The 230686-nt window shown below is 42.7% G+C and carries 212 protein-coding genes, 1 tRNA gene, 1 other RNA gene and 6 pseudogenes (2 of these 220 only partly in view); 122 read left to right on the forward strand and 98 right to left on the reverse strand.

All coding sequences use genetic code 11. The features are described from left to right. Positions 1-38: the final stretch of an FKBP-type peptidyl-prolyl cis-trans isomerase gene (locus LRS05_RS06965; RefSeq protein ID WP_257867647.1), read on the forward strand. The gene continues 883 nt to the left of window position 1, outside the view; the window shows 38 of its 921 coding nt (coding positions 884-921); the start codon falls outside the window, past its left edge; the stop codon is at positions 36-38. A 168-nt stretch (positions 39-206) separates the two neighbouring features. Here the strand turns inward: LRS05_RS06965 and dnaB are convergent, their stop codons facing one another. The 5 genes and pseudogenes from dnaB to tgt form a co-directional block, all read right to left on the reverse strand. Further along, the gene (dnaB, locus tag LRS05_RS06970) at positions 207-1748 is read right to left on the reverse strand and encodes a replicative DNA helicase (protein ID WP_257867648.1); all 1542 of its coding nucleotides are present in this window, start codon (positions 1746-1748) and stop codon (positions 207-209) included. 163 nt (positions 1749-1911) lie between these two features. After that, positions 1912-2865 carry an acetyl-CoA carboxylase carboxyltransferase subunit alpha gene (locus LRS05_RS06975; RefSeq protein WP_257867649.1) on the reverse strand — a complete coding sequence of 318 codons (954 nt, stop codon included), beginning with the start codon at positions 2863-2865 and terminating at the stop codon, positions 1912-1914. Between the two features lie 72 nt (positions 2866-2937). After that, positions 2938-3906, reverse strand: a complete 969-nt coding sequence (locus LRS05_RS06980) for a DMT family transporter (RefSeq protein WP_257867650.1) — start codon at positions 3904-3906, stop codon at positions 2938-2940. Beyond that, positions 3893-4969 (reverse strand): LptF/LptG family permease, encoded by a 1077-nt coding sequence (locus LRS05_RS06985; protein ID WP_257867651.1) that lies wholly within the window; start codon positions 4967-4969, stop codon positions 3893-3895. The genes LRS05_RS06980 and LRS05_RS06985 overlap by 14 nt, the downstream gene beginning before the upstream one ends. A 113-nt stretch (positions 4970-5082) precedes the next feature. Next, a pseudogene (tgt, locus tag LRS05_RS06990) lies at positions 5083-6212 on the reverse strand (tRNA guanosine(34) transglycosylase Tgt). A gap of 159 nt (positions 6213-6371) precedes the next feature. Between tgt and LRS05_RS06995 the strand changes: the two are divergent. Next, positions 6372-7220: a transketolase gene (locus LRS05_RS06995; RefSeq protein ID WP_257867652.1), complete on the forward strand. Its 849-nt coding sequence runs from the start codon at positions 6372-6374 to the stop codon at positions 7218-7220. A 110-nt stretch (positions 7221-7330) separates the two neighbouring features. Continuing rightward, entirely contained in the window at positions 7331-8272 is a 942-nt protein-coding gene (locus tag LRS05_RS07000) for a transketolase family protein (protein ID WP_257869246.1), read from the forward strand. A 76-nt stretch (positions 8273-8348) separates the two neighbouring features. Here LRS05_RS07000 and LRS05_RS07005 read toward each other — a convergent pair whose 3' ends face one another. The 11 genes and pseudogenes from LRS05_RS07005 to LRS05_RS07055 all read right to left on the reverse strand — a co-directional run bounded on the left by LRS05_RS07005 (position 8349) and on the right by LRS05_RS07055 (position 19594). Beyond that, entirely contained in the window at positions 8349-8735 is a 387-nt protein-coding gene (locus tag LRS05_RS07005) for a DUF1573 domain-containing protein (RefSeq protein WP_257867653.1), read from the reverse strand. Then, positions 8725-9429: a TlpA disulfide reductase family protein gene (locus tag LRS05_RS07010; RefSeq protein WP_257867654.1), complete on the reverse strand. Its 705-nt coding sequence runs from the start codon at positions 9427-9429 to the stop codon at positions 8725-8727. Before LRS05_RS07010 ends, LRS05_RS07005 begins: the two co-directional genes overlap by 11 nt. Before the next feature lie 454 nt (positions 9430-9883). Beyond that, on the reverse strand, positions 9884-11686 hold the full coding sequence (locus tag LRS05_RS07015; protein WP_257867655.1) for an acyl-CoA dehydrogenase family protein: 1803 nt from the start codon (positions 11684-11686) through the stop codon (positions 9884-9886). A 30-nt stretch (positions 11687-11716) separates the two neighbouring features. Beyond that, on the reverse strand, positions 11717-11968 hold the full coding sequence (locus LRS05_RS07020) for a four helix bundle protein (RefSeq protein ID WP_374707760.1): 252 nt from the start codon (positions 11966-11968) through the stop codon (positions 11717-11719). Positions 11969-12110: 142 nt separating this feature from the next. Continuing rightward, positions 12111-13292 (reverse strand): acetyl-CoA C-acyltransferase, encoded by a 1182-nt coding sequence (locus tag LRS05_RS07025; protein WP_257867656.1) that lies wholly within the window; start codon positions 13290-13292, stop codon positions 12111-12113. Between the two features lie 10 nt (positions 13293-13302). Next, positions 13303-13680, reverse strand: a complete 378-nt coding sequence (locus tag LRS05_RS07030; protein ID WP_257867657.1) for a four helix bundle protein — start codon at positions 13678-13680, stop codon at positions 13303-13305. 33 nt (positions 13681-13713) lie between these two features. After that, a pseudogene (locus LRS05_RS07035) lies at positions 13714-16104 on the reverse strand (3-hydroxyacyl-CoA dehydrogenase/enoyl-CoA hydratase family protein). A 15-nt stretch (positions 16105-16119) separates the two neighbouring features. Further along, entirely contained in the window at positions 16120-16569 is a 450-nt protein-coding gene (locus LRS05_RS07040; RefSeq protein WP_257867658.1) for a MarR family winged helix-turn-helix transcriptional regulator, read from the reverse strand. Positions 16570-16699: 130 nt separating this feature from the next. Continuing rightward, entirely contained in the window at positions 16700-17113 is a 414-nt protein-coding gene (locus LRS05_RS07045; RefSeq protein WP_257867659.1) for a VOC family protein, read from the reverse strand. Between the two features lie 140 nt (positions 17114-17253). Further along, positions 17254-19026 (reverse strand): long-chain fatty acid--CoA ligase, encoded by a 1773-nt coding sequence (locus LRS05_RS07050; RefSeq protein WP_257867660.1) that lies wholly within the window; start codon positions 19024-19026, stop codon positions 17254-17256. A 100-nt stretch (positions 19027-19126) separates the two neighbouring features. After that, positions 19127-19594: a hypothetical protein gene (locus LRS05_RS07055; protein ID WP_257867661.1), complete on the reverse strand. Its 468-nt coding sequence runs from the start codon at positions 19592-19594 to the stop codon at positions 19127-19129. Positions 19595-19970: 376 nt separating this feature from the next. Between LRS05_RS07055 and LRS05_RS07060 the strand changes: the two genes are divergently transcribed. Further along, on the forward strand, positions 19971-20528 hold the full coding sequence (locus LRS05_RS07060) for a fasciclin domain-containing protein (RefSeq protein WP_257867662.1): 558 nt from the start codon (positions 19971-19973) through the stop codon (positions 20526-20528). A 91-nt stretch (positions 20529-20619) separates the two neighbouring features. Here the strand turns inward: LRS05_RS07060 and LRS05_RS07065 are convergent, their stop codons facing one another. Then, positions 20620-21690 (reverse strand): glutaminyl-peptide cyclotransferase, encoded by a 1071-nt coding sequence (locus LRS05_RS07065; RefSeq protein ID WP_257867663.1) that lies wholly within the window; start codon positions 21688-21690, stop codon positions 20620-20622. A gap of 86 nt (positions 21691-21776) precedes the next feature. Between LRS05_RS07065 and ffs the strand changes: the two genes are divergently transcribed. The 3 genes from ffs to LRS05_RS07080 all read left to right on the forward strand — a co-directional run bounded on the left by ffs (position 21777) and on the right by LRS05_RS07080 (position 23141). Then, an RNA gene (gene ffs / locus LRS05_RS07070) (signal recognition particle sRNA small type) lies at positions 21777-21875 on the forward strand. A 146-nt stretch (positions 21876-22021) separates the two neighbouring features. Further along, positions 22022-22441 carry a Holliday junction resolvase RuvX gene (gene ruvX / locus LRS05_RS07075; protein WP_257867664.1) on the forward strand — a complete coding sequence of 140 codons (420 nt, stop codon included), beginning with the start codon at positions 22022-22024 and terminating at the stop codon, positions 22439-22441. A 133-nt stretch (positions 22442-22574) separates the two neighbouring features. Further along, complete coding sequence (locus LRS05_RS07080) at positions 22575-23141, forward strand: hypothetical protein (protein WP_257867665.1); 567 nt, start codon at positions 22575-22577, stop codon at positions 23139-23141. Between the two features lie 87 nt (positions 23142-23228). Here LRS05_RS07080 and LRS05_RS07085 read toward each other — a convergent pair whose 3' ends face one another. Both LRS05_RS07085 and LRS05_RS07090 read right to left on the reverse strand, forming a co-directional pair. After that, on the reverse strand, positions 23229-24071 hold the full coding sequence (locus LRS05_RS07085) for an isoaspartyl peptidase/L-asparaginase (protein ID WP_257867666.1): 843 nt from the start codon (positions 24069-24071) through the stop codon (positions 23229-23231). 72 nt (positions 24072-24143) lie between these two features. Beyond that, positions 24144-25079: a cyanophycinase gene (locus LRS05_RS07090; RefSeq protein ID WP_257867667.1), complete on the reverse strand. Its 936-nt coding sequence runs from the start codon at positions 25077-25079 to the stop codon at positions 24144-24146. Between the two features lie 238 nt (positions 25080-25317). Between LRS05_RS07090 and cphA the strand changes: the two genes are divergently transcribed. Next, positions 25318-27945: a cyanophycin synthetase gene (cphA, locus tag LRS05_RS07095; RefSeq protein WP_257867668.1), complete on the forward strand. Its 2628-nt coding sequence runs from the start codon at positions 25318-25320 to the stop codon at positions 27943-27945. 58 nt (positions 27946-28003) lie between these two features. On the opposite strand, the gene LRS05_RS07100 is transcribed toward cphA, so the two are convergent. The 5 genes from LRS05_RS07100 to LRS05_RS07120 all read right to left on the reverse strand — a co-directional run bounded on the left by LRS05_RS07100 (position 28004) and on the right by LRS05_RS07120 (position 32427). Continuing rightward, a complete protein-coding gene (locus LRS05_RS07100) occupies positions 28004-28375 on the reverse strand; it encodes a hypothetical protein (protein WP_257867669.1) in 372 nt (123 codons plus the stop codon). A gap of 83 nt (positions 28376-28458) precedes the next feature. Further along, positions 28459-29520, reverse strand: a complete 1062-nt coding sequence (locus tag LRS05_RS07105) for a S41 family peptidase (RefSeq protein ID WP_257867670.1) — start codon at positions 29518-29520, stop codon at positions 28459-28461. Between the two features lie 61 nt (positions 29521-29581). Then, a complete protein-coding gene (locus LRS05_RS07110) occupies positions 29582-30013 on the reverse strand; it encodes a MarR family winged helix-turn-helix transcriptional regulator (RefSeq protein ID WP_257867671.1) in 432 nt (143 codons plus the stop codon). A gap of 116 nt (positions 30014-30129) precedes the next feature. Next, entirely contained in the window at positions 30130-30777 is a 648-nt protein-coding gene (locus LRS05_RS07115) for a DUF1579 domain-containing protein (RefSeq protein ID WP_257867672.1), read from the reverse strand. 72 nt (positions 30778-30849) lie between these two features. Next, complete coding sequence (locus tag LRS05_RS07120; protein WP_257867673.1) at positions 30850-32427, reverse strand: hypothetical protein; 1578 nt, start codon at positions 32425-32427, stop codon at positions 30850-30852. A gap of 114 nt (positions 32428-32541) precedes the next feature. Here LRS05_RS07120 and LRS05_RS07125 point away from each other — a divergent pair, with 114 nt between their 5' ends. From LRS05_RS07125 to LRS05_RS07140, 4 genes are all read left to right on the forward strand, one after another. After that, the gene (locus LRS05_RS07125; RefSeq protein ID WP_257867674.1) at positions 32542-32964 is read left to right on the forward strand and encodes a PaaI family thioesterase; all 423 of its coding nucleotides are present in this window, start codon (positions 32542-32544) and stop codon (positions 32962-32964) included. A 91-nt stretch (positions 32965-33055) separates the two neighbouring features. Continuing rightward, on the forward strand, positions 33056-34021 hold the full coding sequence (locus tag LRS05_RS07130; RefSeq protein ID WP_257867675.1) for an isochorismate synthase: 966 nt from the start codon (positions 33056-33058) through the stop codon (positions 34019-34021). A gap of 116 nt (positions 34022-34137) precedes the next feature. After that, complete coding sequence (gene bshB1, locus LRS05_RS07135) at positions 34138-34854, forward strand: bacillithiol biosynthesis deacetylase BshB1 (protein ID WP_257867676.1); 717 nt, start codon at positions 34138-34140, stop codon at positions 34852-34854. Positions 34855-34917: 63 nt separating this feature from the next. Then, a tRNA-His gene (locus LRS05_RS07140) sits at positions 34918-34993 on the forward strand. A gap of 58 nt (positions 34994-35051) precedes the next feature. On the opposite strand, the gene LRS05_RS07145 is transcribed toward LRS05_RS07140, so the two are convergent. Beyond that, positions 35052-35261: a hypothetical protein gene (locus LRS05_RS07145; RefSeq protein ID WP_257867677.1), complete on the reverse strand. Its 210-nt coding sequence runs from the start codon at positions 35259-35261 to the stop codon at positions 35052-35054. A gap of 95 nt (positions 35262-35356) precedes the next feature. After that, a complete protein-coding gene (locus LRS05_RS07150) occupies positions 35357-35536 on the reverse strand; it encodes a hypothetical protein (RefSeq protein ID WP_257867678.1) in 180 nt (59 codons plus the stop codon). A 66-nt stretch (positions 35537-35602) separates the two neighbouring features. On the opposite strand from LRS05_RS07150, the gene LRS05_RS07155 reads away from it, so the two are divergent. Beyond that, positions 35603-36517 carry an alpha/beta hydrolase fold domain-containing protein gene (locus LRS05_RS07155; protein ID WP_257867679.1) on the forward strand — a complete coding sequence of 305 codons (915 nt, stop codon included), beginning with the start codon at positions 35603-35605 and terminating at the stop codon, positions 36515-36517. A 10-nt stretch (positions 36518-36527) separates the two neighbouring features. Here the strand turns inward: LRS05_RS07155 and LRS05_RS07160 are convergent, their stop codons facing one another. From LRS05_RS07160 to LRS05_RS07180, 5 genes are all read right to left on the reverse strand, one after another. Then, positions 36528-37109 (reverse strand): hypothetical protein, encoded by a 582-nt coding sequence (locus tag LRS05_RS07160; RefSeq protein WP_257867680.1) that lies wholly within the window; start codon positions 37107-37109, stop codon positions 36528-36530. Between the two features lie 141 nt (positions 37110-37250). After that, on the reverse strand, positions 37251-40910 hold the full coding sequence (purL, locus tag LRS05_RS07165) for a phosphoribosylformylglycinamidine synthase (protein WP_257867681.1): 3660 nt from the start codon (positions 40908-40910) through the stop codon (positions 37251-37253). Between the two features lie 68 nt (positions 40911-40978). After that, entirely contained in the window at positions 40979-41785 is an 807-nt protein-coding gene (locus tag LRS05_RS07170) for a DUF2971 domain-containing protein (protein WP_257867682.1), read from the reverse strand. Positions 41786-41898: 113 nt separating this feature from the next. Next, positions 41899-43566 carry an FUSC family protein gene (locus tag LRS05_RS07175; RefSeq protein WP_257867683.1) on the reverse strand — a complete coding sequence of 556 codons (1668 nt, stop codon included), beginning with the start codon at positions 43564-43566 and terminating at the stop codon, positions 41899-41901. Continuing rightward, the gene (locus LRS05_RS07180; RefSeq protein ID WP_257867684.1) at positions 43541-44116 is read right to left on the reverse strand and encodes a YccS/YhfK family membrane protein; all 576 of its coding nucleotides are present in this window, start codon (positions 44114-44116) and stop codon (positions 43541-43543) included. The genes LRS05_RS07175 and LRS05_RS07180 overlap by 26 nt, the downstream gene beginning before the upstream one ends. Before the next feature lie 168 nt (positions 44117-44284). Between LRS05_RS07180 and def the strand changes: the two genes are divergently transcribed. Next, positions 44285-44884 (forward strand): peptide deformylase, encoded by a 600-nt coding sequence (gene def, locus LRS05_RS07185; protein WP_257867685.1) that lies wholly within the window; start codon positions 44285-44287, stop codon positions 44882-44884. A gap of 41 nt (positions 44885-44925) precedes the next feature. Further along, on the forward strand, positions 44926-45429 hold the full coding sequence (locus tag LRS05_RS07190) for a DUF5606 domain-containing protein (RefSeq protein ID WP_257867686.1): 504 nt from the start codon (positions 44926-44928) through the stop codon (positions 45427-45429). A 121-nt stretch (positions 45430-45550) separates the two neighbouring features. Here LRS05_RS07190 and LRS05_RS07195 read toward each other — a convergent pair whose 3' ends face one another. The 4 genes from LRS05_RS07195 to LRS05_RS07210 all read right to left on the reverse strand — a co-directional run bounded on the left by LRS05_RS07195 (position 45551) and on the right by LRS05_RS07210 (position 48554). Then, positions 45551-46570, reverse strand: a complete 1020-nt coding sequence (locus LRS05_RS07195; RefSeq protein ID WP_257867687.1) for a M28 family metallopeptidase — start codon at positions 46568-46570, stop codon at positions 45551-45553. Between the two features lie 120 nt (positions 46571-46690). Continuing rightward, positions 46691-47140, reverse strand: a complete 450-nt coding sequence (locus LRS05_RS07200; protein WP_257867688.1) for a hypothetical protein — start codon at positions 47138-47140, stop codon at positions 46691-46693. A 4-nt stretch (positions 47141-47144) separates the two neighbouring features. Further along, positions 47145-47909 carry a dienelactone hydrolase family protein gene (locus LRS05_RS07205; RefSeq protein WP_257867689.1) on the reverse strand — a complete coding sequence of 255 codons (765 nt, stop codon included), beginning with the start codon at positions 47907-47909 and terminating at the stop codon, positions 47145-47147. 96 nt (positions 47910-48005) lie between these two features. Beyond that, a complete protein-coding gene (locus LRS05_RS07210; protein WP_257867690.1) occupies positions 48006-48554 on the reverse strand; it encodes a type 1 glutamine amidotransferase domain-containing protein in 549 nt (182 codons plus the stop codon). A gap of 157 nt (positions 48555-48711) precedes the next feature. Here LRS05_RS07210 and LRS05_RS07215 point away from each other — a divergent pair, with 157 nt between their 5' ends. Continuing rightward, entirely contained in the window at positions 48712-49404 is a 693-nt protein-coding gene (locus tag LRS05_RS07215; protein ID WP_257867691.1) for a DUF421 domain-containing protein, read from the forward strand. 66 nt (positions 49405-49470) lie between these two features. Here LRS05_RS07215 and LRS05_RS07220 read toward each other — a convergent pair whose 3' ends face one another. The 3 genes from LRS05_RS07220 to LRS05_RS07230 all read right to left on the reverse strand — a co-directional run bounded on the left by LRS05_RS07220 (position 49471) and on the right by LRS05_RS07230 (position 53451). Beyond that, positions 49471-50748 (reverse strand): hypothetical protein, encoded by a 1278-nt coding sequence (locus tag LRS05_RS07220; protein WP_257867692.1) that lies wholly within the window; start codon positions 50746-50748, stop codon positions 49471-49473. A 205-nt stretch (positions 50749-50953) separates the two neighbouring features. Next, on the reverse strand, positions 50954-52996 hold the full coding sequence (locus tag LRS05_RS07225; RefSeq protein ID WP_257867693.1) for a gliding motility-associated C-terminal domain-containing protein: 2043 nt from the start codon (positions 52994-52996) through the stop codon (positions 50954-50956). A gap of 35 nt (positions 52997-53031) precedes the next feature. Continuing rightward, positions 53032-53451, reverse strand: coding sequence for a hypothetical protein (locus LRS05_RS07230; RefSeq protein WP_257867694.1), 420 nt, complete (start codon positions 53449-53451; stop codon positions 53032-53034). A 110-nt stretch (positions 53452-53561) separates the two neighbouring features. On the opposite strand from LRS05_RS07230, the gene LRS05_RS07235 reads away from it, so the two are divergent. The 8 genes from LRS05_RS07235 (at position 53562) to LRS05_RS07270 (ending at position 59796) form a co-directional block, all read left to right on the forward strand. Next, positions 53562-54539, forward strand: a complete 978-nt coding sequence (locus tag LRS05_RS07235) for a GNAT family N-acetyltransferase (RefSeq protein WP_257867695.1) — start codon at positions 53562-53564, stop codon at positions 54537-54539. Positions 54540-54541: 2 nt separating this feature from the next. Beyond that, the gene (locus LRS05_RS07240) at positions 54542-55417 is read left to right on the forward strand and encodes an oligosaccharide flippase family protein (protein ID WP_257867696.1); all 876 of its coding nucleotides are present in this window, start codon (positions 54542-54544) and stop codon (positions 55415-55417) included. A 194-nt stretch (positions 55418-55611) separates the two neighbouring features. Then, the gene (locus LRS05_RS07245) at positions 55612-56019 is read left to right on the forward strand and encodes a hypothetical protein (protein WP_257867697.1); all 408 of its coding nucleotides are present in this window, start codon (positions 55612-55614) and stop codon (positions 56017-56019) included. A 191-nt stretch (positions 56020-56210) separates the two neighbouring features. After that, a complete protein-coding gene (locus LRS05_RS07250; protein ID WP_257867698.1) occupies positions 56211-56777 on the forward strand; it encodes a transferase in 567 nt (188 codons plus the stop codon). 109 nt (positions 56778-56886) lie between these two features. Next, positions 56887-57210, forward strand: a complete 324-nt coding sequence (locus LRS05_RS07255; protein ID WP_257867699.1) for a hypothetical protein — start codon at positions 56887-56889, stop codon at positions 57208-57210. A 65-nt stretch (positions 57211-57275) separates the two neighbouring features. Next, positions 57276-57881: a hypothetical protein gene (locus LRS05_RS07260; RefSeq protein WP_257867700.1), complete on the forward strand. Its 606-nt coding sequence runs from the start codon at positions 57276-57278 to the stop codon at positions 57879-57881. Between the two features lie 2 nt (positions 57882-57883). After that, entirely contained in the window at positions 57884-59248 is a 1365-nt protein-coding gene (locus LRS05_RS07265) for a S8/S53 family peptidase (RefSeq protein WP_257867701.1), read from the forward strand. 14 nt (positions 59249-59262) lie between these two features. Next, positions 59263-59796 carry a T9SS type A sorting domain-containing protein gene (locus LRS05_RS07270; protein ID WP_257867702.1) on the forward strand — a complete coding sequence of 178 codons (534 nt, stop codon included), beginning with the start codon at positions 59263-59265 and terminating at the stop codon, positions 59794-59796. A gap of 26 nt (positions 59797-59822) precedes the next feature. Here LRS05_RS07270 and LRS05_RS07275 read toward each other — a convergent pair whose 3' ends face one another. After that, on the reverse strand, positions 59823-60965 hold the full coding sequence (locus tag LRS05_RS07275) for a glycosyltransferase (RefSeq protein ID WP_257867703.1): 1143 nt from the start codon (positions 60963-60965) through the stop codon (positions 59823-59825). Positions 60966-61116: 151 nt separating this feature from the next. Between LRS05_RS07275 and LRS05_RS07280 the strand changes: the two genes are divergently transcribed. From LRS05_RS07280 to LRS05_RS07290, 3 genes are all read left to right on the forward strand, one after another. Next, the gene (locus LRS05_RS07280) at positions 61117-62022 is read left to right on the forward strand and encodes a class I SAM-dependent methyltransferase (protein ID WP_257867704.1); all 906 of its coding nucleotides are present in this window, start codon (positions 61117-61119) and stop codon (positions 62020-62022) included. Between the two features lie 2 nt (positions 62023-62024). After that, on the forward strand, positions 62025-62870 hold the full coding sequence (locus tag LRS05_RS07285) for a glycosyltransferase family A protein (RefSeq protein ID WP_257867705.1): 846 nt from the start codon (positions 62025-62027) through the stop codon (positions 62868-62870). A 71-nt stretch (positions 62871-62941) separates the two neighbouring features. Beyond that, on the forward strand, positions 62942-63277 hold the full coding sequence (locus tag LRS05_RS07290; RefSeq protein WP_374707763.1) for an FdtA/QdtA family cupin domain-containing protein: 336 nt from the start codon (positions 62942-62944) through the stop codon (positions 63275-63277). Here LRS05_RS07290 and LRS05_RS07295 read toward each other — a convergent pair. Next, entirely contained in the window at positions 63267-64175 is a 909-nt protein-coding gene (locus tag LRS05_RS07295; protein ID WP_257867706.1) for a glycosyltransferase family 2 protein, read from the reverse strand. The genes LRS05_RS07290 and LRS05_RS07295 overlap by 11 nt on opposite strands. Before the next feature lie 89 nt (positions 64176-64264). Between LRS05_RS07295 and LRS05_RS07300 the strand changes: the two genes are divergently transcribed. Then, on the forward strand, positions 64265-65389 hold the full coding sequence (locus tag LRS05_RS07300; RefSeq protein WP_257867707.1) for a hypothetical protein: 1125 nt from the start codon (positions 64265-64267) through the stop codon (positions 65387-65389). Beyond that, positions 65376-66197, forward strand: a complete 822-nt coding sequence (locus tag LRS05_RS07305) for a 2OG-Fe(II) oxygenase (protein WP_257867708.1) — start codon at positions 65376-65378, stop codon at positions 66195-66197. The genes LRS05_RS07300 and LRS05_RS07305 overlap by 14 nt, the downstream gene beginning before the upstream one ends. On the opposite strand, the gene LRS05_RS07310 is transcribed toward LRS05_RS07305, so the two are convergent. Both LRS05_RS07310 and LRS05_RS07315 read right to left on the reverse strand, forming a co-directional pair. Next, a complete protein-coding gene (locus LRS05_RS07310) occupies positions 66194-67501 on the reverse strand; it encodes a hypothetical protein (RefSeq protein WP_257867709.1) in 1308 nt (435 codons plus the stop codon). The two genes, LRS05_RS07305 and LRS05_RS07310, sit on opposite strands and share 4 nt — an antisense overlap. Positions 67502-67506: 5 nt before the next feature. Next, positions 67507-68190: a cell division ATP-binding protein FtsE gene (locus LRS05_RS07315; RefSeq protein WP_257867710.1), complete on the reverse strand. Its 684-nt coding sequence runs from the start codon at positions 68188-68190 to the stop codon at positions 67507-67509. Positions 68191-68369: 179 nt separating this feature from the next. Between LRS05_RS07315 and LRS05_RS07320 the strand changes: the two genes are divergently transcribed. The 12 genes and pseudogenes from LRS05_RS07320 (at position 68370) to LRS05_RS07375 (ending at position 85340) form a co-directional block, all read left to right on the forward strand. Beyond that, positions 68370-71390 (forward strand): tetratricopeptide repeat protein, encoded by a 3021-nt coding sequence (locus tag LRS05_RS07320; RefSeq protein WP_257867711.1) that lies wholly within the window; start codon positions 68370-68372, stop codon positions 71388-71390. 14 nt (positions 71391-71404) lie between these two features. Then, complete coding sequence (locus tag LRS05_RS07325) at positions 71405-73186, forward strand: TonB-dependent receptor (protein WP_257867712.1); 1782 nt, start codon at positions 71405-71407, stop codon at positions 73184-73186. Between the two features lie 75 nt (positions 73187-73261). Further along, complete coding sequence (locus tag LRS05_RS07330; protein ID WP_257867713.1) at positions 73262-73711, forward strand: GreA/GreB family elongation factor; 450 nt, start codon at positions 73262-73264, stop codon at positions 73709-73711. Positions 73712-73906: 195 nt separating this feature from the next. Next, the gene (gene asnB / locus LRS05_RS07335; RefSeq protein WP_257867714.1) at positions 73907-75523 is read left to right on the forward strand and encodes an asparagine synthase B; all 1617 of its coding nucleotides are present in this window, start codon (positions 73907-73909) and stop codon (positions 75521-75523) included. A gap of 107 nt (positions 75524-75630) precedes the next feature. Beyond that, positions 75631-76152, forward strand: coding sequence for a DUF488 family protein (locus tag LRS05_RS07340; protein ID WP_257867715.1), 522 nt, complete (start codon positions 75631-75633; stop codon positions 76150-76152). Between the two features lie 165 nt (positions 76153-76317). After that, positions 76318-78257 (forward strand): annotated as a pseudogene (gene gyrB / locus LRS05_RS07345) (DNA topoisomerase (ATP-hydrolyzing) subunit B). Further along, complete coding sequence (locus tag LRS05_RS07350) at positions 78250-79260, forward strand: DUF6588 family protein (RefSeq protein ID WP_257867716.1); 1011 nt, start codon at positions 78250-78252, stop codon at positions 79258-79260. The pseudogene gyrB and the gene LRS05_RS07350 overlap by 8 nt, the downstream one beginning before the upstream one ends. Positions 79261-79282: 22 nt before the next feature. After that, the gene (locus LRS05_RS07355; protein ID WP_257867717.1) at positions 79283-80215 is read left to right on the forward strand and encodes a malate dehydrogenase; all 933 of its coding nucleotides are present in this window, start codon (positions 79283-79285) and stop codon (positions 80213-80215) included. A 141-nt stretch (positions 80216-80356) separates the two neighbouring features. Next, positions 80357-83317 carry a protein translocase subunit SecDF gene (gene secDF, locus LRS05_RS07360; RefSeq protein ID WP_257867718.1) on the forward strand — a complete coding sequence of 987 codons (2961 nt, stop codon included), beginning with the start codon at positions 80357-80359 and terminating at the stop codon, positions 83315-83317. 135 nt (positions 83318-83452) lie between these two features. After that, on the forward strand, positions 83453-84157 hold the full coding sequence (locus tag LRS05_RS07365) for a MotA/TolQ/ExbB proton channel family protein (RefSeq protein WP_257867719.1): 705 nt from the start codon (positions 83453-83455) through the stop codon (positions 84155-84157). Between the two features lie 3 nt (positions 84158-84160). Then, positions 84161-84553 (forward strand): biopolymer transporter ExbD, encoded by a 393-nt coding sequence (locus LRS05_RS07370; protein ID WP_257867720.1) that lies wholly within the window; start codon positions 84161-84163, stop codon positions 84551-84553. Between the two features lies 1 nt (position 84554). Continuing rightward, complete coding sequence (locus tag LRS05_RS07375) at positions 84555-85340, forward strand: energy transducer TonB (protein WP_257867721.1); 786 nt, start codon at positions 84555-84557, stop codon at positions 85338-85340. Between the two features lie 49 nt (positions 85341-85389). Here the strand turns inward: LRS05_RS07375 and LRS05_RS07380 are convergent, their stop codons facing one another. The 6 genes from LRS05_RS07380 to folE form a co-directional block, all read right to left on the reverse strand. After that, on the reverse strand, positions 85390-85827 hold the full coding sequence (locus LRS05_RS07380) for a response regulator (RefSeq protein ID WP_257867722.1): 438 nt from the start codon (positions 85825-85827) through the stop codon (positions 85390-85392). Between the two features lie 364 nt (positions 85828-86191). Then, a complete protein-coding gene (locus tag LRS05_RS17250; protein WP_308224851.1) occupies positions 86192-86350 on the reverse strand; it encodes a GIY-YIG nuclease family protein in 159 nt (52 codons plus the stop codon). Positions 86351-86520: 170 nt separating this feature from the next. Beyond that, a complete protein-coding gene (gene lgt, locus LRS05_RS07390; RefSeq protein ID WP_257867723.1) occupies positions 86521-87462 on the reverse strand; it encodes a prolipoprotein diacylglyceryl transferase in 942 nt (313 codons plus the stop codon). Between the two features lie 38 nt (positions 87463-87500). Beyond that, complete coding sequence (yidD, locus tag LRS05_RS07395) at positions 87501-87728, reverse strand: membrane protein insertion efficiency factor YidD (protein WP_257867724.1); 228 nt, start codon at positions 87726-87728, stop codon at positions 87501-87503. Next, positions 87728-89215: a cysteine--tRNA ligase gene (gene cysS / locus LRS05_RS07400; protein WP_257867725.1), complete on the reverse strand. Its 1488-nt coding sequence runs from the start codon at positions 89213-89215 to the stop codon at positions 87728-87730. The genes yidD and cysS overlap by 1 nt, the downstream gene beginning before the upstream one ends. Positions 89216-89233: 18 nt before the next feature. Further along, complete coding sequence (gene folE / locus LRS05_RS07405) at positions 89234-89905, reverse strand: GTP cyclohydrolase I FolE (protein ID WP_257867726.1); 672 nt, start codon at positions 89903-89905, stop codon at positions 89234-89236. Positions 89906-90142: 237 nt separating this feature from the next. Between folE and LRS05_RS07410 the strand changes: the two genes are divergently transcribed. The 4 genes from LRS05_RS07410 to LRS05_RS07425 are packed head-to-tail and all read left to right on the forward strand — an operon-like array spanning position 90143 to position 96601. Next, the gene (locus LRS05_RS07410) at positions 90143-91102 is read left to right on the forward strand and encodes a hypothetical protein (protein ID WP_257867727.1); all 960 of its coding nucleotides are present in this window, start codon (positions 90143-90145) and stop codon (positions 91100-91102) included. Beyond that, a complete protein-coding gene (locus tag LRS05_RS07415) occupies positions 91053-92450 on the forward strand; it encodes a hypothetical protein (protein ID WP_257867728.1) in 1398 nt (465 codons plus the stop codon). The genes LRS05_RS07410 and LRS05_RS07415 overlap by 50 nt, the downstream gene beginning before the upstream one ends. Next, positions 92425-92793 (forward strand): hypothetical protein, encoded by a 369-nt coding sequence (locus LRS05_RS07420; RefSeq protein WP_257867729.1) that lies wholly within the window; start codon positions 92425-92427, stop codon positions 92791-92793. The genes LRS05_RS07415 and LRS05_RS07420 overlap by 26 nt, the downstream gene beginning before the upstream one ends. Further along, positions 92786-96601 carry a T9SS type B sorting domain-containing protein gene (locus LRS05_RS07425; protein WP_257867730.1) on the forward strand — a complete coding sequence of 1272 codons (3816 nt, stop codon included), beginning with the start codon at positions 92786-92788 and terminating at the stop codon, positions 96599-96601. The genes LRS05_RS07420 and LRS05_RS07425 overlap by 8 nt, the downstream gene beginning before the upstream one ends. Positions 96602-96805: 204 nt before the next feature. Here LRS05_RS07425 and LRS05_RS07430 read toward each other — a convergent pair whose 3' ends face one another. Together LRS05_RS07430 and LRS05_RS07435 are read right to left on the reverse strand one after the other, a co-directional pair. Beyond that, positions 96806-97996 carry a pyridoxal phosphate-dependent aminotransferase gene (locus tag LRS05_RS07430; RefSeq protein WP_257867731.1) on the reverse strand — a complete coding sequence of 397 codons (1191 nt, stop codon included), beginning with the start codon at positions 97994-97996 and terminating at the stop codon, positions 96806-96808. Between the two features lie 133 nt (positions 97997-98129). Beyond that, entirely contained in the window at positions 98130-98528 is a 399-nt protein-coding gene (locus LRS05_RS07435; RefSeq protein WP_257867732.1) for a DUF1573 domain-containing protein, read from the reverse strand. 183 nt (positions 98529-98711) lie between these two features. Here LRS05_RS07435 and LRS05_RS07440 point away from each other — a divergent pair, with 183 nt between their 5' ends. Further along, complete coding sequence (locus LRS05_RS07440; RefSeq protein WP_257867733.1) at positions 98712-101342, forward strand: valine--tRNA ligase; 2631 nt, start codon at positions 98712-98714, stop codon at positions 101340-101342. 66 nt (positions 101343-101408) lie between these two features. On the opposite strand, the gene LRS05_RS07445 is transcribed toward LRS05_RS07440, so the two are convergent. The 7 genes and pseudogenes from LRS05_RS07445 to rsfS form a co-directional block, all read right to left on the reverse strand. After that, positions 101409-102185: a superoxide dismutase gene (locus tag LRS05_RS07445; protein WP_374707764.1), complete on the reverse strand. Its 777-nt coding sequence runs from the start codon at positions 102183-102185 to the stop codon at positions 101409-101411. A gap of 9 nt (positions 102186-102194) precedes the next feature. Then, entirely contained in the window at positions 102195-102455 is a 261-nt protein-coding gene (locus tag LRS05_RS07450; RefSeq protein WP_257867734.1) for an acyl-CoA-binding protein, read from the reverse strand. 4 nt (positions 102456-102459) lie between these two features. Further along, entirely contained in the window at positions 102460-103113 is a 654-nt protein-coding gene (locus LRS05_RS07455) for a phosphatidylserine decarboxylase family protein (protein ID WP_257867735.1), read from the reverse strand. Next, positions 103103-103911: pseudogene (locus tag LRS05_RS07460) on the reverse strand (phosphatidate cytidylyltransferase). Before LRS05_RS07460 ends, LRS05_RS07455 begins: the two are co-directional and overlap by 11 nt. 1 nt (position 103912) lies before the next feature. Continuing rightward, positions 103913-104497 carry a lactate utilization protein B/C gene (locus LRS05_RS07465; RefSeq protein ID WP_257869249.1) on the reverse strand — a complete coding sequence of 195 codons (585 nt, stop codon included), beginning with the start codon at positions 104495-104497 and terminating at the stop codon, positions 103913-103915. 129 nt (positions 104498-104626) lie between these two features. After that, positions 104627-106558: an ATP-dependent zinc metalloprotease FtsH gene (gene ftsH / locus LRS05_RS07470; RefSeq protein WP_257867736.1), complete on the reverse strand. Its 1932-nt coding sequence runs from the start codon at positions 106556-106558 to the stop codon at positions 104627-104629. A gap of 13 nt (positions 106559-106571) precedes the next feature. Continuing rightward, positions 106572-106943, reverse strand: a complete 372-nt coding sequence (rsfS, locus tag LRS05_RS07475; RefSeq protein WP_257867737.1) for a ribosome silencing factor — start codon at positions 106941-106943, stop codon at positions 106572-106574. A gap of 92 nt (positions 106944-107035) precedes the next feature. On the opposite strand from rsfS, the gene LRS05_RS07480 reads away from it, so the two are divergent. Continuing rightward, on the forward strand, positions 107036-107761 hold the full coding sequence (locus tag LRS05_RS07480) for a biotin--[acetyl-CoA-carboxylase] ligase (protein WP_257867738.1): 726 nt from the start codon (positions 107036-107038) through the stop codon (positions 107759-107761). Between the two features lie 71 nt (positions 107762-107832). Here LRS05_RS07480 and LRS05_RS07485 read toward each other — a convergent pair whose 3' ends face one another. The 6 genes from LRS05_RS07485 to pyrE all read right to left on the reverse strand — a co-directional run bounded on the left by LRS05_RS07485 (position 107833) and on the right by pyrE (position 111025). Then, positions 107833-108543 carry a DUF4241 domain-containing protein gene (locus LRS05_RS07485; RefSeq protein WP_257867739.1) on the reverse strand — a complete coding sequence of 237 codons (711 nt, stop codon included), beginning with the start codon at positions 108541-108543 and terminating at the stop codon, positions 107833-107835. A 79-nt stretch (positions 108544-108622) separates the two neighbouring features. Continuing rightward, positions 108623-109366 carry a metallophosphoesterase gene (locus LRS05_RS07490; RefSeq protein ID WP_257867740.1) on the reverse strand — a complete coding sequence of 248 codons (744 nt, stop codon included), beginning with the start codon at positions 109364-109366 and terminating at the stop codon, positions 108623-108625. Between the two features lie 63 nt (positions 109367-109429). Beyond that, complete coding sequence (locus tag LRS05_RS07495; RefSeq protein WP_257867741.1) at positions 109430-109822, reverse strand: SRPBCC family protein; 393 nt, start codon at positions 109820-109822, stop codon at positions 109430-109432. Between the two features lie 8 nt (positions 109823-109830). Beyond that, positions 109831-110163, reverse strand: a complete 333-nt coding sequence (locus LRS05_RS07500; RefSeq protein ID WP_257867742.1) for a hypothetical protein — start codon at positions 110161-110163, stop codon at positions 109831-109833. 9 nt (positions 110164-110172) lie between these two features. Beyond that, positions 110173-110295, reverse strand: a complete 123-nt coding sequence (locus LRS05_RS07505) for a hypothetical protein (RefSeq protein WP_257867743.1) — start codon at positions 110293-110295, stop codon at positions 110173-110175. A gap of 88 nt (positions 110296-110383) precedes the next feature. Continuing rightward, a complete protein-coding gene (gene pyrE, locus LRS05_RS07510) occupies positions 110384-111025 on the reverse strand; it encodes an orotate phosphoribosyltransferase (protein ID WP_257867744.1) in 642 nt (213 codons plus the stop codon). A 7-nt stretch (positions 111026-111032) separates the two neighbouring features. On the opposite strand from pyrE, the gene LRS05_RS07515 reads away from it, so the two are divergent. Beyond that, a complete protein-coding gene (locus tag LRS05_RS07515; protein WP_257867745.1) occupies positions 111033-111641 on the forward strand; it encodes an NUDIX hydrolase in 609 nt (202 codons plus the stop codon). Positions 111642-111892: 251 nt separating this feature from the next. Here LRS05_RS07515 and LRS05_RS07520 read toward each other — a convergent pair whose 3' ends face one another. The 4 genes from LRS05_RS07520 to LRS05_RS07535 all read right to left on the reverse strand — a co-directional run bounded on the left by LRS05_RS07520 (position 111893) and on the right by LRS05_RS07535 (position 115834). Next, the gene (locus LRS05_RS07520; protein WP_257867746.1) at positions 111893-112552 is read right to left on the reverse strand and encodes a hypothetical protein; all 660 of its coding nucleotides are present in this window, start codon (positions 112550-112552) and stop codon (positions 111893-111895) included. Between the two features lie 5 nt (positions 112553-112557). Next, positions 112558-114279 carry a M14 family metallopeptidase gene (locus LRS05_RS07525; RefSeq protein ID WP_257867747.1) on the reverse strand — a complete coding sequence of 574 codons (1722 nt, stop codon included), beginning with the start codon at positions 114277-114279 and terminating at the stop codon, positions 112558-112560. Between the two features lie 5 nt (positions 114280-114284). Next, on the reverse strand, positions 114285-114743 hold the full coding sequence (gene coaD / locus LRS05_RS07530; protein WP_257867748.1) for a pantetheine-phosphate adenylyltransferase: 459 nt from the start codon (positions 114741-114743) through the stop codon (positions 114285-114287). A 104-nt stretch (positions 114744-114847) separates the two neighbouring features. Then, positions 114848-115834, reverse strand: coding sequence for a D-alanine--D-alanine ligase (locus LRS05_RS07535; RefSeq protein ID WP_257867749.1), 987 nt, complete (start codon positions 115832-115834; stop codon positions 114848-114850). 94 nt (positions 115835-115928) lie between these two features. Between LRS05_RS07535 and LRS05_RS07540 the strand changes: the two genes are divergently transcribed. After that, on the forward strand, positions 115929-116564 hold the full coding sequence (locus LRS05_RS07540) for a PASTA domain-containing protein (RefSeq protein ID WP_257867750.1): 636 nt from the start codon (positions 115929-115931) through the stop codon (positions 116562-116564). Then, complete coding sequence (locus tag LRS05_RS07545) at positions 116557-117600, forward strand: RluA family pseudouridine synthase (protein WP_257867751.1); 1044 nt, start codon at positions 116557-116559, stop codon at positions 117598-117600. The genes LRS05_RS07540 and LRS05_RS07545 overlap by 8 nt, the downstream gene beginning before the upstream one ends. Before the next feature lie 204 nt (positions 117601-117804). On the opposite strand, the gene LRS05_RS07550 is transcribed toward LRS05_RS07545, so the two are convergent. From LRS05_RS07550 to LRS05_RS07585, 8 genes are all read right to left on the reverse strand, one after another. Then, a complete protein-coding gene (locus tag LRS05_RS07550; RefSeq protein ID WP_257867752.1) occupies positions 117805-118335 on the reverse strand; it encodes a YceI family protein in 531 nt (176 codons plus the stop codon). Positions 118336-118392: 57 nt separating this feature from the next. Then, positions 118393-119112, reverse strand: coding sequence for a pirin family protein (locus LRS05_RS07555; RefSeq protein ID WP_257869250.1), 720 nt, complete (start codon positions 119110-119112; stop codon positions 118393-118395). A gap of 376 nt (positions 119113-119488) precedes the next feature. Beyond that, complete coding sequence (locus LRS05_RS07560) at positions 119489-120070, reverse strand: Crp/Fnr family transcriptional regulator (RefSeq protein WP_257867753.1); 582 nt, start codon at positions 120068-120070, stop codon at positions 119489-119491. Between the two features lie 202 nt (positions 120071-120272). After that, positions 120273-120638, reverse strand: coding sequence for a VOC family protein (locus LRS05_RS07565; RefSeq protein ID WP_257867754.1), 366 nt, complete (start codon positions 120636-120638; stop codon positions 120273-120275). Positions 120639-120710: 72 nt separating this feature from the next. Next, positions 120711-121190 (reverse strand): response regulator transcription factor, encoded by a 480-nt coding sequence (locus LRS05_RS07570; RefSeq protein WP_257867755.1) that lies wholly within the window; start codon positions 121188-121190, stop codon positions 120711-120713. A 42-nt stretch (positions 121191-121232) separates the two neighbouring features. Continuing rightward, complete coding sequence (locus LRS05_RS17260) at positions 121233-122510, reverse strand: TlpA disulfide reductase family protein (protein ID WP_308224966.1); 1278 nt, start codon at positions 122508-122510, stop codon at positions 121233-121235. 19 nt (positions 122511-122529) lie between these two features. Next, entirely contained in the window at positions 122530-123444 is a 915-nt protein-coding gene (locus tag LRS05_RS07580; RefSeq protein ID WP_257867756.1) for an ABC transporter permease, read from the reverse strand. A 17-nt stretch (positions 123445-123461) separates the two neighbouring features. Continuing rightward, positions 123462-124373, reverse strand: coding sequence for an ABC transporter ATP-binding protein (locus tag LRS05_RS07585; RefSeq protein ID WP_257867757.1), 912 nt, complete (start codon positions 124371-124373; stop codon positions 123462-123464). 144 nt (positions 124374-124517) lie between these two features. On the opposite strand from LRS05_RS07585, the gene yaaA reads away from it, so the two are divergent. Both yaaA and LRS05_RS07595 read left to right on the forward strand, forming a co-directional pair. Beyond that, the gene (yaaA, locus tag LRS05_RS07590; RefSeq protein WP_257867758.1) at positions 124518-125279 is read left to right on the forward strand and encodes a peroxide stress protein YaaA; all 762 of its coding nucleotides are present in this window, start codon (positions 124518-124520) and stop codon (positions 125277-125279) included. Between the two features lie 68 nt (positions 125280-125347). After that, entirely contained in the window at positions 125348-125776 is a 429-nt protein-coding gene (locus LRS05_RS07595) for a hypothetical protein (RefSeq protein WP_257867759.1), read from the forward strand. Positions 125777-125932: 156 nt separating this feature from the next. On the opposite strand, the gene LRS05_RS07600 is transcribed toward LRS05_RS07595, so the two are convergent. The 5 genes from LRS05_RS07600 to LRS05_RS07620 all read right to left on the reverse strand — a co-directional run bounded on the left by LRS05_RS07600 (position 125933) and on the right by LRS05_RS07620 (position 129082). Then, positions 125933-126376: a lipocalin family protein gene (locus LRS05_RS07600; RefSeq protein WP_257867760.1), complete on the reverse strand. Its 444-nt coding sequence runs from the start codon at positions 126374-126376 to the stop codon at positions 125933-125935. Positions 126377-126576: 200 nt separating this feature from the next. Then, positions 126577-127146: an aminodeoxychorismate/anthranilate synthase component II gene (locus LRS05_RS07605; RefSeq protein ID WP_257867761.1), complete on the reverse strand. Its 570-nt coding sequence runs from the start codon at positions 127144-127146 to the stop codon at positions 126577-126579. A gap of 237 nt (positions 127147-127383) precedes the next feature. Then, positions 127384-127950: a YceI family protein gene (locus LRS05_RS07610; protein ID WP_257867762.1), complete on the reverse strand. Its 567-nt coding sequence runs from the start codon at positions 127948-127950 to the stop codon at positions 127384-127386. 35 nt (positions 127951-127985) lie between these two features. Then, complete coding sequence (locus tag LRS05_RS07615; RefSeq protein WP_257867763.1) at positions 127986-128624, reverse strand: NAD(P)H-dependent oxidoreductase; 639 nt, start codon at positions 128622-128624, stop codon at positions 127986-127988. A 2-nt stretch (positions 128625-128626) separates the two neighbouring features. Next, positions 128627-129082, reverse strand: coding sequence for a MarR family winged helix-turn-helix transcriptional regulator (locus tag LRS05_RS07620; RefSeq protein ID WP_257867764.1), 456 nt, complete (start codon positions 129080-129082; stop codon positions 128627-128629). 144 nt (positions 129083-129226) lie between these two features. Between LRS05_RS07620 and LRS05_RS07625 the strand changes: the two genes are divergently transcribed. Genes LRS05_RS07625 through LRS05_RS07635 form a run of 3 tightly spaced genes read left to right on the forward strand, consistent with a single transcriptional unit; the run spans position 129227 to position 130744 of the window. After that, complete coding sequence (locus LRS05_RS07625; protein WP_257867765.1) at positions 129227-129751, forward strand: TlpA disulfide reductase family protein; 525 nt, start codon at positions 129227-129229, stop codon at positions 129749-129751. Positions 129752-129795: 44 nt separating this feature from the next. After that, positions 129796-130407 (forward strand): thioredoxin family protein, encoded by a 612-nt coding sequence (locus LRS05_RS07630; RefSeq protein WP_257867766.1) that lies wholly within the window; start codon positions 129796-129798, stop codon positions 130405-130407. A 25-nt stretch (positions 130408-130432) separates the two neighbouring features. Then, positions 130433-130744, forward strand: coding sequence for a rhodanese-like domain-containing protein (locus tag LRS05_RS07635; RefSeq protein ID WP_257867767.1), 312 nt, complete (start codon positions 130433-130435; stop codon positions 130742-130744). Positions 130745-130778: 34 nt separating this feature from the next. Here the strand turns inward: LRS05_RS07635 and LRS05_RS07640 are convergent, their stop codons facing one another. Further along, on the reverse strand, positions 130779-131216 hold the full coding sequence (locus tag LRS05_RS07640) for a response regulator (protein WP_257867768.1): 438 nt from the start codon (positions 131214-131216) through the stop codon (positions 130779-130781). Positions 131217-131362: 146 nt separating this feature from the next. On the opposite strand from LRS05_RS07640, the gene LRS05_RS07645 reads away from it, so the two are divergent. The 8 genes from LRS05_RS07645 to LRS05_RS07680 all read left to right on the forward strand — a co-directional run bounded on the left by LRS05_RS07645 (position 131363) and on the right by LRS05_RS07680 (position 137610). Further along, positions 131363-131881, forward strand: coding sequence for a thioredoxin family protein (locus tag LRS05_RS07645; protein ID WP_257867769.1), 519 nt, complete (start codon positions 131363-131365; stop codon positions 131879-131881). A gap of 4 nt (positions 131882-131885) precedes the next feature. Further along, positions 131886-132269 (forward strand): rhodanese-like domain-containing protein, encoded by a 384-nt coding sequence (locus LRS05_RS07650; RefSeq protein ID WP_257867770.1) that lies wholly within the window; start codon positions 131886-131888, stop codon positions 132267-132269. Between the two features lie 2 nt (positions 132270-132271). Continuing rightward, positions 132272-132730 (forward strand): histidine kinase, encoded by a 459-nt coding sequence (locus LRS05_RS07655; protein WP_257867771.1) that lies wholly within the window; start codon positions 132272-132274, stop codon positions 132728-132730. After that, positions 132676-133017, forward strand: a complete 342-nt coding sequence (locus LRS05_RS07660) for a hypothetical protein (RefSeq protein WP_257867772.1) — start codon at positions 132676-132678, stop codon at positions 133015-133017. Before LRS05_RS07655 ends, LRS05_RS07660 begins: the two co-directional genes overlap by 55 nt. After that, complete coding sequence (locus LRS05_RS07665) at positions 132986-133708, forward strand: LytTR family DNA-binding domain-containing protein (RefSeq protein ID WP_257867773.1); 723 nt, start codon at positions 132986-132988, stop codon at positions 133706-133708. The genes LRS05_RS07660 and LRS05_RS07665 overlap by 32 nt, the downstream gene beginning before the upstream one ends. 108 nt (positions 133709-133816) lie before the next feature. Continuing rightward, positions 133817-136090, forward strand: coding sequence for a cation:proton antiporter (locus tag LRS05_RS07670; RefSeq protein ID WP_257867774.1), 2274 nt, complete (start codon positions 133817-133819; stop codon positions 136088-136090). Positions 136091-136094: 4 nt separating this feature from the next. Continuing rightward, positions 136095-136484 carry a hypothetical protein gene (locus LRS05_RS07675; RefSeq protein ID WP_257867775.1) on the forward strand — a complete coding sequence of 130 codons (390 nt, stop codon included), beginning with the start codon at positions 136095-136097 and terminating at the stop codon, positions 136482-136484. A 76-nt stretch (positions 136485-136560) separates the two neighbouring features. Then, on the forward strand, positions 136561-137610 hold the full coding sequence (locus LRS05_RS07680) for an NAD(P)-dependent alcohol dehydrogenase (protein ID WP_257867776.1): 1050 nt from the start codon (positions 136561-136563) through the stop codon (positions 137608-137610). A gap of 53 nt (positions 137611-137663) precedes the next feature. Here LRS05_RS07680 and LRS05_RS07685 read toward each other — a convergent pair whose 3' ends face one another. The 3 genes from LRS05_RS07685 to LRS05_RS07695 form a co-directional block, all read right to left on the reverse strand. Continuing rightward, the gene (locus LRS05_RS07685; RefSeq protein WP_257867777.1) at positions 137664-137939 is read right to left on the reverse strand and encodes a GNAT family N-acetyltransferase; all 276 of its coding nucleotides are present in this window, start codon (positions 137937-137939) and stop codon (positions 137664-137666) included. 5 nt (positions 137940-137944) lie between these two features. Continuing rightward, entirely contained in the window at positions 137945-138841 is an 897-nt protein-coding gene (locus tag LRS05_RS07690) for a pirin family protein (protein ID WP_257867778.1), read from the reverse strand. 100 nt (positions 138842-138941) lie between these two features. After that, a complete protein-coding gene (locus LRS05_RS07695; RefSeq protein ID WP_257867779.1) occupies positions 138942-143474 on the reverse strand; it encodes a gliding motility-associated C-terminal domain-containing protein in 4533 nt (1510 codons plus the stop codon). Positions 143475-143881: 407 nt separating this feature from the next. Between LRS05_RS07695 and LRS05_RS07700 the strand changes: the two genes are divergently transcribed. From LRS05_RS07700 to nhaA, 6 genes are read left to right on the forward strand one after another with little or no spacing between them, the layout of a single operon-like run. Next, positions 143882-145093: a response regulator gene (locus LRS05_RS07700; protein ID WP_257867780.1), complete on the forward strand. Its 1212-nt coding sequence runs from the start codon at positions 143882-143884 to the stop codon at positions 145091-145093. A 16-nt stretch (positions 145094-145109) separates the two neighbouring features. After that, the gene (locus LRS05_RS07705) at positions 145110-148673 is read left to right on the forward strand and encodes a response regulator (protein WP_257867781.1); all 3564 of its coding nucleotides are present in this window, start codon (positions 145110-145112) and stop codon (positions 148671-148673) included. A gap of 4 nt (positions 148674-148677) precedes the next feature. Continuing rightward, on the forward strand, positions 148678-149043 hold the full coding sequence (locus LRS05_RS07710) for a response regulator (protein WP_257867782.1): 366 nt from the start codon (positions 148678-148680) through the stop codon (positions 149041-149043). Positions 149044-149047: 4 nt separating this feature from the next. Next, complete coding sequence (locus tag LRS05_RS07715) at positions 149048-149857, forward strand: protein-glutamate O-methyltransferase CheR (RefSeq protein WP_257867783.1); 810 nt, start codon at positions 149048-149050, stop codon at positions 149855-149857. A gap of 17 nt (positions 149858-149874) precedes the next feature. Continuing rightward, the gene (locus LRS05_RS07720) at positions 149875-150429 is read left to right on the forward strand and encodes a chemotaxis protein CheB (protein ID WP_257869252.1); all 555 of its coding nucleotides are present in this window, start codon (positions 149875-149877) and stop codon (positions 150427-150429) included. A 19-nt stretch (positions 150430-150448) separates the two neighbouring features. Continuing rightward, positions 150449-151645 carry a Na+/H+ antiporter NhaA gene (nhaA, locus tag LRS05_RS07725; protein ID WP_257867784.1) on the forward strand — a complete coding sequence of 399 codons (1197 nt, stop codon included), beginning with the start codon at positions 150449-150451 and terminating at the stop codon, positions 151643-151645. 3 nt (positions 151646-151648) lie between these two features. On the opposite strand, the gene LRS05_RS07730 is transcribed toward nhaA, so the two are convergent. After that, entirely contained in the window at positions 151649-152956 is a 1308-nt protein-coding gene (locus LRS05_RS07730; protein ID WP_257867785.1) for a DUF389 domain-containing protein, read from the reverse strand. A 151-nt stretch (positions 152957-153107) separates the two neighbouring features. On the opposite strand from LRS05_RS07730, the gene LRS05_RS07735 reads away from it, so the two are divergent. The 7 genes from LRS05_RS07735 (at position 153108) to LRS05_RS07765 (ending at position 157834) form a co-directional block, all read left to right on the forward strand. After that, a complete protein-coding gene (locus LRS05_RS07735; RefSeq protein ID WP_257867786.1) occupies positions 153108-153710 on the forward strand; it encodes a hypothetical protein in 603 nt (200 codons plus the stop codon). Beyond that, positions 153707-154006, forward strand: a complete 300-nt coding sequence (locus tag LRS05_RS07740) for a transcriptional regulator (protein ID WP_257867787.1) — start codon at positions 153707-153709, stop codon at positions 154004-154006. Before LRS05_RS07735 ends, LRS05_RS07740 begins: the two co-directional genes overlap by 4 nt. Before the next feature lie 62 nt (positions 154007-154068). After that, positions 154069-154401, forward strand: a complete 333-nt coding sequence (locus tag LRS05_RS07745) for a potassium transporter KefB (protein WP_257867788.1) — start codon at positions 154069-154071, stop codon at positions 154399-154401. A gap of 9 nt (positions 154402-154410) precedes the next feature. Beyond that, positions 154411-155175 carry an oxygenase MpaB family protein gene (locus LRS05_RS07750; RefSeq protein ID WP_257867789.1) on the forward strand — a complete coding sequence of 255 codons (765 nt, stop codon included), beginning with the start codon at positions 154411-154413 and terminating at the stop codon, positions 155173-155175. 89 nt (positions 155176-155264) lie between these two features. Next, positions 155265-156266, forward strand: coding sequence for an SDR family oxidoreductase (locus tag LRS05_RS07755; protein WP_257867790.1), 1002 nt, complete (start codon positions 155265-155267; stop codon positions 156264-156266). Between the two features lie 118 nt (positions 156267-156384). Then, complete coding sequence (locus LRS05_RS07760) at positions 156385-156966, forward strand: HD domain-containing protein (protein ID WP_257867791.1); 582 nt, start codon at positions 156385-156387, stop codon at positions 156964-156966. A 91-nt stretch (positions 156967-157057) separates the two neighbouring features. Continuing rightward, a complete protein-coding gene (locus tag LRS05_RS07765) occupies positions 157058-157834 on the forward strand; it encodes a YitT family protein (protein WP_257867792.1) in 777 nt (258 codons plus the stop codon). A 51-nt stretch (positions 157835-157885) separates the two neighbouring features. Here the strand turns inward: LRS05_RS07765 and LRS05_RS07770 are convergent, their stop codons facing one another. The 4 genes from LRS05_RS07770 to LRS05_RS07785 form a co-directional block, all read right to left on the reverse strand. Continuing rightward, positions 157886-158929 carry an adenylate/guanylate cyclase domain-containing protein gene (locus LRS05_RS07770; protein ID WP_257867793.1) on the reverse strand — a complete coding sequence of 348 codons (1044 nt, stop codon included), beginning with the start codon at positions 158927-158929 and terminating at the stop codon, positions 157886-157888. Next, the gene (locus tag LRS05_RS07775; RefSeq protein WP_257867794.1) at positions 158929-159306 is read right to left on the reverse strand and encodes a response regulator; all 378 of its coding nucleotides are present in this window, start codon (positions 159304-159306) and stop codon (positions 158929-158931) included. The genes LRS05_RS07770 and LRS05_RS07775 overlap by 1 nt, the downstream gene beginning before the upstream one ends. Before the next feature lie 77 nt (positions 159307-159383). Then, positions 159384-161486, reverse strand: coding sequence for an ATP-binding protein (locus LRS05_RS07780; protein WP_257867795.1), 2103 nt, complete (start codon positions 161484-161486; stop codon positions 159384-159386). Positions 161487-161659: 173 nt separating this feature from the next. After that, positions 161660-168814: a choice-of-anchor Q domain-containing protein gene (locus LRS05_RS07785; RefSeq protein ID WP_257867796.1), complete on the reverse strand. Its 7155-nt coding sequence runs from the start codon at positions 168812-168814 to the stop codon at positions 161660-161662. Between the two features lie 292 nt (positions 168815-169106). Here LRS05_RS07785 and LRS05_RS07790 point away from each other — a divergent pair, with 292 nt between their 5' ends. The 18 genes from LRS05_RS07790 to LRS05_RS07875 all read left to right on the forward strand — a co-directional run bounded on the left by LRS05_RS07790 (position 169107) and on the right by LRS05_RS07875 (position 185660). Continuing rightward, positions 169107-169799, forward strand: coding sequence for an SDR family oxidoreductase (locus LRS05_RS07790; protein WP_257867797.1), 693 nt, complete (start codon positions 169107-169109; stop codon positions 169797-169799). Between the two features lie 20 nt (positions 169800-169819). Further along, positions 169820-170932 (forward strand): SDR family NAD(P)-dependent oxidoreductase, encoded by a 1113-nt coding sequence (locus tag LRS05_RS07795; protein ID WP_257867798.1) that lies wholly within the window; start codon positions 169820-169822, stop codon positions 170930-170932. 9 nt (positions 170933-170941) lie between these two features. Next, positions 170942-172966: a GDP-mannose 4,6-dehydratase gene (locus tag LRS05_RS07800; protein WP_257867799.1), complete on the forward strand. Its 2025-nt coding sequence runs from the start codon at positions 170942-170944 to the stop codon at positions 172964-172966. Then, on the forward strand, positions 172966-173568 hold the full coding sequence (locus LRS05_RS07805) for an alcohol dehydrogenase catalytic domain-containing protein (protein WP_257867800.1): 603 nt from the start codon (positions 172966-172968) through the stop codon (positions 173566-173568). The genes LRS05_RS07800 and LRS05_RS07805 overlap by 1 nt, the downstream gene beginning before the upstream one ends. Before the next feature lie 2 nt (positions 173569-173570). Next, positions 173571-173978, forward strand: coding sequence for a hypothetical protein (locus tag LRS05_RS07810; protein ID WP_257867801.1), 408 nt, complete (start codon positions 173571-173573; stop codon positions 173976-173978). A gap of 3 nt (positions 173979-173981) precedes the next feature. After that, positions 173982-174998, forward strand: a complete 1017-nt coding sequence (locus tag LRS05_RS07815) for a Gfo/Idh/MocA family protein (RefSeq protein ID WP_257867802.1) — start codon at positions 173982-173984, stop codon at positions 174996-174998. Then, the gene (locus LRS05_RS07820) at positions 174988-176097 is read left to right on the forward strand and encodes a glycosyltransferase (RefSeq protein ID WP_257867803.1); all 1110 of its coding nucleotides are present in this window, start codon (positions 174988-174990) and stop codon (positions 176095-176097) included. Before LRS05_RS07815 ends, LRS05_RS07820 begins: the two co-directional genes overlap by 11 nt. Further along, on the forward strand, positions 176094-177230 hold the full coding sequence (locus LRS05_RS07825; protein ID WP_257867804.1) for a glycosyltransferase: 1137 nt from the start codon (positions 176094-176096) through the stop codon (positions 177228-177230). The genes LRS05_RS07820 and LRS05_RS07825 overlap by 4 nt, the downstream gene beginning before the upstream one ends. Then, positions 177220-178323, forward strand: a complete 1104-nt coding sequence (locus LRS05_RS07830; protein ID WP_257867805.1) for a glycosyltransferase — start codon at positions 177220-177222, stop codon at positions 178321-178323. Before LRS05_RS07825 ends, LRS05_RS07830 begins: the two co-directional genes overlap by 11 nt. A gap of 2 nt (positions 178324-178325) precedes the next feature. Beyond that, positions 178326-179426 carry a glycosyltransferase gene (locus LRS05_RS07835; RefSeq protein ID WP_257867806.1) on the forward strand — a complete coding sequence of 367 codons (1101 nt, stop codon included), beginning with the start codon at positions 178326-178328 and terminating at the stop codon, positions 179424-179426. 66 nt (positions 179427-179492) lie between these two features. Further along, positions 179493-179855: a hypothetical protein gene (locus LRS05_RS07840; RefSeq protein ID WP_257867807.1), complete on the forward strand. Its 363-nt coding sequence runs from the start codon at positions 179493-179495 to the stop codon at positions 179853-179855. Between the two features lie 135 nt (positions 179856-179990). Continuing rightward, positions 179991-180974 (forward strand): UDP-glucuronic acid decarboxylase family protein, encoded by a 984-nt coding sequence (locus LRS05_RS07845; protein WP_257867808.1) that lies wholly within the window; start codon positions 179991-179993, stop codon positions 180972-180974. A gap of 33 nt (positions 180975-181007) precedes the next feature. Next, complete coding sequence (locus tag LRS05_RS07850) at positions 181008-182153, forward strand: zinc-dependent alcohol dehydrogenase (RefSeq protein WP_257867809.1); 1146 nt, start codon at positions 181008-181010, stop codon at positions 182151-182153. A gap of 16 nt (positions 182154-182169) precedes the next feature. Beyond that, positions 182170-182712, forward strand: a complete 543-nt coding sequence (locus LRS05_RS07855) for a hypothetical protein (RefSeq protein WP_257867810.1) — start codon at positions 182170-182172, stop codon at positions 182710-182712. Between the two features lies 1 nt (position 182713). Continuing rightward, positions 182714-183235, forward strand: coding sequence for a DUF1003 domain-containing protein (locus LRS05_RS07860; RefSeq protein WP_257867811.1), 522 nt, complete (start codon positions 182714-182716; stop codon positions 183233-183235). Further along, positions 183219-184061, forward strand: coding sequence for a TIGR04290 family methyltransferase (locus LRS05_RS07865; protein WP_257867812.1), 843 nt, complete (start codon positions 183219-183221; stop codon positions 184059-184061). The genes LRS05_RS07860 and LRS05_RS07865 overlap by 17 nt, the downstream gene beginning before the upstream one ends. 3 nt (positions 184062-184064) lie before the next feature. Next, positions 184065-184781: a YqjF family protein gene (locus LRS05_RS07870; protein WP_257867813.1), complete on the forward strand. Its 717-nt coding sequence runs from the start codon at positions 184065-184067 to the stop codon at positions 184779-184781. A 39-nt stretch (positions 184782-184820) separates the two neighbouring features. Next, on the forward strand, positions 184821-185660 hold the full coding sequence (locus tag LRS05_RS07875) for an isoaspartyl peptidase/L-asparaginase (protein ID WP_257867814.1): 840 nt from the start codon (positions 184821-184823) through the stop codon (positions 185658-185660). Between the two features lie 69 nt (positions 185661-185729). Here LRS05_RS07875 and LRS05_RS07880 read toward each other — a convergent pair whose 3' ends face one another. The 4 genes from LRS05_RS07880 to LRS05_RS07895 all read right to left on the reverse strand — a co-directional run bounded on the left by LRS05_RS07880 (position 185730) and on the right by LRS05_RS07895 (position 190400). Next, the gene (locus tag LRS05_RS07880) at positions 185730-187955 is read right to left on the reverse strand and encodes a hypothetical protein (RefSeq protein WP_257867815.1); all 2226 of its coding nucleotides are present in this window, start codon (positions 187953-187955) and stop codon (positions 185730-185732) included. Positions 187956-187972: 17 nt separating this feature from the next. Then, entirely contained in the window at positions 187973-188728 is a 756-nt protein-coding gene (locus LRS05_RS07885; RefSeq protein ID WP_257867816.1) for an SDR family oxidoreductase, read from the reverse strand. A 114-nt stretch (positions 188729-188842) separates the two neighbouring features. Next, complete coding sequence (locus LRS05_RS07890; protein WP_257867817.1) at positions 188843-189487, reverse strand: DUF2243 domain-containing protein; 645 nt, start codon at positions 189485-189487, stop codon at positions 188843-188845. Between the two features lie 55 nt (positions 189488-189542). Further along, positions 189543-190400 carry a manganese catalase family protein gene (locus tag LRS05_RS07895; RefSeq protein WP_257867818.1) on the reverse strand — a complete coding sequence of 286 codons (858 nt, stop codon included), beginning with the start codon at positions 190398-190400 and terminating at the stop codon, positions 189543-189545. A 189-nt stretch (positions 190401-190589) separates the two neighbouring features. On the opposite strand from LRS05_RS07895, the gene LRS05_RS07900 reads away from it, so the two are divergent. From LRS05_RS07900 to LRS05_RS07910, 3 genes are read left to right on the forward strand one after another with little or no spacing between them, the layout of a single operon-like run. Next, complete coding sequence (locus tag LRS05_RS07900) at positions 190590-190766, forward strand: hypothetical protein (protein ID WP_257867819.1); 177 nt, start codon at positions 190590-190592, stop codon at positions 190764-190766. A 20-nt stretch (positions 190767-190786) separates the two neighbouring features. Further along, the gene (locus LRS05_RS07905; protein WP_257867820.1) at positions 190787-191473 is read left to right on the forward strand and encodes an SDR family oxidoreductase; all 687 of its coding nucleotides are present in this window, start codon (positions 190787-190789) and stop codon (positions 191471-191473) included. Between the two features lie 25 nt (positions 191474-191498). Further along, positions 191499-191783, forward strand: coding sequence for a hypothetical protein (locus tag LRS05_RS07910; RefSeq protein WP_257867821.1), 285 nt, complete (start codon positions 191499-191501; stop codon positions 191781-191783). 121 nt (positions 191784-191904) lie between these two features. Here LRS05_RS07910 and LRS05_RS07915 read toward each other — a convergent pair whose 3' ends face one another. After that, complete coding sequence (locus tag LRS05_RS07915) at positions 191905-195180, reverse strand: CheR family methyltransferase (RefSeq protein WP_257867822.1); 3276 nt, start codon at positions 195178-195180, stop codon at positions 191905-191907. A gap of 7 nt (positions 195181-195187) precedes the next feature. Beyond that, positions 195188-195613, reverse strand: coding sequence for a response regulator (locus LRS05_RS07920; protein ID WP_257867823.1), 426 nt, complete (start codon positions 195611-195613; stop codon positions 195188-195190). Positions 195614-195845: 232 nt separating this feature from the next. On the opposite strand from LRS05_RS07920, the gene LRS05_RS07925 reads away from it, so the two are divergent. The 7 genes from LRS05_RS07925 (at position 195846) to LRS05_RS07955 (ending at position 200921) form a co-directional block, all read left to right on the forward strand. Then, positions 195846-196403: an AraC family transcriptional regulator gene (locus tag LRS05_RS07925; RefSeq protein WP_257867824.1), complete on the forward strand. Its 558-nt coding sequence runs from the start codon at positions 195846-195848 to the stop codon at positions 196401-196403. A 44-nt stretch (positions 196404-196447) separates the two neighbouring features. Further along, positions 196448-196891, forward strand: a complete 444-nt coding sequence (locus LRS05_RS07930) for a response regulator (RefSeq protein ID WP_257867825.1) — start codon at positions 196448-196450, stop codon at positions 196889-196891. An 86-nt stretch (positions 196892-196977) separates the two neighbouring features. Continuing rightward, on the forward strand, positions 196978-197337 hold the full coding sequence (locus LRS05_RS07935; protein ID WP_257867826.1) for a hypothetical protein: 360 nt from the start codon (positions 196978-196980) through the stop codon (positions 197335-197337). Between the two features lie 183 nt (positions 197338-197520). After that, the gene (locus tag LRS05_RS07940) at positions 197521-198642 is read left to right on the forward strand and encodes a glycosyltransferase (RefSeq protein ID WP_257867827.1); all 1122 of its coding nucleotides are present in this window, start codon (positions 197521-197523) and stop codon (positions 198640-198642) included. Beyond that, the gene (gene glf / locus LRS05_RS07945) at positions 198639-199784 is read left to right on the forward strand and encodes a UDP-galactopyranose mutase (protein WP_257867828.1); all 1146 of its coding nucleotides are present in this window, start codon (positions 198639-198641) and stop codon (positions 199782-199784) included. Before LRS05_RS07940 ends, glf begins: the two co-directional genes overlap by 4 nt. Beyond that, positions 199781-200116 (forward strand): hypothetical protein, encoded by a 336-nt coding sequence (locus tag LRS05_RS07950; protein WP_257867829.1) that lies wholly within the window; start codon positions 199781-199783, stop codon positions 200114-200116. Before glf ends, LRS05_RS07950 begins: the two co-directional genes overlap by 4 nt. A gap of 58 nt (positions 200117-200174) precedes the next feature. Beyond that, positions 200175-200921, forward strand: a complete 747-nt coding sequence (locus LRS05_RS07955) for a hypothetical protein (RefSeq protein ID WP_257867830.1) — start codon at positions 200175-200177, stop codon at positions 200919-200921. Positions 200922-201031: 110 nt separating this feature from the next. Here the strand turns inward: LRS05_RS07955 and LRS05_RS07960 are convergent, their stop codons facing one another. Next, on the reverse strand, positions 201032-203407 hold the full coding sequence (locus tag LRS05_RS07960; protein ID WP_257867831.1) for a T9SS-dependent choice-of-anchor J family protein: 2376 nt from the start codon (positions 203405-203407) through the stop codon (positions 201032-201034). 439 nt (positions 203408-203846) lie between these two features. On the opposite strand from LRS05_RS07960, the pseudogene LRS05_RS07965 reads away from it, so the two are divergent. The 9 genes and pseudogenes from LRS05_RS07965 (at position 203847) to LRS05_RS08005 (ending at position 213567) form a co-directional block, all read left to right on the forward strand. Continuing rightward, positions 203847-205288: pseudogene (locus tag LRS05_RS07965) on the forward strand (MFS transporter). A 23-nt stretch (positions 205289-205311) separates the two neighbouring features. Continuing rightward, positions 205312-206148, forward strand: coding sequence for a 5-dehydro-4-deoxy-D-glucuronate isomerase (kduI, locus tag LRS05_RS07970; RefSeq protein ID WP_257867832.1), 837 nt, complete (start codon positions 205312-205314; stop codon positions 206146-206148). Then, complete coding sequence (locus LRS05_RS07975; RefSeq protein WP_257867833.1) at positions 206148-206933, forward strand: gluconate 5-dehydrogenase; 786 nt, start codon at positions 206148-206150, stop codon at positions 206931-206933. Before kduI ends, LRS05_RS07975 begins: the two co-directional genes overlap by 1 nt. Before the next feature lie 27 nt (positions 206934-206960). Continuing rightward, on the forward strand, positions 206961-208361 hold the full coding sequence (uxaC, locus tag LRS05_RS07980; RefSeq protein WP_257867834.1) for a glucuronate isomerase: 1401 nt from the start codon (positions 206961-206963) through the stop codon (positions 208359-208361). A gap of 12 nt (positions 208362-208373) precedes the next feature. Further along, the gene (locus tag LRS05_RS07985) at positions 208374-208694 is read left to right on the forward strand and encodes a cupin domain-containing protein (protein WP_257867835.1); all 321 of its coding nucleotides are present in this window, start codon (positions 208374-208376) and stop codon (positions 208692-208694) included. A 13-nt stretch (positions 208695-208707) separates the two neighbouring features. Continuing rightward, complete coding sequence (locus LRS05_RS07990; RefSeq protein WP_257867836.1) at positions 208708-209730, forward strand: sugar kinase; 1023 nt, start codon at positions 208708-208710, stop codon at positions 209728-209730. A 7-nt stretch (positions 209731-209737) separates the two neighbouring features. Next, positions 209738-210409, forward strand: a complete 672-nt coding sequence (locus tag LRS05_RS07995) for a bifunctional 4-hydroxy-2-oxoglutarate aldolase/2-dehydro-3-deoxy-phosphogluconate aldolase (RefSeq protein ID WP_257867837.1) — start codon at positions 209738-209740, stop codon at positions 210407-210409. A gap of 18 nt (positions 210410-210427) precedes the next feature. Beyond that, a complete protein-coding gene (locus LRS05_RS08000; protein WP_257867838.1) occupies positions 210428-211876 on the forward strand; it encodes a tagaturonate reductase in 1449 nt (482 codons plus the stop codon). A gap of 11 nt (positions 211877-211887) precedes the next feature. Then, a complete protein-coding gene (locus LRS05_RS08005; protein ID WP_257867839.1) occupies positions 211888-213567 on the forward strand; it encodes a UxaA family hydrolase in 1680 nt (559 codons plus the stop codon). Here the strand turns inward: LRS05_RS08005 and LRS05_RS08010 are convergent. Continuing rightward, a pseudogene (locus tag LRS05_RS08010) lies at positions 213533-214556 on the reverse strand (LacI family DNA-binding transcriptional regulator). The gene LRS05_RS08005 and the pseudogene LRS05_RS08010 sit on opposite strands and share 35 nt — an antisense overlap. Before the next feature lie 345 nt (positions 214557-214901). Here LRS05_RS08010 and LRS05_RS08015 point away from each other — a divergent pair. The 9 genes from LRS05_RS08015 (at position 214902) to LRS05_RS08055 (ending at position 228471) form a co-directional block, all read left to right on the forward strand. After that, positions 214902-216281, forward strand: coding sequence for a glycoside hydrolase family 28 protein (locus LRS05_RS08015; RefSeq protein ID WP_308224857.1), 1380 nt, complete (start codon positions 214902-214904; stop codon positions 216279-216281). A gap of 21 nt (positions 216282-216302) precedes the next feature. Further along, a complete protein-coding gene (locus LRS05_RS08020; protein ID WP_257867841.1) occupies positions 216303-219524 on the forward strand; it encodes a TonB-dependent receptor in 3222 nt (1073 codons plus the stop codon). Between the two features lie 18 nt (positions 219525-219542). After that, positions 219543-221330, forward strand: a complete 1788-nt coding sequence (locus tag LRS05_RS08025) for a RagB/SusD family nutrient uptake outer membrane protein (RefSeq protein WP_257867842.1) — start codon at positions 219543-219545, stop codon at positions 221328-221330. Between the two features lie 12 nt (positions 221331-221342). Further along, positions 221343-222566 (forward strand): glycoside hydrolase family 105 protein, encoded by a 1224-nt coding sequence (locus LRS05_RS08030; RefSeq protein ID WP_374707765.1) that lies wholly within the window; start codon positions 221343-221345, stop codon positions 222564-222566. Between the two features lie 92 nt (positions 222567-222658). After that, positions 222659-223735: a pectate lyase gene (gene pelA / locus LRS05_RS08035; RefSeq protein ID WP_257867843.1), complete on the forward strand. Its 1077-nt coding sequence runs from the start codon at positions 222659-222661 to the stop codon at positions 223733-223735. 58 nt (positions 223736-223793) lie between these two features. Further along, positions 223794-224495 (forward strand): hypothetical protein, encoded by a 702-nt coding sequence (locus LRS05_RS08040; protein WP_257867844.1) that lies wholly within the window; start codon positions 223794-223796, stop codon positions 224493-224495. Between the two features lie 37 nt (positions 224496-224532). Continuing rightward, the gene (locus LRS05_RS08045; RefSeq protein ID WP_257867845.1) at positions 224533-226788 is read left to right on the forward strand and encodes a pectinesterase family protein; all 2256 of its coding nucleotides are present in this window, start codon (positions 224533-224535) and stop codon (positions 226786-226788) included. After that, a complete protein-coding gene (locus tag LRS05_RS08050; protein ID WP_257867846.1) occupies positions 226730-227470 on the forward strand; it encodes a hypothetical protein in 741 nt (246 codons plus the stop codon). Before LRS05_RS08045 ends, LRS05_RS08050 begins: the two co-directional genes overlap by 59 nt. Before the next feature lie 185 nt (positions 227471-227655). Then, positions 227656-228471 carry a T9SS type A sorting domain-containing protein gene (locus tag LRS05_RS08055; RefSeq protein WP_257867847.1) on the forward strand — a complete coding sequence of 272 codons (816 nt, stop codon included), beginning with the start codon at positions 227656-227658 and terminating at the stop codon, positions 228469-228471. Positions 228472-228857: 386 nt separating this feature from the next. On the opposite strand, the gene LRS05_RS08060 is transcribed toward LRS05_RS08055, so the two are convergent. Beyond that, a protein-coding gene (locus tag LRS05_RS08060; protein ID WP_257867848.1) for a T9SS type A sorting domain-containing protein crosses the window boundary here: on the reverse strand, positions 228858-230686 show its 3' portion. The gene runs 649 nt beyond the window's last position; 1829 of the gene's 2478 nt are visible here — the last part of the coding sequence; its start codon lies off the right edge, out of view; its stop codon occupies positions 228858-228860.

A 230686-nucleotide genomic window follows, 5' to 3' on the forward strand; every position in this document is an offset into this window, starting at 1 on the left:
AAAGGCACCTGGATCCAAGTTGTGATGATTTAGGTTAAAAGCATATTTCGATATAAAAATCCCGCTTCAGATATGAAGCGGGATTTTTTATTGCTTGTGCCAAATTTATTCTGCAGTTATGTGTTCTGCGCCGATAACATCCATTTTTAGTATTGTTTCTGTCATTTCTACTGTAGTGTTCTCCATAATGCTGTTGTTTTTAATTATTAAAATGGTACGTCATCGTCATTGTTACTGTTGTTGGCGCTGCTGCCAAATGCATCATTTGCCGAAGGTAGGTTTTTGGTAATAAAGGCATGGCTGTCATTCATACTTGAAGGCAGCTCATCAAACGGTGACCCGAAATCATCGAGGTTATCAAACTTACCAAGGCTTCCCACAAACTTAAGCCTGATGTTATCAAGCCCGCCGTTACGGTGCTTGGCTACGATAAATTCGGCCTGGCCCTGTGTTGGTGAGCGCTCTTCATCATCCCACTCGTCAATTTTGTAATATTCAGGGCGGTAAATAAATGATACAATATCTGCATCCTGCTCAATAGCACCTGATTCCCTAAGGTCAGAAAGTAATGGCCTTTTACTGGAACCCCTGGTCTCTACAGCACGTGATAACTGCGACAGCGCAATCACCGGTACGTTAAGCTCTTTTGCCAATGCCTTAAGGTTTCGTGATATGGTTGAAATTTCCTGCTCGCGGTTACCGCCATTCTTGCCATTCCCTCCGGCAGTCATAAGCTGGAGGTAGTCAATCACAATAAGTTTAATACCATATTGTGAGGCAAGCCTCCTGGCTTTAGCACGTAAATCAAATATCGATAGGGAAGGGGTGTCATCAATATAAAGCGGAGCTTTTTCAAGGTCTTTTACTTTGATACTCAATTGTTCCCATTCATGCTTTTCAAGCTTTCCGGTACGAAGTTTTTCAGATGACAAACCTGTTTCACTTGAAATAAGCCTTGTAATAAGCTGTACAGACGACATCTCGAGTGAAAATAACGCAACGGGATGCTGGAAGTCAATAGCAATATTACGCGCCATTGATAGTACAAATGCTGTTTTACCCATACCCGGCCTCGCCGCAATGATGATAAGGTCACTGGGCTGCCAGCCTGATGTGAGCTTGTCGAGGTCATTAAAACCTGTGGCAATACCGCTGAGGCCTTCTTTATTGGCAATTTCTTCTATACGTTTTTTAGCCTGTATAACAAGGCTCTGCGCGGTTTCGCTGCTTCTCTTTATGTTGCCCTGCGTAACTTCATAAAGGCGTGATTCGGCTTTATCAAGAAGGTCAAAAACATCAGTAGTCTCATCATACGATTCTTCAATAATCTCGCTTGAAATACGGATAAGGCTTCGCTGTATAAACTTTTGCAGGATAATGCGCGAGTGAAATTCAATATGCGCTGAAGATGAGATTTTTTGGGTAAGCTGTATCAGGTAAAAATCGCCACCGGCCAATTCAAGCTTAGCGTTCTTTTTAAGCTGCGATGAGACCGTTAATAAGTCAATAGGCTGCGTATCGTTGAAAAGCTGTACAATCGCCTCAAAAATGTATTTATGGGCATCTTTATAAAAAGCATCAGGCTGCAGGATGTCAATTACTTCATCAACCCCCTTTTTATCAATCATCATCGCACCAAGTACAGCCTCCTCAAGGTCGATGGCCTGTGGCGGGAGCTTGCCTTTTTCGAGGTTGATAATGGTGGTTTTATCAACGCGTACTGGGTTTATGTTCCTGATATTTTCCATATTGCGAATGTAAATAAAATCGGTCTCGCCGGGTTAAGGAATTGTTAAGGTGCTGCACTCAAAACTTGTTCATATCGTGTTGACAAACAAGTATATTTTGTTGAAAAGTCAAAAAAAATCCGAGGCTGCAAGGCCCCGGACAATTTTTGCCGTATATGCCTTATTATTCTTTGAATTCGCCCATTTTACTGTACTTATCCATCCTTTTGGCTACAAGTTCATCTGTTGATAAATCTTTAAGCTCATTAAATCCTTTCAATATGTATTCTTCCACTTTCTTAAAGGCTGCCTCCCTGTCAAAATGAGCGCCGCCAAGCGGTTCCGGGATGATGTCATCAACAAGGTTTTGTTTTTTCATGTCGTATGATGTCAGCTTCAATGCTTCAGCTGCCTGCTCTTTATATTCCCAGCTTCTCCAAAGTATTGATGAGCAAGATTCAGGAGATATTACCGAATACCATGTATTTTCCATCATGTAAACCTTGTCGCCCACACCTATACCTAATGCGCCGCCAGATGCACCTTCACCAACAATTACGGTGATAATAGGTGTTTTAAGGCGAACCATCTCCAGTATATTACGTGCAATAGCTTCACCCTGCCCGCGCTCTTCAGCTTCAAGTCCGGGATACGCACCCGGGGTATCAACAAGCGTTACAACCGGTATGTTAAACTTCTCGGCCATTTTCATAAGCCTCAATGCTTTGCGGTAACCTTCAGGGTTGGCCATACCAAAGTTGCGGTATTGCCTTGTCTTTGTATTATAGCCTTTTTGTTGGCCTATGATCATGAACGACTGCCCGCCAATTTTGCCAAGGCCGCCTATCATGGCTTTGTCATCTTTAAACGCACGGTCACCAAAAAGCTCAAGGAAAGAGCCGTTTGTAAGCGCATTTACATGATCCATTGTGTAAGGCCTGTTAGGATGGCGGCTAAGCTGTACACGCTGCCAGGCTGTAAGGTTCTTATATATTTTCGTCTTGGTTTCTTCCAGTTTTTTCTCAATCTGCTTGCAGGTGTTAGTTACATCCACATCTGATTCCTGGCCAATGATAGTACACTTATCAAGCTGGTCTTCAAGCTCTTTGATTGGGAGTTCAAAATCTAAATATTCCATAATAAAAGGCGATTTTTATTCGGTTGAAGCTACAAAGATAAAATTTTCGGGTGAGAAGTAAAGCGGATAATTTTAATTACTTTCTTTAGATGTATAATTCTTGAGTATGCCATTGATAACCACCGTGATAATAATTATAGCGGCGCCTATGTAAAAAGGCATGCCCATCTTTTCCTTATCTTTAAAGACCAGAACTGCAAGGATAATACCATATACCGGCTCGAGGTTTATCGTTAACATCACCGTATACGGGCTTAGGAATTTCATAACCTGTACCGATGCTATAAAAGCATAGGCAGTACAAAATGAGCCCAATATAAAGAGCCAAAGCCAGTCATTGGCCGACAGTATGAAAAATTCTGGCGTGAAACTACCACTGAAAAGAAGAAATATCGAGAAAAAGCCTACACCTCCGGCGAGTTCGTAAAATGATATGGTGGAGGGGTTATATTCTTTTGCGAAGCGTGCATTAATTATAGCAAATGTTGCAGAAAGAAACGCCGATGTAAGCGCAAGCAGTATACCCCAGTATTGTGTAGGCTGGCCCGGAGAAACAGCTGCTATAGCATCACCAATTTCTAACGGGTTGGTAAATAATTCGCTTAAAATATGTAAGGCATACTCTCCATAAATTATTATGCATAGGGCTATAATCACTACAAAACCCATAAGCAGCTCATACCATACCACACGTTTACCATAAAGTAAACTCTCAAGCAGTGAGGCGAAGAAAGCGCCCGTACTAAGGCATGCAAGGGTTAAAGATACGTTTGATACCTTTATGGCTTCGAAAAATGTAAACCAGTGCAGCGCTATCACAAGTCCTGAAAAAATAAAGACACCAAACATCTTACGAGGTACTTCTAAAGGTATCTTACGTATTTTGATGTAGATGAATATCAATGCAGAAGCAATGCACATCCTGAACCATACCAGCGGAAAAGCCTCAAGCGAAATAAGCGCTCCCAAAACAGCCGTAAAGCCCCAGACAAAAACTATAAAATGGAGGTGCAGGTAGCTTTTAAGGTTATCGCCTTGCATTGCGCAACAAATAAATGGCAAGTATGCCAAATGATACATTAGGGAACCATACAGCCACAATAGGCGGAATACTCGATTTTTCGGCCATGGTTCCAAAAACTTTATCGAAGAAAACAAAAGTAAAGGCAAGGCCTATGCCCATAGCAAGATTCATACCCATGCCGCCCCGGCGTTTCATGGCCGATACAGCCACAGCAATAATGGTAAGTATGAATGCAGATATAGGTATACTATATTTTTTATACAATACCACCAGATAGGCATTGATGTTTGATGATCCACGCTCGCGTTCCTTATCAATAAATTCATTCAGCTCACCGAGGCTCATAGTTTCGGCAGCATATATGGTAGGTGTAAGGTCATCAGGCATGAAGTTAAACTTCATCCTTTTAGATGGCAGGGAGACAAGCTTGTCTTCCATTTGGCCAACGGTGCGTTTGCTATATCCTTTTAGTACGTAAGTACTGTCGCGTTCACGCCACTTGATTGTATTAGCTTTAATCTTATATTCAAGCCTGTTACCGTCAAATTTTTCAAGGGTAAAATCATACCCTGATTTTGTCTGGTAATTAAAGCTGCTGACATAAATAAACTCATTATCACTTATCTGTTTATAAACATGGGTGGTCTGCCGGGTTTCAGGATTGTTTTTAAGATAAGTATACCTGAAATCGTTAAATCCTTTACTGGCTGCCGGCACAAGGAAGACACCCATTATCAATGCTATCAGCGACACAATTGTTGCACCTATGATATATGGCCTTAAAAACCTGGTGAATGAAATACCCGAACTTAGTATGGCAATAATCTCTGTATTGTTAGCAAGCTTTGAGGTAAACCATATTACAGACAGGAACAGGAATATAGGAAACAGCAGGTTGGCGAAATAGATTGTGAAGTCGCCGTAATACTTCATCACTTCTATAAAAGGTACTTTCTTAGCCAGTATCTTGTTGATCTTCTCTGAAATGTCAATCACGATACCAATAGGTATAAACATCAGCAGCATCACAAAAAATGTTGCCAGGTAACGCTTTAAAATGTACCAGTCTATTATCTTCATTAATTTTGTTAGTATTGAGATGTTAGAATTGAGTATTGAGACATGCCGTTCAATCACAACCCTAAATCTACGTTCAAAAATCTCAATTCTCTATACTCAATTCTAAAATCTAATTAAAGCCTTTGACTCATTTGCTTCACCATTTTTTCTTTCCATTCGCGGAAATCGCCTGCTATAATCCTTTCTCTTGCTTCACGCACCAGCCACATATAGAAACCGAGGTTATGAATTGTAGCAATCTGCTTGCCAAGAAATTCATTTGCAGCAAATAAATGGCGCAGGTAAGCTTTGGTGTATTCGGTGTCTACAAACGTTATTCCCATTTCATCAAGTGGTGAAAAATCTGCTTCCCACTTTTTATTTTTTATATTTATTGTGCCATTAGCCGTGAAGAGCATACCATTTCGGGCGTTGCGTGTTGGCATAACACAGTCAAACATATCAATACCTAACGCAATATTCTCTAAAATATTTATCGGTGTGCCCACACCCATAAGGTAGCGTGGCTTATCTTCCGGAAGTATGGCTGTAACCACCTCAGTCATCGCGTACATTTCTTCAGCAGGCTCACCAACAGACAATCCGCCAATGGCATTACCCTGGGCTCCTGCATTGGCAATGTATTCAGCCGATTCAGCTCTTAAATCTTTATACGTACTTCCCTGCACGATAGGGAAAAATGTTTGCTCATACCCGTATTTAAAAGGAAGCTTATCAAGGTGTGCAATGCAGCGGTCAAGCCAGCGGTGCGTCATATGCATAGAGCGCTTAGCATACCGGTAATCACATGGGTAGGGGGTACACTCATCAAATGCCATGATAATGTCGGCGCCGATTGTACGCTGTATTTCCATTACGCTTTCCGGAGAAAAAAGTGGTACGAGCCGTCAATATGGCTTTTAAATTTTACGCCTTCTTCTTTAATTTTTCTGTTTGCCGAAAGCGAATAAACCTGGTATCCGCCACTGTCTGTCAATATGTTGCGGTCCCAGTTCATGAACTTGTGTAGGCCGCCTGCCTGCTCCAGAATCTCCGTTTGAGGACGAAGGTACAGGTGGTAGGTATTGCCCAGGATAATATCAGGATTAATATCGTTTTTAAGCTCGCGCTGGTGCACGCCTTTTACAGATGCCACGGTGCCCACAGGCATGAAAATCGGGGTTTGTATGGTGCCGTGGTCGGTGGTTATAGTTCCGGCACGGGCTTTAGACAGAGGGTCTTTAGTGACTAAATCAAATTTCATGTTTCTCTTTTACAGCGTGCAAAGATAATCCATTTATGATTTTAGATTTGAGAATTGGAATATAATTTAAGGCTCATAATCGTCTAAAAATCGAATTATCTAAAAATCGAACAATCCAAATTACCTATCTTTGCGCCAGTTTAATTTTTACAGCTACAAATGAAGCCTAACACACAACAACTTAACGATTTAACAATTCAGGTAAGGCGCGATATCCTGCGTATGGTACATGCCGTAAATTCGGGCCACCCGGGCGGCTCACTTGGCTGTACCGAATTTTTAGTAGCGCTGTACCAGGTGCTTATGGACCGTAAGGAAGGCTGGGATATGGACGGTATCAATGAAGATATCTTCTTCCTTTCTAATGGGCACATATCGCCGGTATTCTACAGCGTACTTGCCCGCAGCGGGTATTTCCCCGTAAGCGAGCTTGCCACTTTCCGTCTTATCAATTCAAGGCTTCAGGGCCACCCAACAACACATGAGGGACTTCCGGGCGTACGTATCGCTTCGGGTTCGCTGGGGCAGGGTATGAGCGTTGCCATTGGCGCTGCTCAGGCTAAAAAGCTTAACAATGACTCTCATCTGGTCTATTCACTTCACGGTGACGGCGAGCTACAAGAGGGCCAGAATTGGGAAGCTATCATGTATGCTTCAGCCTATAAAGTTGATAACCTTATTGCGACTATTGACGTAAACGGCAAACAAATAGACGGCCCTACTGATGAGGTACTCAACATGGGCAGCCTTCGTGCTAAATTTGAAGCTTTTGACTGGGATGTGCTTGAGATTGCTCAGGGTAACAACATAGAAGCGATAATTGAAGGAATGACCCAAGCCAAAGCCCGTACAGGCAAAGGCAAACCGGTTTGCGTACTGCTGCATACCGAAATGGGCAACGGTGTTGACTATATGATGAACACCCACGCATGGCACGGAAAAGCGCCTAACGATGAGCAGCTGGCGCTGGCCTTTACGCAAAATGTTATAACACTGGGAGACTACTAAAGCCCCCTAACCCCCAACGGGGGGATTGTGACCATTATAAATAATAAAACCCTGTTACCCCTACAGGAGTTCCCCCTTAGGGGGCTAGGGGGCTTCAATGAAAAAAATACATAAATACAGGAAATAAAGATACACGCTCCGGTTTTGGGGCAGGCCTTACCGAACTTGGCCAAAAGAATGAAAATGTTGTGGCATTGTGCGCCGACCTTATCGGCTCCCTTAAAATGGACGACTTCAAGAAAAACCACCCTGAGCGTTTCTTCCAGGTAGGTATTGCCGAGGCAAACATGATCGGCATGGCTGCGGGCCTTACTATCGGAGGAAAGATTCCGTTTACAGGAACATTTGCCAACTTTTCTACCGGAAGGGTTTATGACCAGATTCGCCAGAGTGTTGCTTATTCAGACAAAAACGTAAAAATATGTGCATCACACGCCGGGCTTACCCTGGGTGAAGATGGTGCGACGCACCAGATACTTGAAGATATCGGACTGATGAAAATGCTTCCGGGTATGACGGTTATAAACACTTGCGATTATAACCAGACCAAGGCTGCAACTATTGCCATAGCTGAGCACCATGGTCCGGTGTACCTGCGTTTCGGGCGCCCGTCTGTGCCGAATTTTACGCCTGAAAATGGTGAGTTCATAATTGGCAAGGCTGATATTTTGAGCGAAGGCACTGACGTTACCATAATTGCTACAGGCCACCTGGTTTGGGAAGCGCTTGTTGCTGCTGAAGCGCTTGAGGCTAAAGGCATCGTTGCTGAAGTGATCAACATTCATACAATCAAGCCGCTTGATGAGGGAGCTATCCTTAAATCAATAAAGAAAACGGGCTGTGTCGTTACTGCTGAAGAACACAACATTTTGGGCGGACTTGGAGAAAGCGTTGCCCGTGTGCTGTCATTAAACCACCCTGCACCACAAGAGTTTGTGGCTGTACGCGATAGCTTTGGTGAAAGTGGAACGCCTGCACAGCTTATGGATAAGTACAAGTTGAACAACCAGGCAATTGTTGAAGCTGCTGAAAAGGTGATGAAGAGGAAGTAATCCCCTTATGTAAATATGAAAAAGTCCCGCAATTGCGGGACTTTTTTTTAACCTTTATTTATTCCAATGTATTTTACTACTCTTTAACAAATCCTTTAATATAGAATACAGTAAATGGTGGTTCTGTATTTGTTCTAAGTACAATAGAGTTTTTAATATCTCCTGTTTTTTCTTTTCTCGCAATAAATTCTACCCTTACTTGCGCAGAATTATTAGGACGAACTACAGAATCTGAAATTACTGCTGCAGTACATCCACAGCTTGTTCCTACTTTAGAAATTATTAAGTCTTCATCAGATATATTTTTTACATCAAAAACATGGGTCATTGTATCGTTTATAGAGATAGTGTCAAATACAAAGTCTTTCACGGGTTTTACTCTGGCGGTACCTTTTTCTTTTTTTGAACAAGAGCAAATTAAAAATATAATCAGTGAAAGGCTTACTAAAATATTATTTTTCATGTATGTCATTTATCAGCTTATAAAAATTATTGTAAAAAACATTAGGTTCAGTATAAAGGCCTCCTATATAAGCGATATTTTGATTTTTATCAACTATGAGGTATTGGGGTACTGCAGTAATGTTTAGGGCCTTTGAAGCATTCATGTCTGCATAAAGTTTCGAAAAACTGTATTTATCAGTAAACTTTTTTACTCTATCTTTTTCATCAACCTTACGAATTGGGATGTTCAGAGAATAAAATTCTATAGTAGTATCATTTTTAAATTCGTGTGCTAACGCTTCAAATTTTGGAAACGCTTTGATACATGAACCGCATGACGAATTCCATAAATCCAAAACAATGATTTTTCCTGCCTTATCTCTTAAGTTAAAACTTTTTCCTGCTTCGTCATAAAGAGTTAATTCCGGAACAGGTTTAGAGATAACATCGTTCGGCTTATTACGAATATATACATAATAATTAGGTAATAAGTATGCCAGTATTCCTATCATTAATGTGAATACCACTGCCGTTTTTTTAAAAGATAAAGTTGATTTATGTTTAAGAATGGCTGTAAATATTGCTATTATAGAAACTACCAAAAGTGGTGTCCCTAAAAAGAGCTCATTAGTATAAATGAAAATCGCTGCCAAAAAAGTACCTGCAATTGTAAAAAACCAAAGGCCATAAATTAATAATAATGAAATATACAAATTTTTATAAGGGCTTCTATTTAAAAGAAAAGAGCCGCAAAAATATAGTAATAATCCTGTTAATAAGAATTTAATACTGAAGCTTAAGGGAGTTAAAAAAAATACTGCACAATTTAAAATTATGCAGTATAAAATGAATTTTGATTTAGTAAGCATAAACTAGTTAAAAGATTGTATGGAACTATTTAATTAACGAAAATTTTTTAGAATATTGTATAATATTTCATTCAAAGAACGGGATATCGATAATTGTGGTTAATGTATTATGAATAATAGTTTGTCAAGCTACTCGATGACTCAATAAAAAGTATTGTTGTATTAAAAAGAAAACCGCCTTGATACAATCGCAGCGGTTTAAAACAAACTAAACTAAAAATTAAGTTTAAAAGATGATAGACAAAAGATAACAGTAGGGTTAGTTAGAAAATCTGTTATCTCTCATCTATTTCAAGTCTTAGTACGCATATGCATTTTCGTCAATCAGCTTCTTGGCAATAGTTTCCCGAAGCGCTACAACGTTAGGCATATTAGTATATTTCGTATAGCGGCGAAGTCCCATCAGCATCATTCGCTGTTCATCGCCTTCAGCAAAAGAGGCAATGCCTTCCTTACCTTTCTGGCTCACAATATCTACAGCTTTGTAAAGATATAACTGTGCCATGGCAATCTGTTCTTTTACATTAGCTTCACCTTTATTTTTCGCAAGCTTTTCTGTACGAAGTATAACCGACTCTGCCATATATATTTCAATAAGAATGTCCGCTGCCGCCATCAGCAATTGCTGGTGTTCGTCTAGTGCAGGGCCGTACTTTTGCACTGCACTTCCGGCGACCATAAGGAATGCTTTCTTCAGCTTAGCTATCATTTCCTTTTCTTCTGTGAAAAGCACAGAATAGTCAGGCGTGTCAAAGTCAGGAATGCCCATCAGCTCTTCTGCAACCTTCATTGCCGGGCCTAGCAGGTCTACATGGCCTTTCATAGCCTTCTTGATAAGCATACCTACCGAAAGCATACGGTTTATCTCGTTTGTACCTTCATAAATACGTGCAATACGGGCATCCCTCCAGGCACTTTCCATAGGGGTGTCTTCGCTAAAGCCCATACCGCCGAATATCTGGATGCCCTCGTCAGAGCAATTCTGAATGTCTTCAGATACTGCCACTTTCAGGATTGAGCATTCAATGGCAAATTCCTCCACGCCTTTAAGTTCAGCATCTTGGTGTGATTCTCCTTTGGCTACACGTGCTGCAATACGGTCCTCGATGTTTTTAGCGGCCCTGTAACAAGCGCTTTCACCAGCGTAACAGCTGGCAGCCATTTCGGCTATTTTTGCTCTTATAGCGCCAAAATTTGCAATAGGAGTATTGAATTGTACACGCTCATTGGCATATTTCACCGAACCTGCAATCGTTCTGCGTTGTGCATCAAGACAGGCAGCCGCAAGTTTAATACGGCCTACGTTCAACGCATTCATAGCGATTTTAAAGCCGTTACCTCTTTCAGAAAGCATGTTTTCAACAGGGACTTTCGTCTCATTGAAGAAAACCTGGCGGGTAGAAGACGCGCGTATACCAAGCTTGTGCTCTTCTTCGCCGAGCGAAATGCCATTTGATGGGTCATTCTCTACAATGAAGCCGGTGATATTCTTATCATCTTCAATACGGGCAAATACAATGAACAGGCTGCAGAACCCCGCATTGCTTATCCACATTTTCTGCCCGGTGATTTTATAATGCGTACCGTCTTCGCTCAAAACCGCTTTCGTCTTTCCTGAGTTAGCGTCAGACCCCGCGCCTGGCTCTGTAAGGCAGTATGCGCCAAACCACTCGCCTGAAGCCAGCTTCGGTACATATTTTTTCTTTTGCTCTTCAGTTCCGTATAATGTTATTGGCATGGTGCCAATACCTGTATGTGCGCCAAATGCCGTAGAGAACGAACCCGTTGCGCCGGAGATATAGTCGCATACCAGCATAGTTGATACAAAGCCCATCCCCAGTCCGCCGTACTCCTCCGGCACGGCTACGCCCAAGAAACCAAGCTCGCCTGCTTTGCGCATGCATTCTTCTGTAAACGCATAGTCTTTCTTCTCGAAACGCTCTTTATTCGGCCATATTTCCCGGTCAATGAATTCCTTCACTGAGTCACGCATCATCAACTGTTCTTCCGAAAAATCTTCCGGAGTAAATATGTCTTCGCTTTTGGTTTCAGTGACAAGAAATTGTCCGCCTCGCGCTAGTTGTTTATCAATGGTATCCATGATTTTATTTTAAATTTTAAATTATAAATTTTAAATTGGTGTTACCGGAGCCTGAGTTGTCTTAATGATTTTTGTGATGATGTTGATTATATGCTCAACCTCAATTAAATAATTACTTACAGGAATTTGAGTCAAAGTTGATTTATCAAGAAGCCGCAACCAATATTTTGTTTCCCATGCTTCTTTAGATGCAATAGACATTTTATTGATGAAACCTTTACGCGATTGAGCAGCAATTGCTTCTTCGACATTAGCGCCTATACTTGTACCCGACCTCAGCAATTGCTTTGAAATAATGAATTCATTTTCTTTCTTTTAAACTCACGTAAAGGCTAATTATGCTAAGTGAAAATTCAAAGGTTTTTACAGCAATGATATTCTCTTTCACGTCATTTAAAATTTAAAATTCATCATTTAAAATAAATTAAATTATCTCAAAGATACCTGCAGCACCCTGGCCGGTTCCCACGCACATTGTAACCATTCCATACTTCTCGCCGCGGCGTTTGGCTTCGTCAAATAACTGCACCGATAGTTTCGCTCCCGTACACCCCAGCGGGTGGCCTAACGCGATAGCGCCGCCATTTACGTTAAGTATCTCTTGGTTGATATCAAGCTCCCTTATAACGGCAAGTGATTGTGATGCAAACGCCTCGTTCATCTCTATCAGGCCAATGTCTTTAAGGCGCATATCTGCCATTTTTAGCGCCTTTGGTATTGCTTTCACTGGGCCTATACCCATAATCCTCGGTTCAACGCCTGCGGCAGCGTAGCTTACCAGTCGCGCAATTGGTTCAAGATTCAGTTCTTTCACCATATCTTCACTCATAACCAGTACAAACGCCGCACCGTCACTCATTTGAGATGATGAACCTGCCGTAACACTGCCGTCTGCTGCGAATACAGGTTTCAGCTTTGCCAATGCTTCCATCGAAGTGTCTGCACGCGGCCCTTCATCTTTGGTTACTGTGTAAGTTTTTGTAGCACGCTTACCATTATCATCAAGCATTACCTGCTCAACAGTAATAGGTACTATCTGCCTGTCAAACTTTCCTTCTGCGATAGCTTTAACCGCTTTTTGGTGCGAGTTGTAGGCAAATGCATCCTGATCTTCACGGCTAACGTTAAACTTTTTAGCAACCGCTTCAGCTGTTAAGCCCATGCCCCAATAATAATCTTCACGACCTTCTTTTGCAATTTTGTAGTCAGGCACCGGCTTGTAACCACCCATCGGGATGTAGCTCATGCTTTCAGCCCCTCCTGCAATGATACATTCGGCCATACCGCTTTGTATTTTACTGGTAGCCATTGCAATAGTCTCCAATCCTGAGGCACAATAACGGTTTACCGTTACGCCGGGCACATCTTCGGTACCCAGGCCCATTAGAGAAATAAAGCGTGCAAAATTGAGTCCCTGCTCGGCTTCGGGCATAGCGTTACCCACAATCACGTCGTCAATGCGCGTCTTGTCAAATTCTGGCAACTCATTCATCATGAACTGAATCACTTCTGCGGCCAGCTCGTCAGGCCTTTTAAAGCGGAATACACCTTTGGGCGCTTTACCGACGGCTGTGCGATATGCTTTTACTATATATGCTGTTTTCATTTTATAGATATTAGATTTGAGTATTGAGAATTGAGACGTCCTGAAGAGATTTTTGGAATGAATAACTCATTTTTTGTATTTCAGTAATCAGTCGTAATAATTCATCAACTTTACTTTTTTCAATCAAATTTAGTTCTGTTGTTAGTATTAATTGCGTGTGAAGTTCATAACTTGATCCATTTGCCATGCTCAGGAAATTTCGAAACTCTTTGTTTGAATTTCTTCCCGCTCCTTCAGCGATATTTGACGCAATTGAAACTGCACATCTTTTTATTTGAGAAGTAAGTCCATACTTCTCATCTGCAGGTAAATCGGCAACAATGGTATAAACCTGCTTTGCAAGTTCTATTGATTTCTGCCAAATCTTTAAATCTTCTACTTTATTCATACTGTCTCACTTCTCAATACTAACATCTCAATACTAATTTCTCAGTGGTTTACCTTTAGTCAACATAAACTGTATCCTTTCAAGTGTCTTTCTTTCACCTGTAAGCGACAAGAAAGCTTCACGCTCAAGATCAAGCAAGTATTGCTCGGTTACAAGTGTGGGTTCACTTAAATCACCGCCCGCCATTACGTACGCTAGTTTGTTGGCGATTTTCTTGTCGTGTTCGCTAATGTAATGGCCTGCTTCCATGCTGTCGGTACCAACCAAAAACATACCAAGCGCCTGCTTGCCCAGTACTTTAACATCCTTGCGGCGTATCGGTGCCGTGTAGCCAGCTTCAGCCAGTAGTTTAGCATGTTTCTTAGCCTCAGCAATCTGTCTGTCTTTATTCACTACCACAATATCTTTTCCTTTCTGAAGTATGCCAAGATCGTAAGCCTCATAGGCTGATGTTGATACTTTAGCCATTCCGATGGTAAGGAAATATTCCTGTAAGACATTAAGTTCAACATCATTCTTACGGAAGGTGTCAGAGGCCCTTAGTGCCATTTCTTTAGATCCGCCACCACCGGGAATAACCCCTACACCAAACTCCACAAGTCCTATATAAGTTTCTGCCGCAGCCACTACTTTATCGGCATGCATGCTCATTTCACAGCCCCCGCCGAGTGTCATGCCATGCGGTGCAACGACAACAGGGATTGAGGAGTAGCGCACGCGCATCATTGTGTCCTGGAACATCTTGATAGCCATATTCAGCTCATCGTATTCCTGTTCAACAGCCATCATAAAGATCATGCCGATGTTGGCGCCCACTGAAAAAATTAGCTGCCTGGTTTCCAATCACAAGGCCGTCATATTCTTTCTCTGCAAGGTCAATGGCTTTGTTAATACCCTGAAGCACACCGCCGCCAATGGTGTTCATCTTACTTTGGAACTCCAGGTTAATGATACCGTCACCCAAATCCTGGATAATAGCCTCACTGTTGCTCCATATTTTCTTGCTTTCGCGGATGTTGTTCAGAATGATAAATGCATCCTGTCCGGGTATTTTTTCTGTGATTTTGAAGTTATGTCATAATAATGCGTAACACCTTCTTTTACAGTATAGAAGCTGTTATTGCCGTTGCTCAACATATCATTCACCCATGCCGCCGGCTCGAGGCCTTCTGCACGTATTAATTCAATTCCGTGCTCAACCCCGATGGCATCCCATATTTCAAAAGGACCATTTTCCCAGCCAAAGCCGGCTTTCATGGCATCGTCAATCTTGTAAAGGTCGTCTGTGATTTCTGGGATTCTGTTCGACACATATGCAAACATTCCTGCAAAGTTTTTACGGTAAAATTCACCTGCCTTGTCTGTACCCTTCACTAAAACTTTAAAGCGGTTTATAGGCTTATCTATGGTTTTGGTAAGTTCAAGTGTTGCAAAAGAGGCTTTCTTTTGCGCCCGATATTCCATCGTATTGAGGTCAAGTGATAATATATCCTTGCCTTCTTTTTTATAAAAACCCTGTCCAGATTTACTGCCCAGCCACTTGTTTTCCATCATTTTTTTGATGAAATCGGGAAGTTTGAAAAGCTCATGCGCTTCGTCTTGCGGACAGTTCTCGTAGATGCCGTTGGCTACGTGCACCAATGTGTCAAGCCCAACAACATCAACTGTTCGGAAAGTTGCCGACTTTGGCCTGCCGATAACAGGGCTGGTAAGTTTGTCAACTTCCTCAATGGTAAGACCCATTTCCTTTACCTGATGGAAAAGACTCATAATGCCGTAAATACCGATACGGTTGCCTATGAAAGCCGGAGTGTCTTTGGCAACAACAGATGTTTTACCAAGGAATTTCTCGCCGTAGTTATTCAGGAAATCAAGAACCTCCGGAGAAGTTTTTGGACCTGGAATAATTTCAAAAAGTTTTAAGTAACGTGGAGGGTTAAAGAAGTGCGTACCGCAAAAATGCTTCTGGAAATCCTCACTGCGCCCCTCACTCATAAAATGGATTGGGATGCCCGATGTATTTGACGTGATAAGCGTGCCAGGTTTGCGGTATTTTTCAACCTGTTCAAATACTTTTTGTTTAATGTCAAGCCTTTCCACAACCACCTCAATAATCCAGTCCACGCCTGCAATCTTGTGCATGTCATCTTCCGTATTGCCTGTAGTTATCCTGTCAGCAAACTTTTGGTGATAGATAGGTGAAGGCTTGGATTTAAGTGAATTGGCAAGGTGCTCATTTACAATCCTGTTGCGTACAGCTTTATCCTGCAGGGTAAGTCCCTTCTTTTGTTCAGCATCGGTAAGCTCACGCGGAACAATGTCCAGCAAAAGCACCTCAACACCAATATTGGCAAAATGGGCAGCAATAGCCGAACCCATAATGCCGGAGCCAATTACGGCTGCCTTTTTAATAGTGCGCTTCATTATATATTGTCTTGTTTATTTGTTTTTGTCGTCTGTAAATATTTGTTTGTCAGATATCAATTGGTTTATCACATCTGCCACTTCAGCAAAATGCTCCAACTTTTCAGGGCTTAGTTTCGCTTTTACAACTTCATTGAACTTTAGCACGGTTTCTTTCGAAAGCTCGCGTTTTTCGCGGCCCAGCTTCGTCAGGTGGATAATAACGCCCCTGCCGTCAACCGGGTTTTTCTTCCTCACGATCAAGCCTTTTTCTTCCATCGATTTCAGTGTCCGTGTCAGGCTCGTAGGCTCCATTCCCATTTGAGGGCCAAGTGCAGTACTCGAGATTCCGTTCTCTTTGTCAATGGATAGCAACGCAAAACCAATCGACATAGTTGCACCGTATTTACCGGCTTCTTCATTATACATTCTCGAAACTGCCTGCCATGTGGCCCGCAATATGTAATCAATCGTCTTATCTTTCATATAGTCAGCAATTCAAATATACGAATAAATTATTATGCATGCATATTAAATTAAATAATTTTTTTATTCCAAAAAAAACTCCCTAAAAAAGGGAGTTATTAAAGTTACGTATTTTTCCGTAATATATAAATCAGCTTTTCGGCATCTTTGCAGCATCCATGTATATGACATTCCAACGGTGATTGTCCGGGTCTGCAAAGCCACAACCGTACATATAGCCCTGGCTGTCAGTTGGTTTCAGAAACACAGTACCTCCGGCATCTGCTGCTTTCTTTGCCAGCCCATCAACTTCTTCACGGCTTTCGGCATCAACCGAAATCATCATTTCAGCATCCATCAAAGCGTCAGACGGCTCAGCCTGCACGACCGACTTAAATACCTGCTCCTGGAAAAGCATCATCACAAATCCGCCTGTACCTATCTGGAAGCCAGCCGAATGCTCGCTTTGCCCGTGAGGCGTATGAGTGAAGCCCAAAGCTTTGTAAAATGCCACGCTCGTGCTTATATTTTTTACAGGAAGATTGATCCAGACAGATTTGATCATCTTTTGATTTAAGTATTGAAAATTTAAGATTAAAAATGCTTTTACCCCAGGAAAGCAGTGTACAACATTTAATATTTCTTTAACAATTGGGTTTAAACTGGGTCGCTTTGTTAAATTAACGAATTACCAAAATCATCAAATCAACTTTTATAAATCCTATCGTACAATTCCTGGTATTTTTCTTTTACAGCCTTACGTTTCAGTTTAAGAGTAGGGGTCATTTCACCGCCGTCAACGCTCCAGATGTCAGGAGTGATTTCAAACTTCTTGATCTGCTCGTAGTTACCAAATTTTTTGTTTATCTCATCAACTTCCTGCTGAATGCGTTCTTTTACTTCCTTGCTATCAGCTACCTGCTTGTTATCACTCAGGCTGAGGCCTTTACGTGAGGCCCATTGCTTAACAAATTCAAAATCAGGCTGTATAAAGGCTGCCGGCATTTTCTCGCCATCGCCAATAACCATAATCTGTTCAATAAAGCGTGACTGCTTCATGGCATTTTCAATAAGCTGCGGCGCAATATATTTACCGCCCGAAGTCTTGAACATCTCCTTCTTCCTGTCGGTAATTTTCAGGAAACCATCACTGTCAATAACCCCGATATCACCGGTATGAAAGTAGCCATCCTTAATAACTTCGTTGGTCTTCTCCTCATCTTTCAGGTAACCCATCATTACGTTAGGGCCTTTGCAAAGTATCTCGCCATCTTCGGCAATTTTCACTTCAACACCTTTTAGTGGACGGCCCACTGTGCCAATCCTGAAACCGCCGTTACGCTCATCGTTCACAGCAATAACAGGAGAAGTTTCCGTCAAGCCGTAACCTTCCATAACCGGAATTTCCGCTGCGGCAAAAACCCGTGCAAGGCGTGGCTGTATAGCTGCAGAACCGCTTACCATAAGCCCTAAATTACCGCCAAGGCCCGCTTTCCATTTGCTGAAGATGAGCTTGCGCGCCAGCCAAAGCTTAAAGCCGTACCAGGCGCCGTTTTTGCCATAAGGCTCATATTCAAGGCCGACTTCAACCGCCCAAAAGAATAGTTTCTTTTTGATGCCCTCAAGGTCGCTGCCTTTTGCAATGATTTTGTCATATACTTTTTCAAGAAGGCGCGGCACAGCTGTAATTACATGCGGCTGAACCTCTTTGATATTATCGCTTACTTTTTCAATCGACTCTGCAAAGTAAATGGACACGCCATAATACTGGTAGAGGTACAAAATCATCCTTTCATAAATATGGCAAACAGGAAGGAAGCTCAAAGCTTTGTTTTTACCTGCCTCAAACGGAACGCGGTCGGCGCTCATGAGTACATCGCTAACAATGTTTTTGTGTGAAAGCATTACGCCTTTTGGCCTGCCTGTGGTACCCGACGTATATATCACGGTGGCAAGGTCATCTTCAGTTATCGAAGCCTTAATACGGTCTACCTCTTCAAGGTTGCTGTCGTCAGCGCCAAGTTCAAGTACTTCCGTCCAATTTTTACAGCCCGGGATGGTATCGAAAGAATAAATTTCCTTCAGCATCGGGATATTGCTTTTAAGTGCCGACACCTTGTCATAAAGCCCCTGGTCGCTCACAAAGCAGTAGGTACTTTCACTGTGGTTTAGTATATATTCGGTGTCTTCATCACTGATGGTAGGGTATACCGGTACGTTTTGTGCCCCGGTTTGAAGAATGCCTATGTCAATAATGTTCCACTCAGTGCGGTTGGCTGATGATATCACAGCAATTTTATCACCTTTCTGTACACCCAGGCGCAACAGCCCCCGGGAGAAGGCATTAGCTTTGCTTATGTATTCCGCAGTTGAGGTCTTTACCCATTTGTCGCCATACTTGGTAACCAGCGCATCATCAAGTTTATATTTATCGTGTTCGTGGTAAGGGAAATCGAACAATCTTTTAATGTCAGCCATAATTTCATATTTTTCTTACTGCAAAATAAGAAATTTTCTGAGATGGCGCAATTTTTTGTTGGGTGGGTGAAAATGCCGTGAAAATATCTTTTCATTAATGTTAGTCCGTCAGCTTCAGTTTAAAATATTCATTTCCGTTTTCGCCGACGTGTTCAATATAAGAGTACTTATCTTTGAAGTAACTGCGCATAATTGTAAAAAGTCCGCATTCGGCAAGACTTCTGCTTTTCACTTTCGTTATTGACTTACGCTTAATTTCCCAAAGCTCTATATAAACTGGGCTGTCAGTATGCTCATCTTCGATGACAAGTATATAGTTGCCATATTGGTGAGGCTTGCCCGGCATATCATATATTGTTCCCGATTTAGGATTAATTACATAATACTGATTTTGGTTATAGTCCTGTTGCAACACTATATACAAGTTTTTATGTAACCGTCCTAAAGGATAATACATTACATACCCTGTTTCGGTAGTGTCATCTTCAAACACATATCTTTCATTCGGCACTTTCAACGTGTTTCCGGTTTTACGCCAGTTTTTGTCAGATACGGCAGTATCACCCACAATATAGCCCGATTCGAATTCTGACTTATTTATTTTTATAAGGTCAGTGCATTTAGCTACACTATGTTTTTGAAAAGCGGTGCTTGAATTATTGTCATATTCTGCATTTTTGCATTTAAAAAAAAAGAACCGCGAGTAATAACAAACAAAATCTATCCATTTCTCTTACCTGTTTTTATTCTTCCCGCAATCCCTCCCACATAATAATACCCCACCGAGATTATCCCCAACACAAACGGAATCATGGTAAATACCGCAGGCTGTCGTCATGGTTCAACATCCCAAAGTTAAACTTTTCTAAAAATTCTCTTGTTAAAAAAACCATGATTGAGGTCTTGGCGTAATTGCCTTTATAAACTTTAATAAAACAATCTTTATGAAAACTTCAAAAATTTTATCGGTTGCCATATTGGCTTTTTCAATGTTTGTTGGCACGGCATCATTCGCTCAAAAAACTAAAATGGTAGGCGGCGCCGAAATGTACCCTGACAAAAACATTGTAGAAAATGCTGTAAACTCTAAAGACCACACTACGCTTGTTGCAGCTGTTAAGGCGGCAGGGCTTGTAGAAACGCTTCAGGGCGCGGGGCCATTCACAGTATTTGCACCAACGAATGCAGCTTTCAACAAGCTGCCAAAAGGTACCGTAGATACACTGCTGAAGCCTGAAAACAAAAAGATGCTTCAGGATGTGCTTAAATATCACGTTGTTGCCGGCAAATGGAGCGCTGCTGATGTGGCCAGGGCAATCAAAGCAGGTAACGGCAAAGCAGAAGTAAAAACCGTACAGGGCGGTAAACTATGGTTGATGATGGAAGGTAAAAATGTAGTGATTAAAGACGAAAAAGGCGGCATGGCAACAGTTACAATCGCGGATGTAAACCAGTCGAACGGAGTTATACACGTAATTGATACTGTGTTAATGCATAAATAATAGGTGTTGTTTTTGGATGTGAAAAAGCCGCTGAAATAGCGGCTTTTGTTTTAATATTAATTTGGTCAACTCAACTCACCAACTCCACAACTTACCCCTTTATCCTTATCTCAAACATCTTGTCCCAGTTCTTTCCGGTTACAAAAAAGGTTTTGGTTTTAGGGTTGTAGGCAATGCCGTTAAGCACATCAAGGTCAATATGCTGGTTTACTTTAGCTTTCAGTGCACTTAGGTCAAGTACGCTCTCAACCTCGCCGGTTTTTGGGTTAATAATTGCAATGGCATCTTTTTGATAAATATTGCCGTATATCTTACCGTCAACCCATTCCAGCTCATTTACAGCCCCAATCTTTGAGCCGCGGGTATATACATTTACATAGTCAATCTGCTTAAAGGTCTCGGGGTCAATTGTATAAATCTTCTCAGAACCGTCAGTCATATACAGGTTTTTACCATCATTGGTAAGGCCCCAGCCTTCCATGGCTTTGTAATATGGTACAGTCTTTAGTTTCTTTAGCGTGTTGGCATCATACACATAGCCTTCATTGCGTTGGTAGGTAAGCTGGTAAATTTTGCCATTTAGAACTGTAGCGCCCTCACCAAAGTTCTCAGGGTCTAGCGGTGTTTTCTTATACACTTCTCCGGTTTTTGGGTTCACCTTCCGTATATCAGATACAGCCCGTTTACCTGAACGGCCTGCACCGCTACCGGTACTTTCAATCAGCGTATCGCGGTAAAACTCGAGTCCCTGCGTATAAGCTGTCATATCGTGAGGATATGTATTTACAATATCGTAGCTTAAAACTTTAGGGTCAATGCTGCTCATCAGCTCCACTCGTAAATCCGTATTTGTGCCGTGCCCGCCACTGTATACCTGCGCCTGTATATCCTGGTAGCCCAGTTTTCGCCCGGCAAAATCAAGCGTAAATTTTGCATTCCCTTTCACACTGCCCGCACGTTTGCCGTTTACAAGATATACCACAGAGTCTATTTCTTTATTTGCCGGATTTGCGATTGAGAGTTCTGCTTTTTCGGTAGCGTTGTATTGCTGCTTAAGGTTGGTAGTATCTATAGAAAACGCATTTTCTTTTTTGGTATCATCACCACACGACACTGCTGCCATTGCCAAAAACATGGCTGCCAGCACATTATATTTTTTCATTTTTATTTGGTTAAAAAAGGCAATTTACAATTAATTGATATTGGCATAAACCTTTGCGAAAATACAAAAAGATTGTATATTTGCAGCGGCAAGTCCTACACGACCAGCTCCTGCAAACTCCTCCAGGGTGGGAACACAGCAAAGGTATGTGGTTGTAGCGGTGCGATGTAGATCGCTTGCCATTTTTTTTATTACACCGGCAATCTCCTTAAGGGAGATTTTTTTATACCCGATTTTTTACTTAAATTGTTTCAGGTTTCAAGTTCATCCAACTGTTCATAATGTTTGATTTACGCCAACTTTAAACTTGAAGCTTTAAACCTGAAACAAAATGCCTCGCATCCTCGCAATAGACTACGGACAAAAACGCACGGGTATAGCTGTGACTGATGAAATGCAGATTATTGCATCGGGACTAACCACTATACCGTCTGAGACCGCGATTGATTTTCTCAAAGATTATTTTGCCAAGGAAAAGGTTGAGCGCATTTTGATAGGCGAGCCAAAACAGATGAGCGGTGAACCCTCTGAAAGTACTGCTGTTATTGAAGCATTTGTACGAAGGTTTACTGAGGTGTTTCCTGATATGCCCGTTGCCAGGGTTGATGAGCGCTTTACCAGCAAGATGGCATTTCAAACGATGATAAGCAGCGGCCTTGGCAAAAAGCAGCGACAGAACAAAGGGCTTATTGATGAGATTTCTGCAACCATAATGCTTCAGGATTATCTTTCTGCGCGTAATAAATTTTAGGCGAAAACTCCTGTATTGCCGGCTTTTTAGAAATGCTTTACATAGTATTATAACTACTTTATGATAACGCATAGTTAATCATCTGGCATAAAGATGACGGCGGTGGTATCTTTACATAAAAATACACTCGACCATGAAAAAGATGCTACCATTACTGCTTTTGATGCTGGGATTCAGCACATATGCGCAGACCGAATCTGAAACCGAAATGCTTAAAAAACTTAAGCTGATGCACTACCTGGATGATGCTGCTATGCAAAGCTATGCCACAGGCTCTATAATAGGTTTTTACAAGAATGTTTTCAACGATAATCCTGTACCCGAAATAAGCGTTAACGAATATCTGGGTGTGACTGAGCCGCCACAAAATGCCGGTCAGTTTGTTTATACTGTAAATTATCGGAACGCTGAGGCGCTCATGAAAATAATACAGGAAAACGGTTATCCATCATTTGACAGGATACGTGCCCTTACGGGACAAAAAAATGTTTGCAGTGCCGCTGTTTTTATGCACCGCGCCACACCTGAACAAAAGAAACAATTCCGGAAAATTGCCAAAGATGAATTTAAAAAAGGGAATATGAGCGAGCAGGAGTACAACCTTTGCATGAAATTTATAAAGACAGATAATGTACTTACCGCATCGCAGGTATTAAAGTTTAATGCAGAAATGCAGGAACTTGCAATGAAAACGAATTAATTATGAATCTAGCGAAATAAAAAAAGCGGCACTGTATTTACCAGCGCCGCTTTTTTTATCAATAGGTTGATTTTTAAGCCTAATAAATTATCCAAATACCTCCAGATCATTCCCGTCAAACTTCGCATACACCATGCACACGTGTGAGTCTTTATGATAGAAATTGCCGTCTTTATCAATGGCGATCACTCCTGCAAAACCTTCAATCGCCTTAAGCTCTGTAAAAGTTTTTTCAACAGCATCTTTTATAGGCATGCCATCGGTAACGCGGGTTACTATCTTGGCAGCGGTGGCGTTGCTCACAATGTCTTCGCCAACGCCTGTGCAGCTCACACCGCAAAATGCATTAGCATAATTACCTGCAACAGTGGCTGAATCACTAATGCGTCCGGGTATCTCAAAGCCTTTTCCGCCTGTTGATGTACCGGCTGCAATATTACCGTCTTTATCAACAGCTACACAGCCCACAGTGCCTAAGCCATGACTTGCCAATTTTGCTTCATGCTCTTTACGGCGTTGTGGTATTTCAGTTGAAAATGCCTCAAAACCATTCATACGGGCAAAATTGGTTGCACCCTCACCGCCCAGAATACGGTCTTCAAACGGCAGAAGTTTGAAGGCTACCTGTATAGGGTTTTTGGTTTCCTCAATATTTATCACGCCGCTCATTTTCTGGGTTTTACCATCCATGATACTGGCGCTCATGCGTATTTTACCGTCGCTTTGTATCTGTGAACCTATCCCTGCATTAAACAACGGGTCATCTTCAAGTTGTGTCACGGCATGCATTACAGCCTCTAATGCGGTATGTGTCTTAAGGTATTCGTAAGACTCTTTTACAATTGCAATAAGCGCATCCTGCTTCTTCTTTTTTGTCACAGGGTCAGTATGCGATTCGCCGAAAAAGCCGCCGTGTATGATGATTTTCATTTAGGGATCAGGTCTTAGGTGTTGGATATTGAGATTGAAACTGCGACTGGAAACTGTGACTGTGACTAAAAACTACTCCAAATCTGCAGAATCCGGCTGCTCATCGTCATCAACCTCAACAGGTATTATGAGTTCTTCTGCATATTGTGAGTTATGTATCTCGAGTGTATGCGTTTTCAGGTCATAAATATCATACATGCTCATTACATGCACTGTAAGATTATTTATAGAAATTGGCCTGCCCATTTCAACCTGCGTAAGGTTGGTATCAGCAATGCTGCGTCCGTCAACCAGTATTACAAGCCCGGAGCCTATAGCTTCCATTTTCCCATCATTAGTGATAAGCAGCCCGGTATCTTCTCCAAGGCCTATACCTAAAACACGTGGGTTGCCTACCACAGCCTGGAAAAGGCGGCCTATGCGCCCACGCTGTACAAAGTGGGTATCAATAATTACATTTTGTATAAGGCTGAGTCCGCTTGTTATCTTCACCTCACCTTTAAGCAGCGCCTCATGGCTGCTGCCCTGGTAAATCATATTATTTGATGCAGCTGCTGCTCCGGCTGATGTGCCTGCGTAAATAAAATCTTCATTATTGAACTTATCAAGAATAATATCGTGCAGCTTAGTACCGCCAAGTATAGATGTAAGCCTTAGCTGGTCGCCACCTGTAAACATCACTACATCTGCAGCTTTTATCCTTGCAAGCACTTCAGGGTCATTGGTTTGCTCGCGGCGCTCTATATTAAGCAGGCCTACGTTATTGGCTTTCAGGTATTCAAAAGCCTTAACGTACTGCGGACCTACCTGCTTAGGTATTACAGATGCTGTAGTGATTACTTCAATTCTCGAATCCTGGTTGTGTTTAGATTCGTTTATTATCCTGCGTAAAATTCCTTTTTCAAAAAAGTTCAGGTTATTGGCCGGGTTGGCATCAAATGCAGCTTCGGTAAAGCTTCCTTTGTCAACTGCGCCGCCTATAATTACAAGTTTTCCTCGTGCATTCATTCCGCAAAGGTAGTTAAAGTGATAAATAATGCAATTTACAATAAATTATTTGTAACAAAATCTGTGTTAAGTTCAATATCTTTAAAAAAATAAAAGAGTCTTGTTTGATAACTATTTTTTTAAGTAATTTTCTAACGATTAAAGTATATCTTCATTGTATATATTTTAAGATATTCAAAAATTAAACCAAAACTGAACCTAACACCAAATCAATTAACCTTTTAGCCTAACCGATTTTATGAAAATACTGAAAATTCAGGCCTTGCGCGGACCGAACATCTGGAGTGTATACCGCAAGAAAGTGATCCAGATGCGCTTAGACCTTGAAGAAGCTGAACAAACCCCCACCAATAAAATTCCGGGATTCCGCGAGCGGATTGAGGCCTTAATCCCATCTCTTATTACCCATCGCTGCTCAGAAGGAGTGCGCGGAGGGCTTTTTAAGCGTATAGAAGACGGTACCTGGATGGGGCATGTTATAGAGCACATAGCGCTTGAAATACAAACCCTGGCAGGAATGGACACAGGCTATGGCCGTACACGGGAAACAAAAACACCGGGTGTATACAACGTAGTCTTCAGCTATATCGAAGAAAATGTAGGGATGTTTGCCGCTGAAGCTTCAGTAAGCATTGCTGAAGCGCTAATTGCAGGCACAGACTATGATATAGAAGCTGATATACAGAGAATGCGCGAAATTAGAGAGCGTGTACGCCTGGGGCCAAGTACAGGAAGCATTGTAGAAGAAGCTGTGGCTCGCGATATACCATGGATAAGGCTGGGCAGTAATTCACTTGTGCAGCTGGGTTATGGCGTAAACCAGGTACGTTTTCAGGCTACTATTACCAACCAGACCAGTCACATAGCTGTAGACATTGCGTGCAATAAAGAAGAAACCAAGCGCATGCTCCAGGCGGCATCTGTCCCGGTAGCATCAGGAGATATATGCAGTGATGAAGAAGGCCTGAAAGCTATTATTGATAAAATAGGTTTTCCTATAGTGACAAAACCGCTTGACGGTAACCATGGGAAAGGCGCATCTATAAACCTAAAAACGTTTGAGCAGGCTGTTGAAGGGCTGGAGTTTGCCAAAAAATACAGCCGTCGTGTAATTGTTGAAAAATTTATTACCGGTTATGATTTCAGGGTACTTGTCATTAATAATAAGGTTGTGGCTGCCGCCCAGCGCGTGCCGGCAAACGTTAAAGGCAACGGACGCGATACAATACAACAGCTTATAGATACTGAAAACCAAGACCCACGTCGCGGCTACGGTCATGAGAAAGTACTTACGGAAATAAATGTGGACCGCGATACCACGGACTTACTTGAAAAGAAAGGATACACATTAAATACTGTTCCTGCCGATGGTGAGATTGTTTACCTTAAATCAACTGCCAACCTAAGTACCGGTGGAACTTCTGTTGATGTGACGGATATGATGCACCCTGAAAACATCTTCCTTGCCGAACGTATTTCAAGGGTAATAGGGCTTGATATCTGCGGAATTGATATTATGGCTGAAAACCTTACCCAACCACTTAAAGAGAACGGGGGAGTCATCATTGAAGTAAATGCAGCTCCGGGTTTCCGTATGCACCTTGCGCCTGCTGAAGGGCTGCCACGTAATGTAGCGGCACCGGTGATAGATATGCTTTACCCACCGGGCAAGCCAAGTCGCATCCCGATTTTTGCAGTTACCGGCACCAACGGTAAAACCACTACAACAAGGCTGTTGGCACATATAGTTAAAAACAACGGCTACCAGGTAGGTTTCACAACATCTGATGGTATATACGTGCAGAACCACATGATGGAGAAAGGCGATACAACTGGCCCGCTTTCTGCAGAATATATATTAAAAGACCCTACTGTAGAATTTGCCGTGCTTGAAACTGCACGCGGCGGCATCCTACGCTCGGGGCTTGGCTTTAGCCGGTGCGACATAGGTATTATCACAAATATCCAGGAAGATCATCTTGGCCTTAATGACATACATACGCTTGATGATTTGCGTAAGGTGAAGAGTGTTGTGCCGCGCTCTGTAAAAAAAGACGGCTGGGCTGTGCTTAATGCCGACGATAAAGAATCAGTACGCCTTGCACGCGATCTTGACTGCAACGTAGCTTTTTTCAGTATGGATGAGAGTAACCCTGTAATACAGGAGCAGGCACGGGAAGGGCGTATTGCTGCAGTGTATGAAGAAGGGTATATTACCATTAAAAAAGGGGAATGGAAAATACGTATCGAGAAAGCATCACGTGTACCGCTAACCATGGGTGGCAAAGCTAAATTTATGATTGCCAATGTACTTGCAGCAACCCTTGCCAGCTACTTGTGGGGTTTTAAGACCGAAGATATAAGCCAGTCGCTTAAAACATTTATACCGGGCGCTGCACAAACCCCTGGACGTATGAATATATTCAGGTTCAGGAAGTTTAGTGTGCTTATTGACTTTGCTCATAACCCTGCCGGATATCTTGCGGTTGAAGATTTTATGAGCAATGTTGAGGCTACACAAAAAATAGGCATTATTGCCGGGGTAGGAGACAGGCGCGACCAGGATATTACTGAATGTGCCATGATAGCAGCCCGTATGTTTGACCATATCATTATCCGGCAGGAAAAGCACCTGCGGGGCAGGACAGATTCAAATATAAACGAGCTTATACTACAGGGCTTTTCACAGAGCGGGCGAAAGCCTACCTATGAAATGATCCCGAAAGAAACTGAAGCTTTACAACATGCTATGGATAATGCTAAAGAGGGTAGCTACATTGTTGCCCTAAGCGATGTAGTGACAAATGCCATTGAAGTTGTTCAGGGCTATCTTGATAAAGAAAATGAGGAAATTATAACCTCTTAATTAATGAAAGACTCCCTGCCTTAAAAGGTGGGGATTTTTTTTGAATGCGGTAGTAAAATTATTTTGCAGTTATTGCATAGGATACGTAAGCTGTAGCTAAAAGTAAAATGATTTGTACTGCCAGGAGTACTGCTAAATCTTTTATTTTGAACATACGGGTAGAAACATTATATTTCTTAAACAGGTAGTAAATTACAGCTAACGTAATAACTGAACCTAGAAGGAATAATGCATAAACTGCTGCGCTAAGGATTATGATATCGCGTACCAGCTGGGGGTAAGGGGCTTCTGCACCATATTCAAGCACGATAATTCGGGCTGCCATTGCGGTAAATGCTATTCCGCCGAAAATAATGGTAATCTTTAATGCAGATCTGCAGAATCTAACAGCACGCATAGTATCTCTATGGCGTTTCCTTATTGCCCTCATTCTCTTAAGTTTATAGCGAATATAATAAAAAAGCCCGAAGTGTTAACATTTCGGGACTCTTTTACAAAATTCATAACCAGCAATTATTTCTTTTGCACAACTTCTATATTACGGCTATAGTAGTTTTTAGCCTCATCGTCACCTGAAGCTATACTCAATTCTTTCAAAGCTAAAAGGTGTGCTTCTTTGAGGGCATTACCGGCAGGCACGGCAATATCAGGTTTTACTCCTGTACCTTCCCAGTTGGTTTTTGTAATAGGGTTTATTGCGCGTCCGCCGGGTATGAAAGCTGTGAAGCCTTCGGGCAGTTCAACTTCATCACCGGGGTTAGCACCGCCACCCGTTGTTTCGCCAATTAGTGTTGCCCTTTTCTGTGTCTGCAGGTCATAAGCAAGCTCTTCACCGCCTGAAAATGTATGGCTTGATGTAAGCACATACACCGGTTTGTCAAGGTATTTCTTTCCGGGTACAGGTATTGTCCAAAATTCTGTAGTCTGATTTCCATTCCTGAAGTAAAGGTCGTTGAGGTGTACGGGTTCATCACCAAAAAAGTAACTCGCAAGATAGCGCACCATGTCGGGCTCGCCCCCATGATTATCACGAAGGTCGATAATGAGTGCATCAGTGTTTGACAAAAACATCATGGCACCACTGCAGGTTTCACCTACCTTATCAACAGGGCCAAATCCGTCAACTTTAAGGTAACCAACATTGCCTTCAAGTAAGTCAGCTTTGGCAAAACCAAGGTTCATGCGCCTCATATGCTTCATAAATGCTTCTTCCTGCTTTTTAGCTTCTTCGGCCTTTGGCGCATTTGTGTAGAGTGGTGGGCGGAAACGCACGCCCAGATGCTTGTCTTTAACTATTTCCCGAAGATCGTCTGTAAGCGCTTTTGCGAATTCCCTGCTATCTGTTATAGCGGCATATTTGCCTTTTTTTTGCAGCGCTGTAAGCTGCTTACCTGCATTCATGGCAACTTCAGGAAAAATGTAGCCGTCATTCATTTTTTGCACCAATGCTTTAATGACTACTGCCTGTTGCTTTTTGCTTATGGGCTTTGAAGGAGGTTGCTGCTGTGCATTACAAGTTGTAAAATAGAGAGTGAGGGCGGCAATTTTTATTGCCAGTAAAAAAATCTGTTTCATGTTACGTTTTTTGATTGATGATTGATGATGATTTATTGATGATTGAAACTTTGCTGATTAATTATTTGGTGACATTTTTTATGATTTTTGAAAGTATCTTATTTATCTCGGTTAATTCCTCCGGGCTAATCCCTTCTAAAGCTTTACTCCTGTTGTTTTTTATATAAGGTTGCATCTTCTTCAATGTTTCATTTCCCTTTTTTGTCAGCAGCAGTTTAAACCTGCGCCTGTCACTAGTATGAAATTCACGCGATAAATACTCCTTTTGTACCAGCAACTCTATTATCCTGGTTATTGAGGCAACATCTTTAAATGCTTTTTCTGCGATGTCCTGCTGCTTGGCTTCGCTGTCTTCCTCTATTGACTTCAGCACCAGCCATTGGTCTATTGTCAGTTCAAAACCAGCCGCTTTTAGCTGCTTTTGTGCATACTGCCTGTAGCTTTTTATTGATTTATCAATTGTGTAGAATACTATACTGCTTAAATTCTCCATTGCTAATATTTGATGCAAATATAATTGATATATCAATTAATACAAATTTATTTTTATTTCTTTGCATAAAAAAATCCGGCGCAGTGGCCGGACTTGATTTATCATTACAGAATGCTTTATGATCTTTTCATCACAAGCTCCATACTTTTATACTCTTTAGCATTGCCTTTCGTGTCAAACATTTCCATTTTGCGGGTATTGTCATCAACTACGGTATATACCTCACGGGTTTTGCAAACGCCTTTTGTAAGAGGGTCGGTCATTTCACCATGAAGTGTCATACTTTTGCCGTCTGCATTCATTTTGCCTTTCATCACCATCATACCGGTACCCATATTGTCAATCCAGCTTGAGGTGAATTCATTTGACGCGTTGTTATAAGCCATTGTGCTCTTGCCTTCAAAGTCCATTCCCATCATTTTGCCTTTATAATCGCCAACCTGGTAGCGCCCTCCCATAGCCATTTTTACATCGGCAGTGCAGGTAGATTTTTGGGGTTCAGCGCCTTCATTTTCCCAAAATGTCATTTCGCAATTCCATTTACCGGTTTCTGTTGCCATCATTTTGTGCATTTCGCCGGGTGTGGCATAAGCCATCCACTCCTGTGCTGCGGCGGCGCTGTCCATTGGCTTGGCTGCATTGGCAGACTCATTTGCTACCGCTGTAGTATCGGTTGTTGTGGTGTCATTTTCTACTTTCACTTCTTTTTTACATGAAGCAAAACAAAGTGAAAGCACAGCTAAATAGAGATAAATTTTCTTCATAATTGTTTGGTTTAAAGGTTTATACCAGTAAAATTATAAAAAATTTTGTCAGAATGATAAAATTATAAGAGTTTAATTTTGATATTCATAAGCCCCGGCATCCGGGCTGGCATCCCGTACGTTTCCGTTGAGGTCAACAGTTCCCTGTGTCACGTTTAGTCCTATCCCTATTGCACCGGAATCTGCCTCAAGCGTCAGCATATTTTTCTGAGGGTCAGTAAAGTTTGCCCTTGGCTCACCTGTTGATGTACTTTTAGCTCTTTTGGTGTTTACATACTGTAATTGGTCTTCAAACTGATACAAAGGGTTGCTTGTATATTGATTAGAATAATCATAGAACTTTATCAGGCTGTTATTGAACTTGAAGTTATATTCAGTGACAACAGAGGTTTCTCTATTATGCCTAATACCGAGATTGCCTGAACTCCAGAAAATACAATTAGTAAAATTCCCATCAAAATCACTTACCCTGCGTGTTTCCCTAAAATCAAAATAATTAGATAATTCCAGCGGCACCTGGTTGTATGCGTTAGAATAGTTAGCGATGGTGCAGTGTGTGAAATTATGTGTACCGCCTTGAGATAATGATACTGAAGCCTGGCCTGCTTTATTTACCACAAGATTATTTGCTGTAATGTCTGAATGTACAGAAAGAATTCCATATACGCCTGAATTATATATCTGCGAGTTGGTGATACTTAGCTTAGGTGTTGTTGTACCATCGCCTTCGGGTGCCTTCGCCCAAATTCCTATCGACGAATTTTTTAATGTAAGATGGTTAATTGTATTTTCTTCACCCGACATAAGTAATATTGAAAACCATTGCCCGGCAGTTTCGGCAAAGCGCGGCTCAAGCCGGTCACCCTCAAATATTACTTCGCCCTCAAGTGTCTCTTCATTCGCAGATGGCTGCCCGTTTATCTGTAATTTACCGCCCGGCCTTACCATTAGCCCTGACCCCGCATGGAAATGTATACGCGCACCCGGATCTACAACCAGCGTTTTTCCATTCGGGACCGTAGCAAAACCATATATTACATAAGGCTTGCTATTGTTCCAATGATATTCATCACCATTTACCGGGTCACTTTCGTCAAGATAAAATCCGGGAAGATATTCCGGGTCACCAGGGTTGCTTTCACTGTCCCATCGTACAGCTTCATAAAGAACTTTTGGCCCGCTGGTATCACGCTGCGGGTACAGGAAATAAGCATCCTGAATAAGCGTCACCAAGTGCACTTCCTGTACACCGCTGGTGCTTTGAAATTCAATTTCATCGGTGTATAAAAAGTCATCCGGGTTGGCATCACTTATGTTTGCAGTTGTTTCAATGAATATGAAAAGGCTGTCTTTTGCCAGAAGCTCAACGTTGTTGAATTCTTTTCCCGGCATCCCGTCAACCATAAGCCTATAGTTTGATGCCTGGCCTTTCTTCAGGCGTAGTGAGGGTATGGCAATATCTTTATTGCTGCGGTTATATACTTTCAGCGTATAAGTGCTTGATCCTATATTTGAAAATACCGTGTCAAGATAAACGGTATCGCGTGAAAACTCCAGTCCGCCCGGGCTTTGTTCAAATTCAAAATCGTCGCGGCATGAAGCCAGGCACATAAAAAGGCCTGCAATAGCAAAAAGTATAAGTTGGCGCATAGCACTTGCAATTTTTTGTAAAAATAGCCAATAATATCAATTGGTAAAATGCAAACGCTTTTTTAGCGGTTTTAGTCTCGTCTATTTTTTATCTTTACCTCAAACAAACATTCAATGGAATTTGAGAAAGAAAAGGCATTGCAGATGTGCAGGCAGTTCTCTAAAAATACGCTGATGGAAACGCTGGAGATTGAGTTTACCGATGCCGGCCCTGATTTCCTTGAGGCTACCATGCCGGTAAACTCGCGCGTGCACCAGCCGATGGGTCTGCTGCATGGCGGTGCATCAGTAGCATTGGCAGAGAGCGTTGGTAGTGCGGCATCTATCATGTTCATCAATCCTGAAAAACAGGAGGTGAGGGGCATAGAGATTTCGGCTAATCACCTGCGCAGCAAGCGTGATGGTAAAGTAACCGGTACAGCCAGGATAATTCACCAGGGGAGAAGCCTGCATTTATGGGAAGTGCGAATAACAGATGAGGAGGGCAGGCTGATTTCGCTTTGTAAAATAACCAATATGGTACTTCCAAAAAAATAATTAGTATGGGGAAACTTTTTAATTATTTTGAAGCTGCGCTATCTGAAAAAAATCAGCCTTTGCGGTATACAGTAAGCCTGGCGAAAATATAGTGCGGGGTATTTTTGGCTATGAAGGTGCCAATCATACATTTGAACATAATGCCAAAGGCTTTGTTTTTGCACCTTTTGCCATAGGAAAGAAAATCTTTATCCCGGCAGAAGAATCTGCTAAACTGGCAGAATCTTTTGAAAGTATGGATTCAGGTAATCCTTTAAATGATGAGCCCCAAACAAGCCATCATACTAAGGCGGCCTTCGAAGCGCTTGTCAGCAAGAGCGTTGAAGCAATAAATTCAGGACAGTTTGAAAAGCTTGTCTGTTCCCGTCCCGAAGAGATTACAGTCGTGAATATTAATGCTGTTTCGGTATTTAAAAAGATGCTAAAGGCATATCCTAATGCCTTTTGCTATTGTTTTTTCAGCCCTGAAACCGGGTTATGGATGGGCGCAACCCCCGAGCAGCTGCTGAAAGTAAAAAACGGCATACTTAATACCGTGGCACTCGCCGGAACACAAGTGTATAACGCCGGAAAAGCAGCAGAATGGCCTGACAAGGAGCGGCAGGAACAACAGTTTGTAACGGATTATATTGTGGATAAACTCAGTAATTTTGTTTCGGATATGCAAGTGACACAGCCTTATACCTTTAGGGCCGGGAATATTGTCCATATAAAGACTGATATATCGGCAACAATTCAGAATACCGAAACGCTTCATAATATAATTAATGCCCTGCACCCAACACCTGCCGTATGCGGGCTGCCGAAAGAACAGGCACAACAGTTCCTTATAGAACATGAAGGTTATAGTAGAGAGTACTATTCAGGATATCTGGGTGAAATAAATATGGGGGCGGTAAGTAATCAAACGGATTTATTCGTAAACCTGCGCTGTATGAAAATAGAAGGTAATAAAGTAACACTTTATGTTGGTTGCGGTATCACGAAAGACAGCGACCCCGAAAAAGAGTTTTTTGAAACAGTAAATAAGAGTATGACAATGCGGAGGGTGTTGTAGTTTTAGAGCTTCTGAGCCACTAAGCTTCTAAGCCTTTTGGACCTCTATAACCACTATCTGTTTATTCAATTATTAAGCTAAGTTCCTAAGGAGCTTAGCAGCTAAGAAGCTTTAAAATGAAATTAGATATACTTGTTTTTGGCGCCCACCCCGATGATGCAGAATTAAGCTGCGGAGCAACCATTGCAAAAGAAATTTCGCTTGGTAAGAAAGTCGGGATAATAGACCTTACCCGTGGTGAACTCGGTACGCGCGGCTCAGCTGAACTGCGCGATAAAGAAGCTGCCGATGCAGCAAAAATACTCGGTGTGCAGGTACGGGAAAACCTTCGTTTTCGTGATGGATTCTTTATTAATGATGAGGCACACCAGCTGGAGATAATAAAAATGATACGCAAGTACCAGCCTGAAATAGTGATTTGCAATGCTGTTGACGACAGGCATATAGACCATGGTAAAGGCAGCAAGCTGGTAAGTGATGCATGTTTCCTTTCGGGGCTTATCAGGATTGAAACCCAACTTGACAACCAACCACAACAGGCATGGAGGCCCAAGCTGGTGTACCACTATATTCAATGGAAAAATTTAGTGCCTGATTTTGTAGTTGATGTAACGGGTTTTATGGATGTAAAGGTGCAGAGCCTTATGGCATATAGCTCTCAGTTTTATGACCCTGAGAGTAAAGAGCCGCCTACGCCAATTGCCACAAAAAATTTTAAGGACAGCATTTTGTACCGTGCTGCCGATCTTGGCCGCCTTATAAATACGGACTATGCCGAAGGTTTTACTGTGGAAAGGTATGTGGCTGTCAGCAGGATAACGGATTTAATATAAAAAAGTGAATTTTCTTTTGCGAAAACACACGAAATAATTTACATTTGCACTCGCAAAACAAATGGTGATTGTAGCTCAGTTGGTTAGAGCGTCGGATTGTGGTTCCGAAGGTCGGGGGTTCGAGACCCCTCATTCACCCTTTCAGAGGGCTGTCTTTTAAGGCAGCCCTTTTTTTATTCTTTCAGGTTTTTATTGGTTTAAAGCAATTGTGATTTGGGAAGTATCGAACCCATCAATTGGTCAAACAATTCAGCCTGGTCAGCTGTAGTGAAATATATTGTATAAAGACATCCTCTATCTGTTCTGGTTTTGCGTATATCGCCTTTAAGCCTTTTCACCAGGCTGTCAACCATAATGATGCGCGGGTAAAACTTACGGGGAACTGTAAAGGTACGGGTGATTATCATAGGGAAGATTTGTCAATAAATGTAATAATTTATAAGATACAACTTACAAATTGAATTGTTTTTCGTTGTGTGAATAACAAAGCCGCTGAAATGCATCAGCGGATAAGCGAAAAGAACAATATAATAATCACCATACCAATAAAAAGCATTGAGCGAATTGTAAGATACCTGCCCTGCCTGTTGTTTTTCCACAAATGCTTCCGGCTGTCGCGGATGTAGAGCATCAGCACAAAAAGGATGATTATAGAAAGGAAAAGGATGAGTTTGGTTTGCATTCGGTAAAAATAACAATAAGTTTTACTGGATAAACTGTAAATTTAGCATGCTAAAAAATAACCGCAATGAAACAAATAACCACCATTTTTTTTCTGATAGTTGTTGCGTCGGCAACTGCACAGGATTTTAAAACCATTACCTACTTTGTAAATGACAGCACAAAGCTGGAGCTCGACCTTTTTCTGCCTAAAAAAAGCGGTATTAAAAAGTTTCCATTGCTTATTTTCATGCATGGTGGAGGATTTGGTGGAGGTAAACGTGCTGACGGCCATCATATTTGCAGCTATGCGTCACAGCATGGTTATGCGGCTGCAAGCATCACATATACGCTGTATATGAAAGGGCGCAACTTTGGGTGTGATGGTAAATTGCCGGAAAAGATTAAGGCGTTCCGGATAGCGGCTAATGACCTGTGGCAGGCTACGCTTTTCTTTACTAAAAATGCTGATAAGTATAATATAGACCCTGCTGAGATTTTCATAGGGGGTAACAGCGCCGGGGCCGAAGCTGCACTACACGCGGCGTACTGGGACAGGGACGTTATGTCGGTCTATCCTGAAAAACTCCCTGCTGATTTTAAGTACGCGGGAGTAATATCGGGCGCGGGGGCTATTATGGACCTGAACCTCATCACAAAAAAAACAATGGTACCCATGCTGCTTTTCCACGGCAGTGTAGACCCAACCGTACCGTATGACAATGCCGCGCACCATTACTGCCCAACCAATGCCAGCAACTGGCTGATGCTCTTCGGCGGGTATGCCGTATACAAGCATGTAGCTGATTTAAATGGTATTGCCCGTATGGTTACCTTTTGCGGAGGTGGGCACGAGTACAGCGACCACATGTTCGGCAAAGACCAGGCGGGTGTGGTAAGCTTTATGGACAGGGTTTTAAAAGGGGAACGTTTTTATGAGCATACCATAGTGCCTACCGGAAAATCAGGGGAGAGGGATGATAAGTACGGGTTTTGTGAGTAGAATGGATTTTTTAATCATAAATATAATACTTCCAATTCCTATTTTCGGTGGGATACAAAGTTGTCAATTCACCTTCAGCCTTGTGGTTTCCATTTGAGTCGAAAACCACAACTTCATAGTTAAAGCCCAAAAGTACATCCTGAGTGAAAGAGAGATTGAAACCGTCATCATTCTTTTTATAATCATATCCTGAAATACCCATAACCCAAGGTTTAGAAATGGAATTAACGTATTTTGGCGCTAATTGTGCAAGGCTGTAAGGGTAGTGTTTATTTACATAGTTGTATTTTTCAATAGCCTTAATTAAATTCTCCGCATTGTTGATCGCGAATGTCCGACTGTAATCTCTCGCATAATCAGAAATCCAAAATGAAAAAACAAATGCCAGAACCGGAACCGTGCACATCAAAATGGGAAGTGTTTTTATTTTCTCTTTTTTCTGGACTTCCACAAACAGCCATATGAAACCAACAGGTACTAAGATCAACCCTAAAAAGCTGCTAATCTGGGCGAGGCTGAAAATTATATTGGTCAATCCGCTAAGAAAACCCGGCCCGGGCAGAAAAGGTAAAAGAACAAGTAAAATCACCATCAGGTTTATTACTATAATTGCTTTCCATTGCTTTTTGGTCATTGCCGATTATTTTCAAAATCTATTTCCAAATATAACAAAAAACACCGCCCATTCTCGAGCGGTGTCATATCCCAATTAACGAATAAACAAATTCACGCATTAACGCTTTTCTATCCACAGCCTCGCATTTACAAATGCCTCGTGCCATGGCGATACCTCATCGTTGCGGCCTTCAGGGTAGTATGCCCAGTTCCATTGGAACATAGAGCGTTCAATGTGCGGCATCATCACCAGGTGTCGGCCATCATTGCTAGCCATCATTGCTATGTCAAAGTGAGAGCCGTTCGGGTTGGCAGGATAGCCTTCATAGGCATATTTAGCCACAACGTCATAGCGGTCTTCGGTGTAAGGCAGGTCAAAGCGCCCTTCGCCATGCGAAATCCAAACCCCAAGTGTGCTGCCGGCCAGGGTCGAGAGCATCACAGAGCTATTCTGTTGCACTTTTACCGAGGTAAAGCCACTCTCGTGCTTACGGCTTTGATTGTGCAGCATACGCGGTTTCTGTTCGTGATCGGGGTTTATCAGTCCAAGTTCAATAAAAAGCTGGCAACCGTTGCAGATGCCGACAGAAAGTGTATCGTCCCGCTTAAAGAAGTTCTCCAGCGCAGCCTTAGCTTTTTCATTATAAAGGAAAGCGCCCGCCCAGCCTTTTGCTGAACCCAGCACATCACTATTTGAGAATCCACCCACGGCACCAATGAATTGTATATCTTCAAGCGTCTCGCGGCCCGAGATGAGGTCGGTCATATGTACATCCTTAACGTCAAAGCCTGCAAGGTACATGGCGTTTGCCATTTCACGCTCGCTGTTGCTGCCTTTCTCACGGATGATTGCGGCTTTTGGCCTTGGTTTAGAAGGGTCAATTGCTACTTTCTTACCTGTAAAATGGCTCGGGAATGTATACTGTAGCGGCTGGTTCTTATAGTTCTCAAAACGCTCTTTTGCTTTTTGTGGACCGGATTGCTTTTGGTCTAACAGATAGGATGTCTTAAACCATGTATCACGGGTTTTAATTACATCAAATTCAAGATTAGTCTTGCCATTCGTAATAGTAATGGTATCACCTTCTTTCGGCTTACCTATTAAAGTGTATTTGATATTATTTTGGGAAAGTTCTGCTTCCACAGATGCATCAGCCTGTATTACAATGGCAATGTTTTCAGCAAAAAGGGCTTTAACTGTATCTGTTTCGCCTAACCCCGTCAGGTCATATTCTGCGCCCAGGTTTACTTCGGCAAAGCTCATTTCCACAAGGGTGGTGATAAGCCCTCCGCTGCCTATATCATGGCCTGCCGCAATCTTTCCGGCTTTTATAAGTTCCTGAATAGTATTGAATGTTTCCTTGAATTTCGCTGCATCTTTTATGGTCGGAACTTTAGTGCCCACTTTGTTCAGCACCTGCGCGAAAGAAGATCCGCCAAGTTTATAATCATCTCCTGAAAGGTTTATGTGGTAAATGTTGCCGCCATTGCGTTTCAACACAGGTTCAACTACCTTATTTATGTCGGTGCAGTTACCTGCCGCCGATATGATTACCGTTCCCGGGGCAATTACATCTCCTGTAGGGTACTTTTGCTTCATCGACAGGGAATCTTTACCTGTGGGGATATTAATACCCAGTTCAATCGCAAAATCGCTACAGCCCTGCACGGCCTCGTATAGCCTTGCATCTTCACCCTCGTTCTTGCAGGCCCACATCCAGTTAGCCGATAGCGATACGCCCTTCAATCCATCTTTCATCGGTGCCCATATAATGTTACTCAGCGCTTCTCCAATGGCATTACGGCTTCCGGCAACGGGGTCAACCAGTGCAGCGATAGGAGAGTGGCCTACCGTGGTAGCAACACCTTCCTTGCCGTTATAATCCAATGCCATTACACCCACATTGTTAAGCGGAAGCTGTAACGGGCCTGAACATTGCTGTTTCGCCACTTTTCCGCCTACACAACGGTCAACTTTGTTAGTTAGCCAGTCTTTACAGGCTACAGCTTCCAATTGCAGCACCTGGTCGAGGTATTCGTATATTTTTTCCTGAGAATAATCCAGTTCAGCATAATTGGCTTCAACTGTCTTATCTTCCATTATTGTTTTTGGCGAAGAGCCAAACATATCTTCAAGCGCAAAATCCATTGGTTTTGCTCCGGTCGTAGCGCTTTCAAAAGTAAACCTGTGGTCACCCGTCACATCACCCACCTGATACATTGGGGAGCGTTCACGGTCGGCAATGCGCTTCAGGGTATCAATGTCTTTTTGCCCGATCACAAGGCCCATGCGTTCCTGGCTTTCGTTACCTATTATTTCTTTTGCCGAAAGAGTAGGGTCGCCCACCGGTAGTTTGTCTAAATCAATCTTTCCTCCGGTTTCTTCCACTAATTCAGACAGGCAGTTTAGGTGCCCGCCTGCACCGTGGTCGTGAATGGAAACTATAGGGTTATTGTCGCTCTCTACCAGTCCGCGTACGGCATTGGCAGCACGTTTCTGCATTTCAGGGTTACTACGCTGAATTGCGTTAAGCTCAATACCTGTACTGAAAGCTCCGGTATCTGCCGATGATACTGCTGCCCCACCCATACCTATACGGTAGTTCTCTCCGCCAAGTATTACTACTTTATCACCGGGCTGCGGCTTTTTCTTTTTGCTTTGGTCTTCTTTGCCATAACCTATACCGCCGGCAAGCATAATTACTTTGTCGAAGCCAAGCTTACGCGCATCTTCTTCATGCTCAAACGTAAGTACCGAACCTGTGATAAGCGGCTGGCCGAATTTATTGCCGAAGTCACTCGCGCCGTTTGAAGCTTTTATCAATATGTCCATCGGTGTCTGGTAAAGCCACTGGCGTTCGTCCATGCCTTTTTCCCACGGGCGGTTTTCTTCAAGCCTTGAGTACGATGTCATGTAAACAGCCGTACCAGCAAGTGGCAGTGAACCCTGACCGCCGGCAAGCCTGTCGCGAATCTCGCCGCCTGAACCTGTCGCTGCGCCATTGAAAGGCTCAACTGTAGTTGGGAAGTTGTGCGTCTCGGCTTTTATGGAGATGACAGAATCGAATTCTTTCACCTCGTAAAAGTCGGGCTTGTCGGCGCTCTTTGGTGCAAACTGTTCTACACGCGGCCCTTTTATGAAAGCCACATTGTCTTTATATGCCGAAACTATATCATTTGGGTTTTCCTGAGATGTTTTCTTGATTAATTTGAATAGTGATGACGGTTTTTCCTCGCCATCGATTACGAATGTACCGTTGAATATCTTGTGGCGGCAGTGTTCGCTATTCACCTGGCTAAAACCGAATACCTCGCTATCTGTTAAATTTCTGCCAATTTTTTTAGACAGGTTGCGCAGGTAGTCTACCTCATCATCGCTTAAGGCCAGGCCTTCTTTTTCATTAAATGCGCAGATGTCGGTTACCTCGAGTATCGGTTCGGGCTGAATATTAATGGTAAAAATATCCTGGCCGAGGCCGTTGAATTTCTGTGACAGCATCGGGTCGAAACCGGAATGGTTTTCTTCAACCTTTTTAAATTCTTCTATACGAATTATGCCTTCAATACCCATGTTTTGGGTAATTTCAACGGCGTTAGTACTCCACGGAGTCACCATTGCGGCACGTGGGCCAACAAAAAAATCCGGCAGAGCGGATTTTTCTATTTTATGGGCGTTGCCAAAAAGCCAGTTAAGTTTTGATGTGTCTGTCGCCGATAACTCGCCCTGCGACTGTACTGCAAATACGGTATCGGTATCGTTCCCGAAGAAATGAATCATTGTTGTTGTGTTGTAGTTGTTGAAGGCGTAAAATTAGGGATTTATTTGATGATTTGGAAATGGTTATTCTACATGGAACAAAATTCGTCCTGATCGTAAATCGGAATATCGCCGATATTATCGTTAACGGCTGTTATAATTTCTGTACGGTTTATTGAAGAAATGTTGCGTCCCAAAATTATATGTTGAAAAGCTTCGTTTGGCAATTTAATCTGTCGCTCTTTCACACCCGTGGGGTTTTCCCAGAATTTATGTGTTCTATACTCATTTTCAAATTCCCATTTCTTTTCTTTTGAAAAAATTTGTAAGGCGTGAATTTCAAGATGTTCCATTATGGGCTCAGGAAATATATCCGGAAGGGTATCATAATATGTTACCTTACCACCACCTCCTAAGTAATTGAACATGATTCTTGAATTATAACCAATACAAAACCCTTGAGAATCATTCGCGTACTTTGCCCACATATCTATTATGCATGGTTCTGCAGTGAGGCTTAAGATTCCTCGACGCTTATTATGCTCGTTTGAATAGAACTTGTGATAATCGTCAAGAAAAATCTTGTCTTTGAATTTTTTTTCTTTCATCCATGTTTTACTTTCAAGTCGATGTTGACTTCTATTATAAGAAGGAAATTTTAATTTTGACATTCGCATAGCCCATTGTAAAATTTGTCTCTCATTGAGTAAATCATAACGAATGGGCAATTTGCAGTCTAGTTTATCTTCAAATGACTCGGGGAATGCCATAAAAACTTCCCTCTCCAAAATAAATCTTTTGTGAAAGTCATCATCCCAATTCCGATATTTATAAACAGTTAATGGAATTTCTCCATCATCTAAGGTGCCTCTGTATTTATTTAATATGGTACTCATAATTATGCTATATTAGGGTATTATAGAAGCTTCAAAATTAAGCTAATATCGTTATTTATAGCGAGTGACTATCTTCATTGAAATATATGTGAGGCACTATTGATAGATAGCGACTACCTCACCACCTCCAGCTGCTTTGCCGCTTTAATAATCTTCTCGCTGAGGCTGTTCAGCCATACCAGTTGTTCAATTACAAGGTGTGCTTCTTCCATACGCAGTTTAAATTCTTCTTCAGCAGTTACATAAGTTTCAGAAAGCTCACGGGCACGTATATTCCTCAATTCCGTAAAATGCATGGCAAGCTCAGAATTTTGTGCGGCAGTACTTTCAAGCGGCACCTGGAGGCTCAACAAAGCAATAGCATGGTCAAGATTTTTGATTATAGTATTTACAACCACATTGAAAGCATCAGACGCTTTCGTTGTCTTATGGCTTTGTACAAATGTTCCCAGTGATGCTAACGACGATAACAGGGTATGGTTTAGCACAGCTAGCTTGTATATTTGTTGCTGCTGTTTTTGTTTTGATTTGGGTTCCTGGGCCATACGCTGGTAGCTCTGCATCAGGTTGCCAATTTCAATGAAAGCGTTTTTGCGCGCAAGGCGATAAGTAACAGGTGCCGTGCCTTTATTGATATACAACAGTGCTATTTCGTTGAGATAGTCGCGGTTGGCTTCGATGGACTTGCGCACGAAAAGTGGCAGGCTCACGAACTCCCAAGTTGGCCAGAAAAAGTAATTTGCCCCAAATACAAGCAGTGCCCCAATTGCTGTATCAACAATGCGGTATTGTATAACTTCCGATACATTCGGGTTTAGCATGCCGTAGATAAATACTACATATATGGTGACAAACATGGCGCCTATCTTGTAATTTGTGGGCGTTAAAGTGAAACCCAGCAGCATACAAAGTATCGCCAGTGATCCAATTATTAGTGTGTTGTGCAGAAACAACAATATGCCAAAAGCAATCAGCCCTCCGGCTACCGTACCTATAATCCGGTGGTAGGAGCGTTCTTTAGTAAGGCCGTAACCGGGCCGCATGATTACGATGATAGTAAGCAAAATCCAGTAAACGTTTTGCAGCGGAAAGATGATACCGATAATAAAACCGATGGCAATGGTAATCGTGAGGCGCAGGGAGTGCCTGAAAATGCTTGACGAGAAGCTTAGGTTATCTTTTAAAGTACTCCACCTGTAATTCTGAGGCGTCAGGAATTTTTCCATTTCCCTGTCGCGGCCTTGGATGTCTTTAAAATTAATTGACAGCGTAAGGGCACGCTCAATCAGCCTGATTTTCTCTACCTGCTTTTCGGCATAGTGCAGCATGTTAGAGAGCATCCAGACGCCTTCGCCTGCTTGTTCCGTACCGAGTTCGGTTTCGTAATCTGCTATCGCACGTTCAAACGCTACAAGGTCTTGCAGCAGCTTGTGTTTCGGCATGTATTTCTTGCGGTCTCGCAGCGCTTTGGAAACCTTTTTAAGTGACGATGCCAGGTTGTAGGCCAGATTTTGGTAGGTTGCCAGCACCTTTGGTTTTTGGCTGAATTTCTCCTGAAGCTTGTTATGGTCAAATGATGTCGACAGCGCCAGCTCAAGTATATCTACCAGTGAAATGAACACGAGCAGCATCCGCCGGTTCCTGTTACTGTTGCCTGATGCGCCACGACTGCGGATGAGCACTTCGCGAAGGCTTTCATGAATGGTATTTATCTCCACCTGGAGAATCAGCTGTTTCTCAATGATTTTTTCACGTTCAGCCCAAGGGGTCCCAAAGATCACCGCGCAACTTCATGTATTTTGAGGTGAGGCGAAGGCATTCGGCAAGCTGAAGTTCGGTATACCGGTGAGGGCTCAGGTAATTGAACAGCAGCGATATAATGGTGTAGATAAGCCCTCCGCTAAAAACCAGTGAAGTGTGTGTAAAAATGTCAAAACCTGTCTTTATATGCCCGGATGCCAACGCTACTGCCAAAAGGCCTGAAAAGCTTACCATATTGGCGCGCTGACCGTAAACCGAAATCATCGAAAGAAAGAATACTACAGGAACTAATACAGCGTAATATATGACGGGGAAGGGGTGCAGCAGGTTTACCAGCAACGTACAGCCCGCCACTATAAGCGCTGCAACAATAAGCCCCCTTGCACGGTCGGGCAATGAGCTGGGTATATCTGCCGGATAAGTAAGGAAAGCGCCTATGGCAACGGTAAAGCCAATTTCGAAATATCCCAGCCGGGCAAGGATAAGTACCGGCAGCACTGCAGCAATAGTCACTATTACAGCCTTAGTGAAGTTATTGCTGTCGGTAAAATTCCTTATGTGCTCAATCATAACTGCAAAGATACATATTGGCTAAAGCCTGTGTGTTTGGTAAAGTGAATTCTCACAAAATTTTAGCATTTGAATAATACGCATTTCTTTTAAGAGTATTTTACGTATATTTTTTATTACTTTTGCCACCTGCATAAATTGGTGGAAACGTCTTTAAATACAAGTGTTATGATATTACCCATTATAGGCTACGGCGACCCGGTGCTGCGCAAAAAAGGCGAGGAAATTGCGAAAGATATGCCAAACCTTAAGCAGATTGTAAGCGATATGTATGAAACCATGTATAATGCTTATGGTGTGGGCCTTGCTGCGCCACAGGTTGGATTGTCACTGCGCCTTTTTGTTATTGATACAACGCCTTTCAGTGATGATGAAGACCTGAGTAAAGAGGAGCAGGCAAAGCTGAACGGCTTTAAGCGTACATTCATCAATCCTGTAATGCTGAAGGAAGAAGGCGAGGAGTGGGGCTTTAACGAGGGCTGCCTTAGCATACCTGAAGTGCGTGAAGATGTATACCGCCATGAGCGCATTACTATTGAATATTCTGACGAAGATTTCAATAGGAAAACAGAGGTATTTGACGGGCTGATTGCGCGTGTGATACAGCATGAATATGACCATATTGAGGGAATATTGTTCACCGACAGGCTATCATCGCTTAAAAAGCGCCTTATTACCAAGAAACTCCAAAACATTATGGAGGGTAAAACAAGGCCCGATTACAAAATGAAATTTATTGCTAAAAAGGGCGATAATGTTTGTTTTTAAAACCAAACATTAGATATTTGCCTTCCTTAAAAATTTAAATGATGAGTTTAGAAAAAGTATTAGCCATATCAGGGAAACCGGGATTATATGCACTAAAGCTGCAAACACGTACAGGCTTTGTGGCTGAGTCACTTCTTGATGGAAAAAAAATAACAGTAGGCCTTCGCAGTAATGTGAGCCTGCTTTCAGAAATATCTGTTTATACGTATGATGGCGAAGTTCGCCTGTCGGAAGTTTTCAGGGCGATAGCCGAAAAAGAAGATAACGGTCCTTCCATTTCACATAAAGAAGATAACACAAAACTTGAGTCTTACTTTCGTGAGGTGCTTCCTGAATTTGACGAAGACCGTGTTTATGCATCAGACATCAAGAAAATACTCAACTGGTACAACATGCTACAGGCAAACGGACTTGTGAGCAAAGATGCACCGGTGGCTGAGACTGCTGAAGAATCTCCTGCTATTGAAGAAGCTGCGCCTGCGGCTGAGGTAAAAGAAGAGAAGAAGCCGGCGGCTAAGAAAGCAAAAGCCAAGAAAGAAGAATAATCTCTCTCAATAGTATAAAAAATCCTGCCGCATGGCAGGATTTTTTTGTTTCCAGTCAGGCTGAGCTTGTCGAAACCTAAAATAATCAGCGCACTTCGACAAGCTCAGTGTGACTGTTTATTTACTTTCCATCCCTGTCGACCTTTATTCTCTCAGGGCGGTTGGCAAGTTCCCAAGCCGTTGCGAAGGCAAGCTGTGCACGTTTTGCCAGCAGGTCATACTCAATTTTTTCGGGCTCATCGCCTTCCTTGTGGTAGTCTTCATGAACCCCATTAAAATAGAAAATTGACGGTATGCCTTTCTTAGCAAAGTTGTAATGGTCACTGCGGAAGTAATACCTGTTTGGGTCATTACGGTCGTTGTATTTATAGTCGAGCGCCATTTTTGTGTACTTTGCATTGGCAGCCTCATTTATACTGTGCAGCTCGCTGCTCAGGCGGTCTGAGCCAATTACGTAAACGTAGTTACCATTGTCTTTATGCTCATCATCACGGCGGCCAATCATATCAATGTTGATATCTGCAATGGTGTTAGCAATCGGGAACAGAGGGTTTTCACTATAGTAGCGCGAGCCATGCAGGCCGTGTTCTTCACCGGTAACATGCAGGAACAATATTGAGCGCTTAGGTCCGTAGCCCGCTTTCTTCGCTTCCATGAACGCTTGTGCAATCTCCAGCAGCGCTACAGTCCCTGAACCATCATCATCAGCTCCGTTGAATACCTCACCGTTCATCATGCCTACGTGGTCATAATGTGCAGAGATAACCAATACTTCATCAGGCTTTTCGCTGCCTTCAATATACGCCCAAATGTTTTCGCTGTCGTTCAGTTTCGGCCCAAAGCCTTTCGTCATATATGCTGACGGTACTTTTTGGTACCAGTCTGTAGCGCCTTTAGGGAAAGAAATTCCTATTTTTTTGTATTCTTCAATGAGGTAGCGGCCGGCTTTTTTCTGACCTTCTGTCCCGGTATTGCGGCCTTCCATTTCATCAGAAGCCACAATATACAAGTGTTTTTTCAGGTCTGCAGCAGTTATGGTATTTAAATATTTAGGCACATCGGCCCTTGCGTAATCTTTTGCGCTTTTAGTTCCGCTGCACGCGAGAAAAAGCAAAGAAACCGGCAGTAAAAGGTATTTCATGATTGATGATTTTATTTTGAAAGATAGCAATTTCCCTGAAAACAAAATGCGTACACAACGAAAAAAAAGCTGACATGAGTTACCCTTTATGGGCACAATATTAAAGAACTGGCATAATTCTTAAGGATAGAGTTTGTTAGGGTATTTTTTTTTGAAGTTGATTATGAACTCAGTGTAGTGTTTGTATCCGCATTGCTTATACGCTTTTTCAAAATCTGCCCTGATTGCAATAATTCTGGGGTCGCCTGCAACATCTTTTTCAGCATTGATCATCGCTTCGTATTCTCTTTTTCCCTCTTCAAAACTTTTAAATTTCGTTTTCTTCAGGTTCTTTTCGAGCCATCGTAGCCTGTCATCCCCGTGGTCAACCGTGGGGATGTAAGCATTTGTTAGTTTATCATGGAATGACCTCCACAACTTTCCTGCTTTCGTAACAGCAGGAATTTCAGAATACTCTAACCATACTTGTTCAAGTTTCGCGTACCGCGTTGTACAGTCTTCGTTTTCGGAAACTTCCTGGCAGAAGGCAGAGGTACCTGCAAGTAGTATTAGAATCAGGATTATTTTCATAAACTTACTTATTAAGTTCATCAAGCAGCACCATAAAATGCTCCCATGAGCGCTTGTCTGCTTTTTCGTTGTAAGCTGCGCCTTTGCTGTTATCATTGCCGGCTTTCTTCTCAGTAAAAGCGTGTACTGCATTGGCGTAATATACCATTTGCCAGTCGGCTTTTGCATCACGCATTTCTTTCTGGAAAGCCTCAATATCCTTCTGCGGAACGTAAGGGTCGTCAGCGCCGTGCAGTATCAGGACTTTTGGCTTTATTGCCCCGTTGCCACGCTTCTCGTCTTTGCCCAAGCCTCCGTGGAAAGACACTACTGCCTGTACAGGCAATCCGCCACGTGTAGCTTCAAGAGCGCCTGTACCGCCAAAACAGTAACCTATCACTACAATTTTATCTTTATTGGCACCTGATTTTACAAGCTTGTCAAGCGCCAGTTTTATCCGCCTTTGATACTCCTCATAATTACTTTTGTAATATCCTGACAATTCCCCTGCTTTCTTCGTATCAGCCGGTTTTTTATCGGCGCCGTATATGTCGGCAACAAAAGCATAATGCCCTTCGGTAGCCAGTTTTTGAGCAACTTCTTTACTATGGTCGTCAATACCCATCCAGGCAGGTAAAATCAAGATACCCATACTTTGGGCAGATTTTTTCGCAGGAGCAATTGAAAAGCCCGTTAGCTTTTGGGTTCCGTCACTATAATCTACAGTTTTTAATTGTGCACTTAGCTGTGTTACCATAATGAGGGCAAGGGTAATAATTACAGTTTTCATTTTTGCAGTTGGTTTGTGTAAATATAAAAAAGAAAAGCTTCCCGTGCATGTGCAGAGAAGCTTTCCCGAAGTAAAAAAAGTTGTACTTTTCAATGTTTATGAATGTTGCAGTTCGTGCTTGCCTTCTTTTATTTCTTCTATCATTTTTTTGTTGAAAGCAGGCAGGTCTTCAGGCGTGCGGCTGGTAACAAGGCCATTGTCAACCACTACTTCTTTATCTACCCAGTTGGCTCCCGCATTTTGCAAGTCAACTTTAACCGACTCATAACTTGTAAGTTCACGACCTTCAACTACACCCGCGCTTATAAGTACCTGAGGGCCGTGGCAGATAGCTGCAACAGGCTTCTTTTCATCAAAGAAATCTTTTACGAATGAAAGCGCCCTCTGGTTTACCCTTAGCCTGTCAGGATTTATTACACCCCCGGGCAATACCAGTGCATGGTAATCTTTAGATGATACTTCATCTATAGTTTTGTCAACTGGGTAATCTTTACCCCAGTCTTTACTGGCCCAGGCTTTTATAGTGCCGCTTTCAGGACTAACAATATGCGCTGTCCACCCCTCATTTTCAAGGGCTTCTTTCGGAGATTTTAATTCGCTTTCCTCAAAACCGTTTGTTGCCAATATGGCTACTTTCTTGCTCATAGTTATTGTTTTTAAAAGATGATTACATAGTTACAATCGTAAAATTAGACTCTGAAGCAGTGAACTGTTTATAACGCTATACTAAACTTATCTTAATGTTTGTTAAGGATTTACAACATTGTAAGAAATGTAGTAGCTTTATGTAAAATGTGTATGCATGAAGGATATATTTGAATGGGATAGGCTGCTTTTTAATGATCTTCCGGTAGAATTTTTACTGGAAGTACTTTTTCGTACCGTAATAATGTTTATTGTAGTGCTGCTCACACTAAAGTTTGCGGGCAAACGCGGCGTAAAGCAGCTCTCTATATTTGAAGTTGTTATCATTATATCACTGGGTTCTGCTGCGGGCGACCCAATGTTTTATGAAGATGTGGGGCTTATACCTGCCATACTTGTATTTATGGTTATCCTTACTATGTACCGTATGGTAACCTGGCTGCTGGGTAAAAGCAAACGGTTTGAAATTTTTATTGAAGGCAAAACGCAAAGCATAATTGAAGATGGGCAATTTTCAATTGAAAGTTTTGAAAAAGAAGATTTGGCCCAGGATGAATTTTTTACAGAGTTGCGGCTAAAATCTATTGAACATCTGGGGCAGGTTCGAAATGCTTATATTGAAACCAATGGTACTATAAGCATGTATTTTTACCCTGATGAAGAAGTAAAATACGGGCTCCCTATACGCCCGCAGCTATTTAGCCTTAAGAGCACCAACATACCAAAATCAGGTATATATGCCTGTACATTTTGTGCCAACGTGCAAAAACTTGAGCCAACGGCAGCAACATGTACAGTATGTGCAAGAAACGAGTGGGTACTGGCAATAAATACTAAGCGATTGGTGTAAAATGAAAAGCGCAGCCCTTTGCAGGCACTGCGCTTTTACAAACCAACCAACCAATATTTAAAATAATTAACCTCTTCTTCCTCCGCCGTTACCGCCGCCACGTGATTGTGCTGGCGCGGGTGCCGACTGCCTTTGCGGGGCAGGGCTTGCACTTCGCATAGCCGGTGCTGCACTTCTTACTGATGGCTCAATACTGCGTGTTGCAGGGGCCGAGCTCCTTACTGTCGGAGACGGGTTGCTTCTTACAGTATTTGAGTTGTTTCTTACGGCAGGTGCATCTATACTGCGTGTACTGCGCTCATTCCTTATTACATCGCTTTGCCTTGGTGAAGGAGCCTGTACATTTACTTCGTTACTCCGCACAGGTGTGCTTGTATTCTGGCTTCTCGGAGATGCATTTACGCTTTGGCTGCGCGTATTATTATTGTAAATGGCATCACCGTTATTCAGGGTCCTTGTTGGCCTTACGCCTTCGCTGCGCATAGTATTTACACTACGTGTATTATTATCTAAAGATGCGGCGCGTGTCCCGTCAGAGAGTGTTCTTGTACCTCCTGAATTAGAGCTTCTTACCGCTGCTGTACCATTACTTCTTGTGCCGCTTGCAGCACGTGTCTGTTCCAGCGCATAACGGTTTGTAGCATTTGTGCGGCGTGTAAAGCTATTATTTGGGTTTGCCCTCTCATAGCTGTTTGCCCTGCGGGTATTGTGAAGCGCCACGGCACGGTTGCTCCTCCTCACATTCACATAGTTATACGTGTTGTAGTTGTTTATATGTATGTGTATATTGTTTCTGTACCTGTAAATAGGGTAAGGCGCCCAGTAGGTATAGTAAGTGGGGTAGTAGCCCCAATACCATGGTGAATAGTACGGCCTGTAGCTGCTAACCCAAAACACATCCCATATTATTGGCCTGTGCACGTAAACAGGTTCATAAATATAGTTGGGCCCGTACATATAAACGTCACCTACCACCTGTACCTGCACATTATTGTTCCTGTCGCGTTCTACTTCAACAGTTGCAACATCCTGAAAGGTATCTGCACCCAGCACGCTCTGCAATATTATCAGATGCGTATTTCCCTCAACAGCTTCAATTACCCTCAGGTAATCAACACGGCCGTCACGGTTAAGGTCAAGGTTAGATATCTGTACATCAGGATCATTCAGCCTGCGCTCAAAATCTTCCAGGTCTTTACTGTCACCAAAAATAGACGCTACAGCCCTAAGGTCGAGGTTATCGCTGATATCGCTGTTATTAGCCCGCACAGTAGTAACATCTTGTGCAAAAAGGCTGCTTACGGTAAGCAGGGTTGTAAGGGCTATCGAATATATCGTTTTCATAATCGTAATTTTAAATTCAGTGTAAAAACAGTTTAAAGTTTTTTGCTGAAAGCGATAATCCAATATCTGTGCCAAAACTTATTTTTTGTTTCAGGTTTAAGGTTGAACTCTGATTTACAGTTAGTTAAAAAAATGTAGATAATTATGAATTACGAATTATGAATTACGAATTATGAATTACGAATTATGAATTACGAATTATGAATTACTTCGTTACATACACCCAACCTACAATTGGCTTAGGATAAGCAGGGTCATTCAGTTCAAGAACAAAGTAATAAGTGCCGGTTGGTACAGTGGTGTTTTGCGACCCTACTTTATCTTCATTGGCAATACCATCCCAGTCAGGTGTATTATTGTTGCCTGTCCAAACCAGATTGCCCCAACGGTTGTAAATGCTCATCTTAAAATTAAGAAAAATGTTACGGAGGCCTTTTACAAAGAAGGTATCATTCTTATTATCACCATTGGGCGTTACGTAATTATAAGTTTCCGGCGGGCACTGGCGGGTGCTAAGCATAAATGATGCCGTACTGTAGCACCCGTTTATATCTTGAAGCCTAACAAATAGTTGCTGCGGGTTGGCTGTACTGGTAAACTGCGATGTATTGGTTATTTCAGCTATTCCCTGCTCAGCATCGCCTTGTGAATTATGGAAGGTTACAATATCTGTAGTTTGTGTTTTAAGCGATTCTTCATAATCTGAAAAATCAAACACGGCAAAACCAAAACCTTCATTACATTCTATAAGATTATCCGGATTTGTAAGTTCAGGCGATATCCATAAAGATATAGGGAGGGTAAATGTGTTATTTGTCTCATCAATTTCGATTACAATACCCGTACCATCCCCCAGGTCATCAACTGTGAAAGAAATGTTAAAATCAGGCGGCATACTTTCCGGTATTTCTAGTGACATGGTTTGTACTTCACTCCCTCCGATAGGTATGTCAAGAGTTGTTTCTGTGAAATCTATATATACTCCGTTCGCATAAATTGAAATTGGTGTACCGGCAGGGAGGATATCGTCACTATTTAAATTATACACAGTATATTGAAGCTGTATAATGCGTGAATTACACTGTTGCACAAGGTTTTGCAAAATAATTGTAGCATCAGGGAAAAGGCAGTCAACCGCAACAAGCCTGAATGATGCCACGCTATAGCAGCCGTTTTCATCTTCAAGCCTTACAAATATTTGCTGATTTGGAACAGTTGACTGAAAGCTGTTTGGTGAAATAGGGTTTGCGGGGGTATTTGAATTATTTGCCGAAAGATAAAATGTAACTGTATCTGTCGGATTGATTTTTAACGATTGGGCGTATGCAGAAAAATCAAAGAGGCCTGTACCATTGCCGTCATCACAGGCTGTAACATCATCAGGATTTTGTAAAGAAGGTGATATCCAAAGCGATACCGGCAGACTGAAATTATTATTGGTTTCATCAGTTTCTGTAACAGTTGCCACTCCATTATTATTATCTGCCCGTAGTTCAAGCGTGAAGTTTTGTGGTATACCTGCAGGGATGGTAACATTTATTGCTCCGCCCTGGCTGCCGCCGACCGGTATTGGCGCTGTAGTAAAGAAAGTCGTAATATATGTATTGTTGGCATAAATTGAAACAGGCACATTACCGGGTAAAATATCTGTACTATTAATGTTGCTTACAGTATAATTTATATTTATTGTACGGCTGTTACATTGTTTTGCTATATTATTGACAACAACAGTTGCATCAGGCAGCTGGCTGTTAAGCTTTGTTACCACTGTACTTATCATTACAAAATCCTGTAAAGATTTTAGCTTTATCTGTGCTGATTGGTCGCCTATATTTATATAGCCCTGGATATTATAGATATCAAGATCCATATTGTAAAGCTCGGTAGAATCGGTAACAGAATTGGTTGAATTAAATGCGTTGCCTGATGGGTTAAGCGTGTTGGTAAGCTCATTTGCCGGGCTGTCTCCATTGATGTATAATCCTTCGCCATTAGCAATATTTGCATCTCCTTCCCAAGCAACAAAACCTATTTTTGCGCCAATGTTATCTATAACGTTAAGATTATCAAGGTTGATGGTAATAGGTACGGCCACAGTAGATCCAGTAGGGTAAAAAGGAATATGTTGCAGCCCGTCATAAATATTAAGCTGGTTAAGCGGAAGCGTATTATTCTCGTAAACAACTACAATAGCCCAGCCGCCAAAATTTAGGCCGGTAGGGCAATAAATATTGGCTGCGCCGGTCAAAGAGGGGTTTATAATGTTTGTAAGGTCAAGGTCTGCTAGTGTATACTGCCCATTACCGCCTGCCTGAACAATTTCAGTAACATCTGCAAATGCACAAAAAAGGGCCGCTGTACCGGTTCATTGTTACTGTTCAGGCCTGTGACCATTCGCGGAAACTGCCGGCTTGCAGCAACATTTTGGCCATTTAGTGTCACGCTGAAATCGCCCTCACCCGAACCTGCCCAATACAAGTAAGCTTTTTGTATTGTATTACCGGCTGGCAGGCTGAGCAATGCAGAAGAACTAGTGTTAATTTCACACGGAACGCCAATGCCATTGTATGTTTTATTAAGTGTATTGCCAACAAATGTAAAATCATAACGTCCATTGAATTGTTCATAAAGTGCAACATCTTGTCCACTTACATGAACGGCGAACAACAAGCAAACCAATACAATATATCTTCTAATTTTCACAGCGGCGGCTAATATTTTTTAAAAATAGCAATTTTACGCTATGTGGCAAAGTTATCATTCAGGTGTGGTTGCAAATAAAATAGTACATTTACCTCAATTAACAATATTAAATGCCTGCAGATTACCGGATAGAAGTATATAACAGCAGCTATAAAGCAGAATGGGATGCTTGTGTTGAGGCCTCAAAAAACGGCACATTTCTGCACTATCGCGATTTTATGGAATACCATAGCGACAGGTTTGATGATTTTTCATTGATGGTTTTTCAAGGTGATAAAGTTGTGGCAGTACTGCCGGCAAACAGGGTTGGAGATGAACTTTATTCTCACCAGGGGCTTACATATGGCGGACTTATATATGGGCCTAAGGTTAAGTTGGCCAACGTAGTGATGATGGTGCAAGCTATCCTAAAATTTTTGCATAATCTTAACATATTTAAACTGCACTTCAAATCTATACCAACAATCTACCATAAACAGCCCGCCCAGGAAGCGGAATATGCACTTTTTACCGCCGGGGCCGGATTGGTGAGAAGAGATAGCCTTTTTGTATATGAATATGCAGCAAGACCAATTATTTCAAAGGATAGAAAACAATGCATACGAAAAGGAAAAAACAATAAGCTTGAAGTAATTGAAGATAATGACTTTGACATCTTTTGGAATGAGATACTTATTCCGAATATGAGCTTTAAGCACGGTGTAAACCCTGTTCATTCTTTACAAGAAATAAGGTTGTTGCATGCCCGCTTTCCTGAAAATATCAGGCAGTTCAATGTTTATTATGAAGGTAGAATTGTAGCCGGGACAACAATGTTTGTAACTGATACTGTAGCACATCCGCAGCATATAAGCGGCAATGCCGATAAGAATAAATTAGGCAGTCTTGATTTTTTATATAATTATTTGCTTAATGAGTTTAGTTCTAAAAAGTATTTTGACTTTGGGCCTGCCAATCAAGGTCAAGGTAAACAGCTTAATGCCAATCTTGCGTTTTGGAAAGAGACATTTGGAGCGAGGGTGATGGTTCAGGATTTTTATGAAGTTGAAACGGCAAATTATACAATGCTTAAAAATGTTTTGGTCTAAAGGTGTCTGAACAAAATTCATATAAAAAAATTATCAGGGCCAGCTCACTTTTTGGCTTTGTACAAGTAGGCAATATCCTTATTGCAATAGTAAGGTCTAAGGTACTTGCCTTACTGGTTGGCCCTGCCGGATATGGCATTTTCGGGTTGCTTAATTCCACTGCAGACCTTATCAGGATGGCAACTGGCTTTGGCCTTGAAACCAGCAGTGTAAAAATCATTTCTGAATCTGCTCAAGATGCAGAGCAGTTGCAGGAAAAAGCATCTGTAGTGTTGAGGCTTACAATTTATACAGGTATTATAGGTACCCTCATCGCAATTGTGTTTTCAAAATATTTCAGCATTCTTGTTTTTGGCGACATCAGCAAAACCTTTGCAATCATATTTATTGCAATATCTATTTTATTTCAGCAGGTGGCCAATGGGCAGATTGCCGTAATGCAGGGCCTGCAAAAATTAAGTTTTCTCGCTAAAGCCAATTTATACGGAAACCTGGCAGGGCTTCTTATAACACTGCCATTGTACTACATCTATAAATTTGACGCCATTGTACCCTCAATAATAATAGCTTCTGTACTTAATTTCGGACTCTCAGGATATTTTTACCGTAAAATAAAGCCAGGATATATACAAGGCAATATAAAACAAACACTGAAGGGCGGACGCGATATATTGTATTTTGGTGCAATGCTTTCAATAAGCAGCTTCTTACCGATATTATCTAACTACATTATTCAGGTGTTTATCAGTAATACATCAACGTTGGCCGTGGTGGGGCTATTCACTATAAGCATGGCATTAATAAACTCTTATGTAGGGGGTATTGTTTACGGCCATGAGTGCAGAGTATTATCCAAGACTTGCTGCCATAAACAATAATAAAGCTGAAGAAAACAGGGCGGTTAACCAACAATCAGTCATTGTTATGCTTGCTATTGTGCCTATAATAGTTTTTTTCGTGGGGTTTTCCTCAATAATTATTAAATTGCTGTTGTCTGAAAAAATTTGATGCTGCCATACCTATGTTGTTATGGGGCGTTGCTGCAATGTTCTTTAAATCTGTATCGTTCTCTATGGGATATGTGATTATTGCACGGGGTGACTCAAAGGTTTTTATAAAAACAGCCGTTATATTCAACATATTATATGTGGGGCTTTGTATTACCGGTTTCTATTTATACGGACTTGAGGGAATTGGCTTTGGGTTACTGATATATTATGCTACACATCTTTCAGGCATTTATGCAATAATAAAAATAAGATACGATTTGAAAATTAATGCTGAAGTACTAAAAATTTTTCTTGTCGGCATAATGATAACAGGGCTTGCACTTTTTTTGTCTAAATCATATGAAGGAGATTTGAGGTATATATTGTTCAGCATTTTATTATTGTTGTCACTTATTTACTCATTATATGAAATTGACAAAAAAATTAATTTAAAGAGTATATATCACGGTTATATAAATAAAAAGAAATGATAAAGTATATCAGAGCGATATATTACAGCTTAAAATCATTTTTTGGGGTAAATTGGATAAAAACACTTTACTTCAACTTCAGGATGTTTGATTTTACTACAGCCTGTAAGCTTCCTGTTTATTTTTATGGGCCCGTACATTTTCAAAATCTGGCCGGGCAGGTAAAAATTGAAGGGCAGATAACCAGGGCTATGGTTGGATTTGGGCAGCGTTATGAAATGAATACTGTACATGCAGGGACTGCTGAGATTGTAATTGCAGGTAAGCTGGTTTTTAAAGGGCCGGCACAATTTGGTAAAGATTATTTTTTGTTTGTAGGGCATAATGCTATTTTAGAATTTGGATATATGGCAGGAATTGCATCTGACAGTAAGATAATCTGCAGCAAGAAGATAGTCTTAGGAAACTATGCCCGTGCCGGATCTGAGTGTTTTATTACAGATACAGATTTTCACCCAATGCTTAATACAATTACCGGCGAAAAGCGTGAAATGCAGAAACCAATAATTTTAGGAAACTACAATTATATTGGTACTCGCGTATTTATAGGTAAAGGAACAATAACACCTGATTATTGTACGGTAGCATCAAACAGCCACTGTAATAAAGATTACTCATCTTTAGGGCAAAATGTACTAATTGCTGGTATACCGGCACAACTAATAACAAATAATATATCTAGAGATTGGGAGGGGGAAAAAAGCTTTTTAATCAGCTGTTTGAAAAAGTTGATTTGTAAATGTTTAATTATTAAATGATTAACTTTATATTAATAGTAAAAGTTCTATTAAAATAAAAATTTTTTCATAATTTAGTGACTTAACCAATTAATTAAATTATGAAAAAATTTTTTTAGGAACATTTTTAATGTGTGCTTTTACAGCTTTAGCCCAAAACATTTACAACAGTAATGGAACACTTACCGCCAATCGTACAGTCACAATGGCAGGAAGAACTTTAAATTTTTCAGCAAATTCGGGAAATTTATTTATTCATGGTGATAGCGGACGAGTTGGTATTGGTACAACTTCTCCTTCAGTAGCATTAGATGTAAATGGAAGGATATTCGGAAAAACTGCTGTTTTTAATCATGGATTGTCTAGCGGACAAACATTTCTTTCCGAAAGTGACAGAAGTAACAAAAGTATGGTTTTTCTGCAGGACCACAGATTCCTGATGAATGGGATGTAAGGCTTCTCTCATTTCACTATTATCCAACTTCAAATTTAAGTACATCGCCAGAGGTACAATTTGCAATGAATACCCCCAATTCAGCATTAAACACAGCTACTAATAGATTCGTATTTAATGCAATACACGATGGAGGGGGGGCTTTACAATTAAGGGATAAAATTAGCCAGGTATACTTCCGTGCCGCAGATGATGGAAATGGTAATTATTATGCTGATATGCCAAATGCAAATTCAAGATTTGTGATTGGCGCGTTTGGAAATTATCTGCCTGCACATAAATTTGTTGTGAGGGGCAGCTCTATGATTGAAGGGAATATATTTACTGATTCGAATATAGGTATTGGCACAAGTAATTTTGTTGACGGAGTAGATACATACCGATTATCTGTAGATGGTAATATAAGGGCAAAACGCGTAAAAGTTTACACTACCTGGGCTGATTATGTTTTTGAAAAAAATTATACTCTTCCTACACTTGAAGAGGTAGAACAACATATCAAAGAAAAAGGACATTTGAAAGACATACCTTCGGCTAAAGAAGTTGAAGCAAATGGTATAGAGCTTGGAGAAATGAATAAGCTGTTGCTACAGAAAATAGAAGAGCTTACACTCTATACAATTGAACTCAATAAAGAGGTTCAGGCACTTAAAAGCCAATTAAATAAATAATTATGAAAAAATTATTTATAATTATTTGCGGCTTATTGTTTACAATGGGGCATAGTCAGTCAACATTCTATGAATTTTATGTAGAACTTGATAATTACGAAAATGCGCCAGAATTTGTGAAAGATGGAGAACTGTTAACTTATGTGGGCAAGGATGAAAAAGAGGCTGCTTTTTTCTCTAATTATGAAATACTTGAATTTTATCAGGCATTTCCAAGTTCAAAAAGGCAAAGGACATTAAATGTTTTTCAAGTTAAAACTCTAAATGAAGATTTAATGAATAATCTGACGGCTGATTTTCCTTCTAAATATATTAGTGCAGAAGATTTAACTGGTAGAATTTTTGAGTTATTAAGTACCCCTAACGATTATGACATTGGAAATCCTGCCGCAAATTATGGTTTTAATTATAATAATGAGCATTTAAAATATATAGGAACACCTGAAGCATGGGATTATACATATGGTGATTCGAATATACTTATAGGGATATCCGATTCTCACATTGATACCACAGATATTGATTTTAAGTATAAAACTACTCATGCCACAGGTTATATATCTACTACGTACACCATGAACAATACAAATGGCTGGCACGGCACTGCAACTGCCGGGCATGCAGCAGCTCAAGGTAATAATGGTCATGGTATAACTGGTGTATGTTCTGATTGTAGTATATTAGCATCATATTACACTTATAACAATCTTCTTAATCTTGCTTACGAGGGTGCCGACATAATTAATATGAGCTGGGCTTATCTTCATACTGCGCCAATAACATTTGAGCAATGGATATTTGATGAAATTCATGATTTAGGAATTGTTATGTTTGCAGGGGCAGGAAATACAAATGTATGGACTGGTAATCCTTCTACCGGTATTCTATATGGTTATCCAGCATCTTATGACCATGTTATTTCAGTAACATCCGTCAATCATAAAAATGAATTAGGAGAAGAAGTTGTTATTGATGCTACTTATGGTCCAATGTCGCTTTTTGTTAAAGATATGCTACATCATGCAGTTGCTATTAACACGATGACAAGCCCATACCGAACATCGCACACCAACAATGATAAGGTTGATCTGTGTGCTCCAGGTATTGATGTGTTTCAATATCCTTGGTTTGTACTGAATAATACTCTCGATGGCCAGCCATTATATTATGGTTGGGGTACCTCTGCATCTTCACCTTTGGTTGCAGGAACTGCTGGGCTTATGCTAAGTATTAATAATTGCTTGACACCTGATGAGGTTGAAGATGTACTGATGTTATCAGCTAAGAACATTGAAGCTCTTGCTGGAAACGAACCGTTTATAGGGGCAGGACAGGAGCAGGTAAACTCGAAACTGGTGATGCAGTAGAATTTACGTATGAGATGGCTAACACCTCTGGAAATGCATTAATTGACGGGCATGATTTTTATAGATTTATTTTTGATTTGCATCATATAAACAATAAACTGACCATATCAAACCAAAAATTCAGGGATGCATGTGTGGCAAGGTTTACAGCTAAAAATGAAATCGATATTTTACCAGGCACTGATTTTAAACCAAATCAGGATGGACTGGTTGACTTAATAGCTGATCAGAATGTGGATATTACATGTAATTCGTCAAATCGAATGGCATATAAGCGTGCTAGAGAAAACAATAAATCCACAGAAACTTTACAAACCAAAGTGGTACTATCTCCAAACCCAAATGATGGCAATTTTATATTACATCTCGATAAAGAGCGTAAAAATGTATTAATAAACGTTTATGATATTTATGGAAAAGTAATATATAAAGATATTATTAATGATGTATCTACTATTATTAATCTTCCAAATATTGCATCAGGACTATATGTTGTAAAGTTATCATCTGAAAACTATAGTGAAACAATTAAATTCATAAAGAAATAATTTAAAAGAGCCGGATACCGGCTCTTTTATTTTTCCCAAACCTCCAAATATCTTTTTGCTACATCTATATAGTTATGCTCTTTTTCAATAAAAGCACGCGCACTAGCAGCAATTTTAGCTATTTTTTCAGGGTGTTCAATCAGGTAGCTTAGCTCGGTGGCAATATAGTCAGCATCAGGCAGGGCATTTATTGCTACGCATTCGGTCAGGCCGTAATATTCCATAAACTCTTTTTCAGCACAGGTAAATACCACTTTTCCTCTGGCCATAGCTTCAAGTGCGTTGTAACCCTGGTCATACCCCCAAATCTGGTCAAGCACTATGTGGGCACGGCTGTAGTGCTTCATATATTCAGCATATGGTAGGTTCTCTGTAACTACTATTTCAATCCTGTCAGCATATTTATCGCTAATCTTAAGCAGGGCTTCTTCAAAATAAGCTATTCCTTTTTTAATATAGCTAAGGCGGTTTATCCCTAAGAAAATAACGATTTTATGGCTTACCCGTACCGGCTCAAATTTTACCTTGTCAGCATTCACAGGGTTGGCTATATGAGTTACCTTATAGCCCATTTCCTGCATTGGCAATGTATAATCAAGGTCGGTAGTAATCATCACATCAGCATGATGCTTTACCAAATTAAACAACTTACGGTATGCAGGCGTAGTATATTTTAACGTATAATGATAGGTTTTCTCAAGTTGCTTATCTTCCAGATATGGCGTTAAAATAGAATACCGTGCCCTTCTCTCGAGGTGATAATCAACAATTGGTGTGTCTTCACCACAAATTAGCAGGCTCAGGCTATCACCATTTTGTTTCAATAACCGTTTATACAGCCATCGTGAAAATGCAGGATATGTTTCAATAGCGTCAGAATTAATGAGCTGTACATGGTCAAATCCCTTCAGTTTTTTTAGCAGTAAGTAAAACCGAAGTCCCTTTTCAAGCCTCACACAGTCAAGCCCAAAAAGTGAGAATAGTATGTTGTTGATTTTTATAGTAAGCCAGTTTTTCAGTATAAAGGCCGGGTAGTATGAAAGGTCTGAATCATATTTTTTAAAACTGTCTCCAGTGCTGGCGATAGTAACGCTATGGCCTAAATGTACCAAGCCTTCTTTTAAAGAATTGTGCAGCCTGCTGAATTCGCCAATTAAAAGTATTTTCATCCCTCTCTGCAACGGAAATTTTTATATTTGTGTAAATATATGGATAATTTATCCTGAACCCGAACACCGCCTGATGCCAAAACTCTCAGATATTTCACTAATTTCAATTGCAGATTTTTTAGATGTATACCATAAGTTACGGCAAAATGGCATGCCATTTCTTTTTCGGATACTCAACAAAGGAGCATCAGCAAGGGTAGCTTCAAAATGGGATAATTACAGGTCGGCTTCAGATTTTTGGCTTATTCCTGCTATACAAGAGGAGTGGAACCGTAAAATTACAGGCGATAAAAATCTGGTGTATGAAGAGTATGTATGTGATAAATACCTCAAAGGCAGGGATGGGTTAGAAATACTATCTATAGGCTGTGGTAATGGTATACATGAGCGCCCTTTTGCAAGGTATAATTCTACATTTAAGATTACAGGAGTAGACCTCGCCAGCGCACAAATAGAACAGGCAAAGACGATTGCAGCTGAGCAGGAGCTTAGTATAAATTACATTTCCGGTGATTTTACAAAAATGGATTTTAAGGAAGGAACATTTGATATGGTACTTTTCCATTCAAGCCTTCACCATTTCAGCAATATAAGAGACTTTTTAAAAGACTATGTAAAACCGTTGCTGAAAGACAGGGGTATTTTAGTGGCATTTGAATACGCGGGGCCTAACAGGCTACAGCTTAAAAAATCGCAGCTTACGGCTGCAAATGCCATTTTAAAGCAGATTCCTGAAGAATATAAAACGCTGTATGATGGTAAAACTATAAAAAAGAAAGTGTACAGGCCGGGATTGCTGCGTATGTTGTTAGTTGACCCGTCTGAAGCGCCAGATTCTGAAAATCTTGTTCAGGGAATACATGATAATTTCAGTGTTGTCGAAGAAGTCCGCCTGGGCTGGAACATAACACATTTACTTTTGAAAGGGATATCACATAATTTTATAAATTATAGCGGGGAAACTCAAAGCCTGCTTACGGATATTATAAGGCAGGAAGATGAGTTTGTAATGCAAACGGGAGAAAATGATGCTATTTTCGGCGTTTATAAAAAATAAACATGCAGCAAATCTCACCTGAAAATATACAAATACTTGTTGCAACCATGCATCGTGATTCGCTCAGTTTTCTTGAGCCAATGTTTCCTTACAGTCATTACAGCAACTACAATATCATCGTAGTAAACCAAAGTAATGAAAAGGTGATAAATGATAATGCGCATGCAAATGTAAAGGTTATTAATACCACCACAACTGGCCTCTCAGTAAGCCGGAATATTGCACTTGAAAATGCAACCGCAAAGTTTTGTGTAATAACTGATGATGATGTTGTTTTTGAAGAAGGGTTTGAACAGCATATCATTAATGCTTTTACAATGTTTCCTGCGGCCGGAGCGATAACTTTTCAATACAACAGGCAGGGTAAATCTAATCCGGTAAAATCATACAGTTCCAGGCCATTTCAGCATAATAGCGCTACTATAAGGGGCGTAAGCTCTATAGAGATGGTTATAAACCGGGGTATAGTTTCTGCGAAACATGCCAGGTTTAATGTTAACTTTGGCCTTGGTGCAGAGTTTGAAGTTGCCGAAGAGTTTTTGTTCTTAAAAAGCCTGATTGATAGAGACATTGCAGTGTATTATTACCCTGCTGCTATTGTAGCGCATAAAGAGTGGAGCTCAGGGCATGATCATGGCAGTAACAGGCTTATTTATGCACGTGCGGCGCTTGCCTGCAAATTATATGGAAGCACGGCTGGCTTATGGCTTTTAAAATATTTACAATTCCTTGTAAGGAAACGGCTCGTGCCTGTAAGTTCTGTTCCGTCAAAATTCAGGATTGGTATGAAGGGTATAAAAAAATATAAATCATTGCTTGATGAAGGAAAAGAATCGCGAAATGGCTAACGGTTGCAAAGTAATACAGCTGCCCAAAATAAAGCGACCACAGGGGTAATCTTTCTATTATTGAGCAGGATGTGATACCTTTTGCCTTCAAAAGGGTGTACTATTTGTATGATGTGCCAAGTGGGGCCAGGCGCGGCGGTCATGCACATAAAGAGCAGCAGGAATTTCTTATTGCGCTAAGCGGCAGTTTTGAGGTAATTGTTGATGATGGCGTAAATAAAGACACTGTAACGCTTAACCGCCCCGATAAAGGTCTGCTGATACCTACAGGTACATGGCGCGAACTTGAAAATTTTTCATCAGGCTCTATCTGCCTGGTGTTTAATTCCGATATTTTTAGTGAAAATGATTATATACGGAATTATGATGATTTCCTTCTTTCTAAAGGTTTGAGGCCTAAAATTTAACCGCTGCATACTGCTTTACTTTTTGTAATAAAGCAAGCACAGTTCCCGGCAGTTTCAAGATAATTTTTTGTTTCCACGTCAGGCTATCAGGGCTTATAAGTGATGTTAGTTTTTTATAGCCTATGTTATCTCCTGCCATTTTACAGCGCAGTGCCAGCGAATAGCGATTAATGTCGATCATTTTTTTGACATCGGTATTCTTTTGTTCGGCATCAGCAAACTTCTCAAAATAAGTAGCATCTGCCATGGTGAACTTCTTGTGAGAAAGGCTTTCGGGGACAAATACATGCCGTGCAGTTATTTTATTAACTACGCATACATTGTATTTTAAGCCTATTCGTATCCAGTAATCAATATCTTCAAAAGTTTTTAATGACGTATCGAAAACGCCGATAGTTTCCGGTATACTTTTATGGATTACAGTTGTTGACCCCGAGAGTATAGAGCGGGCAAAGCTTGCAGTGAAGTAATCTGTTTCAAAAATAGCTTCATTCTTAAGATTAGAATATACAGGCATATAAACGCCTTTGCTGTTTTCAGCTTCTATCAGTGATGCAAACACTTTAAGATTGCGAAATTGCTTTATGGCTTCAGCTATACGCTCGAGATGGTAAGGTTTCCAGATATCATCAGCGTCTAAAAATGCATAATAGTCACCCTGCGCAAGCTGCATAGCAAAATTGCGCGCAGCAGATACTCCTTCATTTTCTTTTTTAAAATACCTTAATCGTTTATCTTTGAATGAAGCAGCAATTTCCGCGCTACTGTCTGTAGATCCGTCATCCACAACAATTACCTCAAAATCAGTAAATGTTTGCGCCAATACGCTTTTGATAGTATTGGCAATATAGCGTTCCTTATTATACAGCGGGATAAGTATCGAGATATAAGGCGCCATGCTTTAAGTTTAAGTTTGTACAGTAGCCCAAAAATACCATAAATTAGCATACTGTAGGTTTTAATGCCTATTTTTACACAATGCCCGCAATGCCGCTGCACATTATAAGCTTTGATAATCCGTATCCTCCAAATTATGGCGGCACTGTTGAAGTTTATCATAAAATTGCGGCCCTGCACAAAGCAGGCTTTACAATTTATCTGCACTGTTTCGCAAACAAAATACCGCAGCAAACCCCTGAACTGAATGCAATTGCTAAAGAGGTGCATTTCTACAAAATTTCCAATAATCCGTTACATTTCTTTTCGAAGCTGCCTTTTTCGGTGATTTCCAGAAGCGACAAGGCACTGTTGGCAAACCTTCTCAAAGTTAAAGCGCCAATACTTTTTGAAAGCCTGAAGACTACATATTTTGCAAGCAATGAGAAGTTGAAGGGCTATAAAAAAATTCTTCGCCTGCATAATATAGAGCAGGATTATTTTGTAGGTATTGCAGTTTCAGAAACAAATCCTGTAAAGAAATTTTTATATAAATCTGAGAGCAAAAAGTATAAGGATTATGAAACTGTGATAAATGTTTTTGATGAGGTGCTAACGCTATCAAACTACGAAACCAATTATATAAGCAATAATTTTAAGCCGGCACGATACATACCTGTTTTTCATGGGAATGAGGCTGTAGCTCCACTGACGGGGCTTGGGCAATATGCCTTGTATCACGGCGATTTGCGGACACCTGATAACAGGGAAGCTGTACGCGAAATTATTAATATTTTTAAAACGCTTGACTATCCTTTGATAATAGCATCCGGCACAGGTGAGAGCTTTGTTGCAGGTCTTATAGAAAATAGCGATAACATACAATTTGTAAAGATTGAATCGTTCACACACCTGCAGCAGCTGTTGCATAATGCCCATATTAACATCATCATATCATTCCAACGGTCGGGTACCAAGCTCAAGCTGGTAAATGCGCTATATAACAGCAGATTTTGTGTCATTAATAATAACATTATCGACGATACGGCGATTGAAGCTCTTTGTGTTATGGCGAATGCACATGATGAGATACGGGATGCTGTTGTTAAATTGAAGGATATGCCTTACGGTGATGTTGAAATCCGACGCAGAGTACTGAAGGCACATTTAAATGATGATAAAAGTGCAAGTGAAATTTTTAATATTATAAATACAACTGGCGATGGACAGGAGTGATTACGCATCATTAATATATAGCAGGCTCAATGCTGAAAAAGAAAGCCTGAAGCAGCAATTTGATGCAAGTAGAGGTGGTATCGGCTATTTTTATATTGATGATATATTGCCTGAAGCAGAAGCTTTCGCCATTTATAATAACTTCCCTAAGCCTGAGGAAATGGTGCTGAAGAAAAGCCTTCGTGAAGACAAATACGTAGCCGCCCAGATGGATAAATACAGCCCTGTGCTTGAGGAGATAATATATGCTTTTCAGGATGAGCGTATAGTAAAACTTGTTGGCGAGATATGCGGCATTAAAAACCCGCTGCCTGATGATAATCTTTATGCAGGTGGTATTTCGGCAATGGGGAAGGGACAGTTCCTGAACCCGCACCTTGATAATTCACATGATAAAGACAGGCAGCTTTGGCGCGTGCTTAATCTTTTATATTATGTAACGCCCGATTGGGAAGAGGCTTACGGCGGTAATCTGGAACTTTGGCCTAAAGGGATGGACAACCTCCAGATTACGATACACAGTAAATTCAACAGGCTGGCAGTTATGGCAACGCATAATAATTCGCTGCATTCCGTATCTCCCGTAACTTTTGATGGCTTCAGGTGCTGTGTGTCTAACTATTATTTTTCTGAAGAGCCGCTCCTGGCTACAGATTCATTCCATGTAACATCTTTTCGCGGCAGGCCTGAAAATAAATTGACCGACTTGGTGCTGCGTGCCGATGCATGGCTGCGTATGGGCATCAGGAAAATATTTAAGAAAGGCATTAAAGAAAACCCACATGTATACAAGAAGCCGAAAGATTAAGCCAGGCGTAAAGGTTTGCGGAAAGTGTATAATACCACCGCTACCATCATATATTCAAACGGAAAGCTGAAACGTGAGTTATTACCGTAGGTAGCAACTGCCTGCAGCAGCGATGTAGCCAGCACAATGCAGACTATTATAAGTACCGGTGTAATCTTCTTATTCCTGAACCACAAATAGATATAATAGGGCATTAAAAGCACAAAAATAAATTTTGCCGCAAGCAATATCATTTTCTGCACCAGCCAGATAACTGCCATAAATTTATTACTGTAAGGCAATGCAAAATTGTAATAATCCCAATGAATTTCCGTATTCCAAAATGCCAGCCATGAAACCAATACCTGTTTGGCATAGCCTCCGGGGTTTCCTGATATAGCCTCTTTTGCATAAAGGCTTAACTCATGAGAAAGTTCAGGGAATGGCAATTGGGTTACTGACTTAAGCTCATCATACGCATACCATATACTCATGGCAACGTCTTTATTTTCTCTAATGGCAATATCCCTGTGTTTTACATAAATGTCTCGTATCGGGGCATATTTATCAGGTACACCTTCAGCAAACGACACGCAATTCTGGGCCATGTTAAATCCATAGAACGTTGTTGATGTGAAGTAGCCGGTATTGTGAAGGTTGACTGCCGACCATCCTAAAAATGATACTAAAGGCAACACAAACACCACGAGCTTCCTGCTGAAAATTTTCCGGAATGTGAATTTATACATTATATACAACCCATAAATAACAAAAGGTATGTAAATGTAAAAAGGCTTGGCAATAACTAATATGGCTAAGATGATGCTAAGCAGTATATCCTTCCTGAAATTATGCTGATAGATAAAATATTTGATGATAAGGTAAACTGCAACGGAGATAAAGAAAAGCGTAAAGGCTTCGGTAAGTATGGCTGTCTCAAAAAATAGAACGTGCATCAGGGTAGAGCAGGCAAGGCTTATAATAACAGCTTTTTGATGTTTAAAGCCTAAATGTAAAAGTGTTTTATAGATATACAGTGATGCTGCAACACCCAAAAACATCTGTATGAAAACAGTAACCCATAAATTTCCTGCACTTAAAAAAATCAATGCCGGATAACCCGGGCTGCGCTGCCCTTCATAATGCTCGAGATTAAAGCTAAGAAGCCTTTCAGCCAGTTCTATGTAGCCTGAAGAATCAGGGAAAATGGTTATCTGCTGATATATTAAGAAAATGAATAGCCGTACAATTAGCCCGCTGATAATTAAAAAACGTACAGGATTATCTTTTAAAGCATCGCATAACAAATCCCACAGCCGCTTCATACCAGTTAAACAGTGCGCTGTACAACTTCAAACATTGTCCCGTCATCACACTTCAGTGTCTTGCTCGGGAACTTCATAAGCAAGGCGTAATCATGTGTGGCCATAATGATTGTCTTACCGTTTTGATTGATTTCGCGAAGCAGCTGCATCACCTCTACGCTGGTTTGCGGGTCAAGGTTGCCCGTTGGCTCATCGGCTAGAATTACTTCAGGGTCGTTAAGCAGTGCACGAGCTACAGCTATACGCTGCTGTTCACCGCCAGACAGCTGGTGCGGCATCTTGGTCGCCGAGTTTTTCATGCCAACTTTTGTAAGCACTTCATCAATTTTATTTTGCATTTCAACTTTATCCGTCCAGCCGGTTGCTTTTAATACAAAAGTCAGGTTGTCGTTCACACTCCTGTCCGGCAATAACTTAAAGTCTTGAAAAACAATGCCAATCTTTCTGCGAAGATAAGGTATGTCGCGCTCGCGTAGTTTTTTCAGGTCATATTCCACAAAGTGCCCTTCACCTTCAGTTAGCTTAAGGTCAGCATACAATGTCTTCATGAAGCTGCTTTTTCCGCTACCCGTTTTCCCGATGATGTACAGGAACTCTCCATGATTTACATCAAGATTTATATCCTTAAGAACAGGATTATGATCCTGGTATATGGTAACGTTGTTAAGCGACAGCACAGCTTGCGACATAGCAGTTGTATTATAGTTTTGGTAAAAGTAATAAGATAACACCTTTACACAAAATTTTATTTCGGCGTTTCTTATGCCTTGTGCCTTATGTCTTTTGGCTTGTTCATACTAAATACTCAAAAACTCCCGTTAAATAATTAAGAATTGATATATTTGGCTATCAGATAAAACCAATGAATATGCGCAGACTGAACAGGTTTCTATTCCTCTCGCTCACGCTCGGCACCATCACCACATATGCCCAGCAGTCAGCAATTTACACACATGAGCTTAAAGACTTTGAAAAGGCCGTAATGCTTTACAATGATAAGCAATACCAGGCGGCGCAGATACTTTTCGAAAAGACTAAAAACATAAGTCAGGATATGGAAGTGCAGGCCGACTGTGCTTACTACATAGCCAATACGGCCATCCGCCTGAACCAGATGAACGCGGATGCGCTGATGGAAGACTTCGTGGCAGACTACCCGACAAGCCCTAAACAAAACCAGGCTTTTATTGAAGTGGCAGGATATTACTTTGACCAGGGCAAATATGCTCAGGCGCTGAAGTGGTATGACAAGGTTGAGGAAAGCAGCATGGGCCAGGCCGAGAGGGAGCGCTATAACTTCCAGAAAGGGTATAGTTACTTCAATGCGAATGACAAAAAGCAGGCAGAGAAATACCTGAACAAAGTAGTAAATTCGAAAACTTACGGTTCTCAGGCAAAGTATTATCTGGGCTTCCTTGCTTATGAAAGCGATAACTACAAAACCGCAAACCAGTACTTTGAGCAGGTAGAAGACCAGGATAAGTATAAAGAAAAGATGTCTTACTTCCAGGCGGATATGAACTTTAAGCTGGGTAATTTCCAGAAAGCGATAGACCTCGGCACACCACAGCTGGCTAAGAGTGATGCCAACGAAAAATCAGAACTTCACAAGATAATCGGGGAGAGCTATTTCAACCTGAAACAGTATGATAAAGCCATACCGCACCTTAAAGAATACAGAGGTAAAAAAGGCAAGTGGAACAATACTGACTTTTACCAACTTGGCTACGCGTATTACAAACAGGGTGATTATGAAAATGCCATAGCTGAGTTCAATAAAATTATCGGCGGTAATGACTTCGTGGCACAGAATGCCTATTATCATCTTGGTGAAAGCTACCTCAAAACCGGTAAAAAACAGCAGGCGCTCAACGCGTTCAAAACAGCAAGCGAGATGGAGTTTGAAGCCAAAATTCAGGAAGATGCTTACTATAACTACGCCAAGCTAAGCTACGAAATTGGCAACCCATACCAAAGTGTGCCTGAAGTGCTAAAAGGTTTTACCGATAAATACCCTGCAACACCATTTAAGCAGGAAATACAAAACCTGCTCATCAATTCTTACATCACCTCTAAAAACTATAAAGAGGCACTAACATTGCTGGAGAAAGACAGGTCGCCGGAGAACCGCAAGGCATACCAGAAAGTAGCTTTCTATCGCGGTATGGAACTTTATACGGATGGAAATTATCAGCAGGCGCTGGCACTTTTCAAAAAGTCTATTGCTGAGCAGCGTGATGCTAAATTTACCGCAAGGGCAACCTTTTGGAAAGGGGAGACAGAGTATACGCTGGATCAGTTCAGTGAGGCATTGTTAAGCTTTAAGCAGTATATGGGTTATGCTGAAGCAAAAGATACGCCTGAATATAAGAACGCCGATTACAACCTTGCCTATACTTATTTTAAGCTGAAAGAATATAGCCAGGCCGCAACGCATTTTGCAGCATATACTACATCGGCAGCAGCAAAAGGAGATAAAGTAAGGCTGAACGATGCTTACCTGCGCCTTGGTGACAGTAATTTCGTTACGGGCAAGTACTGGCCTGCTATGGATGCGTACAATAAAGCTATCGAAATGAAGGGTATAGATTCAGACTATGCGCTGTTCCAGAAAGGCATAAGCTATGGCTTCGTTGGCCGTAATGATAAAAAGATTGAAGACCTTACCAAGTTTGTAAACACTTACCCAAAATCTAAGTATGCTGATGATGCACTGTTTGAACTTGCCGGGACATACGTAACTGAAAAAAACATCAACAAAGCGCTGTCTACCTATGACGACCTTATAGAAGATTATAAAACAAGCTCATACGTATCTAAAGCGATGATGAGGCAGGCGCTTATATATTACAACGCTGAGCAGGATGCCAAAGCTTTAGCGAAGTTCAAACAGGTGGTGGCACAGTTCCCGAATACGCCTGAAGCAATGGAGGCGGTAAATACATCACGCCAGATATATGTAGATAGTGGCAATACCGACGAGTATGCGGCATGGGTTAAAACGTTAAATTTCGTTGATGTAAGCGATGCCGACCTTGACAATACATCTTTTGAGGCAGCAGAGAAGCAATACCTGCAAAACAATACCAAGCAGGCTATCTCTGCACTTAGCAGTTATGTGAGCAAATTCCCGAACGGAATATCATCGCTTAAGGCTAACTTTTACCTCGCGCAGAGTTATTACGCTGAGGGGCTGGAGACAAACACAATTCCGCATTATGAGTTTGTAATAAGCAAACCGCGGAATGAGTTTACAGAGCAGGCGCTGGCAAGGCTCTCTCAGGTTCATCTTAAAAAGAATGATTACTCAAAAGCCATACCTGTGCTGAAACGCCTTGAAACGGAGGCCGACTTCCCGCAGAACGTAACCTTCGCGCAGAGCAACCTCATGAAGGCGTATTATGAAGGTGCAGACTACCCTAATGCTGTAGTTTATGCTGATAAGGTATTGGCCAACACAAAAGCAGATGACAGAACTAAGAGTGATGCGCAGGTTATAGTAGCGCGTTCGGCTATAAAATCTAATAATGAAGAACGCGCACGTGCAGCATATACTAAGCTTCAAGCTATTGCAAAAGGCGAGCTGGCAGCTGAAGCGCTGTACTATGATGCTTACTTCAAAAATAAGGACGGAAAATTTGATGCTTCAAATACAGCTGTGCAAAAGCTGTCAAAAGACTATTCAGGCTATAAGTATTTTGCTGCCAAAGGCCTTGTAGTAATGGCTAAGAACTTCTATGGGCTTAAAGACAGTTTCCAGGCAACGTATATCCTAGAAAGCGTTATCAAAAACTTCACCGCGTATCCTGATGTTGTTCAGGAAGCCCAAACGGTTCTTGACGGGATTAAAACCGAAGAAGCCAAACGTAATTCATCTGTTCAAAACTAATACACGCCGATAAAATGAACATCAAACCACAATATAAAATAGCATTTATAATAGCGCTTGCAGGCCTTCAGGGTGCATTTGCGCAAAAGAAAGATGAAAATCTGGGCACAGAGGTTGTAAACGTGGTACAGACCTACACCCCAACCATAAGCGATGCCTTTAAGGTGAAAGAAACTCCTGTAATTGAAGACGAAGACAACTCCCAAAAAGAGGAAATACAATATAATATATTCTCTTTTCCGGTGGCTTCAACATTTACACCTGCTAAGGGTAAGGCAGCCGCAGTTGACAAAGCTGCCCGTGAAAAGCTATACAACAATTACGCAACGCTTGGTGTAGGCAACTACGGTACGGTAAATGCCGAACTTTTCATAACAGAAAACCTTAGCCGAACCGACTATGTAGGCGGTATGCTGCGCCACCTTTCATCACAAGGCGGAATTGATGCGGCTGTGCTTGATGACAAATATTACAATACTGCTATAGACCTTACCTACGGCAGCAGGCAATCGGCTTACAGTTGGAATGCTGACCTGGGCTACCAAAATAAAGTATACAACTGGTACGGCCTGCCTGAAGAATACATAGTAGGTGTTTCAGGTGAAGATATCAATGCAATAGACCCGCAACAAACATATCATTCATTATATGTTGGCGGAAAGATAGCCGCTGAAAAAAGTTTCTTTCATGATGCTTCAGCGCAGTACAAGCGTTTTTGGGATGCCTACGGCTCTGCTGAAAACCGGTTTTTTGTAAAGCCTTCGCTTGATATTGATGTCATGAGCGAAAAGATAAAGCTTGACTTCATAGCCGATTACGTGGGCGGAACTTTTGAGGAGACTTTAAACCCGCTGATTACAACAGGTAACGAATACAGCCATTTTAACCTTGGTTTACAGCCAAGCATACAGTATCAGAATAAAGATTTGTCGGTGCAGTTAGGGGCGGGGCTTTTCTATAGTATGGGTAAAGTAAATGGTGAAAGTGATAGTAAATTCTTTGTGTACCCGCAGGTAAAGGCATCGTATAAGCTTGTTGAAGGTTTGCTTGTAGCCTATGCCGGTGCAGAAGGCACGCTGAAGCAAAACTCGTATGCCGATGTAGTTGACGAAAACCCTTTTGTATCGCCAACGCTTGTCATAGCCCCTACAGACCAGCAGTATGATATATATGTCGGGCTAAAAGGTAAGCTTGCAAATACAGTAGCTTACAACCTTCGGGGGTCGTACATGAATGAAGACAACAGGTTGTTTTTCCAAAGCAATGCGGCATTATTTAGTAACGTGCCCGGCCCCGGTGCAAATCTTGACGGTTATGCTTACAACAATTCATTTGGCCTGGTGTATGACAGGCTTCGAACAATCAGTTTTTTCGGCGAGCTGAAGGCAGATATCAGTGATAATGTATCGTTTGGTATGAATGGTTCTTACTTCAGCTATGATACAGACCAGGCAGAAGCCTGGAACCTTCCATCAATAAAAGTTGGTGCCAACCTTGATGTAGACATTACTGAAAAGTGGTATGCCGGTACCAATATATTCTTTGTGGGTGAGAGAAAAGATATCGAAACAATACCTGATGATGTACTTATTTTCCCGCAATCTTACTCACCGCAGGTAGTAACTCTTAAAAGCTATTTTGACCTGAATGCACATGTTGGCTACAAGTACAGCGAGCGCCTTACAGGGTTCCTGAGGCTTAATAACATTGCCAGCCAGGATTATGAGCGTTGGGTAAACTATCCGGTACAGGGCTTCCAGTTTTTGGTAGGCGCATCATACAAGTTTAATTTTTAAGAATAAAGATTAATAATAAAAGATTGAATAATTGAGGCTAATGTTTCAATTTTTCAATCTTTTAATTTTTCAATAATGACACTGAAACAAAAAGTCCACGCTTACTACCTGCAGCAGGTAAATGACAGGATCGATGCTTTTCGCGATATGATTTCAGCCCTTACTGAAGATGCCTCTAATGATGCTAAAGGCTCTGCAGGAGACAAGCATGAAACAGCCCTGAGCATGATGCATATTGAGCAGGAACGCCTGAACAGTAAACTGTCTGAATTTTTGGAACAGAAGTCGGTTTTAGATAAAATAGACCCTAACGCATCGCATCCTGTCATTGCATTGGGCAGCCTGGTTAAAGCTAATGCGATGCACCTGTTTGTAAGCGCAGCACTGCCTAAAATTATTATTGATGGTGTGCAGGTCATAGCGTTGTCTCCGCAATCGCCTTTGGGTCAAAGCATTATAGGTAAAAAGATTGCGGATAATTTTAAAATAGGTACTGCTAATTACATTATTGAAGAAATTTCCTAGCAATATTTCAGAATGTAATCGTTTTTTGTCTTCGCAGACGGTTTTCATCACATAAAGTATCAATTCTGTTCATTTAATTTTAAAAATGTAAGCATATCTGTTTATTGTGTTTTATAATTGAAACTAAAAATTCAATTTTGTCTTGCTGAACATAACTGAATAAGTTGTTCAGTATACCAAAAGCAAAGACAAATTATGTGCGGAATTTTAGCGATTATAGGCAAAGGAAAAGATGAGAAGCTGGTACAGCAGCTTTCAAAAAGGATGTCGCACCGCGGGCCGGATGAAAGTGATATTTATGTTACAGAAAAAGGGCATATACTCAGTCATGAGCGTTTGTCTATTATAGATCTCCACACAGGGCGCCAGCCTATCCAGGGTACTTCATCTGCATGGATGGTACATAATGGCGAAATCTACAATCACCAGGAACTTCGCGACACAATATTGAAACATCACACGTTCAGGACTACTTCAGATTCTGAGGTGATTGTGCATCTGTATGAAGAGTACGGGTATGATTTCTGCAACCTGCTTGACGGTATGTTTGCCTTTGTGGTTATCAATGGCGATGATTTTATAGCAGGGCGTGATCCGTTAGGAATAAAGCCAATGTACTATGGCCTTGACGAACGCGGCAGGATATACTTTGCCAGTGAAATGAAGGCGATAGCCGACCAGTGCAAGACATTTTCTACCTTCCCGCCGGGTCATTATTATACGCCACAAACCGGCTTTGTAAAATATTACAGGCCGCAGTGGGAAGATGCATCAAAGGCTGTGGATGATGTTGATTACTCAGCTATCCGCGAAACATTAACCGAAGCAGTAAAGAAAAGGCTGATGAGTGATGTGCCGGTTGGGGTATTATTATCAGGCGGGCTTGACTCATCCCTTACATCATCAATCGCGGCAAGAGAGATGAAAAAGCTAGGTAAGCCGCTGCATTCATTCTCGATTGGGCTTGATGCATCGGCCCCGGATGCTGTTGCAGCGCGCAAGGTTGCTGAGTTTTTAGGCACAGAACACCATGAAATACATTTTACGATAGAGCAGGGTATAGCAATCCTTGACAAGCTTATCTGGCACCTTGAAACGTATGATGTAACCTCAGTAAGGGCCAGTACACCAATGTATTTCCTTTCTCAGGCAATTACTGATTTAGGAGTAAAAGTGGTGCTGTCAGGTGAAGGCGCTGACGAAATATTTGGTGGATACCTGTACTTCCGTAATGCACCATCAGCAGCTGATTTCCAGAAAGAAACGATAGAAAGGGTTCAGAAACTTTTCACTGCCGACCTGCTTCGTGCAGATAAAAGCACTATGGCACATGGCCTGGAGGCAAGAGTGCCTTTCCTTGATAAGAAATTCCTGGAGCTTGCAATAAAAATAAAGCCTGAAGAAAAGCAGCCAAAAACGTATGACGGTGTGGAGAAGTACATCCTTCGTAAAGCCTTTGATACACCTGATGAGCCTTATCTGCCCGCAGAAGTACTTTGGAGGCAGAAGGAGCAATTTAGTGATGGTGTGGGCTACAGTTGGATTGATACGCTGATTGAATACTGCTCGGCACAGGTTACCGATGAAGAGATGGAAAGGGCAGAAGAACGCTTCCCGTACAATACGCCTGCTACAAAAGAGGCATATTATTACAGATCAGTTTTCCATAAATATTTCCCGCAGGTGAGCGCAGCACAAACCGTTAGGAAATGGATACCGAAATGGCAGGAAAACACCGACCCGAGCGGCAGGGCCAATGCCGCACACATAAATGCAGATACCCTTATAGCCCAGGCCAAAACCGAAGCTTAAACGATACATAAAGTTGTTGATTTTAGTTTGTTTGTTTGCAAAAGCGTCCCGTCTCCCCAAGGCGGGCGTTTTATTTTTTTAGGCATCATAATTGCTGAAAGATGTGCATGCAGAAAAACCCACTCTACACAATAGGCCATGGTGTGCGCAAGGCCGAGGATTTCCTGGACTTGCTGAAAAAATATAATATTGACTATCTGGCAGACGTGCGGTCTGTGCCATACTCGCGGTTTAATCCGCAATACAGGCAGCCGGCGCTGAAAAGCTTTCTTGAGGCTAACGGCATCACTTATATTTTTATGGGCAATACGCTTGGCGGCAGGCCAAAAGATGCTTTCTGCTATGATGAAAAAGGTAAGATAGATTACACTATTGTCAGCACAAAGCTATTTTTCCTTGAAGGAATTGACAGGCTTAAAGATGCTTATGCGCAGGATATCAGCCTCGCAATAATGTGCAGTGAAAGCAAGCCAATTGAATGCCACCGGACACACCTGATATCAAATGCGCTTCAAAGAGAGAATATCGAAATAATGCATATTGATGAGAAAGGTAATCTCCAAAAACATGAAGATATATTAAATAAATTACAAACCGGTCAGAAGGATCTCTTCGACAATATCAAGTGAAACATTTCTTAAGTTTTACCTCAAAGATTACACATCCTTCAAACATCATCTTGTATTAATAAAATGTTAATAACTTAGATGCCAAATCCCTATATCTTACCATAAAATCCCCTCTGTTTTTATATATTTGTTCGTTAAACTTAAAAATTAGTTAAGAATAGTTTTATGAGTGAAGAAATAAAGAAAAACAATTATTCGGCAGACAGTATCCAGGCATTAGAGGGAATGGAGCACGTAAGGATGCGTCCCTCGATGTATATAGGCGATGTGGGTACGCGCGGGCTTCACCACCTTGTTTATGAGGTAGTTGATAACTCAATTGACGAAGCGCTTGCCGGGCATTGTGATACTATTCATGTTACGATTAATGAAGATAATTCCATTACCGTTGAAGATAACGGCCGTGGTATACCGGTAGACATCCACAAGAAAGAAGGTGTCTCTGCACTTGAGGTTGTTATGACCAAGATCGGCGCCGGCGGTAAGTTTGACAAAGACTCATACAAAGTTTCGGGCGGTCTCCACGGTGTGGGTGTATCGTGTGTAAACGCGCTGTCAGACCATCTTCGTGCAACGGTTTTTCGTGAAGGGAAAGTATATGAGCAGGAGTATGAGCGCGGTAAAGCGATCTATCCTGTAAAACAAATTGGTGAAACTGAAAAAGAGGTACGACCGTAACCTTTAAGCCTGACAGCACCATCTTTACCCAGACTACAGAATATTCGTATGACACCCTTGCAGCCCGCATGCGCGAGCTTTCGTTCCTTAACAAGGGGATAACAATTACGCTTACAGATAAGCGTGAGAAAGACGATAAAGGCGAATATGTAGGTGAAACTTTCCATTCTAAAGAAGGTTTGAAAGAGTTTGTTAAGTTTCTTGATGGTAACCGCGAGCCTATCATCACTCATGTAATAAGCATGGAAACAGATAAGGGTGAAGTGCCTGTTGAGGTTGCGCTTATCTATAACACCAGCTATACAGAGAATATCTTCTCTTATGTAAATAACATTAATACCCATGAGGGTGGTACGCACCTTTCAGGTTTCCGTAGGGGGCTTACCAATACGCTTAAGAAATATGCCGACTCATCAGGGCTTCTCGACAAGCTTAAGTTCGAGATTTCAGGTGATGACTTCCGTGAAGGCCTTACGGCAATCATTTCAGTGAAAGTTTCTGAGCCGCAATTTGAGGGCCAGACCAAAACTAAGCTGGGTAACCGCGAGGTGGTGGCTCCTGTAAGCCAGGCTGTAAGCGAAATGCTTGAGAATTATCTTGAGGAAAACCCGAACGATGCTAAAATCATCGTGCAGAAAGTAATATTGGCAGCACAGGCACGCCACGCTGCTAAGAAAGCACGTGAAATGGTACAACGCAAGACCGTTATGGGTGGCGGCGGATTACCAGGTAAATTGAGCGACTGTTCAGAGCAGGATCCGGCAAAATGCGAGGTGTTTCTTGTTGAGGGTGACTCGGCAGGCGGAACGGCAAAGCAAGGGCGTGACAGGAACTTCCAGGCGATACTTCCGCTGAGGGGTAAAATCCTTAATGTGGAAAAAGCTATGCACCACAAGGTTTTTGAAAATGAAGAGATACGCAATATATTTACAGCACTTGGTGTAACCATTGGCACGGCTGAAGACAGCAAGGCGCTTAACCTTGAAAAGCTGCGTTACCATAAAGTTGTTATTATGTGTGATGCCGACGTTGACGGTAGCCACATAGCAACACTGATACTTACATTCTTCTTCCGTTTCATGAAAGAACTTATAGAGAATGGGCACGTTTACATTGCCACACCGCCACTATATATGGTGAAGAAAGGCAATAAGAAAGAATATGCATGGAACGATGCCCAGCGCGATGAAATTTCACATAGATTTGGAAATGGAGCAACGGTTCAGCGTTATAAAGGCCTTGGTGAGATGAATGCTGAACAACTTTGGGAAACCACGCTTGACCCTGAGTTCCGTACACTTCGCCAGGTAAGCATTGACAGCCTTACGGAGGCTGACAGGATATTCTCAATGCTGATGGGTGATGAAGTGCCGCCGCGTAGGGAATTTATTGAGAAAAATGCAGTTTACGCTAATATTGATGCGTAAACTTAGGAGTATACAAAACGCTGCTGTTGCTGCCATGCTGTGTATAGCGGGTGGTGCAAATGCGCAGACAGAAGAATTAGAACAAGTAGGGCGTCTCATTGATGACGCCCTGTTTTATTCTGATAAATACATAACCCCGGCGACCGACGGCGCCATATACCAGGCAGCTTCCGGCTGGATGGCAAGTGCCAAAAAGCGCGATTTCCTGCATTTTGATGTTTCGCTAAATACCAATGTTTTCTTCGTACCGCAGAGTGACAGGAGTTTTGTAATCAACAATTCAGATTTAAAATTCTTTACACTTACCGAAGGAACATCGGCAACCGTACCCACGGCTTTGGGAAATGACCAACAGGTAAATCTTACGGGTCAGTTGGGAGATGAGGAAGTGAAGCTGAAAACACCGGAAGGTATTAACAGAGAGGCAGTTGTATATCCTTGTCTTCAGGGAACTATCGGCATTGGTGCAGGCTTTGAGATTATAGGTAAATATTCACCTAAAATAAAGCTGAAGCGCAGCAATTATCAGGTGTATGGAGTAGGGCTTAAGCATAGCATAGCGCATTATCTGGGCTGGTTTCAGCGAAAAGGTATCAATCTGGCAGTGCTGGCGGCTTACTCAAAAGAAGATGTTACGTTTGATTTCCTTAATGTTGATACATCGGCAGGAACATTGGGTATAGACTCATTGAATGGACTGGTAGATACATGGCAGTTTCAGGCAAATGCATCAAAAGAGTTCGGTAATTTTGAAGTGATGGGTGGTTTCATCATGAACACCAGCGCGATAGAATATAGGGTAGCAGGCCAGCGCGGCAGCATTGAAGATATAATCCCGTTGCAACAGGTGCTCAATACAAGGCTGGAGGCGATTGCCAAATCACGCACCAATTATATTGGTGAGGCATCTTTGCGTTATAATTTTGGACATTTTGGGCTGCAGGGTATCTTTGCTTTCGGTAAATTTGCAAACACAAACTTTTCAATACATTATCAATTTTAATAACAACCCAAACAATATTATTATGAAAGTTACAGTAGTAGGCGCCGGTAATGTAGGCGCTACGTGTGCAGATGTGATTTCGTACAGGGGCATAGCCAGCGAAGTGGTTTTGCTTGACATTAAAGAAGGATTTGCAGAAGGCAAGGCAATGGATATTATGCAATGTGCTACCACAACAGGATTTAATACTATGGTATCAGGCTCAACAAATGACTATGCAAAAACTGCCGGCAGCGATGTTGTGGTAATTACTTCAGGTATACCGCGCAAGCCGGGTATGACACGTGAAGAGCTTATTGGTATCAACGCAGGCATAGTAAAATCGGTTGCTGAAAACGTGCTTAAGCATTCGCCGGAAGCTATAATCGTAGTGGTATCAAACCCAATGGATACTATGACGTACCTTACTCTAAAAGCTACAGGCCTGCCTAAAAACCGCATTATTGGTATGGGTGGAGCGCTTGACAGCTCAAGGTTTAAATACTATCTTTCAAAAGCGCTAGACAAGCCGTCAAACGACATACAAGGCATGGTGATAGGCGGCCATGGCGATACTACTATGATACCGCTTACAAGGCTGGCATCATACAACGGTGTGCCTGTAAACCAGTTCCTTAATGATGATGAACTGAAAAAAGTTGCAGCTGACACAATGGTTGGCGGCGCAACCCTTACAGGACTTTTAGGTACATCAGCGTGGTATGCACCAGGAGCATCTGTAGCATATCTTGTTGACAGTATACTGAATGACCAGATGCGTATGATACCTTGCTCAGTGCTTCTTGAAGGCGAGTACGGTCAGGAAGATATATGCATGGGTGTACCGTGCATTATCGGCAAAAACGGCCTTGAGAAAATTGTTGACATCAACCTGAATGACGAAGAAAAAGCGTTATTTGCCAAGAGTGCAGATGCAGTAAGAGCCATGAACGGCGACCTTAAATCTGTGCTGTAACACAATCTTTTCCATAAATATAAGGGGCTGCCGCGCGCAGCCCTTTTTTAAGATAATATTAGCAAATAAGTTGGTATATCGTACCGTAAATTATATATTTGCTCGTTTTTAAAAAAATGAAATAATTAATTTTTAGTTGTAATGCAGAATAGAGGACTCATTAAATTTTTCGCAATTCTATTTGCACTGGTAAGTATCTACCAGCTTTCGTTCACTTTTGTCTCAAATAGGATTGAGGATGACGCTAAAGCTATTGCCGGAGGTGACTCTGCAAAAGAAGTGGCGTACCTGGAATCTATGAAAGACTCTGTAGTGTACCTTGGGTATACTTATGATGAGGTGAGGAACAAGCAAATAAACAAAGGCCTTGACCTTGAAGGAGGTATCAACGTAATGCTTGAGATATCTGTAAAAGATATACTTAAAGGCCTTGCCAATAATACTAAAAACCCTGTTTTCAACCAGGCTCTTGATGAGGCTACCAAAAACAGGCAGGGTAACCAGGATTACCTTGAAGCATTTTTCATTGCTTTTGAAAACCAGTCTAAAGGCTCACTAAAACTTGCATCGCCTGATGTTTTCACAAACAGGATTGTGGGTGACGGGCCTGATGGTGTTAATATCAACATGACTGATGAGCAGGTTAAAACTGTAATCAGGAAAAAAGTTAGCGAGTCTATTGACAGTGCATTCCGCGTACTTAGCGAGCGTATCGATAAGTTTGGCGTAGTGCAGCCTAACATCCAGAGAATGGGTGAATCTGGGCGTATCCTTGTAGAGCTTCCGGGCGCTAAAGATATTGACCGTGTTAAGAAGCTATTGCAAAGTACAGCCCAGCTTGAATTTTGGGAAGTATGGAAATCAAATGAAATGCTGCCTTTCTTTGGTGCGGCGAATGATCTGCTAAAGAAGACCGAAGCATCTACAGCTGAAGTTAAAAAAGACACTGCAAAATCAGATATTGATGCACTTCTTACAAGTAAAGACTCTGTTGGTGCACCGAAAAAAGGTGAAAACCCGCTTCTTGAAAAACTATTGGTTAACCCTCAGGGCGGCCCGGTACTGGGTACTGCATCTGTAAAAGATACTGCAGCAATCAACAAATGGCTTAAGAGAAGCGATGTTCGCGGATTGCTTTCAGGTGACCAGCGTTATGCACGTTTTGCATGGGGTAAAGAAAATACAAAGGCCAAAGGAATTCTTGAGCTTTATGCTCTTAAGAGCAATAAAGATAATGTACCGCCACTAAGCGGAAATGTTATTACAGGCGCAAGGGATGATTTTGACCAGATGGGCAAGCCTTCTGTATCTATGCAAATGAACAGCAAAGGTGCCCAGAAGTGGGAAGAAATGACAGGTAAAGCTTATAGCACACAAGGTTTCATTGCAATTGCGCTTGATAATGTTGTGTACTCAGCACCAAGTGTTACAACTGGCCCTATTGCCGGTGGTAACTCTTCAATATCAGGTGCATTTGATGTAACTGAGACAAAAGACTTAGCCAACATACTTCGTGCAGGTAAACTTCCTGCATCGGCTGATATTGTACAGTCAGAAGTTGTAGGTCCGTCACTTGGCCAGGAAGCTATTGATAATGGTATTATGTCATCAATTGCAGGTTTGCTTATTGTATCGCTCTGGATGGTAGTATACTACGGCAGGGCAGGCTGGTATGCAAATGTTGCACTTATCGTTAACCTTCTGTTCTTGTTTGGTATCCTTGCCAGCCTTGGCGCAGTGCTTACCCTACCAGGTATTGCAGGTATCGTACTTACAATGGGTACAGCGGTTGACCAGAACATACTTATATACGAGCGGGCAAAAGAAGAATTGCGCAGGGGTGCAACACTTGAAGAAGCCGTAAAAACATCGTATAGCTGGAGGGGTGCAATGTCATCAATTACCGATGCCAACGTTACGCACGTACTTACAGGTCTGGTACTTTTAATTTTCGGTACAGGCCCGGTTAAAGGTTTCGCGACTACGCTACTTATAGGTATATTCACGTCGCTTTTCACATCACTTTTCATAACAAGATTACTTCTTGACTGGAGTGTGAGAAAAGCACATGTATTGAATTTCTATACCAATGTTTCTAAAAACTGGTTTACCAATTTCAACTATGATTTCCTTGGTAAAAAGAAATTTACATACATTTTCTCTTCAATCGTAGTGATTGTAAGCCTTGTGTCGATATTCTTCATCAACGGGCTTGACCAGGGTATTGACTTTGTTGGTGGCCGTACTTTCCAGGTGAAATTTGACAAATCTGTTTCTACTGAAGATGTTAAGCAAAAGCTTGGCCAGGTATTTAACGATAACGTTGATGCCAAGATATTTGGTAACGATACGCAGCTTAGGATAACAACAGCTTACAAAATTGACCAGAAAACGGCTGAAGTAGATGCTGAAGTTAACAAACTTCTTTACACAGGCCTTAAAGGTTTCTATTCAACTTCACTTACTGAAGATCAGTTTGTGAATACATACGAAGGTAAAGAGCTAGGTATTTTATCTCAAAGCAAAGTTGACGCTACTGTAGCGGATGATATCAAGGCCAACTCTTTCTGGGCAGTGCTTGGCTCTATGGCTATAGTGTTTATTTATCTTATGGTGAGTTTCAGGAGATGGCAGTACAGCCTTGGTGCAATTGCAGCCGTGGCGCATGACGTTATCTTTGTACTAGGTATTTACTCACTGTGCTACAAGTTCATGCCTTTCCATATGGAAATGGACCAGCACTTCATAGCGGCTATCCTTACGGTAATTGGCTACTCAATGAATGACACGGTAATTGTGTTTGACAGGGTACGTGAATTCATTGCCGGTAAAACTAAAGGTAATTTCCATGAGATTGTGAACAGGTCGGTAAACACTACAATGGCCCGTACAATCAATACATCTCTTACCATGATACTGGTACTTGCTATCATGTTTATCTTCGGTGGTGAGTCAATCCGCGGGTTTATTTTCGCGATGCTTGTAGGTATTATAGTAGGTACATACTCTTCACTGTTCATCGCAACACCGGTATTGGTTGACACAGTATCACGTGAGGAAAAGTCTAAAATTGAGCACGAGCACAATGATGAGATTGCTTAACCGCATCACATCATTATAGATATTGAAAAACCTGCCCATTGCGGCAGGTTTTTTTGTGGAAGGCCGTTATATAATTAGTGCAAAAACAATTTTTGCTATATATTAGCGTTTCAAACTTTAACTAATAATTATTGTATGTTATACACTCAGGCAGACAGCCTCGCAGTAGCTCAGGATGCGGCAGCAAATGCAGAACAGCCGGTTGAAAAAACTTTGTCTATATGGGAACTGCTTACAAGCGGCGGCTTAGGCGGGCAGCTTATAATGATTGTACTTGGCATTCTCTTTTTTGTAGCCATCTACATTTTCATTGAAAGATTATTAGCGCTTAAAGCAGCCTCTAAGATTGATAAAAGTTTTATGAACCAGATACGAGACCACGTAGTACACCGCAGGTTTGACAGCGCCAAGCTGCTTTGCCAGCATACCAATTCGCCGGTATCAAGGCTGGTTGAAAAGGGCATCTCGCGTATTGGCAAACCGTTGGCCGACATCAATACAGCTATTGAAAATGCAGGTAAGCTTGAAATATACAGCCTTGAAAAGAACGTGAGCATTCTGGCTACGATATCAGGGGCAGGGCCAATGATTGGCTTCCTTGGTACCGTTTATGGTATGGTACTTGCTTTCCATGAGATAGCCAGTGGCGGCGGACAGATAGAGCTTGATGTACTTGCCAGCGGAATTTATACTGCAATGACAACTACGGTTGTAGGACTTATCATAGGTATCTTTGCATATATTAGCTACAACTACCTGGTAGTGAAGACAGATAAAATTATCAACCAGATGGAGGTAACCGCAACAGAGTTCCTTGATCTGTTAAATGACCCTGTATAATTTATGAAGTTCAGGAGCAGAAACAGGGTAACGCCCGAGTTCAACATGTCATCAATGACGGATATTGTTTTCCTGTTATTGATATTCTTCATGCTTACATCTACTATGGTTACAACAAATGCGCTTGACCTTAACCTGCCGAAATCTAAGGGAAAGACTGATAATAACCAAAATGTTGCAGTAAGCATCAATAAAGACCTGAAGTATTATATTGATAAAGAAGAGGTAGCCAAAGAAAGTCTTGAGCCGAGGCTGCAGCAGCTCTTGGCGGGTAATGAAGGCAAAGCTATTGTACTTAGGGCAGAGCAGGGCGTACCTATTGAAAATGCCGTTGCCGTAATGGATATTGCTTACCGTAATAAGTTTAAGATTGTTTTGGCAGTAGACCCGAAATAGCATGAAATACCTGGAAACAGAACACGAGAAAAAGTCATTTGTCATCACCGTTATAATTTATACGGTGATACTGCTTTTGTGCTTTTTCCTCGGTATGACCTATATGGATCCGCCGCCTGAAAACGGTATTGCAATAAATTTTGGCACAACTGAATTTGGCCAGGGTGACGTACAACCTATGGAAGATGTACGTATGGCGCCGCAACAGGCACAGTCTGCAGCGGAAGCTACGCCACAGGCTGATGAAGTCGCTACTCAGGATGTAGACGATGCGCCGGTAGTGAATAAAGAAAAGCCGCAGAAAGAGACTCCCAAACAAGATGTTACACCAAAGCCACAACCAAAGCCTACACCAAGTAAAAATACTATGGACGCTTTGAATAGTGTTCTTAACGGCCCTAAAACAGACGGTAAGTCTGACCAGGGGCAGGGAGATGATAATAAACCCGGAGATGCCGGGAGGCGTGATGGTGACCGCAATGGCGATGGAGACGGGGATGGCAAAGGCCTTGGCCGCGGTACAGGCGTTGGAAACTACCAGCTTGCAGGGCGCAAACCCGTTGCAACACCAAAACCAGGCGGATGCAATGAAGAAGGAACAGTGGCTGTACAAATTACAGTTGATAACAGCGGAAGGGTAATTAGCGTCGCTACAGACAGGGGTACTATAGCATCGCCATGCCTCATTAACCAAGCCAAACAGGCGGCGCTTAAAACAAAATTTGAACCCGGTGATGCTGAAAAGCAAATCGGTAAGATTATTTACAATTTCAAGTTAAGCGAATAGGTAGTGAGATTATTAAAATACGAAAGCCCCGATTATCGGGGCTTTATTTTTATATCACAACTGCAAATTCTTCATAGGGTAAAACTGTTTTTTTCCAGTCGGCTAAAAGAAAATTACTGATGCAGGCTTTTAATTCGTGGAAATTCATTGGCTTCGTAAAGAAACAATTGGCTCCTGCATTGTAAGCGCTCTTAATAAATGTCTCGTTATTGCTTGTAGAATACATTATTACGGGAACATCTTTAACAACAGGCATTTCATTTCGAATTACTTTCAGTGCATTGATGCCGTCTACCTTTGGCATGTTTATATCAAGGAAAATTATATCAGGCGCTTTTTCAGTAGTCCGAAGTTTTTCAATTAGTTCCTGTCCGTCACTTGCAGCTGTAAGTTCACTATCCGGAGCAATTTCACTTAATGCCGCAGTAAAGAAGTCAACATCATCACAATCATCGTCTGCAAGGAAAATTTTTTTAGGATAATTCATAAGAGTATCTTTTATGACTCGCTTGAAGTAGTTTTAAAAGATAATCTTGGTGCTAAGAAGGCTGCCTTAAAAAAGTAGTCCAGGTAAATCTGGTTGATAATTACAAAGTTACGCTTTAATTTGCTCTAAATCTGCTTTTTAAAACATAAATGTTATGAAATGAGACAATACCGTTCGGAATGCAATTGATATATGCTGTCATTGCGAGCAACGGAGCGCGGCAATCTAAAAATATTTTTCAATTTCAAAGTATAAATCTTTCCATTCAGGATTAATACTTAAAATTAATTTCAATTTATCTTCGCGCGAACCTGCTTTAATTTGCTTTTCTCTGCCAATTGCATCTTCAATTGATTGAAAAGTTTCAAAATAAACTAATTTTAAGATTATATCTTGCTGAAAACGATTCAGGATATCGCTTATTTATATGTTCCTTTATTCTGGTATGCAAATCAGAAGTCACTCCAACATAAAATGTTGTGTTGTTGAAGTTTGTTATTATATACACAAATCCCGGCTTCATGTGCAATTAGATTGCTTCGTCGTTCCTCCTCGCAATGACGCTAGTTAATAAAGATATTCAATACAGTCATTGCGAGCGTAGTTTACGGAGCGCGGCAATCTTTGTTTATAAGTAATACTAAAACAGATTACTTTGTCATTCCTGTTCCAATGACAGATGTTATTAGTGCATTAAAGTGTCTCCCTCCGCTTATTTGCAGTAAAAATCAGTATAAAGCCGGCTATGATAAACGGTATGCTAAGCCATTGGCCTGTAAGCAGTACCGGGTTTTCACCTTCAAAGCCACCCTGGCTTTCTTTTACAAACTCTACCACAAAGCGTACTGTCCAGAGCAATACAAGGAATACCCCAAAAATGAGGCCATGGCTTTTGCGTGCGTTTGTCTTCCAATACATGTAGAAGATAATGGCGAACACAATCACATATCCCATTGCTTCATAAAGCTGTGCCGGGTGGCGGTAGGGGATGGCATCAAGTATTGAAGAAAATTGAGGGTTTGTTTCGATAGCCTTGTAAGCTTCATCATAGTTGTTTATCCCTGTACGTGCCATTACTTCGCGTTTTCCGAGGTTATCTTCCCCGCGGATGAACCTTACCGCCGTTGGCAGGTCTGCGCTCGTCTCGCGGCCCAGGATTTCGCTGTTCATAAAATTACCGAACCTCACAAAAATACCACCGCTGGTTACCGGAATAACAACCCTGTCAAGCACCCATAGCAAAGGCCTGTGGATGATTTTGCGGCTGTAATACACCATGGTAAGTATAATGGCTATAGCGGCGCCGTGGCTGGCAAGCCCTGCAAACCCTGTAAACTCAAACTTAGGGCTAAACCTGAACGGAAGCAGTATTTCTGCCGGGTGATTTTTAAAATAGTCCCAATCATAGAAAAATACATGGCCCAGGCGAGCGCCCAAAAGTGTTGCAACAAGCGTATAAATGAACAATTTGTCAAGCTTTTCAAGCGATTCCCCTTCACGCTGAAAGATGTGTTTCATGATAAACCAGCCCAGGCCGAAAGCTACTACAAACATGAGGCTGTAGTAACGTATCATAAAAAAGCCTAAGTCTAAACCTTCAGAAGGGTTCCAGGTGATGCTCAAAAATTGTGTCATTGTGTATGTTTTGATTTCGTCGTCAGTACTTAATATTGTTATGGCACCGGGTCATAACCCTTACCGCCCCAGGGGTTACAGCTTACTATCCGCTTTGCCGCAAGCCATCCGCCCTTTATCAGCCCATGCTTTTGCAATGCTTCTGCAGCATAATGAGAGCAGGTAGGAGTGTAGCGGCACGCAGCAGGCAGCAATGGCGATATGGCGCCCTGATAAAAACGTATGATCAGCAGAAACGGATATATTAGTACCTGTTTTGCAGTCATTATGAAAGGGAGAAGGTTGTACCTTCTTTTGTGTCTTTTATATGGATGCCCAATGCGGCGAGTTGATCACGTATCTGGTCGCTCATTGCGAAGTTCTTGTTGGCGCGTGCTTCATTCCGCATGCCTATCAGCATATTTACAGTGCCTTCCAGCTTTTCAAGGTGCCCGTTGTTATCTTCAGCAGCTTCATTTACAAGCCCGAGCACGTCAAATACAAATGCATGCAGCAGTTTTTTAAACCTGTCAAGGTCTGTCGCCGTGATGGTTTCTTTACCGTCTTTAAGCAGGTTGATATATTTCACCGCATCAAACAGGTGCGCTATTAAAATCGGGCTGTTAAAGTCATCATTCATAGCATCATAGCATGCTTGTTTCCAGCCATCCAGATCAATGCTTGTTGAAGAAGAGGCGTTAATTTCTGTCATGGTGTTTAACGCTTCCATAAGGCGGTTATAGCCTTTTTCAGCAGCAATTATGGCATCGTTGCTAAAGTCAAGAATGCTGCGGTAATGTGCCTGCATCATAAAAAAGCGTGTAACTGATGGCGAGAAAGCTTTGCTCAGCTTATCATTATCACCCGTAAATATTTCACGCGGAAGTATGTTATTGCCTGTTGATTTAGACATTTTTTTGCCGTTCAGCGTAAGCATGTTGGCATGCATCCAAAAGTTAACAGGGGCACAGCCTGTGCTTGCCTCATTTTGTGCAATTTCACATTCATGGTGCGGAAACTTTAAATCCATACCACCCCCGTGAATGTCGAAATGGTTGCCCAGGTATTTGGTACTCATGGCTGTACATTCAAGATGCCACCCCGGGAAACCGTCTCCCCATGGCGATGGCCACCGCATTATGTGTTCAGGCTCTGCCTTTTTCCAAAGAGCGAAATCAGCCGGGTTGCGTTTATCGCTTTGCCCCGCCAGCTCCCGGGAGTTAGCCATCATATCATCAAGATTGCGGCCGCTTAGCTTACCGTAGTCATGTGTTTCGTTGAATTTAGCCACATCAAAATACACTGAGCCGTCAACCTCATAAGCATATCCGTTCTCAATAATTTTCTTGATGGTCTCAATCTGCTCAATTATGTGGCCTGTAGCCGTAGGCTCAATACCCGGCGGGAGGCTGTTGAACAGTTCCATAATCTGGTGGAAGTCAACCGAATACTGCTGCACGATTTCCATGGGCTCCAGCTTTTCAAGCCTTGCTTTTTTTGCAATCTTGTCTTCGCCGTCATCTACATCATCCACAATATGGCCTACGTCGGTAATATTGCGCACATAACGCACTTTGTAGCCCAGATGCTTTAGATAGCGGTACACCAGGTCAAAAGATATAAACGTGCGGCAGTTGCCCAAATGTACATTGCTGTAAACAGTAGGGCCGCACACATACATGCCCACACTGCCTTCATGAATTGGGGAAAACGCTTCTTTTTCGCCTGTAAGCGAATTATATATCTTTAAATTCTGGTTCTGGTATAAGTGCATGCCTGGAAAATATATTCTTTAAAACTGTGTATCAAGCTTTATATAATCAAGAAACTCGCGGCGTATGGTTTCTTCTTTAAACCTTCCGCCGAATTCTGATGTTACCGTGCTGCTCTCAATGTCACGTATGCCGCGTGAGTTCACACACAGGTGCTTGGCATCAATTACACAGGCAACATCTTCCGTATTAAGCACTTTCTTAAGTTCCTGTACAATTTGAATGGTAAGCCTTTCCTGTACTTGCGGGCGTTTAGCAAAATAATCAACAATACGGTTCATTTTTGATAGTCCTACAACGGTCCCATTAGAAATATAAGCAACATGGGCGCGTCCAACTATCGGTAATAGATGATGTTCACAGGTAGAGTATATGGTAATGTTTTTTTCCACCAGCATCTCACCATACTTGTATTTATTCTCGAACGTTGATGACCCCGGTTTTTTATTTGGGTTAAGCCCGCCAAAAATTTCTTTTACAAACATTTTTGCAACGCGGTTTGGCGTGCCTTTTATACTGTCGTCTGTCAGGTCCATCCCTAATGTTTGCAGGATATTCTCGACATCTTTTTTTATTAGTTCAATCTTCTCGTCATCGCTTATATTAAAAGCATCTTCACGTAGGGGAGTATTTACGTTTGATGCTGCGTGGTTGTCTCCAATTTCATCGTGGAGCTCATCATTATGGGCCATATATTTTTTTTAAGTCCTGTTTTTGAAACGCAAAGATAACTATAAAAAGTTTTTAATTATTGAAGTTAGAATTTTGAATTTCCTGTATTAATGTATGTTAACATAACGTTAAATACTGTTTAAGTGCTACATATGGTAGGGTAAATCATAATTAACGTGTTATAGATTAAAAAATGTAAAGTTTATATTTTTTTTGAGTCAAATTATTGTAATTTTCGCGTTTCTAAAATGTATATGATGAGAAATCTGTATTTGTGCTTATTATTAAGCTTTTACGGTTGTTTTAACGTTTTTGCACAAGGTAATACTGCTGCCGGGCAACAAGGGTTTTGTGCAGGTAATGCTGCTTTGACATTTCCCAATACTACAAATAGTCCTCCTGCATCGTTTGCTGAAGCTTCAAGTTATGGCTGTCTTGCTACACGCCCCAATCCGGCATGGTTTTACTTGAGAGTTGAAAATCCGGGGACTCTGCAATTTAATATATCACAGTCTACACTTGCTGGTGCTGGTATAGATGTCGATTTCATAGCTTGGGGTCCATTTGTGGGTCCTCCGCCAATTTTTGGCCCTGCCAATCTTAATCCTTCAACACAGGTTGCCTGTAGTTACTCCCCTGCACCAGTTGAGAATTTTACTATAACCAATGCACAGGCCGGTATGTACTATGTTGTACTTATTACAAATTTCAGTAATCAGCCAGGCCGTATTACCCTTACACAAACAAATAGCACTAATCCTAATGCCGGATCAACAAGTTGTGATATTATTTGTGAGTTAATGATAGAACAGGATGCTGTTATTTGTCCCGGAGGATTTGTTATATATACATCTACAATTGTTTCAGAACCGAATAAACCTGCAACTTATCAATGGTACAGAGATGACCAGCTAATACCGGGAGCTACCTCTGTATCATATACGGTTACAATGCCGGGAACATACAAAGTTGTGGTGAATAAACCGGGTTGTGTTGCCAATTCAACCGATACAGCCGTGGTAAGCGCGCCACCTCCATTGCCATTAAATAACCCTCAGGATTTAGTGGTTTGTGGTAATGGTTCTGGCCCATATACTTATAATTTAAGGAGTATAGAAGCTGCAATGTTAGGTAGTCTGAGCGCAGGCGACTATTCATTTACATATTATGAAACTGAAGCAGCAGCATGGTCATTTGCTGATCCTTGGATCCCCTAATCCTACGTCTTATTCAAGTTCTGGAAACCAGACTATTTACGTAAAAGCTGAAGAATTAAGTTCATGTGCGCAAATTTATTCTTTTGATCTTCTTGTTACACAAGCGCCTGTTCTTAATACACCACAAAACATTGAGTTGTGTGATGTAGGTGCTGATAATACAGAATCATTTGACCTCACAATCCGCAATGCAGAGATACTTGGCGCTCAAGATCCGGCGCTTTACACGATTACATATCATACAAGTTTAACTGCTGCTAATGCCAATACAGGAGCAATAACAAATTTCCAGTCTTATAGTGCTGGTAATAATACACCAATTTATGTACGTGTTGGTGTAACAGGCAGTCCAAACTGTTTTTCCGTAACATCATTTACCCTCCTTCTGAACCCGGTGCCTGATGTATTACCGGTTGCCGATGTATTTGTATGCCAGGCTGACGGATATGTTCTTCCTGTTCTTGCTACGGGGAACTATTACACCCAGCCAGGTGGATCAGGCACGCAGCTCAATGCAGGCGACCTTATTACAACCACCCAGACGATATACGTATATGCCCAGAGCGGCACAACGCCGAACTGTACAGATGAAGAAAGCTTCAACGTAACGATATACCCGCAGCCTGTAATCCCTGCCCTTGCAGAGATAGCCGAGTGTGACGCCACGGGCGCTGTGGGCCAGGAAGACTTTGACCTTACGGTACGCACGGCCGATATACTGGCAGCGCTTCCGGGAGCCACAGTAAGCTATTACCCGACACAAGCCGCCGCACAGGCCGGCACCACCCCTGTTGCTAATGCTGCCGCCTACCCAAGCGGAACAGGCCAGGCATGGGTAAGGGTAGTGGATACCAACGGCTGTGTGAGCGTAGCCCCTATCAGCCTTGTGGTGAAGCCGCTTCCGGCGGTGAACCCGGCGCCAACTCCGCTTGCCGAGTGTGAGACCGCCCCGGGCGAATCCATCTTCCTTCTTACAGAGGCCAACAGCGATATAACCAATGGCAACACTACCTACCAAGTGCGCTATTATACCACACAAGCCCTTGCTGATGCAGGCGGTACGGACCTTGCCCCGGACCACACCTCAATGAATGGTTCGGTATGGGCACGCGTAGATGACCCTGCCACAGGCTGCTACACCACAGTACAGCTGCAGCTTATAGTAGTGGCCACGCCGGTACTTGGCGCAGTGAGCCCTATAGCAGAATGTAATGACGACTATGACAACGACGCCATTTTTGACCTGACAGTTGCCGGCGCGCAGGCCGTAAACGGGCAGCCGGGGCTTGTGGTGACCTACCACACCAGCCTTCAGGCAGCCAATGACGGCACCCCCGCTTATCAATAACCCTTCAACATATGAATCACAGTCAGGCACGGTGTGGATAAGGGTAACCGATGCCACAGGCGCAGGCTGCTACAGCACTACCAGCGTAGCCCTTACAGTGCTGCCAAAACCGGTGGTAAGCACTATACCGGTGTATGCCCTGTGTGATAACGGCGATGCCAATGTAGGCTACAGGCCTTTTGACCTTACCACAAGGGCAGCAGCCCTAACCGGCGGGGTAACCGGTGTAACAGTAACCTATTATGCGCAGCAGGCAGACATTGCGGCCAACAACCCGATAGCAAACCCTGCTACCTATACCAACACAGTGCAGGACCCAGCAAACCATCTATGTAGTGCTTAGGAATACCGACAACTGTACTGCAGAAGGCCAGTTCACTATAAAAGTAAACCCGCTTCCGGTTATAGACACAGCCCTTCCTACATTCTATGCCTGTGAAGAAACGCCGGGCCAGGGGCAGTTCCAGCTATCGCGCAATGATGCGGCAGTGACCCTTGGAGCGGCAGGCTATAATGTAATATACTATACAAGCCTTGCCCAGGCACAGGCCGGCGGCACAGCAGGCGTAATAGGCGATGGCTATATCTCAGGCCCGAGGACCATAGGTGTAAGGGTAGAAGATGAGATAACAGGCTGTGCAAGCACCACCACGCTGAACCTTGATGTAATACCGGGCCCTGTAGCCTCGAACCCGGCACCGCTTCAGGAGTGCGACCTGAACAATGACAACGTGGCATGCTTTAACCTGAACCCGACACTAGCCCAGCTTACAGCTACTATACCAAACGTCACCCTTACGGTACACGAGACCGAAGAAGGTGCAGAGTTCAACGGGTATGTAATACAGCCTGCACAATATAACTGTTATACTAACATTAACGCCAATGGCGCAGCAGTCCCAACTGTATATATAAGAGTGCAAAGCACGCTGACTGACTGTTTTGATGTTGTGGCCCTTCAGCTTATCGCCAACCCGGTACCTGAGGCTACAGAGCCTGAGCCGTACCATGTGTGCGATGACAATACAGACGGTGTAGCCGTATTCAACCTGAGCACAAGGAATGCCGAGATACTGGGCACGCAAAGCCCTGCCGACTATGTGGTGACCTACCACACCAGCCAGACAGCAGCAGATGCAGGCACAGGCGCCATTACCAACGTAACCAGCTACAGTAGCCCAAGCACCACGCTGTATGTAAGGGTAACCAATAATGTAGCCTCAAATCCAACAGGCTGTTATGACGTAGTAGCGCTTGAACTTGTGGTAGACCCGCTTCCGGTGGCCAACACCCCGGTGCCGTATACCTTGTGTGATGATAATAACCCGGGCGATGAGCGCGAGGTGTTTGACCTTACCACCAGGATAGCTGCTATAACAGGCGGTGCCACAGGCGTGAATGTAAGCTTCCACCTTACCATGGCGGCAGCCCAGGCAAACACAGGGGCGATAGCCACCCCTGAAGCCTATACCAACACCAGCACGGTACAGACCATCTTTGTAAGGGTGGCCAATGCTGTAACCGGCTGCTACAGGGTAGTGCTGATGGACATCAGGGTAGAGCCGCTTCCGCAGATAACCATGCCGCCGGCACAGGACCTTCAGGCATGCGGCGCCAACGGCTATGCGGTGTTTGACCTTCAGGCCCTTGAAGCAGCAATGATCAACAACGGCGTTGGCCTTGTGATACGTTTTTACGAAACCCTTGAAGATGCCCAGGCAGGTAACAATAACTATATAGCCAATACCTCAGGCTATACCAATATAATACCAAATGCCCAGTTTATCTATCTAAGGATAGAGAACACGGTGACAGGTTGCGTAAACACCCAGGTTGAGAGGCTTGAGCTTAAAGTAACCGCCCCGCCGGTGCTGGAAGAGCTTGATAACATAGTGCTGTGTGACCAGGACAGCAATGACCAGGACGGCGAGACCATAGTAAACCTGAGGCAGCGTGATGCCGATGTGCAAGCCATGTTAACAGGAACCGGCTATACCATAGAATACTTTAAGCAGGAAAGTTTTGCCCAGGCAGGTGCACCCAGGATAACCAACCCGACAACCTATATAGGCACTAATGGGGAGACCATCTGGGTAAGGGCTACCGATGGCGATGACTGCTTCGCCATAGCAAGCTTTGAACTGGAGATAGGCAAGCCGCTACAGCTAACCACGCCAACACCATTGGCAGTATGCAGCAATGTGATACCAAGCACAGGCTCGGCCACGTTTAACCTTACCACAAAAGACAATGAAATACTTGGGCCTTTCGGTGTAGGCCAGGGCTATACGGTAGAATACTTTGTACAGGACCCGCGCACCAACACCACGGCAGTGGCCATAGCTAACCCTGAGGCCTATGTGAAGCCTGCAGGAGCCGCGCAGACACTGTTTGTAAGGGTAACCGGCCCTGAAGGATGCCGCAGCTATACCACCCTAACGCTAAGGGTGCTGCCAAAGCCGAACCCGGATACCACCCCTGATGCCCTTGAGGAGTGCGAAGACCCTGCAATAGGGGCAGGCATGGCAGAATTTAACCTGAACGATGCAGAAGCCGACATCAGGAACAATGACAGCTCGGCCATCATCACCTTCCATACCAGTATGGCAGATGCTGAGGCAGGCACCAATGCAATACCAAATGCAGGAAACTACCAAAGCGCCGGCGCTACCATCTATGTAAGGATGACAGCCAATACGGGCAACCCGCTGGATACCCCGTGCTACAGTGTGGTGGAACTCCAGATAGTGGTGAACCCGCTTCCGGTACTGGGCAACCCTGCCAATACCCCTGCTATCAGGCCATATGCACAATGCCAGATACCATATATAGGCACGGCAACCTTTATACTTAACAGCCATACGCCGCAGATACTGATAGGCCAGAATGCAGCTGACTACAATGTGAGGTTCTTTGAAACCCTTGCAGCAGCACAGGCAGGCGCACCGGCCATGCCAAACCAGTACGTAAGCAGCGTGCCTCAGAAACAGGTATGGGTACGTGCCGACAACATAGCCACAGGATGCTATGCCATTGGTACATTTGACCTTCTTATAGACCTTGGTGCGGTAGCCAACACGCCAAACCCTGCCAATGTGCCTGACACATGTGACAATGACGGCACCAATGACGGTATAACGCAGCTTAACCTGACTACGATGGATGCCGACATTATAGGCGCCCAGCCGCAGCCGCAGTTTACGGTAACCTATTATGAAGAAGACCCGAGGGTGAACCCTGCCGCTGTGGCCATAGCAACCCCGAACGCGTATGTGAATACCAACTCACCTGATTTGGTAACAGTATGGGCAGTGGTAACAAACACCGCCACCCAGGCACCGTGCAGGGGGTATGTAAGCATTGACATCCTAGTTGAAAGGCTCCCTGAGCCGCAGCTTACAGGAGGCACCATATGTGTGGAATACCCTTCAGGTGCAATTGTGAGGCCGCTACCCCTTGACAGCGGGCTGGATGCCACCCATACCTTTGTATGGTACAGAGACGGCAACGTGATACCGGGAGCCACAGGGCCATCATACCTTGCAGAAGAGGCAGGGGCCTACTCTGTGATAGCCACCAGCGCCACAGGGTGCGTATCAAATCCGCAGACACCTGTACAGGTAGTACGCAGCAGCCAGGCAGTACCGGTAGGCAATGGTTATACGGTAAGCAATGCATTTAGTGATAACCAGACTATAACCATCACCGTAGAAGGCTATGGCAGCTATGAGTACAGGCTGGACAACGGCCCATGGCAGGCAAGCAACATCTTCACGGGTGTGACACCGGGAGACCATGATGTGAGAGTGCGCGACACCACGGCAGATGCCTGTGAGCCGCTTACCATAGTTGATGTAAGCATCATCGACTACCCGAACTTCTTCACCCCGAACGGAGACGGCTTCAATGACAGGTGGAACATCGTAGGCCTTGGCAGCCGGAACAACAATGCTACAGCCAAGATTTTCATCTTTGACCGCTACGGCAAGCTCATCAAGCAGATAGCCTCTGAAGGCGAGGGATGGGACGGCACCTACATGGGCAGCCCGGTACCGGCAGATGACTACTGGTTCACCGTAGAATACAAAGAAATGACAGACGGCGTGGAAGTGACCAAAGAGTTTAAAGCCCACTTCTCCCTAAAAAGGTAAAGGATAATTCTCAAAAAAAACGGGCAGCCATTTGACTGCCCGTTTTATTTTGAATAAAGTTTGAAAAGGCCTTTAGTTTGAATATAGCGCTGATAGAAGCGGTATCCTGCCGCAGCCTGCAAACAGATAGAGCGGACAGCAGGAATTACGTTGATTTATTAGTTATGCTACTGCAAGAAAAAAGCCCCTTAACCGGGGCTTATCTTATTTATTGTATTGCTCTATAGCTTCTTTGAGGATTTGAACAGAACGTATGAGGTCTTCTTTTTTGAGTACATAAGCAATCCTGATTTCATCAAGGCCAACACCCGGAGTAGAATAAAAGCCGGCGGCAGGTGCAACCATTACAGTTTCTCCGTTACTGTCAAAATTTTCCAGTAACCATTGTGCAAATTTGTCGGCATTGTCAACAGGTAGTTTTGCTATACAGTAAAATGCACCTTTTGGGGTAGCTACTTTTACTCCTTCAATTTTAGACAATTCTGTAATAAGAGTATCGCGACGTTCTTTATATTCGCTTATTACTTCATCAAAATAAGATTGTGGGGTATCAAGGGCAGCCTCGCTGGCAATCTGCGCAAAGGTTGGCGGGCTAAGGCGTGCCTGGGCAAACTTCATGGCTGTTGCCATTACTTCCTTATTTTTAGATACGATACAGCCAATACGGGCGCCACACATGCTGTACCGCTTCGATACTGAGTCAATCATTATGGCGTGTTCTTCCAGTCCCGGCACATTCATTACAGAGTAGTGCTTATCCCCATCATAAGTAAACTCGCGGTAAACTTCATCAGCTATCAGGAACAGGTCATGCTTCTTCACCAATTCTGCGAGTTGATTGATTTCATCCTGTGTGTACAAATAACCTGTAGGGTTACCGGGATTACAGATAAGAATAGCCTTGGTCTTAGGCGTAATAAGTTTTTCGAAATCGGCTACAGGAGGCAGCGCAAAACCTTCATCAATTGTAGAAATTACAGGGACAACAGTAACACCCGATGCAACAGAAAAACCGTTGTAATTCGCATAAAAAGGTTCGGGAATAATGATTTCATCGCCTGCATCAAGAGTGCTTCCCAAAGCAAATAAAAGTGCTTCAGAACCGCCTGTCGTAATAATGATATCAGGTATATTTACATTTATGCCATGCTTTTGATAGTAAGCCGCAAGTTTTGTACGATAAGTTTCAAAACCTGCAGAATGGCTATACTCCAGTATTTTAATCGTATTTTCTTTAATAGCATTTAAGGCTACTTCAGGCGTTTTAATATCGGGCTGGCCAATGTTAAGGTGATAAACTTTGTGTCCTTTTTTCTTTGCGCCTTCAGCAAAGGGAACGAGTTTCCTAATTGGAGATTCGGGCATTTGCTGCCCCTTATGAGAAACTTTTGGCATTATTCTGCATTTTTAAATGTGTCACAAATTTGCGACATTTTTTACAGAAATAATAATTTTAAATAACGAAGGAAATTGAATTTGTGAATTGGAACAATAAAAAAGCCCTGCAATATGCAGGGCCTGATATTGGTTATTGATTAACCATTGATTTCTTTTTTTCCAGTGGGCTTACTTTGTCTTTGTCAATCACAGTGCCTTTTATTTTAAGTGGTACAACACCATCCGGGTAGTTTACAGCATTTGACTGAACGGTAATAGTTTTACGGATAGGGCCGGGGCTCATATTATATTTCACATCAATTTTTCCTGATTTACCCGGCATAATAGGGTCTTTAGGAAAGCTCGGAACTGTACAGCCGCATGTTGATTTTACATCTTTGATAATCAGCGGTGCATCACCGGTATTCGTAAATTCAAAAGAGCGTTCGCCATTATCATCTTGTTTGGCAACAGTACCATAATCAATGGTTTCCTGCTTGAATTCAATTTTAGCACCTTTTTGTGAAAAGGCCGATACGCTGAAAACCAATGCTGTAAATAATAATAAAATTTTTTCATTATTGTAGGGGTATTAATATTTGTAAAAGTAGTCAGATTAAATTAATGCGCAAATATGACAATGCGTTTTTTTAAATTGTATTTATATAGTTACTTTTGCTTACATTTTACAAAAGCCGTACCAATATTTTTCAGATACGATATATAACAAATTATGAGCATCCCTTCGCAGTTTGACGCCAAAGCAGCAGAACAGAAATGGTATGATTACTGGATGAAAAACAACTATTTTCATTCAGAACCAGACCATAGAACACCGTACACAATTGTAATACCTCCGCCAAATGTTACAGGAGTGTTGCATATGGGGCACATGCTTAATAATACCATACAGGATGTACTGATACGCCGTGCAAGGCTTAAAGGCTTTAATGCCTGCTGGGTGCCGGGTACCGACCATGCATCTATTGCCACAGAGGCTAAAGTTGTTGCCAAGCTTAAAGCTGAAGGTATTAATAAAGCTGACCTAACGCGTGAGGAATTTTTAAAGCATGCGTGGGAATGGACAGATAAATATGGTGGCGTTATCCTGGAGCAGCTAAAGAAGCTTGGCGCATCATGTGACTGGGAACGTACTAAGTTTACCATGGATGAAGATATGTCGGCATCGGTGATACGTTCTTTTGTTGATCTTTACAACAAGGGGCTTATTTACCGTGGATACCGCATGGTTAACTGGGATCCTGAAGCGAAAACAACGCTGTCTGATGAAGAAGTGAATTATGAAGAAAGGCAGGGTAAGCTATACCATTTGAAATACCAGATTGAAGGGAGCAATGACTTTGTGACCATTGCAACAACACGTCCTGAAACAATACTTGGTGATACTGCCATCTGCATTAATCCAAATGATGAGCGATACTCACATTTGAAAGGTAAAAAGGCAATAGTGCCGATCGCTAACAGAGTAATTCCTATCATATTTGATGAATATGTTGATATGGAGTTTGGTACGGGATGCCTAAAAGTAACGCCTGCTCATGATGTAAATGACAAAGAGCTTGGCGAGCGCCACAATCTTGAAATCATTGATATTTTTAATGATGATGCTACGCTGAACAGCTTTGGGATGCACTATGCAGGGAAAGACCGTTTTGTTGTTCGTGATGAAATTGCAAAGGAGCTCGAAGCTATAGGCAGCCTTGAAAAAGTGGAAAATCACGTAAATAAGGTAGGTACATCTGAGCGGACGAAAGCCGTTATTGAACCACGCCTGAGCGACCAATGGTTCCTGAAGATGGAAGAACTTGTGAAGCCTGCCATCAAGGCAGTTCTTGAAACAGAAGAGGTTAAGCTCTATCCGAAGCGCTTTGATAACACCTACCGCCACTGGATGGAAAACATTCGCGACTGGAATATTTCAAGACAATTATGGTGGGGGCAACAGATTCCGGCGTACTATTATGGTGAAGGCAAAGAGGATTTTGTTGTAGCGGAAAATATAGATGAAGCAGTGAAGCTGGCACAAGCCAAAACAGGAAATACTAATCTTGCAGCTGCTGACTTAAAGCAGGATAACGATGCGCTTGATACCTGGTTCTCTTCATGGTTATGGCCAATGGCTGTTTTTGGGGGTATACTTGAGCCTGATAATAAAGATTTCAAATATTACTATCCTACAAATGATTTGGTTACCGGTCCGGATATACTTTTCTTCTGGGTAGCCAGGATGATTATAGCCGGGTACGAATATGCAGGCGAAAAGCCGTTTACTAATGTTTACCTTACAGGCCTCGTTCGTGATAAGCAGCGCCGTAAGATGTCTAAATCACTCGGCAATTCACCTGACCCGCTTGATCTTATTGATAAGTTTGGCGCTGACGGAGTAAGGGTAGGGTTGCTCTTGAGTGCTTCTGCAGGTAACGACATTATGTTTGATGAGGAACTGTGCAATCAGGGTAAGGCATTCGCCAATAAAATATGGAATGCCTTCCGACTTATAAAAGGGTGGGAGGTAAGCGAAATTGAGCAGCCTGAAAGCAGTAAAATAGCTATTGACTGGTATGAGGCTAAACTACAGAAAACTTTGGCTGAGATTGAAGATAACTTCGAGAAATACCGTATTAGTGATGCCCTGATGGCAATTTATAAACTTGTGTGGGATGATTTCTGCTCATGGTTCCTTGAGATGATTAAACCTGGCTATCAGCAGCCGATTGACAATAAAACTTTTAATAAGGCGATTGAAATGCTTGAAGCGAACCTGAAATTACTGCACCCATTTATGCCGTTCCTTACTGAAGAGATATGGCAGTATATTGCTGGACGTACACCTGAGGAGGCGCTAATAATTGCAGAGTGGCCAAAGATTAAATCTTATGACGAAAAAATCATTACAGACTTTGACTTTGCAGCCGAAGTTATTGCAGGTATAAGAACAATACGTAAAGACAAGAATATTGCATTTAAAGAAGCAATTGACCTGAAAGTGGTAAATGCCGAAAGTGCAGCAACATCGTTTGACAGTGTGATTAAAAAGCTGGGTAATGTAGCTTTATTGGAATATGTGACTGATAAAGTTGGCGGTGCGCTTACTTTCAGGGTAAAGTCAAACGAATATTTTATACCGGTTTCGGGTTCAGTAAATGTTGAAGAAGAAATAGCCAAACTTACTGAAGAACTGAACTATACCAAGGGCTTCCTGAAATCGGTACAGGCGAAATTATCTAATGAGAAATTTGTTGGCAGTGCTCCTGAAAAGGTTGTTGCCATGGAACGCCAGAAAGAGGCAGATGCATTGGCTAAGATTGCAACGATTGAACAAAGTCTTGCAGGACTAAAATAGTATTAGGAGATATCAAATAAAAAATCCGCCTCACAGGGCGGATTTTTTGTTTGTTGGAAGCTGAAATTATTTTGCTATAGCAGCCTCATATTTTTTAGCTACTGCATCCCAATTTATCACATTGTAAAATGCATTGATATAATCAGGGCGCTTGTTTTGGTAGTTAAGGTAATATGCATGTTCCCAAACATCAAGGCCTAATATAGGCTTACCTGAAATGCCAACGTTTTTCATGAGGGGGTTGTCCTGGTTTGGTGTACTGCCTACAACAAGCTTACCTGTTTTGTCTACTACCAGCCATGCCCAGCCCGACCCGAACTGTTTTGTAGCAGCTTCCGTAAACTGTGTTTTAAATGCATCGAATGATCCAAAGTCTTTATTGATAGCCTCTGCCAATGCCCCTTTTGGCTCACCACCGGCTTTAGGAGCCATTATCTCCCAAAACAGATTATGGTTGTAGAAACCTCCGCCATTGTTGCGTACTGCTTTGTTCTCCATATCCATAGTGGCAAGCAGCTCTTCAATGGTTTTCTTTTCCATGTCGGTACCTTTCACGGCTTTGTTAAGCTCATCGGTATATTTTACATGATGTTTAGAATAATGCGTTTCCATTGTCCTGGCATCAATATTCGGATCAAGCGCATCATAAGCAAAGCCAAGCTTTACCATTTTAAAAGGGCCTTCTGCAGCCTGAACATCATCAGGATTACCCATTGCAGGTTTGGCCTCTTCTTTTTCAGGAGCAGGAACTTCAACAACTTCTTCAAGGTTATTTTTGTCTTTACATGATTGCAGCGCTGCAACCATAACCAATGCTGAAAGAACGATTTTTGCTTTTTTCATAATAGTAATTTATGTTATGGAGTTGATTGTCTCAATATACAATTTCTTAGCTTCGTCAGGCGTTAGGTGGCTTATCTGCATCCAGGCATTCATTTTAAATGCATTTCGCAAATCAAATGTCTGGAACATAGCCGGGTGCACCTGCCCCAATGTGGCCTGCTTATAATAGGCATAAATGCGCAGCATAACATCCTGGGGCAAACCGTGCCCTATGTTATTAGCTTTTTCATAAGCTTCCTGAAACAATGTATCAAGATCTTTCTCCTGCATTATATTATGCCTTTTTTGCTATCAGTGTCTTACCGCCCGTCACCTTTTGGTTGAGCTTTACTTCAACTTCAGTACCAAGAGGTAAAAATAAGTCAACACGCGACCCGAATTTAATAAACCCTGCATCTGTGCCCTGTACCACATGCATACCTTCACGTGCGTAGTTGACAATACGCCTTGCCAGTGCACCGGCTATCTGCCTGTATAATATCTCGCCAAAAACCCGATTTTCAATAACAACTGTAGTGCGTTCATTTTCTTCACTGGCTTTTGGGTGCCATGCCACAAGGTATTTACCGGGATGGTATTTACTGAATTTCACCAAACCATTTACAGCATAGCGTGTTACGTGTACGTTTATCGGAGACATGAATATTGATACCTGCAGGCGCTTTTCCTTAAAATATTCAGGCTCATATACTTCTTCAATCACTACTACTTTACCGTCAACGGGAGCAATAAGTATATGATCAGCAGCCTCAAGGTCACGGCGCGGGTTGCGGAAGAATTGAAGGATAAGTATAAGGAATACAAGTGAAAATATCTGGATAAACTTTAATAGCCAATAATTTTCAATGAATTGTTCTGACAGTAGTATTACTGCCACTGTAATGGCCAATGCTATAAAAATTATTTTGGCACCTTCTTTATGAAACATAGTTAATGATTTGATAGAACAAAAATAGGAAAGGTATCGCAAATATTATACTGTCAAGCCTGTCTAATATTCCTCCGTGGCCCGGCATGATATTTCCGCTGTCTTTCACACCGGCGCTGCGTTTAAAGCGTGATTCAATTAAATCCCCAAGTGTGCCTGCAATTACGAGTATTATTGCCGTGCATACCCACAATAGCAGTGTCATGCCAAACCAGTCAAACCGGCTTATTATATAACTAGCGATAATCGCGAAAATCAACCCGCCTGCAAAACCCTCGACTGTTTTTTTGGTGATATCCTTTCTAGTAGCTTGTGTCTGCCCATTGTTTTGCCAACAACGTAAGCAAAGGTGTCGTTTGTCCAGATTAATATGAAAATGCCAATTATTATTGAAGGTTGAAAGTTTTCGCCGGTAAACGGTAATCGTACAAGCAGCATAAATGAGAAAACCACATATCCCATAAGCTCAAGGCTGCTCATGCGTGCGCTCTTGGGTATCATTTGCTTTTTGTTGAAGAGGTCGTGAATCAATTTGCAGTTAACCGGTAGAGCAACGGCAGCAAAAGTCCATGCGAGATAGTTTTTATCGAGATTTACCACATTGCTGATAAACAACACTGCTGCAGTAACCATTGGTATTACAACACTTATTTTCACTAAGCGCGCAAATTCATACACGGCAATCAGCATAAAAATGCCGAAAAGCAAAATAAAACTTTCAGGAGAATATAATGTTGCGGTTACCAGCAACGCAATGTAAACAATGCCGGAGAGTGTCCTTACGACGCTTTCATTCATCTTAAAGGTCTTCTAGAAGCAAAAGGTAAAGGTTTTTGGCTGTGCTGCCATATTGAAGAAAGTCTTCTTCCTTTGCTTTTTCGAAATATTTTATGGTAGTGATATTGGTAGGGTAGTCTTTATCGTATTTCTTTTTAATGACGCGCAGGCCATCGCTCTTGGAGCCTAAAATCTGGCTTGTTGTGGCGTATATTACAATATTAGCCGGCAGTTCATTAGGCTTCTTCTGTTTAATCTGGTTTGACGAAAAAAGGATTGAACCTTCATCGGCAATCAGGTTTTCACAGCTTGCCAGAAGAAACTTTGGATTCGAAGGATTGTTATACGAAAGTTTGTTTTCGTCAAGCAGGCTATATAGCTTTGGCTCCATGCAAAGCACCTCGCACTCAAACCAGTCATTTTCTTCAAGAATGTTCAGAAACTGGTCATGTACTTCAGGTAGCGACTCACAGTAGATAAATTTACCGCCGTTCTTTTTGAAATTAAAAGTAAAAAGTTCATCGGCAGGCAGTTGTTGCTGCGGCAGGTACGGATTAGACTCGTTGTTCTTTTCCTCACCTGATGCATCGGTAGCACTGCCAAAAATTTTTTAAAGATACTCATACCCTCTGTCTTCCCTTGAATTTCTGCGTTGGTAACACTCAAAGATAAAAAAATCTTAATTCAAACATTACGTTGAATTAAGATTTTTATAATTATTTGAGCAATATTTTGCTTACGCTTCTGTAATTACCTCAAAATCTGATTTTTCGTGAGGGCGTTTACCAAATATATCTTCAAGGTCATCTTTAAAGATGACTTCTTTTTCAATAAGAATGTCTGCCAGTTTGTTCAGCTTATCCTTGTTCTCTTCAAGTATTGCTATGGCGCGTTGGTACTGTTGCTCAATAAGCGTTGATATTTCCTCGTCAATTATCCGGGCAGTTTCTTCGCTATACGGCTTAGAAAAACCATAATCGCTCTGGCCGGTACTGTCATAGTAAGTAATGTTGCCAAGCTTGTCATTAAGGCCATAAATGGTAACCATTGCCCTGGCTTGTTTAGTAACCTTTTCAAGGTCGCTCAACGCGCCGGTTGATATACGGTTAAATGTAACCTTCTCGGCAGCACGGCCACCCATTGTGGCACACATTTCATCGAGCATCTGGTCAGGGCGCACTATAAGCCTCTCTTCCGGTAAATACCATGCAGCGCCAAGGCTCTGCCCGCGTGGCACAATTGTCACTTTAACAAGCGGTGCAGCATGTTCAAGCATCCAGCTTATAGTAGCGTGTCCTGCCTCATGTATAGCAATGGCACGTTTTTCTTCAGCAGAAACTATCTTGTTTTTCTTCTCAAGGCCACCCACAATCCTGTCAACAGCGTCAAGGAAGTCTTGTTTATCTACAGATTGCTTGTCTTTCCTCGCGGCTATAAGCGCGGCTTCGTTACATACGTTGGCAATATCTGCCCCGCTAAAGCCCGGTGTTTGCTTGGCAAGAAAATCGGTATCAAGGTCTTCCGATTTCTTAAGCGGCTTAAGGTGTACTTCAAATATTTCTTTACGTTCCCTGATGTCCGGAAGGTCTACATATATCTGCCTGTCAAAACGTCCCGCACGCATCAGGGCCTTATCAAGCACATCGGCACGGTTGGTAGCGGCTAGTACAATAACATTTGTATTTGTGCCGAAACCATCCATTTCTGTAAGTAGCTGGTTCAGGGTATTTTCGCGCTCATCATTAGAGCCTGAAAAGTTATTTTTACCACGGGCACGGCCTACTGCATCAATCTCATCGATGAAAATGATAGCCGGAGATTTCTCCTTTGCCTGCTTAAAGAGGTCTCGCACACGCGAAGCACCCACACCTACAAACATCTCCACGAAATCAGAACCCGACAGTGAGAAGAAAGGTACTTTTGCTTCGCCTGCCACAGCTTTTGCTAGCAATGTCTTACCTGTACCCGGAGGGCCTACAAGCAATGCACCTTTAGGTATTTTACCACCTATGTTGGTATATTTCTCCGGGTTTTTCAGGAATTCAACAATTTCCTGTATCTCTTCCTTAGCGCCTTCAAGGCCGGCAACATCTTTAAATGTTACTTTGATATCGTTCTTTTCGTCAAACAACTTCGCTTTAGATTTACCTATATTGAAAATTTGCCCGCCAGGACCGCCACCGGCACCTCCCGACATCCTGCGCATCATGAAAATCCAGATACCTATTATGAGCACAAATGGCAGGAACGTCATCAAAATATTACCCCATTCACTATCAGGTTCATTAGAATAGTCAGTAAGTTTACCCTCCTGCTGTGCTTTGTCCAGTTTGCTTACAAAAAGCTCATTTTTATCGCCAATATTTACAATATAATGAGGCCCTTTGTTTTTGTTTCCTAATAGGTCTTTCTGTACATTTTTGTGTGTTTTATCAGCTAACGCGGTTTCTTTAAGGTAAACTTCGGCAGTAGAATTACCATACACAACACGTTGCACCTCACCTTTATCAAGATAAGTATAAAACTTTGCCAGTGAAGTAGGTTTAGGGTCATTCCATGTTGAACCGCCGGCAACAAAATTTATAGCAAGGAAAATGAGCAGTATACCGCCATAGATAAGCCATGGGCTTACCTTTCCTTTATTTGGTTTATTGTTATCTTTTGACATTTAATTTGCTTGATTAATAATTGTTCCCGATTGAAGTGATACGGGCGTCGCCCCAAAGGCTTTCAATATTGTAGTATTCGCGGATATGCTTTTGGAAAACATGTACTACTATGTTCACGTAATCCATTAAAACCCACTCGCCGTTTTCTGTACCTTCTACATGCCACGGCTTGTCTTTAAGCTCTTTTGAAACTATTTTTTGGATAGAATGAACAATTGCGTTCACCTGAGTATTTGAAGTACCGTTGCATATTACAAAATAGTCGCACACGGTGTTGTCTATCGCCCTTAAATCAAGAATATCTATATCATTCCCTTTTACTTCTTCAATTCCTTTGATGATGTTTGCAAGTAAATCATCGTTGCTTATATTCTTTTTCGCCATTTAAAAATTTATATTTCCACAAAGTTACATTTTTGTAGTTACTTTTGAGCCATCTGCCAAAATAAATACCACTACAAAACGCATTTATTTTCATGAATATAATCAAACTCAATGCCATTAATTCAACTAATGATTACCTTAAAGAGCTCATGGCAAAGCAGTATGTTGAAAACTTTACAATTGTAACAGCAGTACACCAGACGGCAGGCAGGGGACAAATGGGGTCTGAATGGAATGCTGAGGCTGGAAAGAACCTGACATTTAGTGTTTTAATAAAAGATTTGTTGCTGAAGCCTGAAGATATTTTTTTGCTGAATGCAGCGGTTGCAGTAAGCTGCTCAGAGGCAATTGAAAGTCATTTAGATAATATCTTTATTAAGTGGCCTAACGACATTTTGGCAGGGAATAAGAAAATTGGTGGTATACTTGTTGAAAACAGCATTAAAAGTCATGGAGAAATATATTCGGTTGCAGGTATAGGAATGAATATAAACCAAAAAGATTTTTACGGCCTGCCAAAGGCTTCATCATTATTTATTGAAACAGGCAAAGAGTATGATATTGAAGATGTAATGCTTGACATTATAGCATGCCTTAAGCGAAATGTAGCTATGCTCATAAACGGCGCAAAAAACGATATATGGCAGAAATACCACCAAAGGCTTTATAAGAAAAATGTGCCCATGCCTTTTGAAAAGGACGGGCACAGATTTATGGGTATTATCAAAGAAGTGAACCGTAACGGGAAGCTTCAGGTTCTGCTTGAAGATGACAGGATAGCGGAGTATGGGCTGAAAGAAATACAGCTGCTGTATTAATATTCAATCTCAGTCTCAGTCTCAGTGTATTGCTTATCAGACTGACTGCCAACTGAGACTGCGACTGAAAACTAGACTTCTTCGTCCTCAAACTCATCGTCTTCGCCTTCTTCAAAATCGTTGATTAGGAAATCAATAACAAGTTCTATTGTATCACCATTGTCATTCAGGCCCCAGTATGCAGGATAATAGCCATCACCCCAGCCCGAAGAAAACATAATTACGTTATTGTCAGAATCTGTGCTCGGATGATGGTCATTCCAGTCTCCAAGCGACCGCGAGAATTTATTTTTACCTGAATATTCTTCAAATTCTTTGGCAAGCACTTCATCATAATAGTTTGACTCAGGCTTATTTTCCTGAAGTAAATTCATACGCATTGTCAACTGTTGATTAGTTTCGGCATCAAGCAGTGCAGCCAGGCCAGAATCAACAGGAAACCCGAAAAACTCATCATCGCCAAGTTCGTCAAGTTCTTCAGCTGTAAGGTCTTCTGTTAAGGCAAGGATATATTTAGTGGGAGTCTCCGGCCTGAATTTTACTTTAGCATACGCTACGCGGTGATGCAGTTCATCAATTTCGGCCATGTAAATATAAACAGGGTATTTATCAGGTTCAACGCTCCGTGCAAAAGCGGGCTGGCTGTCAGTAAAAAATGGGTCTGCCGCGATTATTTTACCTGTTGGCAGGTTTAGGTCACCAACGTGTATTTCAACAAGTTCACTGCTGCTGAATTCTGCATCCAGGTCATAATGCAGTTCATATTCATTAAGGTCTTTCATGGCTGTAGGTTTAAAGGTTGAATTAAAGATACAGTTTTTTGATGGTACAGCACCTGTTTATTAATTTTTTAACCTGGGCTTAATGTTCCGGTCCGGTAATGAATCTGTCGTAGTAGTTGGTAACAAGCCGGGTGCGAATGTTGTTTTCCGTAAGAGTAATTAACCTGTAGCCAAAGTATGGCGTAATGATTTCAATATCAGTTGAGTTCTTTTTAACCTGGAATGACAGCGCAGGTGTAATATATTGCGTAATTTTACCATTAGTGCGTTTATCAGGCATATGGTAGTGTCCGCAAAAAATGGTAACATTCTGCCGGCATTGCTGCAGTAATGCAAACACCTCATCGCGGTTTTTTAGCGGATATACAGCATCCATGCCGGTTTCGAATCCAAGTACGGGGTGATGCACAAAAATCACAATTCTTTTTGATGTATTTACTTCACTTTCAAGCCAGGCCATTTGTTGTGGGCCTATACTTTCTGAAGAAGAGTTTAGCCAAATATATTTATAATACTCATCTTCTTTGCTGTGGTAAAGGCCATCGGCCTGAAATTGCCTTGAATAATATTTCTTAACTTCTTGAAAATTATCATGGTTGCCAAGTACAATCTTAAAGCCTGGTTTGTATTTCTCCAGCATTTTAAAAAAGTGCTGGTATCTTTCATCATAGCCAATGTCTCCGCCAAATATCAGCTCATCAATGCCAATGTCAATAGCATGTTTTAATGCCGCCTCCAGATTTTTGTCCGGGTTTATTCCGCGAGATAGTGCAGTCGGGTCTCCAAGGTGCGAGTCGGTAATGTGGGCAATCCGTTTTAGCATAGCCTAAAAATACAAAAAGCCTTTTAGTTGAGCTAAAAGGCTTATGTTTTTATTGTCAGGTTTTTACAACTTATGCATGTTTCCTGCTAGTGTCTCAATAAATTTGCTGATTGGGCCTTTTACCATCATGGCCATCATCGCATTGAATTCACCCTCGAATTTAAGCTGCACAGTGCTTGAGCTGTCACCCGCAGCCTGAATATCGCCCGTCAGAGTAAACGGAAGCTTATCGCTTGCAGCGCCTAAAACTACTTTATTCGGTGCCTGCCTGTCTTTCATTTTTAGTTTAATTTCAGGCATGCCTTTTAGTGCAAATATGAATGACTCTTCACCTGTCACTTCAAATTTGGAGATGTTTTCAGGCATCAGTTTCTCAAAATTCCTCACATCACTCAATGCGTCAAAGATGTATTGTGCCGGTTTGTCAACTGTAACTTTAGGGCTTTCTAGATTCATAGTATGGCTTACTTTTTACCAAAAAGTTTTTCTATTTGTTTTTTATTAAAATCTTTAGAAGAGATTTCCCTGCTTCCCGGAGATTTATCGATGGTGCTTGTGAAAGTTACAAGTTTTATGCCCATTTGCTTTGAGAATTTCAGCCATACAAACTGGTCATGTAATTCAAGTTTTATCGGTTCAGCCGGCATTTCTTCAAATCCCTTCATTATCATGTCATAAAAAGAATTATACGCGTTATCAACATCTCTAAAAAAGAATGAATGATATTTTACAATATGTGTAAATTCAGCATCCTTATATGTAAAACCATATATATCACCATCTTTGGTAATTGACATATGCGCAGGCTAGCCCATCGGTTGGATTTTTCCGATTTCTATACCGGCAGGTTTTGCTTCTTCAACTTTCTTTATTTGTGCAAATGATACTGATGCTGCCAGCATAAAAAACAAAAGTGTAATTTTTTTCATTGTGTGATTATTAATTAATGATGATGCTAAACTAACAAAATTTATTTATAACGGAAAATTTTCTTTTTATAAACATGAAAATAATTTATTAATTATCCCATTCCGCAGGATTCTTCCGCCATTCTGCAAGGGTTTGTTGTTCAGCTTCAGTGATATACTGTTTTGTCACAGCAAGTTGAAGAAGAGTGTTATAATCTCCAAGTGTATGCAGGTCAACATTGGCATTTTTAAAGTTTTCAGTAGCAACATCAAACCCGTAGGTAAATATAGCTACCATACCTTTAACATTGGCTCCGGCGGCTTTCAATGCGTCAACCGCAAGCAGGCTGCTGTTTCCGGTGCTTATAAGGTCTTCAACCACAACCACATTCTGGCCTTTTTGTAAAAAGCCTTCCACCTGGTTTTGGCGGCCGTGTTTCTTAGGCTCAGGACGCACGTAAACAAATGGAAGCCCCATATATTCAGCCACAAGCATGCCGATACCTATGGCTCCTGTGGCCACGCCGGCAATAACGTCGGGTTTGCCAAACTGTTTTTCAATATGTTTTGAAAACTCCTCACGGATGTAGTTACGTATCGGCGGGAAAGACAGCGTAACGCGGTTATCGCAGTAAATAGGCGAATTCCATCCGGAAGCCCAAGTAAAAGGATTTTTGGGATTTAATTTAATTGCGTTTATTTGTAAAAGCAATTCGGCAGTTTTTTTGGCTGTGTCTGTATTGAAAATCATACTACAAATGTATAAAGTTTTTGTAAACGATAAGCCGCTTTTTTTAACGAGCGAGGTGATGAAAGAAACCGATTTTCAGCTATTCCTGCTTGAAACGGCTGATGTTGAGCATATCATAAAAAAGATGTTCAACAACAAAATAAAAAAGGCATACCTGTACCATCCTGACGAGAAGGAAATACTCAAGAAATTAAAGGAAAAAATACCGGTTTCAAAAGCGGGCGGAGGGCTTGTTTACAACAAAGACGGCAATGTGCTTTTTATCTTTCGCAACGGGAAATGGGATCTGCCAAAGGGAGGGACCGAGAAGGGCGAGGAGATTGAAGATACTGCTATGCGTGAAGTTGAGGAAGAGACCGGCGTAAGCGGACTTAGCATTGTAAAAAAGCTGCAGAAAACATACCACATTTTTAAGCGTAATGGCGTCTACAAACTCAAGATAACGCACTGGTTTGAGATGCAAACTAATTACGATGGCAAGCTTACAGGGCAGCTTGAGGAGGGCATTGAAAAAGTGGCATGGCTTAACCCTGAAGAAATTAAAGCGGCGCTTGAAAACTCTTATGAAAATATAAAGCTATTGTTTGAAAATGAGTCTGTTACGTTAGCTAAATAGATTAAATATAAAGTTGTATTGTATTACTATGTTAAAAATTTAACTTAAGACTACAGTCATTGCAAAAATTGACTTAAATTTTCCGTTTCTGTAAGATAAGTCTTTAAATTATGTGAGGTTTGTTCTCTAGTGGGAGTGTAAACACAGTACAGGCATTAACAAAACTTTAATTTGTTAAAGCATCCGATAATCTTTATTATGTTAGAAAATAGTCTTAACTTTGCGGTATTGGTTTGGAGTATATTTTTATATTAAAATTTCCAGCGCTCAGCAGGAATGGTTATTTCACAAATAGCGTCGTAAGGTAGACTTTCATTGGTGTCTATTTTGCTCCAGTATTCTTTCCAATAATTCCACCAATTAATGTTTTTAGTTGGGATTTCAGATAGGGGAATTTGTCCTGAATGAGTATAAATTTTCATTTCGTCTGCACAAATTACAAGTCCAACTTCCCCTGCCCAAAAGCCAAGAGTGGCTGGCATACCTGATATTTCTTTTTCGATTATTTTGGTTCCAAAGATTATATCGGTTGAAGTTGCTCGCTTGACATATTCAATTATTTCGCACGGCTCAAAAGAAAAGCATTCATGATTGATGGCGAAGGGCTCTAACTTGTCTGCTTTAAAGTCTTCCATCCACTTTTTAGATAGGTAAAAATTGTCATTTTTCAGAATAGTTACAGTGTAAACATTATTGAAACGTAACGCAATCTGATTTGATGGGGCTTTATCAGGAGCTGACGCCTCAAAGTAAAGTTGCGTCCTGTTGAATTCAATTTGAAACACCTGTGGTAATGTTGCGTCCCACCAAGTCCAGAGACCGACATCAGAAATGGCGTTAGCGAGTATTGAAAGATTGTCAACATCTTTTTCCGTATTCTTTCCTAAGATTTTATTTAAAAATTTTTTCATAAGATTTATCTTACCCTCCTACACACCGGATATTCCATATGCGATTTCTCATAATAAGCCGAGTTACGGTAAATCCAGTCGAGCTGCGCATCGCCGTCTTCCGGAAAAGCTTTGTCGTCTTTTTTCTTTTGTTCGAATTTAGCTTTTAGGTTTGCGTCATCCTTCAAAAGTTTTGCTGCCGTGTCTTCAAACACATAGGCCGAAAAGTATTCTTTCTGCTGAAGGATGGCATCAAAAAAGTTCCAGTTAAAATAAGAGTCTGCCGCCTGTGGCTCTAATGTTTCCAAAAGATATTTCACGCCGGGCTGATTGGTGCTGATGACATAATCACCTTTGCGCAACTTTACTTTCTTTAAAGATTTTTCAATCTGTACATTACTGTGCGGATAATGCCCTTCGTAAGCCGACTTCGAAGTTTTATAATCAATAATACGGTAGGTTTCAACCTCCATTTCAGTATCTGCTTCTAAAGCCGACATGGCAATGCCGTTAAGCTTCAATAATTCTATGGCCTCCCACCATTGCTTCGGTACAATATAAGCCTCGGGTATGGTTACTTCAAGTGTTGGTTTGTACTCGCTATAATAGGGCACCGTTTTATTGAAAGGCTTGTTTCTGTCATAATACAGCCGTTGCTTGCCGGATACTTCACTCTGTTTATAGCCGCCCTCATAGCCAAGGAAAGGCAGTTGAGTCACTTTAGTTTTGTCGAGCTCCCATTGCAGGGTGTACTTGCTGCCCGGTTTATAGCTCGACAGGTTTTCGGCGCGAAGCTGCTTTATTTGCTTATAATTTTTGTCGATAAATGAAAGTGACTCCAGCATGTACTGGTACGTTACATCTACACGGTCTTTGTAATTTTTCAGCATGTGGGTTTCGGGCATACTACCCGGCACGCTGAACATCGAGGCATATCCTGTCGAATAGCGCGGGTAGTCCATAAACTGTTCAAAGCCTTTATCCGGCATTTCGTCGTGGATGTTTACATACGGAATGGCCTCTATACCTTTGGCTTTCATGGCAGCCAGTATCTGCGGAAGCATCTGTTCTTTGAAATACTGGCCTAATTTTCCGCCCAGTTTCTGGTGGTGCGTGGCAATATATGTAAAGGTGTACTGGTAGTCAGCGCCATTGCTTACGTGGTTGTCTATAAACACGTCTGGCTTAACGGTGTGGAAAATCTGTGCGAAACTGCGGGCATCTTTGGTGTCGCTCTTCAGGAAATCGCGGTTCAGGTCATAGTTGCGCGCGTTCCCGCGGAAGCCATAGCTCTCAGGGCCATTTTGGTTGGAACGGCTGTGTGAGTTGCGGTTCAGCATGCCTCCAATATTATACACGGGAATGTTGACGATAACCGTGTTGCCAGGGGCTTTGATCTTGCCGGTTGCCAGGTCGCGGTACAGCATCATAGTGGCATCAATACCGTCAGGTTCACCGGGGTGTATGCCATTGTTGAGCAAAAGTATCACCTTATCCTTGTGCAACTTTTCAAAGTCGAATTCTTTGGTGGGACTATAAATTACAATGTGCAGATGCTCGCCGCCGTCGGTAGGGCCCATCTCTATCATTTTGATGGTTTCAAAACCCGAGTCAAGCAGCTTGAAATAGTCAATAGTTTCCTGGTAAGTAGCGGTCTGGTTGCCGTTACCTTTCTCATATGGGGTAGTGTACATGGGTTTCTGTGCTAAAAGTGAAAAGGGCAGGAGCAGGAGCAAAAGTTGTTTCATGGCGTTTACTTTATGCGAACCGAATCAGGCACCAGTATGGTATAGTCGCCACCGTTGCGGAGTACATCACGCACAATGCTCGAGCTTATATACGATGTGCGTGCTGCCGTAAGCAGGAATACGGTCTCAATCTGTGATAGTTCACGGTTGGTATGGGCTATGGCTTTCTCAAACTCAAAGTCGGCCGGGTTGCGAAGCCCGCGGAGTATGAACTGCGCGCCAATCTTCTTGCATAGGTCTATGGTAAGCCCCTGGTAGGTTATCACTTCCACTTTAGGCTCATCTTTAAAGGCTTCCTCAATAAACCTTTTACGCTCCTCCAGCGGAAACATGTATTTCTTCTCGGCATTCACGCCAATGGCCACCACCACTTTGTCAAACAGGCCAACGCCGCGCTTTATAATGTCATAATGCCCAAGGGTAATCGGGTCAAAAGAACCGGGAAATACTGCTGTTTTTTTCATGTTAATTTGTTGATGCGGTTAGTTGGTTATTTGAAACTCACTCTGATGTGGGCTTCGACAAGCTCAGCCTGACTGAAAACTGTGACTGCGACTATGACTGAAGCTTACTTCTTCCACAAAACCTTCCGCTTCATCGCCAGCTTTATCTCGCTGTCAAATAGTTCAGACATTGGTATACCCGCGTGTGCAGCCTGCTGCGGGAAAATGCTTGCGGGCGATAATCCCGGGTTGGTATTGATCTCAATAAAATGCGGAATGCCGTCCATAACGATAAAGTCGATTCGGCTGAAACCCGTCATACCCAGTGCTTCATAGGCTTTTATGGCCGTTTCTCGTATACGGGTTTCGGTATCGGCATCCACACGGGCAGGGGTAATCTCCTCGCTCTTACCAAGGTATTTTGCTTCGTAATCAAAAAAGTCGTTGTGCGAAACTATTTCTGTCAGGCCCAAAACCGTAGTCTTCCCGTTGAGGTTAAGTACGCCAACCGATACTTCTGTGCCTTTCAGGTATGATTCTATTAGTATGTCGCTGTCTTCTGCAAAGGCAAATTCCAGCGCCTTATTAAAATCATTAATGTCATTCACTTTACTTACACCCAAACTGCTGCCACTCTGGTTGGGCTTCACCATAAAAGGCAGCCCAAGTTTTGCCACGACATCATCAGCGCTTACCGCATCGCCTTTAGAGAGGTAGATGGATTCTGCCTTCGGGATGTTGAATTTTAAAAGTACCGATAATGTATCACGCTTGTTGAATGTCAGCGCGCTCTGGTAGAAACCACAGCCGGTGTACGGAATTTCCAGCAATTCCCAGTAGGCCTGCATGTGCCCGTCTTCGCCCGGCGTGCCGTGTATGGTGTTAATGATTACATCAAACTTCACCTCACTGCCGTTTTGCTCAAAGCTGAAAGTGCCTTTGTTTAAGGGTAATTTTTCTCCATCGATGAGCACATTCCATCCTTCAGGGAGTATATGCACTTCAAACGGGGTGTATTTTGCACGGTCAAGGTTGTTTAGTATCAGCTGGCCGCTGCGTATTGATATGACAGATTCATCGCTGTATCCGCCCATTACTACTGCTATGTTCATTATTACGTGACAGGTTTACCACACAAAAATATCATTATTTGCGTTAACTTATAAAGTTTGGTATTATTTATATCTTTGCCGCAAACCTACATGTATGAGCCTTAGAAATTTTTTAACCAGCAAGGTATTTTTCAAAAACCTCGCAGCCGCCATCGGGATAATCATTGTTTGTGTTATTGCAATGCTGTACTGGCTTGATTACACCACAAACCACGGCGAAGAGATAACGGTGCCTAACCTGAGCAAAATGACCGTGGAGAAGGCTACGGAAGTGCTTGAAGATGCTGAGCTGGAACCGTTGATTCTTGATACTGTAGATTTTGTGCCCGGCTACCCGCCATACACTGTTGTACAGCAGGACCCGCTGCCGAATGACAAGGTGAAAGACGGCCGTAAGATTTATATTAAGATAAATGCAGGCGGATTCTCGACCGTTACTTTGCCCAACCTGATACAGCGTACGCTTCGTGAGGCTGAACCAACACTTAGTGCGGCTGAACTGGTTGTCGGTAAAAAAACATACAAGCCATACCTGGCGAAAGACATTGTGCTTGAAATGTGGCAGGACGGCAAAAAGCTGAAGGCCGGCGACAAGGTGATGAAATCGAGTAAGATTGACCTTGTGCTTGGCGATGGCAAAACAGGTTTTGACGACAGTGAGCTTGAAAGTGAAGGAGGAAATGTAATTGATGCCGGAACACCGCCGGCACCGGAAGATTTAAATGACTAGTACTATTATAGAACAACCCTCAGACGAGGAATTGTATGAGCACCACAGGTTTGAAGCAGGCAAAGGCCAGGCGCCGCTCCGCGTTGATAAATTCCTGATGAACCTGGTGGAAAATGCCACCCGCAACAAAATACAGAAGGCTGCCGAAAGGGGCAACATTTATGTAAATGATGTTCCTGTAAAATCAAACCATAAGGTAAAGGCCGGCGATATCGTGCGTATGCTTATGGAGCATCCGCCGTATGAGTACTTGCTTGAGCCTGAGAATATTCCCTTAGATATCGTTTTTGAAGATGACCAACTGCTTGTGGTGAACAAACCTGCGGGCATGGTGGTGCATCCCGGTCATGGCAATTATAGCGGAACGCTTGTAAATGCGCTGGCTTACCATTTTGATAACCTGCCCATGAACAGCAGCGAAAGGCCGGGGCTGGTGCACCGTATAGATAAAGATACGTCGGGGCTTTTGGTTATTGCCAAAACCGAGCATGCCATGAGCTACCTGGCCGAACAGTTTGCCCAGAAAACCAGCGAGCGTGAATACATAGCACTTGTTTGGGGAAATATTGAAGAGGAGGAAGGTACGATAGAAGGACACATAGGGCGCCACGTAAAAGACCGTATGCAGATGGCTGTATTCCCGGATGACAGCAGCGGAGCAAAACACGCCGTAACGCATTATAAAGTCTTGGAGCGTTTTGGCTACGTAACCCTTGTATCATGCAAGCTGGAAACGGGCCGCACCCACCAGATACGCGTACACATGAAGCACATAGGCCATACCCTTTTTAACGATGCCCGCTACGGTGGCGACATGATACTGAAGGGCACCACCTTTACCAAATACAAACAGTTTGTAGATAACTGCTTTAAGATATTGCCACGCCAGGCGCTGCATGCCAAGACACTTGGCTTTGAGCACCCGGTAACGAAAGAATTCCTACGCTTTGATACCGAAATGCCTCAGGATATGCAGGAATGCATTGAAAAATGGCGAGGCTACTCTAAATCACATACCCCTGAAGAGGAGGATTGATTGTTTTCCATTTCGAGCGGAGCTTGCGGAGTCGAGAAATCTCAACAGTGAATTTTGAGATTTCTCGGCTTCATTTCATTTCGCTCGAAATGGAACACTCTGGATATCTCTGTACTTCTCTATGAAGTAGCAATTTTCAGGCACAAAAAAACCTGCACAGCTTTCACCATGCAGGTTCTCACCAACCAACAATCAAACCATCAATTATTGCTTTACAAACTGCAATTCAATTGCCAGTTTTACCTCTTCGCCTACCAGTACGCCGCCGGTTTCAAGGGCTGAGTTCCAGGTAAGGCCAAAGTCTTTACGGTTCAATTTACCTGTAATGCTGAATCCGGCCTTTATGTTGCCCCACGGGTCTTTCGCTATCCCGCCAAACTCCGCATCGAGGGTTACAGGTTTCGTTACGCCGTGTACGGTAAGGTTTCCTTCCAGTTTGTATTCGCCTTCATTTTTCTTTGTGAAAGATGTCGACTCAAAAGTCAATTTCGGGAATTGCGCCGCATCAAAAAAGTCAGCGCTTTGCAGGTGGCCGTCGCGGTCGGCATTGCCGGTTGATACCGAATCGATATCGCCGCTGAAAGTGAATTTCGCATCGTCAAAGCTATCGCCGTTTGTTTGTGCCTCTGCCGTAAAATTGGCAAACTGGCCTGATACGTTAGTAAACATCATGTGCTTTACTTTAAAGCCTATTTCTGAATGTGTTGGGTCTACCGCCCATTTGGTTGTATTCATTTTATTTAAAGATTTAAAATTTGAAATATTCGTAATTCGTAATTGATAATTTGTAATTTATAAAGCCATCGGTACTTCCATCAACAGCACTTCTGCATCCTGAGAATTGGCTGTGATCTTAATTGCGTCTGTATCCCAGATTCCGAGGCCGTCACGTTCATTCAGGGCAATATTGCCTATCGTGATATCGCCCTTCAAAACAAAAGCATACACTCCGTTTCCTTTCTTCTTAAAGTTGTATTCAGTCGCAAAGCCTTCATCAAATTTACCCATGTGGAACCATGCATCCTGGTTTATCCACACGCCTTCATCATCAGCATTTGGTGAAAGCACCTGCTGCAGCTTGTTATGGCGGTCGGCTTCGTTCAGCGTGATTTGGTCGTATCTCGGAGTCACGTTTCGCTTATTCGGGAATACCCAAATTTGAAGGAACTTTGTAAGCTTGTCTTTATTCTTATTGTATTCGCTGTGCGAAATACCCGTACCCGCGCTCATAATTTGTATATCACCTTTGCGGATGACAGCGGTGTTACCCATGCTGTCTTTGTGCTCCAGGTCGCCCTCAAGTGGAATGGAGATGATTTCCATATTGTCGTGCGGGTGCGTGCCGAAGCCCATGCCTGCCGCAACAGTATCGTCATTCAATACCCTAAGTGCACCGAAGTGTACCCTTTCCGGATTTTGGTAGTTGGCAAAACTGAAGGTGTGGTAAGAATTTAGCCAACCGTGATTGGCCCGGCCGCGTGTGGCCGCTTTGTGCAAAACTGTATTTTCCATGATGTATGAATTGGTATTAGGTAAATGATTGTAACCAATGGGTTCAAGCGGTTGTATTTCGTCGATGTTGTTTTTCAGGATGTCTCCGGCAACTGATGAAGTGATCAGCATTCCCGTACCCATTAGCCCTTTTCTGATGAAATCTTTCCTGTCCATGATTAGTGTTGTTTTAATATTACACTGCAAAGTTGCGGCATATTAAAACCCTGCGCATTGAACTAGGACAAGAAAGGCGATTTACGAGTTATGATTTAAGATTTAAGATTCCACGGTTGCTACGGGAAAGATTTAATAAGGAAGATTTTGATTTAAGATTCTATAGGACATTCGATTATGAGTGAAGCTCAATCTTAGATCATAATTCTTAAATCATAAATCAGCCTTTAGTTAACTTCTTCCTTATTTTACTCAGAAACTCAGGTGAAATGCCAAGATACGAGGCTATGTAGTGCTGTGCCACCCGTTGGGGCAGTGTAGGGTATTGCTCTAGGAATTCAAGGTATCGTTCCTGTGCGGGCATGGCTATAGTGTGGAATAACCTGTTTTGTGTAGCAGAAAGATGGCGCTGAAGGAGTATGCGGAATGCCCTTTCGAATCGCGGGGCGCGGGCAAAAAGTTCTTCTTTGGTTTGGGGTGAGAAGGTAAGGAACTCGCTGTCCTCAAGCGTTTCAATAAAAACCTTACTGGGCTTATCTTCATATATGCTGAAGGAGATATCGCTTACCCAGGCATTTTCTGTGGCGAACTGCAGTATGACTTCAAAGCCATTCTCGTCTATATAGTATTTGCGTACGCAGCCTTTCACCACAAATGCTTCGAAGTTGCACATTTCACCTTCATGCAGCATGATGGTTTTCTTCGGCACAACTTTATGTTCAAGCAATGAATTAAGCACATTTAGCTCTTCTTTGCTGAAAGATACGTAGCGGCTTATATTTTCATTGATTTGCTGATACATGACTGCAAGATAAGGAAAATAAACAGTCACACTGAGCCTGTCGAAGTGGACTGTTTATTTCGGCGCTTCGACAAGCTCAGCGTGACTAGTTGCAGGGCTGTTTATTCCATTTCGACCGAAGCGCAGCGTAGCGGAGAAATCTCGAGGTTATGTCACGATTGGCATCCCCTCTGAAAGAGGGGAATGCAACTCTTCTAAAAATTTACTTCGCGTGATCCGAAGGCTCCCAAAGCTCAATTTTGTAGCCTTCCGGGTCATATATCCAGGCAAATTTGCCTATTTCGTCTTCCATGCGGTTATCGTCAACCTTTACGCCGTCAGCCTTCATGGTTTCAATCAGCTCATCCAGCCCCTCCACTCGAAGGTTTACCATAAACTGCTGGTCTGGCCTTCCGAAGTAGTCTGTTGTCTCTTTAAAGGGCGAGAAAACAGTCGGCCCTGCATCCTGCCTCCATACTTCTTTATCCATTGAAAATGTAATCCCGAAGTATTTTTCATACCATGCGCCCAGCGCTTTGTTGTCTTTTGAGCGGAAGAACAATCCGCCTATTCCTGTTACTCTTGCCATGTTATTTTTGGTTTTCATTTTGGTGCAAAGTTGCAGGTTATGCTGTGGTTCCGGCTAATACTTTAGGATGATTTACGAGATAATCCGCATCCTTTTCGCAGTCTCCACGGCCTGAGTGCGGCGTTTCACCTCAAGTTTCTCAAATATTTTTGAAGAATGCGTTTTTACTGTATTAAGCGATACAAAAAGCTTGTCCGCTATTTCGGCATTGCTCAGCCCATCGGCCATAAGTTCAAGCACCTCGAGCTCACGTGGGCTTATGCCTGTTTCTTCTAGCGCTTTTTCGTCGCGTATAAATACATTTTCGTTTACATAAACCGCCACCTCTTTCTCAACCACAATAGTCTTAGGCTTGGCAAGCTTTAGCGCCAGCCAAATACCGAGCCCGGTGAATACAGCGGCAATAGCCCCGGTAAAGATCTCAGGAGTATAAGTCGCCAGCAAAAACCGAAATTCAAGCCAACGCAGCCCTATAAGCAGCAAGGCAAGGCCAAGGCCGTATAGCAGCAGGTCTTTGTTCTTATGTAATGATGTGAGTATTAATTTCATCATTTCTCAACTTGTGGCTAAGTGCCTGTATGCTTGTGGCTAAATTTACTTATTTTCTTTCAGCCCAAGCGCCTCTCGCAGTTCTTTTTCAAACAATCGGTCTTCCGGGAAAGGCATCCTGGCATTAATAAGCTCACCCCCGGGGCCTATCAGGATAAATCTCGGAATTCCCTGTACATCATACGCCTCCTGAAACAGGTTTGCGTCATTCAGGTGTACCTGCAACACCGATTTTGACTTACCCTTTGCCTCAACAAACCAGTCATTAATGCGCCTGTCAGTGCTTGCTGCCACAAACTTCACGGGCTCATCTTTATACTTTATCGCCATTTTCTCAAAGTGCGGCGACTGTATCCGGCACGGCACGCACCAGGTAGCCCAAACATCAATCACAACATATTTGCCTTTCAGTTGCGCAAGGTTAAATGGTTGCTTATCAACGGTAATAGCATCAAACACAGGTGCAGGCTTGCCTTTTCCCAGGCTTTCTATAATGCGTGCCTTATCGGCTATCACGGCAGAGTATTTTTTATCTCTAAACGTATAGAGGTAGCGGTTCAGCAGGCTGTCACGTTCGGCTTTATCTGCCGCTTCCTCCACGCTCTTTTTAAGCTGGTAATATAGCATTTTGTCTTTATAACTACCCGGCTTCATTGCCGCGATGGCCTGCAGCGCTTTGGTATCTTCAGGTATGTCGGCCTTGTTTTCAGATATAAGCTGATACATTACATAGTCAAAATAAGAGTGGTCGCTCAACAGGCTTTCGTCATCAAGCCTTACCATTTCCTTCATTCTCTTTATGTCAGATGTTTCTTTTGTTTCCTTTCCGGGAAACATTGCTTCACGCTTTTTAAGAAAAGCTGTCCAGTAGTTCAGGAATTTTATGGTGATCACCTTTTTGTTTTTCTGTGTAAAGTCATCACCGGGAATGTAGTTATCAACAGTCTTAAACCTGCCCGACTCATTCATGGCATCATTCCAGTCATCAACAAGCTGGTCTGTAAACCTGTCGGGCAGGTCTATAAACATGTTATCCTGCAGGTAATACTCTACATAACTCCATCCCTGTATTTCTCCGGTAACCTGGTTTTCGGCCAGGCGCGTGCCGGTAAACTTTACATCGCCGGTATTGTTTTTAAACTTTATATCGGCATAAACGCTGTCTTTTGTGCCGAGTATCATTTCGAACTGCACCGAGTTATCAAGTATCATGCGGTATTTGTCAAGCGGCACATCTTTATCAATCACGTAATGGAAAGTATTACCCTTAAGCGGAATAGCAGCAACGGTCTCATCTATAAAATTGTCTTTTATGAATAGCATTTTCAACGGGACATCACTGTCAATAGTACCCGCAACAACAGTTCTGCCGTGGCGTGCCGTCTGGTTCGGGATAAGTGTGTACACCAGCAACCCGCCAAAGAGTATGACCACACCCGCCAACGCCAGCCCCCCGTTGTGCACTGCCGAAGAATGCCCACGTGAATTTCTTGTGCCTGTACCAGTTAAAGCCGATATAGAGAACAATCATAGCCAGCAGGATCGAAGCAACTTCAGAATAGGTTATGGGGTAGCCCAGCTGGCTGCCCAGCGGATATTTTGATACTTTGTCTAAAATCTGGATAGGGTACCAGTCAAAGTTAAGTCCGTTAACCGCAAGAATTCCCTGCAGCAACAGTATGGCAAAGCCTATAACGATTGACCATATAAAGCTCGGCAACAATACTGAGATGCAGTATTGCAGCGCTGTGAAGAACAATCCTGCCAGGAAGATGCGAAGTATAAGCAGTAAGAAACGGCCTGTTTCAAAATCGGCGGTGGCATTCTTAGGCAGAGCCATACCCAGCTCAACTATGCCTGCCATTGCAAAGCTTAGTGCCGTGAATGACAGTATTGCGATGAGGTTGGTCTCAAGCAATACCGTAAATTTAGAAAAATAGATGGATGATTTTTTAATGGGTTGCGTTTCCATAAGCTGCCAGCCGCCGTTACGATGATCAAGCTGTGTGATGCGGCTTGCCGTTATGATGATAAGAAGCGGGAAGAAAAAATCAGTAAAGCCGCTTAGGGGTTGTTCAATGAAGTTTTGGTAATGATTGTACGGCAGGCCTTTACCCAGTCTTTCAGTACCCTGTACCAGGGTGGCCGTCATGAACGTTACCGGTAGTAAGGCGCTTACTATAATGGCAACAAGGTAAATGCCCGTGCCTTTCTTTTTAAGATGTTCTGCCTTAAGTGCAGTGATAAAGTTTTGCATTGCGTTACTTTTGTTGGTTATCGTTGGTTTACAAGCGCCATGAACCATTCTTCAAGGCCGTTCAGTATCTTTAGTTCATACAGCTGTGCGCCGCCGTCAATCAGTTTTTTAGACAGCGCCGGTATATCATAGCGGCCCGGCAGTTCCAGGGTGAGCTGCTGCATGCCGTCAAGCGTTACGTTTTCATTATCCGCCGAAAGGCGCGCGTGCCATGCAGAGGCGTCGTCAAGGGTTAGTTGTACTTTACACACGCCCGATTGCTGGCCGAGTTCTGCAATTGTACCTTCAAAACGCAGCTTGCCGTTGGCGATGATGCCCACGTGGGTACACATTTTTTCGATTTCAGACAACAAATGGCTTGAGACGAATATTGTTACGCCTTTCTCGCGATTGAGCCTTACAAGCAGTTTTCGAATGTCCTGGATGCCATTGGGGTCAAGGCCGTTCACCGGTTCATCCAACAACAGCAGTTCGGGTTCACTGAGTAGTGACATCGCAATGGCCAGCCTTTGCTTCATACCAAGCGAATATTGTTTCGCCTTGCGCTTTGCATCGCGCTGTAGGTCAACCAGCTCCAGCACTGCGGCAATACGGCTTTCGGGCACATTGCGGAGCTTGGCTATGTACTTAAGGTTGTCATATCCGCTCAGGTGCAGGTACAGGGCAGGGCTTTCAACAAGCGACCCAATATTGTCAAACACCTGCGGCAGCTGGCCCTTAAGCGGCTTGCCGAATATTTTAATGGCGTCTTCCTGCTCGGGCAGTATGCCTGTAAGAAGGCGCATGGTGGTAGATTTACCCGCACCGTTCGGGCCAAGGAACCCGTAGATGGAACCTTTCGGGATGTGCAGCGACACATTGTCAAGCACTTTACGGTGTTTAGAGAAGCGGAAGTTGAGTGACTGCGCTTCTATGATATAGTCAGGCATATTGGTTAATTCGTTGATTTGTTTATTCGTTGATTTGGATTTTAGAATTTTAGAATTCCGTATAAAGCTCAGCAGCTGATCGCTCAGCAGCTTTCGCAGCCAATATACAAAATCTTCCTACATTTGTGATATAAACTCCATTCCATGAAAATCGTTATATCTCCGGCCAAAACGCTTGATTTTGAGACTAAACTTCCAACCCGCCGCAACACGCAGCCTGCATTTCTGGACAGGGCTGAAATAGTGCATGAGGAGCTGAAGGAAAAGTCGCCAAAGGAATTGAGCGAACTTATGTCGATTTCGGATAAGCTGGCTGACCTGAACTGGCAGCGCAACCAGGAATGGAAAACACCTTTTACCACTAAAAATGCCCGGCCTGCCATGTATGCCTTTAACGGTGATGTATACACGGGGCTCGATGCTTATACAATACCAGCAAACAAGATTGGAAAAATACAGGATACTTTGCGGATACTTTCAGGGCTTTACGGACTGCTGAAACCACTTGACCTGATACAGCCTTACCGGCTGGAAATGGGAACAAAGCTGGAAGTAGGAGAGGATAAGGATTTGTATGCTTTCTGGAAACAAACTATCACTGATGCCCTGAATGCCGAACTTAAGGAAAAGGAGCTTTTTGTAAACCTGGCTAGCAAAGAATATTTTGACGCTATTGACGAAAAAGCCCTTAAAGTGCCTGTAATTACCCCGGAGTTTCGTGATTATGACCCTGAAGGCAACCTGCGCATGGTGAGCTTTTTTGCTAAAAAAGCGAGGGGGATGATGGTGCGCTACATCATTGATAAAAACGTGAAGACCCTGAAAGGACTAAAGGGTTTTGACTATGACGGATATTCTTTTGATGCAAAGCTAAGCAAGGGGAATACGCTAGTGTTTACCCGTTAGTGGGTTGCGGGTTTTAGGTTTGAGGAAAGTTAAATTAAATATTAATATTATAATAATATTCAATTGCCATGAAGACAATATTAGCCCTCCTATTGATTTTTGCAGCTTTTAACGGCCATTGCCAGGCAGTTAAAAGAATCACTTATTCCGACAGCAGTATGGGAGGTGTTGCCAAGGTAATAATAACCAAAGATTCTATCAAAGGTGAATTAAAAAACACACGCAAGAAGATCATTATAAAAGAAAAAACCCAGAAGAAATATTGGGATAGGCTGGTCCGTTCGTTTTCAATAGCTGAATTTGAAAAAGTAGGACAAAAGAAACCCGAGCCCCAAACAGACGGCAACGTCACTTATGTTTCAATTGAAACAAAAGAACAGACTTATTCTGTACGGGATGCCTATATCGATCCTGTTGCCAACAAAAGCGTTTATAATTTTCAAATGATCATCAGAGAGAAATTTACCGAGGTTTATGAAAAGAATAAGGGTAAATAGCATTTGCATTGTAATAAATGAAACTGTCACGATGAGCTTGTTGAAGCGCTATTACAGTGATAGAATACACACTAAGCCCTTTCAGTGAGGAACAGCTTCACTCAGCTCAGCCTGACATACTTTGTAATTTTGTTATTTGATTTTTGGAACTTACCCTTATACATTCAGCACTGTAAACGTATGGTTGTAGAACAGGCCTGATGAGCCTATCGTGAACCTGAACTCAAGCGTGTCATTCCCAACGTACACCATATGTGCCTTTCCTGTCTGCCCGTTGAGGTTTAGTGTAAGTACATTTCCGGTAGTGGTATAAGTACCTTCGCCAACAATTTCGGCATCAGGGTCACAGTTGTGATACAGGTAGAAGGTACCGTCTTCATGAAACTCAAATGCATAATTTTTTTCTGACGGATTTTCAATTGCGCAGCTTAGGTTTACTGCTTCGCCTTCTATAGAGAGCCCCACTGTTTTACGTATCCCTATCACACTTCCGGTGTAAGGGTTACCAATGCCGTTATTACTGAAATCGGGTTGCTGAACATCGTCATCACCACATGAAATAAACAAACATAGTGTAAGTAAAATAAATAGCCTTTTCATATCTCATTTAATTTTACCACTAAGTTACAACGGGGTAATATCAACTGCTGTTAACCCCTTGCCAAACATATCTTTGAAAAGGGTTAAAATATCAATTTTTATAACAAATAAAGATGTAAGAAAATAATCAACTCGATTTTATATTTGAGTTTAAAAATTTAATTACCAGTACATTGAATTGAATTAATTGTATAAAAAGTTTAATATGGTAGCCAGTTGTCAATTATCTTTTTTCCTTGTGGAGTAAGTATGCTTTCAGGGTGAAATTGCACTGCCCTGACATCAAAAACGCGATGGCGCAGCGACATGATTTCGCCATTCTCATCTGTAGAAGTCACTTCCAGGACTTCGGGAAAATCAGCACGGTTTACACTCCATGAATGATACCTTCCTACTTCAATCTGCGCAGGCAAATTTCTAAAAAGCACTTCATCATCAACTGTGGTTTTTACTGTTGAAGCCACGCCATGATGTACGGTGTTGAGGTTAATAAGGCTTCCGCCAAAAGCCTCTGCAATGGCTTGTTGGCCTAGGCAGATGCCAAGTATGCTTTTAGCCGGGGCGTATTTCCTGATGACTTCCAGTAACTGCCCGGCTTCTGAAGGGATTCCCGGGCCGGGTGACAGCACGATTTTATCATACGCAGCGATATCCTCAATGTCAACTTCGTCATTGCGAATTACCGTGACTTCGTTGTTGGGCGCTTCCAGGTAATGTACAAGATTGTATGTGAAACTGTCGTAATTGTCTATGACCAGAATTTTACGCATGATAGAAGTTTTGCGCAAAGATAGGGAGGAAGCTCTAAAGCTGGTAGGCTATGGGATGTTGCCTGTTTTAAATATTTGTAGATTTTTAGTTATTAGAAAATTAAAATAGCTTATTTCAATTGTTTGTTCAAATAGTAGAGCTCGCTAAGTAGCTCGGCGACTTAGTAGCAAACAGGCTCTTACTACAAAAAAAGCCCCGCATATAGCGAGGCTCACTTCAATAAAAATCTAAAATAATTAGAATTGCAGATTTACTGTCAGGTCAAAGTCATCATAGATGAAGTTGTCACCAAGGCCTTCAAAGAAATTTTTTGATTTGTATTTGATGTCATACTTAGTCCTGTCTACAGAGAACGTAGTTGTAGCAGAATTCTTGTTCACTGTCAGGTCAAAAGTTACCGGCTTAGTGATGTTCTTGATTGTAAGGTCGCCTGTTACAGTGTATACGTTAGCAGATTTAGCCTTGATTGATTTAAATACAAGCTTAGATGTAGGGTATTTAGCCGTACCGAAGAAATCTTCAGCTTTAAGGTGGCCTTCAAGGTTTTGCTTTCCTTCACCGCTTATATCGGTTACTGTTAGTGAGTTCATGTCAACAGTAAAATTACCACCTGTAAGTTTTCCGCCTTTAAAATCAAGCTTACCATCTTTAAATTTGATGAAGCCGCTGTGCTCGCCACCCGTTTTCTTACCAACCCATTTGATATCGCTGGTGGTTGTATTGATTTTTTTAGATTGTGCTGTAGCCGTAAGGGTACCAAGCGCTACAACAAGTGCAATTGCAATAGATTTCAGATTTCTCATGATGTTTAAAAAATTTAGTTTTAAAAGTTATTGAATTAAATGGTTATAAAAAGTTCGTTTTCTGGTTTGCGTACCTTCTTCAGGTTTTGGCTTGCATCATCATCAGCGCGATAGCCCACTGTAGTTATTACGGCTGCATTTAAGCCCTTTTCTTCGAGTTTAAGTATCTCATTAACCCCTGCTGCATTAAACCCTTCCATAGGCGTTGTGTCGATGCGAAGTACTGCAGCGGCATTTATCAGGCCTGACATGGCTATGTAAGCCTGTTTTGCTGTCCAGTTGTTTTTCTGCTCTTCGGTAAGGCTGCTTATATAGCCTTTCATTGATGCTTCAAAACCGGAAACATCTTCTTTGGCAATGCCACGTGTTTCTGCGATATTCTCAATGTAGCTGTCAATGTGGGCCTCATTTACATTTACCTCATTGGCGAAGATAAATATATGTGATGCCGCCACCGCCAGGTTTTTGTCGTTGCCTGAAAAGGCATCGGCAAGTTTTTCTTTTACATCCTTGTCTTCAACTATGATAACCTTGTAAGGCTGCAGTCCCATTGATGATACGCTGAGCTGAACGGCTTCTTTAAGCTTTTCAATGTCTATATCTGAGACTTTCCGTGCTGGGTCATATTTCTTAACAGCGTATCGCCAGTTAAGGCTTTCTATATAATCTGTCATATTTAAATTGATCTGAATTTTTCTAATAGTTCATTAAGCAACACTAGCTCTTCCATAGAGAGGTTTGCAGCAAATTTTTGTTCGTGACCGTCTACAATCGGGTCAAGCGTTTTGAGCAGGTCAAGGCCTTTATCAGTTATCCGTATTTCCATCTTGCGGCGGTTGCCGGGGCAAATGTCACGCGTTACCAGTTCCTTGAGTAAAAGTTTATCAACAAGGCGCGTAGTATTGCTTGTTCGTGCTATCATGCGCTCGCCAATATCACTCATATTGATAGGGTTACCTTTTTGTCCGCGCAATATCCGGAGTACATTAAACTGCTCAGGCGAAATGTCATGCTGTTTTATCAATTCATTAAAAGCTTCGGCAAGCACATTTTGCGTGTAAGCAATATTAAGAACTGTCCGCCTTTCTATCGGGTATTGTAATTTCGATTTCAATGCTTCCTCCAGTGTCATAATTGTAATTACAAAATTTGTATGTACAAATGTATAGATGTTTTTTATTTGTATGTACAAATGTCATTGTTAAAGAAATGTTAATTCTTGCATTGGCCTGATAATTGAGTACATTTATACTCATAGAAAATCTGAATATTCAAAATGAAGAAATTATTGACAGCCTTGGTTCTTTTTTATGGCTTGCTGGCGACAGGGCAGGCGAAAGCACCCGCTCCGATAAAGATTTATACGAAAGAAGGTGTTAGCATTAAAGCATATGATTACGAAAAGTTGGCTTACTTCCTGAACCAAAAAAATGACACTACCTATGTTGTGAATTTTTGGGCTACCTGGTGTGTGCCATGTGTTAAAGAACTGCCACACTTTGAAAAGCTGAACCAGCAATATAAAGGAAAAAAAGTTAAGGTGCTGCTGGTGAGCCTTGACATGGCTAAGATGGTAGAGAGTAAGCTGCTGCCTTTCATCAAAAAGAAGAACCTCAAGAGCGATGTGGTGCTTTTACGCGACCCTGACAGTAACAACTGGATACCTAAAATCGACAAATCATGGAGTGGCACTATACCGGCTACTCTTATTTACAACAAAAAAGTGCGTAAATTTTACGAGAAGTCTTTTGAGTATGCTGAGCTGGAGAAGGCAGTAAACGAAGTTATGAACGCTAAATAATAAAATTTTAAATCATTAATCATTCAATTTTTAAATCAAATAAAATGAAAGCAATCAAATTTTTAGGGCTGTTTCTTGCCGCAGGGCTTGTGGCAGCTTTTACAGTGAAAGACACTGCTGCCGGTTACAAGGTTGGCGACACAGCAACGGATTTCTCATTGAAGAATGTTGACGGTAAAATGGTATCCCTGAAAGATATGAAAGATGCCAAAGGCTACATTGTAATATTTACCTGTAACCATTGCCCGTATGCACAGGCCTATGAAGACAGGATTATTACGTTAGACAAAAAGTATAAAAAGCTGGGTTACCCTGTTGTTGCCATTAACCCAAATAATCCTGAAAAGCAGAAGGATGACAGTTTCCCTAAAATGCAGGAACGTGCCAAAGAAAAGAAATTTACATTCCCGTACCTGCTTGACGAAGGGCAGAAGATTTACCCTCAGTACGGCGCTACCAAGACTCCGCATGTCTACATCCTGCAGAAAACAGCTAAAGGCAATGTGGTGAAATATATTGGCGCGATTGACGATAATTATGAAGACGAAAGCGCGGTAAAACAACGCTACGCCGAGGCTGCAGTTGATGCTTTGCTCGCCGGTAAAGATGTTGCCGTTAAAGAGACAAAGGCTATTGGCTGTTCAATCAAAGCATAATATCTTTGCTGTAAATCTTTAAAAAATGAACCTAAACCAAAACGAATGGTGGGAAAACGCTCAAGCGGACAGCAATGCTGTGATTCTTGATGTGCGCACCGCCGATGAATACAACCGCGGTATTATACCCGGTGCCGTGAATATTGATATTTACAAAGGCCAGGGCTTTATTGATGAGGTAGAAAAGCTTGACAAAACCAAAAACTACTACGTTTACTGCGCGGCAGGAGCCCGCAGCGGGCAAGCCTGCAATATCATGAACCAGTTGGGCTTTGCTAATGCCTATAACCTCGCAGGAGGCATTACCCAATGGCAGGGGCCGGTAACAGCGCCTTGATATTCTTGAAAAAATAAAGCCCTCAACTGAGGGCTTATTTATTTTTTTTCGGTGATGTGAAAGAGTTGATGTTTTCTTTCCAGTAGTCAATAAGGTTCTTGATTTTTTCTTTGTATTTGTTGTAATCGTCACCTTTCTGGATGAAACCCTGCACTGAGAGTTTGTTGGCTTCTTTGATAGAACTTTCGTCCTGCGCATTTGAAATAAAGATGTAGGGTATGTCCTTATCCATCAAAATCTCTTCGTTCATAATGATGTTACGCAGCTCAAAACCACCAAGTTTAGGCATGTTGATGTCAGAAATAATAATAAATGGCTGTATCTCAGGCCTTCGCAGGTACTCTACAACCTGGGTACTGTCAGCAAAAAACACAAGGTTGTTTTTATATCCCAAATCACGGAAAATCTCTTTTAAGATATCCCTGTCATCTTCATCATCTTCAATAATCAGGATGTCCCTGTGTTTTTTCATGTGGTGTATGAGTTTCAATTATTGTGTGAAAATAGCAATTTTTACATGTAACTTCAAATATATCAAATCTTAAAAATTCCTTAAATTATAATTATTGGCACACTTTTAATTTACTAACTTGCATCTGTAACAATAAAGCAATTAATATGAAATCATTTTTGCTCACCATAAGCTTGTTTTTGGCCGCCTCCACTATTTCCCTGGCACAGCAGCCATCAGCAAAAGAAGTATTAGCTACGGCACAGGCGCAGGCTAAGAAAGAAAATAAGAAAGTATTTGTTATGTTTCATGCATCATGGTGCAAGTGGTGCAAAAAGATGGAAAATAACATGCAGACACCTGAATGCAAGCCGCTTTTTGATAAAAATTATGTTACCACATACCTTACCGTACAGGAATCGCCAAAGAACAAATCACTTGAAAATCCCGGCGCAGACGAATTGCTGAAAACTTACAAAGCTGAAAAGTCAGGCATACCGTTTTGGGTGATTCTCGATGCTAACGGAAAAGTTCTTGAAGATTCTTTTAATTCTAAAGGCGAGAATCTTGGCTGCCCTGCTGATGCCGCTGAAGTTGCAGAATTTACACAGATGCTGAAAAATACTTCCAGGCTTACAGACAAAGAGCTTGCCGTGATTGCGAATACATTTACAATTAAAAAATAAACTGATGAAAAAGATATTGTTTTTACTGCTTGTTACTGTTTCAACAATAACAAATGCCCAACAAAAGCAGAAAGTGGAGCTTGTTGCCCCTGCCGCCTTTGAAAAGAAAATGGCTGCCCAAAAAGGCCAGGTTATAGACGTGCGCACGCCTAAAGAATATCAGTCTGGGTATATTGCCGGGGCAGTGAATATGCACGTCTATGATAAAGACTTTGAACAGCGTGTAGATAAACTCGACAAGAATAAGCCTGTTTATGTTTACTGTAAGGCAGGGGGGCGTAGCGCTGAAGCTACCGAAATCCTGAAAAATAAAGGCTTTAAAACAATTGTGGAACTGGATGGCGGAATGGATGCCTGGAAGGAAGCCGGTAAACCGGTAAAGCAATAACAGTGACAGAATTATCAATCATTTTATTGGTTATCACAGGTGTTGCAGCAATCGTAATTATCTGGCTGTACCTGCTTATGAAGCGCCACCTCAAAGTAAGGCGGCAGCTGGAATCGCGCTTTGTAGAGATGGAGAACCGAATGAACACCCTTCAGTTGCAAACGCTTGAGGCAAGGCTTAATCCGCACTTGTTTAAGAACATTCTTAATTCTATACAATCGCACGCTTACCAGACTTATTTCGCAATGGACAAATTGTCAAACGTACTGGACTATATACTCTATGAGAGCCAAAACCGTTTTGTGAGTCCGCGCGAAGAAATTGATTTTGCGCTTAATCTTATAGAAATTAATAAGATAAAGATAAGTCCGCTGTTTTCCATCACCGTTAAAAAAAGATGGATGAGATGGATGCGCTGTACAATGAAAAGATCATGGCGCCGCTCATATCTATCGACCTGATTGAAAATGCTTTTAAGCATGCCGACTTGCAAAGTCCTGATGCATTTATTACCGTGATGATTGAGTTTAAAGACGGTACTTTTACGCTTACAGTCTCAAACAAAATATCAGGTAAAGCCGCTTTCCATAAAGAACATGGCGGTATAGGAACTGTAACGCTGGAACAGCGCCTGCGCATAATTTATGGATCTGCCTTCAGGCTGGAACGCTACAGCGAAGAAGACATTTATGTTGCCAAATTAAAAATTGACCTGCTTGAACACAAAAATAAAATGCTTACTGCTTGATGATGAGCTGCCTGGGCTTACATTCCTTAAAATGATATGCGAGCAGCAGCCGCAACTTGAAGTTGTTAAGGCTTACAACAATCCGCAATTGCTGCTGGATGAGTGGCAGGATATGGAATTTGACCTGCTGATTACTGATATTGAAATGCCGGGTGTAAACGGCTTGCAGGTAGCTGAAGCGCTCAGGGGAAAGGCAGTAATTTTTACCACGGCCTATAAAGAATTTGCGCTTGATGCCTTTGAAAAAAACGCTGTTGATTATCTTGTAAAGCCGGTAAAGGCTGAAAGGTTACAACAAGCGATTGAAAAGGTGCAAAAGTTCCTGGGCGGGCAGAAACGCGTGAAGCCAAAGCAAATACAGCTGAATACTGATAAAGGAAAAGCGCTGCTTGACCCTGATAAGATATTCTGCATCCTTACATCTGAAATTGACAGCCGCGATAAAATTATTATAATGAACGATGGCAGCAGAATTACAGTAAAAAATGCATCATTTGAAAAACTGTTGGATATGTTGCCTGACGATGATTTTACCCGCATCAACAAAAAAACTGCAATTGCTTTACGCAATGTAGCCTATTATACCCATGAAGAAATAAGGGCAAACATTAACCAGCCTGATGGTTCACCTTATGCATTTCCGTTAAGTGAAATTTACCGCTCGGCTTTTGGCGAAAAAGTACGGAAGTGATTTCATTACATAATTAAACGTGTTCGTTACAAAACCTTAACATAGTAGTATTTCACTTACAGGTTAATGTTAAATTCTATTTAATATTGCAGCAGAATTTACACAACTATGAAGAATTTTAAGGGAAGCATTTTTTATGTTGCTGTCGTCGCTATATTTTCAGCCATAATATACTGGACATTAAAACAGGGCGTATTGCTTGAAAATGGCCGGGAAATTACCGCAGCCGCTGCAACAGGCAAAGGCCAGTGGGCAGAGTTTATAGACTCACTGCATCATAACCTTACTCACCCGCTTGCAATATTGCTGGTACAAATTGTAACCATTATACTGGTAGCCCGTATTTTTGGATGGATTTGCCGTAAAATAGGGCAGCCAACGGTAATTGGAGAAATGATTGCCGGTATTGTGCTTGGCCCTTCCCTGGTAGGCACATTCTTTCCTGAATATTCTGCACTGCTGTTCCCTGCAGCATCATTGCCAAATTTGCAATTCCTGAGCCAGATCGGGCTTATATTATTCATGTATGTTGTGGGTATGGAGCTCGACCTGAAAGCGTTGCAGAACAAGGCGAAAGATGCCGTGGTCATCAGTCATGCAAGCATTATCATACCCTTTACGCTTGGCATTGGCCTGTCCTATTACGTGTATACCGAATTTGCACCGGCAGGTGTTGAGTTTATGTCGTTTGCATTGTTTATGGGTATTGCCATGAGTATTACAGCTTTTCCTGTTCTGGCACGTATTGTACAGGAGCGCGGGCTGCACCGCACCCGGATTGGCGCTATGGTCATAACCTGCGCGGCTGCCGATGATGTCACGGCATGGTGCATACTTGCTGCGGTTATTGCCATTGTAAAAGCAGGTTCATTTACAAGTTCGCTATATGTTATAGGCCTTTCAATAATATACGTTGGTGTAATGATGTACATGGTAAGGCCGTTTTTAAAACGTATAGGTGACCTTTATGCTAACAAAGAAACGGTCTCGAGGCCTGTTGTTGCTATATTTTTCCTCACGCTTCTGCTTTCTGCATATGCAACCGAAATCATTGGTATCCATGCACTTTTCGGTGCGTTCATGGCAGGCGCTATTATGCCGGAGAGTATGCGTTTCAGGAGCATTTTTATAGAAAAGGTAGAAGATGTATCACAGGTGATGCTGTTGCCGCTATTCTTTGTTTTCACAGGTCTCCGCACGCAAATCGGCCTTCTTGATGACCCCTCCCTATGGAATGTTTGCGGCCTGATTATACTTGTTGCCGTGGTAGGTAAATTTGTCGGCAGTGCGCTTACCGCTAAATTTCTGGGGCAGAACTGGCGTGACAGCTTAACCATAGGTGCCCTTATGAATACCCGTGGCCTTATGGAGCTCATAGTGCTGAATATTGGTTACGATCTTGGCGTGCTGTCAACAGAAATTTTCTCGATGATGGTTATCATGGCACTGGCAACTACGTTTATGACAGGCCCTGCGCTCGATCTGATTGGCTACATCTATAACCGCAGAAAGAATTATATACCGCAGGAGATAAGGCAGGCGAGTAAGTTTAAGGTACTTGTGTCATTTGACAGTCCTGAGGGAGGCAAAACCCTTGTAAAGCTTGCTAACAGCTTTGTGAGGAGGATGAATGGCAATGCAATGGTTACGGCAATGCATATCATGCCAAGTAATGAGATACATACATTTAACCTTGAAGAATACGAACAGGAAAGTTTTAAGCCTGTACTGGCTGAAGCGGAAAGCCTGAACCAAAAGGTAACAACGCTATTTAAGGCAAGCACTGAAATGGATAGCGATATTGCTACTGTGGCTAACAAAGGAGAGTTTGACCTGGTGCTGATTGATATAGGGCAGTCAATTTTTGAAGGGACATTGCTTGGCAAAATACTTGGGTTCACAACACGTATCATCAATCCTGAAAACCTTATCAATACTTTTACAGGTAAAGAAAAGCTCTTTGAAAACTCACCGTTTGATGAGCGTACACAGCACATTTTGGGCAAAACAACTGCTCCTGTAGGTATATTGGTTGATAAGGAGTTTCAATCAACCGACCGGGTCTTCGTAACGATTTTTGATGAAAACGATGCTTTCTTGATAGATTTCGCCCAAAAGCTTATAAGCAATGCAGGCTCGCAGGTAACCGTGCTTGATGCTGCCGGTAACATCAAAAATAACACCGATATCAAGGAAACCATCCGCAGTATAGAGCAAACGGTGCCAAACCACATACGGCTGCTCAACGAGCGCAAGCTCGAAAAAGAGTTTTTGCAGGAACAGGACCTTATGGTAATAAGCGTTGACAGCTGGAAAAAGCTTGTGGAATCACGCAGTACATGGCTAAACAATACACCATCGCTACTCATACTTAAACCTTAAGCTAATGAACATATTAAAACACTTTTGCACTGTATTTTCAATACTGTGCAGCCTGGCTATTGCCGCTCAGCAACAGCCCGAGGTACCAGCTTCTGCAACCATCAAAGACAAATTTGAAGCAGGGTTTGACGGTATGCTCGGCGTTTCTTACGGAAACAAAGCTATGGGAATAAACGTTGGCGGTCCAAGCCTGAAGTATAAATTCAGGAAGAATTTAAAGGTTGGGGTAGGGGCGTTTCCGTCATTGTTTATTATGGATGATAAAGCTGTACCCAGGCTGGCAGTTTCACCAATAATAGAATACCGTAAATGGATGCTGATAACCCCTTACTACGGCTATGACAATAATAATAAGCAAATCTGGACATTTGGAATGGGCTACAGGTTTTTGTGATGATTAATTAACGTCCGTTAATCATTGGTTGTGTAAAGTATTTACTACTTTTAAGCATCAATTTAAAAATAGAGAAATGACACAAGTAAAAGCATTTGCAGCATACGATGCGGAAACCCCGCTGAAGCCTTTTGAGTTCGACCGAAAAGAGGTTGGCGCTAACCAGGTACAGATAGATATTCTTTTCAGTGGTGTTTGCCACAGCGATATACATACCGCGAAAGGCGACTGGGGGCCGGCAATATACCCGCTTGTTCCCGGGCATGAAATTGTAGGGCGAATTACCAAAGTAGGTTCTGATGTAACCAAATTTAAGGAAGGTGAACTTGCAGGCGTTGGGTGTTTTGTAGATTCGTGCCGTAAATGCCAAAGCTGCAGGGAAGGTGAGGAGCAGTATTGTGATGAAGGTATGACGGCCACCTATAACAGTTATGAGCGCGGCACAAACATCCCAACTTACGGAGGTTACTCAACAACTATCACCGTTGATGAAAATTATGTGCTACATGTAAGCGATAAGCTTGACCTGAAGGGTGTAGCGCCATTGCTGTGTGCAGGTATCACTACCTATTCACCGCTGCGTTACCTGGGTGTAGGTAAAGGTCACAAAGTTGGTGTGCTTGGCCTTGGAGGGCTGGGGCATATGGCCGTTAAGTTTGCAGCCGCTTTCGGTGCTGAAGTTACCATGCTTAGCTCATCACCCTCAAAAGAAGCAGACGCCAAAAAACTGGGTGCGCACAATTTTGTACTGACATCAGATAAAGCGCAGATGAAGGCAAGCGCGAATACTTTCGACGTTATTATTAATACGGTATCGGCACCACATGAATACGCTCCCTACCTCGACCTTCTTGCCAAAAACGGAACAATGGTGGTTGTGGGTATCCCTACCGACCCCTCAAAAGTACCCGCATTCAGCCTGATCATGAAGCGTAAAAAAATTATGGGCAGCCTGATTGGCGGTATTGCCGAAACTCAGGAAATGCTTGATTATTGCGCCGAAAACAACATCACATCTGAAGTTGAAGTGATTGACATGCAGTACATAAACGAGGCGTATGACCGTATGGAAAAGAGCGATGTGAAATATCGTTTTGTAATAGATATGGAATCTTTAAAAAGCTAAGGGACTATAAGCTGAGAGCTTAATAAAAAAGCGCGGTTTCAAACCGCGCTTTTTTATGCAAGTACATCTCTAATATCTTCGTGGCGCTCAAACATCTTCTTTGCAAACGGGCAAAGCGGTATAATCTTAATGTTCTTTTCACGTGCAAAGGCTACTGCCTTTTCCAGCAGTTTCATACCAACGCCTTTAAATTCAGGATTGCCATGCGTATGTTCAATGATAAACTTATCTTCACCGGCCCAAACATAGTCCATAAGCCCGGCTTCAGTAGCGCCTTCAACGGCTTTCCATGAGCCGCGTTTTCCATCGTCAGAGTGTTGAATTTCCATTGTGTTTATTGTTTAGGTTTAAATTCAGGATTGTCTTCAGGCAGTGGTATATAGCCTGTTTCATTATGCATCGGCGGGAATTCCTTATTGCGCCAGCGTTGTTTTGCATCTTCAATAAGTTCGTGTGATGTCGCTACAAAATTCCAGTAAATATGGCGTTCTTCAGGGAACGCTTCACCCCCGAAAATATATATTGTTGTATTCTCGCCCATTGTAAAATTGCAGAGCGATGAGTCCTTCGCTACAAGCAGTTGTTTTGGGCCGAATGTGTTACCGTCGTTTTCAATGCTTCCTTCTAATATGTAAATACCACTTTCACCATACAACGCGCCTGACGGGTTAACATTGGCTTTTGCAGTGCTTTTTAGTTCAATAAGATACAGCGGGCTATGCACCGGCACTGGAGATTTCCGCCCGAAAGCCTCACCGGCAACAAGCTTAAATTTTACAGTATTCTCAACCCATTCCGGAAGGTCTTTAGCTTCTACGTGAGTGAACGAGGGTTCCATCTGTTCAAGGTGCTTTGGCAGGGCAACCCATATCTGCAGGCCATGCATCATAGTGTCAACATGCCGAACACGCTCGGGGCTGCGCTCGCTATGCACAATGCCTTTACCGGCAGTCATCCAGTTTACGGCGCCGGGTTCAATTTCAAGTTCGCTGCCAAGGCTGTCACGGTGCAAAATAGCACCTTCAAACAGGTAGGTTAGGGTAGAGAGGCCAATGTGCGGATGCGGGCCTATATTCAGCATTTCATTATCATGCAGCAAAGCAGGCCCCATGTGGTCTATGAATATAAATGGGCCTACCATACGCTTCTGCCGGAAAGGCAGCAGCCTGCCCACTAAGAAGTTTCCGATGTCGCTTGGACGTTCTTCAATTATAATATTGATGTTTGACATGATTATCTGTGTGTTGTTTCAGCATGTCAAGTTACAGAATAATCTTATATAAAAAAAGGCCGCTGTGCAGCGGCCTTTCCAATCAAATATGAAATCAGGTTTAATTTTCCTCACGGTTTACATAAACCCATCCTGTGTGCGTTTTAGAAGGAGTTTCAATTGCATAGTAGTAAGTTCCGGAAGGGAGCTCATCACCATTATCGCCCTGGCCAAACCACTGGTTGGTATAGTCGCCGCCGCGGGCATAAACTTCCTGACCGTAACGGTTGAAGATGGATACTTTAGTAACTGACATACCAATAAGGTTGAAGTTATCATTCTTGCCATCATTGTTAGGGGAGATACCTTTAGGGATACCGCAAAGCGTATCGTCAACTGTAAACGGAGTTGTTACTGTACAGCCGCCAGGTGTAGTAATGGTAAGTGTCAGCTGCAACGGGAATTGTGCCATACCCATATTATTAAGATATTCAGATACATTGAATTCATCCTCGTTGCCAATTACAGTGCCTGATGCATCCTTCCACTCGTATGTCGCCGTAGCAGCATCAAAAGAGTTATTTACAACTTCAGTGCTAATCATGTACCTTTTTCCTAAAGCCACATCAGTACAGCCTTGCATTGCAGTAATCTGAGGCTGGGCAGCACCGGTAATTTCAAGCGTTACAGCAGTTGCATCAGTAGTACAACCATTAGTGTTTTGAGCTGTTACAATATATGTTCCAACAGGCACATTGGTAAATACAGCTCCGGTTTGGAATGTGGCACCATCAATGCTGTACGTTACACCCGCCTCAGGGTTGGTTACTTCTATAGTACCAGTACCTAAAGCACAGGTTGGCTGCACTACAGATACTACAGGTACAGATGGCCCGGCAGGCGCAGGAAGAAGCGTTATTACAGAAGATATTGTTGAACAGCCCGTGCTGTTTTGTGCTACTATTGTGTAGTTGCCATCAGCCAGTCCCGTAAAGGTTGTGCCTGTTTGTGGTGTACCGCCGTTAAGTGTGTAGGTAATGTCCGTTCCTACAGGCCCCGTGATTGTAATGCTTCCACCTGAAGTACAAGTTGGGTCAAGAGAAGAGTATGTTATCGCACCGATAGTACCGGATGTTGGATTCAGGGTAAATGTTCCCGTTGTTGAAGGGCAATTGCCATTAGCATCATTTACAGTAATGCTGTACGAACCCGGCGCCACGTTTGTGAATGATGTACTGCTCTGGAAGTTTGTACCATCAAGGCTATAAGTATAGTTTGTACCTGTTGGCGCTGAAATTGTTACAGTACCTACGCCGGTTGCACAGTCTGGTTGCGTGAAAGTATAGGTAGCAACAGGTGCAGATGTTGGTATAGGGTTGATAGTAAGCGGCGCCGATGTTTGTGAAGGGCAGCTGCCGTTATCAATTGCATAAACAGTATAATTACCAGGTGTAAGGCCTGCAAACTGAGGGTTGCTTTGGTAGTTAACACCATCAACACTGTAAGTTATGTTAGCGCCTGTAGGAGATGTAATTGTAATAGTACCTGATGGTATGCCGGGGCCAACATTACATGTAGGCTGCTGCGTTACGCTGGCTACAGGCACTGCAGGAGTAGGAGTTACGTTGTTTATCACCACAGAACCTGTTGGTGTTACTGATGCACAGCTGTTACCGTCAATTACGCTGATGGTGTAGTTGCCCGGTGTAAGCCCTGCAAAGGTTGTAGATGACTGGAAGTTTGTGCCATCTATACTGTAAGTTACGTTTGCACCCAGCGGGCCTGTTACTTCAATAGTACCAGTTGTTACTGCACATGTTGGCTGTGTAACAGTGTAAGCTGCCACTGCAGGAGTAGCTGTAATAGGGTCAATAACAGCCAGTGCAGGCGATATAGACGGGCAACCATTCATACCTTCGCGTACATATACTGTATAACTACCCGGTGCAACGTTTGCGAATACAGGGCTTGACTGCCATGTTGTGCTGTCAATACTGTACATTAATGTACCACTAAGCGGAGAATCTACAGTAATTGTTCCTGTTGGTGTTGTACAGGTAGTCTGCGTTACTGTAGCAACTGCCTGTGCCGGAGCAACAGGTGGCGCCACAATAGTTGCCTGTGTTGTAGTTTGAGATGGGCAGCTTCCGTTATCAATAACATATATTGTGTAGCTGCCTACAGCTACTGTACTAAATACCGGGCTTGCCTGGTAATCCGTACCATTTATACTATACGTATAGCTGCTTCCTAATGGCGCTGTAACTGTTATTGTACCTGTAGGCACTACATTTGCAACCGTACAAACAGGCTGGTCTACAGTATAAGTGGCTTCAGTAGGTGTTGGTGTTACAGGATCTATCACTATTGGTGTAGTGGTTGTTGAAGGGCAGCTGCCGTTGTCAATAACACTTATATTATAACTGCCCGGCGCAAGGTTATCAAACGTTGTACTGCTTTGGTAGTTGGTACCGTCAATGCTATAAGTGATGCCCGAACCTGTTGGCGCTGTTACCGTAATGCTCCCTGTTGCTGATGTACAGCTTGCCGGTGTTGCTGTTGCAGTTGCAACTGCAGGTGTTGGCGTTACCGGGTTTATTATAATATTTGTTGTTGTAGATATACATCCAAGCAATGTTTGTACCCTAACCTGGTAAGTGCCCGGCGCAAGATTTTCAAACAATGGCTCGCTTTGGTACGTTGTACCGTTTATACTGTAAGAAAGACCAAGGTCAAGAGGGCCCGTAATTAAAATAGACCCGGTAGTTTGGTTGCATGTAGGCTGTGTTACAGTTACAGTTGCTACGGCAGGTAAATCTATAGGTGAGTCTATTGTAAACGGTACTACTGAAATACACATTGCGGCCGACATAATGGTAAGGGTATAGTTGCCGGGCAAAAGGTTATTGAAAGTTGTTTCTGTCTGGAAATCTGTACCGTTAAGGCTGTATTGAAGGTTTGTACCAACCGATGGTGTAATGCTTATACTTCCTGTAGGGAAAAGGCAGGTAGCATCAGTTTTATTGATTACAACAACCGGCAGCGGTGATACCGTAAGCTGTACAGCATTGCTTACCAGTGTACACCCTGCTGAAGTTGCTTCGCAGTAGTATTGATTGGTAAGGAAGCTAAGCGGGGCATCAATTATATTAAGCGTTTGCGAAGTAGCGCCAGAGTAGTTATCATCATTAACAACATTAACCCAGTTTCCTGCTGAGTTAAGCACTTTCCATTGGTAGTTGAAGCCTGCAGGCAGGTTTACTTCGGCAGTAAATGTAGTATCTTCACCTTCACATATACTTTGTGCAAGCGGCTGTGCAGAGAAATTACGGTCTACCCCGGTGCTGGTATGGCTGCCAAGGCTACTGCAGTATGTATTTGGCACAGTATCATCATGCAGCAATATATTATATTCTGCGGCATCAAATATAGCCGATGGCCCTGCAACTTCAGGCTTGCGTATCATGGTAAAGCCCACCTGCCCGGGAGTATGCACCATATCTATACTGTTACCATTTTTTAAAAGCTCAATTTTATCACTGTCATTAAAGCCGTTAGGAAAGCCGATTGTGGCTACAGGGCTGTTGCAGATTGCATTGTTTGGCGTATTGGCAGAGAACAGGAAAGTATCTTCCGGGCCGATGGTTCCGGTAAGTGCAATACTATATCCTGCAGTTGGCGTGGTTGAAGTAAGGTCGCCATATCGCTGTAAAGTATAACCTGATAAGTCAATTGCAGCATTTGTAGGATTATAAAGTTCAATCATGCCGCCTGTACCGGTTTTTTGGTCGTAAACTTCAGAAATAAAGATTTCTGTACCTGGTATGGCAGGGCAGTTTGAAGTAATAACTGTAAAAGTTCCGGCGTTGGCAGTACAGCCGTTTGTAGTGACTGTAACAGTACCGGTAGTAGCGTTTTGAGGCAATACCGCTTTAATACTTGTATCAGATACTACAGTAAATCCGGGTGCATCAACTCCGTTAAATAATACCTGGCTTGTACCTGCACCGGCCAAAAAGCCACTTCCTGTAATTGTTACAAGCGTGTTTGGCGGACCTGAAACAGGTTCCATATTTGTAATCGGTGGTGCCGTACAAGTAGTATTTACAGCTCCGTTAAGGGTAAAATCATCAATGCTTACAGCTCCGGTGCCTGTAGCTCCGGTAAGCGTAAGCACTACAGTTACATTACCTGTAAGCCCGTTTACAGGGTTTGTAACGGCTACTGTACCTGTGTTGGTGCCGGTAGTTGTTATAGCCCCGCTGCCAACATTTATATTGTTGATAGCCATGCTCCAGTTTTGGGCACCCGTCGGGCTGCCTATAATCCAGAAGCTGAATGAAGATACATCAAGCGTATGGCCGGGGCCAACAGTAAAGTTCAGCGTCATTGACGCGGTGCCTCCGCTGTTTGAAAGTGAAAGCGCCGTACCGGACGATCCCGATACGCTTGTCCAGCTGCCGGCGCTATTGGTCCAGGATGAGCCTGAAAGCTGGCTGTTAAGCGTACCCGGGGCATCGGTGTAAGGGTGCGTGTTTATTGGGTTTGTCCCAAAATCATGTACATAAAATTGCGCATTACCTGTATATGAAAATACAAGGGTAATAAGCAGCATGACATACAGCACATTTTTCGGTAATGTAGTTTTTTGCATAGCTAAAGTTTTTCAGGTTTTGTTTTAATGGGTTGATATTAAACAGATTATAAAGCACTTTGATAACCTGTATCAACCCTTATTTCAAAAATTAAAGGTATATCATTAAAACTTCAGTCATTAATAACAAAATCCTTACAAAAGCATAAATTAATGTGAATATTGTTACTAAGCTTTCAAATTCAAATCAATACTTTTCTCTCAGGTAATAGTGAGACCAACACTTAACACTTCTTTAACAACCTTTTTTATACTTTTGGGAAAAGTCACAAACTGTAAAATTAACCTTACATGTGTAGCATATTTGATCCGGTAGAAGCGGCCGGTAAAATTTTTTTCGTTCAAAATTTATCCTGCCCGGAAATTTGTGGATCAATTGCCGACAAGGATAGAAAAACATGTAAGGCATGATATTGATTGTTGATGATATCGCTGCCAATGTTATTGCATTGAAAAAAACGCTCGAACTTCATAACCTCGAAGCTGATACTGCTGAAAGCGGTGAGGAAGCCCTGAAGAAAATACTGAAGCGCAATTACTCCTTAATTATACTGGATGTGCAGATGCCGGGTATGGATGGCTTTGAAGTAGCCGAAACACTTGCAGGCAGCAGCCGTACCAAAGATATACCTGTAATCTTCCTTTCGGCGGTAAACAAGCAAAAGCGGTTCATATCAAAAGGCTATGAAAGCGGCGGGGTAGATTACATTACAAAACCGGTAGACCCCGATTTGCTTATACTTAAGGTAAAAACATTCATGAAGCTGTATGAGCAGCAACGTGAATTGAAAGACATGCGCGACCTGCTGTCTAAAGAAATTGAGATAAGGAAAGAAGCCCAGCAAAACCTTGAGCAAAAAGTACACGAGCGTACACAGGAACTCGTAAAGAAAAATGAAGAGCTTGAGTTCCGCAACCATGAGCTGCAGCAGTTTACATGGGTGGTAAGCCATGACCTTAAAGAGCCAATACGCAAAATACAGATGTTTGTGCGGATTCTTATAGACCGTTTTTTGAAAGACAACCCGTCAGCGGAAGACTATGCCAACCGTACCGTACGGGCTGCCGAACGTATGAGCCAGCTGATAAGTGACCTGCTTGATTATTCCCGCCTGTCGGGCAACGCGGTATATGAGGCTGCCAACATTAATGAAATTATTAACGAGGTTATAAGCGACTTTGATTTTATAGTTGAAGACAAGGCTGCAAAGATAAATGTTGGGCCCATGCCTATAATAAATTGCGTGCCAACACAGCTGCGCCAGATATTCCAGAACCTTATAAGCAACTCGCTTAAATTTTCAAGAGACGGCATACCGCCTGAAATTGAAATAACAGGTGAGCTTGTAGCTGAAAAAGATTTTGAAAGCCCCGCGCATGCATCTGGAAAATACTGCCGTATCACCGTAAAAGATAACGGCATCGGGTTTGACGAAAAGTATCTTGACAAGATATTCGTTATCTTCCAGAGCCTAAATGACAGGAATATGTATGAAGGCACGGGCATAGGCCTTGCCATAGCAAAAAAGATAATTGAAAAGCACAGCGGCCTTATCACGGCCATGAGTGAGCCGGGTGCAGGCTCAACATTTAAAATGATTTTGCCGGTAAACCAATAAGCAAACCTACTATATAATGAACAGCCATTTTAAGAAGAATCTTTTATTAAGCACTAGTGCATCAGTAATTATATTGATTATAAGCTCTGCGGCATCATTCTTAAGCATACGCGCTTTACTCAACAGCAATGACATGGTAGGCCATACCAATGATGTTATTTATGCGCTTAATATGGGCAACAGTGCTATGCTTGACACGCAGACTGCCGTAAGGGGTTACCTGCTTACAGGCCAGCAAATGCATGTAGACCAGTACAAAACCGGTATGGCACGGGCAAATTATTATTATGACCAGGTGGCAAGCCTTACAGAAGATAACCCAACCCAGCAGCAAAATGTGAGGGAGCTGAAACGTGCTAAACAGGAATTCTATAATTATGTAAGCAGGCGTGTGGCGGCAAAGCAAATGGGTATTGCACCACACGCTGATTCAATTGCGCGTGGCACTATGCTGCTTGATGAGGTACGCAATGCTAAGCAAACGCTGGAAGAACAGGAACAGAAACTTTTGCAGGAGCGTACATCAGAATCTGCCAAATACGGCAACTACAGTACTATGCTTATTATCATAGCGGCTATAATTGCCATCATAATAAGTATAATATTCTTTTTGCGAATCCTTAAAGATTATAATGAGCGGCTTAAGCTGCACCTTCAGTTACAGAAAAGTGAAGAAGACACCCGCAAGCGTATTGATGCCATAAGCAAAATTGCAGCACAGATTTCAAATGGTGATTATGACATAAGGGTTGATGATACTGAGAGCGATGCACTGGGCGAAGTGGCAGTCTCACTTAATAATATGGCCGGTGCGCTTGACAGTTCATTTAAAACCCTGAGTGAAAAAGAGTGGCTCCAGACAGGTATTGCAGAGCTTAATACCGTTATGCTGGGTGAAAAATCTATTGAAGAGCTTACGGGGGACATTATTGAACATATCGCCGAATATACAGGCAGCAGCGCCGGTGTTCTTTACCTTAAAGAAGGCAATGGCCTGGTGGCTGAAGCAGGCTACAGCTATGCCATAGAAAGAGGGCGGGCGCAAATGCGCGATGGCGAAGGCCTTCCGGGTCAGGCAGCGGCATCAGGTAAGATTACTGAACTTAATGCTGGTAATGAAACTGAAATTAAGATTTCATATGCGCTGGGCGAAATTGTACCTAAGCATATTATTGCTGTACCGCTGTTTACTGACAGGGTTACTGGTGTGGCAGAACTGGGGTCGTTAACACCATACACTGAACTTCAGAAAGAATTCCTACGCCAGGCATCTAATAATATAGGTATTGCTATAGCTGCCGCCCAAAGCCGTAAACGTGTTCAGGAACTGCTTGAAGAAACACAGGCACAAAGCGAAGAGCTGCGTGTACAGCATAGTGAGCTTGAAAGCATGAATGCTGAACTGGAAACCCAGGCCGAAAAACTCCAGGCGAGTGAAGAAGAGCTGCGTGTACAGCAGGAAGAGCTGCAGCAAACTAATGAAGAGCTGGCCGAGCGCAGCGTGCTTCTTGAAGAGAAAAACCTTGAAATACAGAAAAAGAGTGAAGACCTGGAGATTTCTACGCGTTATAAATCTGAGTTCCTCGCCAACATGTCTCACGAGCTGCGCACTCCGTTAAACTCTATATTACTATTGAGCAGGTTGTTGTCTGAAAATAATGAGGATAATATGACGCCCGAGCAGGTGGAATTTGCTAAAGTAATACAGAGCTCTGGCAACGGACTATTAGGGCTGATAGACGAGATACTTGACCTGTCTAAAATCGAAGCCGGCAAAATGGACCTTGATCTGACAGAGGTTTCAGTTAACGACGTTACCGAAGGCATGAAGAACCTGTTTACGCAGGTGGCCAAAGAAAAAGGCATAACCTTCAACATTATTGCCGACAATGCACCTATGGTGATAAAAACCGATAAGATGCGCCTGGAGCAGATTCTGAAAAACCTGGTGAGTAATGCCATCAAGTTTACGGCAGAAGGTTCGGTAACGCTTGAGGTGAAAAAGAGTTCATCAAATGATAAGATGGTTTCATTCGCCGTGCGTGACACAGGTATTGGCATACCGCGCGAAAAGCAGCCGCTCATTTTTGAAGCCTTCCAGCAGGCAGATGGTTCTACCAAGCGCAAGTACGGCGGTACAGGCCTTGGGCTGTCTATAAGCCGAGAGCTCGCCAAGCTGCTTAAAGGCGACATTAAGTTGTACAGCAACCCGGGCGAGGGCAGTGAGTTTACGCTAACCATCCCGGTAATTGCTTCGAATATAGGCATGCCTGCAGAAAATATCCAGGAAGAAACAGTGCTTCCGAAAGCTGAAGAAAAGCAGCCTGAAGAGGTGAAAAACAAATACCTGAGCCCTTCAATTCCTGAAGATGTGCCTGACGACCGTAATGAGATAAACGCAGGTGATAAGACCATACTTATTGTTGAGGATGATGTGAACTTTGCCAAATCATTGCTTGACTTTACCCGGAAACGTGGCTACAAAGGCGTAGTGACCGTTAGGGGAGATTACGCACTGAACCTTGCAGAAGCGTATAAACCTGTGGGTGTACTGCTTGATGTGCAGCTGCCTATGAAGAGCGGCTGGGAAGTTATGGAAGACCTGAAAGGAAACATTGCAACCAGGCATATACCGGTGCACATGATGTCATCTCACAATGTGAAGCGCGAAAGCTTGCTAAAAGGTGCTATAAACTTCCTTGATAAGCCCGTGGCGTATGAAATGATGCCTGAGATATTCACACGGATCGAGCATATCATCAACAAAGAATCTCAGAAAGTGCTCATTTTTGAAGATAATCCTAAGCATGCGAAAGCGCTGGCGTATTTCCTTGAGAGTAATAATATCAATTCAGAAATCAAGAGTGAGATAGAGGAAGGGGTTGATGCGTTGAAGAAATCAGAGATTGACTGCGTAATACTGGACATGGGCATACCTGATAAGCAGGCCTATGAAATAATGGAGAACGTGAAGAAAGACCCTAACCTTGAGAAGGTTCCGGTTATTGTCTTCACAGGAAAAAGCCTCTCAATGAAAGAGGAGCTAAAGATTAAGAAGTATGCAGATTCGATAGTTGTGAAAACAGCCCACTCATACCAGCGCATGCTTGATGAGGTGTCACTATTCCTTCACCTTGTTGAAGAAGAAAAGAAGAATGGCAAAGGCGCCAGCAAGCGTACCAGCCAGATGACCAATGTGCTGAACGAGAAAACAGTGCTTATTGTAGATGATGATGTGAGGAATATATTCTCGCTTACCAAAGCGCTTGAAATTGCCAATATGAAGGTGATAACAGCTATTGACGGAGAAGAAGCATTAAAAATGCTTAAGGAACATCCTGAAACTGATGTTGTGCTGCTGGATATGATGATGCCTAATATGGATGGTTACGAAACAGCCACACGTATACGTAAGGACTCCAAATTCCGCAATCTGCCTGTAATTGCAGTTACTGCCAAAGCTATGACCGGGGACCGCGAGAAATGCATTAATGCCGGTGCGAGCGACTATATCACTAAACCTGTAGATGTTGACCAGCTTATGTCGCTGCTGCGCGTATGGCTTTATGACAAGCAATAAAACTATGGAAAATAAAAAGATACTGATTATTGATGACGACCCGCGTAACATATTTGCCCTGACAGCAGTTTTAAAAGCGCGCGGTTTTGAATGCCTGTCGCGTACAGACGCCAGGGAAGCCATAGAATTGCTTAAAACAGACGAGTATGTTGATGCGGTGCTGATAGACATGATGATGCCTGAAATGGACGGATATGAAGCCATACCGATTATTAAAGGCATATCAAAACGCAGGTCTACACCGGTAATTTCTGTAACGGCCCAGGCAATGGTGGGCGACCGCGAAAAATGCCTTGCCGCAGGTGCCGATGGCTATATATCTAAGCCTGTAGACGTAGATAAATTGCTTGAACTGATTAATACGCTGTAAGATTATGCTGAGTGACCACCAGATGGAGATGTTTGTAAATGAGGTATATGAGGACTATGGTTACGACTTTGGCGGATACTCTAAAGCCTCGCTCAAGCGCAGGCTTGACCGTATTTATGACCTAGACGGCTATAGCCATTTCTCCCAGTTCCTGTTGCGTTTAAAAACTGACGAAGAGTATGTAAAGCGCGTGGTGGAAGAAATTACGGTAAATGTAACTGAAATGTTTCGTGACCCCCAGTTTTACCGTACGCTGCGCAATGTTGTGCTGCCCGAGCTGGGCACCAAACCTTTCATACGTATATGGCATGCCGGCTGCTCAACAGGTGAGGAGGTTTATTCTATGGCAATACTGCTTAAAGAAGCCAACCTGCTGCACAAGTCGCTGCTTTACGCCACAGACCTTAGCGCACAGGTGCTTGATACAGCGCGTAAAGGTGTTTTCCCGCTAAGGATGATGAAGCAGTACAGCGAGAATTATATGGCATCGGGCGGTAAGCAGGATTTTTCAGATTATTATACGGCTAACTACGGCTATGCCAAATTTCCTGATGAGCTTATTGCCAAAATGGTTTTTTCACAGCACAATCTGGTATCAGACCGCTCTTTTAATGAATTTGACCTCATACTGTGCCGTAATGTGCTTATCTATTTTGATAAGCTTTTACAGGAACGGGTACTTCAGTTGTTTGATGAAAGCCTGTCGCCATTGGGTTACATTGCCCTTGGCACAAAAGAGACTATGAAGTTTTCGGCCGTACAAGGGCGCTACCAGCAATACAACCGCGAGAAAATATGGAAGAAAATGCAGTAAGAAAAGATTGTAAGGTGATGATAATAGGCGGCTCTGCGGGCAGCCTTGAGGTTTTGCTGCAGGTAATACCAAAGCTTATCGATATAAAGCCATTTGCCCTTATACTTGTATTGCACCGCAAAAGCAGTGAGGATAATACACTGGAAGAACTGATTGCTTTAAAGACAGCCTTACCCGTAAAGCCGGTTGAAGATAAAACGGCTTTGATACCGGGAAGTATATACATAGCCCCGGCAGATTATCACCTGCTGTTTGAGAAAGACTGCACTTTTGCGCTCGATATCAGTGAAAAAATACACTACAGCCGCCCCAGTATTGATGTAGCCTTTGAGTCGGCTGCAGAGGTTTTCGGCAAGACACTGGTAGCCATACTGCTATCAGGCGCCAATGCTGACGGTACCCGCGGACTCAAAGCTGTTAAAAGCCATGGAGGTATAGCAATTGTGCAGGACCCGGCCACGGCAGAAATGCCCTTTATGCCCCAAAGCGCCATTGATGGTGGGGCTGCCGACAGAATTATGGATGTACAGCAAATCACAACATACATACAAAGTATTGCCCTGAAAGTTTAAAAGCCTTATTTTTGCTGATATGGCAAAACTGATCAACCTTAAAATATTCCCGCGTTTTTTCCAGTCATCATCTGCAGGGGGCATATTGCTGCTATTTTGTGTGGCAATATCATTAGCTATTGCAAACACAGGCCTGGCTGATGATTTTAATAATTTTTTAAACACACAGCTGGGCTTTGAAAGTGAAAGCATCCACCTGCGATACCCTATTCTACTCTGGATAAATGACGGCCTTATGGCTATCTTCTTCCTGCTGGTAGGGCTTGAAATTAAGCGTGAAATTGTAGAGGGAGAGCTGTCATCATTGCGCCAGGCTTCTTTGCCGGTGCTTGCAGCAATTGGCGGAGTTATGGTTCCTGCAGGTATTTATGCCATGTTCAATGCAGGCACACCCACAGGGTCGGGGTGGGGTATACCTATGGCTACAGATATTGCTTTTGCGCTGGGCATCCTTTCCCTGTTGGGCAATAAAGTTCCGCCGGGGCTTAAGATATTTCTGGCAGCGCTTGCAATTGTTGATGACCTTATGGCTATCCTCGTAATAGCTATATTTTATTCTTCTGAGCTTCATTTAAGCTATCTTGGTTATGCCGGTGCTGTTTTTGCGCTACAGCTTATCTTTAATAGGATTGGTGTTAAAAATATATTTTGCTATATAATACCGGGAATTTTTATGTGGTATTTTATACACCATTCGGGTATACATGCAACAATAGCTGGCGTACTTACAGCAATTACACTGCCTACAAATGAAGAAGAGTATGACTCACCGCTTGAAAAGCTGGAACACTTTCTTACACGTCCTGTAAACTTTATAATTATGCCTATTTTTGCTATAGCCAATACCAATATCACGTTTGAAGCAGGTATGGTTGAAGGTCTTGCCACAACTATGGGGCTGGGTATAGTATTAGGCCTTTTCCTGGGTAAGCCCGCGGGTATATTTCTTATGTCATTTATTGCGGTAAAAAGCAGGGTATCACAACTACCTCTGCAAGCCAACTGGTGGCATGTACTCGGGCTTGGCCTGCTTGGCGGTATAGGCTTTACAATGTCAATTTTTATTGCCCTCCTTTCATTTAGTGACAGTGCACACCAAACAGAAGCTAAATTTGCAGTTTTAGTAGCCTCATTATTATCGGGTATTGCGGGTTATCTCCTGCTTAAAATGCGTTCAGGCAAGCATATTGTTACAGCGGTGCCTCCGCATGTATAACAATTATTCTACCTCATAAACACGGGCGTTCTTTACGTCAAGCCGTTGGTTTAGCCATTTGTTAAGCCTGGTTTTATCTTCGGGGCTAAGCGGCCTTGCAGCACGGTACAAAACAGCGGTTACAGGTATGATACTGTCTTTTTGGTTGATCAGGTTTTGTTTTGATACCGTTACGGCTGTAATCTGCGGGAAAATTGCATTAGCCTCTTTCAGGAGTTTTTTATCATTAAGGCTGCCGGCCAGCTTTTGCTCAAGCTGCATGATTTTTACATCCTTTTCATTAAGCTCATTCTCAGTGCTTTTTACCTGTTTTAGTATGTCACCTTTAAGCGCATTCAGTCTGTCGGTAGAATCCTGCCGTATAATCAGTTCGGTACCTTTCAGGTATTTGTTTGTATTAAGCACAGAGTCCAGTCGCTTTATCTCCGGCTGTGTAAAAAATTTTGACAGGAATGCCAGTTCAAGTGTTTTCTTTTTACGGGTAAATTCTGATTTTTTGTATATCACCATATAGCCCTTTGCTGTAAACTCATTTTCAATAAAAATGTCGCTGTTCTTTTTAAATTGTTGTTCGCGGTATAATGAGTAAGCCAGGTAGGCGCTTGGTACCAGCATGGCAATGATAAGGATAGTGATTGATGTACGCACCCGTTTCTGAACGGTTTTATTCACCAGTTTTTTCGGAGGGTATTGCAGGTATTTTATTATGATGAATGTCGCGATGCCTATAAAAACACAATTAATACAGTACAGGTAAAAAGCCCCGAGAAAATAAGTCCACTGGGCCGTAGCAATGCCATAACCTGCTGTACACAGCGGCGGCATGAGCGCGGTGGCTATGGCAACACCCGGTATAGGGTTGCCCTTCTCACTTCTTGTAACGGCTATAGCCCCTACAATACCTCCAAAAAAAGCAATAAGTATGTCATAAATGTTTGGCGATGTACGTGCCAGCAGTTCACTCTGCACATCTTTAAAAGGGCTTGCAGCAAAATAGATTGCAGACACTGCCAGGCTTACAGCAGTAGCGTTAAGTAAGTTGCGCAGTGACCGTTTCAGCAGGTCAAAGTCGTATATTCCCAAGGCAAAACCGGCGCCCACAATAGGACCCATGAGGGGCGATATAAGCATGGCGCCAATAATCACGGCGGTAGAGTTAACGTTTAGCCCGACTGATGCAACCAGGATAGCGCAAGCAAGAATCCAGAGGTTGGCACCTTTAAAAGAAATACTTTTCTTTACGCTTTCAAGAGTTTTTTGTTTGTCATCTTCGCCTTCACGAAGATTTAGTATATCATAGAATTTCTTCACAATGTTTGTATTTCGCAGCGGTAAGATAGCAACTTTTACTTACAAAAAATTTTAAACGTGAGTTAAAAACAGCCAAGTCAAAAATCTTTACTAAAAGTATTTGTCAAATCGGAATTAATTATAAACTTTGTATTTCAAAGTACTTTCGCTTATGAAACAAGAGCAGGATTACATTCAGGATATAGCCGCCATCCGCAATATGATGGAGCGGTCATCAAAATTCCTTTCACTGTCGGGCTGGTCGGGTGTTTTAGCCGGCGTCTATGCATTGATAGGGGCGGGGATAATTTATTTTGGACTTGATGTGAAAAGTATCAATTTTTATTCGGAGACCACAACATTATATATTATATCTACAGCATTGGGTGTGCTTATTGCAGCAATTGGTACCGCAGTCGTTTTTTCGAAGAGAAAGGCTTCAGCAAATAATGCATCCATATGGAATTCGACTGCGAAAAAAATGATTATTTGCATGGCTGTGCCTTTAGTAACCGGAGGGCTGTTTATACTTATCCTGCTGTTACATGGGCTTTTGGCCGCAATGCCAACCATATCATTGATATTTTATGGTCTTTCTTTGTACAATGCGGGTTTATATACATATAAAGAGATTCAGGCCTTGGGGATTATACAGATAGCACTTGGCCTTTTCGCCTTCTATTTTATTGATTACGGGCTCGTTTTCTGGGCAATCGGCTTTGGAATTATGCACATCATTTACGGCGCTTATATCCACTTTAAATACGAAAGGTGAAAGTATCTGTAAACGATCTTCATAAAGCATTTGAGAGCCGCATAAGGCTCGGTATCATGTCAGCTCTGGCTGTTAATGACAGGCTCGATTTTAATGCCCTGAAGGAGCTTCTTGAGGTAACCGATGGTAACCTGGCAAGCCATACCAAAGCTTTAGAAAAGGAAGGATTTATAGGAGTAGAAAAGACGTTCATTGGGAAAAAGCCAAACACGAAATATTTTATGACGAAAGAAGGAAAATCAGCATTTGAGCATCACCTCAAGGTGCTTGAGAGTTTAGTGAAATCACATAAATAAATTTTTTTGCACAAACACTTTGAACTGCAAAGTACTTTTAATGTTTAATTTAATAATAGATCATGGAACAAAATCTGAAATTTCAACAAATCAACACTGCATCATTACTAAAATGTATTGTGGTTGGTGCGGCGTTTAACCTGATACTCATCGGGATATTCTTGTCGGGTGTGCATGACGCCAAATCTGAATGGGGCAAGTACTGGATGGTGCGCCCGCTAATCATCGTGCCGTTTGGCGGTGCAGTAGGCGGAACAATCTTTTACCTGCTGCATTTTTACAGCAGGCAGTTGGGCTTCCATAAGGCAATTGCAACGGTGCTGGGCGGAATAATCTTTATCATCGGGCTTTGGATGAGCTTTGTCCTAGGCCTTGTAGGGACACTTTGGGATTAAAATCAAACTATGGAATACTTCACAAAACAAGATTCAATTGTGCGCCAGATATGGGGCAAGAGTGATACCATCATGTTCGTTTTTGCAGGTGCCGCTGCCGAGTTTGCCCTTAATAAAGAAGTGGATTGGCTGTATTATACCGGTAAATTACCAAGTGACCCTCTTGGCAGGCTTTTTTCGACAGTGGCTTATGCAAGGGCAATTGTCTTTGCAGAAAAGGGTGAAGCCCTGAAAGCAATCGACACTATAAAAGGCATACATTCAGCTGTGGAAATTAAGCGTGGTGCCATAATACCAGACAGGGCATACCGCGATGTATTGTTCATGCTTATAGATTATTCTATACGCGCTTATGAACTTTTGGAAAGAAAGATGACCGATGCTGAAAAACGTGAGGCATTTGATGTTTTTTATCGTGTAGGCAGCAGGATGGGCATACGCGGACTGCCGGAAACGCTTGAAGGTTTTGAAATCATGCGTGAAAGGCAGATGGCCGCCAACATGGTGTATAGCCAGTTTACCGCCGACCTCTTCAGGCAATACCGTAAACATCTCGGAATAATACGGTACCGCCTGCTACTTGAGGCCCAAATACTTGTTGCGCCAAAAAAAGTGCTGGTGATGCTTGGTATGTGGCGATGGTCATTGCTGGCACCGGTTGTTTGCGTCTACAAGATTTTCAGGCTAATGAAGCTTGACTGGCTGCTGAAAGAACTGATACTGCCAAAGCAATACAAAAGCGAAATAAAGTCGCTTGATGTTCGTATGGGATAATTTTAAGAAATGCCGCATACTATTTAACCTAACCTTACCACTTGTGCTTTGATTGCCACCGTAATTTTAAATTATAAAAATCTGAAATTATGGAAGATAACAACAAGATGAGCCGCCGTGCTGCTATTGGCGGCATAGGTGCAGCTATTGCAACTGCAGCAATTAGCCCTGCATTTGCAGCTGAACCCAATGATGATGCCTACACACCGGCATTACCAGAAGACCCTACGACCAAATACCCGCGGCCGCCGTTTAAAGTACAGTTTCAGGAATGGCCGGGATTAGCAAGCAAAATGGACCCGAGGCCTGACCATGGTGAAAAAAGCTATAAAGGCAGCGGAAGGCTTAAGGGGCGTAAGGCACTTATTACAGGTGGAGATTCAGGGATGGGGAGGGCTGCCGCGATTGCCTATGCACGTGAAGGTGCTGATGTGGCGATAAACTATTACCCTAATGAAGAGGAAGATGCGCAGGAAGTTATAAAGCTGATAAGGGCTGAAGGCAGAAAGGCTGTTGCCATACCGGGTGACCTTCGTGATGAGGCTTTTTGCACAAGGCTTGTTAATGATGCTGCCAAAGCATTGGGTGGGCTTGATATTATTGTGAACAATGCCGCCCGCCAGCAAACACAAAAGTCTATTATGGATATAACATCTGAAGCTTTTGATGCCACTATGAAGACCAATATCTATGCACCTTTCTGGATTATTAAGGCGGCGCTGCCATACCTTAAGCCGGGCTCATCTATCATCGGTACATCATCTGAACAGGCATATGACCCAAGTGCTGAGCTGTATGATTACGCACAGACAAAGGCGGCAACCACCAATTATGTAAAATCTTTAGCAAAACAGCTTGGGCCTAAGGGTATACGTGTAAATGGTGTGGCGCCGGGACCAATATGGACTCCGCTACAGGTAAGCGGCGGGGCGACGGCAGACAAGCTGAAAGAGTTTGGCGGGCAGACTCCGCTGGGCAGGCCGGGACAGCCGGTAGAGCTTGCTTCGATATATGTACAGCTTGCCGCGAATGATGCGAGCTTTTCAACCGGACAGGTATATGGTGCAAGCGGCGGTTCAGGAAATCCGTAAGCGTTAATTACAATAGTTCAGGCCCTTTCATTTTGAGAGGGCTTTTTTTATTTCAGGACTTGATGCGCTTTCGCTTAAAAATTAAATTTTATATATTTAGCCATCAATAAATGCCCTGATGCAACAGCAACCGGAATGCGCCTATATACTGCAAAAACTGCGTGATGAGCTGCCACAGCATCTCACATACCATACGTTGCAGCACACTATGGATGTTTACCACAGGTGTGAGGAAATAGCAGAGAAAGAAGGGCTTGGCCGAAAGATGCTGGGCTTGTTGCTAATTGCAGCCGTTTACCATGATGCAGGCTATCTTTACCAGCGTACCGGGCATGAGGCGCGGTCTTGTGAAATAGCGATGGATATCCTTCCGCAATACGGCTACAATGATGAAGATGTAAAACAGGTATGCCGGATAATCATGGCGACAAAACTTCCGCAAAGTCCAACGTCATTGGCTGAGCAAATTATATGTGACGCCGACCTTGACTATTTGGGCCGGGATGATTTTTTCGAAACAGGAGAGGGCCTCTATCTGGAAATGCTGCATGCAAAGGTTATAAATAATCGCGATGAATGGGACAAAATACAGATACAGTTTTTGGAACAGCATCATTACTTCACTGCAACTTCACAACAGTTGCGAAACGCAAAAAAACAGGAAAACCTGAACCAACTAAAAGCTAAAATAAACCGTTGATGAAACATTTCTTTTCTAAAACCAATCTTGTTGATATTCTCTATGCACTTGCAGGCATCCTTTTTGCGGATTCGCATTAAAAGGCTTCCTGGTGCCAAACAAATTTTTTGATGGTGGTATAACGGGTATCTCGTTGCTGCTGCACGAGCTTTACCACTGGAATATTGCTTATGTCATCATCCTGGCGAACATACCATTCGTAATCATGGCGGCTTTTCAGGTACACCGTGTATTTGCCATACGTACAATGCTGGCCATAATAGGGCTGGGGCTATGCCTGCTGTTTATTGATTATCCGCAGATTACATCAGATAAGCTTTTGGTTTCTATTTTCGGAGGGGCGTGTATGGGTATAGGTATAGGCTTGGCCATGCGGGGCGGCTATGCACTTGATGGTATTGAGATACTTGCGCTGTACACCGGAAAACGCGTAAGCTTCACTGTAAGCGAGATTATTCTCGGCATCAACATCATAATCTTTTTAGTGGCGGCTGTTGAACTTGGGCTTCCAACAGCGCTATACTCTATACTTACGTATTACTCGGCTTCCCGTACAATTAATTTTGTGGTAGAAGGGCTTGAAGAATTTACCGGCGTAACAATCATTTCCGGCGAAAGTGAGAAAGTAAAAGAGGCTTTGGTTATGAGGCTGGGCCGCGGAATCACAGTTTATAAAGGGGAGCGCGGATTCATGAAAGAAAGTTATGACATAAGCCAGGATTGTGATATCGTATTTACCGTAGTCACACGTATGGAGCTGAGAAGGCTTAAAAACATGGTACACGAAGTAGACCCCAAAGCATTTATGTTCACTAACATCATAAAAGAAACTGCAGGAGGCATCTTAAGCCGCAAGGCAAGGCACTAAATAAAAAAAGCCCTGAATTTTGTTCAGGGCTATTTTTATACATACCAAGCATTAGTCAATTACTTCATATGTCATTACCGGGTTGGCCTTGTTCTTTAAAGTAAACTCACCCACCTGCTGGCAGTTAAAAGACTCTTTTGCAAGATGATAAACCTGTTCGGTAATAAGTATTTGACCCGGTTTTGCGGCAGATTGTAGTCGCTGTGCAAGGTTAACCGCATCACCTATTACGGTATAGTCAAGCCTTTTCAGTGATTCAGAGCCAATATTACCCGACAGCATCTCACCGGAATTTATACCTATCGAGATGGCAGGTTTATATGTTTTATCACCGGTTTTTATTTCTTCAGTATCGGCCAGGGCCTGCCTTATGGCAAGTGCGGCATCAATGGCGCGGTCAAGGTGATATTCGCCCCTGAAAACGGCCATAACAGCATCGCCCATAAACTTATCTACGTGGCCTCCCTGAGTGATTATTTCATTCACAATCTTGTCAAACAGGCTATTGAGCAGCTGCACAACCTCATTGGCCTGTATTTGCTCTGTAAGCGCTGTAAACCCGCATACGTCAATAAAAATCACACTGGCTTCAAGCATTTCATTCTTGAGCAATGTGCTTTCAAACTCTTTATTGGTCATAAAGTTCAGCACATTTTCATCAACATACATCTTCAGTATGTTATTTTCCTTAATTGCCCTTATAGTATCCTGTATCTGCCTTACATGCTGTATGGTCTTTTCCATGGTAACCTCAAGATCTTCAAAGTCAACAGGCTTTACTACAAAATCAAAAGCGCCGCGGTTCATGGCTGCGCGTATATTCTGCAGGTCGCCATAGGCTGATACGACCACAGCCTTGATTGTTGGGTTAGCTTCAGGAAGGTGGGTGAGAAGGGTAAGCCCATCCATTACAGGCATATTGATATCGCTTAACACAATATCAAGGTCAGGGTGCTCATGCATCTTTTCAAGAGCCTCCTGGCCGTTTTGTGCAAATACAAATTCGTAAATATTCTCCCGTATTTTCTTTCGGAATTTTTGCTTTACCAAAACTTCAAGATCCGCTTCATCATCAACTACAAGTATCTTCGCCATTATTCAGCAAGGTGTTTAAGTTTGTCTTTCAATAAATTAAAATCAAGAGGCTTGGTAAGGAAATCGTTAGCGCCCCTTTCCATGGCCTGCCTGTGGTTTTCTTCGTCTCCGTATGCTGTAATCATCATTACAACCGGCGGGGGAGCGCTATAGTCATGCCTTATCTTCGAAAGCAGTTCCAGCCCGCTCATTCCCGGCATATTTATGTCAGATAAAATAAGTACAACTTCTGACGGATGCTTTTCCAGATATTCCAGCGCTTCTTCTCCCGAAAGGGCAAAATCGAAATCAAGCTCGTGGGTTTTTATTTCTTTCCTGAAACGCTGCTGAAAAAGCGGCTGTACATCCTGTTCATCATCAACTACAAGTATCTTCATAAATAAGTGTTCTTAATGAGTGCTAAATGTAATAATTTCCTGCCGGGTGCAAAAGCGCTAATTTTAAAATTAAGGTATCAACCGTTAAGTGGCAATGTTATTATAAACTCCGATCCTTCGCCTTCTGTACTGTTTATATCAATTTTACCGCCGTGAGCTTTCACAACTATATCATAGCTTAGTGACAGCCCGAGGCCTGTACCTTCACCGGTTGGCTTAGTGGTAAAGAACGGCTGTAAAATCTTATCTTTAATAGCATCAGGAATACCGGTGCCGTTATCATTTACCCGAATTTCAATTACATCCCCAATCAGCGATGTTGTTACAGAAACTGTAGGCTTATAGCCAGCATCATTAAGCTGCTTCTGCTTTTGCTGTGTGGCATAAAAAGCATTGGTAAAGAGGTTTAACAGCACACGCCCAACATCCTGAGATATTATTTTGGCCATTGGTAGTGATTCTGTAAAATTCTTTATAAGCTCGGCATTAAAGCTCTTATCTTTTGCACGCAACCCGTGATATGCCAGCCTAAGGTATTCATCTGCCAGCGCATTGATGTCTGTAGGCTCTTTTTGCCCCGTAGAGGCGCGGCTATGCTGCAGCATCCCTTTTACAATACTGTCGGCCCTACGCCCGTGGTGTGCAATTTTTTCAAGGTTTTGCTTTATGTCTCCTACAATAGCTTTAACTTCTTCAGTATCGCCTTTGTCAAGTTCTTCCTCCATTTCATCAAGGAGTTCAATACTTACGTCGCTGAAGTTGTTCACAAAATTCAGCGGGTTTTGTATCTCATGTGCAATACCGGCCGTAAGTTCACCCAATGATGCCATTTTTTCGCTTTGTATAAGCTGGTTTTGCGTTTGTTTCAGTTCGGCAAGCGACTGGCTTAGCTCATGCGTACGTTCTTTCACCAAATGCTCAAGCTCTACCTTTTGTGCTGCTATCAGCCTGGTACGTTCTTCTTCTTTTTCAAGCGCAGCCCGTGCATTCGCAATTTGCAGCGATTTAAATCTGGCAAACATACCCCATGACAGTGCAAGGATTGTCCACATACCGCAGGCAGTTATGGTCCACTCAAAAGGCAATATTACCGCAATGATAGGGCTTGCAATAAACGGCATGGCTGCAATTACAAACAGGCGGGCCTCTTTATCCTTTTTACGCAGAAGTGATATAATAAGTACTATTGCTGCCACAATAAACACCATACCTGCCAATGCAGCAATACCGATAATAACAAAAAGCAGAATAAGCCACTGGTTTACATAAGCCAAATAAATTAGCGAACCGCTGATGCCGATGTATGCCGAGAAATATATCAGGAATTTGTCCCATCCGGGGAAATGGATGTTTACCCTGAAGAAGAACCTGAATGTCTGGATGAGCATTATGATAAACATTGTAATAACAATGAAAAGGAAAAATACATATCCTTTCCTGAACTCACTGAACAAAAGAGTAGAAAAGATGTTTTCTGCCATAAGTAATGCTGAAAAAAACAACAAGCATGAATATACCAGGTAAACCCTTTCACGGTTTACGTAATAGAAGAAAAGGTTAAAAATCACCGCAAACATTATGAACCCGAATATGCCAAATGATAAAACATCATCCGTCTGGTAAGTTTGTTGTTTGATGAACTTCTTGTCAACTATTTTCAGGTAGTTACCAATTTCCGGTGTAGGCCTGTTAAACATCGTAATATCTCCTAAGTCGGCATAAACTTTAACTTCTTCACCTGCTGCAAGTGTAAATTTTATTTCTGTTAGGGGTTTTATGCTGCTCCTTTCGCTCCACGGGACTAAGTCACCACTCACAAACTTTTGCCATTTGCCGTTGCGCTGCACATATATGGTTTCTTTTTTCCTATCAATGCTAAAAGTTATGATTTGCGGATTGGCTGTAGCATTTTTCAGGGCATAACGAGTCCAGGCGTAGCTGCGATTGCCAAAATCACCGGCCTTATGTTCGTATTCGCCAAACTTTTTTACGTTTTCAGGCTTTCGGATTTCGTTAAAGCTTAGCTGTTTTTCTCCGGTATCCAGATATTGCCAGTTTTTCTCCGAGAGTTTTTGGTAAATCTCAAAGTCATTTTTTATTAGATGAGGTTCCGGCCAGCTATCTTGTGAGAATGATGCAACTGATAATAATAGAAGTAAGAGCGATAAATATTTATTCATATAGAAATTATTACCTGTGTCTTAATAAAGATGAAATCTACTAAACCTTAAAGAGTTGTTAAATATACTCCTTTTTTCAGAATGCAATAAATGCTCATAAAATTTAACACGTTATAAAAAGTAAGCCCGACTAGTGTCGGGCTACCTGAATTGGTTGTTAATGTCAGGGTTTGTTATTTTCTTACTACCTTAAATGTTTTTTGGTAACTGCCCTGGGTAACAATTACATTATAAACACCTTCCTGATAAGCTGCGCCAAGTTTCACTGAGCTTAGCTCTGCAGGGCTTGTAGTAATGTTTTCAAGTGATCTGCCATTCATATCAAATGTCCTTACCGTAACATTCTCATCACTTTGCGTTTCTATTGCTATTGCAAATGTTTCGGTATAAGGGTTAGGATATGATGTAATGCTAACAGCCTGCTTTACTTCTGGTAAACCTTTCGATGTTTCAGAGCCCGGACGGTTTGTCGGTGCATTTGGCATGCTCACTGTACAGGCATTGCCGTAGTCACCCCACTGGCCGCCAATCTGCACTGCAACTTCAACTGTGTAGGTTTTGCCATAGCCGTTACCCGGAATGCTGGTTGGCATAAAGTAGCGCTGTGTATTTTCAAGGATATAAATATTGCCGTCGCTTTGAATCCTGAAGCGATAACGCATAGCCTGGGATATTCCGTTGGCGTAGATTACGGTTTTGGTTGTAGGCATGGTTCCGCCACAGTAACCCGGCGCCAGCTGTGAGGTTGGAAGCGGGATTGTAAGGACATTGCATTGCGCGCCATATGCACCCCACTGGCCATTTACCATTACTGCTACATCAATCAAATAACTTTTGCCATAGGTATATCCGGCTATTTCATTTACAGTAAAGTATCTCATAGGTTTTTCAATATACTGTATTGCACCATTGTCAGATATCCTGAAACGGTATGCAGTGGCAGACTGTATTCCCTCCGCATAAATATTTGCAATGAATGATACTTCTGTACCACAATATTGCGGTAATATATTTGATGTTTGCAACGCAGGGGTATTTATATTACATGCCGGCCCGTATGGCGACCATATGCCATTGTTAAATACAGCAACCTCAATAGTATAGGTTGTGTTGTAAGTATATGAGGCCAGGTTATTGAAAGCAAAATAGCGTACGGTCCTGTCAAGAATTTCTGTCCCCGCTGCACTTGTCACCCGGAAACGGTATATTGTAGCGCCCCTTACATATTTTGCATAAATCGGTGCGGCAAAGCTTCTTGTAGTATTGCAATATGATTCTTCAATAGCTGAACATGCATAAAGTGTAACTGCAACAGCATTCCTTGGACTTTCACAAATACCACCGGTTTGCGAAACATAATAGACACCTGATGCTAGAGGCTGTGAAGTGCTTAGAGCACTACCGCCTGTCGCTTCTGTATACCATTTAAGATTAATACCCTCAGCAACAAGATCAGCCACTGTGGTTGAGGTACATAGACTTTGGTTATAAGCTACCGGTGCAGGTAATATTTCGGCGATTGTTATTTCAACAGCAGTTCTTGGGCTTTCGCACCCGTTAATAGTTTGAGATACGTAATATATGCCTGCATTAAGTAGTGTTGATGCTTCAAGAACATCACCTCCCGTCTCAAAACTATACCACCTGAGGTTTTCACCTTCAGCTACAATACTGTTAACAGCCGGATTACTACAGAAAGCCTGGTTATCAGCAACAGGAGCTGCCGGTATAGGATTTATGGTAACCTCAACCGGGGTCCTTAGGCTTTCACAATTTGCACTGCTTTGCGACACATAGTATGTACCGGTGGCAACTGGTGTGCCTGCTGAAAGCGGTTCGCCGCCAACAGCAGCTGTATACCATTTAATGTTGCTACCTGATGCAACAAGTTCTGACACTACAGCCTCGCCGCAAAATGCCTGTGCAGGAGCTGAAGGTTTTACCGGCAGCTCTTCAACAATAATGCTTACTGCCGTCCTGTCGCTTTCGCAATTACCATTAGCAGATGATACATAATATATGCCTGTAGAAATCACATGGTTTGTAGCCAATACATCTCCGTCCATTGCATCAGCATACCATTTAAGGTTAGTGCCGGTGGCTGAAAGATCTGCAACGGTAGCTGTTCCGCACAAAGTTTGCGAAGAAGCCGTTGGCGCTGCAGGTATGGCTTCAACAATAATTGCTACTGCAGTCCTTGTGCTTTCGCATATATCATTGCTTTGAGAAACATAGTAAGTTCCCGTTACGATCGCTGCCTCACCAGAAAGTTCTTCGCCTCCTGTTTCAGTTCTATACCATTTCAGGTTAATACCTGTCGCAATAAGGTCGTTTACAGTTGCATTTCCGCAGAAAGTTTGTGCAGATGCAACCGGAGCTTCCGGTAAAGTAGTCACTGTAACCTGTACAGATGTCCTGTCACTTTCACAGATATCATTGCTTGATGATACGTAATATATACCTGTAGACAGGGCTTCACCTGAAACCAATACATTTCCACCAATTGCATGAGCATACCATTTAAGGTTAGTGCCGGTGGCTGAAAGATCTGCAACAGTAGCCGTTCCGCAGAAAGTTTGCGAAGAAGCCGTTGGCACTGAAGGTATGGCTTCAACATTAACCGCTACCGCAGTTCTTATGCTTTCGCACATATCGTTGCTTTGAGAAACATAATAAGTCCCTGTTGAAAGGAAAGTGTTTGAAGAAAGTTCTTCACCGCCAGTTGCAGAAGCATACCATTTAAGATTAGTACCAGTCGCAGCCAGTCCGCTTACCGTTGGAGTGCCGCAGAAACTCTGCGCAGATGCAGTTGGAGCTTCCGGTAAAGTATTCACTGTAACCTGTACAGATGTCCTGTCGCTTTCACAGATATCATTGCTTGATGATACATAATAGATTCCTGTAGCTAGGGCTGTGTCTGAAGCCAAGGCATCTCCGCCTGCTGCATCAGCATACCATTTAAGATTAATGCCTGTGGCTGAAAGCTCTGCAACAGTAGCCGTTTCGCAGAAAGTTTGAGAAGAAGCCGTTGGCGCTGCAGGTACTGCTTGAACAGTAACTGCTACCGCAATCCTTGTGCTTTCGCAGATATCGTTGCTTTGAGAAACATAATAAGATCCTGTGGTAAGTTGTGTATCAGATGAAAGTTCATTACCACCATATTCAGTATTATACCATTTCAGGTTATTACCTGTTGCGGCCAGGTCGCTTACAGTTGCATTTTCGCAGAAAGTTTGTGCAGATGCAACCGGAGCTTCCGGTAAAGTAGTCACTGTAACCTGTACAGATGTCCTGTCGCTTTCGCAAATATCATTACTTGCTGATACGTAGTATGTACCTGTAGTAATCACCGCATTTGGTGAAAGAAGCTCAGCACTTATAGCATCAGCATACCATTTAAGGTTAGTACCGGTGGCCGAAAGATCTGCAACAGTAGCCGTTCCGCAGAAAGTTTGCGAAGAAGCCGTTGGCGCTGCAGGTATCGGGCTAACAATAACCTGTACTGCTGTCCTTTCGCTTTCGCAATCAAAATTCATTTGGGCGCCGTAATACGTTCCGTTACTCAGCGGTGTAGTTTGTGGGATAGATTGACCACCCGTAATTGTTGCATACCATTTTGTTTCAGGTGCGTCTGATTCCAGATCAGCAAATGTAGCCTCACCGCAGAAGGTTTGCATCTTAGCTGCACCCGGTGCCGGCGGCAGTGGCATAATGGTTATATGAGCTGCAGCCCTGGCGCTTTCACAACCAGCTGCATTAGTTTGTGATGCATAATAAGTTCCTGATGTAAGTATATAATTTGATGCGAGTGCTGTGCCACCAGCTGTACTGGTGTACCATTTTATACTTGTTCCGGCCGCCGAAAGGCCTGCAACCGTAGCGCCATAACAATACGTCTGGTCGTAAACTGCCGGCATTGTTGGTAATGACAATACAGATACATTTACCGCCGTAGCAGCACTTGGACAGCCGTTTACAGTTTGTGTTACGTAATAAGTTCCGTTGCCAAGTATTGTGTTTCCACTGAGCGTGTTGAAAGAGCTGTCATACCACGTATGGTTTTCTCCTGATGCTACAAGATTATCAACTATCGCACTTCCGCAGAATGATTGTGCTAGCGCCGCCGGTGCCGCCGGTATTGTAGTTACAACTACTTCTACCGCAGTACGAGGGCTTTCACAAGATCCAACAAATTGAGTGCAATAATATATACCGGTGCCTAGCGCTGTGTTTGCGCTAAGTGAACTGCCACCGGCAGGAGTATTATACCATCTTATTGAATTGCCGGTAGCCTGGAGGTCTGAAACCTTGGCCGTGCCACAAAACATTTGTACTGAAGGTGATGCCGGAGCGGGTGGAATTGTCCCTATTCTGACTGTTACTGATGTTCTTGAACCTTCACAACCATCAGCATTAACTGCACTTGCATAATAATTGGTATTATGAGTTAGCGCTGTTGATGGTGAAAGGGCCGTACCACCTGTAGATGTTGCATACCATTTTAAATTTGGATTTAAAGCGATAAGATTTGCTACTGTTGACGGTCCGCAGAAGAGTTGTGAACCAATGCTCGGAGCGGCTGGCAGTGCTATAATCTTAACATTAACTTCAATTCTCTCGCTTTCGCAAACCCCTATTGATTGAGAAACAAAATAACCGCGTGTGCTCAATGCAGTAGATGATGACAGGGGAGAGCCGCCTGTCTGGTTTAGGTACCATTTGAGGTTTGTGCCAACGGCTGTAAGGTTTGCAACCGTACTGCCTGTACACAATGTAATATCTCCCGCAAGTGGGGCATCAGGAATATCGCAGGGCTGTTTATACTGATAAGCACCAAGGTCAAGATTACCCTGGAATGTGCGCGGATTGCCTATTATGTCTTTACTGATTGCAGGGTACTGGTATTGAGTAGCCACGGCAGATGACAAAAACGCTACGTTACCAAGGTTGCGCACTGCGCTGCTTGAGGTTAAGCCGAAATCTCCTGCCGAAGCGTTGATGAAGCCCGGGTTGCCTGTATTGGTAGTATTGTTTGTTGCCGTGAACGTTCCCTGGCCTGTCTTGGTTTTATAAATAGAAGAGTTAGCGCTGGCAGAACCAATGTTACTGGCCCAGCCTATATTAAATGCAAATGGATACGCATGAAGGCCAATGATACTGTTATTGAAAACAACAGCCCCGCCCGAAGCTGTCTCAATTACACTTGCAGTTGTAGCAGCTGCATCGTTTACAGATACGCCATAGAATGTTGCATTGCTAAAATAAGCAGTAGCCTTGGTTGATGTTACGAAAACAGAACTCGAGCCCACGCAGTTAGTTACAAGCGTATTGAAAAAATCAACGGTTGAATCCTGTGTGCCTTTAACATATATGGCGCTACCTTTTCCGGCGCCGGTTGTGCCACCAAGACAGCCTGTAACAATCAGACCATTAAAACGTGTAAGTAGGTTGCTTACGCTGGAATTGAAAATACCACCACCGCCAGAAGTTGCAAGTGAACTTCTAATAGCTATGTTATTGAACTGTCCCTGTACACGATTAAGGTGCATGCCGCCGCCGAAATCACGCGATACTTCAAACGGGCTAAAATTACCATTGGGAAATGAGATTGAGCCTGTACCGTTTGCAACGCCGCCTTTAAGCACAAAACCGTCAAGTATAACATCCTCAATATTTACACCGACAACAATGTGATACGCATTGTCATTCAATAGGGATGATCCTGCTATTGCCAGTGCATTGGTTGTGTTATCGGGGTCATTGTTCATAAAGTCACCGCTCAAAATGGTTGCGTTTGACTGGAAATTCCGCCCTGCAGTAGTTGTTTCGCCTCCGGCAAACGAACCGTAAATCTTAACTCCGGTTTTCAGTAAAAAAGTATTATCCCTGTTATTTGGCGTGATGGCAGCTGAGTTTGCCTGCCTTATAGGCTTGTAAATACCTTTAGCAACCCATATCTGGTCGCCCGCACCCGCCTGGTTTATCATAAGCTGCAGGTCGCTGCTGGCGTTTTCCCAACTTGAACCGTCACCTGTGCCTGAAGATATTTGCTTCACATATTTTATAGATGTTTGGCCAAATTCATAGGCGCCCCTGTCTACAGTTCCAATTTGCCTTGCATTACCTGCTATATCTGTAGTTGCAGGGCTATAGCCTCTTGATATTGAAGAGAATAGAAAAAGATTTTCGGGGTCACCTGTGTTAATGCACGGACTGTCCGCTGCAAGCCTGAAGTTGCCATTGGCAGCGTCAACAAAGCCGGCATCGCCGTTATTAGTGATATTCTCTTTGCGATACCAGGTATTGGAAGCTTCACTTACAACGCCGTAAAATGAATTATTCTCTAAATTTCTGTCATAAATTAAGCGAACAGCGTAAGGAAGTGAGTGTTGGCCAATTATGCAATTATACATATTTGCGCCTTCAACTACTGCATTATAGGGGGAGTTATAAATATCGCCGGTAAAAATATTATAAAATGTCGAATTGATAATATTTGCACCTTCAGCATCCACCGCAGTTGATCCTGCACAATTGGTGACAACCATATTAAAAAAATCCGGTGAACCATAATTAGTAGCTTTGTAAACCGCGCTGCCATCATTTGCGCCATTCTCGCCTGCAGCGCATTCTGAAATCAAAATGCCAATGAAACGTGGAGGTGTACCATCGCCAAGTGCCACTAAAATACCGCCACCGTTAAATGCGTAGCAGTTTTTTATGATAAGATTGCTAAATGTTCCTGCAGAGGCGGATACGTACAATCCTCCGCCACGGCCTTCATTTATATATGAGCCTTCAAGACCGTTTGCATAACCGCCTGTAATTGTAAAACCGTCAAATACCGAACTGCTATTCAGGCCACTTGCTGTTACTACGTGATAAGCGTTTGTTGACATTGTAGTATTTGACGACATTAACATTGGATTGTTCGACGGTACATCGTTTCCGTTGAGGTCTCCGCTTAGAGTGGTAGGGTTTGCCGCGATGTTCCTCTGGTTAACAGAAGTCTCGTTACCTGCAAAAGAGCCGTACACCTTCACACCAGATTTGAGGGTGAAAGTTACCGTACGGGCAGATGACGCAGTTCCCGGTTTGTAGGTTCCGGCTGCAACCCAAACCTGGTCGCCGGCTGCAGATGCGGTAATCATTGCCTGCAAATTGTTGCTGGCATTGCCCCAGCTTGTGCCGCTGCCGTTGCCAGATGCTACGGGCTTAACATAACGGATGGTCTGTGCTGATGCAGTTCCTAAACAGAAAATCGCAAGGCACAGCAAAAAAAATGTCCTGGCTAATTTTCCGGGACGAATAAAGTAGAGGTGATTCATATCTGCTTGAAAGTTTGATTCGGCACGAATATATACAGTTAATAGATATCGTAAATATTTATGTGTTAAACTTTTTAAACATTGCTTAGGCTTTTTATAAATACCCATTGTAAAATTCTTCCTGTAAGCCAGTAATATCGGGACATTTTGAAGTTTTCTGATAATCTTAATATTATTTAAAATCATGCAACATATTAAAATAATTGTGTAAGATAAAGCATCTTCATCAAGGGTACATTTGTAAAGAAGCTATTATTAAAATGCTTAATGGCATTAAAGTTCAGGGTTGATAATGAATAAAAATCATCTGTTTACTGCTCTTGTTACCGGTGGCAGCAGCGGCATAGGAAAGGCCATTGCATTAAAGCTGGCGGAAGAAAAATACAAGGTTGTGAATGCTGATGTTATCGAGCCTGCCTACACTCATTGTAACATAAGATACATCAGCTGCGATGTTAGTAAAAGTAGTGACGTGACTAATTTGTTTACTTCAGTAAAAAACGATCTTGGAACACTGGGTATACTGGTACTGAACGCCGGGAAAGGCAATCATGAATTGCTTGCGGAAGGTGATCCTGAAAAATGGCAGGATGTGGTTAACCTTAACATTATGGGGACATTGCGTTGTATCCGTGCCTTTGTACCCCAAATGCTTGAAAATAAAAAAGGTGATGTTGTGATCATATCATCAGTTTCATCAGGTAAAGCTCATACATACGGCGGTGTTTACAGTGCATCAAAAGCCGCGATAGACATGATTTCCGAGACACTAAGAATTGAAACTGAACCGCACATACGGGTTACAACGGTAAAACCCGGTACTGCAGCTACCGGTTTCTTTAAAAATTCCGGCAGGAAAGATTATTACCCTGACGCATCCCTTACAGCCGAAAATATAGCCGAAGATGTATGGTATGCCATAAATAAACCACCGGGAACATCAATAAATACAATTGTGACAAGGCCGACGGGCCAGCTATTTTAAAACCAACTAAATAACTTATAATGAAGAAGAAAGTATTAATTACCGGGGGGGCTGGTTTCATCGGCTCCCACCTGGCAGATGAGCTCATTGCCAATGGCTACCAAGTGAAAGCGCTTGATAACCTCTCTGAACAGGTACATGGCCAAAATGCGGTGAGGCCTGGTTATCTGCATCCTGAAGTGGAACTGATTGTAGGCGATGTCCGCGATAAAAATGCTGTAAAAGAAGCTTTGGAAGGTGTGAGCGCTGTATTTCACTTCGCAGCGATGGTAGGCGTGGGGCAGAGCATGTATGAGATAAAAGAATATACTGATGTTAATAATGTTGGTACAGCTGTATTGCTTGAAGCGATTATAGAAAACCCTGTAGAAAAGCTTATAGTTGCCTCAAGCATGAGTATTTACGGTGAAGGGCTATACAAAAATGCAGCCGGAAATTTTGTGCACGAGGCAGAACGCTCTCTGAATGACCTTCGCCAACAGGTCTGGAGTTTACATGACAATTCGGGAGATTATCATCCATATCCAACGCCTGAGTTTAAGAAACCTAACCTTTCTTCAGTATACGCGCTGTCAAAATATGACCAGGAGAGGCTTTGCCTCATTACCGGCCGCGCCTACAACATACCTACCACGGCCATGCGATTCTTCAATGTTTACGGTACAAGGCAGGCGCTTTCTAACCCGTACACCGGCGTTTTGGCAATCTTCGCTTCAAGGCTTATGAACGATAACCCGCCGCTGATATTTGAAGACGGCTTACAAAAACGTGACTTTGTGCATGTAACAGATGTGGCGCGTGCCTGCCGCCTCGCCCTTGAATCACAGGATGCTGACGGAGAAGTGATAAATGTTGGCAGCGGCAACCAATACACAATAGTGCAGATTGCCGAAGAGCTTGCAAAAGTGATGGACAAAAATATTGAACCGCAGCTATCGGGTAAATACCGTGTAGGTGACATAAGGCATTGCTTTGCCGACCTCACCAAAGCAAGATTGCTGCTGGGTTACGAGCCGCAGGTAAAATTTGAAGATGGACTGAAAGAATTATCACAATGGCTGGAGGGGCAGATTGCGGTAGATACTGTAAATGAAGCTGCTAAGGAACTTGAAGCCCGTGGTTTAACTGTTTAAAAAGCAATTATGGAAAACAATAATATAAAAAATACGAACAATTTCGGGATTGTAGAATGGTTCAGGCCGGGTGATTATACGGCAGTTGAAAAAGCAATAACAGATTTTAAACTGCTGGGTGTAACTCATGTACGCACAGGTATTTCATGGGCTGACTGGTATAGGCAGGGCACTGCCGAATGGTACGACTGGCTGTTTGAGCAGCTGAGCCAGGTAGTTGAGATACTGCCGTGTTTTTTGTATACGCCGCCATCTATAGGTGAGGCAGAAAAAGTTTCATCTCCGCCGAAAAACCTGAAAGCCTATGCCGATTTTGTAGATGTGATGATAACAAAGTATGGTGAAGATTTTGAATGGGTAGAGCTTTGGAATGAGCCCAATAATATCATTGAGTACGATTTTACCATGGATACTTCATGGCTGAAATTCTCTGAAATGATTGGCAATGCAGCATATTGGGCAAAACATCGAGGCAAAAAAACCGTGCTGGGCGGTATGAGCCCTATAGACCCCAACTGGCTGCAAACAATGGCTGAAAGGGGAGTGCTGCAATATATTGATGCTGTAGGTATACACGGGTTTCCGCAGACTTTTGACCAGCAATGGACATCATGGGATGATAAGCTTACTGCTGTAAAAGAAGTTTTAAAGCGAAATGATATTAATTGCGAACTCTGGATTACAGAAGCAGGCTTTTCAACCTGGCAGTATGATGAGGTAAAGCAGTATGAAGAATTTAAGAAAGCTTTAACAATCGGGGCTGACAGGGTATATTGGTATGGTCTAAATGACCTTGATCCGCAGTTTGCAACAATTGGCGGATTCCACCTCGATAACAGGGAGTACCACTTCGGGCTTAAAAAATATGATGGCACACCAAAGCTGCTCTACAGGCTCCTGGCTATGGGTGGTATTTCAGAAATCCATTCACATGATTATATCAGCAAGCAATATACTGTCGCTCAAAATACTGAAAAATACACACTCATTACTGGAGGCGCCGGTTTCATAGGTACAAACCTTGCGGCAAGGCTGCTTGGTGAAGGTAAAAGGGTTATGGTGTATGATAACCTGTCGCGCCCCGGCTCTGAACAGAACCTGCAATGGCTGAAATCGGAGTTCGGCGATAACCTTATTATTCAGGTTGCTGACATAAGGGAAAAGATCATCCTCGAAGAATGTGTAAAGAATGCAGAGCAGGTATTCCATTTTTCAGCGCAGGTAGCGGTTACATCATCACTCACCAACCCCACACACGATTTTGAAGTAAACATCCAAGGAACGTTCAACATCCTTGAGGCCATACGCAAATCGGCCCACCAGCCGCCGATGGTTTTCACATCAACCAATAAAGTATATGGCGACCTGTTTGACCTAGGCCTGACTACCGATGAAACGCGCTACCAGCCTGAAGATGATTACTTCAGGAAGAATGGCATCAGTGAACAAAGGGCGCTTGATTTCCACAGCCCGTACGGTTGCAGTAAAGGCTCGGCAGACCAATATGTATTGGACTACTCAAGGTCGTATGGACTTAAAACGGCCGTTTTCAGAATGAGCTGCATTTACGGCCCGCACCAGTTTGGCAATGAAGATCAGGGCTGGGTGGCGCACTTCCTCATACAGGCGCTTGAAGGAAAGCCAATTACAATTTATGGCGATGGTAAACAGGTACGTGACATACTATTTGTGGAAGACCTGGTTAACGCTTTCCTGCTGGCACAAAAAAATATTGATAAAATTACCGGAACTGCCTTTAATATTGGCGGGGGCGCTAAAAATACCGTAAGCCTGGTAGAGATATTGTCACTCATACGACATAAAACACGTAAGGATATGGATATTTCTTTTGATGAATGGCGTACAGGTGACCAGCAATATTATGTGTCTGATACAAGCGCGTTTACAAAAGCTACAGGCTGGAAACAAAAGTATTCGGTTACAGAAGGTGTTACAGCATTAACGGACTGGCTGTATGAATCACGTGGCGTTAAAGCCAAACCTGAAGTTGCACTAAATACCCTTGCCGTATAATGGAAACAGGAGTAATACATACAGGTGGTACAAACATTGCAACAGAAGTTGAAACAATGCAGGCTGCTGTAATAACAGCTCCCGGGCAGGTTGAGATAGCAACAGTGCCAATACCTGAACCCGGGATGGGTGAAGTGCGGGTAAAGCTTGAGGGCTGCGGACTTTGTGCCTCAAACATCCCGGTATGGGAAGGGCGCGAGTGGTTCAGCTATCCTGTTGCGGCAGGTAATCCCGGCCATGAAGGCTGGGGGTATATAGATGCATTGGGCGCAGGCGTTGCAGGAATAAAAGTAGGTGAAAGGGTAGCATTCCTGTCTAATAATGCCTATGCCCAATATGATATCGCAAAAGCAGATGAAATAGTAGTGCTCCCTGATTTCCTTAATGGAAAACCTTTTCCGGGTGAGCCGTTAGGCTGTGCCATGAACATCTTCAGCCGCAGCGATATCAGGCGGGGGCAGACCATAGCAATAGTGGGTGCGGGTTTTTTAGGAGCAATTCTCATCCAGCTTGCCAAATCTGCGGGGGCAACTGTGATAGCCATAAGCCAGCGGGAGTTTTCGCTCGAAACAGCGAAAAAAACGGTGCAGACCATATTATAGCGATGGACGACCATAATTCAATCATCGAGAAGGTAAAAGATATTACGTTCGGACAATTTTGCGAGAGGGTTATTGAAGTTACGGGGAAAGAATGGCCGCTCAATCTTTCCATAGAGCTTACTGCCGAACGCGGAAAACTAATTGTTGCAGGTTATCACCAGGACGGTATGCGGCAGGTGAACATGCAGCTGCTAAACTGGCGCGGTATAGATATGATTAACGCCCATGAGCGCGACCCGAAGCAGTACATAAAAGGTATGCGTGATGCCATAAAGGCAATCGAGAACGGAGAGATGAATCCGTTTCCGCTGCTGACGCATTCACTTTCGATGGAAGAGGCGAGTGAGGCCTTCCGTCACCTTAAAGAACGGCCTGACGGTTTCATTAAAGCATTATTATTAAACACTTAAGTTATGGAAACTACATACATAGCAATAGGAAAGAAAACACTGGCATTAGGCTTTATCGGCGTAGGATGGATTGGCCGCAACAGGATGCAGGCAATTCTGGATAACGGAAAAGCGAAAGCCGCAGCCATAGCAGAACCGGGTGAAGAAAATGCCGCAGAAGCGCTAAAAATGGCTCCCGATGCCGCCATGGTTGCACCTGAAGATATTTACAATAATGGAGATTTGGATGGTGTGGTTATAGCAACGCCCAGCGCCTTGCATGCGGAACAATCACTTAATGCGCTTGAGGCCGGGAAGGCTGTATTCTGCCAGAAACCACTAGGCCGGACGGCAGCAGAAGTTGAGGCTATAATTGAGGCCTCTCAACATGCTGATAAATTACTGTCTGTCGACCTGTCTTACAGGTATACCAAAGCCTTTAATGAAGTTTTTGAAGTGATAACAAGTGGGCAGATAGGTAAAGTATATGCTGTAAACCTTGTCTTCCACAACGCGTACGGGCCTGATAAAGCCTGGTTTTATGATATAAAGCAATCAGGTGGCGGCTGCGTGATGGACCTTGGCGTACACTTGCTTGATATGGCCATGTGCTGCCTGGGCTTCCCGGAGATTGATGAGGTAAAAAGCACCCTGTACAGTAAAGGCGAAAAGTTATTGCCCCGTGAAGAAAAAGTCGAAGATTATGCTAAAGCAGTATTGGGTACGGCTGAGGGTACAACCATAAGCCTTGACTGCTCGTGGAATATCTCGGCCGGTAAAGATGCCGTAATTGAAGCGGTATTTTATGGTACCGAAGCCGGTGCTGCTTTCAGGAACGTCAACGGCTCGTTCTATGATTTTGTGGCCGAAAAATACAATGGCACGCAGGTACAGATACTGGAAAACGGAATAGACAAGTGGTGTGGGCGTGCCGGGGCCGTGTGGGCTTCAAACGTGCTGAAAGGCAAAGGTTTTGACCCGGTGACGGCGAATGAATACCTGGCCGTAGCAAAATTAATCGACAGGCTTTATGGAAGGTAAGCTCACAATACTAATGACAGCCGATACGGTTGGCGGGGTGTGGAGCTATGCTATGACGCTGTGCCGTGAACTTCAGCAGTACAATACTGAAATTCATTTGCTTACAATGGGAGCGTGGCTTAATGAAGGGCAAAATAAAGAAGTACGCGAGCTTGATAATGTTATACTGTACGAAAGCAACCTGAAGCTGGAGTGGATGGAAGATTCTGCAAAGGATGTCACCATCGCAGCAGAATGGATTGCCGATGTTTATGAAACGGTAAAGCCGGATGTTATCCATTTTAATAACTTCATGGCTGTCGCAACCGATTGGAATTGTGGCGTAATTACGGTATTTCACTCTTGTGTCTGCACCTGGTTCAGGGCTGTTAAAGGCACTGCCACGCCGCAAGAATGGGAAGAATATTACAGTTTGGTTGAAGAGTCAGTCTTCTCGTCTGATGTTGTTGTGTTCCCATCTTTTGCAATGCTGGGGCAGGCTAAAGAAGAGTATGGCCCTATACCTCATGCACAGGTTATTTACAATGGCGCCAATCAGGCTGATAATACATCTGTTGAGAAACAGCCCTTTATACTAACGGCAGGCCGCCTTTGGGATGAAGCGAAGAACGTACAGCTGCTATCGCGGATTGCGAAAGATCTGGCATGGCCTGTTCATGTAGCCGGTAACAACACGAGTCCCGATGGCAAAATTAATCACCCTGAGAATATTATGTTCTTAGGAAGCATGAAACATGAGGCACTTTTAGACAAAATGCAGCAAGCTTCCATATATGTTTCGGGCGCATTATATGAACCGTTCGGGCTTTCCGTACTTGAAGCAGCATCATCCGGCTGTGCGCTTGTTCTAAGCAGTATAAGCTCATTCCGTGAAATATGGGGAGATGCTGCGGTATACTTCGACCCTAATTCTGAAGAAGAAGCAAAAGCATGCATTCAGCAGCTTATTGAAAATGGCACATTCAGAAAACAAATGGCAGAAAAAGCAAAGCAGCGTGCACAACAGTATTCTTCCGCAAAAATGGCTGAAAGCTACATTAGCATTTATGAGGCTTTATATCATAAAGAGCATCAACCAAACAAAATTACACAACCATGAAAATTATAATGTTTTACCACTCCCTGGCATCAGACTGGAATCACGGCAATGCACACTTTCTTCGCGGTATTGTGACTGAACTGTTGCATCGTGGGCATGATGTTAGGGTATACGAAGAAACTGCCAACTGGAGCCTGTCAAACCTTATTAATGACCACGGTATAGAAACCGCAAACGAGTTCAGGGCGTATTACCCAAACCTTCGTCCGCATTTTTATGATGCTGACAACATAAATCTCAGGGCAGTACTTAATAATGCAGACCTGGTGATTGTACATGAATGGAACAGGCATGACCTTGTTGCAAAAATCGGTGCACTTAAACCCGAAATGGGATATAAACTGTTATTCCACGACACACACCATCGTGCTGTGTCGGATGCTGAGAGCATGTCACAGTACAATTTTACAAACTATGATGGTGCATTGGTTTTTGGTGAAGTGCTCAGGAAAATTTATGATGAGAAGAAATGGTTCCCTAAAACATGGACATGGCATGAAGCTGCTGATACAAAGCTTTTCAAGCCCCGAAGCGGTGCCGAAAAAGAGGGTGATCTTGTATGGATTGGCAACTGGGGAGACGGAGAACGGACTGAAGAACTGAAAGAGTTTCTTATTGAACCGGTTAAAAAGCTTGGGCTGAAGGCGAAAGTATTTGGGGTGCGATATCCTGAAGAAGCTTTGGCGGCGCTTAAAGAAGCCGGAATTGAATATGGAGGCTGGCTGCCTAACTATAAGGCGCCTGGTGTTTTTGCAAAGTACAAGGTAACGGTACATGTGCCAAGAGGGCCTTATGTAAAAACGCTGCCGGGCATACCAACAATTAGGCCTTTTGAGGCTATGGCGTGTGGCATTCCTTTAATATCTGCGCCTTGGGAGGATGCTGAAAAATTATTTACACCGGGTAAAGATTTCCTTACGGCAAATTGCGGCGATGAGATGGTAAAACAACTGCAGGCAATTTTATTTGATGAAGGCCTTGCGGATGAGGTAGCCGGTAATGCATTGCAGACAATTATATCGCGGCATACTTGTGCGCACCGTGTGGACGATCTGGAAGAATTTTTAACAGCGTTGGGAATTGAAGAGTCACTACTATTTTCAACCAAAATCAAGCAGGAATATGGAGACTAAAAGTAAAATTGCCTTTTTCGGGTCAAGTGTCGTGTCAGCATACTGGAACGGCGCGGCAACGTATTATCGCGGCATTGTAAAAGCGCTTTCACAGCTGGGGCATGAAGTAACGTTTTACGAGCCAGATATCTATGACAGGCAAAAGCACAGGGACATAGCTGACCCTGACTATTGCAAAGTGGTAATATATGAAAGCACAGAAGCAGAAATTGAGCGCCTGCTTGCAGAAGCCTCGCTAGCCGATGTCATTATAAAAGCCAGTGGTGTTGGTGCATTTGATGATCTTTTAGAAGCTGGAGTCGCTAAGTTGAAAGCCGATAATAACCTGGTGATTTTCTGGGATGTTGATGCACCCGCCACGCTTGACAGGATTAATTCTGACCCGTTTGACCCGTTCAATGAACTGATTCCGAAATATGATTATATCCTTACCTATGGAGGAGGGCAGCCTGTAATTGATGCATATGAAAGCAAGCTGGCTCAGAAATGCATCCCGGTGTATAACGCCTTTGATGCAGAAACACACCATCCGGTACCGGCTGAGGAACAATATCAATGTGACTTGGCATTTCTGGGAAACAGGCTGCCCGACAGGGAAGCGCGTGTGGAGGAGTTCTTCCTTAATGCTGCGGAAATCCTGCCTGATAAGAAGTTTATCTTAGGGGGCAGCGGTTGGGGAGACAAAGCCCTGCCCGGTAATGCAAATTATGTAGGCCACGTATATACAAACCAACACAATGCCTTTAATACTTCGCCGCTTGCCGTGCTTAACATAAGCCGCGACAGTATGGCAAAATACGGCTTTTCGCCGGCAACACGAGTGTTTGAGGCCGCCGGTGCAGGCGCCTGTATCATCACCGATTACTGGGAAGGGGTTGATTTCTTTTTTGAACCCGGCAAAGAAATACTTATAGCAAATAATGGCGAAGAAGTGGCTGAAATCCTTAGGGAACTCACACCTGAAAGAGCCCTTGAAATAGGTAAGGCAGCTTATAGTAGGGCAATGTCACACCATACTTATAATAACAGGGCCGGGCTTCTTGATTCCATCTTTGATAAGTCGTTGTCTTCGGCCGAAAAAATATACTTATAATTATGAAAATAGTAGTAATAGGCTTATCCATAACCTCATCATGGGGCAATGGGCATGCCACAACATACAGGGCGCTGCTTAAGGCATTGGCAAAAAAGGGACATGATATACTGTTTTTGGAAAAAGATGTGCCTTGGTATGCTCCGCACCGTGATATGCCCAATCCTGACTTTTGCGAAACTGTGCTTTATACGTCTAATGAAGAATTGTACACCAACTATTACAATGAAGTTGCCGAAGCCGATGCTGTTATTGTGGGCTCTTACGTTCGGCAGGGTGTTGAGGTAGGCGAGTGGGTTGTAAATACGGCTAAAGGGATTAAAGCATTTTACGATATTGACACTCCCGTTACGCTGGCAAAGCTGAGCAGGGGTGACTATGAATATATATCGCCGGAACTGATAAGCCGGTATGACATCTATCTGTCATTTACAGGCGGGCCAGTGCTTGAATATCTCGAAAATTATTATGGCTCACCATGTGCGAGGCCGCTGTATTGCTCGGTTGACCCGGAAAATTATTATCCTGAAGACAAACCAAAAAAATGGGATTTGGGATATCTTGGCACCTATAGCACCGACCGTCAGCCTACATTAAATCAGTTACTTAATGAACCCGCGGAAATGCTGCCCGGAAGGGATTTTGTCGTGGCAGGTCCGCAATACCCAGCTGATATAAACTGGCCCCAGAATGTAGAACGTATAGAGCACCTACCGCCGGCAATGCACAGGGATTTTTATAACTCGCAGCGCTTTACGCTTAATGTTACCCGCGAAGATATGATTGCTGCGGGTTATTCGCCGAGTGTAAGGCTATTTGAGGCTGCTGCCTGTGGCGTACCTATAATCTCTGATTACTGGGAGGGGCTCACAGACCTATTTACTGAAGGTACAGAGATACTGATTGGCCGTACCGTTGAAGATGTTATACATTATATTACATCTGTCACTGAGGCTGAACGTAAAAGCATAGGCAATAATGCCCGGAATAAAATACTTACCGCACATACAGCAGAAGCACGTGCTGCTGAATTATTAGAATATCTGGAAGAACTCTCCGCAATTGCCAAACCGCATATTATGGCAAATGATGCAAACGTTTAGCGAAATGATGTAAGACGTTACAATTTAATAATCAGGAACTTTGAAGTAATACAAACCATAGATATCATGAAAAAATCGAATTTAAAGACAGTATTTGCCGCAATGCTATTTGCAGGCCTTACACTTGCAGCTTGTAAAGGAAACAGTGACACTGAAGGTGGTGACACTACAAACGGGAGCAACACAGACAACTATGACGAAACCCAGGCGCCAACAGGTGAAGCCGGCGGCGGTATGGATCCCGGGGCTGATGGTGGCACAGGAGTACAAACCGATACAACCGCGACAGGTACAAGTTCTGGTTCAGGCAGCGGTACCGGTACAGGAACCGGAAGTTCAGGCTTAGGCACGGGAACTAGTGGCTCAGGTACAGGAACTGGTGGTTCAGGCACCGGGACAGGCGGCTCTGGAACTACTACACGCCCATAAGCAACATCAAAGGTTACCTGCACTTAGTGTTTTTGTTACTTTTCTTGGTGCGGGCACCTCTGTTTTCATCAGCTGAAAAAGTTGATTATTAATTCGCCGGGGCTTGTATGCTCCGGCTTTTTTTCCAATACCATTATGAAAAAAGTACTGATAACAGGCGTGGCCGGTTTTATTGGCTCACACCTCTGCGACAGGTTTGTTAAAGAAGGCTGCCACGTGATTGCCATGGATAACCTGATTACTGGAAACCTCAAAAATATAGAGCATTTGTTCATGCTTAAGAATTTTGAATTTTACCACCACGACATCACAAAGTTTGTAAACATTCCCGGTGAACTTGATTATATATTACACTTCGCATCCCCGGCGAGCCCTATAGATTATCTGCGTATTCCCATACAGACCTTAAAGGTCGGTTCGCTCGGTACTCATAACCTGCTCGGGCTGGCACGCGTAAAAAAAGCCCGCATCCTCATCGCTTCAACTTCGGAAGTATACGGAGATCCGCTAGTGCATCCTCAAACTGAAGAATACTATGGTAATGTTAATACTATTGGCCCCCGTGGCGTGTATGATGAGGCAAAACGCTTTCAGGAATCGCTTACCATGGCTTACCATACATTTCATGGTGTTGATGTACGCATAGTAAGGATTTTTAATACCTACGGCCCCAGGATGCGGCTGAATGACGGCCGTGTTATACCTGCTTTTATAGGCCAGGCGCTTCGTGGAGAAGACCTTACTGTGTTTGGTGATGGCAGCCAGACACGCTCATTCTGCTATATTGATGACCAGGTGGAGGGCATTTTCAGGCTGCTGCATTCTGATTACTGCCTTCCGGTAAACATTGGCAATCCTGATGAAATTACTATTAAGGATTTTGCAGAAGAGATTATAAAGCTTACCGGTACAAATCAAAAGATAATATACCAGCCGCTGCCGCTAAACGACCCGTTGCAGCGAAGGCCCAGTATAGATAAAGCCAAGGCTCTGCTGGATTGGGAGCCCAAAGTTGACCGTGCTGAAGGCATGCAGAAAACGTATGATTACTTCCGCTCTTTGTCAGAGGAAGAATTGATGCTGGAAGAGCATAAAGATTTCTCAGAATTCATCCATTAAATAAATAATAACCATCCACTAAAAAATTTAACTATGATAGCAATGAATTTCAGAGGTCCCTTCCGTGTTAGGGCTGACAGGGACAAGCCGATACCCGAAATAGAGCATCCGAATGATGCTATTGTAAAAGTGCTGCGCTCGTGCATCTGCGGAAGCGACCTGCACTTGTACCATGGCCTGGTTCCTGACACGCGCGTGGGTTCAACCTTCGGACATGAATTTGTAGGCGAAATTGTAGAAGTCGGTTCATCTGTACAAAATGTAAAGGTGGGTGATAAGGTTATAGTTCCGTTCAACATAGCGTGCGGTAAGTGTGCCTTCTGCCGCCAGGAGCTTTTTGGAAACTGCCATGAGTCTAACCCGGAAGCTACAGCAGTTGGCGGTATTTTTGGATACTCTCACACTGCAGGCGGATTTGACGGGGGGCAGGCAGAGTATGTGCGTGTACCCTATGCCGATGTAGGACCGACCGTTATACCCGACTGGATGGATCCTGATGATGCGGTGCTGCTGACAGATGTAGTGCCAACAGGTTACCAGGCTGCGGAGATGGGCGGAATATTACCGGGTGATACTGTTGTTGTTTTCGGCGCAGGCCCGGTAGGTATTATGGCAGCAAAATGTGCATGGCTGTTTGGCGCGGGGCGTGTAATTGTGATAGACCAGCTTGATTACAGGCTTGAGTTTGTACAGAAATTTGCACAGTGTGAGGCATATAACTTCAACTACCTGGGCGATGTGGTTGAGTTTATAAAGCATACTACTGACTCCCTTGGGGCAGATGTATGTATTGATGCCGTAGGCTGTGAGGCAGCGGGCGATGCAATGAATACATTGCTCGGGCGTAAATTACTGCTGCAGGGCGGCACTACAACAGCGCTGCATTGGGCTATAAACTCTGTAAAAAAAGGCGGAATAGTTTCAATTGTAGGTGTTTACGGCCCTGTGAATGCGCTAGTCCCTATAGGCAATGTGGTTAACAAGGGTATTACGATAAGGGCAAACCAGGCATCTGTAAAAAGGCTGCTTCCAAGGCTTATTGAGCATGTAAAGAACGGTGTATTGTCGCCAAAAGACATGATTACACACCGCATTCCGCTTCATGAAGTGGCAGAAGGCTACCACATCTTCTCGGCAAAGCTGGATAACTGTATCAAGCCTGTACTCATCCCGTCTTAACTTAAAAAATTGCATTATGGAAAGTGAATTCACACCAGATAACAGAATGAACAGCATGATGGCTGACTACAGCCATATAAAAGGCTGGGGCATAGATGCCGACCTTGAGAATGACCCAACGTACCCAATGAAAAAACGTACTGATGAAGAGCGTTTTGGCTATACCTGGGAACGGCCTGAACAGCAGCCGCAGGATGTAGAAATACTTACATCAACCGAGCGTAACAACATGCCGGCGGTATTTGGTACTACGGTGCCGCCGTCGGGCCTGAGCGGAATGATAAGGAGGTATGCGTATACCTGGAGCGAATCTGATTTGCGCCGATGGATACCGCTTATACTGGCTGACAGGATAGGTGCAGGTGAAGGCATAATTGATGACCTGGCGCACGGAAAAATCCCGAATATTTTTGCTGAACGCGGCTGGACGGCTGAAATGAAATACAACAGGAAAAACTTTCTGCTAAAGGTTGCAGCTGTTACAGTTGTGGCTGTAGGCGTAACAGCTTTAATTGTAAACAGGAAAAAAATTTCAGGTTCGCTAAAGTCTCACCGATAATATGCAAACACATGGCGTAGATACGTCAAACGTGGTGGCGCGCAATATCAGCGTATTGCTTGAGCGCAGTAAGGAGGAGGAAAAGAAGCGACCCGCTGAAGCCAAAATTGCCGATGCCATCACAGGCTTTACAGGCAGTATGGCTTTTGTGTACCTGCACTTGGCAATCTTCGGGGTTTGGATATTCTGGAATCTAGGGCTTACCGGCCTGAAGCCTTTTGACCCTTCTTTTGTTGTGCTGGCAATGGTAGCATCTGTTGAAGCTATATTTCTTTCCACATTTGTACTGATAAGCCAGAACCGTACAAGCATTCAGGCTGATAAGCGTGCAGAACTTGACCTGCAGGTATCTTTGCTTGCAGAGCATGAACTTACGCAACTTATAATACTTGTTCATGCCATATCAAGTAAAATAGGGGTAGATATTCCTGAAGATGTTAAGATCAATCAAATTACAAAAGACATCCGGCCTGAAAAGGTAATGGATGAGATGGAAAAGAAAGCTGATGAAAAACGTAACTGATAATCAGGGTTCTCAAGAGCAATTGAAAAATATCGGGGACAAAATTGATGAATTGGGTCCATGGTTCCATAACATCCACCTGCCCGACGGTACCCAAACTGCGCCAAATCATTTCCTGGGCGACTTTCCCACGTTTAAATGGGATAATATACGCCAGCATATTCCACGCAACATGATTGGCTTGAAGGTGCTTGACATTGGCTGTAATGCAGGATTCTATTCCATCGAAATGGCTAAGCGGGGAGCACATGTTGTGGCTATTGACCTTGACGAACATTACCTGAAACAGGCACGCTGGGTAACCGAACAATTTGGGATGAGTGACGTGATCACCTTTAAAAAAATGCAGGTGTATGACCTTGCAAAGTATGCCGGGGAGTTTGATCTGGTGCTGTTTATGGGGGTATTTTACCACCTGCGCTACCCGTTGCTGGCACTTGATATTGTAGCGCAGAAGGCCTCAAATCACTTCATATTCCAGACTTTGGCAATGCCCGGCAAGGAAGAGATGGAAGTGCCGGCTGACATACCTTTCCATGAAAGGGATATACTTAAAGACCCCGCCTACCCGTCAATGGCATTTATCGAAAAAAGCCTTGCAGGTGACTATACAAACTGGTGGGTGCCCAACCATCAGGGAGTCGTGTCAATGCTCCGAAGTTGCGGTTTTACTGTTGAAACCATGCCTGAAGACGAAACCTATGTTTGCCGCAAAGACCCAAACCTGCTGACTGATTTCAACACGTGGAATTACTCCGAATACCTTTCGGCAACGGGGCAGGAGTGGGAGCAGGAAGTGGAAAAAAAGACCCGCCAGAAATTTTAGGTAATGGCATTTGACGATGAGATACTTAGCTATCAGAGCAACAGGGCTTATCCGCTGCCTGATAAACCCTGGAAGTATTATCAGGAGTGGCATGATACTATTTTTCTGCACTGGCGCGCAAACCCAAAAGCCCTGAAAGCCATGCTGCCCGAAACGCTTGAACTGGATTTATATGATGGCGTTGCCTGGGTTTCACTGGTGGCATTTTCTGTGAAAGGGATGCGGCCGCGCAGCTTGCCATCGATATCTTTTCTGTCTGATTTTCATGAGATTAATATAAGGACGTATGTAAAGCGCAACGGTATCCCGGGTATTTATTTCCTCACCATTGAAGCCGGTAAACTGCTGCCGGCAATTTTGGCGCGCCTGCTCATAGGGGTGCCGTACGTCACTTCAAAGATAAAAAGAGAAGAGCATCAATATTACGGATCGAGTAAAAACGGGTATCTTGAACTCGATTATTCTGTCGGCGGATTGATAGCCCAAAAGTCACCTCTTGAAATATGGCTCTCGGAAAGGCATGCGTTGTTCGAAAACAAAAATGACAAAATTTTCAGGGTTGACATCCATCACTGGCCTTGGCAGCTGCACCAGGTAAAGTTACGTACACAACTTACTGTATATTCTGCTTTAAACGAGTGTGTTATAAAGATGAAACCAGATTTAATACATTTTGCGCCACCTTTAAAAATACTTATGTGGGGTCGTGAATGGATGTGACTACAAAAATAAACCAATTAACACTTCTTTAACAAATATATGAGACTAATAATTCACGGGGGCCTTTTGGAGACCGATGACCCAAATGAGATTAACGCTATTAAAAAATCAATGACCGAAATCGTGCAAAAAGGATACGAATATTTAAAAATACATTCCGCGGTTGAAACTGTAGTGTACACAATCACGCTTCTTGAAGATGACCCGCTGTACGATGCCGGTACAGGCTCACAACTGCAGCAGGATGGCATCATTCGGATGAATGCGGCGCTGAGTGATGGCTCCAAGCCTGAAATTACTGCCGTGATCAATATTGAAAGTGTGAGAAATCCTATAAAAATTGCAGAAAAGCTCATTGGGTATAAAGACAAGGCACTGTCGGCCAACAAGGCCAGGGAGTTTGCCATGCAGCATGGATTCGAAGAATATTCTGTCGAGATACCTAAGACAAGAAAGGAATTTGAGGAGGAAACCAAACCGGGCGGCAAAGGCACCGTAGGATGCGTAGCGCTTGATGCTGACGGCAACATTGCGGCAGGGACCTCAACCGGAGGAAAAGGCAAGCAGCTGGCAGGCCGCGTGGCTGACAGCGGTACCATTGCCGGTAATTACGCCAATAAATACTGTGGGATAAGCTGTACCGGCACAGGTGAAGATATCGTCAACAATGCGCTGGCGGCTAAAATAGTGGTAAGGGTAACCGACGGCTTTACGATTGAGGAAGCTTTTGAAAAATCATTTAATGAGCTGAAGGAAGTTGACGGTGATGCCGGGGCAATCGGGCTTGATAAAGATGGCAGGTTTTACCAGCAAAATTCTAAAGCCAAAGTATGTTATGCAACTTTTGACGGCGAAGAGTTGGAGTTGTTTTCGGAATAGCCCATGATAATCTGACATAAAAATCTGTAGTGTAATGCTACGGATTTTTTATTTGCTACAGATAGATTGCTACGCCTGCCATTTTATCTCAATCCTGCTGTCGCCGCGAAGTATATATTCACTGTATTTGGCTGTAGCACCTTTTTCAGGGTTTACTTTATCTTTAACAGATTCAGCCACTGTTATGGTTACTTCTGCCTTTGGCATTTTACCTTTTAATGGCAGTATCGCCATCCGGAAGGTAAGCCCTGAATCACCACGGGCATAAAACGTTGCTTTTGTTTTTGTGGCTTTAAAATCCGCAACCGGATACTCTGTAAACAGCATTACTCCGGCATCCTCTAATTTGTGATATTGTCGCGGTACTATACCAAATGCAATACCGGCGCCATATACTTCCTGGCCTACCTGCCCGCTTTGATTCCAGCCGTCTTGAAGGTCTTCAAGCGCAATCCACAGGTTAGGATCAATCTCACCGGTCTTCACTTCTTCTCTTTCTACCAAAACCTCCCTTGGCAGCCTTGGCGGATAATAGTAAGACACCCGGTTGATAACATACTTCACCAGCTCAGCCAGCAGCAGCTTAACCGATGGCAGGATGTTGTCAAGCCCGTCGGCCTCTTTCAGGAAAGTGTGTATGCCTGCATAAACCTCCTGTTCTTCGTATGCCGCAGTGTAAGGAGCATCCTTAAGCGGATAGATGGCAAAGAAAGTAGGGTAGTGCTTCGCATTGCCGTAATTGCTGTTCCACAATTGTACATTCTTGAGAATTGAAGCAATACACAGGTAGCTCAGGTTAAGGAACATCTCATCTTTCGTTTCTTTGTAAAGCCTCAGCAATGCACCGGCCGAAAAAGCCGTATTATTGGCTTGGTAAAAAATATTAAAGCTAAGGCCATCCAGCTTTTTGGCGGCTTTTACTGCTTCGTCAAAATATTTTTGCTCACCGGTTATCTGCCAGACTTGTATCATCAGGTGGGCATAGGCTCCGGGTACGTCTTTCTCGCCGCCCTGGCCTTCCTGTGTTTCGGCTTTAAGCACCTCAAGTGTCGACATTTTATAGAACACCGGCCATTCGTATTTGAAGTGGTGCGCTACTTTAATTGCGTAGTCAATTGAATTAAGCAGCAGCTTTTTGGCGGTCTCATCACCATCCATTGCCAGGCGTGAAAGGTTCAGCAAAGGGTGGTGCAGGTACCAGGAATCCATCACGTCGGGCTTTTTCTGCTCTTCACTCCAGTCCAGGTTCTTTTCCATGGTCGGCAGCCATCTTACGATTGTGCCCAGCTGCTCGTCATAAAAGTTCTCCAATCCTTCGTGCAGGGTAGCAATTACCGGCGAGTGGTCTTCGCCGCTCCACTTATCAAAGTCAAGCAGCGGCAGCAGTACTGCCAGCTGTACCATAATCTCAGGCGGGGTCTTGTAGTCGCTTACGTAGGCATTGAGGTATGAACGCCCGTCGGCAAACTGCCAGCAGCCCTTATGGTTCTCAAGATCGTGCAACCCTTTATGCAAAATATCGGGCCAGTCGTGGTATTCCGTATCAGGTTTCGGAATCAGCATGTACACGTCGGCAAGGCAATTGAGATACTGCTGAGACATCTGGTAATTATCCTCCGGCAGGTCAGTGCTCAGCGCCACATAGGCATCACAAACTATGTATTCTTCCCCGGCTTTCAGCGGCTTATCTTTATTGGTTTCAGGCAGCTTCATACCTATTTCCGGCCACACACCGCCTACGAGGTCACCGGCTGATGTCTCTGTTGTCTCGCAGTATTTGTTCAGCGATGTCAGGTCCTGGAAGTAAAATACCGAACCTGTTTTCGGCTTTTCAAAGCCGAAGAACAGATTGCCAGAGCGTGTACCTACCTGGCTGGCATGTACTGTCCCTTCGGTTTTTTCTGTACCGTCCTCATTGTCGAAAAGCGGCATGATATCGCGTGGCCAGTAGGGTATAAGCGTATCAAACACCGGTGTCATTGCGGTGGTGTACCTGAAAATCGCTTTCTCGGTGTCGGGTATCACAACCGATACCTTTATGTTTACAGTTTCTCCTTTCAGCTCAATATCAACAATATCATCTCCTGTCACACTTTCCACTTCAAGATTGTCGTTGGCTGCAAATGCAGCCCTGAAAGCAATACGCCCGCCCTTCGGCCATTCGGCCACTATCCAGAGGCAGAAGTCTGACACTATTATCTTCAGCGTGTATTCCTTCAGGGTTATTTCTTTAAGCAGGTCACCAGCCTTAAGCCGGTATTGAGACGTAGCTGTCCATGCAGATATTGGTTCCATGATAGTATATTTGGTTACTAAATCAGTTGAAGGTGCGGCCTTACTTTAAGCTCTGCCACATCACAGCGTTTTGGCTGGGTGATGCAGTAAAGAACGGCATAGGCAATATCATCAGCCGTCATCATTTCAAGGTTTTCAACATTCTCTTTTTTCTGTTCTGTGCTTTCAGCCTGCATATCAGTATCAACAGCGCCGGGCTCTATCAGGCTTAGTTTTATGCCTTTAGGATTTATTTCCTTTCTGAGCGATTCGCTGAAGCCCTGGATTCCCGATTTTGCCGCAACGTATACCGAACTGGTCTCTTCACGCACATCAGCACTCATAGAGCCTATATTCACAATATGGCCTTCTTTATTCGGTTCCATGCGGTTTACGGCTTCGGCAGTACAAGCAAGGTAGGCTAGCAGGTTTGTATTAATTACACGCTGCCACTCGTTGTAGTTGCCTTCAGTTACGCTTCCGTAGGGAAGGGCGGCATTGTTCACGAAGATGTCAAGCCTGTCAAACGTGCTGTCCACTTTTTCAAAAACAGCTTTTATACCTTCTTCGGTAGCAAGGTCAGCCAACAAGCCATGCACCTGCCCCTTCGCGGTTTTGTTGATGTCTTCCAACGCGTCATTAAGGTGCTGCTCATCAAGCCCCACGATAATGACATCAGCCCCTTCGGCTGCCAGTAAAATAGCGGTAGCCCTGCCAATGCCTGTAGTACCGCCGGTTACCACTATCGACTTTCCTGCAACTTCCTGTTTTTCATACTTGGTTGATCCTTCCATAGTCCAGTTTTTTTAGTTGTTAATTGTTGTTATTTGTTGCTGATTTGTAGCTATAATTATCATTTATTCATAAAGTTAGCTATTGATTTAAAATGAGTTGACAGTATTAACATTCTATTTGTTTCTTGAGATGAAAAAGCCCACAATGAACATTACTACAGATATGGCCAAAAAACCGTAGTTCCAGATATCAGGGTCGGCAACATTGTCGCGCACATTGTGCAGTTTCAGTATGTGGTGGTTCACCGTGCCTTCCACAATATTAAAGATGCCCCAGCCGCTCAGCATACCGCCTGCCAGCATACGGAAGGACAGGTCAATATACCTCCTCCCGGCAAGCCGCCACAGCAGCACAATGCCAACCAGCGTAACTATAAGCGTAAACAGGTGAAAAATACCGTCCCAAAACATGTTCACGCTTTTGGCCTCAAGCGTATCTGGCGGCAAAACATTAGTAAGCATCTGGTGCCATTGCAGCAACTGGTGCAGTACAATACCGTCTATAAACCCGCCAATGCCTATGCCTAAAACCATTGCAGCGGTAGTGAGCGGTACCGGCGTGTAGGATGCTGTCATAGGATGATTATCCATAAATGCCTGGTGCCGCATGCCACTAAGGTAGCTAAGCACAACCACTATTACTGCAATAATTATAAAAGCCAGAAACAGGGTAAGCAGGTTTTCATAAAACGTCCCGTCCCAAATCATATCCTGCACGCGCTTATTGCAGGTAATGCAGTTATGTAGCAATGATATCATTGTGGTTAATTATTAAAAACAGGCCGGTAAGGAGCCTGTTTAGTATGATGTTCTGTTAGGTGATGTGCAGCCCGTTTTCGCCCATCTGCTCATTTTGTGCGAAGCCTTCGGGTGCTGGTGGGGCCAGTACAGGTTTTTCACCAAGCGGCTGTGCCTTATCAAAAGTGAACTCGCCTTTTCCATCCATTGAAGGGCCTTTTGCCCAACGCCCGGTGTCTGACATGTTTTCTTCATCATTAAGCCCGGTAGACACAAATGAATAGCTGAACTGCTGTATTTCCTCGCTCTGCGGGAAACTGTTCGGTATAGGGTGGTTGCCTTCAAGCCCGCCTATTTCTTCAAGCACGGCAAGCCACTGGTTCTGGTGCATGGTATCACGCGCTATGAGGAAAGCCAGCATATCTTTCATACCTTTATCCTGTGTTGAGTTCCACAACCTGGTTGCCAGTACACGCCCGGTAGATTCAGCCATTACATTGGCATACATATCAGCAGCAAGGTTACCGCTGCCCACAACCCACGACCCGTTAAAGGGCACGCCGTTACTATCAGTCGCCATTGCAGCCAGCCCTGCTGAAAGATAATGCCTCGGGTTAGCGCCACCCATTATTGCGCCAATTATAGGGCTCTCGGCCACCATTTCATCTTTCATGTCATTGGGGGCTACTTCAAGATTAAGTGCTACTGCCGTGGCCAGCATTTCTATATGGCTTATCTCCTCAGTGCCGGTCTCCATAAGCATGTCGCGGTACTTAACAGGCCCGCGTGACCCCCACGCTTGGAAGAGGTATTGCAGGCATACGCGTATTTCTCCTTCAATTCCGCCAATGGCCTGCTGAAGCATTTTTGCAAACATTGGGTCGGGCCTGTCAACCCGCACCGTGTACTGTAGTTTTGAATCGTGGTAAAACATAAGCTATAATTTTAATGTTGAATGGATTATAAAATTACTCTCCTTTACCTGCCTGCCTCTTACATAACTTTTCGATGTTGTTGTATCATTCGCTGGGATAACTATGTAAGCCTGCCGGAGAAAGGTGTAACAGCCGGTTTTGGCTTTCTGCGGAATTTTACTCTGACAGAACTTTTAAAATTCTCTGATATGAGTACAGATAGCCAAAAAGATAAAAAAGAAGATAAGGATGATACAGCAAAGTACAAGTACCACCAGTCTCAGGTGAAAGATGGTAAAGAGCACGGTAAAGACTATCCTGATAAGCCAAAAAATAATATAACGCCCGAAGAGCGTATGATAAACCCTGACCGTGGTGAAAAATAGTAACCGTAAAACCTGATTATATGCAAAAAATATTGACCGCGATTGTAGTGTGCCTGCTGCTGCAAAGCTGCGCCACCTGGAAACCGGGAACTATGGGACAAAAGAAAATAGGGCAGAAGACATATGTTATTGTCGGGGCATCAAGTGGCTTAGGCCGCGGTGTGGCTGAGGAGCTTGGGCGCTGCGGGGCTAATGTAGTTATTGCTGCGAGACGTACAGAGCTGCTTGAAGAGATAGCCGGCATCATAAGAAACGCAGGAGGCAAAGCAACTGTTGTTACTATGGATATAAGCAAGCCTGAAGATGTGCAGCGCGTTGCCAGTGATGCTATACGTGATTACGGTAAAATTGATGTATGGATAAACATGGCAGGTATTGGCGCCATAGGCCGTTTTTGGGAGATACCTTCAGCAGATATGGCACGGGTGGTTGATGTAAATTTGAAAGGCTTTATATACGGGAGCCAGGTTGCAGTGCAGCAGTTTAAAACACAAGGCTATGGCGTGCTTATAAATGTGGGCTCGGTTGATAGTGAGACACCCCATGCGTACCAGGCGGTGTATTCGGCTACTAAGGCCGGCATACGCAGTATGGACCTTGCGCTTAGTCAGGAATTAAGGCTCAACGGATTTCAAAAAAAAAAAGGTGGTAACCATAGAGCCCTGGGCTGTAGATACGCCCTTTTGGAGGCACGCTGCCAATTATAGCGGCGTTGAACAAAAGTTTGCCCTTATGGATGAACCTGATAAGGTTGTGAATGCCATAATGCGCAAATCACTGCGGCCTAAAAAGATTGTACCGGTAGGATGGAAGGCCAAGGGGTCGTCATTCTTCGCGAATGTATTCCCGAGGTTTAATGAATGGCTTACAGGCAATGTCGCACATAAGTACCAGATGAAAATGCCACCTGCAGCGCCTAAGACCGAAGGTTCAATATATACACCCATGCAGGAGGGAAGAGGTATTGATGACGGTGTTGATGAAAGGATGAGAGAGCAAAAGAAGAAGGAGAAATAACAAATTGCAAAAACAGTTTCAAATAGAAATTAAGTAGTCCATCTTTAGTGTAGTTTTTTTATTTGCCCCTGTACCAACTCCGGTTAAAAATTCATTCCGGTACAGGGGCTGATTTTTGTATCTAAAGAGGCAGAAAAAGATTAAAAGTGGCCCCGCTGCCCGGGTTGCTTTCTGCCGTTATAAAGCCGTCATGTCTCAAGGCTATTTTTTTGCATATGGCAAGGCCAATACCTGTACCTTCATATTTATCTTTGCCGTGAAGGCGCTGGAACGCTTCAAATATACGCTGTGACTGCTCCTGCGGAAAACCTATACCATTGTCGGCAATTTTTATCCTGTAATATCGGGTTTCGGGGTCAACGCCCAAGTCCGCAATTTCGCTCTTATCAGCCACCGAAAATGATATGTTTACAATCGGTTGGCCATCAGCTTTACGGTATTTAATTGCATTGCCTATAAGGTTTATAAACAGCTGCCTCATAAGTAAAGGGATTACCTTAACAACAGGCAATTCTGAAACTTTTATCTCTGCATTTACAGATTGTACAGTATCCTTAAGATCTTCCAGTACATCATTTACCAGCGAGTTCAGGTCGGTATTTTCAACCTCATCATCATTAGAATTGCTGATTTGCGCATAATTAAGCAGGTCATCGGTAAGCAGCTGCATGCGGCGTACAGAAACCATTATGCGATCCAGAAAAGTAGCAGATTCTCCCGACAGCGACGTTTTTGGGTCGTTAGAAATCATTTTTGTAAACGTATGTATCTTGCGTAAAGGTTCCTGCAAATCATGGCTGGCAATATAGCTGAAAGCCAATAGTTCTTTATTGCTTTCCAGCAGTTCGCGGTTATTGTAAAGCAGCATATTGTTTGCTGCCCGTATGTCTGTTATGTCTTCAATGGCAAGTAATATCAACTGCTCTCCCAGGCTGTCATTAAGTATTGGCCTTATGTTCAGCAGCATCGTACGTTCGCCCAGGTCAGGAAATTGTATTTTTATTTCAAGGCCTTCGGTTACCGCTTTGTCATTTAAAGCTTTTAAAAGTTCGTTTTTCAGCTCGCTTATCTGCCAGTGGCCTTTTGCAAGGTCAAAAATAAGCTTGCCTTCGGTGTCCTGCTCTGTAGTTTTAAAATGGTTGTAAAAAGAGGCATTAGCGCTTTTTATACGCAGCTCCTTATTCAGTATCACCAATGGTTCCCTTATGGTCTGTATAATAGCTTCGGCATACATTCTTGCCATAGTAAGCTGCTCCTGCCTGTCCATAAGCTCATCGTTCACAGATATAAGCTCTTCATTGTTAGACTGCAGTTCCTCGGCAGATGTTTCCAGCTCCTCATTAAGGGTCTGCAGTTCTTCACTGTTGCTTAAAAGCTCTTCATTAGCGCTTTGCAGTTCCTCATTGGCCACTTCCTGGTCTTCGGTAACCCTGCGGATGTCTTCGCGCATCTGCTCAATTTCTGCTTCAAGCTGCCTGATACGTTCTGTCTGGGCGCTTTTCCGCTGTTTTACAGAAGGTTTGTCTTCAGACGGGCGCAGAACCTTATGAAAAAGCACCAGCAAATGGCCTTCCTCATTTTTATTTTCAAGCGGAATTATTTCAAGATTTACCAGATAATCAAGGCCTTTCAGCTCAAGGTTCTCTTTTGTAATGCTTTCATGGTTAGCCTTTACTTTTAGCAATGCGGTGCGCAGTTCAAACGCGAGCCCGTCGCGCAGCATCTTGAATATATTAAAATTGGGTTTGCCAGGCGGCTGTACCAAAAAAGGGCTTGTATCCCCGTGAAAATGTATGATCTCTTTATTCTGGTTTATAATAACCCCTGCAGGAGTATATTTAGTAAATAGCAGTTCATTAGCCTGTTTATGGAAATCGGGCTCGAAAGGTTTTTTCCGTGTTTCTGCCTGTTTATAAGCAGGTGAGGCATTCATACGTTCGTAAGCTGCAGGTTTGTAATTATCTGTCGAATCTTTACGGGCATAAATCTTTTGGTTCTTTACCAAAGGCTCAAACAAATTGATGACGTTTCCTGCGGTTTCTGATTTGCCAAGAAACAGTATTCCATTGGGCATAAGCGAATAATGAAACGTATCAAGGGTTTTCTTTTGTAGGAAAGGGTCAAGGTAAATAAGCACGTTCCTGCACGAGATAATATCCATTTTAGCAAAAGGCGGGTCTTTTACAAAATTATGCACGGCAAATATGCACATGTCCCTGATGTCTTTATTTATATGGTAGGCATTTTCAATCTTTGTAAAGTAATTTTTAAGCCTTGTTTCAGAAATGTTCTGCACTTCCTGCTTGCTGTAAACGCCGGCCCTTGCCCTGGCTATAACATTTTCCGAAATATCAGAAGCAAATATCTGTACCTTGATTTCAGGCATTTTATCGGCAAGGAATTCATGAAGGCTTATTGCTATAGAATATGCTTCCTGGCCTGTAGAGCAGCCCGCTATCCATACCCGTATGCTGCCATTGGGTTTTTTCTCTTTTAAAATCCGTGGGAAAGCCGTTTCGCACAGCATGCTGAAGATCTTTGAATCCCTGAAGAAATAGCTTACAGGAATAAGCACATCATTAAACAGGGCATCCTGCTCATCTTTATTGCTTTTAAGGTACGCCAAATAGGTTTCAGGCTCTTCTTTTTTTGTTATCACCATCCTACGTGCAATCCTCCTGCGTATGGTAGGCTGCTTATAGTGTGCAAAATCATTTCCGGTCTTTAATTTCAAAAGCCTGATGATATGCTTATAAAAGTCATCGTCTATTTTTGCAATTGCATCATCATCATCTTCGTAGGCATTGCTGCTTTCATATGCATTGTCAACATGTTGCAGCTTCTCGGGTATTTCTTCAGCCTCAAGTATAAAGTCTGCCGCACTTGCCCGTATGGCGCTTAGCGGCATAATGTCATAAGCGGCAGATTCAGGATTTTGTACAAAGGTAGAACCGCCGCCTTCTTTTATGGTCTGCAGTCCTCTGGTACCATCAAAACCTGTACCTGATAGCAGTACACCCCTTGCAAAGCCTTTGTGCACTTCAGCCAATGAGTTAAAGAAAACATCAATAGCCATATTAGGCTTTATGCTTTCGCGCGGCCCGAGTTTAAGCTTACCATCATAAACCGTAAGCATCTTATTTTCAGGTATTACATAGATATGGTTTGGGTGTATATTGATATCATCAATAATTTCAAGTACAGGCACTGTTGTTTCGCGCGAAAGTATCTCCGACAGCAGGCTATCATGGTCGGGCGCGAGGTGTTGTACCAGAACATAGGCCATCCCGGAGTTTGCAGGGATATTGCGTACAAGTTTTTTAAAAGCATCGAGCCCGCCGGCAGATGCCCCGACACCAACAACGGGGAAATTTATATCAGAGCTTTTTGGAGCCATATATGTATTATTGTGTATTAGGATGCTTAGACAGCCTCCAGTAATCAAAAATAGTTTTTAGTAATGTTTTGCTTTCTTCGTGGTCGCTGCCTTTTTTGAAAAATCCCTGCACGGTCATATTTATGTAAGCGTCATTTACATCACGCTGGTTAACCTGTGTGGAATAAAAAACGAATGGTATACTCTTTTTACGAAGTTTTGGGGTAGTATCAATCTTTAGCTTGAATTCAAGTCCATTCCTGCCCGGAAGGTTAACATCAGAAAAAATGATAAAGATAGACTTTGTAGTTTCCATGAGGTAGTTGTAAGCCTCATCAGTATTGTCAAACCACACCAGTTCATTGCTGACACTTAGCTCGCGAACAACAGTTTCAAAAAAACTGCGGTCATCGGCATCATCTTCCACTATTATAATTTCTCCGGCCTTGCTCATGGCAGTTGATTTATTAGGTTAACAAACAAAGATAGTCAAAGCAATCAACCATGAGTTATATTATTTTTCAAAGGCCATGCAATTAAATTTTCCGTATAAAAAACGTTCAAACATTTTCCTACTAAACAACACTTAAACTTTTAACAAAATATGTTATTTTTTTCTTAATTATAAAGTATTTGACATTATTTACTTTCAAAACTATTTACTTTTACCCTTAAACCAACCAACCATGAATCTCTACCTTAAATACAATTTTGACAAAATATGCCGTGCGATACTCGAGGAGCAATTAAATAAATTCAGTTTCGATTATGTAATACGCGACAGCGGCTGTGTTGATTTTCAGGGACCTGTTTCGGAAAATGATTACCTGAAACTTCATGAAACTCTTAGCAGGTATGGTATTGAGATTATAGACAACAAAAAATCAGTGCTGGTACAAAAGGTAAAAAGCCTGATAACCAATATGATTGAAAACTGCGACTCGCCTTTAACCAAAATATCGGTTTACCTGGCTGAAGAAATGGGCGAAAATTACCGCACTCTTTCACAAATATTTACCGAAGTATGCCACCTTACTATTGAGCAATTTATTATACTGCACAAGATTGAGCGTGTAAAGCAACTGCTTACAACTGAAGAGATGTCGCTTACCGAAATATCGCACCTGATGAACTACAGCAGCGTGGCACATCTTTCAAATCAGTTTAAAAACAGTACGGGATTGTCACCAAGCACCTTCCAGAGGCTTGCGCAGAAAAGAAGGAGTTTTCACCTGCAAACATAAAGCCCAGCCAACAACTAAATCAACAATAACAACCAACTAAGCCTATGTATCCCGATAAACTTCATATTGTCCTGGCCGAAGACGACCAGGATGACCGCCTGTTATTTGAACGTGTGTTTAACCATGTGCGTATTAACCACACATTGAAAATGTGTGACGATGGGCAGGAGCTTATGGAGTACCTGCGCACTACTGATGAAAAGCCCCATATCATATTTCTTGACCTTAACATGCCCAAGAAATCTGGACTTGAATGCCTTGCCGAGATACGAAAGGATGAACGGCTGCGGGATATTACTATTGCTATTTATTCAACTTCATCGGTTGCTGCAACCATTGAGCAGGCATTTATACTCGGCTCAAATGTGTATATCAAAAAACCTAATGAGTTTGATGATCTTAAGAAAATCCTCACGGAAGTGATTTATATTAACTGGCAGTATATTACTGACGGGTTAAATAAGGAAAATTTTATGGTTAACTATTAACCAAAAGCTACTTGCAACTTTAATGCGAAATGATGTAATTGTGCCAGGGCTATAATTCCGGACATTTGCTTCAAAATACATTAATTATGCAATTTATTCCAACAGCAATTCACGGTATTATAGATTATATATTCGGCGTTTTAATGCTTGCTTTGCCGTGGCTTATACAAATGCAGGCCGGTGAAAGTACAGTTTTCTACGCTGTAGGTATACTTGCGTTTATATACAGCCTGATTACAAAATATGAGTTGGGCCTCATTCCTGTCCTTTCAATGCCTGCGCACCTTGTGATAGATTTTTTGTTGGGTATCGGGCTTATAGCTGCACCAATTCTGCTTTATGCGGAATTTACTGTCCCAATATACTTTTTATTGCCCGGATTATTTGCCATAATAGCATCTCTTACCACAAGGCGGCAGCCCACAACCCAAAATATTACGGACTAAACCAATAATAAAAAAACCTGCTTAACAAACAAGCAGGTTTTTTTATTGCCTCCGGTACAACATGTTGAAGAAGCATGCAACATTTACAGAAAATTGTGTAAGAGTAACGGCCGGCAAATACGCACATTTGATGAACGCCTTGTAATGAGGTTTTTTACAATACAACAATATAACAACTTAATTATGCAAAGCACTTCAGTAGAAAAAGAAAAAATCAATACCAAAGGAACACAGAAACAAGATGTATATGACATGATTGTTTTTTGCCATTTGCGATGGGATTTTGTATATCAGCGTCCGCAACATGTAATAAGCAGGATGGCCAAAAATTACAAGATCTTATTTGTAGAAGAGCCATGGCACAGGCCTGAAGAACAAGGCAGCAGGCTCAATAAAATATCAGATATGCTGCATGTGCTGCAGCCAAACACTACTAATATAGATGGTATTGGTGCAATCATAAAGGAGTATGCAGATGTTAATTCAGATATGATAGGATGGTTCTATTCCCCATCATTTGTGCCGTTGCTCTCCCATTTCAATTTCAGCACTATTATCTATGACTGTATGGACGAGCTGTCATTATTTAAGGGTGCTCCGGCAGAGCTGATAGATCATGAACAGTATCTTATAGCCAATGCAGATATTGTATTTACAGGCGGTAAATCACTGTACGAATCTAAAGCCAGGCTTCATGATAACGTGCATTGTTTCCCAAGCTCTGTTGACCGTGCCCATTTTGCTAAAGCTTTGAATGGTATTGCTGTGCCTGAAGATATTGCGTCTGTAAAATCACCGATTGTGGGCTATTGCGGCGTAATTGATGAGCGCATAAACATGGAGCTGTTAAATGAAGCAGCAGGTAGAATGCCTGAAGTTGCATTTGTTATGATAGGGCCTTTGGCGAAGATTGGCGAACACGACCTGCCAAGAAGGGAAAATATACATTACCTGGGCATGAAAGATTATATAGAGCTACCGGCATACATAAAGGCCTTTAAGCTTGCCATGATGCCATTTGCGCTTAACGATGCCACAAAGTATATAAGCCCAACCAAAACACTTGAATACATGGCTGCACATAAACCAATCATATCTACCGCTATTACAGATGTTGTTCGTGATTATGCGCACTGTGTAAGCATAGTGCATAATGCTGATGATTTTGAAAACGCTGTTACTGCGGCGCTGGGTATAGAAGCGAATGTAATGATGAATGGTGATTATGAACGCATTCTTGACCAAACGTCTTGGGATAATACCGTGGCAAAAATGCAGTCTCACATTAAAGCTATTGCCGAATGAGAAATGCAGATATAGTTATTATAGGCGCCGGTATTTCGGGTGCTGTGCTTGCAGAACGTTATGCTAACGCAGGGAAAAAAGTGCTTGTAATTGAAAAACGGAATCATATTGCCGGTAATTGCTATGATTATACAGATGAAAACGGAATACTTGTATCAAAATACGGCGCGCACCTTTTCCATACCAATTATGAAGATGTATGGCAGTATGTGAACAGTTTTTCAGAGTGGTACAACTGGGAACATAAGGTACTGGCAAAAGTTGATGGCCAGCTTGTGCCTATCCCGGTAAACATAACCACTGTTAATAAGCTTTTCGGATTAGCCATTAATACTGAAGAAGAAATGTCGGCGTGGCTTAAAAACAATAGTCCGGAAATTGAAAATCCGGCTAATGGCGAGGAGGCTGCCCTGGCAAAGGTAGGCCCTGTGCTGTATGAAAAGATGTTTAAGCACTACACTAAAAAGCAATGGGACAAATATCCTGCTGAGCTTGATGCTTCTGTGCTAAACCGTATCCCAGTTAGAACCAATCATGATGACCGTTATTTCTCAGATAAATACCAGGCGCTGCCAAAAAGGGGGTATACGGAATTATTCCGGAATATGCTTAAGCACCCGAATATTGAGGTAATGCTTAATGTAGATTATTTTGATATAAGTGATGAGATTGGCGGATATGAAAAACTTTTCTATACCGGCCCGATTGACAGGTTTTTTGATTTTAAGCATGGCCTTGAGGATAAGCTGGAATACCGCTCAATAAATTTTGTTTCAGAAACTTTAGACCAGCCTTTCTTCCAGGAAAATTCTGTAGTTAACTATCCGGGTGAAGATGTTGATTTTACCCGTATTATTGAATATAAGCATTTTGGTTACCAAAAGTCAGAAAAGACAACTGTAGTTCGAGAGTATACTACAGATGAGGGTGAGCCATATTACCCTGTACCAAATACAAAAAATCAGGAAATTTATGAGCGCTACAAAGCAGAGGCTGATAAGCTTTTAGATGTTTACTTTGTAGGTAGGCTCGCCAATTATAAATACTTTAATATGGACCAGGCCTTTAAAAATGCCCTTGACCTTTTTGCCTCACTTGAGCAGGAAAGTACTATAACAAACGTTTTATCTAAAGCTGTATGAATCCCTTCCGCAGCTTTTTTATGGGTGGCTATGAATGTGCCGACCATATTAACAGGTCCGGTAATCGTGTAAACCTACTTAAAGTAACAGAACATGATACACGTGCGCTACAGGATTATAAAGACCTTGTATCACTGGATATATTTGTAGCACGTGAAGGTATATGCTGGAGCGCGGTAGAGACATCTCCTTTTGTTTTCGATTTTTCTGAAGTTGAAAACCGCATCAGGGCGGCAGAAGAGGTGGGTATACAACTTATATGGGATTTGTGCCATTTTGGTTATCCGGATGGTATATACCCAACACACCCCCCACTTTTGCAGTCGGTTTGAAGCGCTTTGTACTGCCTTCGGGCTTTTTTATAAAAATGTATCTAATCAGCCGCTGTATGTGGTACCAATAAATGAAATAAGCTTTTTGTCATGGCATTCGGGTGATGTGCGTGGTACTGTGCCTTTTGCCGTAAATAGCGGTTTTGACATAAAGTACCATTTGTGCAAAGCAGCTATCTTGGGAATTGAGCGGCTGCGTGATGCTTATCCCGGCTGCAGGATAGTGCTTGTTGAGCCATTAATAAGCATACATGGTAATGAAGATGCTGACTGGAGTCACATTAATATCATCAATGAGCACCAGTTTCAGGCAATGGACATAATTGCCGGCAGGATGTGCCCTGAGCTTGGCGGAAAAGAAAATAACCTTGATATATTGGGTTTTAATTATTACTGGAACAGTCAGTGGGAAGATGGTACCGGCACACTGCCATGGCCGGAGCAGATACCCAGGCGTACAAGAGTATCTACAATGCTTAGGGATGCACACAACCGCTATGGCAGGCCCCTTTTTCTCTCGGAAACAGGCCATTTTGGTGACGGCCGTGCAGAATGGATTGAAGAGGTTGCCAACGAATGTTGTGTTGCGATAGAGCAGGGAATACCGCTTTTAGGTGTGTGTATTTATCCTGTTACAGACCGGCCTGATTGGGATGATTTATCATCCTATAGCGATTGCGGCATATACGACCTTGATGAGTGCAATAACAGGCTGCCGCATATAGATAGTATAAATGCCATAAAAGCAGCACAGCTGTTAATAGCCGCTTCTTTGCTGCAAAAGCAGGATGTGGGGGTATTATAATATTATGAAATATTGCATTTAATGGTTTATATATGTAGTCAAAGAAATTAAAGCAAAAAAAAAGAGCTGTCTAATTTAGACAGCTCTTTTAAGTTTATCAGGTGTTGTAATTACTCTTTAATCACTTTAACTGATTTAACAGCATCTCCTGAAGTTATGTTTACAATATAAGCACCTGCGTTTAGGCCTGCCATACTGATTTGAGCTTCAGAAGCATTCAATTTTTTAGATATAACCAACTGGCCAATCATGTTGTAAACTTTAACGTCTGTAATTTCAGATGTGTTAGTTAAAGTCAGCATATCTTTCACCGGGTTAGGGTAAACTTTAAGTGATCCTGAAGCAAGGTCACCTATACCGGCTGTCTGGTCTACAACCAAAACAAAGTCCATTGTTACACCCCATGATCCGCTATAGCAAGGGTCAGGTGTTGCCTGTCCTGAGTCAGCTGCGCCAATCCTCATACCATATTCTCCCTGCGGAGTAGATGCAGGTATGGTAAACATAGCGTCAAGTATAGTAGGTGATTCAACTTCTGAAAGTCCCGAATATACAAGTTCAGATTCTTCAAAGTTTTTGTTATTATTGAAGTCTACCCAAATGTGTGTGTCATAATCATAAGAAGTAGAACCATCGCCTGCAGTATCAAAAGTCATAGATATAACAACATCAGATCCTGGTGCTGCAGTGAAAGGTGCAGAGCTGTTATCAATATAGGTTTCAGCGTCATAATTGTAATAAAAATCATTACCTATTGCTACTTCAGTAATACCATTTCCATCAACTGATGTTGGAACTGATTCGCAGAAACAACCTACAGGGTTTGTGTCAAATTGTACAGATGAACATCCTGTAGCACTACCTGCGCCATTAAAAGGTACAAGGGTTACATAATAAATAGTATTGAAATTACCCGTAAACTGGTATGAGGTTACAGTACCAACATTCACTGCGTTAACCACATCTGTTCCACCTGAAGTAGTACCGATTGATAGCAGGTATCCATCAGCGCCTGCAGCAGCGTCCCATGATATGGTGTTTGGAGAGTTTCCGCAAGAAGGGTCAACTTCCACAGCAAGGTTTGTAGCACATCCCGGTGCTATTGTTGGTATTTCGCGTATTTCAAAATTATCGATGAAGAAATCAATATCAGCGTCACCATTATCAGCACCTTCAACGGCGCGATAAGCAATTTTGATATTTTGCCCTGCATAAGCATTTAAGCTTGCAATATAAGCAGATCCTCCTGCAGGAGGTAAGTTATTGCTGTTAAAAAGCAGCACTTCTGTCCAGTCTGCAGAATTGGCAGGTTGTACAAGCACCTGAATGAAATCATCATTTTCCCAAGGGGTAGTAGGCGCTGTAGTTGTATTCCACTGCGTAGCTGCAGCATCAAATTTCAATTCATATCCTGTTGCAGGAATAGTGATAGCTGGTGATATAAGCCAATCATTTTTATCAGTAGTGTAAACATTTACTTTTACAGCACCTGTAGAACCGTCGTTAGCAAATCCGTCTGCAAACCAGCTATTAGTTTCAGCAAAATTTTCAGGGCCACTATTAACATCTCCTCCTGTGCCTCTTGCCCAGCAATCAGGGCTGGCTGTTTCAAATTCTTCCAGGGTAGGCACAGTCAGGGCGCCGCAAGCAGTAAATGATGAAGCCGTACAGCCTGTAGCAGGGCCAAAAGCATTGTAAGGAACTACAGTTACATAATATGTAGCTCCAGGTATCAGTGTGTTCAAATTATAAGTAGTAACATCACCAGCATCAAAATTATTAAGGACATCTGTACCTGTTGGTGTAGTACCCACAGTTAGCCTATAACCTGTTGGTGACCCGCCCGGGTTTGTCCATGTAATAATTGGAGACAATACATTTTCAGCTCCTTCTGCAGGTGTTGTTAAAGATGCACATGGCGGTGGAGTAGTAGAAACCTGTACAGCACTTATATTATCAAGGTATATGTAGTAATCACCTTCAGTACCGTAGGTTAAATACCACCTTACCTTTACGCTTGACCCGGTAGGAACTGAAGCACCGGGAACTGTATAGGTAATTGTAGTACAGGCATCAGTAGGGGTATGGGTACTACTATCAATAATACCTGCATCTATAGACCATGTATCGCCCCCATCAAGAGATATTTGTGTAGTTATTGCACCATCAAAAGGGTCGGTTGGGTTTGTAGCTGCGCTATAGTCAACAATCTTGTAATCAAAAGTGATAACAAGGTCAGCACCGTTTGATTGTTGTGCAGGAGACACAAGTTCTGCTTCATCTATACCAAAGCCCCAATCAAAGAAATAATACAAGTTTGCCCTGAATGCAGCGCTTTCACACGCTTGTGTTGTAGTTACAGATCCAACATCAGTAGACCACCCCGCCGGTGTACTTGCTGTTGGAAAGTCCTGCACAATACCTACTTGTGCAAAACCAAGGCAGGACATAAATAATGCCGCCAAAGTAATTGTAATTTTAGTCATAAAGTGTTTATTTAAGATTTCTACTAAAATAGGTATAATATTTAAAATATTAAGATAAACAATAATTAAAATTAACTTTTATATTATTGAAGTAGAAGAACAGACTTAATACATGTTATACAGAGGAATAATCGATGTTATCTAAGGTAAATTGTCAAAATCATTATCCTTGCAGAACTATTTTGTATAAAAAAGTTGCCACAATTTTATTAATGAAAGAGAATAATCTTAAACATTTCATATTTTTCAGGTTTATTATCAACCAGAACACACTAATAATTTTAAAAATATAATTTTCAGATATTTTTTTTAGATATTATTCATGTTGTATTAAATTAAGATATATATTTGTGCAATCGATTACATTAAATTTAGAATGTAAGATTCGTTTATTTAATAACACTTGAGTACTATAATGTGCTTCTGATATGTTAAGGATATGATTGGGAAGAATAAAGTCACAGGAAATTACCGTTGGACTATTTGTACACTGCTGTTCTTTGCAACTACTATTAATTACCTTGACAGGCAGGTACTTTCGCTTACATGGAAAGATTTTATCGCACCTGAATTTCACTGGACAAATAACGACTACGGAAATATTACGGCTTTATTTTCAATATTTTATGCAATATCACTTTTATTCGCCGGGAGGTTTGTTGACTGGATGGATACTAAAAAGGGCTTCCTGTGGGCAATCGGCATTTGGTCGGTTGGGGCATGTCTGCACGCTTTCGCAGGCATTGCAACATCAGGTATAATTACAGGGGAGTGGTTTGTAGGCTTTGGGCAGGCAAAAGAAATAATCAGCAGGGTAAATGATACCGGGCTGGTGATATCAACAAGTGTTACACTTTTTATTTTTGCCCGTTTTGTACTGGCAGTGGGTGAGGCAGGTAATTTTCCGGCGGCTATAAAAACAACCGCTGAGTACTTCCCGAAAAAAGACAGGGCTTTTTCTACCAGTATTTTTAATGCAGGAGCTACAATAGGGGCATTGCTGGCCCCGGTATCAATACCATTTATAGCAGAAGCCTTCGGGTGGGAAATGGCGTTTATAATAATTGGTGCGCTGGGTTTTGTATGGATGGGTTTTTGGGTATTTCTATATGATAAGCCCGAACGCCATAAAAAAGTCTGCGCAGAAGAACTGGCCTACATTCAGCAGGACAGCCTGGCTGACAATGAAATAGCATCAGTTGAAGAGCCAAAAAGAAAGTGTCTATACTGCGATGCTTTACATACAGGCAAACATGGGCTTTCGCTTTCGGTAAGTTCATGACTGACGGGGTATGGTGGTTTTTCCTGTTCTGGACACCGGCATACCTAAGTTCTGTATATAACATGGACTCTACACAGGCAGCATTACCGCTTTTTGTATTGTATATCATCACACTACTGTCAATTATTGGAGGTTGGCTGCCAACCTATTTTGTAGATAAAAAAGGCATGAACCCCTATGAAGGGAGGATGAAGGCGATGCTCATATTTGCATTCTTTCCACTGCTAGCGCTGGTTGCACAGCCGCTTGGCGGGTACACCTACTGGCTTCCGGTGATAATAATTGGTATTGCAGGGGCAGCACACCAGGCATGGTCAGCCAACATATTTACCACGGTTGGCGATATGTTTCCTAAAAAAGCTATTGCTACAGTTACAGGCATAGGCGGCCTTGCAGGCGGTATCGGGTCAACACTTATTAATAAAGGCTCAGGTGTGTTGTTTGACTATAGCAAAGAGACAGATATGGTATTTATGGGCTTTAAGGGTATAGAAGCAGGATATTTTATAATCTTTTCAATTTGTGCGGTATGTTACCTCACAGGCTGGATAGTAATGAAAACGCTTGTGCCGAAATACAGGCCTATAACAGATTTATAATTAAGAACAAGATTACCATTTGAATGACAAATTTTGAATTCAGGTATGCATCAAACCCGAAAGATGCTGCAAAATATGACACTAATGAGCTAAGGGAACAATTTTTAATTGAAAAGCTCTTTGTTGAGAATCAGGTAAACCTTACATACTCTATGTATGACAGGTATATTGTGGGCGGTGCAATGCCCGTAGGAAAACCTGTAAAACTGGAAACCATACCATACTTAAAGTCGGAGAATTTTCTTGACAGGAGGGAAATGGGGATAATAAATGTTGGTGGCGAAGGAGAGATTAGTGTAGATGGTGAAATATTTACCCTTCAAAAGAAAGAAGCTCTTTATATAGGTATGGGAGCAAAAGAGGTACTATTTTCAAGCACAGGCAGTGATCCGGCAATGTTTTATATAAACTCTGCCCCGGCACATAAAAACTTCCCGAATAAGAAAGTGACAAAGGATAATGCAGAGATTGTGCATCTTGGTGAAGAGAAGTTTGCTAACAAAAGGATTATCAATAAACTGATTGTTAACAGTGTTGTGCCTACCTGCCAGCTACAAATGGGGCTTACAGAACTGCTTTCTGGCAGTGTATGGAATACTATGCCGGCACACACGCATAACCGCCGTATGGAGGCTTATTTTTACTTTGACCTTGAATCTCCGCAAACCATCTGCCATTTTATGGGAGAGCCTGATAATACAAGACATATCTTCATGCAAAACCATCAGGCGGTGCTGTCTCCGGAGTGGTCTATCCATTCCGGGGCAGGTACGTCAAATTATTCTTTTATATGGGGTATGGCTGGCGAAAACCTTGATTATGGCGATATGGATATTGTTGCACCAAACGAATTGAAGTAATGAATCTGTTTGATTTAAAAGGGAAAAGGGCGCTTATTACGGGTGGCACACACGGCCTCGGCCTTGCCATGGCCGAAGGCCTTGCATCAGCCGGAGCTGAACTTATCATTACCGGTACAACGCCATCTAAAATGGAAGAGGCCCTGGTATATTATAAAAGCAGGGGCTACAAAGCTTCAGGTTACCTGTTTGATGTAACCGATGAAAAGGCTGCTGAAGAAAATGTTGCGCTAATTACTAAAGAACAGGGCGACATAAATATTCTTGTAAATAATGCGGGAATTATTAAAAGAGAACCGGCTATAACAATGGCGGTATCCGAATTCAGGCAGGTGATAGACGTAGATTTGGTGGGGCCCTTTATCATGTCGCAACTTGTTGCAAAACAAATGATTGACAGGAAGGAAGGGAAGATAATAAATATCTGCTCTATGATGAGTGAGTTGGGAAGAAATACTGTTTCAGCATACGCAGCGGCAAAGGGCGGGCTTAAGATGCTTACCAAAAATCTGGCAACAGAATGGGCAAAACACAATATTCAGGTAAACGGCATAGGTCCGGGTTACTTCGCAACGTCACAAACAGAGCCAATCCGTGTTGACGGGCATCCGTTCAATGAATTTATCATTAGCAGGACTCCGGCGGCGCGCTGGGGCAACCCCGAAGACCTTGCAGGCGCGGCAATTTTCCTTGCTTCAAAAGCCAGCGATTTTGTAAACGGGCAGATTTTATATGTTGACGGTGGCATCCTGGCCACAATCGGAAAGCCGTCCAACGAAGTTTAGTAATTAAGATTTCATTAACATTTTATAATGAGCACAACTTTTATACATGATAATTTTTTGCTGGAGAATAAATATGCCGAAGAGCTGTATCACACTTATTCTAAAAAACAGCCCATAATAGATTATCATAACCACCTTCCGCCACAGCAAATTGCTGAAGATGCTGTTTTTGCAAATATTGCTAAAGCCTGGATAAACGGCGACCATTATAAGTGGCGTGCCATGCGTACGCTCGGTATTAATGAGCAGTATATTACCGGTAGCGCATCAGATAAAGATAAGTTCATGCAGTGGGCCAAAACGGTTCCATACACTATGCGTAACCCATTGTATCACTGGACACATCTGGAACTTGCAAGATATTTTGACATCTATGATTTGCTGAATGAAAATTCAGCAGAGAAAATATATAACGAGACTGCTGAAAAACTTTCATTGAATGAGTACAGCACCCGTGGACTTTTGAAAAAAGTGAATGCTGAACTGGTTTGTACCACCGAAGACCCGATTGATACACTGGAACACCACAAAAAACTGGCTGCAAGTGATTTTAGTGTGAAGGTGAGCACTGCTTTCAGGCCGGATAAGGCAATACTTATTGGCAATGCAGGTTATAATGACTACATCAACAAATTGGGCGAAGCAGCGGGGGCGGAGATAAACAACTATGCCGACTTATGCACTGCTTTGAGGAAGCGCATAGAGTTTTTCCACCAAAATGGCTGCAGGCTGTGTGACCACGGGCTTGACCAGATATATTTTGAAGATTTTACAGAAAATGAGATAAGCCTCATCTTCTGGAAAAAAAGGGAGAACAAAGAGCTGAGCAGTGAAGAAGTGCTGAAGTTCCAGAGTGCGGTACTGTTATTCCTGGCTGAAACATATCATGAATTTGGATGGGTGCAGCAATTTCACCTTGGAGCGTTGCGCAACAACAATGCCCGTATGCACAGGATTTTAGGCCCGGACACAGGATGGGACTCGATAGGGGATTATCCGCAGGCACAAAAACTGTCGGCTTTCCTCAATGCGCTTGACAGTAAAGACAAGCTTGCAAAGACTATAATTTATAACCTGAACCCTGCTGACAATGAAGTTATGGCCACGATGATAGGCAACTTTAATGATGGCAGCATAAGGGGTAAAGTACAATTTGGCTCAGGCTGGTGGTTTTTAGACCAGAAAGACGGAATGACAAAGCAACTGAACGCTTTGAGCAATATGGGGCTCATCAGCTGTTTTGTAGGGATGCTCACGGACTCTAGGAGCTTCCTTTCATTCCCGAGGCATGAGTATTTCAGGAGGATACTGTGCAACCTTCTGGGCGATGAAATTAAGAGAGGAGAACTTCCGGCAGATATGGAATGGATAGGCAAAATGGTAAGTGATATAAGTTACAACAATGCCAAAAACTATTTTGATTTTTAAACCCGGCAAGATATGTTTTTCAATAGCGATTGCGGCTGGCAGGAAATAGATGAAAATGTGCAACGGCAGATAACCGGCTTTAATGCTGGTTTGATGATGGTAAATGTACTTTTCAAAAAAGGCGGCATAGGCCCTTTGCACAGCCATCCGCATACGCAGGCCACGTATATTGCCAAAGGTGTTTTTGAGGTGACTATTGGCGGTGAAACAAAAACGTTGGGTGCAGGCGATTCATTTTTTGTGATGCCTAACATGGTGCACTGTGTGGTTTGCCATGAAGACGGAATGCTGGTTGATGTATTTAACCCTGTGAGGGAAGATTTTATAAAATAAATTAAAGTGATTAATGAATAAAGTAGTCACATTCGGTGAGATTATGCTGCGCCTTTCTACAGAAAGGCACCTGCGTTTTGAGCAGGCAAAATCGCTTACGGCCAACTACGGCGGCGGCGAGTTTAATGTAGCTGTTTCACTGGCCAATTATGGCATTGAAGCTGAATTTGTTACCCGCGTACCGGATAATGAGATTGGCCGCTGCGCCGTAAAAGAAGCCCGCAAAATGAATGTAGGCTGCGGCAATGCTATTTGGGGCGGAGAGCGCCTGGGCATTTATTTCCTGGAAACAGGGGCGGGCGTAAGGGGCAGCAATGTGGTGTATGACCGTGCCCATAGCGCCATGGCAACGCTTAAAAAAGGATTGATTGACTGGCAGAAAGTACTGCAGGGCGCAACATGGTTCCATTTCAGCGGGATAACACCTGCATTGTCTGAAGATGCTGCGGAGGCATGTCTTGAGGCTGTACAGGCGGCTGACGAAATGGGACTGAACATTTCCTGCGACCTTAACTACCGCTCAAAGCTATGGCAATACGGTAAAGCTCCGGCTGAAGTAATGCCGCAACTGCTGCAATATGCCAATGTTATATTAGGGGATATAGACACAGCTTACTATATGCTTGGGATTGAGAAAGTAAATCCTGATTATCATGACGAGCAATCGCTGGTTCCGCATTATGAAAAGCTTTTTGAGCTATGCCCGAACCTTAAAGTAGCATCAACAACGTTGCGGTATTCGGTAAGCGCTACGCACCAGCGCATTGGCGGAATTTTATTTGACGGTAACAATATATATAAATCTGATATAAGGGAAATAACACCGGTAGTAGACCGCGTAGGGAGCGGCGATGCCTTTATGGGCGGCCTGCTGTATGGCTTGTTGGAATATAAAGAAGACCACCAGAAAACGGTTGACTTTGCTGTAGCGGCATGCTGCCTGAAACATACCATTGCAGGTGATTATAACCTGGTGACTGTAAAAGAAGTAGAGAATATAATGGGCGGCCTCTCAAACGGGCTGGTTTCAAGATAAATAGATTATGGCGAAATATTCAAGGATAGAAGTAGCGAATGTTATGAAGGAAACGGGGCTTGTGCCATTGTTCTTTCACGAAGATGTTGAGGTTGCAAAACAAGTGCTCAAAGCCTGCTATGACGGAGGTGCAAGGCTGATGGAATTTACCAGCCGGGGCGATTTTGCCTTTGAAGTATTCGGGGTGCTGAACAAGTATGCGTTGGCCGAACTTCCGGGAATGATACTCGGTGTAGGCTCGGTTACAGATGCTGCTGCTGCCTCCCTATATATGCAGATGGGCGCCAATTTTATTGTGACGCCTGTATTACGCGAAGACATTGCCCTTATATGCAACCGCAGGAAGGTACTGTGGTCACCAGGCTGTGGCTCACTTACCGAGATAGCAAGGGCCGAAGAGCTGGGCTGCGAAATAGTGAAACTCTTCCCGGGAGACATCTACAGCCCTGACTTCATTAAGGCCATAAAAGGCCCTTGTCCGTGGACAAGCATTATGCCTACGGGTGGCGTTACCACAAACCGGGATAATCTTATAAGCTGGTTTGATGCCGGGGCAACATGTGTTGGCATAGGCTCGCAACTCATATCAAAAGAAATATTAGATAATAGCGATTTTGAAGGATTGCAGGCCAAAGTGAGTGAAACCATTGCCATAATCAAAGAAATACGTTCAAAATAACAGTTTACCTATAGTAAAATGGAAAAATTAAGCAGGAAGAGCAGGGGGCTTGAAAGTAAGCTGCCTGTAAAAGTAGTACAGTTTGGGGAGGGTAACTTTTTAAGGGCGTTTGTAGATTACGCATTTCAGAGGCTGAATAATGAGCTGGGTTTCAACGCGGGCATTGCCATGGTGCAGCCGCTTGAGAACGGAATGGTTCATATGATAAATGACCAGGATGGCTTGTACACCCTCTTTATGAATGGTGTAAAGAAAGGCGAAAAAATACAGGATATAGAGCTTATTACCAATGTAGTAAAAGGCATTAATCCATACAAAGCGTATGATGATTTCCTTGCACTTGCAAAAGAAGAGGAACTGCAATTCATCATATCAAACACTACTGAGGCAGGTATAGAGTACATTGATACTGATACGCCCGGCATGCGCCCGCCTGTTGCGTTTCCGGCCAGGCTTACGGTGTTGCTTTATGAAAGGTACAGGTATTTTGAAGGAAATGCATCAAAAGGCGTGACTGTTATTCCTTGTGAGCTTATCAACTATAATGCAGATACGCTGAAGGAAATCATACTGAAATACATCAGCTTGTGGAATCTTGAGGAAGGATTTAAAACATGGCTGCTTGAAGCCTGTAGCTTCCATAATACGCTGGTAGACAGGATTGTTCCGGGGTATCCCCGCAATGAGATTGAAGATTACAACATCAAGCTGGATTATCATGATAACCTGATTGTTGCCGCAGAGCCTTTCTTCCTTTGGGTTATTGAAGGTGATGAGGCGCTTAAACAGAAACTTCCGTTTCATAAAACCAACCTTAATGTGAAGATTGTAGATGATATGCAGCCTTTCCGTACGCTGAAGGTGAGAATACTAAATGGTGCACATACAGCTATGGTGCCCTTCTCTATACTTTACGGCAATGAAACAGTGAAACAGACTGTTGATGGTGACTTCACAGGTGCGTTTGTAAACAGCATCATCAGCGAAATAAGCGGTACACTGCCGATGGATAAAAAAGAAGTAGATGCATATGCCGAAGAAGTGATGGACCGTTTCCGTAACCCATTCATTAAACACCAGTTGTCAGACATCGCGCTTAACTCTATATCAAAGTTCAAGGTGCGGGTGCTGCCAAGCCTTCTGCAATATCAAAAAGATAATGGACAGCTGCCTAAAAGCCTTACCTTCTCAATGGCATGCCTTATGTTATTCTACAAAGGCAGCTGGAAGGGTACGGTACTGCCTGTAAAAGATTCGCCTGAAATTACAGACGAATTTATTGCGGCATGGCAATTGCCCCAAATTGAGATGGTAGTAAGCCGGATTCTTGGGAATGAAGAGTTTTGGGGTGAAGACCTGAACAATGTATCAGGCCTGGGTGATGAGCTTGTAAGGACGATAACTGAAATTGAAAATAGCGGGCTTGAAAAAGCCTATATGGAATACAACAGGCAATATCAATCGTAAAGGAATTTATTATGCAGAAGAAATTGATAAAGGTAAACCCTACGGATAATGTGGCTGTAGCCCTGGTTGACCTGACACATGGCGAAGTTATTTCATTTGAAGGCCGTGATGTAGTTGTGCTTGACGATGTAAAAGCTAAACATAAGATTGCGCTGGAAGATTTAATGCCGGGCGACAGGATAATAATGTATGGGGTTTTGGTAGGGAAAGCAAGTGCCTTTATTGGCAAGGGCCGCCTGCTATCTACAAAAAATGTAAAGCATGAAAGTGATAAAGTTACCGGTAAGACCGATACTATAGGCTGGGACATACCTAATGCGGATAAATGGAAAGACCGCACATTTATGGGCTACCACCGTGCAGACGGGCAGGTTGGTACTGAAAACGTATGGCTGTTTTTCCCGTTGGTTTTTTGCGAAAACAGGAATATTGAGATATTGAAAGATATCTTTGAAAAAGAGCTGATGCGCCCCAAAGAAACAGATTACCAGCGTTTGCTGCGTTCTCTTGTAAATAAAGAAAATGGGGTTTCTGACAGCGATATAAAATCAAGTGATGATAACCTGTTCAAAAATATTCAGGTAAAGTTTATCACACATCAGGGTGGCTGCGGGGGTATACGCCAGGATTCTCACAGTCTTGCTAAACTGCTTGCGGGTTATGTAAACAACCCGAACGTAGCCGGGGCTACAGTACTGAGCCTTGGCTGCCAAAACCTGCAGATACAGATTTTTAAGGATGCGCTGGATGAAATTAACCCGAACCTGGACAAGCCAGTACTTATTTATGACCAGCAGCAAATGGGCACAATTGATGCCATGCTTAGCAGTGTTGTAAAAGACAGTTTTGAAGCCATTAAAAAGGCTAATGAACAGCAAAGGCACCCCGCACCACTGTCTAAACTTAAAATAGGTCTGGAATGCGGCGGATCGGATGGGTTCTCGGGCATCTCGGCTAACCCCACTTTGGGTGTGATGTCTGATTTGCTTGCTGCTATTGGCGGGACAACTATACTTAGCGAGTTCCCAGAGCTTTGCGGGGTAGAGCAGGAGCTGGTAAACCGCTGTGTTGAAGAACAGGACGGCATACGTTTCCTTCAGCTGATGAAGTGGTATGAAAAAACAGTGGTTGATGCAGGCTCAGGCTTTGACATGAATCCTTCACCCGGCAATATCAAAGACGGCCTTATCACCGATGCCATGAAATCTGCGGGGGCTGCCAAAAAAGGCGGAACTTCTCCAATAGTAGGGGTTTCAGATTATGGCGAATACATTACAAAACCGGGCCTTAACTTATTATGCACACCCGGCAATGACGTTGAGTGTACAACAGCAATGGTAGGGTCGGGCGCTAATATGGTACTCTTTACAACCGGACTTGGGACGCCGACAGGCAACCCGATTGCCCCGGTTGTAAAAATATCGAGCAATACACAACTGGCAGAAAAGATGCCGGACATTATAGACTTTAACACAGGCGAAATTATAACCGGTGAAAAAACGATTGATGAAATGGCTGATGAACTGCTGGAATTTATAATAAATGTTGCAAGCGGAAATATTATCACAAAGGCGGCGATACTCAACCAAAATGATTTCATTCCCTGGAAGCGAGGGGGTTTCATTATAAATAAAAAAGCGGCTATTAGCCGCTTTTTTATTTATGGTTTCGTGTGGATGACTGGCGTATGATCAATTCAGGTTTTAAAACCACTTTCTTTTCAACTTTAACAGCATCATTACTGTTGCCCTGTTCTAAAAATACTTCTGCTGCAATCTTACCCATTTCCATGGCACACTGGTCAACTGAAGATATTGATAATTCCATAAATCTGGTAAAAGGCTCATTACCAAAGCCTACTACGCAAACATCTTCGGGTATCTTTATACCTCTTGCCTTCAGTTCCTGAATAGCTCCCAATGCAGCAAAATCACTCGAAGAAAATATTGCATCAGGCATCTTGTCCAGCTTCAATAATTGACGTACAGCTTCTTTCCCTGCCTCAACATTACTACGTGTCTGAATGATATAATCATCGTTGTAAGTAAGCCCGTGGTCTAGCAACGCCTGCTTATAACCTTTGAAACGATTCTCGTAAATCTCAAGTGATCTGTCTCCCGAAAGGTAAGCAATATTTTCGCACTTTTCATCAATAAGATGTTTTGTAGCGGCATAAGCAGCGCCAAAGTCATCAATTGTTACAGAGCTTACACCGTTAATGTTTTTTTTACGGTCAAAGAAAATCAGCGGTACATCCTTATCAAGCACACGCTTTATAGTTTTGTCATTTTCAGAGTTTGATACAGATATTAGCACACCATCTACCTGAGCATTTAGAAGCGTATTAATATTCTCGTTCTCACGATTCTCATCTTCATGAGTCTGGCAAATGATTACATTATACTTATGTGGGTACAAAGCCTCTTCAATCCCCCCGGATAACAGACCCGAAAAAATTACTGTCTATCCTCGGTACTATAACACCTATATTGTTGCTCCTGCCGCTTCTTAATGCTGCTGCAAGCTTATTCTGCTTGTAATTTAGCCTGTTGGCGGCCTCTTTTACCTGCTCACGTGTACTTTCACTAATTTTAGGATTATTATTAAGGGCTCTGGAAACTGTTGCAGCAGAGATGTTTAGTTCCTGTGCAATGTCATAAATAGTGGCTTTTTCGCTCATCTGTAAGATGTTTTCAAGGGTAAAAGTATATAAATTTATTAGATTAATAAATATATGTGTTATCGATTGCAAGATTTTGATAATAACATCAAAATTTTCTAACCTGGGTCTTCATAATGTCTTAATTAAATATTAATTTTCTCATTAAATTATCATTAGTGTAATTTTGAGTTCGGTTTTTTAAACTAAATGTTTTTTTTTAAATATTTTTTTGGTAGAACAGAAATTTATATATACGTTTGTGTAATCGATTGCATAAAACGTTTTCGCTTGCAAAATACTTTAAATAAAATGTCAATAAGGCCACTTCTTTTAAGTTGTTTAATAATAGCTACAGCTGTAATTGTGTCTTGTGCCTCAAAGTATACCGCTGACAGGAGCGCCGGTATTTCTTCGGGATGGGATATGATGCAACAAATTGTAAATAGTGTTGAGGAACCGGTGTTTCAAAACAGAAGTTATAACATTAAGGATTTTGGCGCTGTTGCAAACGCACAATATAATAATACCGAAGCTTTCAGAAATGCAATAAAAAAATGTGCTGAAGAGGGTGGCGGCACTGTAATTGTTGGCCCCGGAAAATACTACACCGGGCCAATCCATCTTGAAAGCAACATCAACCTTCATCTGGAAGAGGGTGCCGAAATTCTCTTCAGTACCAACCCGGCTGACTATCCATTGGTACATACATCATGGGAAGGTACAGAACTTATGAACTATTCGCCGCTTATATATGCGTATGGCAAAACTAATGTTGCGGTAACAGGCAAAGGAACACTTAACGGCCAGGCTACCGAAGCTAACTGGTGGCCGTGGGCGGGTAAAGGCTACGGTTTTAAAAAAGGGATGCCAAGCCAGGCCGATCCGTTAAACCGCGACCGCCTTGTACAGCTGGCTGAAGACGGTGTGCCTGTGAAGGATCGTGTGTTTGGAGACGGGCATTACATAAGGCCTTCATTTATACAGTTCTTTGAATGCAAGAATGTAATGCTTAAAGATATAAAGATAGTTAATGCTCCATTTTGGATAATTCATCCTATAAAATGTACTGATGTAATTGTTGACGGACTCACTATTACAAGCCATGGCCCAAACAATGATGGCTGCGACCCTGAATATTGCAGGAATGTAATAATACGCAATTGCAGCTTTAATACAGGCGATGACTGTATTGCTATAAAATCGGGTCGCGACGGCGATGGGCGAAGGGTAAATATACCAAGTGAAAATATTGTGGTTCAAAACTGCAAGATGTTTGACGGGCATGGCGGTGTAACCATGGGCAGCGAGATTTCTGCAGGGGTGCGCAATGTATTTGTTGATAATTGTGATATGGACAGCCCGGAGCTTGACAGGGCAATAAGGATAAAATCAAACACAAGGCGTGGCGGCTTTGTGGAAAATGTATACGTAAGAAATGTGAGGATAGGCCAGGTAAAAGAGTCTGTGCTTGGCATAGATATGTTTTATTCTATCCATGGCAACCAGACGGGTAATTATCTGCCGGTTGTACGCAACATATTCATTGAAAATGTAATGGTGAAAATTGGCGGGAAGTACGGTATCCTGGCTAAGGGAATTAAAGCAGCGCCCATTACCGGAATTACATTTCAGGATGTAACAATTGATAAGGTAGAGAAAGAATACCTTATAGAAAATGTTGAAAATCTGCAGCTTATAAATACGAAAATAAACGGGGTAGTAATGCAAAGCCCTGCAAACTAAATCATTAACCGGTATTACATTATGAAGTTTAAGAACTTTTATGACAAATTGGCAAACTACTTTTTTGCCGTAAGCGTTTTCCTTTTATTGCTGGTGAGTTTTCAAAACCATGCTCAGGCAGGCGCTGTAATCACAGGAACAGTAGTTGACGATGGCGGGCTTGGCATACCCGGAGTAAACATCAATGAAAAAGGGACTGCCAATTATGCCACAACAGACCTTGATGGAAATTTTAGCATAACCATTGCTGGCGCTGCAAGTGAGCTTACATTTTCTTACCTTGGTTTTGAACCGGTTACGCAGCCTGTTGGCGATAAAAGAAAATTAAGTATAATTCTTCGCCCATCGGTAAGTGAACTTGACGAAGTTGTTGTAATAGGCTACGGTACAGCCCGAAAATCAGACCTTACAGGTGCTGTTTCTACAATTTCAGGACAGGAGCTGCAAAAACAGGGTATTGCCAATGTTGCTGAAGCGCTTACCGGCCGGCTTGCGGGTGTAAATGTAACTTCAGCAGAAGGTTCGCCGGATTCTGAAATAAAAATAAGGGTGAGGGGTAACGGCTCTATATCGCAAGATAGCTCGCCGCTATTGATTGTTGACGGTTTTCCGGTAAACAGCATAAATGATATTTCTCCGTCTGATATTGATACAGTTACGGTGCTTAAAGATGCATCATCAACAGCGATATACGGTTCAAGGGGTGCAAACGGGGTAATTATTATAACAACAAAAAGCGGTACTACAGATAGTAAACTTAGCGTAAACCTTACTTCTTTTTATGGTGTGAAACACAGGGTAAAGAAAATAGATGTGCTTGGCGTGCAGGATTATGCCAACTGGCAGTATGAATATGCCCAGCTTAACGAAGTTCCTGAATCATATGACGAAGTATTCGGGCCATGGTCACCTAACCAGTATGCCGGTGTTGAAGGCAGAAACTGGCAGGATGAAATTTATGGACAAACAGGATGGGTACAAAGCCATGACTTAGGCTTAAGGGGCGGATCTGACAAGATGAATTATAGCTTCAACTATGCCAGATTTGATGAGCAGGCAATTATGCTGGGCTCAGACTATAGGAGAAATAACCTGTCATTAAACCTTAAAAATAAACCAAGTGACAAAGTTACCCTGAATTTTGTAATGCGTTATTCTGATACTGAAATTAACGGTGCGGGCGCAAACGAGCAAAATGAATATTCATCTCAAGACTCAAGACTTAGAAATTCAGTAGCGTATGCGCCAATTAATCTTCCTGGGATAACATCAGATGACACTGACGAAGCAGACCCGAGTTATCTTGTAAATCCATTTGTATCTGTTTATGACAACGGGCGTAGCCAAATGCGAAAAAATTTCAACATGCTTGGCAGTTTTTCATGGGAGATTATTGATAACCTGAAATTTAAGACTGATTTCGGCCTTGATAATTACAATTACAGAGATAACCGTTTTTTCGGTCGCAGTACTTACTATGTTCGTAATATACCGGCTACAGAAAACCAAAACCTGCCGGCCCTTATAATGGGTGACCGTAAAGATGTAAGGTTTAGGAATGTAAACACATTAAACTATGACTTCAAAAAAATACTTGGAGAAAATCATGACCTTACCATTCTTGTAGGTGAAGAAAGCATAAACTACAAGAGTACTACAACTACAAGCACCATACACGGCTTTGATGAATTCTATACTTTTGAAAATGCTGTAAATCTTAGTGCAGCAGGTACTCCTTTTTCTGTTGATAATTTTATGTTTCCCGAAGATAAATTATTGTCATTTTTCGGGCGTATAAACTATGACTTTGATGACCGTTACCTGCTTACGGCTACTTACCGTGCTGACGGTTCAAGTAAATTTCTCGGTGATAATCGTTGGGGCTATTTTCCTTCGGCGGCTGTAGCATGGAAAATTTCAAGCGAAGAATTCCTGCAGGGTATATCATGGCTAAACCTTCTTAAGGTAAGGTTCAGCTACGGGCAGGCCGGTAACAACAATATACCAACAGGACAAACTATCCAGACTTTCCAGGCGAGCGCTTCTTCATGGATAAACGGCGTGTCTAATTTTCTGTCAGCATCAAAAATTATGGCAAACCCGAATTTGAAATGGGAGACTACAACTACACGAAACCTGGGGCTTGATTACGAATTTTTCAAAGGCAGGATAAGCGGTTCGGTTGAATTGTATAAAAATACAACAGATGATCTTTTGCTGCGCTTCCCTGTTCCCGGTACCGGTTATGATTTTCAATACCGTAACATGGGAGAGATTGAAAATAAAGGTATAGAAGCTAATGTAAATGCAATAATTGCAGACCAGAAAAATTATGGGCTTAGCGTTGCTCTTAACATAGCATCAAACAGAAACAGGATTAACTCACTCGGTGTTATGGATAATTTTGATTTTGCCAGTGCCTGGAACTCAACAGTTGGGACAGATTATCGTATAGAAGTAGGTCAGCCATTGGGGGTAATGTATGGCTACCAAAGCGATGGCAGGTATGAAGTGTCAGACTTTACATTTGCCAATGGCGTGTATACTCTAAGAGAAGGAGTTGCCAATAGCACTGCCGTTGTGGGTGATGTTATGCCTGGGACCATGAAACTTAAAGACACTAACGGTGATGGCGTAGTTAATCAGGATGACCGCACAATCATTGGTAATGCCAATCCAAAATATACAGGTGGTTTTACAATTAATGCCAATGCATACGGGTTTGACCTTTCGGCAGCGTTCAACTTCAGTTATGGCAATGATGTATATAACGCCAGCAAAATTGAATTTAATACATCCCTGCCACCGGGCGGGCAAAGCGGGCAATATAAAAATTTAACTACAGAGATGGCACAGGGCGTAAGATGGACGAACATTGATCCGTCTACAGGCACACTTGTTACAGATCCTGCACAGCTTAGCGCGCTAAACGCAAACACTACAATGTGGTCTCCGTCAATGGATCGCTTCGTATTCAGTGACTGGGCTGTTGAAGATGGTTCTTTCTTAAGGCTTAATACACTCACACTTGGGTACTCGCTGCCGGAATCTGTAATTTCAAAACTCGGCCTTACAAGACTTAGGGTATACGGTACCGCAAACAATGTTTTTGTATGGACGAACTACTCAGGTATGGACCCGGAGGTTTCAACCAGGAGGCAGACACCGCTTACACCGGCAGTAGATTATTCACCGTATCCGCGCAGCAGGCAATTTGCCTTCGGCCTTAATGTCGGCTTTTAATCAGCAAAAATGGAAACTATGAAAAATATAAAAGTATTTGCAGGAATAATATTAGCAGGGCTTGTTATGTCCTGCAGCGATTTTACCGATTCGCTGGATGCACCATCAGAATCATCGTTGGATGAACAAGTTATTTTTTCCACCCCGGGTCTGGCCCAAAAAGCTGTAGACGGTATTAAAATACCTTTTGGGGAAACAAACTCATACCGTGGGCGTTTTCTACCATGGTATGGGATGAATACCGATGCAGAATGGTATAATTCGTCTGAATCAGTTAGTGATAAATCTGATTTGGTGGCATATGATGCCAAGCCGAATAATGCCGAGATGAATACCACAAATAATGCCTGGGCAATGATGTTCTCAGGTATTGAGCGTGCCAATATTTGCATTCGTGGCATCCGCGCATATGGCAACCCCGCGCCTGATAATGAAATGGGTTATTTGTTAGGCGAGGCGATCACCCTGCGTGCAATTTATTATGCAGATTTGCTTCGCGCCTGGGGTGATGTACCTGAACGTTTTGAACCCATTGAAGAAGCTACGGTATACCTGCCAAAGTCCAACAGGGATATTATTTACAAACGCCTTATTGCCGACCTTGCAGAGGCAGCAACATTGGTGCCGTGGCCTAATGAAAGCGCAGCAACAACATCTGTAGAGCGTATAAACAAAGCTTTTGTAAAAGGCCTGCGAGCACGCCTGGCGCTTGTGGCGAGCGGTTATCAGCAATATCCTGATGGTGTTAGGAGGAGCAACGACCCCGAACTTTCTGTACAAAACATGTATACAATTGCATTGAACGAGTGCCGTGATATCATACAAAGCGGAAGCGCACATCTTGAGCCTACATTTGAAGGTTTATGGAGAAAATACAATCAGGAAAATTTAAGTGCCGGAGGTGAGTCGCTATGGGAAATACCTTTTGGTGAGGGCCGCGGGAGGATGCTGTTTACATTTGCCGTAAATCACGCAAACAGCGACCAGTTTCATGGCAACGGCAGTAACAGGGGCGGTGTAGCAGGGCCGCTGCCAAACCTGTATTATGATTATGATGTGACTGATTTGCGCCGTGATGTAACGTGTGTACCTTACAGGTGGGGAAATCCGGTAAACGGTATTGCCAAGCAGCAGCCTGGCGCACTTAACAGATGGTATTTTGGGAAATTCCGTTATGAGTGGATGAACAGGTTTGTAACCTCAACCAATGATGATGGTGTAAACAAAATTTACATGCGCTATGCCGAAGTACTGCTTATGGCTGCCGAAGCAGCAAATGAACTTGAAGGCCCGGGTGCTGCAGCACCGTATTTAAAGGAAATACGTATGAGGGCTTTCCCTGCAGCGCAACATGCCACAAAGGTGGATGCCTACGTAAACTCATTGGGTAGTAAAACAGCTATGCACCAGGCAATTATGGATGAGCATAAATTTGAGTTTACAGGTGAAATGGAGCGTAAGCAGGCGCTAATCCGTTGGAATAAGCTTGGCGAAAACCTTGCTGAGGCCAAAGCTAAAATGACAAGGTTGCAACAACGTACAGGCGAATATAGCGATGTGGCAACTACGATATATTATAAATTTAACCCTGATAATGTGACAATTACCATTTACGGCTTGAATCACGGCGAAACCGCTAATCCGGGTGCAGGATGGACTTCTGTAACATGGAGCAACCTATCGGATGCTAAGATTGCAGGGCTTTATAGGCCGGGCGTTAATCCGGACCAAAGGCAATTTTGGCCTATCTGGCAGGTTTTTCTGGATGCAAGCAACGGAAAATTGTTTAACGACTACGGTTACTAGTAACTAATTTCCATGTACAAGGCGGTTTATAATAGGGTAATATTTAAGAATTCTTTAACAACCAGGGCTGCACTGATAGCTTTGGTTGTTTTTTGCACGTTTTCATGCAAAGCACAAGTGCAGGATATATCGACAAATTTAAAATGGTCTGAACGTATGGCGCTCTCAATCATGAAGCGTCATCCTGAAGCGTATCAGATTGATGACAAAACTCAGCCTAAATGGGATTACGTACATGGGCTTGTACTTACGTCTTTCGAAAAGATTTATGCCAAAACAGGCGATAAGAAATATTATGACTATATAAAAGGCTACGCTGATGCAACAATAGACAGTGAAGGTAAAATAAAGTCATATAAGTTTGAGAATTACAATATTGACATGGTTGTGGCGGGCAGGCTGTTGTTTAACCTATATGATACAACCAAAGATCCCCGCTATTTCACTGTTATCGAAACGCTCCGAAAGCAACTGAAAGAACAGCCGCGTACTGCGAGCCGAGGCTTTTGGCATAAAAAAGTGTATCCTGACCAAATGTGGCTGGACGGGCTGTATATGGGTGAACCTTTCTATGCAGAATACGTTAAACGTTATGAAAATGGCGACAACTTTAATGACATAGCCCACCAGTTTGAGCTGATACATACCAATGCACGCGATAAAAACACTGGACTACTATATCACGGCTGGGATGAAAGCCGCGAGATGGGATGGGCTAATAAAGTGACAGGCACCTCACCCAATTTTTGGTCAAGGTCACTGGGTTGGTATATGATGGCGCTGGTTGATGTGCTTGATTATTTCCCCGAGAACCATCCGAAACGTAAAGAGCTGGTTAGGTATTTAAATGAAACCGCAAATGCAGTAGCAAAATTCCAGGATAAATCAGGGCTTTGGTACCAGGTTACAGATAAAGGCGGAAGCCCGGGTAACTACCTGGAGTCATCAGGCTCATCAATGTTTGCCTATGCTATGGCCAAAGGAGCTAACAAAGGCTACCTTAATAAAAAGTACAGGAAGATTGCCAATAAGGCATTTGATGGCCTTACTTCAAAACTTATAGTTACAGCACCTGATGGCGAGATAACTATTACGCAGGCTTGTGCCGTAGCCGGGCTGGGCGGAAACCCATACAGGGATGGCTCTTATGAATATTATGTAAACGAGAAGAAAAAAGATAATGACCCAAAGGCTACAGGCCCCTTTATACTTGCCGCCCTTGAATTGAACCGCTAATAAAAATGAAGGCACGTGGTTTGCATGTGCGTTATAGAATTATAGATTACAATTACAACTACCGGTAATGCCGGATAATAAAGATGAGTAAAATGACTTTTGGAAAAAAGCTTTTGTTTGTTTTCTTCATTATGCCTATGCTTGTACTTGCACAGGTGCACGACAAATCATGGAAAAGCATTGTAGAGAGCAAAGATGAAAAATGGTTTGCAAGCGATGAAGCTGCTGCGATAGCCGAGAATGTATTGCTCTACCAGCGTTATATTGGCGGATGGCCAAAGAACATACAAATGCAGGACAAGCTTACCGAAGCTGATAAGAAAAAGCTGAAAGACCTGAAATCGAGCCCTAAGGACTGTACTACCGATAATGGCGCAACAACCCAGGAGATGCTTTTCCTGTCTAAAGTATACAAGCAGCGTCCTGAAGAAAAGTATAAAGAGGCTTTCCTTAAAGGCCTTGATTACCTGATGGAAGCGCAATATAAAAACGGTGGCTGGCCGCAATATTATCCGCTCAAGAAAGGGTATTACACACACATCACTTACAATGATGACAGTATGGTACGTATAATGTGGGTATTAAAAGAAGTAAAAGATAAATCAGGCTTTTACTCTATTACACCTTGTGATAAAACAATTAAAAAGGCAGCTGAAGCTTTTGATAAAGGGGTTGATTGTATATTGAAAACACAGTACAGGCAAAATGGTGTGCTTACGGCATGGTGTGCGCAGCATGATGAGTTTACCCTGCTTCCGGCAAAAGCACGGGCGTATGAGCTGCCATCGTTAAGCGGAAAAGAATCTTCAAAAATAGCACTGTTGCTTATGTCTATCGAAAATCCTTCGGCTGAAGTAAAAGCGGCAGTAGAGGCAGCAGTTACATGGTTTGAAAAAACAAAGATCACCGGTATAAAGATTGAAAGTGTACCGTCTAAAGAAGGCAGCAAGCCTGACAAAGTAGTTGTGCAGGATGCCAATGCGGAGCCGTTGTGGGCAAGGTTTATGGAACTTGATGATAACACGCCTTTTTTCTGTGACAGAGATGGTGTAAAAAAACCAACTATGGCAGAAATAGGCTATGAACGCAGGAGCGGTTACGGATGGTACAGCAATGAGCCTAAAGAAGTTTTAAAGAAATACCCTAAGTGGAAGAACAGCCTGAAATAATTTATTTCGGGCTTTTTAGTGCAATCGATTACAATAATTTTAACTTAATTTACTAATTATGAAGAAAAAATTACAAGTACTCATTTACACACTTGTGTTCTGTGTACCGGTGATCCTCTGTGCCCAAAACACAGTTTATAATTTAGGGGATCAATCAACATTTACCAACACAGGTGTGCAATGGGCGCCTGTTACGTCAACAGTAAGCCCGGATGGCAAGGTACGTACGCAGGCGGCTACAAGCCCATGGCATAGTGCCGGTTATGGTATTGCTTTTAAACAGGGCAATGTATTAGAGATAGATGTGCTTAGCGGCAATAATACCATCCGGTTTTATGGCTCAGTACACAGTTCCGGGACGATGAAGGGGGCATTCTCATTAACCGGCGATGAATTGGGAACTAAAGACGTTGATATGGATGCCTATAACGGCATGGCAGACCAGACCGGATATTATGAATTTACTTATGTAGGAGGCGCCAGAACGCTATACTTTACCTTTAGCGGCAGTAATGCTTACACCCCCGCAATTGCGGTAAACCTTGTTCCTATGACATTTGCCAATACAGATGTGTGGGATTTTGGCGCAACACAGCTCAGTACCAGTTTGTATAACAACAAATTGAACGAAGCCGCAATAAATGCATGGTATCCGGGGTCGGTTACACCGGGAACAGCGGGAGTAAACCTGCCTGTAAGCTGGACGGCCGGCGATTTATCATGGACCCGGAGCTGCCAGCGACAGGCTGCGTACAACTAACACGGCAATAAGCCGCTTTGATGCTAATATAGCCAGCGTGACTACCCACACCGGGCGTGTTTATTGCAATGGTGCAGCTGCTGTAACTGCAGGTTTACCAACATCACGCTTTCTTAGCATTAACCTTCAGGAAGATGATGAAGTGAAGGTTATTGCAAGAGGAGATACCGACGGCGTACTCAAATTTGCGTATGGAGCCAACCCGGCGGCCCAGACAGATAACGCGGCTATAACATCTGCCAGCGGTGCAGTATCAGAACTTAATTTTGTGGCAAAGCAGTCAGGCGTTTATTATTTATTTGACCAATCGTCAAAAGTAAGTTTCTACAGGATTTACAGAAAAGCTGCAACCTATGTAAATGTTACAGGTACGGTAGATGTATCACTTGCTGCCGGGATACCTGCAGGCTATTCGCTTGTATTTACCAACGCTGCAGGAAAATCGTGGACAGCCGCTGTAAATTCAGGTACATACAGTGTGAACATACCTGTAGGATATTCTTATGAACTAAGTTTAGCCAATGCCAGCGGTTATATAATAACTACAGGCGAAACTTTAAATACTGCAGGAATCATTACACCGGCAACAACACATAACGTTGTGGTTTTAGGCGTTTCGCTATATACCGTTAGCGGCAATATCACAGGCCTGGGTACGGCAATTGATAACCTTGCACTTACATATACGCCTGCTGCATCTTCAAATTCCGTTTATGTTCCGGTGCCGGTTGTAAATACTGCTAATGCAACATATACAGTTCAGTTAGAGCCCGGTGTAGAATACACTATTACAGCACAAGGGGTTAATGACTATGAAATCCCTGCTAACACAATTACAATCCCTGCTGCAAATACTACTGCGGCCATTGCCTTTACGCCAAAACCGCTTTATGGTGTTACAATAAATACTACGGGGCTTACGGCCACCCAAAGCGCTGATTTGCAACTGACATTTACTAACCTGAATGAAACGGGTTATGTTTATAATTTTACTAACCTGAATGCAATATCATTGCGCAACGGCACATATAAAGTTTCATTCAGCGGGCTTGACAACTATCCGGTAGAACTGGCACTTACATCTAATTTAGTGGTTAACAATGCTGCAACATCAAAAACACTAACATTTAAGCCTGTAACGGTATGGTCATTCAATGATCAGGCAATCTCTACCAGCACAACAGCATCTTACAAAGGTATGCTGTTTACAGGCCAGATTACTACAGTACCTGCATCGGGGCATTTGGCAGGCAAAACAGCAGCTACTATAAAAGTGCCTGTACATGCCGGTGAAAAAGTTACGGTTTTCTATTACTACACGGCCAACTTCTCTATTGAAGGCGGGGCGGAAATAACCACTGCTACCAATAGTACCAGTATTGTTGAAAAGGCAGAGTACATTTACACAGGTACAACTGATGGCTATGTAACCATAACTTTCGGAGGGCCGTCAACATTAACATCATACCTAACCGAAGTGAGGGTAAACCCTGTTGTTGCTTACACTCCTGTAATTACTGTAGGTATAAATAAAGATTACCAGACCATAAATGGTGCGCTAGGCGCCGTTGCAAACATGAATAGGGGAGCGGCAGACCGTGTTACTATTATGATTGATCCGGGCAACTATGAAGAAATGCTGGTAATAAACCAGGCCAATGTAACGCTTAAAAATGCGTCAGCAACACCAAGCACTGCCATACTAAATAAAGGCGTAGATATATCTCCTGACGCAGTTAGGGTAACATCTTATTACGGGCATGGCTACAATTATTACAGCATGGGCAGCGACCAGAAGTGGAATGCCGATGTACTGGCGGTTAATACTGCTAACGGCTATACATCATACCAGAATACCGGTGCAGGTACTACCAACGGTTCTTACTGGAACGCTACCGTTGTGGTAAGTGCGTCAGGATTTATTGCTGACAATATTATTTTTGAGAATTCTTTCAACCAATACGTTTCTGCTAAAGAGGCACAGGATGTGGTGCAGATGTGGGCCAACGGAAGCCCCGGCGCAAGGCCAACTGTAGTTGGTGATGTATCTGTGCAAAACCGTACAATGGTAGAGCGTGCTGCGGCACTGGCTATTGCTAATAATACTGATAAAGTAATACTCAACAAATGCCGCGTTATTGGCCGCCAGGATTCTTTCTACGGAGGCGCCGGAGCAAGGGTAGCTGTTTATAAAGGCGATTACATGGGCGCAGTAGATTATATTTTTGGGGGGGATGGATGTAGTATTCTACAAATCAAACCTTGCCATGAACGTAAGCGACCAAAGCAATGACCAGTCATATATAACCGCTGCACAACAAACTTCCGGCAGGGGTTACCTAATGTATGAATGTACCGTTACAACAGCTATACCGCAAGTTGAAACTGCTTCAATGTACAGGGCGAAGCCGGGTTATTTCGGGCGCCCGTGGTCTGCAAATACCAGTGAGGTTGTTTTTTACAACACAACAGTTGAAACATCAGACTATCCGGGTTCAGTTGGTAATTCGCTAATCATGCCTTTGGGCTGGCAAAACTCGCTTGGCGGCATATCTGCCGGTATGTATGAATATGGGACTGTTGAGGTTTCGGGTGTAAATAATGGCCCGTCAAGGGCAAGCTGGGCTACGCTGCTCACTACGCCAACACTTAATGACGGAACTGCGATATCAACATTTAACTTTACTAAAGGTACAGACGGCTGGGATCCGTTTCCGCAGCTTATAGCTGATGATGCATTGGGTAATGAAAAGTTTCAGCCTATTGCGGCAGTAAATGTTATTGCTTATAAAAATATCATTAAGGTAAGCAATGTAACTTCATCAACAGATGTATTTGTTTACGGCATCAACGGTGCTTTAGCGAAATCTGTGAAGATTGATAGCGATACGCAATTTGCTATGCCTTCAGGTATCTGGATTACGGTGATAAAGGCTAATGACGGGCAGAAATCTGTTAAGCTGATTACATACTAGATATTTTTTAGGGGAATATCTTTTGATGGCTGTTGCATTCTTGTGACAGCCATTTTTGATAATTAAAGAGTTATATTTTTAATAATCATAAAAAATATGTCTAAATTTTTTGTGTAAAGAAAAAAAATGCTACTTTTATGCAATCGATTACATTTAAATTTTAATAATACAAATACACTTACTTTATGAGAACAAAACTACTTTCACTTTTTGTAACCGCAATACTTGCCACAAGTGTTGCAACTGCCCAAAAAACATGGGACTTCGGCAATGATGCTGCCAATTGGCCAATAGGTACCGGATACCCTAATAATTCTGTGGTTGATAATATGGGTATGTACGCAAATGAATCTGGTTCTATAACCAATTTCGGAGCTATAACTACAAATAGCGCTGCATTTTCTGATGGTTATACCGCTGCACGCCGTTTTCAGCTAAATGGTGCGGGGTATACAAGCAGCACTGGCTTTGTAGCAACACCTGTACAACGTTTCCTGCATTTTGATGTAAGTGGCAATTGTACTGTTAAAGTATGGTTCAGGAGCGGATCAGCTTCAAGTGCACGCACAGTTTATGTTACAGATGGGGCTACTGTGCTTGGCTCGGTTACAACAACTACTGATACTGGCGGAGATTACGGGATTATTACTGCAGCCAACAACGGCGGCCCGAAGAAACTTTATGTATTTGGCGACCAGGCATGTAATATCTATAAAATTCAGGTTATTGGCGCAACTGTATCCAGTCCTGAACCAATAGTACTGGCTAATGAGCAATTTACTGCACTAAACGCTATAAAAGTTTTCGGAAGCCAAAAGCAGGTTTCTTTAGCTAATGTTACTGAAGCTACAAAAGTTGATGTGTACAGCCTAAGCGGTGCTCTTGTAAAATCATTAAGCACTGAGTCTGATACAGCTTTTGAACTTTCAGCTACGGGGCTTTATATTGTAAATCTTACAACTGGACAGGGCCGTAAGTCTGTAAAAGTAATGGTTCAATAATATTTAGTTTTATTTCAATACAGAGTTTAAGTTGAGTTTGATAAATGTTTTTTTGAAGGCAGCGGTTTTACCGCTGCTTTTTTTTATTATATAAAGGCAGCTGATGGTTCGGTAAATTAATGATGTATTTGAGTTCATACTTTATAGTTTACAACAGCCTCTACATAACATAATTTTTTATAAAGCTTACATTGGCAATAGATTCTACAGAATAGTATATGCTTAGTTTCTTTATTTTATCCGCTACGGGCTATTTAGATCGACTCATAGAAGTAAAATGAGCCGGAGAATAATCTTTCTCTAAAGGAATGTTTTGCTAAAAGTCACTTATAAAAAAGCCTCCCCGCATAATTGCGGGGAGGCTTCACAAATTACACAATCTGAAACTATTTTTTCAAAATCTTTTTATCGGTAACACCAAACTCAGTGTAGACTTTTACGAGATAAGTACCTGCATTCAAATCATTCATATCAAGTTTTTTATTATTGCCGGTGCTATTTTTTACCATTTGCCCCAATAGGTTGTACACCATAATTTTTTCTATTGTGGCATCTCCTGTATATATGTTTAATTCGTTTGTGACAGGGTTAGGGTAGAGGCTCACAAATGCTTTAGTTTTATCATCAAGGCTCATTGGCGCATAAGCAGTTTTTATATAGTACAGGTTTGTAGTGCCGCCTTTTGTAATGGTGTTTTCACCTGCAGGGACTGATGTTATTATCACAACACCTGCTGATGCCGTATAATTGGTTCCGTTAAGTTTTATGGTTCCGTTAAAAGTAGGATCAAAAACCAGTGTGAGGGTTGATACCGCAGGAGTTGTGTATTTAATTACCGTTGCTGTTTCAATCTTAAGGCGGGCAGTTAAAGTCAGTCCGTCATAAGTTGTATTGCCCGGAGTAGAATTCATGTTAGCCGACGTGAAAGAATAGAATGTACTGTTGAGTCCTGATGCTGTGAAATTATGAATCTGGTCACCGGTAGGCTGCGTGCCTAAGGTTACTATCCCCGTACCGGATACCGGTGTGCCCGTAGCGCCTGTTGTAGTTACCGTAAAGCTTACATCTGCTGTAGGAGTACCGGATACTGTAACGGTTTTAGCTGTCATGTCTTTAGTGAAATTAATACCAGATGCAGGCAATCCCGTCACATTTACGTCTGTAGCTGTGCCTCCCCAGGTAAATACCATATTTGCAATAGCATTGCCTGGTGCAACAGTCTGCTCATTGTTGGCAGGTATTGCCAGTGTTTGTGAGCTGCCTGTTGCGCCTTCACCCTGGATTGATACAAGCCCTGATGTGTATGATGTAAGTAAGGCCATAAGTGGTGCATGCACGGCAGATGAAGTGTCATCAGTTGCATTATTAAATGTATATGTTATATCTCCTCCTGATACCCTGCCAGCGTATTGCATAACTTTGTCTTTGGCTACAGCAGGTTCATCGGGCACAAAACTGTTTACATAGAGTGCAGGGTTAGTATCAAAATTATTATAAGTGTTATTACCAAGTTTAGATTTGATATTGCTGCCTAAGATTTCATTGCGTGTTGTTGCCACATAGGCATCAAATTCAATAGGGAAGGTTACAGGATCATATGCTACAAATCGTGTCTGGCCGCTCATTTCATTATTAAAAGCTTTGATTATGCCCCCGGCTTCACCTGAAAATGTCCCGTTTGCGCCATTAAATACGTCAGTACCCTGCATTGATATCATCATCGGATATTTGCACTTGCGGAAAAAGTTGCCTTCCATAAATACAGACGAACCTTCGGTTGAGCCTGCACCATACTTTGAGTTTCCGTCAAAATAATTATTATAGACGTGTGCTGAATAAAAACGAACGCGCGGGTGGCGCGAGTCACTATGGTCATACCAATTATGGTGGTAGGTTATGTACAGCCCTACAGTTGTATTTTCGTTAAGCCCCAGTAAATTACATTTGCCGCTATCCCAAAAATGGTTATAAGAAAATGTTACGTAAGTTGATTTTTTGCAATCCATAGCGCCATCACCCTTTGCCTGGTCGGCATCACCTCCGGGTGCGCCATAAAATAAGTCGCAGTGGTGTACCCATACATGGTCATTATCCTGTTGCAGGCCAATATTATCACCTTCATCTGCATCGGTAAGCATAAAGCCCAGGTTGCGTACCTCTATGTTTGTACCTTTCTTTATACGAAGCCCCCAACCGTTTGCCACCGCATCAGAGC

The sequence above is a fragment of the Flavobacterium sp. J372 genome (assembly GCF_024699965.1).
In the GTDB taxonomy this organism is placed as follows: Bacteria; Bacteroidota; Bacteroidia; order Flavobacteriales; family Flavobacteriaceae; genus Flavobacterium.

Excerpts from the sequence above, each read along its gene's own strand:
- dnaB (WP_257867648.1), bottom strand. The coding sequence starts at position 1,748 with ATGGAAAATATCAGGAACATAAACCCAGTACGCGTTGATAAAACCACC.
- LRS05_RS06975 (WP_257867649.1), bottom strand. The coding sequence starts at position 2,865 with ATGGAATATTTAGATTTTGAACTCCCAATCAAAGAGCTTGAAGACCAG.
- LRS05_RS06980 (WP_257867650.1), bottom strand. The coding sequence starts at position 3,906 with ATGCAAGGCGATAACCTTAAAAGCTACCTGCACCTCCATTTTATAGTT.
- LRS05_RS06985 (WP_257867651.1), bottom strand. The coding sequence starts at position 4,969 with ATGAAGATAATAGACTGGTACATTTTAAAGCGTTACCTGGCAACATTT.
- LRS05_RS06995 (WP_257867652.1), top strand. The coding sequence starts at position 6,372 with ATGAAGCCTAACACACAACAACTTAACGATTTAACAATTCAGGTAAGG.
- LRS05_RS07005 (WP_257867653.1), bottom strand. The coding sequence starts at position 8,735 with ATGAAAAATAATATTTTAGTAAGCCTTTCACTGATTATATTTTTAATT.
- LRS05_RS07015 (WP_257867655.1), bottom strand. The coding sequence starts at position 11,686 with ATGGATACCATTGATAAACAACTAGCGCGAGGCGGACAATTTCTTGTC.
- LRS05_RS07025 (WP_257867656.1), bottom strand. The coding sequence starts at position 13,292 with ATGAAAACAGCATATATAGTAAAAGCATATCGCACAGCCGTCGGTAAA.
- LRS05_RS07030 (WP_257867657.1), bottom strand. The coding sequence starts at position 13,680 with ATGAATAAAGTAGAAGATTTAAAGATTTGGCAGAAATCAATAGAACTT.
- LRS05_RS07040 (WP_257867658.1), bottom strand. The coding sequence starts at position 16,569 with ATGAAAGATAAGACGATTGATTACATATTGCGGGCCACATGGCAGGCA.
- LRS05_RS07045 (WP_257867659.1), bottom strand. The coding sequence starts at position 17,113 with ATGATCAAATCTGTCTGGATCAATCTTCCTGTAAAAAATATAAGCACG.
- LRS05_RS07050 (WP_257867660.1), bottom strand. The coding sequence starts at position 19,026 with ATGGCTGACATTAAAAGATTGTTCGATTTCCCTTACCACGAACACGAT.
- LRS05_RS07060 (WP_257867662.1), top strand. The coding sequence starts at position 19,971 with ATGAAAACTTCAAAAATTTTATCGGTTGCCATATTGGCTTTTTCAATG.
- LRS05_RS07065 (WP_257867663.1), bottom strand. The coding sequence starts at position 21,690 with ATGAAAAAATATAATGTGCTGGCAGCCATGTTTTTGGCAATGGCAGCA.
- ruvX (WP_257867664.1), top strand. The coding sequence starts at position 22,022 with ATGCCTCGCATCCTCGCAATAGACTACGGACAAAAACGCACGGGTATA.
- LRS05_RS07080 (WP_257867665.1), top strand. The coding sequence starts at position 22,575 with ATGAAAAAGATGCTACCATTACTGCTTTTGATGCTGGGATTCAGCACA.
- LRS05_RS07085 (WP_257867666.1), bottom strand. The coding sequence starts at position 24,071 with ATGAAAATCATCATACACGGCGGCTTTTTCGGCGAATCGCATACTGAC.
- LRS05_RS07090 (WP_257867667.1), bottom strand. The coding sequence starts at position 25,079 with ATGAATGCACGAGGAAAACTTGTAATTATAGGCGGCGCAGTTGACAAA.
- cphA (WP_257867668.1), top strand. The coding sequence starts at position 25,318 with ATGAAAATACTGAAAATTCAGGCCTTGCGCGGACCGAACATCTGGAGT.
- LRS05_RS07100 (WP_257867669.1), bottom strand. The coding sequence starts at position 28,375 with ATGAGGGCAATAAGGAAACGCCATAGAGATACTATGCGTGCTGTTAGA.
- LRS05_RS07105 (WP_257867670.1), bottom strand. The coding sequence starts at position 29,520 with ATGAAACAGATTTTTTTACTGGCAATAAAAATTGCCGCCCTCACTCTC.
- LRS05_RS07110 (WP_257867671.1), bottom strand. The coding sequence starts at position 30,013 with ATGGAGAATTTAAGCAGTATAGTATTCTACACAATTGATAAATCAATA.
- LRS05_RS07115 (WP_257867672.1), bottom strand. The coding sequence starts at position 30,777 with ATGAAGAAAATTTATCTCTATTTAGCTGTGCTTTCACTTTGTTTTGCT.
- LRS05_RS07120 (WP_257867673.1), bottom strand. The coding sequence starts at position 32,427 with ATGCGCCAACTTATACTTTTTGCTATTGCAGGCCTTTTTATGTGCCTG.
- LRS05_RS07125 (WP_257867674.1), top strand. The coding sequence starts at position 32,542 with ATGGAATTTGAGAAAGAAAAGGCATTGCAGATGTGCAGGCAGTTCTCT.
- bshB1 (WP_257867676.1), top strand. The coding sequence starts at position 34,138 with ATGAAATTAGATATACTTGTTTTTGGCGCCCACCCCGATGATGCAGAA.
- LRS05_RS07145 (WP_257867677.1), bottom strand. The coding sequence starts at position 35,261 with ATGATAATCACCCGTACCTTTACAGTTCCCCGTAAGTTTTACCCGCGC.
- LRS05_RS07150 (WP_257867678.1), bottom strand. The coding sequence starts at position 35,536 with ATGCAAACCAAACTCATCCTTTTCCTTTCTATAATCATCCTTTTTGTG.
- LRS05_RS07155 (WP_257867679.1), top strand. The coding sequence starts at position 35,603 with ATGAAACAAATAACCACCATTTTTTTTCTGATAGTTGTTGCGTCGGCA.
- LRS05_RS07160 (WP_257867680.1), bottom strand. The coding sequence starts at position 37,109 with ATGGTGATTTTACTTGTTCTTTTACCTTTTCTGCCCGGGCCGGGTTTT.
- purL (WP_257867681.1), bottom strand. The coding sequence starts at position 40,910 with ATGATTCATTTCTTCGGGAACGATACCGATACCGTATTTGCAGTACAG.
- LRS05_RS07170 (WP_257867682.1), bottom strand. The coding sequence starts at position 41,785 with ATGAGTACCATATTAAATAAATACAGAGGCACCTTAGATGATGGAGAA.
- LRS05_RS07180 (WP_257867684.1), bottom strand. The coding sequence starts at position 44,116 with ATGATTGAGCACATAAGGAATTTTACCGACAGCAATAACTTCACTAAG.
- def (WP_257867685.1), top strand. The coding sequence starts at position 44,285 with ATGATATTACCCATTATAGGCTACGGCGACCCGGTGCTGCGCAAAAAA.
- LRS05_RS07190 (WP_257867686.1), top strand. The coding sequence starts at position 44,926 with ATGAGTTTAGAAAAAGTATTAGCCATATCAGGGAAACCGGGATTATAT.
- LRS05_RS07195 (WP_257867687.1), bottom strand. The coding sequence starts at position 46,570 with ATGAAATACCTTTTACTGCCGGTTTCTTTGCTTTTTCTCGCGTGCAGC.
- LRS05_RS07200 (WP_257867688.1), bottom strand. The coding sequence starts at position 47,140 with ATGAAAATAATCCTGATTCTAATACTACTTGCAGGTACCTCTGCCTTC.
- LRS05_RS07205 (WP_257867689.1), bottom strand. The coding sequence starts at position 47,909 with ATGAAAACTGTAATTATTACCCTTGCCCTCATTATGGTAACACAGCTA.
- LRS05_RS07210 (WP_257867690.1), bottom strand. The coding sequence starts at position 48,554 with ATGAGCAAGAAAGTAGCCATATTGGCAACAAACGGTTTTGAGGAAAGC.
- LRS05_RS07215 (WP_257867691.1), top strand. The coding sequence starts at position 48,712 with ATGAAGGATATATTTGAATGGGATAGGCTGCTTTTTAATGATCTTCCG.
- LRS05_RS07220 (WP_257867692.1), bottom strand. The coding sequence starts at position 50,748 with ATGAAAACGATATATTCGATAGCCCTTACAACCCTGCTTACCGTAAGC.
- LRS05_RS07235 (WP_257867695.1), top strand. The coding sequence starts at position 53,562 with ATGCCTGCAGATTACCGGATAGAAGTATATAACAGCAGCTATAAAGCA.
- LRS05_RS07245 (WP_257867697.1), top strand. The coding sequence starts at position 55,612 with ATGGGATATGTGATTATTGCACGGGGTGACTCAAAGGTTTTTATAAAA.
- LRS05_RS07250 (WP_257867698.1), top strand. The coding sequence starts at position 56,211 with ATGGTTGGATTTGGGCAGCGTTATGAAATGAATACTGTACATGCAGGG.
- LRS05_RS07255 (WP_257867699.1), top strand. The coding sequence starts at position 56,887 with ATGTGTGCTTTTACAGCTTTAGCCCAAAACATTTACAACAGTAATGGA.
- LRS05_RS07260 (WP_257867700.1), top strand. The coding sequence starts at position 57,276 with ATGAATACCCCCAATTCAGCATTAAACACAGCTACTAATAGATTCGTA.
- LRS05_RS07265 (WP_257867701.1), top strand. The coding sequence starts at position 57,884 with ATGAAAAAATTATTTATAATTATTTGCGGCTTATTGTTTACAATGGGG.
- LRS05_RS07270 (WP_257867702.1), top strand. The coding sequence starts at position 59,263 with ATGGCTAACACCTCTGGAAATGCATTAATTGACGGGCATGATTTTTAT.
- LRS05_RS07275 (WP_257867703.1), bottom strand. The coding sequence starts at position 60,965 with ATGAAAATACTTTTAATTGGCGAATTCAGCAGGCTGCACAATTCTTTA.
- LRS05_RS07280 (WP_257867704.1), top strand. The coding sequence starts at position 61,117 with ATGCCATTTCTTTTTCGGATACTCAACAAAGGAGCATCAGCAAGGGTA.
- LRS05_RS07285 (WP_257867705.1), top strand. The coding sequence starts at position 62,025 with ATGCAGCAAATCTCACCTGAAAATATACAAATACTTGTTGCAACCATG.
- LRS05_RS07295 (WP_257867706.1), bottom strand. The coding sequence starts at position 64,175 with ATGGCGCCTTATATCTCGATACTTATCCCGCTGTATAATAAGGAACGC.
- LRS05_RS07300 (WP_257867707.1), top strand. The coding sequence starts at position 64,265 with ATGCCGCTGCACATTATAAGCTTTGATAATCCGTATCCTCCAAATTAT.
- LRS05_RS07305 (WP_257867708.1), top strand. The coding sequence starts at position 65,376 with ATGGACAGGAGTGATTACGCATCATTAATATATAGCAGGCTCAATGCT.
- LRS05_RS07310 (WP_257867709.1), bottom strand. The coding sequence starts at position 67,501 with ATGAAGCGGCTGTGGGATTTGTTATGCGATGCTTTAAAAGATAATCCT.
- LRS05_RS07315 (WP_257867710.1), bottom strand. The coding sequence starts at position 68,190 with ATGTCGCAAGCTGTGCTGTCGCTTAACAACGTTACCATATACCAGGAT.
- LRS05_RS07320 (WP_257867711.1), top strand. The coding sequence starts at position 68,370 with ATGCGCAGACTGAACAGGTTTCTATTCCTCTCGCTCACGCTCGGCACC.
- LRS05_RS07325 (WP_257867712.1), top strand. The coding sequence starts at position 71,405 with ATGAACATCAAACCACAATATAAAATAGCATTTATAATAGCGCTTGCA.
- LRS05_RS07330 (WP_257867713.1), top strand. The coding sequence starts at position 73,262 with ATGACACTGAAACAAAAAGTCCACGCTTACTACCTGCAGCAGGTAAAT.
- asnB (WP_257867714.1), top strand. The coding sequence starts at position 73,907 with ATGTGCGGAATTTTAGCGATTATAGGCAAAGGAAAAGATGAGAAGCTG.
- LRS05_RS07340 (WP_257867715.1), top strand. The coding sequence starts at position 75,631 with ATGCAGAAAAACCCACTCTACACAATAGGCCATGGTGTGCGCAAGGCC.
- LRS05_RS07350 (WP_257867716.1), top strand. The coding sequence starts at position 78,250 with ATGCGTAAACTTAGGAGTATACAAAACGCTGCTGTTGCTGCCATGCTG.
- LRS05_RS07355 (WP_257867717.1), top strand. The coding sequence starts at position 79,283 with ATGAAAGTTACAGTAGTAGGCGCCGGTAATGTAGGCGCTACGTGTGCA.
- secDF (WP_257867718.1), top strand. The coding sequence starts at position 80,357 with ATGCAGAATAGAGGACTCATTAAATTTTTCGCAATTCTATTTGCACTG.
- LRS05_RS07365 (WP_257867719.1), top strand. The coding sequence starts at position 83,453 with ATGTTATACACTCAGGCAGACAGCCTCGCAGTAGCTCAGGATGCGGCA.
- LRS05_RS07370 (WP_257867720.1), top strand. The coding sequence starts at position 84,161 with ATGAAGTTCAGGAGCAGAAACAGGGTAACGCCCGAGTTCAACATGTCA.
- LRS05_RS07375 (WP_257867721.1), top strand. The coding sequence starts at position 84,555 with ATGAAATACCTGGAAACAGAACACGAGAAAAAGTCATTTGTCATCACC.
- LRS05_RS07380 (WP_257867722.1), bottom strand. The coding sequence starts at position 85,827 with ATGAATTATCCTAAAAAAATTTTCCTTGCAGACGATGATTGTGATGAT.
- LRS05_RS17250 (WP_308224851.1), bottom strand. The coding sequence starts at position 86,350 with ATGAAGCCGGGATTTGTGTATATAATAACAAACTTCAACAACACAACA.
- lgt (WP_257867723.1), bottom strand. The coding sequence starts at position 87,462 with ATGACACAATTTTTGAGCATCACCTGGAACCCTTCTGAAGGTTTAGAC.
- yidD (WP_257867724.1), bottom strand. The coding sequence starts at position 87,728 with ATGACTGCAAAACAGGTACTAATATATCCGTTTCTGCTGATCATACGT.
- cysS (WP_257867725.1), bottom strand. The coding sequence starts at position 89,215 with ATGCACTTATACCAGAACCAGAATTTAAAGATATATAATTCGCTTACA.
- folE (WP_257867726.1), bottom strand. The coding sequence starts at position 89,905 with ATGGCCCATAATGATGAGCTCCACGATGAAATTGGAGACAACCACGCA.
- LRS05_RS07410 (WP_257867727.1), top strand. The coding sequence starts at position 90,143 with ATGAGAAATCTGTATTTGTGCTTATTATTAAGCTTTTACGGTTGTTTT.
- LRS05_RS07415 (WP_257867728.1), top strand. The coding sequence starts at position 91,053 with ATGAAACTGAAGCAGCAGCATGGTCATTTGCTGATCCTTGGATCCCCT.
- LRS05_RS07420 (WP_257867729.1), top strand. The coding sequence starts at position 92,425 with ATGACGGCACCCCCGCTTATCAATAACCCTTCAACATATGAATCACAG.
- LRS05_RS07430 (WP_257867731.1), bottom strand. The coding sequence starts at position 97,996 with ATGCCAAAAGTTTCTCATAAGGGGCAGCAAATGCCCGAATCTCCAATT.
- LRS05_RS07440 (WP_257867733.1), top strand. The coding sequence starts at position 98,712 with ATGAGCATCCCTTCGCAGTTTGACGCCAAAGCAGCAGAACAGAAATGG.
- LRS05_RS07445 (WP_374707764.1), bottom strand. The coding sequence starts at position 102,185 with ATGAAAAAAGCAAAAATCGTTCTTTCAGCATTGGTTATGGTTGCAGCG.
- LRS05_RS07450 (WP_257867734.1), bottom strand. The coding sequence starts at position 102,455 with ATGCAGGAGAAAGATCTTGATACATTGTTTCAGGAAGCTTATGAAAAA.
- LRS05_RS07455 (WP_257867735.1), bottom strand. The coding sequence starts at position 103,113 with ATGTTTCATAAAGAAGGTGCCAAAATAATTTTTATAGCATTGGCCATT.
- ftsH (WP_257867736.1), bottom strand. The coding sequence starts at position 106,558 with ATGTCAAAAGATAACAATAAACCAAATAAAGGAAAGGTAAGCCCATGG.
- rsfS (WP_257867737.1), bottom strand. The coding sequence starts at position 106,943 with ATGGCGAAAAAGAATATAAGCAACGATGATTTACTTGCAAACATCATC.
- LRS05_RS07480 (WP_257867738.1), top strand. The coding sequence starts at position 107,036 with ATGAATATAATCAAACTCAATGCCATTAATTCAACTAATGATTACCTT.
- LRS05_RS07485 (WP_257867739.1), bottom strand. The coding sequence starts at position 108,543 with ATGAAAGACCTTAATGAATATGAACTGCATTATGACCTGGATGCAGAA.
- LRS05_RS07490 (WP_257867740.1), bottom strand. The coding sequence starts at position 109,366 with ATGCTAAAACGGATTGCCCACATTACCGACTCGCACCTTGGAGACCCG.
- LRS05_RS07495 (WP_257867741.1), bottom strand. The coding sequence starts at position 109,822 with ATGAATCTAGAAAGCCCTAAAGTTACAGTTGACAAACCGGCACAATAC.
- LRS05_RS07500 (WP_257867742.1), bottom strand. The coding sequence starts at position 110,163 with ATGTCAATTACCAAAGATGGTGATATATATGGTTTTACATATAAGGAT.
- LRS05_RS07505 (WP_257867743.1), bottom strand. The coding sequence starts at position 110,295 with ATGAAAAAAATTACACTTTTGTTTTTTATGCTGGCAGCATCAGTATCA.
- pyrE (WP_257867744.1), bottom strand. The coding sequence starts at position 111,025 with ATGATTTTCAATACAGACACAGCCAAAAAAACTGCCGAATTGCTTTTA.
- LRS05_RS07515 (WP_257867745.1), top strand. The coding sequence starts at position 111,033 with ATGTATAAAGTTTTTGTAAACGATAAGCCGCTTTTTTTAACGAGCGAG.
- LRS05_RS07520 (WP_257867746.1), bottom strand. The coding sequence starts at position 112,552 with ATGAAAAAATTTTTAAATAAAATCTTAGGAAAGAATACGGAAAAAGAT.
- LRS05_RS07525 (WP_257867747.1), bottom strand. The coding sequence starts at position 114,279 with ATGAAACAACTTTTGCTCCTGCTCCTGCCCTTTTCACTTTTAGCACAG.
- coaD (WP_257867748.1), bottom strand. The coding sequence starts at position 114,743 with ATGAAAAAAACAGCAGTATTTCCCGGTTCTTTTGACCCGATTACCCTT.
- LRS05_RS07535 (WP_257867749.1), bottom strand. The coding sequence starts at position 115,834 with ATGAACATAGCAGTAGTAATGGGCGGATACAGCGATGAATCTGTCATA.
- LRS05_RS07540 (WP_257867750.1), top strand. The coding sequence starts at position 115,929 with ATGAGCCTTAGAAATTTTTTAACCAGCAAGGTATTTTTCAAAAACCTC.
- LRS05_RS07545 (WP_257867751.1), top strand. The coding sequence starts at position 116,557 with ATGACTAGTACTATTATAGAACAACCCTCAGACGAGGAATTGTATGAG.
- LRS05_RS07550 (WP_257867752.1), bottom strand. The coding sequence starts at position 118,335 with ATGAATACAACCAAATGGGCGGTAGACCCAACACATTCAGAAATAGGC.
- LRS05_RS07555 (WP_257869250.1), bottom strand. The coding sequence starts at position 119,112 with ATGGAAAATACAGTTTTGCACAAAGCGGCCACACGCGGCCGGGCCAAT.
- LRS05_RS07560 (WP_257867753.1), bottom strand. The coding sequence starts at position 120,070 with ATGTATCAGCAAATCAATGAAAATATAAGCCGCTACGTATCTTTCAGC.
- LRS05_RS07565 (WP_257867754.1), bottom strand. The coding sequence starts at position 120,638 with ATGGCAAGAGTAACAGGAATAGGCGGATTGTTCTTCCGCTCAAAAGAC.
- LRS05_RS07570 (WP_257867755.1), bottom strand. The coding sequence starts at position 121,190 with ATGATGAAATTAATACTCACATCATTACATAAGAACAAAGACCTGCTG.
- LRS05_RS17260 (WP_308224966.1), bottom strand. The coding sequence starts at position 122,510 with ATGCTATTCATAAAAGACAATTTTATAGATGAGACCGTTGCTGCTATT.
- LRS05_RS07580 (WP_257867756.1), bottom strand. The coding sequence starts at position 123,444 with ATGCAAAACTTTATCACTGCACTTAAGGCAGAACATCTTAAAAAGAAA.
- LRS05_RS07585 (WP_257867757.1), bottom strand. The coding sequence starts at position 124,373 with ATGCCTGACTATATCATAGAAGCGCAGTCACTCAACTTCCGCTTCTCT.
- yaaA (WP_257867758.1), top strand. The coding sequence starts at position 124,518 with ATGAAAATCGTTATATCTCCGGCCAAAACGCTTGATTTTGAGACTAAA.
- LRS05_RS07595 (WP_257867759.1), top strand. The coding sequence starts at position 125,348 with ATGAAGACAATATTAGCCCTCCTATTGATTTTTGCAGCTTTTAACGGC.
- LRS05_RS07600 (WP_257867760.1), bottom strand. The coding sequence starts at position 126,376 with ATGAAAAGGCTATTTATTTTACTTACACTATGTTTGTTTATTTCATGT.
- LRS05_RS07605 (WP_257867761.1), bottom strand. The coding sequence starts at position 127,146 with ATGCGTAAAATTCTGGTCATAGACAATTACGACAGTTTCACATACAAT.
- LRS05_RS07610 (WP_257867762.1), bottom strand. The coding sequence starts at position 127,950 with ATGAGAAATCTGAAATCTATTGCAATTGCACTTGTTGTAGCGCTTGGT.
- LRS05_RS07615 (WP_257867763.1), bottom strand. The coding sequence starts at position 128,624 with ATGACAGATTATATAGAAAGCCTTAACTGGCGATACGCTGTTAAGAAA.
- LRS05_RS07620 (WP_257867764.1), bottom strand. The coding sequence starts at position 129,082 with ATGACACTGGAGGAAGCATTGAAATCGAAATTACAATACCCGATAGAA.
- LRS05_RS07625 (WP_257867765.1), top strand. The coding sequence starts at position 129,227 with ATGAAGAAATTATTGACAGCCTTGGTTCTTTTTTATGGCTTGCTGGCG.
- LRS05_RS07630 (WP_257867766.1), top strand. The coding sequence starts at position 129,796 with ATGAAAGCAATCAAATTTTTAGGGCTGTTTCTTGCCGCAGGGCTTGTG.
- LRS05_RS07635 (WP_257867767.1), top strand. The coding sequence starts at position 130,433 with ATGAACCTAAACCAAAACGAATGGTGGGAAAACGCTCAAGCGGACAGC.
- LRS05_RS07640 (WP_257867768.1), bottom strand. The coding sequence starts at position 131,216 with ATGAAAAAACACAGGGACATCCTGATTATTGAAGATGATGAAGATGAC.
- LRS05_RS07645 (WP_257867769.1), top strand. The coding sequence starts at position 131,363 with ATGAAATCATTTTTGCTCACCATAAGCTTGTTTTTGGCCGCCTCCACT.
- LRS05_RS07650 (WP_257867770.1), top strand. The coding sequence starts at position 131,886 with ATGAAAAAGATATTGTTTTTACTGCTTGTTACTGTTTCAACAATAACA.
- LRS05_RS07660 (WP_257867772.1), top strand. The coding sequence starts at position 132,676 with ATGGATGCGCTGTACAATGAAAAGATCATGGCGCCGCTCATATCTATC.
- LRS05_RS07670 (WP_257867774.1), top strand. The coding sequence starts at position 133,817 with ATGAAGAATTTTAAGGGAAGCATTTTTTATGTTGCTGTCGTCGCTATA.
- LRS05_RS07675 (WP_257867775.1), top strand. The coding sequence starts at position 136,095 with ATGAACATATTAAAACACTTTTGCACTGTATTTTCAATACTGTGCAGC.
- LRS05_RS07680 (WP_257867776.1), top strand. The coding sequence starts at position 136,561 with ATGACACAAGTAAAAGCATTTGCAGCATACGATGCGGAAACCCCGCTG.
- LRS05_RS07685 (WP_257867777.1), bottom strand. The coding sequence starts at position 137,939 with ATGGAAATTCAACACTCTGACGATGGAAAACGCGGCTCATGGAAAGCC.
- LRS05_RS07690 (WP_257867778.1), bottom strand. The coding sequence starts at position 138,841 with ATGTCAAACATCAATATTATAATTGAAGAACGTCCAAGCGACATCGGA.
- LRS05_RS07695 (WP_257867779.1), bottom strand. The coding sequence starts at position 143,474 with ATGCAAAAAACTACATTACCGAAAAATGTGCTGTATGTCATGCTGCTT.
- LRS05_RS07700 (WP_257867780.1), top strand. The coding sequence starts at position 143,882 with ATGATATTGATTGTTGATGATATCGCTGCCAATGTTATTGCATTGAAA.
- LRS05_RS07705 (WP_257867781.1), top strand. The coding sequence starts at position 145,110 with ATGAACAGCCATTTTAAGAAGAATCTTTTATTAAGCACTAGTGCATCA.
- LRS05_RS07710 (WP_257867782.1), top strand. The coding sequence starts at position 148,678 with ATGGAAAATAAAAAGATACTGATTATTGATGACGACCCGCGTAACATA.
- LRS05_RS07715 (WP_257867783.1), top strand. The coding sequence starts at position 149,048 with ATGCTGAGTGACCACCAGATGGAGATGTTTGTAAATGAGGTATATGAG.
- LRS05_RS07720 (WP_257869252.1), top strand. The coding sequence starts at position 149,875 with ATGATAATAGGCGGCTCTGCGGGCAGCCTTGAGGTTTTGCTGCAGGTA.
- nhaA (WP_257867784.1), top strand. The coding sequence starts at position 150,449 with ATGGCAAAACTGATCAACCTTAAAATATTCCCGCGTTTTTTCCAGTCA.
- LRS05_RS07735 (WP_257867786.1), top strand. The coding sequence starts at position 153,108 with ATGAAACAAGAGCAGGATTACATTCAGGATATAGCCGCCATCCGCAAT.
- LRS05_RS07745 (WP_257867788.1), top strand. The coding sequence starts at position 154,069 with ATGGAACAAAATCTGAAATTTCAACAAATCAACACTGCATCATTACTA.
- LRS05_RS07750 (WP_257867789.1), top strand. The coding sequence starts at position 154,411 with ATGGAATACTTCACAAAACAAGATTCAATTGTGCGCCAGATATGGGGC.
- LRS05_RS07755 (WP_257867790.1), top strand. The coding sequence starts at position 155,265 with ATGGAAGATAACAACAAGATGAGCCGCCGTGCTGCTATTGGCGGCATA.
- LRS05_RS07760 (WP_257867791.1), top strand. The coding sequence starts at position 156,385 with ATGCAACAGCAACCGGAATGCGCCTATATACTGCAAAAACTGCGTGAT.
- LRS05_RS07770 (WP_257867793.1), bottom strand. The coding sequence starts at position 158,929 with ATGGCGAAGATACTTGTAGTTGATGATGAAGCGGATCTTGAAGTTTTG.
- LRS05_RS07775 (WP_257867794.1), bottom strand. The coding sequence starts at position 159,306 with ATGAAGATACTTGTAGTTGATGATGAACAGGATGTACAGCCGCTTTTT.
- LRS05_RS07780 (WP_257867795.1), bottom strand. The coding sequence starts at position 161,486 with ATGAATAAATATTTATCGCTCTTACTTCTATTATTATCAGTTGCATCA.
- LRS05_RS07785 (WP_257867796.1), bottom strand. The coding sequence starts at position 168,814 with ATGAATCACCTCTACTTTATTCGTCCCGGAAAATTAGCCAGGACATTT.
- LRS05_RS07790 (WP_257867797.1), top strand. The coding sequence starts at position 169,107 with ATGAATAAAAATCATCTGTTTACTGCTCTTGTTACCGGTGGCAGCAGC.
- LRS05_RS07795 (WP_257867798.1), top strand. The coding sequence starts at position 169,820 with ATGAAGAAGAAAGTATTAATTACCGGGGGGGCTGGTTTCATCGGCTCC.
- LRS05_RS07800 (WP_257867799.1), top strand. The coding sequence starts at position 170,942 with ATGGAAAACAATAATATAAAAAATACGAACAATTTCGGGATTGTAGAA.
- LRS05_RS07805 (WP_257867800.1), top strand. The coding sequence starts at position 172,966 with ATGGAAACAGGAGTAATACATACAGGTGGTACAAACATTGCAACAGAA.
- LRS05_RS07810 (WP_257867801.1), top strand. The coding sequence starts at position 173,571 with ATGGACGACCATAATTCAATCATCGAGAAGGTAAAAGATATTACGTTC.
- LRS05_RS07815 (WP_257867802.1), top strand. The coding sequence starts at position 173,982 with ATGGAAACTACATACATAGCAATAGGAAAGAAAACACTGGCATTAGGC.
- LRS05_RS07820 (WP_257867803.1), top strand. The coding sequence starts at position 174,988 with ATGGAAGGTAAGCTCACAATACTAATGACAGCCGATACGGTTGGCGGG.
- LRS05_RS07825 (WP_257867804.1), top strand. The coding sequence starts at position 176,094 with ATGAAAATTATAATGTTTTACCACTCCCTGGCATCAGACTGGAATCAC.
- LRS05_RS07830 (WP_257867805.1), top strand. The coding sequence starts at position 177,220 with ATGGAGACTAAAAGTAAAATTGCCTTTTTCGGGTCAAGTGTCGTGTCA.
- LRS05_RS07835 (WP_257867806.1), top strand. The coding sequence starts at position 178,326 with ATGAAAATAGTAGTAATAGGCTTATCCATAACCTCATCATGGGGCAAT.
- LRS05_RS07840 (WP_257867807.1), top strand. The coding sequence starts at position 179,493 with ATGAAAAAATCGAATTTAAAGACAGTATTTGCCGCAATGCTATTTGCA.
- LRS05_RS07845 (WP_257867808.1), top strand. The coding sequence starts at position 179,991 with ATGAAAAAAGTACTGATAACAGGCGTGGCCGGTTTTATTGGCTCACAC.
- LRS05_RS07850 (WP_257867809.1), top strand. The coding sequence starts at position 181,008 with ATGATAGCAATGAATTTCAGAGGTCCCTTCCGTGTTAGGGCTGACAGG.
- LRS05_RS07855 (WP_257867810.1), top strand. The coding sequence starts at position 182,170 with ATGGAAAGTGAATTCACACCAGATAACAGAATGAACAGCATGATGGCT.
- LRS05_RS07860 (WP_257867811.1), top strand. The coding sequence starts at position 182,714 with ATGCAAACACATGGCGTAGATACGTCAAACGTGGTGGCGCGCAATATC.
- LRS05_RS07865 (WP_257867812.1), top strand. The coding sequence starts at position 183,219 with ATGAAAAACGTAACTGATAATCAGGGTTCTCAAGAGCAATTGAAAAAT.
- LRS05_RS07870 (WP_257867813.1), top strand. The coding sequence starts at position 184,065 with ATGGCATTTGACGATGAGATACTTAGCTATCAGAGCAACAGGGCTTAT.
- LRS05_RS07875 (WP_257867814.1), top strand. The coding sequence starts at position 184,821 with ATGAGACTAATAATTCACGGGGGCCTTTTGGAGACCGATGACCCAAAT.
- LRS05_RS07880 (WP_257867815.1), bottom strand. The coding sequence starts at position 187,955 with ATGGAACCAATATCTGCATGGACAGCTACGTCTCAATACCGGCTTAAG.
- LRS05_RS07885 (WP_257867816.1), bottom strand. The coding sequence starts at position 188,728 with ATGGAAGGATCAACCAAGTATGAAAAACAGGAAGTTGCAGGAAAGTCG.
- LRS05_RS07890 (WP_257867817.1), bottom strand. The coding sequence starts at position 189,487 with ATGATATCATTGCTACATAACTGCATTACCTGCAATAAGCGCGTGCAG.
- LRS05_RS07895 (WP_257867818.1), bottom strand. The coding sequence starts at position 190,400 with ATGTTTTACCACGATTCAAAACTACAGTACACGGTGCGGGTTGACAGG.
- LRS05_RS07900 (WP_257867819.1), top strand. The coding sequence starts at position 190,590 with ATGAGTACAGATAGCCAAAAAGATAAAAAAGAAGATAAGGATGATACA.
- LRS05_RS07905 (WP_257867820.1), top strand. The coding sequence starts at position 190,787 with ATGCAAAAAATATTGACCGCGATTGTAGTGTGCCTGCTGCTGCAAAGC.
- LRS05_RS07910 (WP_257867821.1), top strand. The coding sequence starts at position 191,499 with ATGGATGAACCTGATAAGGTTGTGAATGCCATAATGCGCAAATCACTG.
- LRS05_RS07915 (WP_257867822.1), bottom strand. The coding sequence starts at position 195,180 with ATGGCTCCAAAAAGCTCTGATATAAATTTCCCCGTTGTTGGTGTCGGG.
- LRS05_RS07920 (WP_257867823.1), bottom strand. The coding sequence starts at position 195,613 with ATGAGCAAGGCCGGAGAAATTATAATAGTGGAAGATGATGCCGATGAC.
- LRS05_RS07925 (WP_257867824.1), top strand. The coding sequence starts at position 195,846 with ATGAATCTCTACCTTAAATACAATTTTGACAAAATATGCCGTGCGATA.
- LRS05_RS07930 (WP_257867825.1), top strand. The coding sequence starts at position 196,448 with ATGTATCCCGATAAACTTCATATTGTCCTGGCCGAAGACGACCAGGAT.
- LRS05_RS07935 (WP_257867826.1), top strand. The coding sequence starts at position 196,978 with ATGCAATTTATTCCAACAGCAATTCACGGTATTATAGATTATATATTC.
- LRS05_RS07940 (WP_257867827.1), top strand. The coding sequence starts at position 197,521 with ATGCAAAGCACTTCAGTAGAAAAAGAAAAAATCAATACCAAAGGAACA.
- glf (WP_257867828.1), top strand. The coding sequence starts at position 198,639 with ATGAGAAATGCAGATATAGTTATTATAGGCGCCGGTATTTCGGGTGCT.
- LRS05_RS07950 (WP_257867829.1), top strand. The coding sequence starts at position 199,781 with ATGAATCCCTTCCGCAGCTTTTTTATGGGTGGCTATGAATGTGCCGAC.
- LRS05_RS07960 (WP_257867831.1), bottom strand. The coding sequence starts at position 203,407 with ATGACTAAAATTACAATTACTTTGGCGGCATTATTTATGTCCTGCCTT.
- kduI (WP_257867832.1), top strand. The coding sequence starts at position 205,312 with ATGACAAATTTTGAATTCAGGTATGCATCAAACCCGAAAGATGCTGCA.
- LRS05_RS07975 (WP_257867833.1), top strand. The coding sequence starts at position 206,148 with ATGAATCTGTTTGATTTAAAAGGGAAAAGGGCGCTTATTACGGGTGGC.
- uxaC (WP_257867834.1), top strand. The coding sequence starts at position 206,961 with ATGAGCACAACTTTTATACATGATAATTTTTTGCTGGAGAATAAATAT.
- LRS05_RS07985 (WP_257867835.1), top strand. The coding sequence starts at position 208,374 with ATGTTTTTCAATAGCGATTGCGGCTGGCAGGAAATAGATGAAAATGTG.
- LRS05_RS07990 (WP_257867836.1), top strand. The coding sequence starts at position 208,708 with ATGAATAAAGTAGTCACATTCGGTGAGATTATGCTGCGCCTTTCTACA.
- LRS05_RS07995 (WP_257867837.1), top strand. The coding sequence starts at position 209,738 with ATGGCGAAATATTCAAGGATAGAAGTAGCGAATGTTATGAAGGAAACG.
- LRS05_RS08000 (WP_257867838.1), top strand. The coding sequence starts at position 210,428 with ATGGAAAAATTAAGCAGGAAGAGCAGGGGGCTTGAAAGTAAGCTGCCT.
- LRS05_RS08005 (WP_257867839.1), top strand. The coding sequence starts at position 211,888 with ATGCAGAAGAAATTGATAAAGGTAAACCCTACGGATAATGTGGCTGTA.
- LRS05_RS08020 (WP_257867841.1), top strand. The coding sequence starts at position 216,303 with ATGAAGTTTAAGAACTTTTATGACAAATTGGCAAACTACTTTTTTGCC.
- LRS05_RS08025 (WP_257867842.1), top strand. The coding sequence starts at position 219,543 with ATGAAAAATATAAAAGTATTTGCAGGAATAATATTAGCAGGGCTTGTT.
- LRS05_RS08030 (WP_374707765.1), top strand. The coding sequence starts at position 221,343 with ATGTACAAGGCGGTTTATAATAGGGTAATATTTAAGAATTCTTTAACA.
- pelA (WP_257867843.1), top strand. The coding sequence starts at position 222,659 with ATGACTTTTGGAAAAAAGCTTTTGTTTGTTTTCTTCATTATGCCTATG.
- LRS05_RS08040 (WP_257867844.1), top strand. The coding sequence starts at position 223,794 with ATGAAGAAAAAATTACAAGTACTCATTTACACACTTGTGTTCTGTGTA.
- LRS05_RS08050 (WP_257867846.1), top strand. The coding sequence starts at position 226,730 with ATGGATGTAGTATTCTACAAATCAAACCTTGCCATGAACGTAAGCGAC.
- LRS05_RS08055 (WP_257867847.1), top strand. The coding sequence starts at position 227,656 with ATGAGAACAAAACTACTTTCACTTTTTGTAACCGCAATACTTGCCACA.